Genomic DNA, 230686 nt, shown 5'->3' with positions numbered 1-230686 from the left:
CCATGGTGATCTGCACCCCAAATATTGATATATCTATCGTATTTTCTTTGAAATTTGTTATCATGGTAAATAATATCGCCTGCAAGATAAGTAGGTCTACCATCTTCTCTTACAACGACACGATCTTTTTCATCACCTAGTTCTGTAGAGCGAATCCAGACTTTTCCACCTTCTGTGTAAGTTTTGTCACTCTTTTGAAGTTTGGCAAAACTGTCGTCCCATTTATCATAAAGCGACTTTTCACTCACAAATTGTTCAAACTCAATGCCGACATCCGCGAGATTGGATTTGATGAGCTCTAACATCTTATCCTTGCCCCAAACAGAGAGCGTTTTTATATTAGCTTCATCTTCAAACACAGCATGACCAAGTTCAGCTTTTGCAACATGAGCGAGATCAATAATATATTCGCCTCGGTAAAACTCCTCTGGCCACTCAACAGGTAAACTAAGGACATGTTCGCGTCCTGCAAGATACAGAGAAAGTCCTAAAAGATCAACTTGATTACCCGCATCATTGACGTAATATTCCGTTGTGATTTTATAACCAAGATGAGAACCAATACGATACAATGCATCACCCATAACCGCGCCTCTAGCATGTCCAATATGAAGCGGTCCTGTAGGATTAGCACTCACGTACTCAAGAAGGATTGACTCATCCTGATCGTCTTTTCCAAAAAGTGCTTCATTTTGAATTGCCCATGTAGCATACTGATCCAGAAAACTCTCACTGAGTTTAAAGTTGATGTACCCTTTAATAGGAGTCACTTCTTGAAAGATCTCCTCTGCCTCAAACTGAGTACAAATCTCTTCTGCGATTGCAATAGGTGATTTTTTTAACTCTTTAGCAAGAGAAAAAGCGATAGGAGTTGCATAATGACCAAAAGAGAGATTGCTAGGTTTTTCTAAGACAAACTCTCTTTGTAATTTTTCTTTAATAGCACGAATAACCGATTTTTTCAATACGTAACCTTATACAGACTTTTTTTCATCTGCTGGTGTAGATGTTGTAGCAGTAGGTGCAACGCTTGACTCAGGTTTTGCTTCTACTTGATCTACCGTAGTTTTTGCTTGTTCATCTTCTTTGATAGCTTTTTTAAAATCTTTAATGCCTTGACCTACACCTTTAGCAAGTTCTGGTATTTTTTTAGCACCAAACAATAAAACAACAACTGCTAAGATGACTAACCAATGCGATATACTAAACGAACCCATACTCTCTCCTTTGTCTTTATAACTGTATATTAATGTTATTGTATCATTTTTTTGTAAACAAAAAATGAAGCAAACTTTTTATTCGATATTTGCCCATACACTGATAAATTCACCTAAATCCATCAGTTCCATTTTTTTACGCGACGCATAAGCAATAGAAAGTAAATCATGTAGTGCAATTTTAAAATCATCGTTGACTAAAACATAGTCATACTCGCTGATGCATGTCATCTCTGAAACAGCATTAGCTAAACGTTTTTTGATCACTTCTTCGCTATCAGTTCCACGATTAAGCAACCTTTCTTTAAGGCTTTTTTGATCTGGAGTTGTAACAAAAACAGACGTAATTAAACTACTAAATTTTTCCCGTGCAATTTTATGACCCTGTACATCAATATCGCAGATAACCAGTTTTCCCTCATGAAGTTCTTTTAAAATTGGTTTTAGAGAGGTGCCATAATAGTTATCATGTACTTTTGCCCATTCTAAAAAAAATCCTGCATCGATATCGTTTTCAAACTCTTCTTTAGAAATAAAATGGTAGTTTATGCCATCAACTTCACCTTCACGAATAGGTCGTGTTGTACTGGAAATTGAGAAATAAGAATCAGGAATTTCTTGCAAAACCTCTTTCATTAAAGAGCTTTTTCCCGATCCACTAGGTCCTGAAACAACTAAAAGATTTCCTTTCACACTTGCTCTTTTTCATCAAATGTAATAGTAATATTCAGGCGCATCCCTTTGAGTGCTTCACGTAAAATATCACTCTGTGCTAAGCTAGAGATACTTTTAGCAATACTGCTCTCAATCTCATCACGGATTACTTCAATTTCTTGATTTTTTTCTTTTTGCGTTGGAACGGTTAACGTAGGCGTATCTTCTTCATCCAGTTCCTCGCCAAAAGCGTGTTTGAGCATATTTTCATTAAGATCATCTAGCGAGTCTATATCGTCGCTTTCCATATCATCAAAACTGATATTTGCTTTAGGAAGTAACTGTTCTTCTTCTAAAGCTTGCTCTTTTTCTTCTTCGATTTTTTCATCAATCTCTTCTGCAAAATCATCAATAATTTCTTCTTGGTTTTCTGGAATTTCAGCCTCAACATTAGCCTCTTCTTCAAGCGCTTCTGGGGTATCCAGAGAAAGGGAGAGATCTTCAAATTTCAAATCATCATTATCATCAAGCTCAAGATCTAATGTATCCTCTTCTAGCAACTCTTCTTCTTTTAAAGCATCATCTTCAAAGAAAAACTTACCAGCATCATCTTCTTTATTCAACTCTAACGCATCCAAAGACAACTCAGAGATTTCTTCCTCTTCTTCTTGCTCTTCACTTTCATCTAAAAGTTGTTTTACTTCATTAATGTCATCTTTGTCCAAAACAGATGGATTTACAGACTCTTCTAGCACTTCTTTTGATTCAATTTCATCTGCAGTAGAAGAAACATGCTCCTCTTCTTCAAAATCAAAATCTTCCAAAGGTGCTGCATCCTCTTTTTCTAAGGGTGCTATTTCATCAAATGAAAATTCGTCATTAGCCACAAGTTTATTGTCCAAACTCTCTTCGTCTGAAGAGTCATCTAAGCTTAGATCGTCTAAGGCAAGATCATCCAGTGAAAGCTTTTCACTAATATCTTCGTCCTCTTCATCTTTGAAGTCATCATCAGCCTCTTCTAAAAGATTAATAGGGAGCATATCATCTTCTGTTTCCAGTGTATCAATTTGGTCAATATCAAAAGCATCCGCAAGCTCTGTCGCTTGTGAAGTAGACAATGATGTATCGTCTTCATTTTCTTCTGTTATATCTGCTTGTTGGCTTTCAATTACATTTTTCACTTTATCTAAAAGCACCAAAAAATCTGTTGGTAAGAATGGCTTTTCAAGCGCAACATTCACCGTATCAGGTTTTTTTGCACCTCTTTGGCAGATATAAACGATATAGTCACATCCTATATGACCACATAGTTCTGATAAAGCTATTTCATCATAAAGTTCATTGTCGACCAAAATGACATCATATGTTGTAAGTGGCACTAAGCCATAGTCTTCAAACTCATCTAACTCATACCCTGCTTTTTCGGCACTAAGTTTGATCAATCTTGAAACAGCGGGATTATTATTGAGTAGTAACAGGCGCATGCTCACTCCTGAATGAGAATTATTAACACTCATTGTAGTATAAAAAAATTTATGATTGCTTTAACGCACAAAAAGAATAGTCAAATGATTCATCGCTTCGATGAACTCTTTCTTAAATAAGAGCATAATAGAGCTCAGTGTTGCAACCAATACTACAAAAGAAACTGTAATTTTAATAGGAAATCCAATAACCAAAAGGTTGAATTGGGGCATCGTTTTCATGAGCATGCCAAAGACAACATCTAAGAGTAAAGAAAAAGCAACTACAGGGAAAGAGAGAATAAAGCCATAAACAAACATTCCTGTCATTGCCTTGAGCAAATACGTAAGCATATTTGTTTGCGGATAAAAGCTTCCCAGAGGTAAAAGACTGAGTGAATCAGCAATAAACAAAAGCATTTGGTGATGCCCATTAAACGCTAAAATAACCATCAATCCTATCAAAGCGAGTAATTGCGATAAAATAGGAATAGAAGTACTTGTTTGAGGATCAATGACACTTGCCATCGTAAAGCCCATAATAAAGGAGATTTGCATACCCGCCATTTGCAAAATGGAAATAGTAATGGTTAAAAAAAGTCCCGCAACAAAACCAATGAGTAACTCTCCAACGATAGCCAGCGAGAGATTGAGCATATTTGGCATTACCTGTAAAGCTGGTAAAAGTGGAAATAAAAAGATAACCATAAAAAAAGTCATAGACGTTTTAATGGTTAGGGGAATAGTCGCATGTGAAAAAAAAGGAAAAAAAGCGAAAAGTCCACTAATTCTTGCAAAGAGTAGAAAAAAAAGTATCACTTGATGTTCACCAAAAAGTTTTACCAGTGATTCCACGTTATGCTTCCTCTTTTAGCCCATCCACATGGAGATGGCGTACGTAAGTACACTGTTTGGCTAACTGATGATTATGGGTAACCAAAAGAAGCGCAGCATTCTCTTTTTCAATGTACTCAAACAAAACATTCATGACCTCTTGCGCTGTTTTATCATCAAGGTTACCCGTTGGTTCATCTGCAAAAATAATCTTAGGCTTCTTTGCTAAAACCCGTGCTATAGAAACACGCTGTTGCTGCCCACCGGAAAGATCACCCACACGGTAATTCATAAAATCTGCAATTCCTAAACGCTCTAAAATGCCATTATCAATTTTTTTATCGCTGATAAAAGAAGCCAATTCAATATTTTCATTGGCAAAAAAGCCCTTAAACAAGTAGTGTGACTGAAAAATAATACCAACATCATAACGTCTGAGTTTTAATCTTGCATCATCATTATCGTTATAAATGTTATGATCACACAAAATCACTTCTCCCTGATTGGGTTGAAGCAGTGTAGAGCAGATGTGTAAAAGTGTTGATTTTCCACTTCCACTAACGCCTAAAATTGCCATCGATTCTTTGGGTGCTAATTTAAAATTGACATTTTCAAACAAAGGATAGTCAAAAGCGTGCGAGATATTATGTGCGTGTAGTAAAGACATCAATGTCCTTCAGGAGAAGTGGTGAAGAGCTATCTTCACCACTGATAATTTAATACTTATTTAAGTTGCTCAGCAACTTCGCTAGCGAAGTCACATGCTTTTTTCTCTAAGCCTTCGCCAAGTTCAAAACGAACATAGCCTACAAGCTCAATTTTACCACCAAGCTCTTTTGCTTTTTCTTCAATAACTTGTGCAATGGTTTTTTTATCATCCATAACATAGAATTGACTTAAGAGTGTGTACTGTTGATCAAGCTGTGTATTGTCAGCGATGAAGCGATCAATCTGTCCAGGAATGATTTTATCCCAGATTTGCTCAGGTTTACCCTGTGCTTTAAGTTCAGCTTCCATCTCTTTTTTAGCATTTTCTAAAACAGCGTCAGTTAATTGTACGCGAGAAACAAACAATGGCATACGCTTAAGAGGTTTTTGAAGTCTTTTTAACTCCTCATTCTCTTTTTCAATGTCTGCTTTAATACCAATAGTCTCTTTTTCAACAAACTCAGGATCAAGCTCAGTATAGCTTAAAAAACTAGGTTTCATCGCTGCTGCATGCATACAAAGATTTCTAATAAACTCACCTGCTTTTTCTGCAGTTTGCTCACTATCACAACTTGCAGCGATAAGAACACCGACACGACCATTAGAGTGAACATAACCATTAACAAGACCATTTGCGCCTGCTTTAAGTGTTGCAAAACGTCTTACAACTAAGTTCTCTCCGATTGTTGCAACTTTTGTAGCAAAAAATTCTTCAAAAACAGTTCCGTTAATTGTTGTTTTCATCAAATCTTCAACTGTCTCAACACTGGTTGACTGAATGTGTGATGTTGTATCTTTTGTTAAATTAATAAAGCCTTCATTTTTTGCAACAAAGTCAGTTTCAGCATTAATCTCACTTACAGTTGCCGTTTTCAAGTTAGCATCAACATGAACATTGACCAAACCTTCACTTGCGAGTCTGTCAGCTTTCTTAGCTGCTTTACCAAGGCCTTTTTCTCTTAAAAGGTCTTTTGCCGCTTCAAAATCACCATCGGTATCGACAAGTGCTTTTTTGCAGTCCATCATACCAGCCCCAGTGGACTCACGTAATTCTTTTACTAAAGCAGCGGTAATCTCAGCCATTATTCGCCTGCCTCTGTTGCAAATTCTTCTTCACTTACTACTTCACTAATCAATGCTTTCTTCTCGTCTTCGCTAATCTCAGCTGCTTCTTCAGATACAGGAGCATCTTTTGAACGAATTTCATAACCCTCTGTCATCGCTTCACACATCTCTTTACAGAAAAGTTGAATTGAACGGATTGCATCATCATTTCCTGGGATTGGAAGATCTACAACGTCTGGATCACAGTTTGTATCAAGTGGAGCTACAACAGTGATTCCAAGTCTTCTTGCTTCTTGAACAGCAATTTTCTCTTTTACTGTATCAATAACAAAAATCATGTCTGGTAAGTTTTTCATGTTTCTGATACCACCAAGGTAATCAAGAAGTTTCTCTTTTTTTCTTCTAAGCATTAACGCTTCTTTTTTTGTAAGAAGGTCAATTTGTCCATCTTCTTCCATTTTCTCGATGATGTCAAGTTTACGAATTGATTGTCTGATTGTTTGGTAGTTTGTAAGCATTCCGCCTAACCATCTGTGGTTAACGTATGGCATACCGCATTTTTCTGCGTATTCTTTAACTGCTTGGCTTGCTTGTTTTTTTGTACCAACAAAAAGCATTGTTTTGCCTTCTGCCGCTGCATCTTTAACAACATTGTACGTGTATCTAAAATAACGTAATGTTTTTTGTAAATCTACAATGTAGATATTTTTTCGTTCACCGAAGATGAATTTTTTCATCTTTGGATTCCAACGTCTTGTTTGGTGTCCGAAGTGTACACCACATTCTAATAGGTCTTTCATGGTTACCATGAAGCGCTCCTTGTGTATTTTTTGGTTTAGCCTCCACACCCATCAACAGTAAAACTGCAACCGTAAAGGATTGGTGTGTGTGAGATTTGGACGATGATTATAGTCAAAACAAGATTAAATTTAGCTTGTTTTAATCTAAAAATAAGTTCTGATACAATGCTTTAATTTACTTTAAATCAAAAAAATCCTATAATTGCGCAAATCTAAAAGATAGAGGTGATATTTTGCGTTTAATCCTAGCCTGTTTATTAAGCCTTTCTTTACTGTCGTCGGCAGAATACATGGGAGCTACTTCATATAGCAGTGATGATTTTGAAGCTGAGTTTAGTTCAAAAACAGATGAAAATCTTTTCGATCCACTCAGTGGCTACAACGAAATTATGACCAGTTTTAACGATAAATTTTACGAATATCTTTTAAGACCAACAGCACAGGGTTATGCCTATGTTGTGCCACAAATGGCACGTAATGGAGTTGCTAATTTTTTTGAGAATATTTTTTATCCTATTCGCTTAGTGAATAACCTCTTGCAATTAAAATTTCACAATAGTTGGGAAGAAACAGAGCGTTTTGTACTTAACTCAACGATGGGTATTTTAGGCTTTAGAGATGTAGCAGGCGAAGAATTAGGCATTAAAGCACACGATGAAGATTTGGGTCAAACACTTGGACATTATGGTGTTGGCAGTGGTTTTCACGTTGTTCTACCTTTATTTGGTCCATCAAATGTACGCGATATTGCTGGACTTGCAGGCGATATGTGGCTTAATCCAATCAACTACATTAAAGCACGTGATGCAAATTTATTAGATAGTTCAGAAGAAGCACTTGCTGTTACAGCATTGTATACTGTTAATAAGACGTCTTTACATGTAAAAGAATATGACAACTTTAAAAAAGATGCCATCGAACTCTATCCCTTCTTGCGTAATTTTTATGAGTCAAGAAGAAATAAACTCATAAGTGAATAAAACCATGAAACGAATTCTTGCCTTAGCGATGTTGGCACTTTTATATTCTAACCCTCTTCTTGCAGTGGAAGAAGAAAATATCTCAACGTTTATGCAAAGCAATATAGACCTTGCAACAACCATTTTACGCGATAAAAAGATTCAAAAGATTGAAAAATCAGAGAAGCTTTTTGTTATTTTTGATTCAATTTTTGATTATACACTAATGGCACAACTTGCTATTGGAGGAAAACAATGGGCTGCACTTCCTCCTTCTAAACAAATAGAATTTACAAAACTCTTTGAGCAAAAGCTCAAAGTATCGTATATGGAAAAACTTGATCTTTACACTGATGAGAAGATCGTTATTAAAAATTTAGAAAAAATCAAAGATACACGTATCCATTTAACAACTCATTTAATGAAAAACAGTGAAGTATATGAGATTATTTATAAATTTTACAAAGATAAGAACAACAGTTGGATGATTTATGATGTTGATATTTTAGGTGTAAGTATTATTCAAACCTATCGTACACAGTTTGCAGATATTTTGGCAAAAGATTCTTTTGAAAAATTGCTTGAAAAGCTCAAGCAGCCAGATGAGGCAACACCAAAGAAACAGTAGATTACTGTTTCTTTATTTGGATTTATACGTTAATTTTTTCTTTAATCGTTTTTGCTTTTTGAGCAATCGTAGCAATTTTCTCGGTTCCACTTAAACTTTCATTGAGCAATACTTCAACAAAAGCACTTCCGACAATAACACCATCGACACCTTTTACTCGTTCTTTGGCAGTCTTTTCATTGACACCAAAACCTACAAACAATGGCGTAGTACTTTGCTCTTTAATAGCTTGAATCGTTTTTGTGAGATCTTCACTCGCATGAGCTCCGGTAATACCTGCATAGGCTACAAGATAGATAAATCCTTTTGCATCTTTCACAACTTTTGCAATACGCTCTTTACTGTCTGTTGGTGCAACAAAACTGATCAAAGAAAGATGATGCTGATCCATCAAAGGCAGATAGGGTGCTGCCTCTTCATGAGGGAGATCAGGGATAATAAAACCTTTAACACCATACTCAACTGCTTTTTGTGCAAATGTCTCTACACCTTTATGGTAGAAAGGATTAAAATATCCCATCCAATAGGTTTCAATTTTAGGAGCAACGATAGACGATATCTCAAAAAGGGTCTCCATTTTAAAACCGTTCTGTAGTGCATGTAAATTAGCAACTTCAATAATAGGGCCATCTGCAACAGGATCAGAAAATGGGATACCAAGTTCTAACTTATCAACACCTGCTTCTTTTAAAGCAGAAACTAAATCTAATGAAAAAATTTTATCGGGAAAACCCGCCGTAATATAGGCAACTAATTGCTTCACTCTTTCTCCAGCATATGAGGTACTTTAATAATTAAGGGATTTAAAACCGTAAAGAATGGCGCATCATTTTCAACATCTTTGCGGTACTTTTCAAACTGATCACTGACCAATAATAACCAATCAATGAAATCTTCACTTGCTGGTCCTTGCAACATACGCGCTTCTTCAACAATATCTTCACACAATACCGCTAATTTAATGATAGGATCAAGTTTTAAAAATCCTGCGGCTGATTTCATATTATGGAAAATACGAAAAAGATCTCCGATGTTTTCAGAATAACGCTCTTTTTTACTGAGCCCAATAATCAGAGGCTCCATATTTTCACACATAATGGCATAGTGAGAGATAAAATCCCCTACAATTTCGATGTCAAAATCAACTTCCAATTGCGCAAAAACACCCATGTCGCTTACCTCCGAAGTTGCTCATTGTACCATTTTTTTTATAAATTATCCTTGTCTTAGATGTAAAAAAAAGAGGGTATAATTCCTCCATGAAAACAATTACATCTATTAAACAGCACAAGGGACAAACGCCCCTTACCGTCATTACAGCCTATGATGCACTTTTTGCTTCTTTATTTGATCAAAGAGTGGACATTATCTTAGTTGGCGATAGCCTCAATATGAGTTTCAATGCCAAACCTGACACACTCTCTGCCTCTATGGAAGTGATGTTGTACCATACGAAAGCAGTGTGCGCTGGGGCAAAAGAGACTTTTATTGTTTGTGATATGCCTTTTGGTACCTATACAGATGAAAAGATGGCTTTACATAATGCTTCACTTGTTTACAGCCAAACCAATGCTCATGCGGTAAAAATCGAAGGTGGGGTGAGTCGTGCTCCTATTATTAGAGCCCTTACACAAAATTCCATTGCTGTCATGGGCCATATCGGATTAATGCCTCAATATGTACGCTCAGAAGGCGGTTATAAAGTACGTGGACGTAGTGAGGAAGATATATTAACACTTATTGAAGATGCCAAAGCCGTTGAAGAAGCGGGTGCATTTAGTTTAGTCATTGAAGGCGTTGTTGAAGAAGCGGCAAAACGCATCTCTGAGTCGATTTCTATTCCTACGATTGGTATTGGTGCTGGGAAATATACCGATGGACAAGTTCTTGTATGGAGTGATATGCTAGGCTTTTTCCAAGCCTTTCAACCTAAATTTGTCAAGCGTTATTTAGAAGGTGCAACACTGGTTCAAAATGCTGTAGATATGTATGTTAAAGAGGTGCAAGAACGCAGTTTTCCTGAAACTCCTTATACCTACACAAAGTGAGTGAAATGGAACGCATCGTTGAAATTGAAAAAATCACGTTTGAAAATGACTATGAAAAAAGCTTAAGACCGTCCTCTTTTGAGGATTATATTGGGCAAGAAAAAATTAAAAAAAACTTGCAAGTCTTTATTCAAGCAGCGCAAAAACGTTCAGAATGTTTAGATCATATTCTCTTTTTTGGACCTCCAGGTCTTGGTAAAACCACTTTAGCGCATATTATTTCCAATGAAATGCGCGCTAATATGAAAATTACTGCTGCACCCATGATCGAAAAGAGTGGTGATTTGGCGGCCATTTTAACCAATCTTCAAGAGGGCGATATTTTATTTATTGATGAGATTCACAGGCTTTCACCTGCGATAGAAGAAATTCTTTATCCTGCTATGGAAGATTTTCGTCTTGACATCATTATAGGTTCTGGTCCTGCGGCGCAAACGATTAAGATTGACCTACCTCATTTTACACTCATTGGAGCAACCACGCGTGCCGGTATGATAAGTTCCCCTCTGCGTGATCGTTTTGGTATGCACTTTCGTTTACAATTTTACACCAAAGAAGAACTTGCCCTTATTATCACAAAGGCATCCCATAAACTTGAGAAAATTTGTCTTCAAGATGCCGCCACTGAAATGGCGAGACGTTCACGTGGAACACCTCGTATCGCCTTACGACTTTTAAAACGTATTCGTGATTATGCCGATGTGGAAGATGAAGATCAGATCAATAAAGAACGCGCGCAATATGGACTTAATGAACTCGGGGTGAATGATCTTGGTTTTGATGAGCTTGATATAAAATACCTTGAGCTTTTACTTCAAAGTAAAGGTAAACCTTTGGGGCTTAGCACTATTGGTGCAGCACTGAGTGAAGATGAAGGGACAATTGAAGATGTGATTGAACCCTATTTATTGGCGAACAGTTACATTGAGCGTACTGCACGTGGTCGCATTGCAACAACAAAGACTTACGAGCTTTTCAGGCTTACCCCACCAACATTGCAAAATGTACTTTTTGAGGACAATGTATGAATGAACATCGCTTCTTTTTAACGGCTATTTTTTTGGTAGTTTTATTTTCCATTATTAAGCTTTATGAACCTTTTTTAATGATTATTGCTATCGCATCATTGCTGGCAATGGCTACGTATAATCTCAATCTTAAGCTCTATAGTTTAACAAGGAATAGACACCTTGCGGCTGTCTTATCTACCGTATTTTTATCGATCCTTCTCTTTGGGCCTATTGTCTATACCATTACGTCGGTTGGGAGTATTGTCAATAATTTTGATTTTTCAATCATTGAACGGGTTCAAGCCTACCTACGCACACTTGACTACCAACTTTCAACACCATTTGCTTTTATGCAAACGCCTCTCAATGACTTTATCAGCACGCTTAACATTGCTCAGCTTTCAAGTAGCGCGCTTTCTTATCTTGGCTCTATAGGTAAGAACAGTGCAGGATTTTTAAAAGATATGCTCCTTATCGTTGTGTTCTTCTTTTTTGCATTACTAAACGGTAAAGATATGATTGACTATATCAAAAGTGTCATGCCTATTGATTCAACAGAAGTTAACTTTGTCTTTTCAGAAGTGACCAATGTGATGAGTGTGGTTTTCTACTCTATATTACTAAGTGCCATTTTCCAAGGAGCACTTTTTTCGATTATCGGTATGTATTTTGGTTATGATGGTCTTTTATTAGGTATTTTTTATGGCTTTGCATCGCTCATTCCGATCGTTGGAGGGGCACTCATGTGGATTCCACTGTGTGCAATTGAAGTAGCACACGGCAATACGACAACAGCGATTATTATTGCGACCTATTCGATTGTGGTGATCTCTATTATCGCCGATACATTTATTAAACCTCTTATCATTAAATATATCAATGACAAAATGGTCAAAACACCTACTGAAGTCAATGAACTTTTGATTTTCTTTGCTATTTTTGCGGGACTTACAACGTTTGGCTTTTGGGGAATGATACTTGGACCTGCTATTACAACATTCTTTTTATCGATTTTAAAACTCTATAAACTGCTCAAAGCAAAACATTATATGTAAAAGGTTGGCGTTTTTAGCCAACCTCTTTTAAAAGTACTTCTATTGTTTCAATCATACGCTTATGGCGCTCTTTACGCTCTTCTAAAAATATAACTTTTTCTTCTTTAATGGCTGTAAATTGACTAATCAGACGGTCATAATCCTTATTGAGAAATGTGTTTCGGGTATTCATCATATTTTCAAGCTCATAGAGATGAAACGAAGTCCTAAGACGCTCTTTGATCTCATCGAGTTTCGGTACATAGAGTGAGAATTTCGTTGGATTTTCTTCATAAAGTTTTACCGATTTTTCGATTTTATTTTCTAAAAAAGCCACGCACACTTCGGTAGCATTTTGGTAGTTAAAACTCACCGCACTGGAAAGATGGTTAAATTCGGAGCTAATTTTGGCATAAGAATCTGCAATCTCGTCGTTAAAAGGTTTTAAGATGCTCTCATACGCCTTAGAAGCAAAACGACGCATGTTAGCAAACTCGATGTCAGAGTGAAGCTCTTCACTTTTGCGAATGACTTCGTACGGCGCTTGCCATTTTAAAATTCCTTGCTCTAAGGAGCGATAAACCAAACGGTTTTTCTCATTCACCTCATTTTGAATTGAACCAAGATTACGAACGTATTGCTTAAACATTTTACCAATCAAATTTTCTTCGTAAAAAAGACTTTTATAAATGAGATCCGAGTTGATTTTAGGCGCTTGGTATTCAAAGGGTGCATACGAAGCTTGCTTACTAAAAAGACCTGCTTTTTGTACTTCAAAACGTATCTGTTTGACTGTTGTTATTTGATTATAGATAGCATCAGCAATCGTTTCAATAATTTGCTCTATTCGCATAAAGGCACTTTTAAGATCATGGGAAAACTTGCCTTTAAGCTCTGTAAAAAGACCTTTGGCTTCGGCTTCAAAACGAATAATCTCTTCTAAAAGCTCATCGTAAATGGAGAGAAAAAGCTGATGCTGTGCGATTAATTTTGAAGCAATCTCGTTAATCTCTTTGGTGATGGCAAACTCTTTGGATTGTGTTGATTTGGGCTGAATTTCTCGGCGAATGAAATCCAAAACTTTGTCGATGTTTGACTCTTCTAAAAGCTTGAGATTTGCACCCAAGTCACTTTGCAAAATAAAATCCAGTGTGCTTTGGTATGCTTTAAAATCATGCTCAACCCCAGCAAAATCAAGCTTCTCACCACTACTTTGTAGCTTTACATGTAAATCATGCATAAACTCTTCAAGCTTTTCTTCCATCATTACTTTTTTGTCGTGACTGCGAGACTCTAACGCTTGACGTGCCGAAATAGGAATGACATCGCTAAAAAACTCTTTAAAAGCTGTCTTAACATAGTTGGTTGTCTCTTCAACCTGAGCAGGTGTGAATTTATCTTTTTGATTTAAAACACAAAGCGATTTATTTTGATACTTACCAAGGTACTCTTCCAAAACTTGAAGCTCACTCATCTTGCCTGCATTGTCGATAAGTGTCAGCCAAATAATACCATCAACTTCTTTGAGCACTTTTTCAGTTGTTTGGGTATCGGTTGCAGCTTGTGAATTAAGACCAGGAGTGTCGACAAAGACTACATCTTTAAGAATGTTCAGCGGTGCATAAAGCACAAGGTAGGCAATGTCTTCGACATGTTCTCGCTGATCTGTAAAATGGGCAATATTGCTAATATCATGGTATTCATCCCTACCATCTTTATAACGCACACGGATTTTAAACTCTTCACCATAACGAATATAGTTTACCTTAGATGTTACAGGAGTAATACCTGTCGGTAAAATACTTTTGGCTAAAAGTGCATTGAGAAATGTAGATTTTCCACTGGAAAATTGTCCTGTGATGGCTACTTTCATCGGTTCTTCTGAGCGAATTTGCAGACGATCTAATGCTTTTTTGAGCTGAATGGAAGGAAGTTGCTCTTCACAAAGAAGCACATATTGTACTTTTTTAAGAGCACCTAAAAGTGTTGCGTCAAACTCAGGTACGACCTTTAAAAAATACTCTTTATAGGAAGTTACGAAATTCTCTAAAAGACTCATTTTGACTCCTTTGCCGCACTTAAATCATTGAGTACTATGCCCATCACGCGCTCTTTCTCTTTGATTTCCAAAATACGCGCTTCTCGGTTAAGGGTTTGATCTTTCATTTGACGCATTGCACGTTCAATCAACTCTTCTTCTGCAGCAAAGCGCTCTTCAATAAGACGTGCAGGCGTTTCACACAATGTTACAAAGGAACCTAGAAGCTCTTGATTGACTTTCAGTAGTTTGTCATTTAACATCTCTTTAATACCCGAAAATTCAGCACTAAACAGTGCATCGAGTGCTGTTGAAAGTGCACTCAAATCATTTTTTCCATACTTTTTAATAGCTTCATTAGCACCTGCAATAACAATGGTACTGTTTTTAAAAACAAGCAAGGAACCTAGATGCTCTTCACAAAACGCTTTTGCATCGAAATGGTTTGCCGATACATCGCTTTTAAATTCACCGTATTTTGTATCCATATATTCTAAAGAGTTTTGCATCTTTTTTTGAAATTCATAGCGGTAATCGCGAATAAGATCAACCATACCATCTTTAATTGCTGTCTCTATCATCGAGCCAATACGCTCTTCCTTCGGCGCTTTTTTATTTTTACTGAATTCATAACTGACATCGTCCGTAATACGTCGTTTAACAACATTTTGGAGTTTATCCAGCTGATTGTTTGCAAATTTCTGAAGCGTTATAAAATAGTGTTCCATCTCTTCTTTGCTTTGCGCAACACTGTTTTTAATTTGCTCTAAGAAATTTACCATTACTTTTTTATCGTCTTGGTGTTTGACATACGCTTGTTCAATCTCTTCGTTCGAGATAGTTAAAAAATGTAGCTCTTGCTCAAACGATGCCATCGATTCGTTAATGACGGATTCAATCTCTTTAGCGTTTGCAGAGATAATAAGATTGGCTTTTTGGCTATTACTTCCAAAAAGGACATCTTCAAGGTACGCTTCAACCAATGGTAAACCTGTGCGTTGCATGTCGTAACCAAGTGCTAATGCTTCTTTTTCTTGACCCAATTTATGCATCAACGCCAGTTTTCCAGCAATGGGGATAAAAACAATTTTAGCGATGATTTCATCCAGTTTTGCACTCTTGTTTTGCTCTTTCAATCGCGCTTCAATACTTCGTTTAGTATAGGCGATAACCTCTTGGAGCTCTTTTTCTTTAATTGCATCAATGCGGGTAATGACAATCAACAAACGTGCTACATTGCGGTATAAAAGGGCATCAATAATAAAATCAATGTCTTTTTGGGTTGCCGCTTGTGCCGCATTCATCAGGTGAATCATCAAATCGCATTCGCTAAGGTATTCTAATGTGATCTCTTCACGTTGCACAACAGGATCATCAAGACCTGGGGTATCAACGATCTGGACACCATCTTGAACAAATTTAAGGTCGGTATAGAGTTCAACACTTTTGATAAGATTGCATTTTTTATCCGAATGCTTAGCAGAAGTGTACAGGGCTAAATCATTCACATCAATCGATTGGCTCTCACCCTTAGGTGTTACCAATGTATTAAACTGCTCACCAAAATGGTCTTTACTCTCTTTTACAAATGTTTCTAAACTCTTAAGGCTCTGAGCACCTTCTTCGATTTTGCTCCACTCTTTGGTATTCCAAAAATTCACAATAGCATATGGATTTTTGGCGTATTTGATGAGCGTTAGGTTAGCCGTTTCTGGTACGACGGACGTGCCTAAAACCTCTTGCCCTAAAAGAGCATTGAGCATGGTAGATTTACCCGCATTCATAACACCCGTAATACCAATGGAAAAACGTTGATTTTCTAAACGTTCGGGAATAATACTTAAACGTTCGCTCAAACGTGGAGATTCAACAGCTTGTTTGAGGTTATCAATGGCCGTTAAAAGTAAATGAAGTGCGGTTTTATAATAGTTCTCTTGTGTAGTTGCACTTTTTACCTGCAATGAGGCAACTTCTATTTTTTTCTCTTCAATAAGGGTAATAATGCTACTCAATGAACGCAGGGCATCGTAGGTGAGAATCCCCTCTCTTTTTAAGAGTTCTAGTCGTTTAAGAATCGCATGATTTATCTGTAAATTGCCGAGTGTTACGATATAACCAAGCAGTTGGCTTTGAGCATATTGTATAGTTTCTTTACTAAAGGTTGATTGCTGAAAAAGTGTTTTTAAAACAGTTTTAGGTTCTTCAAGGCTTGCCATATTGGCAAAATTTTGAGGACTTATGATAAGTAAGATGGCTGAACCATCGCAAAAATTATCAAAAGCAGTTGATAGGGTTTGATCGAGCAAGGTTTTATGTTTTTCGTCGAAAACAGCGTGCTTGTTTAACCTCTCACTCCAGATGAGTAAGAAAAAATCATTGATGATATGCATGAGATACTATCTTTAAAGTTTTTTTGATTATATCAGTATTTCTTATAAGAGAAACAAAAATGTAAGACTAAATATCAAGATTAAGGCAAGGGATAAGACAAGTATCTTATCCCTTTTTTTGAAGGCAAACTTATTTGAGAGCGACTAGCTTTCTTCTCATATAAGCAATTTTTGATTGAAGTGGTAAGTGTTTTGGACAGTTGTCTTCGCACGCAACGAGACTCATACATCCAAAAATTCCATCATCATCACCAACGAGTTCATAGAAGTCCTCGTCAGTTCTGTTATCATGTGGATCCATTGCAAAACGAGCAACACGGTTCAAACCAACAGCACCAATAAAGTTTGGTCTCATCAATTTTGTACCACATGCTGCAACACAGATACCACACTCAATACAACGATCAAGCTCAAAAGTCTCATCAGCGAGTTTTGGCTCCATTGGTGCTTCAAGTTTAGAAATGTCAACAGTGTGATTGGTGTGAATCCAACTCTCAACACGTTTACTCATACCATTCATCCAGTTACCTGTATCAACAGAAAGGTCTTTTAGTAACTTAAATGCAGGCATTGGCATTAACTGAATAACACCGCCTGGGAAATTTTTTGTCAATGTTCTACATGCAAGCGCAGGTTTACCATTAACCATCATACCACAACTTCCACAGATACCTGCACGGCATACAAAGTCGAAAGAAAGGTCAGCATCCATTGTTTCGCGAATTTTCGTAAGCGCGATAAAGAGTGTCATACCATCAGTTTCTTCAAGTTTGTACTCTGCAAAGTGCGCTTTGGAAAGTTTTGATTGTGGGTTATATTTCATAGCCCTTATGGTAATAGTTCTACTCATTTTGCATCTCCAAATCTCTCATTTTTAGCTTTATAGTAAGGTTGAAGCTCAAATGGCATAAGCGCATCTTGAATTACATGTCTGTCTTTGCCTGCTGCTTCCATCTCTTCACGAAGTTTATCCACCTCTTCTTGACGTTTAAGGCTGAGATCATTTTCAATAATCATACCTTTTGCGCCATATCCACGGAATGCTGGTGGAATTTCCATTTTCATAATGTCTAGATCTTCATAACTTACCGTTGGAAGGGTAGAACCCTCTTTCCATGAAGTAAGAGTACGTTTCAACCAGTTAGCATCGTCACGTTTCAAGAAGTCTTCACGGTAGTGTGCACCACGACTCTCTGTTCTCTCACGTGCACCCATAGCTACACAAAGAGCAAGTTTAAGCATCATAGGAACACGGTATGCTTCTTCAAGTTCTGGGTTAGCAGATGCTGTTTTAGATTTAACATTAACATCGTGAGATTTTTTGAGAAGTTCTTCAAGTTCATTAACCGCTTCAGCAAGACCTTTGCCATCACGGAAAATCGCAACTTTTTCCCACATAATTTCTCTCATTCTATTTTTGATTTCAAAGATGTTGTGTTTACCTTTATTGGTTAACAAGTGGTCAATAAAATCTTTTTGTTTTTTAAGTGATTTTTCAATTGTTGCTGTATTAACATTGACTTCATTTGCTAAACAGAAATCAGCAAAATAATCACCAACGATCATACCCGCAACAACAGTCTCACTTACAGAGTTACCGCCAAGACGGTTAAATCCGTGCATATCCCAACAAGCAGCTTCACCCGCAGAGAAAAGACCTGCAAGAGTTGGAGACTCACCGGTTGGTTTTGTTCTAATACCACCCATTGAGTAGTGTTGCATTGGAAGAACTGGTGCCCAACCTTTTGGACCTTCATCCGCAGGATCGATACCGTTAAAGATTTGACAAATTTCTTGTACATCTCTTAAGTTTCTCTCAATGTGTGCACGACCAAGAATAGAGATATCTAACCACAAGTGCTCACCATATGGAGATTTAACACCTTTACCTTTACGGATGTGTTCCATCATACGACGACTTACAACGTCACGACTTGCAAGTTCTTTTTTCTCTGGTTCGTAATCTGGCATAAATCTATGACCATCAACGTCACGTAATAGACCACCATCACCTCTACAACCCTCAGTTAAAAGAATACCTGATGGAACGATTGGAGTTGGGTGGAATTGTACTGCTTCCATGTTACCAAGTGTCGCAACACCAGTCTCAAGAGCAATAGCAGCACCGATACCATCACAGATAACTGCATTGGTAGTTTGTTTATAAAGTCTACCGTAACCTCCCGTTGCGATCAAAGTACCTTTAGCAACGTAAGCCCAAAGCTCACCAGTTACAAGATCTCTTACAATCGCACCGTAACAACGGTTGTTTTCATGAATAAGCGCAATCGCTTCTTTTCTATCTTCAATATTGACATTGTGTTTTAACGCTTCGTTAGCAACACCAAAAAGCATAGTATGACCTGTAGCATCCGCTGTATAACAGGTTCTCCATTTTTTAGTACCACCAAAGTCACGAGAGTGGATATAACCGTGTACTTCTGCATCTTCAACGATCGTTGTTCTCTCAGCATTGATGATCGCTTCTCTGCTACCTTGAGCAATTCTCGTCCAAGGCACGCCCCAACCTGCTAACTCACGGATAGCTTTAGGTGCAACGGTAACGAACATACGTGCAACTTCTTGGTCACAGCCCCAGTCACTACCTTTTACAGTATCGGCAAAGTGAACATCTTCGTTGTCACCACGACTCATTTTTGAGTTACCAAGACTTGCTTGCATACCACCTTGTGCCGCAGCAGAGTGAGATCTCTTAACTGGACAAAGACTTAAAACTGTTGTACTAAGACCACGAGATTGCGTAGCAATCGCCGCTCTAAGACCCGCTAAACCACCACCGATTACCAGTGCATCACAATATTTTACGTTCATTTTTACGCCCTAACCTTCACATCATATCTTGCTTCTAATTGTGCCGTTGGTTTATACGCTTCACCGACATTGTTTCTGTGCTCGTATCCGATTTTAACATATGCAGCAAGTGTTAAAAGACCAAGTGCTAAGAAAAATACAGTTACAGCCCATTTAACTTTTTTAAGATTTTTACGAGAATCTTTAGCGTGTTCGCCTTCAAACCAACCCCATTTTACACAGAGACGATAAAGACCAATACCACCGTGGAACTCTACTGCTAGAAGAAGAAGAAGATAAAATGGCCACATAAATTCGCTGTACATTCTATCTGCTGAACCAAATGGTCCGATTTTGTCTGCTTGAACCGCCATAGTAAAGAGGTGAGCAGAACCAAGGAAGAACATTGCAAAACCGGTGAACGCTTGTGTAAACCACATTGTTGTATCATCGTGTTTCATCATGCCCATGTGTGTTTTGTATGCTTGATACTGTCTAAATGTAATAGGCAATTTTCTCATTCCGAGCATTGCATGTACAATAAAGACCGCGAATACAAACAATACGATTCCTGAAACGATCCAAGGTTGTGGTTCACTTAAGAACAAACTACCTTCAAACATTTTTGTTATTGTGTACATAAAGTCTTTGCTGATCAAAATAGTTGATACAAAGAACATATGTCCCCACATAAACAAACCTAAGAATAGTCCTGTCGCACTTTGAACATAGTCCAATTTCGCAGGAACTCTACTCTTTTTTCCCTCAACGCTCGTACCTAGAAAACCTTCAAGTAGGTCACTCACATTTTATCCTTTTTGTGAAGTTTTATAAACACTCATAAATGTGCAAATAACACACTTATGAATGTCAATCTCTAACAAAAACCCCTTAAAAAGGCTGTTTTTAAAAAGTTTAAACACATCATAACTATGCTAGTTTGTACATATTACCTGAAATTATAATATACGAAAGGGGATTTAAAAGGGATTTTTTTATCCCCTTTTCCCTCGTCTAATAATGAAGCTGTAAAGAAGTAAAGAAGCAATGATCATCAGAATAGAAAGCGCTTGTCCTTTGCTCATCCACTCTCCATAAACAAATCCGATTTGAAAGTCTGGTTCTCTCCAAAACTCTGCAATAAAGCGTCCTAAAGAGTAGAAAAACCCATAAAGTGCGATAAGTTCGCCATCGTATTTTTTAAAGTTTCGGTAAAAATAAAGTACCACAAAAACCATCAATCCCTCTAAGAGTGCTTCATAGAGTTGCGAAGGATGGCGAAGAACACCATCGACATAAATACCCCAGATCACATCCGTTGGGCGACCGAAGAGTTCTTGATTGAGAAAGTTACCAATGCGACCGAAAATGTAACCCACAGGAACACTTATGGCGACAACATCTAGAAGTCTCCAGACATTGATTTTATGTTTGAGGTAAAAGAACCATGTTCCTAAGAAAAATCCCACAATCGCACCATGATAACTCATACCACGAATGCCTACAAATGTGCCGTCTATAAAGGGATTAAACATCTGCCACGGATTGGAGAGGTAATAATCTACATGCGGATCGTAAAAGAGAATGTATCCAATGCGTGCACCTAAAACAATACCGATTTCAATCCAAATAAAATAGCTCTCTAAAATTTGATTGGTAAAACCAAGATTATCTCGTTTAACAAACCATTTTGCAGCATAAAGCGCTCCAAGAAGAGCAAGCATATACATAAGCCCATACCAATGTACAGCGACAGGTCCTAATTTAAAAGCGACAGGGTCAAAGTGACTGTAAATATTATTCCAAAATTGCATCAAAATCCTTACATGATAAAAAAATATTTTACTGAATTTAGATTAAGAGAGAGTTGAGAAAGAAGTCAAACTATACCGTTATGTGTCTCTACTTCAACACGGTTACGACCATTCTCTTTAGCTAGGTACAAGCATTTATCAGCTCGTGCAACCATACTCGTTTCATCATCATTTAAATGATACGTTGCCACACCAAAACTGGCTGTACAACTCCCCACATACGCAAAGTCCTCCGCTTCGATGACACCACGAAGCTTTTCTGCCAACACATGTGCCGCTTCCATGTTACTACTCGGAAGAAGAATTAAAAATTCTTCGCCACCCCATCTTCCTACGGCATCTTCCAAACGAACATTGACTTTTAAGAGCTTTGCTATCGCTTGCAATAAACTATCGCCTACTTGATGACCATAGGTGTCATTCACGGATTTAAATTTATCAATATCAAGAAGAATAATCGAAAGAGGTGTCTGGTGACGTTTTGCAATACTGATGTACTGCGCAAAAAGCTCATCGAGTTTAAGACGATTATATAATCCCGTCAGACGATCGGTAATAGAGAGCTCTTCAACTCTTTTTTTATCGGTAATATCATGTCGAATAGCAGTATATCCTACCAAAGAGTACTCTTCATTATACCGAGGTTCAATAATCGTTTCCATCCAATACGCAGAACCATCTTTACGTCTATTTTTAATCTCCCCATACCATGAAATACCTTTTTTCAAAGTAGCCCACATCTCCTTATAAAGTGATGAAGGAATATCAGGATGCCTAACGATATTATGACTTTTCCCAATAAGCTCTTCTTTGGTATAACCCGAAATCTTACAAAAAGCCTCACTTACTTCTAGGATGATCCCATGTAAATTTGTACTTGAAGTAATCACATGTGTGTCAATAATTTGCAGGTATTTTTCAAGTTCATATTTTGATTTACGATACGCAGTAATATCACTAAAAGTAACTAACACTGAAGTGATCTTGTCAAAATCATCTGAAAAAATAGGCTGGGCATTGGTTTGAACCCATAATAGAGTCCCATCTTCTCGTCTAATTCCCATAATGACATTATTTTGCGGTAATCCCGTATTTAAGGCTTTAAAAGAAGGATGATCCTCCAGTGCAAATACGGAACCATCTTCATGAACAGTGCTCCATTTAGTGTCATTACTGGCATTACCAACAATGTCACTTTTAACAACTTGCAACATCTCTTGCGCTGCTAAATTGCACTCAACAACGATGCTGTGATCGTCCAAAACCATCACACCCTCTTGCATTGTCTGAAAAATAGAGCGTATTTCGGATTCTGACTTTGCTAAAAGTTTTGTCTTTTCCTCGGCTATCGCATATGCTTTTTTACGTGTCCGTTGAAGCACGTAAATCAACCCACTTAGTAAGCCAAACAAAAGTAGGCTAAAGAGCATTTGAATCCATGGGAAATAGTGACTATTGTTCATATCTAACACGTTTTTGGCTTTAAAATGAATCGTCCATGTTTTTCCATAAATTTCCAAAGAAGCATAGTCACTTAATCGTGGCTCAATCAACTCAGGATTGGAATTGTAAAGAAGGTTCTGCTCTAGCGGTGCCATACCGACGTAAATTTCAAAATCCACTAAAATATAATTACTCTGCAAAAGTTGTTCAAACATTTTTTTAGAATCAATGGCTAAATAAACAATCCCTTTGGCATCTTTTAAACGCTCTTGGGGAGAAGATGGAGCCTCTCGTGATTGGTATAACGGGAAAAAAAGTAAAAAGCCCGATTGATGGTCTGTCGTATACTTTTGCACCAAATTGATTTTAGAAGAGAGTGTCGCATCTGCTCGCATTAATGATTGATACAATGCATCTTTACGTACACTCTCCGAAGCCAAGTCAAGGCCAAAAGCTTTTTCATTTATTTCAGATAAAGGCTCCAAATAGGTTACGGGGAATAATGGAGAATGTAATGATGCGTTGATTTGAAAAACAGTATAGTGTGCAAACCCTTCTTCTCGTACAGCTTGTTCATGTTTGAGCCGATCATAAGGTTGAATTAAAGGAGCATAGCCTAATGCGCGAAAACCTAAAAACTGCTCATTAATATGGTTTGCAAGGGCATATTGTTTCCACTCTTCTCTTGTGACATCATCCGAAGCATTCATAAAGGCTGCCACACTTCGAATGAGTTGAATATGAGCATCGAGTTCTTTATGAATTAAACTTGCTATATGATTTGAGGCTGCTTGAAAGCGAATCTGTTCTGTCTCTTTAATCCAAAGAGCACTCTTCCACGCAATCAAGAAGGAGAATAATAAACCTAAAAATAAAAAAAACCATGGTAAGAGTGCAGATTCCCAAAAGCGTTTCAAGAAACTTCTCCTTTATACCAATGATAAAGGAGATTGTAGCGTAATTTAGGGAGTAAGGCTCATGTAATTGTATGAAAGGCAAGAAAATTTCTTGCCTCGACATCATTATTGGACTTGAATTTTTTTGACTTCCATTTTTTCAACTTTGAGTTTTGGAAGGACTATTTCGAGTACACCATCCGTGCTACTCGCTTCTATGTTTTCAACATCTACATTTTCAGGCAAAGCAAAACTGCGTTGAAATTTGCCATAACTGCTTTCAATTTTGTAGTAATCTTTTTCTTGGCGCTCTTCTTTGAAACTTCGCTCGCCAGAAATGACGATTTGATTCTCTTTGAGATCGATGCTGATCTCCTCTTTTTTAACACCAGGAAGATCGATCTCGACATGATAAGCGAACTCGCCCTCACGTGTACTCACACTTGGTTTAAATGCAGAGATGCCACTCTCATCACTTTCGCTAGGATAGTAGTTAAACAACCGACTTTCCAACTCTTTAAGCTCTTTGTACGGATTAAATCGTGTCACTAACATCTTAAACTCCTCTGTTTTTTGAGAGAAGTTTAACCCAAGAGTGTTGTGTGTGTCTGCCACTTAAGTGGCATAAAAAAGCATTTTTAATCACAATTTTTAGGCAGAGCCAAAAAGCCTACGCTAAGCCGCTGCGGCGCTAAAGCTTGCTTCTTTCGAGGCAGAATGTGGTTTGTATGACGTTTATTCTTCAGGAAGGTGTTCAAGCAGGTTTTGAGAGTCTTTGATGAAAATCTCTTTACGTTTCACATCAATCAACCCTTGTTTTTTTAACGATTGAAGATTGCGGTTAAGCACTTTTCGCACGGTTCCCACAAGATTGGCTAGCTCTTCATGGGAGAGATTATTGATGAGTTTAAGCGTTTGTCGATCACCTTGCTTTTCTATATTTTTAGCAATCAATTTTACCAAACGTGTTGTCGTGTCATATAAAGAGAGATCTGCCGCTAATGTTTCAACTTCACGAAGCTGTTTGGCAACGTAGGGTAAAAAGAGTTTATTAAACGAAGGCTTTGTCTCGATCCATTCGCGAAACAATTCGATAGGAAAAACCAACAAGGTAACATCATCCAATGCCATCGCCACATTTTCATGCACTTTGGCATCTAACAGGGTGATGATGTCGTACATATCGCCTTTTGTTAGCAAATAGAGAATTTGCTCTTTACCATTTTCAAAATTGATCTGCGAAATTTTTACACGCCCCTCCAAAATAACAAAAAAATGCTCCATACACTCATCAGGACGCATCAGGATTTCGCCTTTGCTGACATGTACCACACGCCCAAAATGTTCTATGTCGTCTTTGAGTTCTTGCTCTATAACGTCAAGCGCATACATGACTAGCCCTTCACTTCGCCATCAACATACATCCACGCTTTGCCAAAACGTTTAAAACGAGAATGTTCAACATGCAAGCCATTTTTCCCCTCTTGTATAAATGAAGCACGAAAAGAGACTTTACCCACTTTATCGCTCTCTCCTCCTTGCCATTTTTCCATGACTTCCAACCCTGTCCACGCCACACCTTTACACGTAAAGGCAATTTCTTCTTTGAGATTTTTGGTGCGGTTGCTTGGATGTGTTGTTTCAAACAGATAGTCCGCCAGTCCAAACACAAACGCAGCATAACGTGAACGCATGAGTGCTTCAGCCGTTGGCGCGTTGTGATTTTTATGGTACGACTCACAACATGTTTCGTAGGTTTTACCACTGCCACACGGACAGAGATTTGTTTCTTTCATTCTTCCTCTTTTGATCGCTTTAAGGGAATAATTATACAAATATTTCATTAAAACACCTCTTCTAAGCACGCTCTTTCAACTGTTTCTATTGCGTGTTTGGCTACAATACTCTCTCATTTAGTACAAGGCTTTTAGATTATGTTTGCTTCGCTTTTTCTGTCATGGAAACCATGGCTTCCTGTTGTTTGTCTTACGATTTCAGCGTTTATTTTTAACACCACCGAATTTGCTCCCATTAGCCTCCTTACAGACATTGCGGTAGATTTTCACATTAGCGAAGCGCATGCTGGGCTGATGATGACGGTTTATGCATGGATTGTAGCGACCACATCGCTACCGTTGATGCTTCTTACCAAAGATATGGAACGCAAAAAATTATTGCTACTCTTATTTTCCTTTTTTATTGCGAGCCATATACTCTCTATTCTCGCGTGGAATTTTTGGATTTTAATGCTCTCTCGTATTGGCATTGCCTTTTCTCATGCCATCTTTTGGTCTATAACCGCCTCATTAGCTTATCGTTTAGCCCCACAAGGTAAAAAGACCAAAGCACTGGGCATCCTAGCAACAGGTACATCGCTTGCCATCGTTTTGGGCTTGCCTCTGGGTCGCCTCATCGGTCAAAGTCTTGGCTGGCGCACAACTTTTGCTTGTATTGCTTTAGTAGCCTTTGCCATGATGTTTTTTCTCATGAAACTCTTACCACAACTTCCTAGTGTCAACGCAGGCTCGCTGAAAAGTTTACCTCTTTTGATGAAAAGACCCGCCCTTATGGGTGTTTATCTGTTAACCGCTTTAGCCATTACCGCACATTTTACAGCATATACATACATTGAGCCTTTTGTGCAACAAATCGCTCTTCTAAGCGGTGACTTCGCTACCCTAACACTCTTTATTTTCGGCATTGCGGGAATGCTAGGTAGTATGATCTTTTCGCATTTCAAGCACAAATACCCTTTTACGATTATCGTCAGCTCTCTTTGCGCACTCATTGCGTCGTTAGTTTTGATGCTCCCTCTTGCACCTTATACAATTTCATTGAGCTTCTTATGCCTTCTTTGGGGCATTGCTATTTGTCTTATCAGCCTCATTCTTCAAGTCACTGTTTTAGAACTCACTCCTGATGCGACCGATGTTGCGATGTCGCTTTATTCGGGCATTTATAACATTGGTATTGGCGGAGGTGCTTTTGTAGGAAGTTTGGTTATATCGCAGAGTTCCATGGAAAACGTGGGTTTTGTCGGAGCGCTTTTTGGAAGTGCCGCTCTTGTGTTAGCAGTTTGGATTTGGAAGAGGTATCTTTTGATTAAAAACTAAGCTATTTACTAAACCGTGCATGAAGCGCATTATAAACTTTATTGTTTTCACGTTTTCCCACAACCAAAACAATGATAACAACCCTGTCATCCATCACTTCATATGCCAGTCTGTATCCTGCTGTTTTGAGTTTGATTTTATAGACTGCATCAAATCCAACGAGTTTGTCTTTAGGAACTTTTGGGTTTTCCAGTCTCTCTTTCAGCTTCTTTTTAAACTGCTCTTTGATGGTCTCACCCAAATTTTTCCACTCTTTAAGTGCTTGTGGGTGAAATTCTAATTCATAGCTCATCAAGCGTTACTTTGATAGGCGTATAAGTTTCGCTTTGCCTGCTTGTGACTTCTTTGGAGAGCATATAATCATCCAGCATTGCCATCAATTTTTCATAGGTTTTAGAAGGAACAAGGTAAGCACTCGCCACATTGTGATTGAGTATGGCAACAACCTCTTCCCCCGCATTTTCAAGAATTTGCGTGGGTGATTTTTTAAGCTCAGTGATGCTTGCTGTGTAGTTGGATAAAATAGGTTGCATAATAGACACCTTTTTTGGTACTTTATTTGGTGTTTATTATACTTGAGTGAGGGATTTTTGTCAAATGAGGGGTTTAGATATATTGGTCAAATTGTCATTTTATTTCTTTTGTCATATTATAAAAATAGTCTGCACAAGATTCTATTCCTTTACTCTCTTTTTGAAAGACTTTTGAATAACTATCCCGTAAGTAAGTAAGAATTGATGTCAAATCATTTATTACATCATCGAGTTTAAAATCAACTTTTTTTAAAATATTTTGATATTTAGCAATATTATATTCCGATGGTTCTGGTTTAATTAAACTACTTCTTATAGATTTTACATGTGTTTGATATGTACTTAAATGTAGATATACCATGTGTATGCTTGTCAGCATATCATTGTGGGCAATAGAAATAATATCTAAGCTTTTGATATCATTTAATAGTTTGAATATATCTTCAAAACTATCAAAGATTCTCTCTATATCCATATAAGTTATTTTTTCTTTGACTTGCTCATTTTTAAGTGCAACCAATCTCATTTTGATTAAACATAAATGAAAAAAAACATATCTAACTTGATTTGATATTTCTCTATTTTTTATTTTAACTGTTGAATTTATATTCAGTATTACCGAATAAGAAGCTAATAAAGCAGATATTAAAACTCCTAATGCACCTATAAGAGATAAGTTTTTTTCCCAATTTATAAATATTAAGTAACTTAAAATAATGACTAATAACAAGGCTACACTTCGTAGAAACATAATAATGTATTCAGGGTCTAATGGAGTTAAAAATATTTTTTTCAGCATAGTTTCCCTTGTAAATTTAAACAAAGATATAAAAATAAATAACTTTACATGTAAAGCTTTTCAGCCTTACATGTAAACGTTTGACTTAGCCTTCTCGAAGCGCCTTAGCAATCAATTCAATTGGGTTTTTAAAGATAGCATCGACTTTTTGACCGTGCATCGCATCGCCTAGTTGCATACGACAGGCACTACACTCTGCACTCACGTATTCAGCACCCGTCTCTTTGATCATCGCGGCTTTTGGAAGTCCAGCAGCTTTTGCAAAACGGTAGTTTCCTGTTTGCATCGTCACACCGCCAAAACCACAACAGCGGTTCGGGTCGCTCATCTCTTTAATGACGTAGTTTTGGGAAATAAGATTGCGTGGCTCTTTCCAAACACCTTGCATTTTACGTGCGTGGCATGGGTCATGGTAAGTGACTACTTCACTTTTGCGAGCTTTAGTAGCCAAAATTTCAGCTAAATTGGTCTTTTTCTCTAGGTATTCCGTAGCCATGAAAATGTGTGGAGCAATCGCTTTTGCTCTTTGTTGCCACTCAGGTTGGTCGTGGAAAAAGTGAACATAGTCTGCTTTGATCATCGCACTACAGGTCGCTTCAGGAATGATGATCGCATCAAGTTCGTTTACAAAGCCTTCGATGTACTCGATGTTAAATTTCGCCAGAAAATCCACACTGTCAAAATCGCCCGTAAAATACTGAGGTGCGCCACAGCATTTTTGTTGTTTTATGAGGTAAGCATCTATTTGTAACTCTTTTAAAATCTCTAAAAGTGACTTGCCAATGTCGGTGTACATGTAGTTCGCCAAACAGCCGATGAAAATGCCCACTTTGCCTTTGCCACCGTTTTTAATCACATCGGGATGGGAATTTAAAAAGGTCTTTTTGGCAAGACTTGGGAAAAGTCTGTCCATCTTAATGATCGGGAAATTGCGCATGTACATGGAACTTTTTTTCTCCACGATTTTAAAGCCACAAGTTTGAAACATGTAACCAAAACGAGCCAAAACATCCATGATGTTGCGGTTGCGAAGCAAGAAGAACGCAAGTTTTTTATACCACGCTAAGCCAAATTTCTTGCGAATATCGTTACGCGCTTGCTCTATGAGCATATCCACAGGTAAATCGTTCGGACAGACATCGACACAGTTGGTACATAAAAAACAACTCTCAAAAATGTTTTTAGCATTTTTATCGAGTTCGAGTTCACCTCGTTGGTACGCGCCTAAAAGATCAAGAAAACCTCTAGGAGAAGTAACTTCATCACGGTTAACTTCGTGAATGGTACAAACAGGAATACACTTACCGCACTTAACACACGCATCGCTCGTTACATTAAATTTAAACATCATTTACACCGTTTTACTGAAGCGTCGTTTATCTTCAGGGATTTTTTGGAGGTACGCATCAAAAGGCATCACGATATTGCGAATGAGCAGTGTGCCTGTGGTATTGACTAAAATCTTTTTAGCAACTCTGTCAACCACCACTAATTCTTCTTCAACAAAAGGAGCGAGTGCTGCAACTGCGTCAGAAAAGTACTCAAAGAAGTCAATGCCAAAAGCTTGCTCAATGCCCGCAATGTTAAGTTTGAAGTTACTCATCATTTCCATAATGACCGCTTTTCGAAGCACATCATCGTCATTTAAAACAAGCCCACGATGCACAGGCAATACACCCGCATCAATGGCTTTTTCGTACTCATCCATCTCTTTAAAGTTTTGAACATAGTGTTTCAAACCTTCGCCGATACTCGTCAAACCAATACCAATTAAGTCCGCGCCACCTTTAGTAGTGTAGCCTTGGAAATTACGGTGCAATTCGCCTTTTTCAATCGCCAAGAAAAGCTCATCATCAGGCTTCGCAAAGTGATCCATACCGATCATCTTGTAGCCATTGGACTCTAAATAATCAATCGTATAACGCATAATCGCAAGCTTGACACTCGGGTGAGGAAGCGTTGTCTCATCGATTTTTCGCATCGACTTTTTCATCCATGGCACGTGTGCATAATTGAAGACAGCTAAACGCGATGGATCAAGTGATACGGCAAGGCGTAACGTCTCTTGGAATGTCTCAAATGTTTGGTATGGAAGTCCGTAAATAAGATCCATATTGATCGACTTAATCCCTGCTTCTTTTGCCATTTTTACAACATTGGCAGTCACATCGTAAGGCTGAATGCGATGGATCGCTTTTTGTACCTCATCGTTAAAATCTTGCACACCATAACTCACACGATTAAAACCGTGCCCTGTCAAAATATCTAATTGCTCTTTTGTGAGGTAACGAGGGTCAATCTCACAGCTGATTTCAGCGTCTTTAGCAAAGTTTTTGAAGTGAGTTTTAATAGCACCAATAATGCGTTCTAACTGTGGGGCACTAAAAAAGGTTGGCGTACCGCCACCAAAGTGCATTTGAATGACTTCACGTGACGTATCGAGGTGATGAGAAAGAAGCTCTAACTCTCGCACAAGATAGTCAATGTAGCGCTCTTTTTTGTCTTCTTTACTGGTATAAACAACATTACAACCACAGAAGTAACAGGCACTTCGGCAAAAAGGAAGGTGGAAATAGAGCGAAAGTTTACGATTTTTATCTTGGTGTGCTAAGACCTCTTCGTAACTTTTACAGGTAAAGCCTTCATTAAACTCTGGAGCCGTGGGGTAACTCGTGTACCGAGGCCCCGCTTTAGAATACTTCGCGAACTTGTCAAAATCAATCATGCTTCATCCTAACGCTCTACCGCGCTGATAATACTCGCCCCTTCAGGCAAATAGAGATCTTTCAGGTCTAAAAAGAGGTTTGGATGATCTTTTTTGATCTTTTTGACCAATTTATCAAAATCAATCTCACTCTTTTTACTTTTTTTAATCTCTTCTGTTGCTACCGTCCAAACATCTTGAAAATCAAGTGGCAATTGCTGCAAAATACTCTTCTCCAATTTGAGGAAAAGTGCCTCTTGCTCCGCTTTTTTAAAGTGCTCTATCATTTTACTGAGCGTGTCGATGGAAAGAAGTGCATGGAGTTTTTGTTTTTCATCGTACACCAACCATGGCTCTTTTGCATTGTCCCATGAACCATTTTTAAGGCGTAAAAGCTTTGTACTTTCTTCCTCATTTGGCACTATTTCTAAAACCGTCTGTTCTTTTTGTTTACTGACGCTCAAACCCTTAGAAATTTTTTCTATCATCTTGAACTCTTTTTTTCGTTTAAATTCCATTAGCTGTTTCTGTGCCTATCAAGCCATACCATAACGGCTTTTTGGGCATGAAGTCTATTCTCTGCCTCATCAAAAATCTCATCCGCATGTGCTTCAAAGACACTCTCGCTCACTTCATAGTCACGGTACGCTGGTAAACAATGTAAGAACATCGCATCTTTTACAGCCAAGCTCATCATGGCATCATCCACCATGTAGCCTTGGAATGCTGCCACGCGTGCAGCTTTTTCCGCTTCTTGTCCCATGGAGACCCATGTGTCTGTTGTGACAACTGTAGCACCCGTAATTGCCTCTTTTGGGTCATTGCCAATTTTAATGACCGCACCACTCTCTTTAGCAAAATTAAGGGCTTCTGCTAAGATTTTTGCATCTACTTCATAGCCTTTTGGTGTAGCAATACGAAGTTCAAAACCTAGCTTTGAAGCCAGCATCAGCCATGAATGGGTCATGTTATTACCATCGCCTACATACGCTACGATCGGATTGGTCGCTTTATTATACTCAACCATCGTGAGATAGTCTGCCATAAGCTGTACAGGATGATACGAATCACTCAAACCACTAATAACAGGTACTTTAGAGAATTTTGCAAACTCTTCCAATGTGCTTTGTGCAAAGGTTCTTATCATCACCATATCCACCATACGACTAATCACACGCGCCGTGTCTTTCATAGGCTCACCACGTCCGAGTTGCAAGTCATTGGAAGAGAGAAACAAACCCACGCCTCCAAGCTGGTGAATACCCACTTCAAAACTCACACGTGTTCGAGTACTGCTTTTTTCAAAAATCATACCTAAAGTTTGCTCTTTGAGATATGGCACATAATTTTTGGCTTTTGCCTCTTTTTTAATGCTAATTGCAAGGTCGATAATCTCTAAAATCTCTTGCTTACTAAAATCTTTAAGTGTTAAAAAATGTCGCATATTACTTTCTCCTTAAAACTTCTGCTACTTCTTTTGCATGGTAACTGATGATAATGTCAGCTCCAGCACGTTTAAACGCGATCATGGTCTCCATCATCACACGCTCATAATCAATCACACCTGCCTTACCAGCGGCTTTAAGCATCGCATATTCGCCACTGACGTTATAAATACATAAAGGTGTCGATGTAGCATTGCGTACATCACGAATGATGTCAAGGTACGCAAGGGCTGGTTTGACCATCAAAATGTCCGCACCTTGCATCTCATCTTCCACAGATTCCGCTATGGCTTCTCTTCTATTTGCAGGATCCATTTGGTAAGTTTTACGATCACCAAAACTTGGAGCAGATTCTGCCACATCACGGAAAGGCCCATAATAGGCACTTGCAAATTTAGTCGAATAACTCATAATCGGTAAGTTGACAAATCCTTCGCTATCTAACGCTTCACGTAGTGCTTCGATCATGCCGTCCATCATGCCTGAAGGGGCGATCATGTCTGCTCCAGCGTGTGCATGAACAAGCGCTTGTTTGGCTAAAATTTCGAGTGTTGCATCGTTGTTGACACTCTCATGTTCAATGTCTAAAATACCACAGTGTCCATGGTCGGTAAATTCACAAAAACAAAGATCGGTCACAACGAACATGTTCGGATACGCCTTTTTAACGGCTTTAATAGTACTAGCGATAATGCCATGTTCGCATAAAGCGTCGCTTCCCACGCTGTCTTTCACTTCAGGGATACCAAATAAAATAATCGAGTTGATACCAAGCTCTTGTAAGATTGCGCACTCTTTGAGTATTTCATCAATGCTCATCTGATACACACCTGGCATTGAGCCAATCTCTTTTTTAAATCCTTCACCATTTTTTGCAAATAAAGGGTAAATAAAATCGTCCATACTGAGTGTTGTTTCACGTACCAATGAGCGAAGAGTTGCGTTCATTCTAAGTCTTCTAAATCTTTTAAACATTCTTTTGCCTTATCTTGGTTAAAATTAGACCTCGTTATAAAAAGTAGTGATTTTAGCATAACTGGATATAAAAGAAAATGAAAATAGAAATTTCCGAGATTGCGAACCTTCCATCACGTTTTGGAACGTTTAAAATTCAGTCGTTTAAACAAGGTATTAAAGAGCATCTTGTAGTATTTAAAGAGCCTTTAGGTGAGATTCCATTGGTACGTGTTCACAGTGAATGTTTAACAGGTGATAGTATGGGAAGCCTTAAATGTGACTGCCGTGACCAGCTTGAGTTTGCGCTTACAACCATTGAAAAAAATGGAGGAATGGTCATTTATTTACGTCAAGAGGGAAGAAACATTGGGCTACTGAACAAAGTCAATGCATATGCTTTGCAAGATAAAGGGTTTAACACCATTGAAGCCAACCATCAGTTAGGCTTTTTGGACGATGAACGCACGTATGAAATGGTCGAATTTGTGCTGGACTATTTTAATCTTAAAAAAATCAAACTTCTCACCAACAATCCTAAAAAAATAGAGAGTTTGAAAAACATTGAAATTGTTGAACGAGTTCCTGTCATTATCCCTTCTAATAAGTTCAATGCAGGCTATTTGAAGACCAAAAAAGAGCAGATGGGACACCTTCTTTAGGAGCGATTGTGATACGCAATGCCACAGTTGGAGATGCTAACATCATTGTTCAACTTCTCTCGGAGCTTGGTTATGCAGATACACAATCCTTCATTAAAGAGCGTATCCAAGAACTGTTAGAAAACCCTGATGCGATGCTTTTTCTCTACGAATATGAGGGCAAAGTTGTTGCCCTTCTCTCTTTACATATAATCCCACAAATTGCACTTTTCGGCTCATTTTTACGCATCAGTTATTTTATCGTGGATGAAACAGTAAGGTCACGTGAGATTGGAGCAGAGCTTGAAGCTTTGGCAATTAAAATTGCTACAGAAAGAGCGTGCGATCGCATTGAAGTACATTGTCATGAAAGACGTAAAGGTGCGCACCGTTTTTATGAAAAGAATGGATATAAAGAATCGCCGAAATATTTTATCAAACAACTTCACAGGTCAAAAAGGCGAGCCTAAACTCGCCTCACACTTATGCTTTTAAATTTGCGTTCGCAAAATCCCAATTGACAAGATTTTTCAAGAAAATATCCAAATAATCTGCACGTCTGTTTTGATAGTCAAGATAGTACGCATGTTCCCAAACATCAACGGTTAAAATCGCTTTTTGCCCATGGGCAAGCGGTGTATCCGCATTCGCTGTTTTAGTGATTTTGAGCTTTCCACCTTCTAAAACAAGCCATGCCCAACCACTGCCAAATTGTGTCAGTCCTGCATTTTTAAAGGCATCGACAAATGCGCCAAAACTGCCAAAATCTTCATTTATTTTTGAAGCAATAGCCCCACTCGGTAAGCCACCGCCACCCTTTTTCATGGAGTTCCAATAAAACGTATGATTCCAAACTTGAGCAGCATTGTTAAAAATACCTGCTTTTTCAGGCTGATTAGCAACGGCTAAAATAATTTTTTCAAGACTCTCATCTGCAAGCTCACTTCCTTGAAGAAGATTGTTAAGATTAGTAACATAGGTTTGATGATGCTTACCATAATGAAAACCAAGTGTATTGGCCATAATGTAAGGTTCTAATGCGTTAGCTTCGTAAGGAAGTGCTGGTAACGTAATTGCCATAATAACTCCTTTATTGAAAATTTGTTCGTAAGTTCATTCTACAGCTTCTTAATAAATGAATGATAAATATTGTTATTTAATTTTAATTTGAAGATTGATATAACTCATTTTTGATGTATACTTTTCGTACATTCTTTTTACACAAGGAGCTTATTATGAAACGAAGAGATGCTTTTAAAGTTGCTGCACTTGCAGTCTTAGCTACCACTGTTGCAAATGCTTATGACGAGAAATTGATTGTCAACAAAAAGAAGATGGACATTAAAGACCCAGCGAACATGACAGAGCTTGAGCTTAAACACTCTCCTGAAATTAAAGTAGGTGCTGTTGATGCACAAGGCTTTGCGTTAGTTGAAGTCAACATCGGACAAAAAGGGGTCATTCACCCAAGTATCGATAACCACTGGATTTATGAGATAGAACTTTTAGCAGATGGTAAAAAAGTGGCAAATGTCTCCTTAGAGCCAACGACATCAAGAGGCTATCTTGCAACAAGAATCAATACAAAAGAGGTTAAAATACTTTCAGCCATATCACGCTGTAATCTTCATGGAGAATATACCGCTTCGATACAACTTTAAAAAAGAGAGCCTTACTTAGGCTCTCTTTTTCGTCTTCTATTCTGTAAAATATTTAAAAAATATATGTCTTTATAAGAACTTGCCCTCTTGACTTAGGTCATTGAATTTTTTGAAAAACCAATGAATAATATAACCTTATATTTACTTTACATAGGAGAATTAAATGCGGAGGACTATCAAACGACAATTAGGCTTAGTTTCGATTGTTGTTGTCTTTGTAGCACTGCTACTGGGTATCAAAACCGTAGTGGATGGGCAAAGTAAATTGCAAAACATCCATGATTTACAAAATATTGTTACTCTTTCAACCAGCATTAGTCTCTTTGTACATGAGAGTCAAAAAGAGAGAGGCACGAGTGCTGGATTTATTGGATCATCGGGTAAAAAATTTGCAGACAAATTAGCCCCACAACGCCTACTAACAGACAAAGAGCAAAAGCGCTACAGAGAAGCACTAGGGGCAATTGATCTTGCGCGTTATCCACAATCGTTGAGTGATCAGATAAAAACCATTGAAGCAATGCTTCAAAAGCTTCCTTCTATTCGCAGTCGTATTGATAGCCTCAGTATTAGCGCAGCAGAACAAGTGGATTATTATACACTTCTAAACAAATACCTTTTGGATATTGTTGCATCTACGGCTGTACTCTCTTCCGATCCGGTGATTGTAAAAGAGTTGAGTGCTTATGCAAATTTTCTTAAAGCAAAAGAGCGCACTGGCATTGAAAGAGCCGTTTTATCTAACACCTTTGCTGCTGGAGCTTTTGCGCCCAATATGTTTGTTAAACTTATCACATTGGTTTCAGAACAAATTTCTTATATAGACTCTTTCGCAGGGACAGCTTCACCTACTTCGATTGCCTTTTATGAAAAAACCATGCGCAATCCTCTGGTCGCAGAAGTTGAGAAAATGCGTAATACCGCCATCGAGAAATCAAATGTAGGTAATTTTGGTGTTGATGCGCCTCATTGGTTTGATACCATTACCAGTAAAATCAATCTTCTCAAAGAAGTAGACGATGCGCTGGCACAAGAGATTTCAACATCGCTTACAACGCTTAAAAGTAATGCCCGTACGCAAATGTTCATTGAAGGTGGTGGACTTGTTGTTATTACACTTTTTATTATCATTTTACTCTATGCTACATTTCAAGATGTCATTCGCACGATTACAATTTCAGGTAAAAAACTCGAATCCATCGCTTCAAACCTTGACCTAACACAATCATTAGCCCTTGAAAGTGACAATGAAATTTCGGACACAATGAAACAAGTCCAAAAACTTATCTCTAATTTTAAAGAGTCGATTAGCAAAGCACTCGATACCTCAAATCAAAGTGTTGAAGCCAGTAGTTCACTGAGCAATGTCTCTACCAATCTTGCCTCTAACATTGAAGAGCAAAACCGATTTATTCATAGTATTCAACAGGAAATGCAATCGTTTAAAGAGAAAGAAATGGCGATGAAAGAGATGTCTTTTAAAACCTTTGGGGACCTTGAGCAGACAAAAGAGGTGCTAGAAGCCTTTGTTACCAACATGGGTACAGTGGTCGAACTTATTTCACAAAGTGCTCAAAAACAACACGAACTTGGAGGAAAAGTTAATTCACTTTCCCAACAAGCGACACAAATTAAAAATGTCTTGGGAATTATTGGTGATATCGCGGATCAAACAAACCTTTTAGCCCTTAATGCTGCCATTGAAGCTGCCCGTGCAGGGGAACATGGTCGTGGGTTTGCCGTTGTTGCCGATGAAGTTCGAAAGCTTGCTGAACGTACACAAACCTCACTTTCAGACATCAGTACAACTACGAATGTCATTGTTCAAACGATTCATGATGTTACCTCTGAAACAGAGAACATTTCACAATCTTTCTACCATCTCTCAAAAGAGACCAATACACTTATTGCTGATTCGCAACATACTTCTGAAAAATTGAGCAGTACTATCAAAATTTCACAACAACAAACTTCCGAGCATACAGCTGTCGCACAAACAGTTGAAATATTTATGAAGCATATTGATGAAGTCACAACCCTCTCAGAAAATAACAACACTCTTGGCGAGCAAGTAAAAGAGATTTCTAAAAACCTCTCAGGAAAAGCCGAAAGTGCCAATGTAGAACTCAGGCGTTTTCGTATTCACTAAATCTGTGCATGTAAGCTCCAATCAGAGCTTACATGCACAATTTCAAATATTAATCGCTCATTAATCGCCATTTGGATAGGATATAAGATCAAATCACACTAAAGGCTTTTAAGATGGCTGCTTCCTTGCTTCCTGATATATTTTGGCAACAGGTCGATACTTTTGCGACGCTCTTGCTTCAGTACAATCAAACACATAATATTTCAGGTGCGAAAACAAAAGAAGCCGTACTTAAAAATGTTGAAGACAGCATCTATCCTTTAGAATATTTAAACGTCAATGAAATAAAAAACGCGATCGATATAGGCACAGGAGCTGGGTTTCCAGGCTTACTCCTTGCACTTGCCCTACCTCACGTGCATTTTACACTGTTTGAGCCTATTGCAAAAAAGAGTGCTTTTTTACACCTTGCAAAAACAACATTAGAGCTTAAAAATGTCGATATATCAACAAACAGAGTTGAAAAAGTGACACCTTTTAAAGTCGATCTCATCAGTTCTCGTGCTGTCACTAACACGAAGATGTTGGTCAAATTGTGTAAACAGTTTATTGATCCTTCCACAACACTTCTATTTTATAAAGGTGAATTGGTAGAAGAAGAGATCAAAGGGCTATCTAACTGTCATGTTTACCAACGAGACAAACGTTATTATCTTATTATGAAGGATGTTGATGCTGCTTAAAATTGCATTGTTTGCGGGTGTTATCTTTCTTATTTATATCTTTTTTTTCAAAAATAGTCGTAAAGAAGAGATTAAAAAAAATGCTCCCAAGAAAGTCTTAGAGGGTGAAACGATGGTCGAGTGCCAAGCGTGTTCAACTTTTATCAGCCACAAAGAGGCAATCATCAAAGATGGCCACTTCTATTGCTCAAAAGAGTGTGCGAGGTTACCCTAATGTTACTCATCGGTCATGAACTTATCTCTAGTAAGCCTTTTTACCGTGTTGTCTCTATTGAAGAGATTGCTAAAACCCCTTCACAAGGAGTGGTTTTGTTTGATTTTGAACCAAATCTTGCAGCATATTGCAATACCCAAAGCGTTGTATTTGCCTTACATGTAAAACATATTAAGGAACTCATTTTAGCAAATGCTTTAGGTGCTTCATACTTTATCGTGGATAAAGGCTTAGCACTTCATGCTCAAAAAATTGCTGATGATTATCTCTTTGATGGGAAAGTATTGCTTTTAAGCAACGATGACAATGAGATCGAATTTGCAGCGTCTCATGCCATCGATGGTATTCTTTTTGAATCAGGTATTGTACAACTTTAAGCTCAAATAATCTTGCGTTTTAACATAGGAGCGAGTTTGGTAACGATCTCATAGCTGATCGTATGAAACTGTTTTGCTAAAGGGTTTGCATCATCAAACATACACACGTTTGGAGCATCACCTCCAAGGCAAAAACTGTCCATAGACATGCGTCCCTTGCTCAAACTTCCATCTGCCATGACAACAGGTAAGTATCCATCAAAACGGAAAAAACCATCGCCATAACCAATGTCATACGTTGAAATCAGTTCATCTTGTATTGCCTCATAAACACTACCATAGCCTACGCGTTCACCTTTTTTAAGCACGCGTGTACTCAAACGCTCTGCCCAAAGGGCAAGAACAGGTTTTAGATCAAACGTGGCGATTAGAGGATCTAGCGTTGTGTAACCGTACATTGCAATACCCGTTCTAGCATAATCATCATCACCTAATGAACGCGTACGAAGCAATCCTGCTGAGTTACACGAATGAAATGAAGTCTTTGGTAACCCATAGTGTTCGATGAGTGCTTTAATGCGTTTTTTAGCACGTTCAAAATTAGCACGTTGCCAAAAAAATTCACTGTTAAGCTCATCCGAACTTCTAAAATGGGTAAAGACCCCGCGTAAGCATAGTTTTTTAGCATGAATAAGCGCCATAGCTTCTTCAATTTGTCCCTCGTTAATGCCATTGCGGTGCATTCCCGAATCAAAACTAAGATGAATCGAAGTACCTTCTGGAAGAGCTTGAAGTGCTTCATAGGAATGTGCTGCAAGGGAAATAGAAGCAGAAAGTGCTTGAGAAGTAGGATGATCAACCAAGACTAAAACTTCTTCAAAAAGATCGGCAATCATCTCGGCTTCTTCGATATTTTTCACCGCAGCCTTCTTTAAGCCATACTCCGAAGCAAGTTCAGCCATAAGTCTAAGATCATGCCCATACGCATTGTCTTTTAACACCGCCATGAGCTTTGTTTTGCCCCCAGCCTTTGCGCACAACACGTCTAAGTTGTGAAAAAAGTGCGCTTTATTAATTGTAATAAATGCCATTGTGTTACGCTTTACTTCCTAAATTTCGGATTACAAAACCACGGATTTTACGGGCTTGATAATCAAGTTTATAAAAATGTTCATACACTGCTTTTGCATCCAATGTTGGATGATTGGAAAAATCAAAGGCTATATTTTTGCTATCTTTTGGAACATTGGCATCAAGATAAGCCATAAAAGCATCTCTCGCATCAATAAGTTTCTCTAGTTCTTTGTCGATTTCTATCTCATTTGGATTCATAACGTATCCTTACTTTTCAGCCAATACCTGCATTTTATCGCCTACTAACTCTATATAAAGCTCTTTGTCACCTTTTGAGGAGAAAGAAGGGCTTTTATACGTTTGCATAAATGATACCTTAAAGAGTTTACGATCATCAATGGTTGGATAAGGTGCAACACTCATGTTCTCAAACAAAATCATTTTACTCTCTTTACGTGAGAAAATCTGTTTTTTCATGTTTGAAAATTGTACTTTTCCTGATCCATCTGATTTTTTAAAATCATTGGAATAAAAATTCAAATAAGCATTAATATCATTCACTTTCCAAGCACGTTGCCATTTATACACTTCACTTAAAATCGTTGCAATTTGTTCACGTGTCATTTTTGGAACTTTAGATTCGCCGATAATGACAACGGCACTTTGTGCATTCATTTCCGTATCAAGCGTTAAAATGGCATTGTTTTCCATAACTACGCAGCCTTTACTTAGATCATCTCTGTCTTTTCCATCGATTGGCATTCCGTGAATCCAGATACCATCGCCACTTTTATTTCTTAAGACATCAAACAAATTTGGATACGATAGTGAAAAAGCAAGTGGTCCGTAAAATTGATTGGTTGGTTTGAAACGTTTGGTGATTTCATAAACGCCTACAGGTGTTTTAAGATCGCCTCGTTTGACTTTATCGCCACCCTTACCCATAATAACATCGTCATGCCCACGAACCAGTTTTAAACCATCTTCTTCTACGTGATATACTTCACAGCGTTTTCTCTCTTTTTCGCATACAATAAGTGATTCTACATCTTCGTAGTAGCCGTAGCTTACATCCATATTTTTAAGATGTTTTAACCAATAATCACGTGATACTGCCTCTTTTTCACTTGGCGTTTTAGGTTTTACAAAAAGTTTTTGTCCCAATTTAACAACAGGTTCTTTAACAACTTCTTTCTCTTTTTTAACCTCTTTTACGGGTATCTCTTTTATCTCTTTAGATTCAAACTCTTTTTTAAGAAAATCTTCAACGGCATTAATGCCTTTTGTTTTATAAATTTTATAAATATCCTCAGCTGTCGCCGCGTATAAAGCAAATGCACATAGAGATAAAAAAACTAGATAACGCATACAACCCCTCTTACTAATTACAATTTTTGGAAGGCATTTTATAAAAAAATGACTTAAGACCTCCTCTGTTGTAGGAATAAAAATTGATTTTCTTTTTTTACGTGGATTTTAAAATTCTTTGGCTATCATCAATCCATACGAATTTCAACAAAAGATGCGCCCATGTCATTAGAACTCATTTTGGCTTCATGTATCGTCGCTCTACTGGTTATACTCCTTCCTACGCTTTTTCTACTCAGTCAAAAACTAGGACCTTCCAACATTGGCAATAAAGCTAAAAACAGTGTGTACGAAAGTGGTATTAGCACACCTATTGGAAACAGCGAGAGTCGCTTTAGTGCCAAGTTTTATCTGGTTGCTATTTTATTTGTCCTGTTCGATGTGGAAATTGCCTTTATGTTTCCATGGGCAGTTAACGTTCGCGAACTCAGTTTTTTTGGACTTTTTGAGATGTTTACCTTTATGGGACTTCTTCTGTTTGGACTGATTTACATTTACCGTATCAAGGCACTCTCATGGCAGTAGGCGCAGAAGCAATTTTTGGCGAAAGCCTCATTACCACCACACTAGACAGTGCCATTTCTTGGGCACGAGAATCTTCCATGTGGCCTTACATCTTCGGAACGGCGTGTTGTGCCATCGAATTTATGAGCGTTGCAAGCAGCAAATACGACATCTCCCGTTTTGGTGCAGAAGTCGTGCGCTTCTCTCCACGTCAAGCGGATCTGCTCATTATTGCTGGAACGATTAGTTATAAACAAGCACCTATTTTGAAAAAGATTTACGATCAAATGAGTGAACCAAAATGGGTCATCAGTGCTGGAGCATGTGCATGCAGTGGTGGCTTTTATGACAACTACACAACCCTACAAGGCATTGACAGCATCATTCCCGTCGATGTCTATGTCGCAGGATGCCCTCCTCGCCCTGAAGCCTTTTTGGATGCTCTTTTAAAGATTCAAAAAATCCAAGCAACCCAGAGCCTTTTAGAGGATCGCTCAAAGAGAATTTTCAAAGGAGTTCTTGATGCCTAATGCATTTAAAAAACTCTTTGAAGAACACTACACTCTGGATGCTTATGGAGCGTATATTCTTCCCAAAGATCTTATTTTACAAGCATTACAAATTCTTTTAGAAAAAGATACGTACACTTTTTTAGTCGATATGACTGCTATTGATTATTTACAGGCAAAAAACCAGCCTGAGCGTTTTGCCATCGTTTATCTTTTACGCGACCAAAATTTTCAAAATCTCATTACGCTTAAAACCTATATTGACAGCTCGCTTGCAACACAAAGCATTACGTCACTGTACAAAAGTGCTAACTGGGCGGAGCGGGAGATTTGGGATCAATACGGCATTCATTTTAAAAACCATCCAAACTTAAAGCGCATATTGAATCATAAAGAGTTTATTGGACATCCTTTACGTAAAGATTATCCAATTACGCAAGGGCAATTATGCCATCAAAGTGATGATTTGATGGATGAGATGACCCCACGTCTTAAGACTAAAGGCAAAACGTCGCAAGATGAGCTTATGTTTCTCAACCTCGGCCCCGCACACCCCGCCAGTCATGGAACAATTCGCACCTTTGTAGCGTTGGATGGAGAGAACATCGCCTGTGCTGTCAGTGAGATTGGCTACTTACACCGTGGTTTTGAAAAATCGTGCGAAAATCACACCTACAATCAGATTATTCCTTATACCGACAGACTTAATTACTGTTCTGCCATTCTCAATAACATTGCTTACGCACATGCAGTTGAGGGTATTTTAGGCGTTGACTTACCTGAGCGCGCTAAGTTTATTCGTGTTATCATCGGCGAGCTTTCACGCATTATCGACCATTTGGTCTGCTTAGCCGCTATTTTAGTAGATATGGGCGCACTCACGAACTATTGGTATCTTTACAATCCTCGTGAAAAAGTCTATGACCTGCTTTCAAAACTAACAGGAGCGCGCCTTACTAATTCTTACATGCGAATTGGTGGTATGAGCCATGACTTGTATGATGGTTTTGAGGCTGATATCAAAATCTGTCTGAAAGAGATCGAACAAGGTGTGGGCGAAGCACTCAAACTTATCGAACACAACCGTATTTTTCACGATCGAACCCAAAACGTCGGTATCATTACGAAAGAAGATGCTATCAACCGTGGGCTAACGGGTCCAAATCTTCGAGCCTGTGGCGTTCCTTACGACCTAAGAGTCACTGCACCTTATTATCATTACGAGACGTTCGACTTTGACATTGCTCTTGGAAGTGTGGGAGATGTGTACGATAGAATGATGGTGCGTTTTGAAGAGATTAAGCAGAGTACGCGCATCATTCATCAAGCCATGCAACGCCTGCCACAAGGGGCTATTTGTGTGCAAGATCATGCCATCTCTTTGCCTGCTAAAAAAGATGTTTACACAAACATTGAAGGGTTGATGAATCAGTTTAAACTCATTTATGAAGGTGTCAAAGTGCCTACAAGTGAATACTATCGCGCCATTGAGGGAGCGAATGGGGAACTTGGCTTTTTTATCATCAGTGATGGCAGTGGAACACCGTATAAAGTTAAAGTTAGACCACCATGTTTTTACGCGATGGCAGCATACCCGCACCTTATTGAAGGCAGTATGATTGCGGACGCTGTTTTAAGCCTTGGCAGTCTCAATATTATCGCAGGGGAGTTAGATAGATGAGTACTTTTTCGTTCAATCACGGAAATGAGGAAAAATTTAATGCCCTTTTAGAGCGCTATCCCAACAAAAACTCACTGATGTTGCCTTCTTTATGGATAGTTCAGTACCAAGAGGGGTGGATCAGCCTTGAAGCGATGCAATTTATCGCTAAAAAATTAGAGTGTTCAGCTATGGAAGTTTATTCTGTTGCCTCTTTTTATACAATGTTTAACCTTCAACCTATCGGCACATACCACCTGCAACTCTGCAAAACACTTTCTTGTATGCTTGCTGGTTCCAAAACACTGCAAGAACATTTGCAAAACCGCCTTGGTATCAAAGCTGGAGAAACAAGTAAAGATGGTAAATTTACCCTCTCTTTGGTTGAGTGTTTAGGCTCTTGTGGCACATCGCCTTGTATGCGTCTTAACGATGACTACATCGAAAATTTGACCGTTGAAAAGCTCGATGCCCTTTTAGAGGAGCTTTCACATGATCGTTAAACTCGTCAGCAAAAATTTTGACATCCCAGAGGCCTATACGCTCCCTGTAGCGAGAAAAAATGGCAGATACACCTCTTTAGAAAAACTCTTTAAAATGAGCCCAGACGAAGTCACTACTGAAGTCGAAAAAAGTGGACTACGTGGTAAAGGTGGTGGTGGAGCTGCAACGGGTGAGAAATGGCGACTCATCTCTCCTAAAAATACCAAACCTGTTTACTTGGTCATCAATGCCGATGAAGGCGAACCAGGAACTTTCAAAGACCGTCAGATTTTAGAGTTTGACCCGCATCTGCTCATCGAAGGAATTATCTGCTCCAGTTACGCTATTGGGGCGCATCATGCGTATGTTTACATTCGTGGTGAGTATGTCTTTTGGATGAATCGTTTGCAACATGCCATCGATGAAGCCTATGAGGCAGGCATTTTGGGAGAGCGTATTTTAGGGCATAGCTACGCACTAGACATTACTGTACACAAAGGTGCGGGGGCGTACATCTGCGGTGAAAAAACAGCTCTTTTAGAATCTTTAGAAGGCAAGCGCGGACATCCTAGACTGAAGCCCAAAGGCAAAGAGCCTGAGTGGTTTTTTGGTAACCCAACCGTCGTGAACAATGTCGAGACCATCGCGAGTGTCCCCTACATCATTAATGAAGGCTATGGCGCGTACCAAATGTATGGCACCAAAGAATCCCCCGGCACAATGCTCTTTGGCATCAGCGGTCACGTAGAGCGCCCAGGTGTGTATGAACTCCCTTTTGGAACGAGCATGAAAGAGGTCATTTACGATCTGTGCGGTGGCATTAAAGGTGGGAAAAAACTCAAAGCCATCATCCCCGGTGGATCATCAGTGCAAATCCTCAGAGCCGATGAAATCGAAAATATAACGCTGGACTACGAAAGCCTCAAAGCGCATGGCTCATCGCTAGGCACTGGCGGTATGATCGTCATGGATGAAGACGTTAGCATCCCTGAAGTAATGAAAAACCTCTTTGAGTTTTACCACCACGAATCCTGCGGGCAATGCACACCATGTCGTGAAGGCACAGGATGGGTTGATCGCATCTTAGCCAAAATCTTGGCGGGAAAAGGAACTAAAGAAGACTTCGAAACCATCCTTGATGCCTGCGATATGCTCAATGGTAAAACCATCTGTGTTTTTGCTCCATCGGTGGCATTTATCGCGCAAAGTTATTTGAAGAAATTTAAAGAAGAGTTCGAAGCGTTGCTCAAATAGCCTTTACTTGTAAAAACTTAAAATATATCATGTTGATATGTTTTAAGTTGGCTTTTTATCTCTTTTATCAATCGCCTCTTTTGCTCCTGTTGGAAGCTTTGAAAAAAGCTCTTTAATCCGTTTTGGCTTGGCAATTTTTTCTTCTACAATAAAATTGATCATTTCAAACATAGCATGCGCCATTTCAGGAGTATCGTCAAGATTTAGTTCATTAGGGTGAACTGCATTATTTCCAATAACACGACAATAATCGAGTGCTTGTTGAATTTCTGTAGGTAAGCCCTCTGCAACAAGTTTAGCAATATCTTTATCCAATTTTCCTGTATTTGCACCTAGCAGTGGCATTAAATTTTGAAGTGCAAGTCTTAAAAGTGCGGATGAAGCTTTTGGTGATAAATCAATAACACTTAATGCTTCTAAGTAAAGTGTTTTTATTTCTTCTGGCATATCTTCATGCGGAGGAATATTGGTTGTCATAGTTGGATCAACCATTAATTTTTTAACTGTATTCCATATTGAATTTTTATTACAATGCGTACAAATACAAAGTTGGTGTGTTGTAAATCTCGTTGAACTATAACCACCTCCATCATAACTCAAGTAAAACCATAATTGTTTTGCAAAAACATTACAATGTGGACAATGAAATTGTTGCGATCCAAATTCTGGTGGATAATACTTATTCATCATATTCCTTTATTATGTTTAAATAAATTTATAATGAAGATTATATATCTAAAAGCATTTTACTTGATAAACAACGACATATACGAAAGTCTTGCCGTATCGATCAAAAAGTCAACCCCAGGGAAATAGGCAATGAAGGTATTACCAATACCTCCCCAAATAACGGCTATAGCGATAACGCCAATCGTAATAGGTGTAATACCTCGAAGGGTTGGGATGTATGCCCCTTCTTTCTCGCATGCAGGGTAAAAATACATGAGTGCAATAAGCTTGAAGTAATAATAGATAGAGATAAACGTTGCAATGATGCCGCAGACGGCAAGAAACGTATAACCAGCTTCAATAGCACCTGTGAAGATGTAAAACTTACCGACAAAACCAATGGTACTTGGTATGCCCGCAAGTGAGAGCATAAAAATGCTCAGCATCGCCGCCATGTACGGATGCACATGTGCAAAGCCACGAAAATCTTCATAAGTCACACGAATATGCTCATCAGCTGCGATGTAAGAGATAAGCCCAAATGCTCCCATAGCAGAGAGGAAGTAGGCTATCAAATAGTAAATAATGGAAGAAGAAGCACTTTCACCCGCATAGCCAATAGAGACAAAAGCGATGAGCAGATAGCCCGTATGCACAATACTCGAAGCGGCAAGCATCCGTTTAAGACTCTCTTGGATGATCGCCAAAAATGTACCATACGCTAGTGTTGCGATAATGATGACAACGAAGAGTGTATCCCAAATGTCGCGAATCGGGTCAAGATCAATCAACATCAGACGAAGAACAAAGCCAAAAATCGCTACTTTAAAAGTTGCCGCCATAAATGCCGTAACAGGCAAAGGTGAGCCATCGTAAACGTCAATCGTCCAGTTTTGAAAAGGAAAAGCAGAAATTTTAAATAAAAATGTGACCAAAACAAACGTACTACCAATGATAATAAGCGATACATCTTTACCCATCAAAAGGTCCAATGCTTTTCCGATATCCCCTAAAATAGTCGTGCCAAGTCCAGCGTAAATAAAAGCTGTTCCCAAAAGGAAAAATGCCCCAGAGATAGAGCCAAGTACTAAATACTGATAACTGGCTTCAACCCGTTTGTCGTGAATTTTCTGAAAACCTATCATCACGTACAGTGCCAATGAGGCGATTTCAAGGGCAATAAATGCGCTTAAAAGCTCATTCGCATGTACCAGTAACATCATGCCAAAGACAGAGAAAAGAAAGAGCGAAAAAAACTCTTTTTTGAAATGACGTTTATCTTGAAAATAGTGTGTGCCAATGAGCGATGTCACGAGTGCGCCACTGAGGATGAGTGCATCAAAATAGACAGAATAGCTATCGACAATAATCATTTTTGAAAAAATTTCTTGCAGTGGAAAGGCAGTAAAAAGTTCTCCAAAATGGTAAAAATTGGCACTGAGTGCCAACAATAAAATTAAAAATGTCAACAGTGAAAAACGCTCCATCGAAAGGCGTTCAACAGGAGAAAGAAGCATAAGAATAATCGCTCCAGCGCCTACGATGATTAGTGGTAAAAGATAACCCAGTTGTATCCATTGCATCACTGGACTCCTACATGTAAAATGTCAATCAGATAGTGTTGCAATGTAGGCTCAATCTTGTACAAGAAAAAATCAGGATAAACACCCATCGCAAGAATCAATGCTGCCAAAGGAAGAAGCCCTATGATCTCGTAAAGACTGAGATCGTTCATGGCAGAAACATTGTTGTCACTCTTAACCAATACAGCTTTTTGAAACACCCAAAACATATAACTTGCCGCAACCAAGACGGTAAGGGCGGATAAGACACCAAGGTAAGGGTTGTAATGAAAAATACCTAAAACAATCAGAAGTTCTGCGACGAAACCATTGGTTCCAGGAATTCCCACGGTACAAAAGAGCATAATGGCAAAGAAAAGTGTAAACCACGGTGCTTTGGTTGCTATGCCTCCAAGTGCACTGAGTGAGCGAATACCAAGATGTCGTTCCATAACACCTACCAACAAGAAAAGTCCTCCTGTAGCTATGGCGTGAGCAACAATTAAAAAAGCACTTCCCATCATACCTTGAACATTGAGCGCAAAAATACCTGCGGTGATAAATCCTAAATGCGAAGCCGATGAATAGGCAAACATCTTTTTAATGTTCATCTGAGAAATCGCAGCAATACCAAAATAGACCAATCCAAAAATACCAAGTGCTACAAAATAGACTGAAAACTCAACAAACAGATCGGGAAAAAGTGGAATCATAAAACGCACTAATGCATAAACACCCAATTTTGCCATGATGGAAGAGAGCAAGAAAACGCCACCTGTGGGTGAATTGGAATAGGTTTGAAGAAGCCATGAATGAAACGGAAAAAGAGGAATTTTGATTGCGAAGGCAAGCATAAAACCAAAAAAGAGCAGTATCTTTTGTTCCCGTGCTATGGTTGTAATATTTGTCAAATCGGATAACGCAAAACTCCACATACCAAACTCATAATAATGTGCAACGCCCAAATAAAGGATACTCACAAACATAAAGAGTGAGCCCATAATGGTGTAAATGGTGATTTTAAGCGTTGAAAAAACGCGGTTGCCAGAACCAAAAAGACCGATAATCATAAAAACAGGCAACAACATAGCTTCCCAGAAAAAGTAGAACAAGAAAAGATCCAGCGAGAAGAGTGTTCCACTGATGCCTGATTGAATGAAAAGCATACTGATCCAGTAGCTTTTAGAGCGCTCATTTTTCCAAAGAAGTAAATAAGCACTGGGAATTAATGTCGCGATCAGCATCAAAATAATCAATGAAAAACCATCAATACCAAGGCTGTAAGAGATACCATAGCTCTTAATCCAAGGATAAAATTCTTTAAATTGAATTGATCCAGTCAGCTCAAAATGAGTATAGATATACAGGGCTAGTGCAAAAATACTCAGCGATACCCCAAATGCAATATTACGTGTAAAACGAGAGTTTAGAGGTGTAACCATCAGTATGAAAGCTACCACCATCGGTAAAAATATAATGATTGAAAGAATGCCTATACTCATCTTTTACCCTATGACCAAAATTAAATAACAAGACGCTGCACTAATGCCAAGCATCATAATAAGCGCGTAAAAGCGCACGTTTGCATTTTGAACCAGCGCCAAAATATGCCCTAGTCGAATAAAGTTATGACTAAGTCCCATAACGATACGATCAACAAGATTTACATCTAAACTTACAGCGATAAATTCACTCAACTTTCGGATAGAGCGTACAAACAAAAAGTCATAAACCTCATCCACATAAAATTTATTGTAAACGATGCCTTTTACCTCTTTATGCGAAGAGAGGTCGTAAAAGCGGAATTTTTTATAGGCGATACCTATACCTAATAGTGAAACAGCAATATTAAGGCTGAGTAACATCCACTCTGTTTCGTGGTTGACATGCAACGCTCGCATACCCCACTCTCCAAGCCATGAACCTATAAGATGACTGCCTCCCAAGAGTGAAGGCAACCCTAAAAGACCTGCAAACAATGAACCAAAAGCAAGCACAACTAAAGGCGCTTTCATGACCCATGAGACATCATGCGGATGATGGACATGCGAAGTATTTTTTCCCTCAAAAACCACAAAGAAGAATCGGAACATATAGTACGCGGTCAATACCGCACTGCACAAAGCAATGCCCCAAATAAGGTACTCTCCACTGCTAAACGCTACAAGTAAAATCTCATCTTTACTGAAAAATCCTGCAAAAGGAGGAATACCGCTGATCGCCAACGTAGCAATCAGCATGGTTGCGTAAACAACCGGTGTGACCTGACGCATTTTGCCCATTTTAAAAATATTTTGCTCATGGTGTAGCGCGATGATAACGGCACCTGCACCCATAAATAATAGTGCTTTGAAAAAAGCATGGGTAAAAACATGAAAGAGCGCACTGCTGTAAGCACCCAAACCTACGGCGATAAACATATAACCCAATTGAGACATCGTTGAGTAGGCTAAAATCTTTTTAATGTCGCTCTGCTTGGTGGCAATCACTGCGGCAAAAAGCGCACTCAACGCGCCAATATAAGCGATAAAAAGCCCAATATTAGGGATAAGTTCATACAAGAAAGCAAAACGTGCCACCATATAAACGCCCGCAGTTACCATCGTTGCCGCATGAATGAGAGCTGAAACAGGCGTTGGACCTGCCATAGCGTCAGGCAACCAAACATAAAGAGGTATTTGAGCCGATTTGCCCATCGCTCCAATAAAGAGCGCAATGCCCACAATTTGCAGAAGATAAGGTGGCATCGAAGCAATGGTAAGCGCAATATTTTCATAGCTAAAGCCAACACCCGAACAATAAAAAAATAAAATCGCAAGACCGATCAGAAAGCCAAGATCACCGACACGATTGACAATGAAGGCTTTATTGCCAGCAACGACATTGGAGTTATCTTGAAAATAAAAACTAATCAATAAATACGAACAAAGGCCTACGCCTTCCCAACCGATAAACATAATAAGCGGTCCATCAGCAAGTACCAAAAGAAGCATCGAGCTTAAAAATAGATTGAAATAAAAGAAAAACTTACCATAGCCCTTATCATCACTCATATACGCTGTAGCATAAAGGTGAATGAGCCAACCGACAAAAGTGATAAAAAGTACCATAAATAAAGAGAGTTTATCGCCTAAAAAGCCCATGTAGATTTTATATTCCCCTACCCCTAACCATAGGTAAGGCTGAAAATGCAGGGGCACATCATACTTTGCAACATAAAGGAAAGCACTGACGCCCAAAATAAAACTTATAAGAGGCGAAAGCAACGCAGGAATTGTAAACCAGCGTTTTGATAGAGGCATTTTGGTAATGGAAACCATATACAAAAGTCCTATAAGCACAGAAGATAGCAGTGGAGCTAAAACAATGGCCGCTAAAATAGCACTCATACGGCCTCCTTTTGCGACAAAGTTCTAAAAAGATCTGAATCAAGTGATTTTTTACGACGATACAACACTACAATGAGCGACAAAAATACACCCGCCTCAGCTGCTGCAATGGCAATCACCATCATCGCCATTACTTGAGCACCCATATCATGGTGATAGTTACTAAGGCAGACGAAAATCAAATTGATCGCATTGAGCATAAGCTCTATGGACATGTAAATCACAAAAATATTTTTACGGCTAATCACACCTAATAGACCAATGGAGAAGAGTATCATTGCTACTGCAATGTACATAAAAAGAGAGTTGGCGATCATGCTTCTTCCTTTCGTCCAAATACGACTGCCCCAATAAGAGCGACAAGAAGTAAAATAGAAATAAGCTCAAAAGGCAACAGCCACTGCGTGAAAAGCTCCATACCTAAAGGTTTGATCTTACCAAAATCTTTTTCAAGAGGTGCGCTTAGAAGTGGCATTTTGTAAAATGCCTGTAAAATTAAAAAATTAAACGGTAGAAGAGCGATAGCACCTAAAAAGAGTGTCATGTTTTTATTTGGTTCTTTGGGAAGGTTGGCTTCTTTAACATTTAAAAACATAATGATAAAAATAAAGAGTGTCAAAATTGCGCCCGCATAAATAATAATCTGAACCATAAATAAAAATGAGGCACTTAAAAGAGCAAAAAAGCCCGCAAGAGCGATGATGGTTAATATAAGACTCAGCGCACTGTGAACAGGCTGATGAAAACTCACCATACCCACAGCACCCAAAATCGCGAAAAAACTCAGCAGTAAAAAAAGTATATCCATCATGCTTTTTTCTCCTCATGCGCTAAAAGCTGCTCTTTTGTAAGCAAGAAATCTTCTCTTTTTTTACCGATAAAACTAAAAATACCACTGTCCATGCGAATGGCATCGCACGGGCAAGCCTCGACACACGCACCACAGAAGACACACTCTAAAAGATCGATGTTAAAAATTTCTGGCATCTTTTCATCGACACCATCTTCTCGCTCTTTAGCTTCAATAAAAATGCACTCAGCAGGACAGGCAGTTGCACACATAAAACAGGCAACACAGCGCACACTTCCATCGTCACGTTTTGTAAGACGATGAACCCCTCGGTAGCGTTCACTGATGTCATGCGGCATCTCTTCAGGATAGTTAATTGTCTTAATCTCTGGAGTATCACTCAGATTGGTAATCAGATGCGAAAGTGTTGTTTTCATACCACCAAAAATGGCAGGCAAATAGAGTTTTTCTTTGAGCGTATTGCCATGGCGTTGAACGATTTTAATGCCCATTTACAGCCCCTTTACCACAACAATGATGGCACTGACAACAATATTGGCAATGGCTAAAGGCATCAGCACTTTCCATCCCAATGTTTGTAACTGATCGTAGCGAAAACGAGGTAATGTCCAGCGCACCCAGACAAAAACAAAGTTCATAAAGAGCAGTTTTAATGCAAATGTTGTCACCTGAATGATCACCGTTGCGACATTGGTCGAAGTCTCACCGAGCCCTACCAAAAGCAACGCACCAACGCCTGCAATAACAAGTACATTAATACCAATCAACCCTTTTTGCAAAAAAGCGGTTTCATGATTTCGTATATCACCCACTTTGTGCCAACGGTTGTGTTTTTTGATCCAACGCAGTGCATAAAAACTAGCCACAGGAAGAGTAATGATGACAAAACTCAAAATGTAGGGCATATACGTCTGAAGTGTTTGCGTATTAAGATAAGGCAGATGATAACCGCCCAAAAAGAGTGTCACAATGAGGGCACTGGATGCGCTCATGGCAACATACTCACCGACAAAGAAGAGTCCAAAACGCATTGCACTGTACTCGGTGTGAAAACCGCCTACTATTTCACTCTCGCCTTCGGCAAGATCAAACGGCGTACGATTGGCTTCCGCAAATGCGGTAATGATAAAAATAAGTGCTGCAATAGGCTGAACAACAATACCCCATGCAGGGATAAATCCAAGCAATAATTGCCCCTGATATGCCACAATATCACCCAAATGAATCGAACCATACGTAATAAGTACGGAAACTAACGAAAGACCCATCGCCGCTTCGTAGCTGATGACTTGAGCACCTGCGCGCATAGCGCCCAAAAGGGAGTATTTGTTACGACTTGACCAACCGCCAAGCATAATGCCATAGACACTTAAGCCCGCAAAAGCTAAAAACCAAAGGACGCCCAAATCCATCGGCAAACCCTGCATGATGAAACGCTCACCGTTGATGATGAGATCATCCGCAAATGGCATAACCATAAAGCTAAGAAAGGCAGAAACAAAAACAATGACAGGGGCTAGTGAAAAGAAAAAACTCTCTTTGATAGCTTTAGCTTGAAAATCCTCTTTAAAAACGAGTTTGAGCATGTCGGCAAACGACTGAATGAGCCCACCCAGACGAATCCCGTTAATATGACAACGATTCGGTCCTAAACGATCTTGAATGAGCCCTGCCACACGACGCTCAATCCATACCAAAATAGGTGCAGCACCAAGGGAAAAAAGAAGCGCTAAGAGCACATTGATAAGGACAATGCTGATACTTAGGATACTCATAGCGTTATCTTTGGTGTCTGGGATAGCGCATCAAAGCTGATGCCCGTTAAAACTTCGTAAAAGAAAAGTTCTGCTTCCCAAACTGCTTTACAGCTTATGAGTGTGTCACCTAAGATGGGGGCTAAAATCGACAGAAGTGTTTTATGCCCATGCTCACTTTGAATAGCGCAAGCACTGTGTTGAACATACCCATCAATATTGACAAAACTGCCTTCTCGCCTTGTATGCGAAGCAATGGGCAGTACGAGTTCCACCTCTTTGCAGGTAATTTCACATGTAGAGCAGAGAATCGCACTATTTTTATCGCTAAAGCCCATTTCTTTAAGGAGATCTACATCACTGCGTCCTATAAAAACAACCAACTCCGATTTACTTAAAGCCTCTTCCAAGCCCTCTTTTGAGTCATCAATGCCAAGAAGAGGAAGCGCTCTTGCATTGGCAGATCTATCATTGCATTTTAAAAAATCATCACCAAAATCGACATCAAAACGTTTCGTTTCATAGGCACTTAAAGCGATTTCGTACAATTTTGCCAGTTTTTGTACACGCACCATCTCTTCCAAACTTAGATTTGAGGAGATAACAAAAACCGTTTTACCGAGGTGACGTTTTAAAAGACGTAACAGTTTCCCCTCAGCATATTCGTATTCACTTATTTTTCCACGGATTAAGGCATGAAACTCTTGGGTATCATTTTCTTTGTGATAACTAAGCCTTCCAGCATCACAGATAAAATAACCATTAATTTTATCGTTCAAGCGCGGGCGATAACGGTAGATGAACTCATCTTTGTATTTTTCTTTGTGGTGATCCACAAAAATGGAACAACCTCTAGCGCAATGATCACAAATTGCCTTTTCGGGACGTAAAAACCAAACCCGTTTTTGAAAGCGGAAGTCTTGACTTGTAAGCGCTCCAACAGGACAGAGATCGACGACATTCATAGCATACGGATTTGAAAGTTTAACACCGGGGAACGTGCTAATCACCGAATGGTCTGCACGTGAAAGAACGCCTAATTCACTCGTTTTCGTAATATTTTTTGTAAAACGCACACAACGGGTACAGAGCACGCAACGCTCTTGGTCAAGCACCACATTGGCTCCGAGATCAACATGCTTTTGTCCTCTGGTTTTGGGTGTGCTTAAACGGCTCTCATAAAGCCCCACATCCATGTAGTAGTTTTGCAACGAGCATTCCCCTGCTTGGTCACAGATAGGACAATCAATAGGATGGTTAATGAGTTCAAGTTCAAGCATGGAGCGTTTAACTCGGTCAATATTCGTACCTTTCGTACGAATAATCATGCCTTCTTTAATGGGGGTATCACAGGCGATTTGAGGACGTTTTTGCCCCTCAATTTCAACCATGCACATACGGCAATTGCCATCTTTTCCAAGGGAAGGATGATAACAAAAATGGGGAATATTGATGTTGTTTGAAAGAAGCTCCTCAATCAACAAAGCACCCTCTTTAACCTCTAATACCGTGCCATCTACCGTAATATGCGCCATTAAATTGCTATCCTCTTTTTGACGTAATAAGTCAATTCTAGCGAGCATAAACTTTAAAGTAGCTGTCGCTTCTTGTTTACTAGTATACATACCGAACTCGTTTTAGAACACCTTTTTGAAACGATAAACGGTTTACTCAAAATTCAATCAAGAGATGCTAAACTCTTTCTTAGATTTTTTAAGGATTTTTTATGCCCTCACTTCGTTTTTTTAAATGGCTTGCACTTGAAATTATTGCTGTCTTACTGATTGGTGCGTATATTTTAATTGATTCGGATGATGTTTACCGCTGGTGGATAGGCGATACCCATTTTGCACAAGTCACAAACGATTGTGATTTACACATGAGCGCTTGTGAAGTTACACTCAAAGATGGCACATTGCTCACGTTGGATATCGAGCCCAAAGAGATTCCTTTGATGAAACCCCTTCATTTTAAGGTCACTTCGTCCATTGATCTTCCGTCTCTTGAAATCAAGCTTTTTGCGACCAATATGAACATGGGACTACACACCATCAAACTGACACACACTTCTCAAAACACTTATGAAGGTGAAGGTATGCTTCCTACGTGTATCATGGGAAATATGATTTGGCAAGCCAATGTTATTTTGAACCAAACAACCCGTAGCCAAGGGGCAATCTTCACTTTTAAAACCGATAAATAACATGCACATATTTTCCAAAAATAAAGATAACCAAAGCTTTCAAAACTGCTTACGTTACTAAAGGTAATCTTTTGAAAAGTGAATAATAATTCATCATTCACACCGTGATGCGTTATCCCTTTTTTAGTTATACTTGTTTCTTTATTCTAATGAGCAAAACAGGAGTACCCACCGTGTCCATTACCCAAAAAGGTGAAGAACTTCACTTTGATGAAAATCTTTTTATTGTCTCTAAAACAGACCTTAAAGGCAGAATCACCTACGCCAATGACCTTTTTATTGAAATCTCTGGCTTCCAAGAGAAAGAGCTTATTGGAGCTCCACATAATCTCTTAAGACATACCGACATGCCTAAAGCAATTTTCAAGCTTCTTTGGGATCGTGTGCAAGCGGGAAAAGAAGTGTTCGCATATGTCAAAAACCGTACGAAGAACAACTATTACTACTGGGTTCATGCTTACGTGACACCTATTATTGACACAAAGACCAATCAACTCATTGGGTATCATTCGGTTCGCCGCTCGCCTAGTGCCAAAGGCATTGAAGCTATAACCCCTTTGTATAAAAAAATGATTGATGCCGAAGCGCGCGGAGGTGTACAAGCTTCTAGCGCTCTTTTGGAAAATACTCTATCTCAATTAAAGGTCAGTTATGATGCCTTCATTCTCTCTCATGAATAGATCATCCCTTGCCAAAGTGCAAGATGCAAACCTCATTTCGCTGGTCGCTTTTACCTTTGCGTTTATTCTTGAAGTCTCATTTAATGGCTTTCACTGGATCCAAATCATCAACTTAACCAATTTTGCGCTCGGATGGTTTATGTTTGTCAATATCCGTAAAGTTCAAAAAACCATTCATGCATTGGCTGACATCGTACACGATAGTTCAAGAGGACAACTGCACGGAAGAATTGTCAATGTCAATGACGGAGGCGAACTGAAAACACTTTGTTCCAATATGAACTCTCTTTTAGATAATTTTGAGCTCGTGACCAAAGAGATTAAATCCACCATTTTAGCGGCATCCCAAGAGGATTTTAGTCGTAAGATCCTTCAAAAAGGCATGCACGGCGAGTTTAAAGAACAGACCAATATGGTCAATCAATCAGTTCATGCAATGCAACAAACGCATGAGTTTATCGCACGCAACACACTTAATGCAGAGCTTGCCCAAATCAGTAGCGGCTCAAACGATTTTTCTACCGTTCAGTCTAATTTAACAACCATTGTTGAACGCCTTAAAGAGATTGCCAATGATGGTGAAATTTATGCCGAAGAGACCAAAGGAAGTTACCAAAATTTACGTGACACCATCGACAAAATAACCTCTTTGGTTGAATTTGTTAACCAAAATGAACAAAGTATTGGTGTTTTAGCACAACGTACCCGAGACATCAGCAATGTGGTTGATATGATCAATGATATTGCCGATAAGACCAATCTTCTTGCACTCAATGCTGCCATTGAAGCTGCACGTGCAGGTGAACATGGACGTGGTTTTGCCGTTGTTGCTGATGAAGTGCGTAAACTGGCAGAAACCACCCAAAAAGCAACGGCTGAAATTGCCGTCTCAATTAAAATGCTTCAACAAGAAACAGCAGGGCTTGAAACAAATGCCGATGCAATGAAAAGCAATGCCGATGCCTCCACAAAGACACTCGATCAACTGAGCACTACGTTTAACAGTCTCATAGAACACTCCAATACAACATCAACTAATATTAATACCATTCAGCAAACTATCTTCATTACACTGGCAAAAATGAACCATGCTATCTTTAAATCCAACGCATACAGCGCTGTTTATGTTAATGACAAAGAGACAGCATTTCAAAATCATGAAACATGTAGCCTTGGCGAGTGGTATCAAAAAGATGGTCAAAAAATCTTTGGCGATACTCAAAGTTTTAAAGAACTCTATAAACCGCATGAAAGCTTCCATAGCCATGTGCTGGAAGTGGTCAAACTGATTCGATTAACCTCATCAAACCTCTTGGATGAGAAAGATCAAATTATTGATTACTTTAAAGAAGTGGAAAAAGAGAGTAAAGTCCTTTTTGGAACCCTCGATAATATGATCGCAGAGAAAAACGCACTTGCCTAAATTCTTGAGCGTGTAAGAATTGTCCCTTACATGCTCAACTTTTTCTAACCTACATCTGGAACACTTGGCAATTTAATCGTAAAGAGTGCCCCTGCTTCGGTATTTTTGACATGTATAACGCCACTCATATTATTTTCAATAATCATCTTTGTCATATAAAGCCCTATTCCCGTGCCTTGCTTTGCATATTTGGTTGTAAAGTAAGGCTCAAATATACGATCCATATACTCAGGCGCAATGCCACCGCCATTATCTTCAATTAAAATCAAAATGTACTTGTACCCTTTTTTCAGAGAAAGCCGAATAAAAGGATTGCTGATCTCACGCTCGCTGAGAACATCTTTGGCGTTGGAGAGAATATTAAGAAGTGCTTGTGCAAACTCATTGGGATACCCCAATACTTCCATTTTTTCAGAAATATCAAACGAAAATTCTATACCATGGTATTTTAAGGATGCTTGCAATATGGCAATGGAACGCTGACACGCTTCACTAATTTCGAAAACCTCTTTCTCTTTGGAAGGTTTAAAAAAGTTTTGAAAATCGCTAATCGTACCTGACATGTACGCATTAATTTTAACACACTGCTGCAGCGATGCGAGCATATACGCCTCATCCAAATCATTGAACTCATGCTTAACTTGAATATTCATCAATAAGGCACTGATCTCGCCAAGAGGTTGCCTCCATTGATGTGCGATATTGCCAATCATTTCACCCATACTGGCAAGTTTACTTTGCTGAATCAAAAGTTTCTCCTGCTCAGTACGCTTAAGAATCTCTTCGTTAATTTTAGATTCCAAATTGTCTATCATCGCATTGACAACATCTTTGAGCAGTTGTAGCTCTTGTGTTTGGGCACTGGAGTGTAAACGTGAAGAGAGCTTTCCAACTTTGAGATCATTCACGACACTAATCGCATCTTCAATAAAAACAATATCTTGCTCAATATTGGCAGAAGCCTTCGCAATACTTCGGTTCAGTAATCTTGCCATATCTTCGAGTTCATCACGACTTGTAAGTTCAATAGGCTTAGGCTGAACGCTTTTAGTCTCTAAGTAACCAAAAAATTCTTTGAGCCCCTCTTGGAGTTTTAAAATCGAAGAGGCAATATGATTTGAGAGAAGATACCCTACTAAGAATACCAACGTAGAGAGTAAAAACACCCCTAGAAGAAGCTCATATTTAAGAGCTTGTGCACTTGTTTGAATGTCTGCAAAGTTCTGTTCAGCTTGATTTGCAGCGTCATGTTGTAGTGTTTTTAGACGATTTAAAAGCGCATAGTAGTGCGTTCTCTCTTCCTTGTTGACATTGACAAAAGCACCCTCTTCAAAATGTGCTGCAAGATACGCACATGTTTTTTCAACACTGGTGGCATACGTTTTCCAATAAGTATAAGTCTGATTGTCAAGCTTTAAAAAATACTCTTCTAACCGTTCACGTTGTTTGAGAATATCGGTCTCAATTGTTTTGCGATAATCCTCATTGGGCGACATAACCAAAGCGAGGCTCATTTCACGTAAAACATTGGTCGGCTCAATATAATTCTCTTGCAAATGCTGTGTATTACGTGCATTTTCAAAAATAGTTGTGGCATTGCTGATGTTCTCTTTTGAGAGTGCGAATGTGCGCTCCGCAAGAAGAAGCATACCAATGAAGGAGAAACTAAAAAGCAGAAAAAGCTTGTATTTAATGGGTATTTTTTTCATGGCAATCGCTTTGGTAAAATAGGGATTTGGAATTCAGTCGGATAAGGCTTATCTCCGCGTACAGACCAGTGTTGATTGGTGATTTTTGCTTTCCAAAAAGGTTGCATGCCAATGCCAAGAGGATCAAAGACAAGCTCTTTATTCATGGCAAAAACGGCATTGGGGATAGGTACAAACAACATGTATGCCTTTTTTTTAGCACGATCTTGAATTTTATGTGTCAGCGTTTTAAACAAAGGATCTTCTTGTTCGATCCCAAAAAATTGATGAATGTAATGCTCCATTTCAGCATCATAGCGCACAAAACTCCATGGATTGTTCTCTTGATAACGAATATAAACAGGCCATGGATGCCTACCATACCAATCTTGCGTATTTTGGATCAAAATATCCCAGTCTTGAATGCTTTTATGGTTTTGTTGCATGAGATTATAAATCTCTTTTTCACTCGTGGTCGTTGTATACTTAAGCTTCACGCCATACATAGAGAGCTGATACTCAATCCCTTTCCATAAAAAAAGCAACGAATCTTGTGTTGCGACATTAAGCTCTAAGCCTTTCAACGTACGCTCCACCATAGCGTTATCTAACGGACACTCATTTTCACCAAAAGCAGAAGGATTGAGCCTCCCCTCTTTTTTATAGGTAAAATCCAGTAAATTTTGCTGATTGAGTGCGCAGTTAAGTGCTTGACGCACTTCTTTGCGGGCAACAGGTGAATAGTGTTTAAGAAGATTAAAATAGATCGTAAAATTATGTGTTGAAGGCATGGACACTAATTTGGCGTATGGCGAAAGCATCGTCTCTATTTTTTTATTAAAAGGGATTTGCATAAAATCAAGCCCGCCATCTTTAAAAAGTGCCAAGTCGAGTGCTTCTTGTGTCTCAAGCTCCGTGTAAAAGGTAATGGTTTCAATAGAAGGGTATTCACTCTCCCAGTAGTAAGGATTTGCTTTGAGAATAGCTTTTGGTGTCTGCTTACGCCCCGTAATCATTCCATCTACCAATATATAAGGGCCCAAACCATACGGACCTGACGCTTTGATATTGGCTCCCGTCTCAGCCCCACCCCAACCAAAGGTATTCAAATACGTCTCAGAGTAGAAGTAAATGCGTGCAAGATCACGAAAAAGCATTCCATACGGCTGGGACAGATGCAAACGAATTTTAAAATCTGAAACTTTCTCAACGCGTTTAAGGGAATTATGAATGTTCGTATAGTTAAACGGCTGCTTTAAAAAATAGTTAAAGTTATGAATAACGGAATCGGCATTAAAAGGAGTTCCATCTTGAAAGCGTACGCCTTGTCGTAATTCAAATTCATACAACAAAGGAGAAAGTTTGGTACTTTTCATTGCTAAAGAGTACTCCCAACCTTGTTCATTTTCAGCCAGTCGTACTAAGCCTTCATTGACCAAGCGGGAAACATAGTTATACGACATAGAGGGCAAAAAGACTTTGATATGCGACCTTGGATCTCGCCCTTGGACAACACGCTCTCCACTGGTGTCTTTGTTGTAAATACCTTTTTCTTCAGCCACTTCAACGCCCCAAAAGAGGCTCAAAAGTAAGCAGAGAAAAAAGCTAATTCTCAAAACTGTATCCTGCTTGGGAATGGTTTTTAATAGGATGATTTGGAAGTTTTTTACGTAAGGATTTTACCAGTGTTCGAAGGGCAGCTATACTCATAAACTCCTCTTTCCATACACTAAGCTCAATCTCTTCATAGCTAACCACCAGCCCTTTTTTTCGTACTAAAAGCTCTAAAAAATCAGACTCCTTATGCGTCATCTCAATCTCTTTGCCCTCATTGAAAATACGTTTATTTTTAAAATCAAATCTACAACCAGCCCATTCAACGGTAACACTACGATCCAATTCGATCTCATGAACACAGAGTTTTAAAGAAGCTAGAAGTTCATCCAGCGATACAGGCTTTATGAGGTATTTTTCGATTTTAAGTTCAATGGCACTAAGCAGATATTCTTTGTCGGTATGCGCAGTTATCATCAAAATGGGAGTTTTTTTGTCACTCTTTCGGATCTCTTTAACCATATAAAGCCCATCTTTTTTGGGCATACGAAGATCGGTTAAAATGATGTCGGGTCGTTGTTCGTAGTAAAGATCCAACCCCTCTTCACCATCCTTCGCCTCAATCACCTCTTTAAGATAATACGAGAGCGTGTTCGCCATGGGCTTTCGAATTCCCTCTTCATCCTCGGCGTACAGCAGGCGCAAAGATTTGAGTTTTTCAAGCCAAAGTTCCATTCTCATCCTTTGAAATGATGTTACATGTAAAGATTTTAGCCTATTTTATCTTTGGGAGTTATGAGGTCCCTTCGCTTTTTAAGGCGAAGGAGACCAAACCTATTTATAGTTTTGCAAATACTTCATAATAGAATACTTTTCATCTTTGGAAAGTGCAGCTTGCTCACCCATCGCTTCAAGAATGCTTGGCCACACGTTGGCATCAAACTCGCTCTCAGCATGTAAGGCATGGCACGTACCGCATTTGGCACTAAAGAGATCTTTACCTGCTTTTAAAATACTCCCTTTGTCTTTGCCAAGTGCACTGGTGGCAACAAACCCTTTTACTGTCACATGTGACCAAACAGTACCATACTCATCTGTTTTTTCGCCGATGATTTTAACTGCGCTGGTTTTTGCGGTCTCAAATCCAACGATCAGTACCCCCGCTTTTTCATACACAACGCCACTGTCTTTAGGCTGATACCCTGTAAATTCGACTTCAGTGTATTCTCCACTTTTTGAGAGCTCTTTCACTTCAGCCGAAACGATCAATTCACCCAAAGCCTCTTTCGCACTGGCATCAGAAAACAGAGGGCTATTTTTGCTCATAAACGACCCACCTGCTCCAAAAAGGAGCGAAGTGAGGCAGAGCGTTAAGAGTGTCGTTTTAAACAACATGAATTACATTCCTTTCATCACAGGGGCTTTAAAGATACCAATTGCAGGTAACTCCCCTTTAAATTTTTCAATTTCAACAAGCGCTGTGGCTTGATTGCCTTGGGCAAGTTCAGAGGTTGGAATATCAGCGATAAGAACATTGACATCACCATGCACACACAATGAACCGATTTTACCTGGCTCTTTAGGATCATACCAAGCACCCTCTTGCATACGCACAACACCTTCCATCACCGCTTCAGTGACAACAGTACCGCCGAGCACTTGTCCACGTTTGTTAAAGATACGCACGACATCGCCATTTTGAATACCTCGTTTGGCAGCATCTTTAGGGTGCATCCAGATAGGCTCTCTGCCTTGAACCTCTTCGAGATCACGAAGCCATGTGTTATTGAGCTGTGAGTGAAGGCGGTATTTTGGATGTGGAGAGACCAGATTGAGTGGGAACTCTTTTGCCACAGAACTGCCAAGCCACTCCATCGGCTCAAACCATGTTGGATGCCCTTTGCAATCTTTGTAGCCAAATCCTGCAATTTTTTTCGAGAAAATCTCGATTTTACCCGAAGGCGTTCCCAAACGATGAGTTACAGGATTGTCTCTAAAGGTTTTATACTTGATGAAATTTTTAGCCGATTCTGGTGTCTCAAACTTCACAAACCCTTTTTCCCAAAATTCATCAAAGGAAGGCATCGCAACACCCGATTTTTTCGCTTTATTGAAAGACTCTTCGTAGAATGATTTGATCCACTCCATCTTACTTTTACCCTCGGTAAACGCCAACACCTCAGCAGCACTAAAGCGTCTTAGGATGTTCACAAAAATATCAAAATCATCCATCGCTTCACCGACGGGTTCAACCGCTTTTTTCATTGCAAAGATGTAGCTGTTGGTGTGCGATTTGGTGATGTCATTGCGCTCTTGCTCCGTTGTTGCAGGAAGGACAATGTCTGCCATACGCGCCGTTGCTGTCCAGAAGCACTCATTGACGACAAAGGTCTCAAATTTTTGCCACGCTTTGATCATACGGTTACGATCTTGGTGATGATGGAAAGGATTTCCACCCGCCCAGTACGCCATTTTCAAATCAGGATAGGTGAGTTTTTTGCCATCAAATAAGATCTCAAGACCTGGATTTTCCAAACATTCAACGATACGTGAAACAGGAATCACAGGAACTTTACGTTGTTTCCAAGGGCCATCCACTTTACTGTTAACACTCATACCTGTAAGACCAGGAGAGGCAGCAGGGGCATCCGCACCAGCAACTGCTCCTTGACTACCATTGTTACTCAGTGCATTACCAGTCGCTGCTGCAGGGGCTGGAACACCACCATCTGAGTAGTGATACGCACAACCAAATCCTCCACCAGGAAGTCCGATCTGACCAAGCATACTCGCTAAGGTAATCAGCATCCAGTGAGGTTGTTCCCCATGATGCGCTCTTTGGAATCCCCAACCACCCATGAGCATTGTACGTTTTGAGGCAAACTCTTTAGCAAGCAGTTTAATCACACTTGCCTCCACGCCACAAATTTTAGCCGCCCACTCGGGTGTTTTGATAACTTTATCGTCACCTTCACCTAAAAGATAGGCTTTGAACTCTGCAAAACCGCTGGTGTATTTTTCCACAAACTCTTTGCTATAGAGGTTTTCACTGTACAGATAGTGTGCCATACCGAGCATCATCGCAACGTCGGTCGTTGGGCGCACTTTGATGTGTTCTGCTCCAAAATACATCGCGGTGTTGTTATAAACTGGATCGATGCAGTAGAACTTGATGTTGCGTTTTTTAGCCTCAGCCTTGAGTTGTTTCATATACTCATACGATTGATGATCTGGCACGCCCCACGCAATTTGGTTGGTGTTGATAGGATCACTGCTCCAAAAAACGATGCATTCAGAGTTGGCAATCAGGTTTGGATACGCGGTTTGTTGGTTACTCGACTCATCACCACCTGTTACATAAGGGGTGATCGCACGAATCGCATGGGTTGAGTAGGTCAAGGTACGTGACGTATAGCCACCTGCAACGCCTAACATTCTGCCGACCAACGCTTGTGGGTTGTTGAGACTTCCGACACAAAACCAACCGTAACTTCCTCCAAAAACAGCATCAGGCCCGTAACTTTTATAGACACGTTTAAGCTCATCTGCGATCAAATCAAAGGCTTTTTCCCATGAGACGCGAACATATTTGTCTGAGCCACGTTTACTTTTATCGCTTTTGTACCCATGTTTCAAATACCCCTCACGAACGCATGGGTATAAGATACGATCTTGCGCATAGGTACGCGCTGGAAGCCCTTGAATCATGCTAGAAGGATAACGATCTTCCTCAAATGCTTCCACACTTTCAAACCGACCGTTGCGCACTTTAGTCTTAACTGCGCCAAAGTGTGAAGCACTCATTCCATCAACACCATCTTGCAAAATAGAATCCCCCACCAAAGGAATCGCCTCAGCATTTACCGTTGCGATTGCAGCCCCTGTTGCTGCTGTTCCTACTTTGAGAAACGATCTTCTGTCCATTTTCTTTGTCATTCTATACTCCTTAGGATAAACAATTTTTTCATAGCAAACGACAAAACTTAAATAAAAATTACATATGTGGTGTAATTTTTATTTTTATACTATGAAGCTTAACGAAATAAAATGAGGAATTAATGAGTGCTTTTTTGAAGCATTAACGCGTTATCATAAAATCAAAAAGAGCCTACATGGATTCGACATCACTGACACACCAACCCATACCAACACTTTTACGCCAGCTATCGATTCCTTCAAGCCTTGGTATGCTTTTTAATACACTCTACAACATCGTCGATACCTACTATGCAGGTCTTATCTCTACTGAAGCGCTTGCGGCTTTGTCTGCTTCTTCGTTTCTCTTCTTTCTTGTTATCGGGCTTGCTTATGGTGGAACCAGCGCTTTAACAGCGCTCATCGGACATGCGTATGGGAAACAACACATTTTTCTTGCCAGCTTGATTGCCAAAAAAGGGGTTGCCCTTATTATTGGTGTTGGAATGATTTTGGGGTTGTTAGGCTTTTTCTTCGCTTCACCACTTCTTTATACCATCGGAACGGAAGAGCGTTATCATGCTTTGGCACTGAGCTTCATCGAAGTCATTTTGCTAGGCTCAGCCCTCTTTTTTGCTAACTTTGCACTCAACAGTGTGCTTGTTGCCACAGGCGATACTAAGAGTTATCGTAACACGCTTATTTTTGGTTTTTTTGCCAATATTGTGTTCAATCCTCTGTTTATCTATGGCTGGGGATTTATTCCTGCAATGGGCATAGCAGGCATTGCTTTTGCCACAGTCTTGGTTCAAGCCATTAATGCCGCATACTTACTTTATAAAAGCCTACAAACAGGACTGATTAACTTTACCTGTAAAGAACATTTTTATCCTGATAGACGTATTTACAAAGAATTTATAACCCAAGCAACCCCTCCAGGGCTTAATATGTTAATGATGTCATTTTGCTCCATCATTGCACTTCATTTTGTCACACTTTACGGCTATCAGGCTGTCGCAGGGTATGGCATAGGGTACAGAGTTGAACAGTTAATGTTACTTCCATCCCTTGGTATCAGCAGCGCAACACTCAGTTTAGTTTCAAATAACATGGGCGCAGGCAAACTAGAGCGTGTCCGTCAAACGCTTTTTTATGCCCTTAGTTATGGGTATACGCTAGGTCTTATAGGCATGGGGATTTTACTGTTGAGTGGAAAGTGGCTGGTTTCTCAGTTTGATCCGAGTAGCGAAGTGATCTCTTATGGAACAACGTATATTTATGTGATGCTCTTTCTTTTTTGCGGTTATGTAACGCATTTTTCGTGTGTAGCAACCCTTCAAGGTATCAAAAAACCCGCTATGATTTTCTACGTCGGATTCTTCCGACAAATCCTAGCACCGAGTGTTGTATACACACTCATTGTAAGCTATTTTGAACTCTCATTTATGTGGATGTGGATTGGACTTGGTTGCATCGTGTACAGCTCTGCACTTGCGCTTTTATACTACACCTATTTAAAATTAAAATCACTCTAACACATACATGTAAAAAAAGCGTGAGTGTAAAGATACACTCACGCTTTGCATCAACGCATAGCCAACATAACAGGCGCACTTAGACCTAAGAGCGCTACAATAAATATCACGCCAAAGATAAAACCAAGCTTCCAAAAATCTTTACCTGTAATATACCCAGCACCATAATACAAAGGGGCAGGCCCTGTAGCAAAAGGTGTAATAACGCCCATAATACCGTGTGTCATAGCTAAGAGCAGGGCAAACTCTTTGATGGGCATATCGGGAACACTCATACCAACAGCAAGCATCACAGGCATCATAGCCGTAGCATGGGGTGTCGTACTAGCAAACATATAGTGCGAAAAGAAGTAGATCGCGACAAGCACATACATCGCAACAATAGGAGAGAAGCCTTGCATATAACCTGCTATACCATTGTCAAACCAATGAATAAAGCCTGTTCGTGAAAGACCTTCCGCTAATGAAACCAAAAACGCCAAGAGTACGATGGTATTCCATGCTGTCTTATTGCCTGCAATATCATCCCACTTTACAATTTTAAAGATCATCATCAGTGAAACAGCAACAAGGGCTACGGTTGTGGCATTGATGATTTTTGCACCAAATATCCAAAACAAAATAGCCGTAAAAACAATCAACCCAAGCACAATCTCATTGAGCGTGACTTTACCCATTTTTACGAGTTCACTCGCCGCCCATTGTGGTACAGCATCACCTTCTTTAATTTCAGGTGGATAAACCCAATAAATCAAGAGCGGGAGTAACAACAACATGGCTATACCAAAAGGAGCTGCCGCAAAAAACCAATCTGTCCATGAGATATCAATCTTGGTGATTTTTCGGATAATCTCAACACACAAAAGATTGGGAGCTAATGCCGTTAAAAACATTGAACTGGTAACACCCGTAGTCGCAAAAGCAACCCACATGACATAACCACCAATTTTACGTGATGATGGATCGTTCGGTTTTGAATCGTACAGAGGTGGAAGGTTGCGTACAATAGGGAAAATAATACCGCCACTGCGTGCGGTATTGGAAGATGTAAACGGTGCGATCAGCGCATCAGAGAGCATGACGGCATAGCCAAGTAATAGTGTTCTGCGCCCCATCAGTTTGACCAAAATCAAAGCAATACGACGCCCTAATCCTGATTTTTCATACCCCAAAGCAAAGGTAAAAGCAGAAAAAACAAGCCATACGGTTGTACTACTCCAGCCTGTTAGCATCCATTTAATGGCTTCTTCTGGAGCCTTAAATTTTGGGTTAGCCAACTCTTTAGCGCCAAAAAGTACCCAAGGAGCAAGAACCGTAACAAGGGTAGCTCCCATAAGCCCTACCGCTGCAAAAGTGAATGATTCCATAACCAATGCAGCAATCGTACCTGCAAATATGGCGAAAAAATACCAAGCGTGTTGTTCAAGACCTGAAGGAGTTGGATAAAGAGCGATAAGAAGCGTAACGATAATCGGGAAAAAGGCTGTCCACCTTATGGATGCGATGCTTGCCATGATAAATGCTCCTTTAGCATATTAGATTAGCAGAGTTTCACTCATTATAACATAGGATTTTATGAAGAAAGTAGAACGTTTCCTGCGAATTTACGCATGAGCTTCATATGCACCACTGAAGTAGCATTTTGTTTTTTTAGCGACCAATGGCTAAAGCATAAAGTATCATACCTTTGCTCTTTAAAAATTCAGCAACTTCTTCATCATAATACGCTCCAATGCCACTGCAACCAAACCCAAGGTAGCTACTGATAAGATACAGCCTATGCCCGATAATGCCTGCTTTTTGTACCATTGCTTGATAATTTTGCTCATCATGCCCTACGAGAAAAAAGGTGACGCCACTTTCTTCGCCCAAGGCTTGTTCCAAGCAAAGATACCCCGCTTTACGTGCAAAATCACCTGATTGCACATAATCACCCTCTTTGTAAACCCCTTTCCACATACCTTCCACACGGTTGATAATTGCATAAATTTCAATATCCGTATCACAATCACTTGGAATTGGCGCGTTGATAAATGCCATGACCTCTAAAAATTCTTCTTTACAAAGAGCTTTTTGCGTAAATTCTCGAATTGAGCGGCGTTTCCATATCGCTTGTTTGAAACGTTCTTGATCTAAGGCAACGGTCGGCATTGTGAATTGTGGTTTTGAGTGAAGCGCACAGGTTTTAGCATATGTTTGCTCAATGAGCGCATTGGCTTCAAAAGTTCCTGTGCCATCTACATAAGACAACTGCATCAAAGGCGTTTGACAGATAAAGCTTTTTTCCTCTCCAACCACGGCAGTTGAGAGAAAGAACTCTTCATTTCCAAAACCAAAAAGAGTATTTAACGCTTGTTTATCGGCATCATACACAATACGATACGCCTTCTTTGCAAGCAGGCACGAAGCCTCTAACGTGCCAAGCATATGCCCCGTATCATGTAAACAGTAGCGATATGCACGGTCATGGTATTTCCATGATGATCGGTAATAGATAGCAGAAAAGAGAAATACAAACCCCTCAACACACTTCATATGTAAAAAATTTTCAACCCCTTCTTCCTTCGCTAAGCTATGCAATAACACAAGAGCTGACTCATAAGGACTCAGATGGTAAATGCCATCTTCAAAACCTTTGACACCTCGTATCTGCACATAGACTTCGGTAGGATAAAGTGCCCCAGCACTGGGGTTTGTTCGCAAAGCATAGGTAACTCCAGGGTAGCTTTTCTGTGCCGTTAGGCCTCCAATAAGGTAAAAAAATTGATGGTCTGGATTGTGTTTAGTAAGAGCAATACGTTTAAAGGTTTCAGGATAAATTTTAAATTGTGTGGGTTGATGCTCCCAATCCATAAAATGGGATTTCGTGCGCACAGAGCTGTAACTGTGCATCGTTTGCGCATGGTATGTTAACATCGTATCTCCTTTAGCATATCCTACACTTTGGCATATATGGATCTCTTTACATGATACGTTTAATCATACAAAGAAAGCACCATTGAAAATTTCTTTTTCTATAATAGAACTCTTAACACGTATTTAAAGCAAAGCTTTAAACACTACGTTAACACTGTGTTTTGCTCGGCACAAAGCCCACGCACCTTTGGTGCTTTTACTACTTGCAACCTAATGTTGCAAGATAATTAATGTATGAAAGGAGTTCACATGGACTATGTTATAAGTAACCAAAACGTTCACATTCCGTGTATGCTTTATGGTACGGCATGGAAAAAAGAGCGTACTGCGGATTTAGTTGCATTAGCGCTTGAAAAAGGGTTTAAAGGAATCGATACAGCATGCCAACCAAAGCATTATGAAGAGGCATTGGTAGGTGAAGGTCTAGAGCGTTTTTACAACAAAGGTGGAAAAAGAGAAGCACTTTTTATTCAAACCAAATTCACACCACTATCGGGACAAGATCCACAACGCCTTCCCTATAAAGCTCAGGCTTCTTTAGAAGAGCAGATTATGACGTCATGTAACGTCTCCAAGCAAAACCTACGTACCGAGTATCTGGATTCCTTATTGTTGCATTCTCCACTCTTTCCTTATACTCATTTACTGAGGGCATGGAGAACCTTAGAAACACTCTGTGAAAATGGAGATACCCATCAAATTGGCATTAGCAATTGTTATGATCTCTCTTTAGTGGAGCAACTTTATAAAGATGCTCGTATTAAGCCTTCAGTGGTACAAAACCGCTTTTATGCAGATTCACATTACGATGCATCTTTACGTATTTGGTGCAAAGAGCAAGGTATTATCTATCAGAGTTTTTGGACACTGAGTGCAAATCCGCATATTGTACATTCTCCTACACTTCAAACAATCGCTCATCAGTATACTAAAAGTGTTGAGCAGATTTTTTACCGTTATGTAACACAACGGGATATCATCCCTCTTAATGGTACAACATCGCTTAAGCATATGGAAGAAGACTTATCTATTTTTGAATTTACATTGGATGATGTTAGTCTTGAGAAGATTGATCTATTATTCAATTAAAGGGGTGGTGTCCTCAGTGCGATTCGAACGCACGGCCTTCAAATTAGGAATTTGATGCTCTATCCTGCTGAGCTATGAGGACAACAATGAGTCTATTCTTTTGAGGTGGGTATTATACCAAAACTTACTTAGCTCTTGGCGGGGTTTAGAAAAGAAGAAACGAAGCGTACTTTGCAATACGCTTCGCATAGATTTTAGAAAGCTGGAACGATAGCACCTTTGTATTTTTCAGTGATAAACTTTTTAACTTCCTCAGATTTAACCGCTTTGATGAGCGCTTGTGTTTTAGCACTCGCCTCATTACCTGCTTTAACCACGATAATATTCGCGTATGGAGAATTTGCAGACTCTAATCCAAGAGCATCTGTCGTTGGATTCAGCCCTGCTGAAAGCGCATAATTTGTGTTGATAACTGCCAATGTAAAATCTTCAATAACACGAGGAAGTTGTGCTGCTTCTAGCTCTGTAAATTTAAGATTTTTTGGATTTTCAACAATATCCAGTTTTGTTTTAAGTGCAACATCATTTAACTTGATGAGTCCTGCTGTTGCTAAAACATCTAAAGCTCTTCCACCATTTGTTGCATCATTTGGAATTGCAACGGTATCGCCATCTTTTAACTCACTAAGAGATTTAACTTTTTTAGAATAAATTCCCATTGGCTCGATATGAACATTGCCAACACTGACAAGTTTAGTACCTTGGTTTTTATTAAATTCGGCAAGATACGGTGAATGTTGGAAAAAGTTTGCATCAATTTCACCACTGTCTGTTACTTTATTTGGAATCACATAATCATTAAAAACTTTAATTTCAAGTGTGTACCCTTCTTTAGCTAAAAGAGGTTTTACAACTTCCAATATTTCAGCATGAGGTACGGGTGTAGCACCAACAATAATTGTTTTTGCACTTTTATCTTCTTTTGCAACCGCTTTTTCTTCAACTTTTTTATCGCCACTGCAACCACTAAATGCAAGTAGTGCTCCAACTAAAATAGCCCCTAAACGTTTATACATGTGTACCCCTTTGAATTGCTCAAAATAATGTATAGTAAATCTATTAATTTAGTATACATATTGAAATGTTAACGTCATTCGTATTAAGAAAGACTGAATATGAATTTGATACGCCAAAAAATAGCGATTTAATGTTTAATGATTTTGTAGAGAAAGTCGCCTATGCTTTGGAAAATTTGGACAAGTACAATTAAAATAAATACTGTCCAAAAGATGTAGATTCCATCAAATCTATAATAACCATAATTCATAGCCACCGCACCAAGACCACCACCACCAACAGTTCCTGCCATTGCTGAAAAACCAATAATTATAATCAACGCTAATGTAATAGCGGAGATAATACTTGGAAATGCCTCAGGAAGCAAAACTCTCAAAATAATCTGAAATTTGGTTGCCCCAAAAGATTTTGCAGCTTCGATAACACTTGAGTCAACTTCTTTAAAAGCATTCTCAATCATTCTTGCGATAAATGGGGCGGTACCAATGATAAGTGGTACAATCATAGCAAACGTTCCTGTCTGTTTTCCAACCAAAAACTTTGTCAAAGGGAAAAGAACAATGATGAGAATAATAAAGGGAAATGAACGCAACGTATTGATTATAATGTCTAAACTTTTATAGATATAGGCATTGGGAGAAAGACCCTCTTTATCGGCAATAACCAAAATAATCGCAAGTATAAACCCAATGACTGTGGCTACTAGCGTTGAAATCAAACTCATGGTAAGTGTTTCAATAACAGCCTCCAGCAAGACCTGTTTCATCCCAAAAGATTTTTCATAAAACTCTATGAGGTATTGATTCATCTTAGATAACCTCCCAAATAACTTCAGCTTTTTCTTGCAAATAGTTCTTTATCACGATTGAAGTTTGTTCGTCAATATTAATGACAAGCGTGCCAACGACATTGTCATTTAATTTTTCGAGCTTTCCCCAGACAATATTAAAATTTATATTCAACTCTCTAGCCATAGTTGTGACAATTGGGTTATACGAAACATTACTCGGGAAATAAAGCCTTATATTGACACCCTCTTTTGGCAACTCTTCATCTTCGCCCAAAAACTTCATCATTTTTTCATCAGGTCGTAAGAAAAGTTCGTCAATTCTTCCAAGACCTATCACTTTTCCATCTTCTAAAAGTAGTGCGCGAGAAGCCACCTTTTTCACCACTTCCATTTCGTGGGTTACAATGATGATAGTCACGCCAAGTTTAGTATTGATCTCTTGTAAAAGTTCTAAGATAGATTTTGTGGTATTAGGATCAAGGGCGCTGGTGGATTCGTCACTGAGAAGTATTTTTGGATTCAGAGTTAGTGCTCTAGCAATGGCAACACGCTGTTTTTGCCCACCACTAAGCTCTTTAGGGTAAACAAATTTTTTACTTTCTAGACCTACAAGATTTAAAAGTTCATCAACGCGTATTTTAATCTCATCGTTGCTGTATCCCCAAACTTTCATCGGAAGGGCAATATTATCGTACACATTTTTTTGATTGAGTAAAGAGAAGTTTTGAAAAATCATCCCAATATTTTTTCGTAACTCACCTAAGCCACTTTCACTTAAATGCTTGACTTCTTTTCCAAGAACACTCATATCACCTTCACTAAAGCCTTCAAGACCATTGATACAACGAAGTAACGTTGATTTACCAGCGCCACTATGCCCAACAATAGCAAATATCTCACCTGCATTGACATGTAAACTTATATCATCTAAAACTTTTTGATTGTCAAAATATTTACTTAAATGTTTTATATCTATCAAATTTTAACCTTTTTAGCGCATTTAACACACAAATAGAGACATGTTTAAGAAAGCGCAGGATTATAACCATTTATTGTTTAATGTACTACAAAAATAAGTTGATGGGGAAAATAAAAATTGAATTATAAGAAGAAAAGGAAGGATGTAAAGAGCCCAAAGACTCTTTACATATAAACTAATTAACCGTTACGTTTTTTGATAATCTCTTCTGCAACGTTTCTAGGAACTTCATCATAATGATCGAATTCCATAGAGTAAGAAGCACGACCTTGTGTTTGAGAACGAAGATCTGTAGAGTAACCGAACATCTCAGCCAATGGGCAGAATGCGTTAACAATTTTGTTACCGCTTCTATCATCCATAGAGTTGATTTGTCCACGACGTCTGTTAAGATCGCCGATAACGTCACCCATAAAGTCTTCTGGAGTCTCTACTTCAACTTTCATGATTGGCTCAAGAATAACTGGTTTCGCTTTTCTACAACCCTCTTTGAAGCCCATAGAAGCAGCCAATTTAAATGCCATCTCAGAGGAGTCAACATCATGGTAACTTCCATCATAAAGTGTAACTTTAACGTCTTCCACTTTATAACCTGCAAGAACACCAGCACCAAGTGCTTCTTTAATACCTTTATCAACAGCAGGGATAAATTCTTTTGGAATTGCTCCACCTTTGATATCGTTAACAAACTCATAACCAAGACCTGCATCTTGAGGTTCAATTTTGAGGTAAACGTGACCGTATTGACCACGACCACCAGATTGTTTTGCGTATTTGTATTCTTGGTTAACTGATGCGCGGATTGTCTCACGGTAAGCAACTTGTGGTTGACCTACTTCTGCACTAACTTTAAACTCACGTAACATACGATCAACAAGAATCTCTAAGTGAAGCTCGCCCATACCAGAGATGATGGTTTGACCACTCTCTTCATCTGTCTCAACTCTAAAGCTTGGATCTTCTTGAGCAAGTTTTTGAAGTGCAATACCCATTTTCTCTTGATCCGCTTTTGTTTTAGGCTCAACCGCAACAGAGATAACAGGATCTGGGAATACCATTCTCTCTAGGATCACAGGATCTTTTTCGCTCGCAAGTGTATCACCTGTTAGTGTGTCTTTAAGACCTACAACCGCGCCGATTTCACCAGAGTGAAGTACTTTGATCTCTTCTCTTTTGTTCGCATGCATTTTTAGCAAACGACCAATTCTCTCTTTTTTATCTTTTGTTGTATTGTAAGCATAACTTCCGCTTTCCAATGAACCACGATAAACACGAACGAATGTTAATTGACCAACAAATGGATCTGTCATAATTTTAAATGCAAGAGCTGCGAATTCGCCTTCGTCTGTTGAATCAACAACACACTCATGTCCGTCTTCGTACTCACCTTTAATAGCATGTACTTCAGTTGGAGCTGGCATATAATCAATAACAGCATCCAACATTGGTTGAATACCTTTGTTTTTAAATGCTGTACCACAGATCATAGGGATAAATGTCATTGCAAGACATCCAGCTTTAATACCTGCTTTAATTTCAGCTTTGGTTAGTTCTTCACCACCAAGGTATTTTTCCATCAATTCATCACTGGTCTCAGAAACTGCTTCAACCATTCTTTCACGGTATTCTTTTGCTTTATCAGCAAGGTCAGCTGGAATTTCAACGACTTGGTAGTTTGAACCCATTGCAGCGTCATCATCCCAAACGAGTGCTTTCATCTCTACGAGATCAACAACACCTTTGAAATTCTCTTCTGCGCCAATAGGAATTTGAATTGGCACTGGATTCGCTTTTAAACGATTTTTAATTTGTGATTCAACATTATAGAAATCTGCACCAACACGGTCCATTTTGTTAACAAATACCATTCTTGGAACTTGGTAACGATTTGCTTGTCTCCAAACAGTCTCAGACTGTGGTTGAACGCCACCAACTGCACAAAATACAGCTACAGCGCCATCAAGAACACGCATAGAACGCTCAACTTCAATGGTGAAGTCAACGTGGCCTGGGGTGTCGATGATATTAATTTGGTGATCTTTCCATGAACATGTTGTCGCAGCAGAAGTAATGGTAATACCTCTTTCTTTTTCTTGCTCCATCCAGTCCATTGTTGCAGCACCATCATGTACCTCACCAATTTTATGAGAGATGCCGGTGTAAAAAAGGATTCTTTCTGTTGTTGTGGTTTTACCTGCATCAATGTGCGCAGCAATACCGATGTTTCTAACCATTTCAATAGGGGTATTTCTTGCCATTATAATTTCCTTGTTATATTAGGAGTGTAGTTCTTGAAGAGAGGGAATGTACACCATATCAGCGAACATTCCCATCACCATTTTACCAGCGATAGTGAGCAAACGCTTTGTTTGCTTCTGCCATTTTATAAGTATCTTCTTTTTTCTTAAAGGTTGCGCCTCTACTATTAGCCGCATCTAAAAGTTCATTTGCCAACCTCTCGATCATGGTTCTCTCACTTCTTTTACGTGAATAAGAAACCAACCATCGAAGAGCCAATGCTTGTTGACGAGTTGTTCTAACTTCTACCGGAACTTGGTATGTTGCTCCACCTACACGTCTACTTTTTACTTCCATAACTGGTTTAACGTTATCGATAGCACCGTTAAAAATTTCAATACCTTTTAAGGTTCCACTTCTTTTTTCAGCTAACTCTAACGCACCATAAAATACTTTAGTAGCAACACTCTTTTTTCCATCGAGCATCAATGCATTGATAAACTTTGTGATAATCTTGCTATTGTAGATTGGATCTGGTAATACTTCTCTTACAGGAGCTTTTCTTCTTCTCATATCTATATTCCTTCAAATTTTTTAAAAATTTTACTCAAATGATGTCAAATCAATGGACATCACCTGCTGTTAAATTTATTTAGCTTTTGGTCTTTTTGTACCGTATTTACTTCTAGACACCGTTCTTTTTGCAACACCTGAAGTATCAAGCGCACCACGTACGATATGGTACTTAACACCTGGTAAATCTTTTACCCTACCGCCACGTACCAATACAATGGAGTGTTCTTGTAGGTTGTGTCCCTCGCCACCGATGTAGCTAATGACTTCAAAACCGCTGGTCAATTTGACTTTGGCAACTTTTCTCAAAGCAGAGTTTGGTTTCTTAGGAGTTGTAGTATAAACTCTTGTACAAACGCCTCTTCTTTGAGGGCACTTATCAAGTGCAGGTGATTTTGATTTTTTAATCACCTTTTTTCTCTCATTTCTGACGAGTTGGTTAATGGTTGGCACATTATTTCCTTTATTTTGTAAAAAATAGGTGCTAATTTTATTTAAAAATAGCTTAAAAAAAGGTTAAGTTAAGGGAACCTTAACTTAACCTCTACTTGGGTTTAACTCTAGATTAAAACTTTTGTTTTGATAAAGACCGGTTCCAACTGGAATCATGCGTCCTAAAATAACATTTTCTTTAAGATCTTCAAGCATATCCATCTTACCTGCAATACTCGCTTCAGTAAGAACTTTGGTTGTCTCTTGGAACGAAGCTGCGGAGATAACACTATCACTACCGATCGCTGCACGCGTAACACCCAGAAGTGTTGGCTCAGCAATAGCTGGTTCTCCACCCATTTTCATAACCGCTTCATTTTCTTCTCTAAAACGTCGACGGCTAATCAAATCACCCATGATAAATTTCGTATCACCACTATCAACGATACGAATTTGACGTAACATTTGAGACACGATGACCTCAATGTGTTTATCGTTAATCGCAACGCCTTGACCACGGTAAACTTGCTGAATCTCACTGATAAGATAATAGTGAAGTGCTTTCTCACCCATAATACGTAAAATATCATGACTTGAAATAACACCATCAGTAAGTCTCTCACCCGCATGTACAAACTCACCTGATTGAACGTGAATTTGTGTATTACGATCAACCAAATACTCGACGCTTGTACCATCATTTGCTTCAATGATAATACGCTCTTTTGAACGTAGTGGCTTACCAAAACGAATCGTTCCATCAATCTCTGCAATGACAGTAGCATTTTTAGGACGACGTGCTTCAAAAAGTTCACTAATACGTGGAAGACCCCCGGTAATATCTTTCGATTTTGCAATCGCTTTAGGTGTTCTACCGATAAGATCTGCCAAACCAACGGTCACGCCATTTTGAACGAAGATCGCTGTTTTTGGCTCTAATTGGTATTTAACGATCTCACCATTTTTATTCGCAATAATAATCGTTGGTTTCATGCCACTTGGAAGATATTCGTTGATAACAAGTCTACTTTGTCCTGTCATATCATCAAATTGTTCCGTCGCACTGATACCTGGTTCAATGTCTTCAAATGTAATGGTACCCGCATCTTCGGCAATAATTGGAGTTGAATACGGATCCCACTCAGCAATCGTAATTTGCTCACTGGTTGATGGATAAGCAAGAAGCGTTTTTGACTCTGCCACGCTATTATCATTCACATCAATAATTGAATCACGTGGAATATAGTGACGAATTGCTTCTCGATCATCATCATCAGCGATAACGGCAAAAATACCTTTTTCTTTAACGATATGACCTTTTACAATTTCATGAATTCTCTCTAAATAATCCCCACGAAGTTTATAGTATTTGACAATACCTTTAGCATCTGCATGAATTTTTTGAATGATTGGATCACCATTTTTAACTTTGAGCTCACTCGCATACGGAATACGGCTTGGAACGTTCCAACCCTCTTTAATAACCTCTACGATGCTCTCATTCATTTCAACCACGTCACCACTTACGTAAGGAATATAGAATTTACCCTCAATTTTACCACTAACACCTGCAAGCTCATTTGGCTTTGCAAAGTCACTTTTACGAAGTGTATAACGAATATTTTCGCCTGCACCTGTCAGTGTAATTGCCGTCTCTTCGTGAGCTGTATCGATCTCTATTGTACCTTTAAACGGTGCTTTGATCTTTGGTTCAACAAGTAAGACTGCCGCATTTCTACGGTTAGCAACGATGTTTTTACCCTCTTTAGTTACATATGTTTTGACATTGTAGTAACGGATAAAACCCTCTTTTTGAGCAATAACTTGACGATCTTGAGATTCTGTTGATGCCGTACCACCGATGTGGAATGTACGAAGTGTCAACTGAGTTCCTGGCTCACCAATGGATTGCGCTGAAATAATACCAACCGCTTCACCTGGACGAACCAATGTGCCCTCTGCCAAGTTAGTACCATAACATTTAGCACAGACACCTTTTTTAGCTTTACATGTAATCGGTGTACGAATAACAACCGACTTAATACTTGCCTCTTTAAGGGCTTGTGCGCTCTTCTCATCAATGAGTGTTCCCTCAGTAAAGAGTACTTCATTGGTAATCGTATCAATAACATCCTCAGCCAAGACACGTCCTGTTGCACGCTCATATAATGACTCTACAAGCTCACCACTCTCGCTGATTTCTGTGATTTCAACACCTTCGTGTGTACCACAATCATCCATGGTAACTTTTACGTTTTGTGCAACGTCGATAAGTTTACGTGTCAAGTAACCCGCATTCGCTGTTTTAAGAGCGGTATCCGCAAGACCTTTACGCGCACCGTGCGTTGAAATAAAGTACTCAAGGACGTTTAGACCTTCACGGAAGTTTGAAATAATTGGTGTTTCAATAATACTTCCATCAGGTTTCGCCATAAGACCCCTCATACCGGCTAGCTGTCGGATCTGAGCAGCAGAACCACGCGCTCCAGAATCTGCCATCATATAAATAGAGTTAAATCCACCTTTATGGCTCTCTGTAAGCTTCATCATCTCAGAAGCTACATCATTGTTTGTGTCGGTCCAAATATCAATAATTTTGTTATAACGCTCTTGCTCTGTTAATAAACCAGAACTGAACTGTTTTTGAATCTCACGTACTTTTTTCTTTGCTTCTTTAATCTTTTTAACTTTGGTATCAGGGACGCGAATATCATCAATAGAGACTGAAATTCCAGCTTGTGTTGCATATTTAAAACCAAGATTTTTAAGATTATCCAAAAATCCTGCAGTGATACCAATACCACCCTCTTTAAAAATGTAATCAACCAAAGCACCGATATTTTTCTTTTTCAAAATTTTATTCCATTGCTCTTCTGGAACAAAATCTGGCAAGATTGATTTTAAAATCAAACGACCTGCTGTGGTAAAGAGAACTCTATCGTTAATACGTGTCTTAATTTTTGCATGAATATCTAAAAATCCTGCATCAATCGCAATATGCACTTCATTGATATTTGCAAAAATTTTATTACTTCCTTTGGCATTTGGCTTCTCTAAGGTTAAGTAGTAAAGACCCAAGACCATATCTTGTGTTGGAACCGTTACCGCTTTACCAGAAGCTGGAAGCAAGATGTTCATAGAACTAAGCATCAAAATCTTACACTCAGCAATTGCTTCTTGTGAAAGAGGAACGTGAACCGCCATTTGATCGCCGTCGAAGTCCGCGTTGAATGCAGAACAAACAAGAGGATGCAAACGAATCGCTTTTCCATCAATCAAAACAGGGTGAAACGCCTGAATAGAGAGTTTGTGAAGTGTAGGCGCACGGTTTAACATAACCGGATGACCTTTAACCACTTCAGCGAGACATTCCCATACTTCATTGGTTTTACTATCAATCATTTTCTTCGCTTGTTTGACCGTTGTAGCGTAACCTTTTTCTTCAAGACGCGCTAACAAATGCGGTTTGAAAAGCTCTAATGCCATCTGTTTTGGAAGACCACATTGATCCATTCTCAAGTTTGGTCCAACAACGATTACTGAACGACCAGAGAAGTCAACCCTTTTACCAAGAAGGTTTTGACGGAAACGTCCTTGTTTACCTTTAATGATCTCTGAAAGCGATTTTAAAGGACGCTTGTTAGCACCTTTAACCGCATTGGCTCTACGACCATTATCAAATAACGCATCAACAGCTTCTTGAAGCATTCTTTTTTCGTTGCGAATAATAATCTCAGGCGCGTCAAGCTCCATCAAACGTTTCAAACGAGCATTTCTGTTGATAACACGACGATATAAATCGTTCACGTCGCTAACTGCAAATTTTCCGCCATCAAGTGCCACAAGTGGTCTTAGATCTGGTGGAAGAACAGGAAGCATTGTGATCATCATCCACTCAGGGCGATTGCCACTGTGTAAAAATGCTTCAACAACTTTAAGACGTTTAATAATCGTTTTTTTCTTTGCTTCTGAACTGGTTTGATTAATATCTTCTTTTAACTGACTAAGAACTTCAACAAGGTCAATACTCGCTAATAAATCACGAATAACCTCACCACCCATTTTAGCCACAAAACCTGTATCACCAAAACGTTGTTGTAATGATTGATATTGCTCTTCATTAAGAACATCGTACGCTACAACTTTATTTTTGTTTTCAGCATCATAGAAAGCATCCCCTGCATATTCAACAATGTATGCTTCATAATACAATACACGCTCAAGGTCTTTCATTTTAACACCAAGCAGTGTTCCCACACGGCTTGGGAGTGAGTTAACATACCAGATATGTGCCACAGGAGTTACTAACTCGATGTGTCCCATACGTGAACGTCTCACTTTTGTGCTGGTTACTTCAACACCACATTTCTCGCATTTGATGCCTTTATAACGCATCTTTTTGTATTTTCCGCATAGACATTCATAATCTCTAACGGGTCCAAAGATTTTTGCACAAAAAAGGCCATCACGCTCAGGTTTGAGCGTACGATAGTTAATGGTTTCTGGCTTTTTGACCTCACCATAACTCCATGAGCGGATCTTCTCAGGACTTGCAAGTCTTAATTGAAATGCTTTAAAATCCCTTGGTCTACTCTCTTCGTGAATCTCAATTGGTTCTAGTCGTTTCATCTTCTTCCACCTCGTCATAAATCTCAACATCTAAAGCCAAAGACTTCAACTCGTTTGTTAATACATAGAATGTTTCAGGGATTCCCGTTTGTGGTACATTTTCGCCTCTAGTGAGTGCTTTGTACGCTAGGATTCTGCCTTCAACGTCGTCTGATTTGACTGTTAACATTTCTCTTAGGGTATGAGCAGCACCGTATGCCTCAAGTGCCCAAACCTCCATCTCACCAAATCTTTGACCACCAAAGAGTGCTTTACCACCTACCGGCTGTTGTGTGACAAGTGAGTATGGTCCTGTACTACGTGCATGCACTTTTTCATCAACTAAGTGGTGAAGTTTTAACATGTACATGTAACCCACGTTAACGCGTTCGTGCATTTTTTGACCGGTCATACCATCGTATAAGTCAGTTTTACCGTCCATATCTATTTTTGCCATTTCAAAGAGTCTTTCAAACTCTTCAACATTGACACCTTCAAAAATTGGACTTGCAAATTTAACACCTTTGCTCCAATCTCTTGCAAAAATCAATAGTTGTTCATCATCTATTTTGTCAATAAAATTCTTTGCATCCATTAGTTTTGCAACATCAGAAATACTGATCATTTTTTCACGAAGTGCCTTAATCCAATCACCTTGCTTCTCTTTGAAAATTTCTTCAATTTGATTACCTAAGCGTTTACCAACAAGTCCTAAGTGAACCTCAAGAATTTGCCCAATGTTCATACGACTTGGAACGCCCAGTGGATTAAGAACGATATCGACAATCTCGCCGTTTTTAAGGTAAGGCATATCAACTTCACGAACGATATTCGAAACGATACCTTTATTTCCGTGACGTCCTGCCATTTTATCACCCACTTTTAGCTTACGTTTTGTTGCAACATAAACTTTAACGAGCTTAACAACACCGCTTGGTAAAATATCATCTTTCTCAATGATGTTCAGTTTCTCATCATGCTCTTCTTTGAGTTTTTTCTTCTCATTTTGGAAGTACACTTTAAGATCTTTATAGTCATCTTGAATCTCATTTGAGAAGGCTTTTACAATCGAATTGATTGAAAAACGATTCACATTGTGAAGATCTTCCGCTTTGATAAAAGTACCTTTTTTGTAGCTAGTTTTGCTAATTTCTTGATCTTCTTGCAATGGATTTTTAAGAAGCAACGCATTAATACGTAACATCTCTTCACGATCCAACATCAAGAGTTTATCATGATGTTCGCGGTCCAAAATCTCTTTTTCTTGCTCATAGGCTTGAACTGCACGTGGATCTTTGTCATAACCTTTTTTCGTAAAGATTTTAACATCCACAACAATACCTTCTAATGAAGGTGTCGCATAAAGTGATTTATTGACAACATGTCCTGCTTTTTCGCCGAAAATTGCACGCAACAATCTCTCTTCAGGTGTTGGTTTTACTTCACCTTTTGGAGAAACTTTACCAACCAAGATCATACCTGGTGAGACGTAAGTACCTACTTTAACAATACCGCTATCATCGAGATGTGCTAACTCTTCTTCTTTGACGTTTGGAATATCTTTAGTAATCTCTTCCACACCGTCTTTAAGTTCACGTGCTTCAATCTCTTTTTCATAGATATGAACACTGGTAAAGGCATCTTCACGAATCATACGCTCTGAAATTACAATCGCATCTTCGTAGTTATAACCATTCCATGGCATAAATGCAACCATAGCATTCTTACCAATAGCAAGTTCGCCTTGATCCATACTTGGACCATCGGCAATCACACCACCTGCCTCAACCATATCACCACGTCTGACGATTACTTTTTGTGTAAAGGTTGTATTTTGGTTCGTTCTAAGATTTTTTTGAAGTGCGTAATGGTCAATAAATGCACCACCTTCATCTTCGCCTAGAATGTAAACATTTTTGTTATCTACTTTTTCAACTACACCCGCACGTTTTGCTTTAATAGCTTCCCATGAGTCACGAGCGGCAATTTTCTCAACACCGGTTCCTACAATTGGTGCATCTGATTTAACAAGAGGCACTGCTTGACGTTGCATGTTTGAACCCATCAATGCACGGTTCGCATCGTCATGCTCCAAGAATGGAATTAAGGAAGCTGCAACACCAGCAATCATCATAGAAGAAAGGTCAATTAAATCAACTTTCTCCTTTTCAATCAATACGGTCTCACCATCAATTCTAACTTCAATCAAATCTTCAACAATTTCATTGTTTTCATTGATTTTTGTACTTGCAGGCGCAATAACTAATCCCTCTTCTTGCGTAGCAGTAATATAAATGATTTCATCTGTAATGGTTGCATTCTCAACTTTACGATATGGTGCTTCAACAAAACCTAGATCATTAACCTTTGCATACATAGAAAGGGTATTGATTAGACCAATATTTTGTCCCTCTGGCGTTTCAACTGGACAAATTCTTCCGTAGTGCGTTGGGTGAACGTCACGTACTTCAAAGCCAGCGCGTTCTTTTACAAGACCACCTTCACCAAGTGCGGAAAGTCTTCTTTTATGCGTAATTTCACTGAGTGGATTGGTTTGATCCATAAATTGTGATAATTGTCCACTAGAGAAAAACTCTGCAATGGCAGAAGTAATCATTTTAGAGTTAATTAAATCATGTGGCATTAACTCTTCTACGCTTCCACTAAGGGCTGTAAATTTATCACGAATTGCTTTTTGCATTTTAATCAAACCAGAATGAAGCTCATTTGCCAAAAGCTCACCAATCGCTCTAATTCTTCTGTTACCCAAGTGATCACGATCGTCAATATGACCTTGACCATTTTTAACTTTGATGAGATATTTTGCTGTTTTGATAATATCTTCGCTGGTCATAATAGTCACATATTCTGGTACGGTTAGTCCCAGTTTATGGTTCATTTTCATACGACCAACTTTGGTTAAATCATATCTTTCTGAATTGAAGAAAAGGTCTTTAACAAATGTTTTTGCTGCTTCTTTAGTTACTGGTTCACCTGGTCTCATGACTTTATAGATACGAATAGCTGCTAAGTCATTCTCATCTTCAATACTTTCAGTTTGACGAAGTAACTTGAGTGTTTCATTATCAGCAATAAATGAGTTAATAATTGCATCATCTACGCCACTTGCAAGATCATTAGCAATCTCAATTGTTTCGCATTTTTGCTCAATAATTTTAGCCAATTTACCTTCATCAAGTTGTGCAAGGGTATCGTAAAGTACTTCGCCACTCTCTCTGTCAATAATTGGAGAAGAAAGGAAACGATTAACCAAAATTTCAACAGGATATTCGATAAACTTAATACCATCTTCAATAAATTTTTCTGCTTTTTTACGAGCAAGACGTTTGCCTGCTGCTAAAAGAAGGTTACCATGCTCATCTTTAAGGTCAAAATCAACACGACCCAAGAAATTATCTGCTGAGAATTCAATTAGGAACTTATTCTCACGAATCATAATGTTAAGCACAGGGTAAAAAAGTTTTAAGATATCTTGTTTGCTGTATCCAAGTGCTCTAAAAAGAATCGTAATAGGAACTTTTCTGCGTTTATTAATTCTAACAAAAAGTGTGTCTTTAGCATCATACTCAAAGTATAACCACGAACCACGATCAGGAATAATTTGAGCATTGTAAATCAGTTTGTTCGCAACCGTAGGGCTTTCTTCTTCTTTGAAGATAACACCAGGACTTCTGTGAAGCTGATTAACAACAACTCTTTCAACACCATTAATGATAAAAGAAGTTCGTTCAGTCATCAATGGAATTTCACGGATAAAAATTGCTTGTTCTTTAATATCTTTTACACCCGTTTTTTCACCGGATTTTTCATCTTTATCCCAAAGGATAAGACGAATGTTCATTTTTAAGCTGACAGAATATGTAAGTCCACGTTCCATACATTCGCGGACAGTATATCTAGGTTTACCTACTTCTGATCCAATATATTCTAAAGTAAGTCTATTTTGGGGATCATGAATGGGAAAAATAGATTTAAAAACCTTCTCTACACCGCTCTCTTCTTTGAGATTTTCAACATTTAAAAACTGTTCGTAACTCTTTTGTTGAAGTTGGAGTAGATTTGGTACATCAATTTTTTTTGGGACTTTGGAAAAATCAACTCGTAAGCGATTTCCAGATTTTAGGCTATTTAACATGAGTCTACCTCGTGTAGTTGTTTGAAAAGGGCAGTGGGTTCATCTATCGATTGATAGACGTTGTAACGACTAATAATTAATTTCCAGGGAAAAAGTTTTAAAAGAGAAGCCAAAGGCTTCTCTTAAAGTAATAAAATTACTTGATTTCAGCGACAGCGCCAGCTTCTTCAAGTTTCTTTTTGATCTCTTCAGCAAGTTGCTTAGATACACCCTCTTTAACAGTTGTAGGAGCGCCTTCAACAGCGTCTTTTGCCTCTTTAAGACCAAGACCTGTAATTTCTCTAACAACTTTAATAGCGTTGATTTTTTTCTCGCCACCATCTTTAAGAATAACATCAAACTCAGTTTTCTCTTCAACAGCCTCTGCAGCAACAGCAGCGCCAGCGCCAGCCATCATTACAGGTGCAGCAGATACACCAAATTTTTCTTCGAAATCTTTTACTAATTCACTCAATTCAAGTACACTAAGACCTGAAATATACTCTAATACGTCTTGTTTTGAAATTGCCATTTCAAATCTCCTGATTATTTTATAGTTATAATAATTTTACAAGAGTCTTACTCTTGCACCTTAACATGTAAAGCTAGAGCCTTACAGATATGTTCTATTCAGACTCTTGTTTTTTAGCACGAAGTGCATCAAGACCAATGGTAAAGTTTGTAATTGGTGCCATCCAAGTTGATAGAAGCATTCCAATAAGCTCATTACGTGATGGCATTTTAGAAAGTGCTTCAACTTTAGCAGCATCAACCACAATACCACCAGCAAAACCAGATTTAATTACAAAATTTGGATTTGTTTTAGCGAATGTAGCTGCAATCTTAGTAACAGCTAACTGATCAGCGCCCCAAACAAAAATGTTGGTGTCTTTAAGTTCAAGTCCTTCGATACCAGCGTTTTTCATAGCGATTGATGCTAAAGTATTCTTGATAACTTTAACACTAACAGCTTCTGGTCTAGCACTGTTTCTAAGTGCTTCGATCGCTTTAACATTAAGACCTTTATAGTCACAAACGATTAAACCGTCGGAAGATTTGAACTCTTCAGTTAGAGAACTAATAAATTCAGATTTCTCTTTTCTTGTCAATTTTTCTCCTTTCCAACTGGTGATTTCAAGTAGAGATTGAGTTATCTCAAAATTAAGCTTACGCCTCTACTCTCTCCAATCAAAGATTAAGTACTTACACGACTATGTCAAAAAGCATTGCTTTATGACTAAAATTCTCAGGCACACACTCTCATAATTTAATGAGAGTGTATAAATATTTTTATTATCTAAGATCGATTAATTCTTGATTTTCAAGGTTCATAGATGGGCTCATTGTAAGTGACAATGCAGCACTTTTAATATATTTACCTTTTGAAGCAGCAGGTTTGTGTTTATTCACCGCTTTGATAAATGCTTCAAAGTTCTCTCTGATTTGCTCAGATGTGAAGCTAATTTTACCAACACCCGCGTGAATATTTCCTTGTTTGTCAACACGGAAGTTTACTTGACCACCCTTGTTGTTTTCAACAGCTTTAGCAACATCCATAGTTACAGTACCTGTTTTTGGATTTGGCATAATACCTTTTGGTCCAAGAATACGACCAACTTTACCCACTAAACCCATCATGTTTGGAGTTGCAATCAAAACATCAAAGTTAATACGACCCGCTTGAATCTCTTCAATCAAATCATCACTACCAACAATATCTGCACCAGCAGCTCTTGCTTCATCTGCTTTTTCATCTTTAGCAATAACCGCAACACGAACTGTTTTACCAGTACCCGCTGGAAGAACAACAGAACCTCTTACCATTTGATCAGCATGTCTTGGATCAACGTTAAGTTTAAGTGCTACCTCAATTGTTTCATCAAATTTTGCAGACGCTAAATTTTTGATGTTACTAAGTGCTTCAGCTACAGAATATTTTTTTTCTTTATCAACTTTTTTCAAAAGTTCTTGAAATCTTTTATTTACTTTCTTTGCCATTCTTTATCTCCGCATAATTTTGCTTCCGCCTTTATAGACCCTAGCGGTAAAGGGTTATTATTAATCGACGACGTTAATACCAATACTTCTAGCACTTCCTGCAATAATTTTTGCAGCTGCTTCTTTATCTGATGTATTAAGATCAGCAATTTTTTTCTCAACAATCTCAAGAATTTGAGCTTTGTTAAGTGTACCAACTTTATTTTTCAAAGGGTTACTTGAACCACTTTTAAGACCGACTGCTTTTTTAATAAGATCAGTAGCAGGTGGTTGTTTTGTAACAAATGTAAAACTTTTGTCAGCATAAACAGTGATAACAACAGGAATTCTAAAACCTGCCATCTCTTTTGTTCTTTCGTTAAATGCTTTACAAAACTCCATAATGTTAACACCACGTTGACCAAGTGCTGGTCCAACTGGAGGTGATGGGTTAGCTTTAGCAGCTTCAATTTGCAATTTAATTTCGCCAATGACTTTTTTTGCCATTTCTTTTCCTTTACGCTTAAACTATTTTTTCAACTTGAGAATAAAGAATCTCAACAGGGGTACTTCTACCGAAGATTGAAACATTGAGTGTGAGTTTGCCATGAACCATATCATATTCTTCAACTGAACCTGTGAAGTTTGCGAAAGGACCTTCTGTAATCCTAACACTTTCACCATTTTCGAAGAAGATTTTTGGCTTAGGCGCACCTTTTTTCTCCGCTTTCTCTAAAATCAATGCAATATCTTTTTCACTCAAAGGTGTAGGCTTTTTTGCTTCACCGATGAATCTTCCGACTTTTGGCAACGATTGAATAAGATGCCAGAGTGCTGTATCTAAATCCAGTTTTGCAAATGCATAACCAGGATAAAGACTTCGCTCACTAATCTTTTTCTTACCATTCTTAACTTCAATTACATCTTCTGTTGGAACAACGATTTGTTCTAACTTGTCAGCAATACCATGATCATTGACAAGAGTAATGATTCCTTTTTTGACTGCTTGCTCGCTACCTGCATAGGTTTGAATTGCATACCATCTATGTGCCATTCCCTCTCCTTAAATTAAAGAAGATAAAGAAAAAGACATAATAGCATCAATCAGCGCCAAAAAGAGTGAAATCACGGTTACTACGACAAAAACAGAGATGAAAGCATTTCGAATCTGTTCTTTAATCGGGAAAATAACCTTTGACAATTCAGCTTTAGAATGATGATAATAAGCTCTTAATTTTTCCATTGTATTACCTCGACTAGTGGCAGGGCAGGAGGGACTCGAACCCACAACCTGCGGTTTTGGAGACCGACGCTCTACCGTTGGAGCTACTGCCCTACATGATAAAGTTAAGTCTGTTTAGAGACTTAACTTTTTAATTTCACTTCTTTGTGAATAGTGTGTTTTTTCAGTCTTGGACAATACTTGCTAAGTTCAACTTTTTCAGTAACTGTCTTGCTGTTTTTAGTTGTAGTGTAATTAATGTCACCACATTCTGAACACTTTAGTCCGATTTTAACGGTCATAATATTTCCTTAACTTGATTACATGTAAAAGGGAAATCCCTTTTACATGTTAAAATTACTTGATGATTGTTGCAACAACACCCGCACCAACAGTTCTACCACCCTCACGGATTGCAAAACGAGTACCCTCTTCAAGAGCGATAGGCGCAATAAGTGTTACATTGATTTTTACGTTATCACCAGGCATAACCATCTCAGTACCTTCTGGCAATGAAATAGAACCTGTTACGTCTGTTGTACGAACGTAGAATTGTGGTCTATAGTTATTAAAGAATGGAGTATGTCTACCACCCTCTTCTTTTGAAAGAACATAAATTTCTGCTTCAAATTGAGTATGTGGAGTGATTGATTTTGGTTTACAAAGAACCATACCGCGCTCAACTTCTTCTTTTTTGATACCACGTAACAAGATACCACAGTTATCACCAGCTTCACCACGTTCCATTTCTTTACGGAACATTTCAACACCAGTTACAGTTGTAGTTTTTGTATCTTTGATACCTACGATTTCAATAGTCTCACCGATTTTAACAGCACCTCTGTCGATTTTACCAGTAACAACGGTACCACGACCTGAGATTGAAAATACGTCTTCGATTGGCATCAAGAAGTCTTTATCGGTTTCACGAACTGGATCTGGGATATAAGCATCGACTGCTGCCATAAGAGCAAGAACTTTCTCACCCCATGCGCCAACCGTACCAGCTTTCGCTTCTTCAAGTGCTTTAAGTGCTGAACCAGAAACGATTGGAGTATCATCACCTGGGAAGTCATATGAACTAAGAAGTTCACGAATTTCCATTTCAACAAGCTCAAGAAGTTCTTCATCATCAACCATATCAGCTTTGTTCATGAAAACAACGATGTATGGAACGCCTACTTGGCGAGAAAGAAGGATGTGCTCACGAGTTTGTGGCATAGGACCATCTGCTGCAGAAACAACAAGAATAGCGCCATCCATTTGAGCAGCACCAGTAATCATATTTTTAACGTAATCCGCGTGACCTGGACAGTCTACGTGAGCGTAGTGACGATTTTCTGTTTCATACTCAATGTGTGAAGTTGCAATAGTAATACCACGTTCTCTTTCTTCAGGAGCGTTATCAATACCATCGTAATCTTTAAATTCACAAAGACCTTTAGTTGCTAAAACTGCTGAGATAGCAGCTGTAAGCGTAGTTTTACCATGATCAACGTGACCGATGGTTCCAATGTTAACGTGTGGCTTGGTTCTAGAGAACTTTTCTTTTGCCATTTTTTCCTCCGTAATGAGTTTGTTTTTTTAATACATTTCAATTTGTCAAAGTTATTAAAAACTTTTTGAGTGATGGAGCTCATAGAGGGACTTGAACCCTCGACCTCTTCCTTACCAAGGAAGTGCTCTACCCCTGAGCCATATGAGCCGACTACAAAAGGGTGGACCAAATTGTACCGTAACAATAATAATAATTTGATTTTATTAAGGAAGAAAGGTAAGACTACTGAACTTGATCTGTAGCGCCCTAAAGCAGAAGAAATTCAACAGCTCCCAGTTTGCTTATAAAATCTTGGAGCGGGAGACGGGACTCGAACCCGCGACCCCCAGCTTGGAAGGCTAATGCTCTAGCCAACTGAGCTACTCCCGCAATGGTGGTGAGAGAAGGATTCGAACCTTCGAAGACATAGTCAGCAGATTTACAGTCTGCCCTCGTTGGCCACTTGAGTATCTCACCGTATTTTTACCATATTTCATTGCTGGTCAAACACTGTCTTTCACAAACAAAATGGAGCTGGTGAACGGAATCGAACCGCCGACCTACTGCTTACAAGGCAGTTGCTCTACCAACTGAGCTACACCAGCATCCTTGATTGTGAGGTGAAATTATATCTCAAAAGATTTACAAAGTCAATACTTTTTTGGAGATTTCAATTGGATCTTGGCTAAAATGTTTTCTTACGTTTGCAAACAAAGGGTTATTATGAAAATTTTATTCTCTCCTAGCGAAACAAAGAGGGCTCTAAACACAGACCAAGTCATCCATGAAAACAGCTTTGTGTTTCCATATTTATATGAAAAACGTATTTCTGTCTTAAATCAATACCAAACGCTTTTAGATAAAGGGGATTTATCTCAATTGCAACAACTTTTTGGTCTTAAAGATGAACAAAAAGTAACGCTACAAGCAGAGAAAAATATTTTTTCTTCTTTAACATGTAAATCAATTCAGCGATATAGCGGCATAGCATACGATCATCTTAGTTTTGAAACTCTCGATGAGAGTGCACGAATATACATTGAAAATAATGTTATGATCTTTTCAAACCTCTTTGGTCCTCTTTTGGCTCGTGATTTCATTCCTGATTATAAACTCCAACAAGGTGAAAGTTTATCTGGATTTAAAACAGAGCTTTTTTATAAAGAACACTTTAGTGATGCGATCACTTCATTTTTAGAAAATGAAACCATTTTAGACTTACGTGCAGGTTTTTATGAAAAGTTCTATACGCTTAAACGTCCTTACCTTACTATGAAGTTTCTCAAGAAAGGCAAAGTGGTCAGCCATTTTGCAAAAGCTTACCGTGGAGAAGTTTTGCGTGAAATTGCTATTCAACAACCTTCTAATGAAAATGATCTTGGGAAAATTTGTTTTAAAGGGCTTCGTATTAGCGAAATTTTAGAGCAAAAACTCAAGCGCGAATATGTCTTTGATATTATTGATTGATTTGAATTAAAAGTGTACAATATCACCAAATTGAATAAAGGAAAAGCTCATGGATGTTTTACAATGGATAGTAATTGGTATATTAGTTTACGTCATCTATTATCTTATCAATAAGTATGAACGAAGAGTAGATGAACTCACAAGGCTTATCGAGCTTAACCGTGAAGAAATTGATAAAAATAAGCAAAATATTGCTAAGAATCAAGAAAATATCGCTAAAAATAAAGAGACTATTGAACTCAATCAAACGATTATCGAAAAACTTAAATAACCACAAGGGGCATTTCTGCCCCTTCCTACTCTTCTATTTTTTAATTCCACGTGCTCCAAGATTGCCGTAACGATGATAACTGTGTGAAATACTCTGCTCATTAAAGAAATGCAACAACTCTACACGTCCTTCCATCAGTGACTTACTTCTTACGATACACTTTGCTTTTTTAGACACTTCTTCATACACAAATGGTGATATGCACGCCTCATTGGCATAGAAGATTTTATCAACACTTTCAAAACACTGCACAAATTTGGCTTCATCTTCACGCTCGATCGTGTCATTTTTGCCTAACAACACCCCTTGATTTTCATAAAAGAATGAAATAACACTGCTTTCAGCGCTAAGCTCAATACTCACATGTAAAGAGGTTTGCGCAATGCGCGCTGCCATAACACGACTCATCACCTCAAAAAGTCCATCGTCTTTAGTGATACGAAGTGCTATTTTAGACAAAGGAAGATATTTGAACAGATTATCCTCGCCTCGTACTTTGACAAAGTCTTTCTCTTGACTAAAGGTTTGGGCATAATTTTCAAGATAACTTCCCACTGCTAAGGAAAGTTTGTCAAAGTCAGTTTTAAAGCCTGAATGTGCACCCTTATGGCAACTATCAACCCAACCATGAATGAGATGAACAAATGAATGCTGTACAGAGTGATTAATAGTAGGCTCTGCCACATCCGCAAAGTCCATAAACTGTGTGATGTAGTTGTGAATACCCGCTTTTCGACCTGTTCCCACCGCTGATTTGCCAAGTCCACCAAAAGGTTGACGAAGGACAATCGCGCCTGTTGTGCCACGATTGATGTAGAGATTTCCCGCTTTAAGGTGTTTTTTCCAGTACGCTACTTCACGCTCATCCAACGACTCTATACCTGAAGTCAAACCATAACCTGTGGCATTGACTATCTCTATAGCGTGTTTCAAATCTTTTGCGCACATCACGGAGAGTACTGGACCAAAAAGCTCGTTCATATGGCAGAAACTTCCCTCTTTTACACCCCATTTGATGCACGGCCTTAGCATGTACTCATTGCCATCCACAAACGAAGGAGCTAATGCCCAGCTCTCGCCTGATTCAAGATTTTCAAGGGCATGTTTAAGTGCACCGTTAACAGGATTTGCAAGGGTTCCAAGACGATTCGTAAAATCCCATACAGAGCCTACATTAAGGCTTTTTGCTGTATCAATCAGTCCTTTTTTAAAGTGAGGATCGTTGTAAACCTCCTCTTCTAGAACTAAAAGCGAAGTGGCCGAGCATTTTTGACCGCTATTGGAAAAAGCAGAATGAATTACATTTTTAATGGCTTGATCACGATCGCTCATCGCAGTCACGATGGTCGCATCTTTACCGCCTGTTTCGGCGCTTAAGAAAAGATTGGGGCGAGTTTCTAACATTTTATAAGCCGTTTCTTCACCGCCTGTTAAAATGACAAAGTCAACTTTTTCATTTTTCACCAAATACTCACCTGCCAAACTTCCAGAACATGGCACAAATTGAAGGGTATTTTTACTTACTCCTGCATCCCAAAAGCATTTACATAACTCATACGCACATAAAGCGGCAACACTGGCTGGTTTGATAATAACACAGTTACCTGCTGCTAAAGCCGCACTGATGCCTCCTACAGGAATGGCTATTGGAAAGTTCCAAGGAGGTGTTACCACACCCACACCTTTGCCTTTAGCGCTCAGGTTTTTATAGTCCTCAAAATAACGTGCACTATGACCATAAAATTCCAAAAAGTCGATAGCTTCACTGACTTCTACGTCAGTTTCACTAAATACCTTGCCTACTTCTGCTGCGGCAACACCGATAAGATCGGCTCTTTTTGAACGTACCTGATTGGCAACCTGACAAAGAATCTTTTGGCGCTCACTGACACTCAGCGTTCTCCAGCCATCTCTATCTTCTGCGGCTATCTCGACGGCACGTTCTAAATCTTCTTTGGTTGCTGATGCATATTTACCGCATATCACACCCTCTTTAAGTTGTGATTTATCGATGACTTCTTTGACTTCACGCTCGACAATCGCTTCACCACCCACAACGACAGGTACAATTTCAAGTGTTTCGCCTGCTTTTTTCTTCCATTTGGTGCAAATGTTGTTCGCCCATTCTTTATTTGCTGGTAAGATAAAGTCAGTGTCAGCTTCACCATGATACTTTCCGCTAAAGAAACTCCCTCCTTCGTAATGTTCCCATTGCTCTGTAAGTCTGTTTTGTTTGCGTTTTGAACCTATAAAAATATGTTGAGCATTTTCAAAAGAGTCAATGAATTTTTGCTTTTGAGTTTCCCATGCAGGTGTTCCAACTTTTAGCCCAAATGAGTAGCGAATAAAATTCTCCACACCCGTGTTTTCATCAAGACGTCTCACCAGATAAGCAATGGCATTGGTAAACTGCTCTTTTTTAGCGATGGGTGCGTATAAAATGACTTCGCCACTGATCTGTTTAATGGCAAGTCGTGCGGATTCGCTCATACCTTCTAGCATCTCCATACTAAAGTACTGCGTTGTTCCATACTCTTTAGAAAGCTCATAGCCATACGCCAATTCAAAAAGATTATGTGACGCCATACCGATGTTCACATACTTTGCATTTTCAGCCCTTAATGCAAATTCACCCATGACTTTGTAATTGCTATCGGTGTCAATTTTTTGCGTATAGGTGACCATTTCCCAATGGCGAAGTCCTGCTTCCGTCTCTTCCATCTCCATATTGGCACCTTTAACAAGGCGCATCTTAACGGGTACACCGCCATTCTCAACACGCTTTTTAGCCCATGCGACAAGCTTTTGTTGCCATAGGTGCGAGTCTGGCAGATACGCTTGAAGTACAATGCCCGCACGAAAATCTTGAAACTCTGGAAGATCCAGTGTTTGGGTAAAGGCGCTAAAAGTAAGCGCTAAATCGCGGTACTCTTCCATATCAAGATTGATAAACTTGTTCTCTTGTTCACCTTTTGCATTGGTAAAACTGTACTTTTTAGCTTGCGCATAAATGCGACTCAAACGTTTGATTAATTCTGCAACTGTCTCATCATACGCTAAAGCATTGATTTGAGAAAAGAGTGTCGAGATTTTAATAGAAATATAATCCACATTGGGGTTTTCAAGTACTTTAAGATACTTCTGGGTGCGTTCTTCCGCCTCTTCTTCTCCTAGAACCACTTCACCAATGAGGTTAATGTTGACCCTCGTTCCTTCACTTTTTCGTTTTACAAGATGTGCATTAAATGGCTCATCTTCGCCTTTAAGTACAACCGTTTTTGTATCTTCTCGTATGTTACTTACAAAGAGTGGAATCGAAATTTGAGGTAAATAAATACCTGCATTTAAAAATAAAAAGACTAAAAAACGCTCCGAAGTTGTGAAAAATGATGCCATTTCGTATTTTGCAAAAAGATACTCAATTTGGTTTGCAACACGCGTGGGATTTTTACTTCTAAAACTTTGGTCCATTAACTCAATCAAAAAGACTTTATCTTTTGGATTGCTGAGCATCTTGTTCATTTTTATGTGGAATTTTCTATCAAAATCACTGACCAACTCACTTGCCCTATTTTGCCACGTTTCTGCGAGGACTATTGCTCTTTGAACCACTTCCATATTTGCTTGCATTACTTCTCCTTTTGTAGTACTAAAAGTAGTACTTATTTTGTCATATAAAAATTGTGCCAAAAAAAACGCCTGCCAAAAGACAGACGCTTTTAAATTTAACCTTACTTCTTCTTACCCAAATACGCCTCTTGAATCATTTCTGAATTTAACAATTCTTCGCTACTACCACTGTGTGTTATTTTTCCAAGCTCCAACACATAACCTCGATTGGCAAGTTTCAGAGCTGCTTTGGCATTTTGCTCTACTAGAAGAACTGTTACACCGCTTTTACTAATCTCTTTAATCGCTTTAAAAATCACTTTAACTAAAACAGGAGCAAGCCCAAGACTTGGCTCATCCAAAATCAACAACTTTGGCTTACTCATGATGGCTCGACCAATGGCTAACATCTGCTGTTCTCCACCACTGAGTGTACCTGCAAGCTGTTTTTTACGTTCATGCAAACGCGGTAAAATTTCATAAATCCACTTCAACGTTGAAGCGTCATACTTTTTCAAACTGTACGCGCCCATCATGAGATTTTCTTCAACACTGAGTGTTCCAAAAACACGACGACCTTCAGGTGAGTGGCTCATGCCTAAACTGACAATATCATGGGCAGGTACGTGTGTAATCTCTTTACCATCAAAAACGATACTTCCCAAACTAGCCTTCAAAAGTCCACTGATGGTACGAAGTGTGGTCGTTTTTCCTGCCCCATTGGCTCCTAAAATCGTAACCACTTCGCCCTTATTGACGAAAAGATCAATGCCTTTGATCGCTTCAATAGCGCCATAGTTTACGTGTAAGCCTTTAATTTCCAGTAGTTTTTCATTCATCTTCGTCATCCTCATCACTGCCAATATACGCCTCAATTACCACTGGATCGTCTTGCACATACGAAGGAATACCCTCACTGATTTTGGCACCAAAGTTAATAACCGTGATGTATTCGGTCAAACTCATGACCATTTCCATATCATGTTCAATCATCATAATGGTCACACCCATCGATTGGATTTTGCGAATGGTTTGGGTTAGCTCCAATGTCTCGTTTTCATTGAGTCCAGCAGCTGGTTCATCCAAAATGAGCAGTTCAGGCTCAGCGGCAAGTGCACGCGCCATTTCTATGCGTCTTTGAACGCCATAAGAGAGATCTCCCGCTGGAATGGTCGCATACTCTGTGAGATTGAAAAACTCCATTAACTCGCCCACTTTTTCCCAGTTGGCTTTTTCATCTTTGACATATGCAGGCGTTGGAATCACTCCGTTATACCAATGTTGTTTAGACTTGATGTGACGACCCGACATAATGTTTTCCGCCACACTCATCTCCGCAAAAAGGCGAATGGTTTGAAAGGTTCTTAAAATGCCAAGTTCCGCAATTTTATACGGACTAATGCCTTTGATGTCTTTACCTTTCCATAAAATTTGCCCAATTTCAGGTCGATAAATACCCGTAATACAGTTAAACAAAGTCGTTTTCCCAGCGCCATTAGGTCCGATAATGCCGTATATCTGCCCTTTTTTAACCTTCATAGAGAGATCATTAATGGCAACAAGCCCTTGAAAATACTTGCTTACATGGCTAATTTCTAAGATATACTCGCTCATTTGACCCCCTTTTTAAGAAAATCAGGGATATTGCCAAAACGAACAGGCCAAATACCACGAGGTCTTAAAATCATCGTTAAAATCATCGCAATACCAAAGACCAAGTAACGTGCGGTTTCAAACTCTCTAAACATTTCAGGCAAGACAAACATGACAAAGGTTCCTATTAAAACGCCTGGAAGTGAAGCAGAACCACCCACTAAAACGATGGTAAAAAACATAATGGACTGTGTGACATTAAACGCTTCTGGACTTACCGCTGAGTACTGAACAGAGAACATACTGCCAGCAGCACCCGCGATGCCTGCGCCCAAAATAAACGCATAGAGTTTAAAGTAACGCACATTGATACCCATACTTTGCGCTGCAATTTCATCTTTATGAATGTAAAACATCGCTCGTCCAAATTTACTACGATCTAAATTTCGCATGATAAACAGCGTTATTCCCAAAAGGATAAACGCCATATAATACATATGCGTTTGAGAAGAAAAATCAAAACCAAGGACTCGTGCAACATCAATACCAAAAAGACCGTTTGGACCTCCCGTTAAGCCAAAGACATCGTTTTGTAACACTTGAATGAAAATGATGTTAAAGCCGATGGTTGCCACCAATAAATAGTCACCGCGAAGATGAATGATGGGAAATACCAAGATAAACGCAACCAGCATTGGAACCAATACCGCTGGCAACCATGTGGCTAAAATGGGAAGTCCAAAGTGAACATTCAAAATGGCAGTTGTATACGCACCTAGTCCAAAGAACATCGCATGTCCCATGTGAAAAACGCCTGCCCGTCCTAGAATGATATCTTGAGAGAACGCCACGACTGAAAAAACCAAAAACGTTGTACCGACCGCCAACCATGCAGAGTCAACAAAAAGCGGATAAAAGCCCATAAAAACAAGTAGCGCTATGGCTATCATACTGGTTTTGTTCATCATACTTTCTCCGCCACAGTTTCACCAAGGATACCCGTTGGTCTAAAGACTAAAATGCCGATTAAAAGTACAAATGTAAAGGTTTCTGCCCATTGCGTGGAGATATACCCTGTAATCATTGCATTGAAAAGCCCTAAAAGAAGGCCTCCTAACATTGCACCTGGAATATTACCGATACCACCCATAATTGCCGCAACAAAGGCATTAAGCCCGTACATCCATCCCATATCAAACGTAACACCACGATAATAGGTTCCAATGAAAAGCCCTGCCACAGCCCCTAAAGATGAGCCAATGATGAAGATAATCATAATGATACGATTGACATTAATGCCCATCAGCTTTGCCGCGTCTTGATCAATGGCAACAGCACGAATAGCCGTTCCAATTTTCGTTTGATGAATGAAAAAGTAAAGTCCTACCATTAAAATGGATGAAAGCCCTAAAATCATCACTTGTGTAAAGGTAATCACAATACCGCCTATTTCCCAAATGGTGGCAGGGAAAAGGTTGGAAGGGAATATTTTCATATTAGGACCCCAAATCAGCATCACCGAGTTTTGAATGACCAACCCAGCTCCGAGTGCCGAAACAACGGCACTAAGACGTGGTGCAGTTCGTAAAGGTCTATACGCTAGGCGCTCAAGAAGTACACCCACAAAAGCAACGATGGCAGCAGTAAAAACAAAAACCGTAATGACCGCGATCAATGAAGTAACACTCTCTCCAAAAATTTGGGCATAAACGCTTAAGCCAATAAACGCTGAAAAAGCGACTAAATCGCCGTGTGCAAAGTTAATCAGTCGCATAACACCATACACCATCGTATAGCCTAATGCAACCAGTGCATACAGACTCCCGATGGTCAGGCCATTGACCATTTGTTGTAAGAAAATATCCATAAGATAACCTTATCCTAATGTAATTGCATGCCAAAGATGAAACTCATCCTTGGCAATGCGGGCTGAAAGTGTATCAGCAAAATGCTTATTGGTAAACAATCTTATAGCTTTTATCCGCTTGAACTTCATACGTCATATAACCACCACCGATGCGTTCACCGTCTTCTCTAAAGGTTACAGGACCGGTAATCCCTGGAAAATCTTTGAGCTTATGTAAACCCTCAGCGATGACTTTCGTATCTTCAGACTTGGTTTGCTCCATCATATGAAGAATAGCACGAAGACCATCGACATTCATAAGTGACCAGATAGATGCTGGCATCGCATTGAATTTTGTTTTATAATCTATCAAGAACGTTTTAGCAATGTCGTAAGGCAAAATGTCAGGTGTAGGAACATTAATAAGTAAAGTTCCTTTTGCGCTATCGCCTGCAAGTTTCATGTAATCAGGATTGTCGTTAGAATCACCTCCCACAAAGTCTGCTTTGATGCCAAGTTGAAGTTGTTGCGCACGCAATAATCCACCATCGGTATAGTACCCGCTGAAGTAGATAACATCAGGGTCCATAGACTTAATTTTTGTGAGCGTTGCTGTAAAGTTTTGGGTACCAGACTTGATTTTGCCTTCATAGATGATGTTGGCATTTTTAGCTTTCAAAGCTTTCACTGTAGCGTCTGCTAAGTCCGTAGAGTAACTTGAGTAGTCGGAGAGAATAACGATTTTTTTGTACTGTTTTCCATCCACAAAGTATTTGGCTGTGTAGTCTGCCTCAGCACTGTTCGGGAATGAATTTCTAAAAAATGTCCAGTATTTGTGTGCGATCAACGAATCACTCGTGCCATCGCTGGTTTGAAGAACACCTGCTCTGTTATAGGTGGTTTGTGCTGCTTCTGTTGCACCTGAAGTGTACGACCCAATAACCGCTTTTACGCCTTCATTCACTAGTTTTTTTGCACAAATTGCTGCTTGTTGCGCGGTACCTTGGTCATCGCATGTTACAACTTCGATTTTTTTACCTAAAACGCCACCTTTGGCATTGTACTGATCAACGATGAGTTTAACACCATTATCAATGCTTTGCCCTTCATTGGCATATTGTCCAGTAATGGGTGCTTGCACACCAATTTTAATTACGTCAGCTGCAATACTTGTACTTACAAGTACAGAACATACTGCTAAAGAAGCAGTCAATTTTGGAAACATTTTCTTCATTCTCACTCCTTTATAAATTTTGAAATCTCAGCCAAATACTTCTTTACATGCATAAAGTATTTAGGTGAAATTTCACGCTTTGGGCGTAATCACATAACATCCTGCCATCCACTCACCTACGTCAACCACTTCATGCACTGGCGTTTGAACAAAAGAAGCTTTCAGTGTGGGAAAATGGCTCACGACTTCATCAAAACTCGCAATAACATCGGGAATACGTTTGGTTAATTTCTTACGTGCAGAAGTAGAAAGGTCTGCATAAAAAGCAAAAACACCGTAATCCAATGTCGAGGACTCTTCAAATTTTCGGTGTAACATCTTGCATAACCTCTCAATCTCATAACTGTACTCTGCTTTGGCATTGCACACACCATTTTTAAGCGTAATAATGACTCTTGAAATGGAATCATTATGGCTTTGATGTAACAAGCGCTCATCCAGTGTTATGCTAAAAACATCTTGCGAAAGCGCATTTTTCTCCATATAAGTTTTAAAGGCTTTACGATTGGGCAGAGAACAACGTAAAATATCCGATACCGTAGCATCGATGAACACCTCAGGAGCATTTTCAATGAGGCTTAAGGCTTGTGCAACATGAATGGAGAGAATTTTTTGAGGACCATTGGAGAGTGAAAGTCGGTTATTTGTCCAAAATAAAAAGTTTTTTTGCGCTTGACGCATTCCATCAAGCATCGCTTCTATCACACTGTTTTGCGTAGGAAAGTTACTCATAATAGTTTTCCTCAACTTCTTGTATGATACCACTCTCTTTTAATATATCTTCGATGAGTCGGTTTTTAGAGATATTAAGAGATGTTGCAAGTTTACCAAGGGCGATGTCAAGCTTGGCATCAATTTTAATTGTCAGTTGTGCAATTTCACGTTTTTTGGTCTTATTTTTTTCAATCACGCTTTGAATGATTTCTCTGCCAAATTTCTGTTTTGCCACGTCGTTCACCTTAGTAAAATTTAAGAATACTAAAAGTAGTACTTTTTATTTCATAAGGAAATAGTAGTATATTTTTGGGAAAAGTTATCAAAAAAATGTGGTGAATTTTTAATCAAAAAGTGTGTAAAGTTGAAATTAGTGCTTTGGAACTTCTATTTTAAGGCTAATTTTAGGATTTTTATCCGCTTAAAGCCATTTTGAGTGACGTTACCAAAGGTATCATTATAGCTTAGTTGGCTATAATTTCGCAAATTAGACTTCTTACACAACCCTTGAAAAAATAAAGAGTTTGCTCAGAGTGCATTAATTTTTAAAACTCAAAATGGAGGCATAGCTAAAGCTATGGTGATGTTTTTAGTTTTAAAAAGTGATGTGCTATCAGTAATACTCTTTTTTCATGGGTTATGCAAGAAGTTTATGTACATGAAAAGGATCGACATGTCAAAAACCGTCTTGATTACTGGTGCTACTTCAGGTTTTGGAGAAGCAACGGCTGAAAAATTTGCTAAAGCTGGCTATAAAGTCATCGTCACTGGTCGTCGCAAAGAGCGTTTAGATGCTCTTAAAGAGCGTTTATCCACATGCGATATTTTACCCCTTTGTTTTGATGTTACCAAAAAAGAAGAGGTGTTTAACGCCATTGCTTCTTTGCCAAAAGAGTATAAAAATATCGATATTTTAGTCAACAATGCAGGGCTTGCTTTGGGCTTAGAACACGCTAATGAAGCAAGTTTGGATGATTGGGAGCGCATGATTGACACCAACATCAAAGGGTTACTCTATGTTACAAAAGCGGTTCTTCCTGTTATGGTAGAACGTAAATCTGGGTACATCTTTAACATCGGCTCAACGGCTGGTAGTTGGCCATACGAAGGTGGCAATGTTTATGGTGCAACTAAAGCCTTTGTAAAACAATTCTCTCTAAATCTTAGAACCGACCTTAAAGGTACACATGTCCGTGTAACCAATGTTGAACCAGGATTTTCACTGACAGAATTTTCTGATGTACGCTTTAAAGGCGATAAGACAAAAGCAGATTCTGTGTATAAAAACACAACGCCTCTTTCTAAAGAAGATATAGCTAATGCCATTTTCTCTTTAGCGGAACTTCCTGAGCATGTTAATGTCAATCGCATTGAAATTATGCCAACGGTACAAAGCTATGCGGGACTTAGCGTAGAACGAAACAATTAAAGTTCTTTCAGAACTTTTGACACGTCTTTTAAGTAAAGCTCAAAACGAAGTTTCCTTGAAAAGACTACGTTCACACTGGGTACACTTGCGCAGAATGCCCACGCGCCATTAGCGCTTAGAGTTCTTACAAATTTGACTTTGCAAGAACTCTATTAAATCTTTTTACATGTAAATCCATTTTTGAGGAATCAATGAATAATAACGAACCAACCAAAAACCCACTTCACGGCGTCACGCTCGAAAAGCTTGTCACCGAACTTCAAGCACATTATGGCTGGGAAAAACTGGATGAGATGATGCGTATGAACTGCTTCCATGTCAACCCAAGCATCAACTCATGTCTAAAATTTTTTCGTAAAACCCCTTGGGCACGCGAAAAAATCGAAAAACTTTATATCCACTTTCGCAACAACCAAACAAAGTAATCCCATGAACTACACCAAAGCCTTTGGGATTACAACCCTAGGCATGATACTGATGAGTTTTGAATCACCGCTGATTAAAATGACGCATGTCCCTGCTCAAAATTTTACATTTTACTTTGGTTTGTGTATGTTTTTAACAATGAACATCACTTTATACTCAAAGCATAAAAACAGTGTAGCTTCCCTTTATAAAAATCATCTTTCCACGATTTTATGGAGCGGGCTTTGCATAGGACTGAGCAATCTTTTATTTATTCTTGCTATCAAACATACCAGTGTTGCCAGTGCCGTGTTTATTTTAAGTACAGGACCGCTTGTAAGTGCGATGATCGCCTTTATTTTTTTCAGACAAAAAACACCACGCCGTACTTTTGGAGCGATATTTTTTGTGTTTATAGGACTTGCTATTATTTTATTCAATGACTTAGAACTTGGAAATATGGAAGGCAACCTCTATGCTTTTGGGTGTGTCTTTGCCTTTGTGTCGATGTTGTCTGTTTTGGAGCGAGACAAAGAAGCCAACCGCCTTGCCTGTTTTGGAACGGGCGCACTTATGGCTTCCCTTTTAGCAGCACTGACAGCGCCAATGATCGTACCAGATAGTTATTCATTGTGGATTATTGTGTTTATGGGGGGAGTGCTTACACCGCTTTCGCGCGCATTTATCGGCATGGGTACGAAAACCTTACCTTCGGTTGAAGTGGCACTTCTAACGATTATTGAACCTGTTCTTGCGCCTCTTTGGGTGTGGATTTTAATGGATGAGAAACCGCAGATCAATACACTTATGGGAGGTGCCATCATCGTGACGACCTTGATCGTCCACTCCATGATGGCGTATAAAGAGGCAAAGCACTAAGAGTTCTTGGAACGCTTAATGATTTTCAGCGACGTTAAGTTGTCCGTACAATGCGTTAAGGTCACCTAAAACCCATGCATCAACAATTTTTTCATTTTCAAATTTGAAAAAGCACGCACCTGAGTAACGGATACGGTTTCCGGTAGGCTCAAATCCAAAGAGTTTTCCTGTATGTGTCGCTGTATAAACAAGTCTTACAGCGGCTTTATCGCCATCAATGACAATGTCTTCAATGACATGGTAAAGATTAGGGAAAGCACTAAAAAGCATCTTTGCGTAGTCACAAAAACCATTAATGCTGTCAACGCGCATACCTAAAGAGCCTCTAAAATTAAGGGAAGGATCTAAAAAACGGTGTGCTTGGTCGAGTTTTTTATCATTCCAAAGCACTTCATAATACTCTTCAATCAGTTGTCTTATCTGTTTTGCCATCTACTTTTTTTCCTTTTCTAATCCCTGTTTTACAGGTGCCTTGTGTGCAGGGGCTGCACTTGCGCCACCTTCAAACCAACTCTCGCTTGCATCGTACTCAAACTCAAAAACTTTATCCAATCCTTTGGCTTCAAGCTCTTTGTCTATTGTCTGAGGGGTTAGCCCCTTTTTCTTGCAAATCTCAAGAATCTCCTCAATGTCTTCCTCAGGGATTCCACTATAACGCATCTCTAAAACTGCTTCGTTGACCGTCATTCTCTTATTCTCATTATTTCTATTAGGCTTTAAGACCTTCAAATCCGTTTGAAAACTCAAACACCGCCTGCACTATTAGACTTCTTTCCTGACCCATTGTAAAAAGAGTATCGCTCATAGCCCATCACTTTTAAAAACTAAAAATATCGCCATAGCTACGGCTATGACTCAATTTTGAGTTTTTAAAATTAACGCACTCTTAGCAAACTCTTACTCTTTTCAAGGGTCAGGAAAGAAGTCTATTGAACAAAATTATAATCATATTTTTTCAAAAAAGAGCTAAAATTCTTTTAAAAGGAGTTTACATGCTACGACTATTTTTTTCTTTAGTGCTATGCTGGCTTCCATTGTCCGCTCTTGAGTACATCGAACACTATGAAATATATGTAAAACAGTACCAAGAAAACGATACTCTCTTTCTTATCTCACGTCGTTTTGAGCTTTCAAGTATAACCTTTTACCTTACGACCAACACGCAAACACTGCAAACAAAAGTACTTTCGTTGGATGCTTCAAAATTGATGCCCTTAGATGAAAACTTTTCAAAAACACTTTTTGCAAAACAGCTGAGTGAGGCAACTACATCCTATGTGAAAGGTGGCGCAACGCATGGTGTCACACAAAATGATAAAGCGATTTATCTTACGATGGATTTATGCCCTTCCACCAAAAAAGGATATGAAAGTGAATTTATAGAAAAGTTAACCAAACAAAATGGCAAAACACCTATCGCCATTGCACTGAGTTCTGGATGGAAAGATCACCATGAAAAAGAGTTTGAAGCACTTGTGAAAAATCCACTTTTAGAGATCACGTGGATAAACCACACGCATACCCATTTTTACGACCCAAAACTTCCTGAACGTCAAAATTTTATGTTGCATGCAAATACAAATGTAAAAGCCGAAATACTGGGAGTTGAAAAAACGCTTTTGGAAGAAGGCATTACACCCTCTGTTTTCTTTCGTTTTCCAGGCTTAATTGCAGATGAAAAATTAATGCGTGAGCTTAGAGAAACCTACTTTTTAATTCCTTTAGGGTCGAATGCATGGATAGCCAAAAATGAGCCTGTTAAAACAGGCAGTATCATTCTCATTCATGGCAATAAAAATGAACCTCAGGGAATTACGATGATGGAGAAGAAGCTTCCTGATGTCGTGAAAAACTATAAGTTCCACACCATTCAAGAAGCATTTGTAAAGTAATCTTACTCGTAGTATTCACTGTCTTTTTTATCAGTCACAAACATGTGCCCTGGAGAATGCGTGATTGCAAAAGGGAGTTTCATGCTTGAAATGACGTTTTGAGGTGTGACACCACATGGCCAGAAAAGGGGGATTTCATCGGCTTTGATCTCAATGGCATCGCCATAATCAGGTTTTGAAACATCGTTAATGCCGATCATTTCTGGGTAACCCACTTGAATTGGAGAACCGTGCATGCGTGGGTAATGGCTGGTGACCACACACGCATCGGCTACTTTTTCTTTTTTGATCGGGCGCATACTGACCACCATTTCACCTTCAAAACCTTCAATGGGTTTTAGCTTGATGTTGGTACGGTACATCGCAACGTTCTTTTGTTGGTCGACATGGCGAAGTGGCATACCATTTTCAATCAGTGCGGTTTCAAATGAAAAACTACAACCAATGAGAAAGAAAACAAGATCAGGATTGTAATACGGCGTAATGTCTGTAACCGTTTCAACAACAACACCATCTTTGAGAATGTTGTATTTTGGTATCTCTTTTAAGATGTCCGCACCTGGTGCTAAGACTTTGGAGAGATGTCCCTCGTGAATAACTTCTAAAACAGGAATTGCTTTAGAGTTTTCTTTTGCAAATGCTTCAAACCGCTTCGCATATTCTCTTGGAAGTGCTACCATATTCATCTGAATGTATCCGGGGCATTCGCCCGCGGTGGGTCTTGTAAATTCGCCTTTGGCAATTTTAGCGCGCAACTCATGTGGTGACATTTTAATCCCTTTTTTTGGTTAAATTGTATCAAATTTTAGGTACAATTTTTCCAGTAAACTTTTTAGATGCAAAGGCTTTCATGCGCAATTTTCATACCATTGAAGAGATCGTTCTCCAGCACTCTACCCGCAATATGGACAAAATTCAGGCCCACTTTCCCAATGAACATACCAAAAATGCTGTTAATGCTTTCATCAAACTCGATAAGGGTGTTGTTTTCATCTATACAGGTTTTTACGTTGCAGGGTTTGCTGAAACCGATGGTCCTTTGGGAGCATACTTTTTAGCCAAAGCATTTTTGAAACTGGGCTATACGCCAGTCATTATCACCGATTCATTTTGCGAGGACTATTTTCCTGACATCAAAACGCTTTACATTCCACTTGAGGGTTTAAGTGCTCAAGAGATCGATATGATTTTAAACACATACAAACCGATATGCCATCTTTCCATTGAGCGTTGCGGACAAAATGCACAAGGCGATTATCTTAACGCAAGGGGTGTTTCGGTCAAGGAATTCACCGCACCTGTGGATGAACTCTTTAAAAAAGGAAGTCAAACAGCCCCAAGTTTTGGCATCGGTGATGGTGGCAATGAAGTAGGCATGGGAAGCTTCGCAGCCATACTTAAAGATAAAGAGTTTTTTTACGACTACTGTGTCATTCCCTGCGACTACCCGATGATCGCTTCGGTTTCTAACTGGGGAGGTTATGGTTTCATTGCTGAACTCGAAAAAATTTTACAGGTAAATGTGTTGCCTACCTTTGAAGAAGTTGAGAAATACCTTGAATTTATCGTCTCCAAAGGCTCAGTGGATGGCATTAAACGTGAGTCTGTCATGTCTGTTGATGGCAAAGAATGGTCATTAGAGCCTGAAATATTAAATGCCTTAAAAGAATACGCTACAAAAGGATAACCTATGAAAGTTATTTGTCCCTCTTGTCTTGCAACCAATAATGTCCCAAAACAGGACGTCTATAAAAAAGCAAATTGCGGAAAATGCAAAGTTTCCTTGCTTGACCCACACCCTCTTGCGCTTACAAGCGACACCCTCGAAGCCGTGTTAGAGAGTACCGATGTTCCCGTCATTGTTGACTTCTGGGCACCTTGGTGTGGTCCATGTAAAATGTTCGCCCCCATTTACGAGCAAGCCGCACGCGCTTACCCTCTTCGCGTTTTATTCGCTAAAGTCGATACCGAAGCCGAGCAATTTCTCGCTTCGCGCTTTAAAATTCGCTCTATTCCTACACTCATTGTTTTTAAAGATGGTGTCGAGGTTGAGCGTGTAACGGGTGCTATGAATGATGAAGGTTTGGATAGATTTATTGAGAGGTTTTTGTAAGTAACTACATAATTTAAAACCTGAAAAAATTATTAGAGTTCTTTTAAAACTTTAAAAGCTACATTAATACTATGTTTGCTTGGGTAGAATGCCTATTATTAGTTTTGAAAGAAGTCAATTTATAAAGGAATTGAATCATGGATAATTCGGAGCATAGACTACAAGAAGTCTTTTTTTATGGTTTATACATGGATCCAGAAATCCTTACTAATAAAGGTGTAACTCCTCGAAATCCCAGAATTGCTACTGTAAAAGGGTATAAACTTAGAATTGGGAAATTGGCAACTTTATTAAGAGATGAAAAAAGTCAAGCAAGTGGCATTATCTATTCATTGACACATCATGAAATTGATAAGTTGTACAAAGGTTCAGGACTAGTAGCTTATGTACCCGAATCTTTAAGTGCTACAACAGAAAATAACGTAACACTCTCTGTCTTATGTTGCAATTTACTTATCCAACCAACGACGGATGAAAGCAATCCTGAGTACTTGGAAAAATTAACAACATGTATGAAAAAATATAATGTCCCAATTTTTTAGAATAAATGGTGTAAGTAATTCTTTACATGTAAAGTAATTTCTTCACCATTACCTCTTCTTTTTCTTTCATTCTGAAATATTTTTAACCTCCCTTTTCCCACTTTGCTACCATAACCGCATAAATCAAAACAGAGGTGTGTGATGGTTCTTGGTAAATGCCCATACTGCGGTGGAGCGGTAGTATCACAAAAGCTTACCATTCAAGGTCAAAAGGTCAATCTTTACAGTTGCGAACATGCGAAAAAAGAGCGTGACATCAACGATGACTATGTTTTTAGTAGCGATGCCTCGTGTCGTTTTCGGGTTTACTCCAACACTTTTTTACGCTGGAACAAACGAAGTTTGAGTGAATACGAAATGAAACAACTGCTTAAAGAAGGGCAAATAACAGTGCGTTTGCATGGCAGAAAAGGAACGAGCGAATACTTCAAATACATCATCCCAGACCCAGAATATGGCGTCTCAATACTATGGGATACAGAAGTCGCTTGATCTGCCTAAATAACAATTTGCGGTGAAGGCATGTCGATAAAATAACCCTGTGAATAGTCAATGCCTAAGCGTTTAACCGTTGAGAGAACTGTGCTGGAATGCACAAACTCTGCAACCGTTTTGATGCCCAGTTTCTTGGAAAAAGCGACAATAGTTTCAACAACGATCTGTGCGTTTTTATCTTTATCGATGTCTTTTATGAGGCTACCATCAATCTTGATAAAATCAGGATTTAACTTTATAATGTAGGAAAAGTTGGAAAAACCGCTCCCAAAATCGTCTATCGCCACTTTTGCACCATAGCGCTTGATTTCATTGAAAAAATGCACTACTTTTTCAAAATCATTGACCTTTTCGGACTCTAAAAGCTCAAATGTAACACGATGCCCCATGTTAGAGTCTCGTAATTTATGGATGATAAAGTCATAAATTTCTTGGTTGATGATGTCCTCAAAAGAGAGATTAATGCTAAAGTCAAACGGATGCGTCTCAAATGTTTTAAAGCTTTTTTCTATGATGGCTATGGTGATTTTGTCATACACCTTGATCATTTTCGCAACAGGAATAAAATTGTGCGGTGAATGAATAATACCCTCTTCATCGATCAAGCGAGCGAGTGCCTCAAACTTAATGATTTCATTGGTTTTATTGTCAATAATCGGCTGAAAATAAGGCACAATCCCCGAAAAATCAACAATCGCTTTGCGCACTTTGGTGGCATACTTGAGGTTGCTTTCATACTCTTGGGCAAAGTTCATGGTATCTTCGTATATCCAAAACTTCAATTGTTCTTTTTTGGCGTATTTGAGCGCCATGCTCACTTTGGAAAAAATGTCGTCGTTTGAAAAACTCGCACTTGATGAAAATGTACAGTCTACATAAATCTCTGTCTGGGCGTATGCGTATTTGAGATGGGTCAGTTGTTTGGAAAGGTGGTTAAGATAGTTTTTGAGTAAATAAAAGCTCAGCTTTTCACGCAACATAATGGCAAATTCATCACCTGCGATGCGGTAAACAGCAATCTCTGTTAGTTCTATTTTAAGGGTTTTCGCAAATGACTCTAAGATGAAATCCCCAACGACAAAACCATAGAAATCATTAAGAAGTTTAAAGTTATCGATGTTGGCAAGAATGAGTGTAAAGTCATTGGTCTCTTCCAAATCATGACGCAATTTATAAAGGTTGGGTAACCGTGTAAGCGGGTCAGTGTAAAACTGTTCTACAAGATTTTTTTGCACCACACGTAATTCACGCGATAAAAGTTTAATCTTTTGTTCTTGCTCTTTTTCCACACTATTTTCCATGCAAAGCCTTTTTATAAACGTGCGACAATGTGAAGAAGCTTATTGTATCCTAAAGATGAATAAATTATGAAATTGTGACATTTTAGTTGCTTACAATCAATATTGAGCCATCTTTTGCTACAATTGAGAGAAGATTGACGAGGGAGAAATGTATGTTTAGCGGAAAAAAATTGGTATTTATTTGTGGCGCTGTTCTTTCCATCAGTACTTATGGTATAAGCAAATCGCAAGAAATTGAAATACCCAGAACTGCGTATAAAGATATTTATAAATACTACGTTTTAGAAGAAGGTAAACAAGCAACAAACAGTACGATCACATTAAGACGCCAAAGTTTTGATACGATTGTCTATATTAAGGCAGAAATAAATTGTCCTTCACGCTATATAAGGCAAATTGGTAGCAGTACACGCTCGGCTAGAGAGATTCAAAACAATCCAACACAATGGTACCAACCTACCATTGGTACCGTCGAGTTAGATATTATCACCTATGTGTGTCGTTAGCTCATTAATTGATCTAACAGTGGTTTCATCTCTTTATAATCAGACCGTTTGCTAAATGCTTCCATCAGTTGCATTTTTAAGGCACTCACTTGGGTGTCAAAAAAGTCAGATGAGCTCACTGATCCCATAATGTCAGATCCATTAATTCCCAATGTGTTCATAGCTTGCCACACTTCGGGTGAGTTAAGCGCATTGGAAGTATCTTCTTTAACAAGCTTGGTTAGCCATGAACTATCCTCTTTGTTGGCTCCTGTTGAGTCATAGTGCAACAAAAAGTCCTCAAAACTTCCTTTACCACCCTTAACTGAGTTGTAAAGCCCGTAACTAATGCCTGCATAAGGGTCAATTTGAAATAGTCTGTTGTCCATAGCCACTCCTTTTTTACATGCCAATGTACAAGCAAAAAACATACCTTATGAACTTTTTGCAAAAAGTTAAAGCACCAAAGAGGTGCGTTGGCTTTTCGCCGAGGAAAACATAGTATTAACGTAGTGGTTAAAGCAAAGCTTTAACCACGTATCAAGAGTTCTGAAGAACTCTATTTAGAAAGTGTCTCATCTAAAAATTCAACCAGCCTTCTCCATGATTTTTTATCGGCATCTTCACGATATCTGTCTGTTCCAAAAACGGTAAAGGCATGAGGCGCACCACTATACGCGATCATTTCATGTTTAATGCCTGTTGCTTCAAGCTCTTTTCCAAGTCCTGCAAATTCATCCATACTCACGCTTGCATCGGCTGATCCGTGTAAAACAAGCACAAACCCTTTTGTCTTTTTATAGTCTTCTCCCGCCGGCGTTGCTAAGCCTCCATGAAAGACAGCAAAGCCTTTTAGCGGTGTTCCCATACGTGCCATTTCTAAAAGTGCCGCACCGCCAAAGCAATAACCAATTCCTATGGCATTACCCACATTCGCACCCTCTTTTTTAGCCGTTTGATAACTGGCATCAAGAAGTTTTTGCATCTTTGCTCGATCATTGTAAAGTGCATTCGTCAATGCCTTTTTTTCTTCAATGGTAACAGGTTTGACACCTTGCCCAAAAAGGTCTATAGCAAAAGCACCATACCCAAGAGCATTAAGCATTTTTACACGTTGCATCTCATACTCATTAAGTCCATCCCAATCGTGAATAATAAAAACCAACGGCGCCTCATTTGAAGGGGTACTGTAGTAACCTTCGTATGTTTTACCATCTACACTATACGTCACAAAACCCTCCTTGGCAAAACCTAATATTGTCATACAAAAAAACATCATCGTAGCTAAAAAATTTTTCATCTTTTTCTCCTTGGGGCATAATTTTATATCATTGTAAAATAGCTTACTTCAAGCTCACTATAGGTTATCGTTTTAACGCTACTTTTTAAGTTTGTAACACAATTGTAACTCTTCTTCCTTACCATTTTACTAAATCATATTTTTGGAGGTTACTGTGAAAATCGTCAAGCCCGTATTGGTTTCCCTCTCTTTAGTTGCTTCAAGCTTGTGTGCAGGAAATACAGTTGAATTTATCGGTATGGAAGCACCCTCTACACCTGGAAAAATGGCAAAAACGTACTCTGAAGCGAAAGTCATTATACACACACCAAACGGTGGAAAAATCGAACGTAATCTCTCCTATGAAACACTCTTTGGCGTCAAAGACAAAGTAGGAACCAATAAAAACCCTGCAGGGCAACTTTACTCAGCTTCCATGAAACCACTGATGGATCCTTTTGGCAAACCTCTCATTGCTGAAACACCCGATAGCAACTCACTTTTAAATGTAGATGGTTCACTCTATCTTGTCACGCATTATGAATACGACTGGATTTTAAGCGATGGCTCTTCGGCTGAAAAAACCGATGTTTGGCATGAACGCGCACCCATGAGCATGACCCTTACAACCATTAAACAAGATATGAAGAGTGGAAAACTTAAAGCCGTCGATCAATACCCTATAGATTTCTCCAAAGTCGGGGGCATTTGGATTCCCTGTGCTGGGTCACAAACACCTTGGAATACGCACTTAGGAACAGAAGAGGACTATGATCTTTTCTTTACAGCAGCAAGTGGTGTGGAGTATAAAAAAGCTCAAAAAGGCTTAAAAGCGATGAATGAGCTTTACTTTGAAGGTAAAAAAGAGGCAAATCCTTACGATTATGGTCATATCACAGAAATTGCAGTGGATAAAAATGGCAAAACAGATGTCACCAAACACTTTGCGATGGGTAGAGGAACGTGGGAAATGGCAAAAATCATGTCCGATGGCAAAACCGCATTTTTTGGCGATGATGGAACAAATGTTGGTCTTTTCATGTATGTTGGTGATTCCAAAGGCGATTTGGACAATGGAACGATGTACGCGACTAAATGGCATCAAACCAATGAAGATGGTGCTAAAGATGGCGGTCAAGCAACCCTTTCATGGATCAAATTAGGACATGCCTCCTCTAAAGAAGTGCGCGAATGGAAAGACAAATACACCTTCAACGATATATTTGAAGCCTATGCACCTGCAAGCTTTGATGCCACAAAACATGAAGGGTTTAAAGCAATCAAAGCAGGACACTCTGAGATAGAATACCTCAAACTCAAACCGGGAATGGAAAAAGTTGCGGCATTTTTAGAAACCCGTCGTTACGCGGCATACCTTGGAGCAACAACGGAATTTAACAAAATGGAAGGGGTTGCATTCAATCCTGAAGACAAAAAAGTCTATATCGCGATGTCGTACATTGAAAAAGGAATGGCAAAAGACAGCACCTTTGCCAACGATGACATTAAAGTGGCTAAAAATCGTTGCGGCGGAACCTACGAACTCACCCTTTCTAGCAATGTCAACGATACCAATCATGAGCCAATTTTAAGCGAATTTGTTCCCATTTCTATGCACGTACCAAGTATGCTCCTCGGCGAAGAGATGGCAACGGATAAAGATGGTAATACCTGCGTTGTGGATAAAATCGCCAATACCGACAATCTCTTTTACTCCTCCCGTGCACGCACGCTTTTCATCGGTGAAGACAGTGGCGCACACGTCAATAACTACCTTTGGGCGTACAACATAGACACGAAAAAACTCTCTCGAATTCTTTCAACTCCTGCAGGTGCTGAATCTACGGGGCTTCAAGTAGTCGAAAATCTTAATGGACACGCATACATCATGAGCAACGCGCAACATCAAGCGGATTTCACCAAAACAACCAGCAAAGAGCTTCAGCAAAAACTAACGCCATTGATTGATAAATTTCAAGCACCGATTGGATACATCTATGGCATCCCTGGGCTTTAAGCGCCTCATCTTTTTGCTCTGCCAAAGCCCTATCATGGGCTTTGGCGGCTCATTGCAAGGGGAGTTTGTGAGTCGAACGACGTTTGAAAACCCCTATGCGAACATTCCTGCGCAGTGCTATATCGAAACCAGTGAGGGAACGCAAAACGCCTGTATGTTCTGCCATACCAATGCCCCTGCTCGCGCACGTCTTGGCAACAATAACCCCCAAGCAGGACTTTCAAGCATTACGGGCAATCTGCAAACCACCTACAGCTTTGCCCCTGCCACCCAGCAAACCAAATCTCCGAGTATCAACCCTTGGGAAAACACTCTTTTTCCTGAAAAATTAGAAACAGCCTATCAACAAAGTCCTAACCGCTTTGATGAAACCAAAATGCTTGGCTATTTAGAAGAAGATAATTGGAGCGAAGCCTATGCCAAACGCGGTGGAAAAGCGGGATGGGAAAATGGAGACGATGACTCAGCTTGGCGGCTTTTTCCTGATCTAAGTCCTTCTGATCTTCCTGCCAAAGAGGATGGGTTTGTGCGAACCAAAGCTAAAACACGCGCCTTATTTGCAGATATGACGGGTTGGCGTGCCATCAACTTTATGCCTTATGGCATTTTTACACCGATGAGTGGGAGTGTCTCTGGCATTTACATTCGTCTGCCTAAAGCTTTTATGCAAGATGAAAAAGGGGCGTGGAGTGAAGCCATTTATGCTCAAAATCTTGACCTTTTAGAGCGCGCTATTACCGACAGACTTGAATCCAACGATCCTAAAACTTACTTTGGAAAAGCAAAAGAGATCGAAGTTCATCGTGGGCTTTACCCACTGTACACCGAGTTTGCTCATCCTTTGCATTATGTCGATCTTCGTAAAAATGGCACGCGCGCTACGAGGGTAAAAGAGATACGCTATATGGTCAAAACGCGTATGTATTACCCAGGGGAAGCGGCGGAAAAAGAAGAAGACGCGCCCCTCTACCTCAATGAAAAACAAGGGTGGATTAACAATGGTGCTGGTTGGATTTTGGCAGGATTTATCGAAGATGCCAAAGGGCATTTACGCGCACAAAAAGGTGAAGAGCTCATGCAATGCGTAGGATGCCATAGCGATAACTACGGTTTTGAACCCTCCTCGTTTACCTCTGGAAGCAGCAATACGATTGATTCGACGTGGGCGTTTCCACGTAAATTTGCAGGGAAATTGGGTTGGACGGAGATGGATTATCTCGCTTACACTATCAAAGAAGGCAAAGCAACTTCAGGTAGAGGTGATCCACTCAACCGCAAAACACTCCAAGGCGAATTTGGCACTTTTTTAAAACACGTTGTGGGGGCTAATTTGTACGGTGTTATGCCTGAAAGTATGGAAGCTTTTTTTAAAGAGCGTATCACAAAAGAGAACGGTTATAACGATAACTGGCGTGCATTGGACTTGAAAACACCCCATATTCTCGTAACACAACAACGTTTACATGTAAAACTCATGGGTGAGTTTGTGGCAAAAAAAGCGTACCTCACGGATGAAGGGTTTATTCACCCACGCTTACTCTATCCTACAGAAAAAGAGGCGTTAAATGCCGCTGTGGGGTATCGAAAAGTGGTGGCAACCCAACGCTTTACTTTAGGCAAAGATGTGTTTGCTCAAACGCCTTTTACCTTTCGTTATTTTAGAGAAGAAAAAGAGGCATACACACACCTTGATGGTACGCCTTATGTTATGGGAGAAGTCATCACCGATCGTCCTATTGAAAAAGAGGCAACTTTAACCCAAGGGGCAGGCATTGTCCAGACCTTAATTGACGAAAATGATGCTATGTATGAGGGTGAATATGTACCACTTTTAAACTATCCTTTGGTTTACGAGAAGGCTTCCAAATAACTTGATTTTTCTAATATTTAAAGGTTATAATCCAGTATAAAACCATTTTAAAAGGAGTCATGATGGCAAAAAAAATTCTCTTTATCGTCGGAGATTATGTAGAAGATTATGAAGTGATGGTGCCTTTTCAAGCCTTAGGCGCAGTTGGACACGAAGTCGTCGCCGCTTGTCCGAACAAAAAAGCGGGTGAATTTATACGAACCGCCATTCATGATTTTGAGGGTGATCAAACGTACAGCGAAAAACCTGGTCACAATTTTACACTCAATGGCACATTTGATGCCATCAAAGCCGAAGATTTTGATGCCCTTGTTGTCCCTGGAGGTCGCGCTCCCGAGTATCTTAGACTGAATGAAAAAGTACTCGAGATAGTACGTCATTTTGCCAAAGCCAACAAACCAATAGCTGCGATTTGTCATGGAGCACAACTGCTTGCAGCCGCTGATGTTTTAGGAGGAAAAAGTTGCTCCGCTTACCCTGCGTGCGCACCTGAAGTCACCAAAGCTGGAGGAACATACAAATCCATCGAAGTCACCGAAGCTACGGTCGATGGAAACCTTGTCACTGCCCCTGCATGGCCAGCACATCCACAATGGATCGCAAAGTTTTTAACCGTTTTAGGCACAAAAATCACGCTTTAAACGTTATCTCTCATGAGGAGTACATTCACTCCTCATTTCCTAAGGAATTAGCATGTCATTCATTACGCACTTAGACCATCTTGTGTTAACGGTTGCTAACATTGAACAAAGTTGTGCTTTTTATACCACGGTTTTACAAATGAAGGAGATAACCTTTAAAGGGCGCAAAGCACTCAAATTTGGTCATAGCAAAATCAATTTACATGAAGTAGGACATGAGTTTGAACCTAAAGCTGCGCGACCAACCGCAGGTTCAGCAGACCTATGCTTCATCACACTCATGCCCATCGAGCAGTTTTTAGAGCATCTACACCATTGTGGTGTTGTCTGCACGGAAGGTCCAGTAAAACGCACAGGTGCTAGGAGTGAGCTTTTATCGGTTTATTTTCGTGACCCTGATGATAACCTCATTGAAGTCGCGAATGAACTCATAGTGCTTTAATCCATGATACCACTTATTTTAGGCTTATATCTTCACAGATAAACGGCACACTCATACACGTTAACCCCGCTTCGGCTTTAACAAATTCACTAATATTCACCGAATCAACTTTATAGCCAAGCGTTTTTACCACTGCAATGCTTTTGGGGAATGCTTCGTTCATACAAAGCGTATCACCGATTTTGAGTACGTTTGCACCAAAAGGCTCATCGCTTGGCACTTCAATCAGTTCAAAGCCCTCAAAATCACTCGCATCAACCCAAGCTGAATTGATGAAGATCGTTTTTTCATCGAGTGCTGTAGCCCCTGTTTTAAGGTGCAAACATCCTGTTACTTTCACAGAAAAAACTTCATAACCAAACGGTTTAATGATCGTTTTTAAAGCTTGAATGCCCTCTTGATTCGTGCGAGCAGATTCGCCTACAAAAATCTTTTTACCGATTTTCAGCACATCGCCACCTTCAATTTTTGCTGGCAAACTGATGCGTTCAATTGTCCGATACTGTGAAAAAACTTTTTTCATATACTCGCTCTCTGCCCTACGAGATACTACACCCATAGAAGTAAGCACTGCAACTTCATCAAAGACGACAATGGGGTCTTCCACAAAAACACTATCGGGTAAAACACTATTTTCGTCTAAAACAATCACTTTTACACCACAACGCTCTAACATAGCACAATAATTTTTATGCTGTTCTTTTGCCTTTTCAATCGAAATAGGCTCACTTTCGACAAAGGTAAGTTCACAATGTTGCAACTGGGGAGATGGCACATGGGTTATGGCACAAAGCATCAAAAATCCTCACACATAAAATAAAAAGATCATCATAACACAACCCCAATGTGCTTTAAGTAAAATTGAAGTAGCATAACCTTATGACTCATTTTGAGGAGATGACATGGCACATGAACCACTTTCTTCGTTAGAACTTCAACGCATTAACGCTTACTGGCGTGCGGCAAATTACCTCTCAGTAGGACAAATTTACCTGCTTGATAATCCTCTGCTTCAAAAGAAACTCTCTTTAGAACATATCAAACCTCGTCTTTTAGGGCATTGGGGCACTACTCCGGGGCTCAATTTTATCTATGCGCACATGAACCGTGTCATCCATAAAGATAACCTAACAATGCTTTTTATGGCAGGCCCAGGTCACGGAGGTCCTGCCGTGGTTGCGAACACCTACTTAGAAGGCACGTACAGCGAAGTTTACCCTGACATATCTCAAGATGAAAAGGGGCTTCAGAAACTCTTCAAACAGTTTTCTTTCCCTGGTGGCATTCCTAGCCACGCTGCACCTGAAACGCCTGGCTCTATCCATGAAGGTGGTGAACTTGGCTATGTAGTATCCCATGCGTATGGTGCTGTCTTTGACAATCCTGAGTTAATTGCCTGTTGTGTCGTAGGCGATGGAGAGGCCGAAACGGGTCCTCTTGCTACCGCATGGCACTCCAATAAATTCCTAGACCCAAAACGCGATGGAGCCGTACTTCCCATCCTTCACCTCAACGGCTATAAAATCGCTAATCCAACGATACTCTCTCGCATTAGCCACAATGAACTCGAAAAACTCTTCATCGGTTATGGCTATGAGCCTTACTTTGTTGAGGGTGATGAGCCTGAATATATGCACCAAAAGATGGCAGAGACGATGGATGTCATCATTGCCAAGATTAAAACAATTTGGCATGAAGCACGTGTTAACAATGATACCACTCGCCCTCGTTGGCCTCTCATCATTTTACGTAGCCCCAAAGGATGGACAGGTCCCAAAGAGGTTGATGGACTCAAAACTGAAGGGCACTGGCGATCACATCAAGTGCCACTTTCTGAACTCGATAAAAAGCCTGAGCACATCACCATTCTTGAAAATTGGATGAAAAGTTATAAACCTGAAGAGCTTTTTGATGCCAATGGAAAACTTCTCCCAGAACTAGCCTCCCTTGCCCCTAAAGGTGAAAAACGCATGGGAGCCAACCCACACGCGAATGGTGGCATTTTACTAAAATCCCTCCACTTACCTGATTTTAAAAACTATGCAGTTGAAGTCAAAGAGCATGGACAGAGTATTGCCGAATCCACGCGCATCTTAGGTAACTATCTGCGTGATGTCATGCTCTCCAATATGCAAAACTTTCGTGTGTTTGGTCCCGATGAAACAGCGTCCAATCGCCTTGGTGCGCTTTTTGAAGTAACGAATCGTGTTTGGATGGCAGAACACATAGAAGGAGATGACCACTTAGCGCAAGATGGGCGCGTGATGGAAATTCTCTCTGAGCATACCTGTCAAGGTTGGCTAGAGGGGTATTTGCTGACAGGAAGACACGGATTTTTCTCCTGTTATGAAGCGTTTATCCACATCATTGACTCGATGTTTAACCAACATGCCAAATGGCTCAAAGTCACAAGTCGTGAAATACCATGGCGTAAGCCTATCGCATCTCTCAACTATCTTTTAACTTCACACGTTTGGAGGCAAGACCACAACGGCTTTTCACACCAAGACCCAGGATTTATTGATGTGGTAGTCAATAAAAAAGCGCACATCGTCAATGTCTATTTTCCACCTGATGCTAACACCCTTTTATGGGTAGGTGAGCGCTGTCTTAAAAGCCGTAACGCCATCAATGTCATTGTCGCAGGCAAACAGCCAGAAGCTCAGTGGCTTGGAATGGAAGAAGCGATAGCGCACTGTGAAAAAGGTATTGGTATTTGGGAGTGGGCGAGTAATGATGAAGGAGGTGTTCCCGATGTTGTGATGGCATGTTGTGGTGATGTACCGACATTAGAGAGTTTGGCTGCTGTCAGTATTTTACATGACCTTGCACCTGAACTCAAAGTACGTTTGATCAATGTGGTCGATTTGATGAGCTTAGAGCCTAGTGAAGAACATCCTCATGGTCTAACCCATGAAGCCTTCAATGCCCTCTTTCCTAAAGATACTCCTACTATTTTTGCCTATCATGGTTATCCGTGGTTGATTCACCGTTTAGCGTACCGAAGGGCTAACCATGACCATTTGCATGTGCGAGGATACAAAGAAGAAGGAACGACCACCACGCCTTTTGATATGGTTGTTCTCAATGACATGGATCGGTTTCACTTGGTTATAGATGTGATGGACCGCGTTCCTAAAATGCATGCTCATGCAGAGTCAATTAGACAAAAAATGCGCGCAAAACTGTGTGAGCATAAAACATACATCGAAACATACGGTCAAGATATGCCTGAGATTCTGAACTGGAAGTGGACGAGGTAGCTTTACAGCACCTCTTTTGCCATTTTCTGCATGACGCTTGCACTCGTATGTAATGCGTCAAGCTCTTCGGGTAAAAGTTTATAATTGAGAATTTTGCTGGCACCTTCTTTGGTTACAACCACTGGAACATTGAGGACAACATCGTGAAGTTCATACTCACCATCAAGGTAAACGCCTAATGGAAGAACCGAGTGTTCGTTGTTAGCAATGGCTCGAACAATGCGAAAAACACTTGCGGCTATACTATGGTTCGTATTGCCTTTTTTATGGAAGATCTCAAAGCCCGCATTGATGACATCGTGGTAAATTTGTTCTTTATCCAGATGAGGCAAGCCGTTGAGTTCACAAAAAGTATCGACATCAAGACCGCAAATATTGCAAATACTCCAAGGAATCGTACTGCCTTTTCCATGTTCACCTAAAACGAAACCGTAGATATTTTTAGGGTCAATCCCCACTTTTTTACTGACAATTTTCATAAAGCGCGCAGTGTCAACCAATGTCCCCGCACTGATGAGTCGTTCTCTTGGGTAAAGCCCTTCTTTAAAAGCGATATGCGTTAAAACATCAACGGGGTTGGTCACCATGATAAGAATGGCTTTGGGGGCATGCTGGTAAAGTTCGTGTACCATATTTTTTATCAAAGAGGCATTTTCACCTAAAAGTTCATCTCTGGTTTGGTTGCCCTTAAGCTGAGCCCCCGCGGTAATAACAATCACATCACACTCTTTACAATCAGCATAGTCGCCATAATGTAAGTGTGTGTTTCGAGCATACGTAAACGAAGCAACATAGGAGAAATCTTCGATTTCTGCCCAAGCTTTCTCTTTGGTACGATTGACCAAGATAATTTCACTCATATTGCCAAGGGTCAAAAGATAATTCAACAACTCAACACCAACACCACCCGCTCCGATGATTCCTACGCGCATACACTTCCTTTGAAATAATGCAAAATTATAACATCCTTTTATGAGTGGGCTATGTTAAAAAATAATCATCTTATTTTAGAAAAAAGTTAAGTCCCATATAAATTGCCGACCCCAAACAAGCAGTCACGGGTAACGTAAACAGCCATGAAAGAATGATAACTTTGATAGTGCCCTTTTGTACGCCACCATCTGGTTCTGCTACCATGGAACCGGTCACGGCACTGGATAAAATATGCGTTGTACTTACGGGAGCATGAGCAAAGTTTGCCAACAAAATTGTCACCATCGCAGTTGCTTGTGCGACTGTTCCTTGCATGTAATTAATCGGTTTAGCACCAATTTTTTCACCAATAGTATGTACAATTCTTTGGTAGCCTATCATCGTACCAAGGCCTATAGCAAAAGCAACTGCCATAATAACCCAATAAGGTGCATATTCAATCGATGCTACCAGATACTTTCGCTGATTGGCAATGTAGTCAGACTTATCTTTGTCTGTTAGTAAATAAATCTTCTCCGCTTGTGCAAAAAAGTTATCCGAACAAAGAATACTTGTACGAATACTCCATCTGTCTTTTGGCGAAAGTTGAGAATAAGAACTCAAGCCATCCAATTTAGCAGCAACTTGCGATGTTGTAGTGGCAACTTGATCCACGTTACACTCTGCAATGGAATTCTTTGTTTTTAAAGCACTAATAAGACGTTTTTCATTGACAAGTTGCACTATTTTCTCGTTGTTATCCGCATAAAATCTTGCTAAGTTGTTTGCCGCATCTTTCGTTTGAATGATTTTATAGTGATGAGAGTCCATATCGAGCGCATAATAATTGGGCAAAATGCCAATTAATATGATCATAATCAAACCGATACCTTTTTGACCATCATTTGAACCATGTGCAAAGCTCACACCTGCACCTGTTGCGACAATTCCCATACGTGCTAAAAAGCTAGGATGTCTTCTTTTATTATCTTCATCATTAGGCGATTTAAATAATTTTGGATTATCAATATATTTTCGAGATAATTTCATCAAGACGTATGCAAAACCAAAACCAATAATTGGCGATAAAGCGAGTCCTGTTAAAACCGTATAAACAACTTTCCAATTCACACTGTGAGAAAGATCAAACCCATTTAAAATACCAAAAGTAGCACTCACACCAATGATAGAACCAATGAGTGAATGTGAACTTGAAACGGGTAAAGCAAAATACCACGTACCAAAGTTCCAAATAACAGCGGAAATTAACAAAGCATACACCATTGCCAATGCAGCATTTTGATTTGTTTCCACCATAATGTCAAGAGGCAATAAGTGAACAATGGCATAGGCAACACCGATACCACCCATGATAACACCTAAAAAGTTCATAATACCAGACATAACAACAGAATACTTTGCCTTCATAGAATGCGTGTAAATAATCATAGCAACTGCGTTTGCAGTGTCGTGAAACCCATTAATCATTTCATAAAATAAAGCAATACCTAACGATAAAAGTAATAAAGCGATTGTCAGTGCACCGACATCATTTAAGGCATCCCAAAGTACAAACATATATTATCATCCTAATTTTAGTAACTCTAACTTTATCTAATAAATCTAGTTATTTTGCTTTAATTAAAGATATTTTTGAGTATTTTGAGAGGTCTAGCTTTTAAATGTTAGGCAGAAATAATGGTTAAATACTCTCAAAAAAAGAGGAAAAGGGGATTTATTCTACAATTTCATATTTGATAGGAAATTTTCCTCTAGCGCCTACACCAAATTCAACTGCATTGATCAGTCCGCGTCTTTCCAGTGCTTTAACAGTTTGACTGTCAATCTCCCATTCGAGTTTAACCGTTCCATCAGGCGTTGATTTGGTTTTAACGTTTGGATAAGACCATCGCCCCATGCTACTAATTTTTTTAGCAGTAGGATCATACCAAGGATATTTTTTAAATTCAATGATGTGATACTCTTTGAGGGTATTTAATTTTTCTTGCATTAATGCAGAAAGTGCGCTGACCATTGTAGTGTTTGTCCTTTTGCGTTTGTATGATCATATTTAACAAATACGACACATGTTTGCTACGATCATAATATAAAATGTATTAAAAAGCAACGTACAACATTCCTGATACATGTATGATACACACTTGGAGAGAGTTTGGAAATAAATTTGGTTGAAATAGTAAATTTTGAGGATTAAAAAAAGAGTGGCTCCGGATGCTGGGTTCGAACCAGCGACCAAGTGATTAACAGTCACCTACTCTACCGCTGAGCTAATCCGGAACACTTTGAATGAGGTCGAAATTATAGTCAAAAAATATTTAATTGTCAAGATGTATTTGCATATATTTGATTAAAAAGTTTTTTGTCACACAACTCTTAAAAAAAACATAAGTTATATCTTTATATATAAAATTATTAAATATAAAGTAAGAAGAAAGATAGTAGCATAAAATATTCAACTATAAAGGAGTCTATATGCAAAAGAAACTTGTTACGTTAGCTCTTGCTGGAGCACTGAGTGTTCCAATGTTTGCCGCAGAGTTCATCACGATTGGTACGGGTGGCGTTACAGGAACGTACTATCCAACAGGTGGCGCTATCTGTCAAATGGTCAATAAAAATAAAAAAGAGACCAACATCAGGTGTTCGGTAGAATCAACGGGTGGTTCAGTTTACAATGTCAACACCATTAAAGCGGGCGAACTTGACTTTGGTATTTCACAAAGTGACACTGCGTATCAAGCATTCAAAGGTGAAGGTAAATTTACAGGAGCTGCTGCCGTGCCAGAGCTTCGTAGTGCAATTGCCATTTACCCAGAGCTTCTAGCGCTTGTTGTGAGCCAAAAATCAGGCATCAAAACAATGGCGGATCTTAAAGGCAAAAAGCTCAACTTAGACTCACCGGGTTCTGGAACGAATATGACCGTTGATGTTGTTTTTGAAGCATTGGGCATTAAACGTTCAGACTTAGCTTTAGCAAATGAGCTTAAATCAACGGAAGGTCCTACAATGCTTCAAGATAACCACATCGATGGTTACTTTTTCGTAGCAGGTCATCCAACGGCTAACATTAAAGATGCCTCAAACTCTGTAGACATCAACATCGTTCCTATCGAAGGAGCTGCGATTGATGCATTGGTTAAGAAATACCCTTATTATGCAAAAGGTATCATCTCAGGCTCATACTATAAAGGTGTGCCAAACGATATTCCAAGCATTGGTGTCAAAGCGGTTCTTATCACCAGCAGTAAAGTGAAAGATGAAGTGGTTTACCAAGTTGTCAAAACCATTCTTGACAACTTTGACAAATTTAAAGAACTTCACCCTTCTTACAAAACAATTACCAAAGAGAGCTTACTTGAAGGCTTAAGTGTACCACAACATCCAGGTGCCATTAAAGCATTTAAAGAAGCAGGACTTCTTAAATAATTCTACAAACTATTCTTACATGTAAGGCTTTTTGAAAAAAAAGCCTTATAGATTCACATAAAGGTTTAACGCGTGAAAACACTTGAAGAACGACTAGATGATGCGAAACTCATCAGCGAATTTGAAGGACATAGAGATTTTGAAAACAATACGTGGCAATACTGGTTTGTTGCCGCTGTTGCTTTTTGTTGGTCTTTATACCAACTTTACATCGTCATCGATCCAGGTAATAGCGCTCATATCAGAGCGATTCACTTGGCATTTGGTATTACGCTTGCATTTGCAATGCACGCTATCAGTAAAAGCCCAAAATTAAAATCGACGATTACATGGTACGATTTTGTTATTATGATTGTAGGTGTTGCTGCCATTTTATACCAATGGTATGCCTACAAAGACCTTGCAATGCGTTCAGGTGCATGGACACAGACAGACATCATTGTCGGTATTGCAACCATTTTGGTTGTTCTTGAAGCATCACGCAGGGTTATGGGATTACCTTTAATGCTTGCGGCAGTGGTATTTTTAATGTATGATTATTTTGGTCCTTACCTTCCCGATATGATTGCCCACAAAGGTGCAAGTATCAATAAAATTATGGGGCAGATGGTACTCACAACAGAGGGTATTTTTGGTGTACCACTGGGTGTAAGTGCTAGTTTTGTCTTCTTATTTGTTCTTTTTGGCTCACTCCTAGATCGTGCAGGAGCGGGTGAATACTTCATCAAAGTCGCTTACACCATTTTGGGACGATACGACGGAGGTCCTGCCAAAGCAGCCGTTGCGGCTTCTGGTATGTTTGGTATGATCTCAGGCTCATCCATCGCCAATACCGTCACCGTTGGTACGTTTACCATTCCTTTAATGAAACGTCTTGGTTTTAGTGCACACAAAGCAGCAGCTGTTGAAACAGCCGCTTCGGTTAATGGTCAACTCATGCCACCGATTATGGGAGCTGCTGCGTTTATTATGGCTGAATTTTTAGGGCTTGATTATACCGACATCGTTTTTGCAGCTTTTATTCCTGCGTTTACCTGTTATGCTGCACTTTTTTACATCGTTCACATCGAAGCCAAAAAGCATGGGCTTAAAGGTGAAGATCCCAGTGTTCTAGGGCGTACATGGCCTATTTTTATCAGAGGAATTCACTATCTTATTCCGATCTTTTTCTTGATTTACACGCTTATTATTCTTAAGCAGTCCGCACAAAGTGCTGCTTTTAGTGCCATTATGTTTTTGATGATTATCATGGTTGTTCAAAAACCTTTTAAAGCATTGCTCAATAAAGAAAAAATAACACTTCCCCTGATCCTTGAAGGCTTTGCCGATATTGGAAACGGTATGGTTATGGGTGGTAAAAATATGGTTTCCATTGCCGCTGCTACGGCAGTTGCAGGTATCATCGTGGGTTCTGTCACACTAACAGGTATTGGTCTAGTCCTTGCAGAAGTCATCGACAATCTCTCAGGTGGTTACATTTTAGGTGTCTTATTTTTAACAATGTTTGTCTCTTTAGTGCTTGGCATGGGACTTCCAACCACCGCAAACTACATTGTTATGGCATCGTTAACGGCTCCGATTATTATGGAATTAGCAGCCAATAACGGCTATCTCATCCCTGTCATTGCAGCACACATGTTTGTCTTTTATTTTGGTATCTTGGCCGATGACACGCCACCTGTAGGTATGGCAGCGTATGCCGCCGCCGCGATTGCGAAAAGTGATCCTATTGTAACTGGCTGGCAATCATTCATTTACGATATGCGTACAGCACTCCTACCTTTTATGTTCTTTTTCAACAATGAACTTCTTTTAATTGGTGGTGTTGATCCAAGGGACCCAAATAACGCGTCTAAATGGTTATGGATCACCAATCCGTTTGAAATAGCACTTATTTTTGGGGGAGCAGTACTGGGTATGTTTGCCTTTACTTCGGCAACACAAAGTTTTGTTCTTACAAAGATCAATACTATTGAGCGCATCGGCTTAATTGTTGTTATTCCATTTTTGATGCTTCCAAAACTTATAGCTGCAAAACTTGGATTACCAAGTCACTATATCGCTTATGTGATAGGGCTAGGAATTTATGGATTAATCTATTTTGGACAAAGAATTAAATACAAAAAACAGCAATTAGCAATGGCATAATTCATAGTGGGCGATTTCGCCCACTACAACACTACTTTATAAAAATCAACCCCTGCAATATTTTTCACATATAAACATTTTTCTTCGACCAAACTGTTGAGATTTTCAAGGCTTTGTTCATCAAAACACAGAGCGATATCTTCAAAACTTTGAGGTCTGCGTTTGAGAAGTTCAAGTATTTCTTCTTCATTAAAATGGCGTTTTTGCGGTATGTAATTTTTCTTGTATGCAATGTTTACATGTAAACCTTCTAGAAGGCTTGCAAGCTCCAGCAAACGTTCAATACTCACACCTTTCACCTCATATGCAGGTGGACGATCTATCGTTCCCACATCAATACGATCAGGCTTAATTTCATGTAATACTGCATTTAAAGCCTTAAACTCATCTAGGGTATCATTCAAGCCATCAACCACTAAAATTTCTACGACCAATTCACCCAAGTAACGCTTTCTAAAGGCTTTCATCCCTTCAATAATCTGGTTAATTTCAATGCCCTTATGCGCACGATCAAGCTTTTTAAAACATTTAGGGCTCACGCAATCCAAAGAGAGTTTAACAATATCCAGTTTTGAGAGAATATTTTGAATAGAAGTATCAACGATCGTCGATCCATTGGAGAGAATGAGAAGTTTTGTCTCTTTTTTGATTTTTATGATTCCATCGACCAAAGTATCAAGCTCAGGATAGAGAGTAGGTTCACCATTTGCGGTCAAAGTAATCACATCTAAATTGTGATGTTTCAGAAGTGCCTCATTTAGGGCGTTTAATACTGCTGTAACAGAAGGTACATCACTCGCTTTATCGACTGTTTTGGCACCTTTAAGTTCGCAATAAAGGCAGTCAAAGTTGCATTGTTTGGAGGAAGGGCTCAGGTCTATGCCGAGGGATTGCCCAAAACGTCTGGAGGTAATGGGTCCGAAAATGATATTGCTCACTCAAAAGTCCTTTTCAGGTGAAGAGAATATGCCCTATTATAGGGCATACTGTTATAGTTTAGTACGTGTTTGGACTTGCTTGATGAAGTATTTTGCGTGCTCTACTGGGATGTCTGGCAAGATGCCATGTCCCAAGTTAAAGACATGTCTCTCATTTTTCATTATCTTTACAATATGAGAAATACCCTCATCAATCGCCTCTTTGCTGTAAAGACGGGTTGGTTCCATATTGCCTTGAAGGACATATTTATGACCCAATTTTTCTTTGGCAAGTTCAATCGGTGTTGACCAATCCACACCAAAGACATCAAATTCACCATCAATTTTATCCAAGTATCCGCTAATGCCTTTAGGAAATAAAATCACAGGAACATGCGGATATTTTGCTTTAAGATACGCACTGATCTCTTTCATATACGACCAGCTAAATTCAAAGTAAGCGCTCTCTTCAAGTGCGGCTGCCCATGAGTCAAAAATCATCACGACATTTGCACCACTTTGAATCTGGCGCTCCATATAACCTTTAAGCACTTCGGTTACTTTTTTGAGGAGTGCATGCATAAATTGAGGATTAGAATAGATCATTTTTTTCACAAGTGCATACGTCTTAGTTCCTTGACCTTCGATCATATAGGTCGCAAGTGTCCAAGGCGCACCACAAAAACCAATCAATGCTTTATCGGCAGCCAGTTTGCCACGAATTAGTTTGATCGTCTCATAAACGTATTCTAGTCCATCAATCGCTTTTTGAACATCAAGCTTATCAAGGTCAGCTTGGTTTTTAATTGGATGAGAAAAAACAGGACCTTCACCTTTTAAAAACTGAAGTTCCATTCCCATCTCTAAAGGAACTACTAAAATATCGCTAAATAAAATAGCCGCATCAACACCCAAAATATCGACAGGTTGAAGGGTTACTTCACATGCTTTTTCAGGGTCTTTACATAACTTGAGAAAATCTCCTGCTTTTGCTCTAACTTCCATATATTCAGGTAAATAACGTCCTGCTTGACGCATCATCCAAACTGGAGTATACGGAGTTTTCTTACCAAAACACGCATCTACAAAAATCATCAGTGTTTTCCACCCTTATGTAAAAAATAAAGCCCTAAAGAAAGTGCCAAAATTGATAATGAAAGATACAACATCTCTAAAGCACCTTTGTACTCAGCATGCAATACGCGCTGAAAAAAGCTTACAACAAGTACCATAACGATGACTTTTCCGATTTTATCTTTAAGTTCATCTAAAGAACTGACATATAAAATTTTCTCGCCACCAGAATCTTTTGCAACATCAATGTCGGAAATAAAAAGCTCATAAATACCAAATCCAAAAATCAGTAAAACTACAGCAATCAAATAAAGATCAATTGCACCAATAATTTCAGCAACAATATCTTCATGAAAATTTTCAGGATGAATAGCTGCAAAAAAGTACTGATAGGTCGTTACTAAAACATAATACAAATCAGCACTTGCAACAAAGAAAAGTGCAAATGCTGCTAATATACTAAAAATAACGGCTGTCAGTGTAATAAATCTACTCGACCATAATGCTGATTCGAATATTTTTTCGAACATTAAGCCTCTTCCTGCTTAATCCATTTTTGTGCAATCCTAACGGCATTAGTTGCAGCACCCACACGAATCTGATCCGCTACACACCATAAATGAAGGATGTTATCGCGGTTGATGTCTTTACGAATTCTTCCCACGTAAGTCTCATTGGTGTCGGTTGAAATGATTGGCATTGGGTATTCTTTTTTCGCTGGATTATCCAAAACCACAACATTCTCAGCATTTTTAAGTGCTTCAACGGCTTTTTCTAAATTGACATCTTTTTCAAAGTGAATCGTAATTGCTTCAGAGTGACTTCTCATAACAGGAACACGCACGCATGTTGCGCTGATTTCCATTTTTTTACCCAAGATTTTTTGAGTCTCATTGACCATTTTCATCTCTTCTTTGGTATAGTCATTGTCCATAAAGACATCAATATGAGGAATGACATTGAGTGCAATTTGATGCGCGAATGTTTTAGGCTCACATTGATCCAATTTGAATGCAAAAAAGTCTTGCATTTGGTTCACAAGCTCTTCCATACCGCCTTTACCAGCACCACTGACCGCTTGGTAGGTTGCTACATCAACACGAGTAATGTTAAAGAGATCATCGAGTGGTTTTAGAACTTGCACCATTTGAATTGTAGAACAGTTTGGATTAGCAATAATCCCTCTGGTTTGCCATTGTTCAATATCTTGTGGATTACACTCAGGTACAACCAAAGGAACATCCGAATCCATTCTAAAATGGCTTGTATTGTCAATGACAACAGCTCCAGCTTCGGCAGCATATGGAGCATAATGTGCAGAAATGTCGCCACCTGCACTAAAAAATGCGATCTCTACATTATTTTCTTCAAAAGCTTTTTCAGTAAGCTCTATGACTTTATAGGTTTTACCTTTGAACTCAACATCAAGACCAGCACTTTTACTACTTGCCAATGGAACAAGATTATTGACAGGGAAGTCAACCTCTTCTAATACTCTAAAAAGCTCTTCGCCAACCGCACCAGTAGCTCCAACGATTGCTACATTGTACTTTTTCATTTCTCTTACCTTATTTTTTAATGTGAGACTTTTTTAATAACCCAATAGAAAACGTATTAAGTTATCAAAAAAGTCTATTTATTTTGATTGCTACGAACTAAACCAGTTACGACTCTCTAAGAAAAGATCTTCTTTGCTAATCGCTTCGGTATCACTCAAGATCACGGCACGCTCAACGACAGAGATCAACTCTCGAATATTTCCAGGCCATCGATAGGTCATTAACGATTCGATTGCCTCTTCTGAAAAATAACGTTTTTGCAAACCATATTTTTTAGTAACTCGCTCTAAAATTACCTCGCATATAGGCAAAATTTCCTCTTTACGTTGTCGTAAAGGTGCAATTTCAATAGGAATTGTATTAAGCCTATAATAGAGATCTTCGCGAAATTGTCCCTCTTTGATGCTTTTTTTAATATCGGCATTGGTTGCAGATACTATACGCACATCGATAGGTAACTCTTTTGTTCCACCCACGCGTACCATCACACGCTCTTGAATCACTCTTAAAAGCTTTGCTTGAAGCATCATAGGCATCTCACCAATTTCATCTAAAAAAAGTGTTCCGCCATTGGCAACTTCAAAATAACCTTTTTTCTCCGCTATAGCATCGGTAAACGCACCTTTTTCATAACCAAAAAGTTCACTTTCCAAAAGATTTTCGGGGATGGCTGCCATATTGATCGCTACAAAGGCGTTTTTGGCACGTGGAGAATTTTTATGCACGTAGTTAGCAAAAAGCTCTTTACCCACACCACTTTCACCTAAAAGAAGGACACTGACATCAGTCTTTGCAGCTTTTCGCGCAATTGTAAGTGCTTTTTCAAGCTCTGGAGATGTCGCTATAAAATCGCCGTTGTCTTCTTTAGAACTATCAATCTTTTCAAAACTCTCTTTAACTTTGGTTCGAATTTTATCATGTCGTTTGATCGCTTCAACCAATGTTTCAATCTCAAAAGGCTTGGTTAAAAAATCTTTAACACCTAATCGTACAGACTCTATAGCGCGGCTTAGCGTTGCGTTGCCAGTAATGACAATTATGTCATAAGCACCATCAAGTTTTTTAATAAACTCAATACCATCCATGCCTGGCATATTGATGTCCGTTACAATCAAATCGACACTTTGATCAATTTTTTTGAGTGCATCCAGTGCGCTTTTATAGGTAGAAATTTTAAATTCTTCGTACTCCCCGAGTGCTATCTCAAGGGATTTTCTCATATTTATATCATCTTCTACAATAGCAACATGCATTTTTAATTAATCCTGCCAAAAGAGTTTTACCTAATGGCATTTATGGTAGCAAATTCATCTTTAAAGTCTACTGTGAAGCGTACTGGCTCGATGACCAACTCTATTCTGTCATTGCCATGTCTAATATGCTGTTCATTGTGAGATAAAAGGCGTGTTGAGAGTGGATAGAAACAAGGAAGTATCGTATCATAATGCTTTCGTAAGAAGACTTCCTTAGGAAGATTAGCACTGTTTTGTAGAGGCAACTCACACAAAATTTGCTTTTTACCTTCATAAGGAATCATTGCAAGCGCAATGTTTTTTTCTTCATGAATAACAACGCTATTGACAGTGACGATTTTGTATGAAAACCAAAAAACATCACCGCAATAGAGTAATTGTGCTAAACCTACTAGTAGGCAAAAAGTTCTTGCCACCTACGTGCACTCATTGTAATTTCCATTCTTACGCTGTATAGACCATCTTTAAAGGTTGCATCTGTCACAGCCGCATCTTTAATCAAAGCGTTAACTTGTGCTGTTACACGAGAATCTTTCAACATAGCATCCTTCACGGTGTCAGTTGAATTAATTTTCACACCATAAAGTTTCTCACCAAGTTGACGATACCCATCGGTAATTGCCGCACGTTTTGCAAGGGCAACTGCTTGTGCTGGTGAAACAGTATGTACTGGTGCGATACCTTCTCCATAGACGACAAATGATTTCTCATTACTAAAATCATACATAGCGTCTTTTGGATTTTTCGGTGGCTCATCTTTTTTTGCTGAACAACCCGAAACAATAAGCAGCAAACCTAAACTTGCCAAAAGTGTCATAAACCATCTATTCATAGCTACACCTTTAAATATTTTTTTATCTTAAGCAACTACCATTCCAATTACTCTTCGCTTTGAACATCATCAGGAAGAATCAAACTACCTTCTCCTGAAATCTCTTCGCCTTCCAAACCTTCATCATCAAGCTCATCAACCTCTTCTTTAGGGCAACGTGCAAGACTTTGGACGACATCTTTACCTTCAACAGAAACTACTTTAACACCGCTGGTATTACGTCCCGCTTTACGGATTGTCTCCATATCAACACGAATCATTTTACCACTGCTGGTGAGTGCCATAAGGTCTTTATCTTCATCAACAATGACAACACCCACTAGATCGGCAGTTTTTGGAGTAAGTTTCATAGCGATAACACCTTTACCACCACGTCCTTGTAATCTGTACTCTTCAGCTGTTGTTCGTTTACCAATACCTTTTTCTGTTACAGTTAATAACTCTTCTTGATCGTTATAAATAACCGCAGCACCGACAACTCTATCGTTCTCTTCTTTAAAGCGAATACCCGTAACACCACGTGCCGTTCTACCGATTTCTCTAGCATCACCTACTTCAAAGCGAATACACATACCTTTTTTAGTCACGATGAAAAGGTTCTTAGTATCGTGTGTGACCACTTTTGCGGTTACAAGTTCGTCATCGTCATCAAGGGTAATCGCTCTAACGCCAACAGAGCGAATATTTTTAAATTCACTAAGATTCGTACGTTTGATAACACCATTTTTAGTAAAGAACGCCAATGATTTGGTCTCATCAAAGTCTGTTGTTGGAATAATAGCCATAATTTTTTCATCCGCTTGTAGCTGAATGAGGTTGACGACTGCTTTACCTTTGGCTGTTCTACTTCCCTCAGGGATTTTGTAAACTTTGAGCCAGTAGAGCTGTCCGCGATCGGTCACGAACATAAGCGTATCATGGGTATCAGAGACAAAGAAATTCTCGATAAAGTCATCATCATACGTCGTTACAGCGATTTTACCCTTACCACCACGCTTTTGTTTTTCATACTGTTTAGCTGGTACGCGTTTGATGTACCCACGATGTGTAATCGTAACGACCATTGGCTCATTAGCAATTAAATCTTCTACATCAATATCATCATAATCATCAACAATTTCAGTAATACGTTTTGATTTGAATTTATCTTTAATTTCGATCAACTCTTCTTTGATAAGCGCATTTAACAATGCTTCACTACGTAAAATATCACTGAGACGTTGAATCTCTAAAAGAAGCTCTGCAAGCTCATTTTCGATTTTGTCTCTCTCAAGTCCTGTAAGACGTTGAAGTCTCATATCAAGGATAGCACCTGCTTGGACTTCACTCAGATTGAATCGCTCTATCAAGCCATCTTTAGCATTTTTTGTATCAGCACTTCCTTTAATAAGAGCGATAATCTCATCTATATTATCGAGTGCAATTTTTAAGCCCTCTAAAATATGTGCTTTTGCTTTTGCTTTTTCAAGTTCAAAAATTGTACGGCGAATAATAACCGTTTTACGATGGCGTAAAAACAATTTGAGAAGTTCAATCAATGTAAAGATTTTCGGCTCTTTGTTGTAAATAGCCAACAAAATAACACCGAAGGTCACTTCAAGGTTGGTTGATTTATAGAGATTGTTCAAAACAATGTCGCTCATCGCTTCACGTTTGAGTTCAATAACCAAACGAATACCATCTCTGTCACTCTCGTCTCTAATTTCGCTGATACCTTCGATCATTTTATCTTTGACAAGTGCCACGATTTGCTCAATCAAACGTACTTTATTGACTTGGTATGGGAGCTCATCGATAACGATAATATCTTTATTACCTTTTTTCTCTATATGTACTTTTGCACGTATTCTAACACGACCTCTACCTGTACGATATGCCTCTAAAATACCTTTTTTACCAAAAATAATACCTCTTGTTGGGAAATCTGGTCCTTTGATAAACTCCATAATTTCGTCCAGCGTTGCATCAGCATTTTCTATCAACAACAAAAGCGCATCAAGTAATTCATCTAAACAGTGAGGAGGAATATTCGTTGCCATACCAACCGCAATACCGCTTGATCCGTTAAGGAGAAGATTGGGAACACGACTTGGCAATACATCTGGCTCAATCATACTGTCATCATAGTTTGGAACAAAATCAACGGTGTCTTTATCAAGATCACGAAGAAGCTCTTCAGCAAGCGGTGTCATACGCGCTTCCGTATAACGCATCGCAGCTGCACTATCGCCATCGATGGAACCAAAGTTTCCTTGTCCATCAACAATCGGAATACGCATAGAAAAAGGTTGTGCCATACGAACAAGCGCATCGTAAACAGCAGTGTCACCGTGTGGGTGGTACTTACCGATAACATCACCAACGATACGTGCCGATTTTTTATACGGACTGCGTGAAGAGATCGCAAGATCGTTCATCGCATATAAGATTCTTCTGTGTACGGGCTTTAGTCCATCTCTCGCATCGGGAAGCGCACGCCCGATGATAACGCTCATCGAATAGTCAAGATAACTGGTCTTTATCGACTCTTCAATGCTGATCGTTTTGATATCTTGGTTTGAATCAAAAATATTATCCATTCATTAACCTTGCAATGTAAATTATTTTATTATACTTGAGTTTTCTTTTGCATCAGCTTAGTCTCCCTACAAAAGGGGTCAGGGCTAAACTTTTAACTTTTAGGATTTTACTCACACCTGCCACACTCAAAGAAAGGTATCGTGCAATATCACTTTTACTGTGCCCATTCTTATACGCAACTTGTATTGCCTCATTGCGCTCCTGTTTTGTCTTAACATGTAAAAAATAATTTGCTATATCACTTTTTTGTATAGCTTCTATTTTTCCATCAAGTTCTTTATATCTTGTTTTATGCAATGCTTCTATACTTTTGGCTTCTTTTTGACTCATTGGGATACTCAAAAGATCAAATAACTCTTTGGTATTATACTCCCGAAGCACAAATGAATTTTGCAAAAAAGGCGGTACAGCATCTATAAAGATACTATAGGTAGCGCTGTACCTATACTCACCTATTGTATGAGTTATTTTTGCTTTTATTGGATTGGACTCAATGTATTTAAAGAGTGTAAAAAGATATTTGTCATCTAATACATACCACGACTTGTAGCGACCTTGCCATAAATGCCCTACTCTTGCGTGACGTCTATTAAAATAACTTGCATATTGCGCATTAAGTTGTCGCATACCTGAAGAGAGATTTTCATACGTATTTTGTACTAAAATGTGATAGTGGTTATCCATCAAGCAAAAGGCATGAATATTGAACTTGAACTCTTTGGAAATTGTTGCCACTAGCTCTATAAACTTTGCTTTGTCTCTTTCATCTGTAAATACATTGCTTTTGTTGACACCTAGGTTGTAAATATGATGGTAACCACAACTCTCAATACGCAATCTTCTTGGCATGCATACCTCTTTTTATAATATTCTTGCATAACTCTTAGTACGTTTGCTGCTCTTCGGCAACCTGCCAGAGCAACCTTTGTCCTTTGCTTTCTCTTTTGCAAACTTGACTTTTGAAAGAAATTTAATGAAAATTATAGCAAAAAGTTAAAAGTTTAGCCCTGACCCTTTTTAAACTTCTGATTATTTTATAAACAATTTTGACATGAAAAAGCTACGGGGTCACACAAATTTTTGTTATACTTCAAGCTTTATAAATAAGGAATGGTAGATGTCACATCAACGCACGACACAAATGCTCAATTCTCAGGACTACAAAACACTTTCACTCTCCGCTTTTGGTGGTGCGCTAGAATTTTATGACTTCATAATTTTTGTCTTTTTTTCAAAAGTGCTTGGAGGCTTATTTTTCCCTGCCGATATGCCTATATGGCTTAGTCAACTTCAAACCTTTGGCATCTTTGCCGCTGGCTATCTTGCACGTCCATTTGGTGGGATTGTCATGGCACATTTTGGTGACTTGTTTGGTAGAAAACGTATGTTTACGCTTAGCATTCTTCTTATGGCAGTACCCACACTCCTGATTGGTTGTTTACCAACCTATGTAAGTGCTGGTTATTTTGCACCTGTTTTACTTTTACTTCTTCGCGTCTGTCAAGGTCTTGCCGTTGGTGGAGAAATTCCTGGAGCTTGGACATTTGTAGCCGAACACGTTCCCAAAGACAAAGTAGGTCTTGCATGTGGGACACTCACATCAGGACTTACCCTTGGTATCTTGCTTGGTTCGCTCATCTCTATCATTATGCAAAGTAACTTCAACGCAGAAGAGATGCACAGTTGGGCATGGAGAGTCCCGTTTATCGTAGGCGGAATTTTTGGATTTATTGCGATGTACCTTAGACGTTGGCTCAAAGAGACCCCTATTTTTTTGGAAATGCAAAAACGAGCCAAAGTGGAGAGTTCAAAAAAATTACCCGTTTGGGATGTTTTATCTAACCATTTACCTCAAATAATTATCTCTATATTGCTGACGTGGATCTTATCCGCAGGCATTATGGTTGTCATTGTCACTTCACATGTTTATTTACAAGGACAGTTTGGCTTCTCAGAGATAGATGTTTCCGTATCAAGACTTCTTGCAACCGCTTGTTTAGCAATTGGAGCAGTTATTTACGGCTATCTTGCAGATAAATTTTCTGTTGGTAAAGTGATCGCAATCGGCTGTTTATTTGCAACTTTTGCAATTACAACATTTTTCTTCTCGCTATCGCTTGGTGGAAATATCTTATACATTACTTATCCTATCGCTGGGTTTAGTGTTGGCATTGTAGGGGCGTTCCCGTATTACATGGTACGAGCATTTCCTGCCAAAGTAAGATACAGTGGAGTCGCTTTTTCGTTTAATATTTCTTATGCCATCACGGGGGCTTTAACCGCTTTTCTTATCCCGATTCTTGCAAACTTTTTCAGTAAATATGCTGCAGGATTTTATGTTATAGCAGTTTTCTTCTTTGGTGCCATTTTAGGCTGGTACTTAATTCGTAAAGAAAAAGAGTTGGCGGAAGATATTTAAGATTTTTTAGCTACTATAAAATGACAAAGAACCTAATTGACGTTGACTTTTTTAAGTTCAAAACAACGTTCTATGTCATTTGACTTCTTTTGAAGGAACTTTTGTGTTTGCACGATCTAATAAAACCATTCTTAAAGTAGCAATTATTCTAGCCATCATTTTGATGCTTATAATGCTGTATGTCACGGGTATAATTTTTGTACTTAAAGATTTCACACCATCTAATCTCATCGTACATAAGCTAGCGGCACTTTTGATTCTTGTGCTTTTAGGTGTGCATACTTGGCTGAGAAGATGTTCTATTAGAAAACTTCTACAAGAATGTATTGCTATCATTTCTAACAAACATATCCGCCATGAAGACAACATCGACTTTCTGATGCAGAACACAAAAAATCAAACGTTTAGAGAACTTTGCTTGTTGTTTAACTGCGATGTTTCTCTTCTCCAACAAAATCTTTTGGAAAACCATATTAGGGTTGAAAATATTGATGATACATTAAAAACAATTGCGAAACATAACGATAAAGATATATACCAAGTCTTTTTACTTATGATTAAATTGCATGTTGAAAAAAATAGTACCTCGCCTATCTATACACCTTCGTGCGATAGAGCATAAACGTTTAATTTTCTTTTGCATCCGCTAATACAAGCGCAAAAAGTACGTTGACTCCATGCTTTTTTAGTGTCTCATATGCCTCTTCCAAAGTGCTTCCTGTAGTCACAATATCATCAATCAAAATAACATCTATTTCATCTTTACATGTAAAGATGAAATCACGTTTATTGGCTTGCCTAAAGGTTTTACTTTTTCCAGAATAACTCTCATGATTTTTTGCTCTTAAACTTCCGTAGAGTGGCATTAAAAAAGGTTTGGTTGCTTTAGCTAAAATCGCGCTGTGTGAATACCCATGTCTAACATGGTCGTCGATGGGAATCGCAAAAATACCCGCAGGAAACTCAAACGTTTTTAAAAATTCAAAGAAGGTGTGCTTTCCTAGTTGTGCAAATATTTTAGCACCTATGTAAGTATGTTTAGTGTGAAGCAAAGGAGCAATGTCTGTGTAGTTGTAAAACGAGTAGACTTTAAGCCCACTCTCCAACACTCTAAAAGCAGGTGTTGGAGCTAAAATCGTTTGTAAGCAATTCTTACAAAGGGGTTGCCAACTAAGCCTAAGGCAGAGATGGCAACGCAAGGTTTTAGTCGATTTTGAGAATGGTGAGAAACGCCTCTTGCGGTAATTGAACTTTACCGATGGATTTCATACGTTTCTTACCCTCTTTTTGTTTGTCGAGGAGTTTTCGTTTACGGGTAATGTCACCACCGTAACATTTTGCTGTCACGTTTTTACCCATAGATTTGACCGTTTCACGTGCGATAACTTTCGTGCCGATGCTTGCTTGAATCGCCACTTCAAAAAGCTGACGAGGAACGATCTCTTTCATCGCTTTAACAAAGTCACGCCCTCTAGTTTGCGCACTGACTCTTGGAACGATGATGGATAGTGCATCCACAGGCTCACCTGCAACCAAAAGATCAAGCTTGACCAAATCACCCACTTGATACCCAATCGGCTCGTAATCAAAGCTTGCATACCCTTTGCTGACCGATTTAAGTTTGTCGTAAAAATCCATCACGATTTCATTAAGTGGAATTTCATACTCCAAAAGTACACGCTCAGGACTAAGGTAGTCCATTTTCTTTTGCATACCACGTTTGTTATTCATCAAAATGATGATATTGCCTAAAAATTCGGTTGGTGTTAAAACAGTTGCTTTGACATAAGGCTCTTGAATCTCTTCAAATTCATTCACTGGAGGAAGTTGACTTGGGTTTTGAATATCAAGCACCGTTCCTTTAGTCGTTTTAACTTTATAGGTTACTGTTGGTGCTGTGGCGATGAGATCAAGGTCAAATTCTCTCTCTAAACGCTCTTTGATAACTTCCATGTGAAGTAAACCTAAGAAACCAACCCTAAAGCCAAAGCCAAGTGCGGCGGAAGTTTCAGGCTCATACGAAATGCTTGAGTCATTGAGTTTAAGCTTATCAAGCGCGTCTCTAAGTTCTTCAAATTTATCGGTTTCAATCGGGTAAAGTCCCGCAAAAACAAACTGTTTAACCTCTTTAAAACCAGGAATAGGCTCTTTCGTTTTATTACGAAAATCCGTAATGGTATCGCCCACTTTAACATCGCCTACGTTTTTAAGACCAAGTACGACAATGCCCACTTCACCTGTCTTAATCATCGGTGTTTTTTCAAGAACAAGTGGATGCGGATACATAAGGTTCAAGACTTCATGTTTTTTTCCTGTACCCATAACGTAAACTTCTTGCCCTTTTTTGATCGAGCCATCGTAAACACGAACCAACGCAAGAGCGCCTAGATAGTTGTCAAACCAGCTATCGTAAATAAGTGCTTTTGTCGGGGCATCTTCATCGCCTGTAGGAGCAGGGATTTTGTCAACGAGCGTATCAAGAAGTTCTCTGATACCAATACCACTTTTTGCACTCACGCTCAAAGCTTCAGAACAATCAAGTCCAATGGTATGTTCGATTTCATCTTTTACACGCTCAGGATCAGCCGCAGGGAGGTCAATTTTGTTGAGAACAGGAATAATTTCTAAGTTATTTTCCAAAGCAATATAAACATTTGCAATGGTTTGTGCTTCAACACCTTGTGAGGCATCAACAACTAAAAGTGCTCCATCACTCGAAGCCAAAGAACGGCTCACTTCATACGAGAAATCAACGTGACCAGGAGTATCAATCAGGTTAAGAATATAAGGTTGCCCATCTTTAACATACGTCAAACGTACACTTTGAGCTTTAATGGTAATGCCACGCTCTTTTTCGATGTCCATGGTGTCCATCATTTGAGTGGTCATCTCGCGCGCACTTACCGCCCCACACTCTTGAATAAGACGATCCGCTAAGGTACTTTTACCATGGTCAATATGAGCAATAATTGAGAAGTTACGAATATTTTTCTGCATTAAACAAAAAGTCCATTTACACTTTCATTGTGATACACACGACGAATGACTTCTGCAAAAACAGGAGCAACGCTTAAAACTTTAATCTTTTCATTGGTCTCTTTAAGAGGGATAGTGTCAGTCACAACAAGCTCATCCAACTCACCTTTAGCAATGCGCTCATACGCTGGACCACTGAGAACTGCGTGCGTACAACATGCCATAACGCTGGTTGCACCTCTTTTTTTGAGTACTTCAGCCGCTTTGACAATCGTTCCTGCTGTATCAATCATATCATCGACTAAGATAACATCTTTGCCTGTAACATCACCAATGATATTCATCACTTCAGACTCGTTCGCTTTTTCGCGACGCTTATCGACGATAACCATGTCAACGCCAAGTAATTTTGCAAAACTACGAGCGCGTGCAACACCACCGATATCGGGACTTGCAATAATTGGGTTTTTAAGGTTTTTAGCTTTTACGTAATCATTGAAGATGATAGAACCATACAAGTTATCAACAGGGATGTCAAAGAAACCTTGAATTTGTCCTGCATGAAGATCGATCGTAACAACACGGTCAATTCCCGCTGTTTGGATCATATTGGCTACGAGTTTTGCCGTAATCGGAACACGAGGTGCCGCTTTTCTGTCTTGTCGCGCATAACCAAAATAAGGCATAATAGCCGTGATGCTATTAGCTGAACTGCGTCTTAGTGCATCTGTTAAAATTAAGAGCTCCATCAAGTTAACATTAGCAGGTGCACACGTTGACTGGATGATAAAAACATCTTTTCCACGTACACTCTCACTGATTTGAACACTGATCTCACCATCGCTAAAGGTCTTAATCTCAGCTGCCGAAAGAGGGAGAGAAAGATGTTTTGCCACTCGTTTTGCAAACTCTGGATTTGCCGTTCCTGCAAAGACTTTATAGCCTCTCATATTGAATATCCTTTACATCAAAAAGTTCTCTATTTTACCCAAAGGGGACTTAAGATAGCGTTAACGTTTAATGCCCATGAAAGGTGTAGTTTTGATACTAAAAAAGATAGAAAATCTCAGAAGAATGAATTACAATAAAACCAGCAAAATAAGAGGTGAACCTTCACCTCTTATGCTCGACTTGATATGAAAATACCTAACACAATAAGTGCTAAACCTAGAACTTTATAAAGTGTAACACTTTCGTTAAATAAGAAAACCGATGAAACAAATACAACAACAAATGTGAGCCCCATAAAAGGGTACGCATAACTTAATTCAAACTTTGTCATTGCCGCCATCCAACACAACGAGGCTACAAAAGCAGAAACAAATCCGCTTAAAATAAATGGGTCTAAAAAGAGCTTGAGCAAAAAAATGATTTTTTCAGTACCAAGGTCGGGTAAATGCCCATGAAAAGGGATACGCCATTTAATAACCAATTGCCCATAAACCGTAAAAAAGATTGTTCCAAAAATGTACAAATGCGCCATTAACGTACGCTCCATTTCATCAAAATCTCACAAACAGTATCAATTTCTTCAAGCGTTAAGCCATAATACATCGGCAAGCGAACCAATCGCTCACTCTCTTTAGTTGTATAAAGATCTTCACCAAACATGTGTCCAAATTTCAAGCCTGCTGGGGCGCTATGCAGTGGAATATAATGAAAAACAGCGCCAATATTTGCCTCTTTGAATTTTTCGAGAAGTGCTGTTCGCTCTTCCAAGTCTTTCACTTTAAAGTAAAACATATGCGCATTATGAACACATCCTTCAGGAATAAAAGGAAGTTCAATCAGCCCTTTTTTTACTAATGGTTCAAGTCTTTCATAGTACGTCTTCCAACTGTTCATTCGGTGCAGTTGGATAGTATCCACCATCTCGAGTTGTCCCCATAAATAGGCAGCTTGAAGCTCACTTGGCAAATAACTGCTACCGATGTCTACCCAGCTGTATTTATCGACCATACCTCTGAAAAACTGACTACGATTCGTTCCTTTTTCACGAATAATCTCTGCTCTATGTAAAAAACGCTCATCGTTAATGAGTAGCAGTCCACCTTCGCCACCACTGGTGACATTCTTAGTCTCATGGAAACTAAACGCTCCTAAATGACCGATGGTTCCAAGGGGTTTACCCTTATAGGTACTTTCAAAGCCTTGGGCAGCATCTTCAACTACAAATAGGTCATAGCGTGTTGCAATGTCCATAATGACATCCATATTGCATCCAACACCTGCGTAATGCACAGGAACAATTGCTTTTGTCTTTGGTGTAATCGCCGCTTCAATCAATCTTTCGTCAATATTCATCGTCTCAGGTCTGACATCGATAAAAACAATTTTTGCTCCACGCAAAGCAAACGCATCAGCCGTACTTACAAACGTATAGCTTGGCATAATGACTTCATCGCCCTCTTTAATGTCTATGAGTAATGCTGCCATTTCAAGGGCATGTGTGCATGAAGGGGTTATTAATGTTTTCAAACAGTGGTAACGCTCTTCAAACCATTTCTGACAACGCTTTCCAAATGCGCCATCGCCTGAAATTTTAAGGCTATTCATTGCTTCGAGCACGTATTTTTCTTCATTGCCTGTTTTAGGAGGTTTATTGAAATGTATCATTTATTTGCCTGTACTTTTAAGATAATTTTTGGCATTTTTGCCTTCATTTAAGATCAGATCGATCACACTCACACCATGTTCAAACGGAGGAAACAGTTGATGAGACTCAACATACCCACTGTAATCCATCCACTCAACCACAATACCTGCTTCTTTAAAAATGGATTCATCCAGATAATCTTTAGCTGCAGGACCGCTTAAATAATGCGTTGCCCCCAAATCTTGACACAACGCTAAAAGCCTCTCGCTTTTGCCATCGGCTAATACAAATTCACGTGAGTCTCGAATAATAGTCTTAATGTCAAGCATTGCGCATATTGCATCAATAAAATGACGATTTATTTCACTGATACCTTCTTGTGTTGCACTTCCATACAGCGCTTCAAATTGTTCTTTATACTCTTTAAAACACGGAGCTTTTGCATAACTTTGTGCAACGCTTTTCCAATGATTCACGTTCCATTTTGGATCCGTAATTTTTGTCTCGTTGATCTTTTGGTGTAAACTCTCTTGGCGTACAGGAATACTGAGCCACTGAAGTCCATTTTGCGTTTTGATTTTATTGCGGTTACGCCAATCATTTTTCGTGTACTGCATATCATCATACAGAACAAACTCATCTACACTGCCAATAATGTCAAAATACCCCTTCCAAGGGATATAATTTGATTGTAAAATAGCTATTTTTTTCATAAATTGATTGTCTCTTGAATAATATAAAGAGGTCGTCTTTTAACCTCATCAAAAATCTTTCCAATGTAAAGCCCTGTAATGCCAATAATAGCAAACAACAGTCCAAACATGAAAAACATGGATACCATCAAACTTGTCCAACCTTCAGCCGGTGTATGGTAAAAGAAGTAACGAACAACAAGCCAGCATGCATAAATAAGGCTTGCTAATGCAATGACAAAACCTAATTGTATCGAGAGCCGCAAAGGTTTGTTAGAATGTGAAACAATAGAGTCAATGGCAAGACGAATAAGTTTGGAGAGATTGTAGGAAGATTGCCCATACGCACGAGGAGCATGTGCGATGTCAATCTCAGCTTTTTTAAACCCAACCATTTGTGCAAAGAGTAAAAAATCGCGTGTATGTTCACGGTAACGATTAATCGTTTCTACCACTTTTTGAGCATAAATACCAAAATTGGCTATACTATTGTCATGTTTCGTCTCTGTAAAATATTCCAAAACTTTGTTAAATGCTGATGATCCAAGACGTTTGAAGAAGCTATCTTGCCTATCGACACGCTTACCAAAAACAATGTCATAACCATCTAATGCTTTATTGTAAAGCTTGATAATCTCTTCAGGTCTATCTTGCAAATCACAATCCATCACGACAACCCAATCACCTTTTGCATGATCAAGTCCTGCTGTAATCGCATAATGTTGACCAAAATTGCGTGAGAGATTAATACCTTTAACCTTAGGGTCTTTAGCACACAACATCACAATGCGCGCCCACGAAGCCTGTGGACAGGCATCATTGACGAAGATAATCTCGTAATCTTCAGTGATTTGACTCAGTGTTTTTACTAAACGATCATAAAGTTCAAATAAACACTCTTTGCAGCCATAAATGGGGGAAACAACACTAATCTTGACAGACTCCAAGCTACGCCTTTATATAGAAATTATGGAGCTGTCATTATACGCTTTTTCTTCCTAGCTTCTGCTTTACTTTTTTTCACATAAAGCGGATTTTTTTCAAAAACGACAATCGTATATTTTCCAAATTTAAATTCTTCAATGGGATCAGGCATATTGAGATTTTTAATTCCTACTTCAAGATCGGGTATATCTTCATGCTCTACGAGGAAAAAAACTTTCCCATCGGTTGAATCTCTTTGATACCATCTATCACTCGATAACCATTTAACCAGTGTTACACCTTTTTCATCGATATCAATAGGGCGAATATCAACCTCACCATCACTGAAAACAGTATAAATATGGGAATCCCAATACGAAGCATACCCAAAATGTAATCCTCTACTTTTAAGCTCTTCAACTAAACCGATACGCTCATCAACAATACCCCTCCACTCTTTAGGAGAAACATAATTCCATGATAGTCCCATTGCCATCGCTAAACACAATGATAAAATCACTTTTGATATAGGATTAAAAAAGCGCCACATAATGACATTGCACACTAAAATCATCATAACAAAAGGTGAAATATAACGAATATTATTACGTGCTGCCCATGCGTGTTCATGCAATCCTGTGGTCGAATAAAGTATATAAATAATTGTAAATCCTACATAGGAGAAAAGAACAAAAAAGCGTTCCGTAGAACTCATTTGATAAAAAGATTTTTTAACGTGTAAGGCAGGAATAATTAAAACCAAAGGATAGAGTGCAAATTTTAAAAGTGAAATAGCGCCCTCTAAAGAAGATGCTCGGACACCCTCATTCCACTCAGCCCCTATAAAATTAAGTAACCCTAAAAGTGCATGTGCGGCATGAACGGGAAGAATTTCAAGGGAAACAAGGTTCGCGTTATTTGCACCTCCTGCTAAATGCAAACTTTCCAAGAGATTAAAATGTGCCATAGCCGCCAAGCCCATAATTAAACAAGCAAAAGCAAATATAACAATACGCTTTACAGATAAAAGGCGATACACAACATGTTGAAACGTCTTAAGACTGTCTCTTGCAAAATAGATGGAAAGCGCTAAAGCTCCCAAAAATGGCGCTACATAATAGACAAAAAAGCGTACAGGATTTGCAAGTACAAGTAAATACAGCAACATCATAAAAAAGATAAAAGCCTTAATCTGCGTACTTTTACTAATAACATGAGGGCTGAGTTTGCGAAAAATAAACATAAATGCAATCATAAATAAAAAATACCATGTATACGCAGCCTCACCATACAGTTCACGTAAATACATCGGTGAATATCCTATACAAACGACAACACTTCCCATAATAGCAGATGCCCGAGAGAGCATTAAAGAGCGCAAGAAGAGGTAGATAAAAATGATCATAAAAATACTAACTTCGAACACGGTGAAAGCATGTGCAAAGTATCCATTTTTTCCAGCAAGAACCCAAGGAATAACTAAAAGTTGCTTATAAAAAATCCATATATCATTATTAACATACCACCAATGACTTGGGAAAAAACTTCCTGCTAGTACTATCTCTTCCGCTAAGATATTAGCGATGGCGGCATCCGAATTAAAAAAAGCACGATAGGTTTTAAAAATATAGAAACTGATCTCATAAAGTACAAAGCTGAGCAATAAAAGTGCGCCCAAAAGAGGCAGATGCTTTTTCAATAAATGTTTGTAATACAATCTTTTTGTCATTCTTACTCTTGATTTGATAAAAATTCTACAGCTTGTTGGTAGTAACGACTGTTCTCTAAGCCTTCATTTTTGAGTTCATTCGTATAGAGTACTAAACGCTCATCAATTTTAGTAGCGATTTCATTTAAATCATCCGTTAAAATAATCAACTCCACATCTTCTGCACGAATCGTATGATGCTCAACCAATGTTGTAGCAATAAAGTCATAAAGTTTTTCCCAATACTCTTTACCGTATAAAAAAATACTAATTTTGGTAATTTTACCTGTTTGTGTGAGAGTCAACGCCTCAAACAATTCATCCAGTGTACCAAAACCACCGGGGAAAATGACATAGGCTAAAGAGTATTTGATAAGCATTACTTTACGAACAAAGAAATAATCAAATGTAAGATGCTTTGTCGTATATTGATTGCCAGACTGTTCATGTGGTAAATTGATATTTAATCCAATGGATTGGCATTTTCCTGCATCGAAACCACCTTTGTTAGCAGCTTCCATAATACCTTTTGAACCACCGGTAACAATAGAATAACCTTTTTTACCTAGCTGATACGCAAGGGCATGCGCATCTTTATAGTAACGGTTATTGGCATTAAATCTTGCACTGCCAAAAAAAGTAACCGAAGGTCCTAAATCTTGAAGCTCATCAAAACCTTTGACAAAATCGGACATAATGCGAAGAACACTCCATTCATTACTACGTTCCGTATCTTTAATATGCTTTCGTTGTTCCATTGATGCTTCTATCTTAATTTTTCAAGTCGTTCACGTTTAGTACCGATCTCGCCTATTTGCACACCAAAGTTACCATCAACAATAACAACTTCACCCATGGCAATCACTTTATCACCTACTAAAATTTCTAAAGGATCATTCGCCAACTGATCAAGCTCAATAACGGAGCCGATATCCATACTTAAAACATCTTTTAAAAGCATTTTTTTAGAACCAATGCGTACACGAATTGGCAGCCTAACATCTTTAATAAGCTCGATATTACTTAACTCTTCTGGACTCATACTTGGCATAACTTTCTTTGGTTCTTCAAAAATAAACTCTTGTGTTGGTGCTGATGACTCAATAGGGGCAGGACCATCTTCTCCAATGAGTGGTAATAATTCATGTGAAATTGAGAATGCAATCGTATCGTGTGAATTATGAACAGCCAAATTATAGATAAAAAGTTTTTCAAACCCTTTAAAATCAATCGTACTATTCGCATCTATATACTCTATATTTTCAATCTCGAATTCAAGTTTAGGCATATTTTTTTGGCTGCCAAGAGAGCGCGAAAAAGAACTTAAGATATTTGAGATAATCTCTTTGGTCGCATCAAGATCTTCTGCGTCCATCTCCTCTTTTTCATCACCTTCACCACCAAGCATCATATCGCCAATAGCCGTTGCGATGGATGTTGCCATTGTCACGCGCATTTTACCATGCAACTCGCCACCAACGGTGACATCAAGTTTTGCAAGTGGAGGACTTAACTTGAGCTTGCTCTCCCCATTCTCTTCTGAGTTCAATTCAACCGTAGGTGCAATACCAGTTAACCCCTCTATTGTCGAGACTACTTCTTGTTGTAGTAATTGTACAAATGTATTCACACCTTACCCCTGTTGCGTTGTATCAAATGATGAAATCTTAGATTTTCGAATCTGCTCTAACTCTTCTAAAGCACTTTTAACTTCATCTTTATCTGTTTTGACTAAACTCTCGATTTTAATCGATTTTCTAAAACGGTGTAGCCCAATTTCTGCCAAAAATAGCTCTTTTTTATCAATCATTACAATGGCCTTATCATCAGCAGGTCGATCCAGTCTAATAATATCGCCTTTTTTAAGCTCCAACAACTCTCCAACATTAAGCTCAGCTTGACCAATAATTGCTTCATTAAAAACTTCTGCACGAGAAATAAGTGTATTGAGCTCTTTATTACGGCTTTTTTTAGCACTTGTTTCACCCAGCATAATATCACGATTCGCAAGACGTGAGAGGATGGGTTCAAGGTAAATAACAGGGTAACAAAGGTTAATCATGCCACTGGAATTTCCAATGATAATCTCCATAACCACCATAATGACAATCTCATTTTGAGAAACGATCTGAACAACGTTAGGACTGGACTCTTTGGTCTCAACGGTCGGATACATATCTGTAATCGGTGACCATCCCTCTTTAAGACGCTGCATGATAATACGTAAAATGGCATCTAAGAGATTTAATTCTATGTCTGTAAGCTCGCGTGTTGCTTCATACGACTCTCCCAACCCGCCAAGCAATCGATCGATCATTGGAAAAGCGATGGAGGGGTTAATTTCGATAATGCAGTTACCATCCAACGGCTTTATCGAGAAAACGTTAAAGCTGGTAGGACTAGGAAGTGACATCAAAAACTCACCATAAGTCATCTGATCAACAGAATGCAATTGAATTTCAACGATACTACGCATAATGGAAGAAATCTGCGATGCAAGATTTCTCGCCATCTTATCGTGAATGCCTTTTACAGCACGTAATTGCTCTTTAGAAACACGATTGGGTCGTTTAAAGTCATACAGAATAACCTGTCGTGTATCCGTTGGCTCTGTTTCGGAGGAGAGTGTATCGCCCTCTTCTTCTACTACCTCTAAGAGCGCATCGATCTCTTCTTGACTTAGTATATCAGCCATGGTTGATTCCCAACTGTTCTTTGATCTTTGCTAAAAGTTTTTTATGAATTTGAGAAATTCTCGACTCACTAATCTCTAAAATCTCACTGATTTCTTTAAGATTCAGCTCCTCAAAATAGTAAAGTTGAATAATCATCTGTTCACGCTCATTAAACGTCGAAAGTATACTTTGTACCATTTCCAGAAGTTCATCTTTTTCTACTTTTTGGGCTGTATCTTCGCCTGAAAGAATGGTCACTTGCTCATTAAGTGACATCACGGAGACTATCATAGCACTGTTGCGAGCTTCCGCTATTTTTTCAATATCTTCATTTAAAACTTTTGCCAAGTACGCATCATCAGGCTCGTCTCCATGCTCACCCAAATAAGCAGTAATCTCATGGTCAACCATTTTAATTAAACGTCTATTGGCTCTACTCATCGTATCCAGTGATCGTAAAAAATCAAGCATAGAACCATAAACGCGCTTTTTACCATAGCCCCAGAAGGAGTCATTTTGGTCTTTATCATAACGACGGGAAAGTTTAATCATCTCTTCAGTACCAATAGAAATCAAATCATTGACATCTACCGAAGCGGGAAGCCTTTCACGCAGGCGATACGCCATAGCACGCACTGCGGGAAGGTATTGCAAAACGAGTTCGTCTTGCTCTTTTTTAAGATTTTGGCTGTAAGGATTAGGCTGCTGCTTTTTTAGTGTAGGATTCATTACTCTCCATTGAGCCTTTCATGATCTTATCATAGTGCTGGTTCATATTATCAATGCTTGCTAAGAGACTGTCCATCACTTTTTCTCTGTTTTCAAGCTCTTGAATAAAATAATCACCAATATTTTCGTGATCTTTCTTATCGAAAATAAATGTCGCCATACGGTCGAAATCAAAGAAATTCATCACAGCAACGTGAATAATGAGATAAAAAAACAGCGTTATCTCTAACGTGTAAAAAAGTATCTCTTCTGGCTCTGAGAAATTCAATATCGAAAACATCAATCCTATAAAAAATCCACATATCGTGAAAAAGTAGATGAAATTTTCTGATTTGACCATATAATGCCTTTACAAAATGTATCTAAAATTGCTCAATAATACGCTTAAAGAAGCTTCCAAAACTCTTATTCGTATCCGTTTTAAGCACTTTTCGTTCCAATTTATAAACTAAATTGTTGACGATACGTTTCATATCCAGTGATGCAAGTGAATTGGGAGCATCATTTGTAAAAAGTGTGCGTTGTTTAATACTCTTAGAAATGAGTTTATCCTCAGGCAATTTACCAATTAAGTTCAGTTTTAAACCATTGCCGATATTTGCCATAGCTACTTTATTGATCTTATCAAAAATAAGTTGCGCCTCTTTTTCGCTTTTGGTCATATTTAAAATCACATGAATATTGGACTGTGTCTTACTGGTAATTTTAATCGTTGCATACGCATCCGTAATTGCTGCAGGATCAGGTACCGTGACAACAATGACCTCATCGGCAGCTTCTAAAAAAAGCTGTATATGCTCGCCAATACCTGCACCCGTATCAATAATCATAAAATCAAGATCATTGAGCACTTTTGTCTCTTCCAAAAAGCGTTCAAACAAAAATTGCTCAGAGTATTTTAAAATCTCATCACCACTTTCTCCAGGAATAAGCAGTAAATTTTTCTTAATTGGTACAATGACATCTTGTAAAGAGCACTCACCTTTGAGCACATGTAAAATATTTTTATCAATGCGAACATTGAGAATGACATCAAGATTCGCCAGACCAATGTCCGCATCAAAAAGACCTACTTTATAACCATTGTTGGAGAGTACATTTGCCATATTAGCACTCACGGTACTTTTACCTACACCGCCTTTACCACTGGTAATGGCAATAAATTTGGTATTGCTATGCTCTTTTGCTGAGGCCGCACCGACTAATTCTTGTAGTTTATTCGCCTGCGTTTCCATGTTCACCTCTTTTTTTCTCAAAACCATCTAAAATACATTCAACCAAAAAGTCGCTGGATGCTGGGATAATGTCATCAGGAACCTCTTGACCAATTGAAAAGTAACTCACAGGTTTATCCGTATCGTAAATCAAAGAAAATATCGTTCCAAAAACTTTGGTTTCATCAAATTTTGTAAAAATGAGCGTGTCAATATCAAGAAAGGAGAAGTTTTTATAGATCTCTTTAAGATCTTCTAGTTTACTGCCCGCTGAAAGAACCAAATTGACATCAATTTGCAGTTGAGAACTTTGAATAAATTTATTGAGTTTAATCAGTTTATCTTTATCGTACTGTGAACTTCCTACGGTATCGATGAGAATAACATCGCAATGGCTAAGAGAGGAGAGTGCGCTGTTAAAATCATTAGGATCGACCACATCTTCTATCGGTAACCGCATCATTTTGGCATACTGAAAGAGTTGCTCTACTGCTCCAATTCTATACGTGTCAAGCGTAATAATACCTACTTTGGCACGCTTTTCTTGAATGTACGAGTAACGTGCAGCAAGCTTAGCAATCGTTGTTGTTTTACCCACACCCGTAGGGCCTACAAACATCATGATACGTTTATTACTTTTGGGCAATTCCGTTTCCATACGCACAGGGATGAGTTTGCGAAGTAAGACTTGAAAATAGCGCTTAATCGTCTCACTGCTGTTTTTCATGCGTACGGGCATATGTTCTAAGGTTAAGTTCATGATATTTTCTAAATGATCTTCACCCATTCCACTCGTTTTAGCGAGTTTGTAAATTTCTGAAAATTCTGAAGGAATCGCTAAATTATTGCGGTGCGGGGCTCGCTCTTCCCAGAACATCTCTTGGATGAGTTTAATTTTATCCGCAAGTTTTGTTATCTCACATTTAATCTCGCCAATGCCTTCATTGTTTTGTGCCCTCTCCGCTTGTCTAGAAGCGTTTGAGCTTCCAATATCGCCTGTTGCTTGTGCAATCTGAGAGATCTGCTTTGCCGCTTCAGAGAGGCTAAAGAGAACATCTTCGCCACTTTTGTATTTGTGCTCAGGCCTTGGTTCTGGTTGTTTTTGAGGAGTTGGGGGCATAGGCTGATCTTCTTCGACTGCCACCACAACTTCATAAAGTGCTGAAGTGCTGATGGTTTTTTTGCGAATCTGCTTGGTGCTTATGACTAAAGCATTTTCGCCACACTCGTGTTGAGCCTGCTTGAGTGCTTCTGCTGGTGTTTCACCACTAAACGTATGAAATTTCACCTCTATCCTTTAAAACTTTTTAGCGTAAAGAGTGGAACGATAACCGATGCTCGCTCCTGCCATCTAGGATGTGGAACGATTAAGTTAGGTTGTTGAATCTTTTGATTATCGAAAAATATTATATCTAAATCCAGCGTTCTTGGTCCATTTTTAAAAAGCCTTACACGCCCAAAAAAATGCTCTACCTGTAAAAGTACTTTTAGCAAAGCTTTTGCACTTAAGGATGTTTGTAACACCATGACAGCATTGTAAAAATCAGGCTGATCAAGGTAGCCAAAGGGTGGGTTTTTAAGGACGGCTGAACTCTCTTGAATAAAAAACCGTGGATCGTTTAAAAATGTACGGTAAAGCTTGACAAAGCGTTTCTTAACATCACCTTCATTGCCACCCAATCCTATAACAACACGGTGTGCAAAATGCTTTTTAGCCTTTTTACAGGTAGGGAAAAAACGAATACGTTCTAACTTCACCCCAGAACCTCAGCGCCGTCTTTGCGAGCAATGATAGTATCTTCAATCCTCACGCCAAACTGCTCTGGTAGGTAAATCCCTGGCTCTATGGTAAAAACCATATTTTCTTCAATGATCGTCTCAGAACGTGAACCAATGACTGGTAATTCATGAATGTCGAGTCCCACGCCATGACCTGTTGAATGAATAAAGAACTGACCAAAACCCGCTTTGTCAATCACATCGCGTGCAGCTTTATCGATTTCTTTCGCTTTTACTCCCACTTTGACTGCTTTCAAAGCAGCCTCTTGAGCAAACAACACTGTATCATAAACTTTCTGTTTAAGGGTCTCTTTGAAATGCTGTTCTTTTTCAAAATTAAAATGCTCGTCAAAAAAGCTTGTTCGTGTTCTATCAGAGCAGTAACGCTGGTATTTCACACCTGCATCCAAAAGCACAAGTTCACCTTTTTGAAGTGTTTTATGCGTAGGAAGAGCATGTGGTTTTGCCGCATTTTCACCCAATGCTACAATAGGAGCAAAACTGAGTTCCAACGCACCGCGATGTTTAAAAATAGACTCGGCTTCAAAATGTGCTATCATCTCATCTATGCCCAAACCATCGCGTTTTAAAAATTCTCCAAAACGATGAAATGCATCTTTACCAAAAAGTGCAGCTTTCTTGAGAAGATCAAGTTCAGCTTCTGTTTTGATAATGCGTTTTCGTTGCGAAAAATTAGGTTTTTTCTGAAAATTAAGGCTCAGTTTATCACTCAATGTTGCGTACGCATCGACATTCCACTCAGAAGGATTGTACATCAAGGATTTAATGCCACTTTTTCGGATTAATAGGCGCGCTGTTTTAAGCAAATCGCGCCTATCTCCCTCTAAAACAGTCGCATTTTTGATAATCCCTGATGCTTCTGTTGTATAACGTGCATCGGTAATAAAAAATGCCTCACTTCCAAGTCTCAGAAAAACCGCATGGTCGCATGAAAAGCCGCACTCAAAGTACTGTGCATTTTCATCTTGGAGTATATAATTCACGTTACGCTTGTGCTACTTGTTGTTGTGCAGCTTGTGCTTTACGAAGGGCATCAAGCTCACCTAACATTTGCATCATTGAGATCATCGCAAGGTGGTAACCAAACGGTCCAAAACCACTGATTTGACCTGTACAAACCGCAGCTGTCATACTTTTTTGACGGAACTCTTCACGTCTGTAGATATTGCTGATATGCACTTCAATCGCTGGCAAAGAAACGGCACTAATCGCATCACGAATCGCGATAGACGTATGTGTATAAGCTGCTGGATTGATGATGATACCATCAGCATCACCCAAACACTCTTGAATACGATCAACGATCTCACCCTCTAAATTGGATTGAAAAAACTCAATTTCAAAACCATTTTGTTTTGCAACTGCTTCCATTTGAGAGTGAATCTCTTCCAGTTTCATACCGCCATAAATGCTTTGCTCTCTGTGACCGAGCATATTAAGATTTGGACCTTGAATCACGACAACTTTCATTGGTTACCTTTTGTTTAAAATTTAGTCTTATTATATCAAGGCTTAGTTTAGGATACAATTACGCCAAAAAAGGATCGATGTGAAACTGTTAGTTGCAGACTTTGTACTACCCTGTAACGCTTCTTTTGAAATTATAGAAAAAGGAGCTGTTGCTTTTGATGAAAAGATCATTGAAGTAGGACTGCGTGAAGATTTAAAAAACAAATACCCTCATGCTGAGTTGATTGAAACCCCTCAAAACAGTGTCATTTTACCAGGGTTGATTAACAGTCATGTGCATTTAGAATTTAGTGCAAACCAAAGTATGCTCCGTTATGGCGATTTTATCCCATGGCTTCAGTCTGTTATTAAACACCGAGAAGAACTCAGTGCTCTTGCCACAACAGAGCTTATCAGCGCAAAGCTTCAAGAAATGCTCAAAAGTGGGACAACCTCGCTAGGGGCTATCAGCAGTTTTGGAGCCGACTTGGAAGCGTGCGCTAAGACACCTCAACGTGTGGTATACTTTAATGAAGTCTTAGGCTCAGTTCCCAGTGCAGTGGATGCGATGTATGGGGATTTCAGGGGAAGATTAGAGAGTAGCAAAGAGTTTAAAAGCGAGCGTTTTATCCCTGCGGTATCAGTGCATTCACCCTACTCAACGCACCCTATTTTAGCCAAAAAAGCGCTTGGAATTGCACAAGAAGAAGGCTGTGTGGTTTCCACACATTTTATGGAAAGCCCTGCAGAACGCGCTTGGGTCGATGAAGGGAATGGTGATTTCCAAACCTTCTTCAGTGCGTTTAATCCTCATGCTAAACCGATGTGTAGCGCAGAAGAATTTCTTGAGCTTTTTTCGCACAATCCTACGTTGTTTACCCATGCCGTACAGGCAACTCAAAAAGAGTTACATCTCCTGTCTAAGCAAAAAGCAACTGTGACACATTGTCCCGTTTCCAACCGACTTTTGGGCGTTGGAAAGCTCGATCTTACAGCAATAAGTAAAGAGAACATCAACCTTACCTTGGGAACCGATGGACTAAGTTCCAACATTTCCCTGAGCCTTTGGGATGAGATGCGCTCAGCACTGATGCTTCATCCTGAATGTGAACTTTTACATCTTGCTAAAACACTTTTGCAAAGCGTTACATGCAATGCTTCCAAAGCGTTACGACTTCCGTGCGGTGTCCTTGAAAAAGAGCATTACGCTGATATTATTGTGGTAACTTTACCTCAAATGTGTGAGATTCAAGATGTTGTTTTACAACTGATCTTACACACCCAACAAACCCATTTAACCTTTATTGACGGAGAAAAACAATGTTAGACCTTATTAAAAAACCTTTTATTTGGGTAGGAGCTGTTCTTAGCTACATCCAAAATCACTTTAAAGCAATGCTTTTTGTACTGCTTGTTGTCCTTATTTTTGGCTCACAAGAAGAGCTTAAAAACCCCAATCTTGCGATTGTTAAAATAGAAGGTGAAATCCTTAATGTTCAAGAAGTTCTTGAAAGCATTGATAAAGCAGACAAAGATGACAAAATCAAAGGGGTGCTTTTACATGTAGATTCTCCTGGTGGCGCACTTGCTCCTTCCATTGAGCTTTCTATGGCAGTCAAACGTTTGGCTGAGCACAAACCTGTCGTTGCGTATGCAGCAGGAAGTATGACCAGTGGAAGTTACTATGCCTCTATTTGGTCTAATTATATCATCGCTAATCCAGGTGCATTTATAGGCTCTATCGGAGTGCTTTTTCAAGCACCTAATGTGGCGGAATTGGCTAAAAAACTAGGCATCTCTGAGCAAATTATTACAGCAGGTGACTACAAACAAATGGGGACATTTACTCGTGAATGGACACCGAAAGAAAAAGGGGCTCTCAAAGAGTTGATTGATGATGCATACACACTTTTTATCACCGATGTAGCAACAGCTCGAGGTCTTAATCTTGCAAAACCCAATGAATTTGCAAACGCACAAGTTTTTATAGCGCGTAAAGCACTGGGACTTCACCTTATTGATGAAGTTGGATCCATTCAAGAAGCTAAGACAAAAGTTGAAGAACTCGCCCAAGTTAAAACAGCTGTTTGGGAGAAACCTGACAAAATGGACAAATGGTTGAAAAAATTTGAAAGTAGTTCAAAATTGCCTATTTTTAACTTGATGGGGTATCTTAAATAATGAAACAGCCTTCAAAATCACTGCAAGTCTTGCACTATGTTTACGTACTCCTTGGAACCATGTCGATGGCATTTGCCGTTGTTTGCTTTTTGTCGCCTAACAATATGGTCACAGGTGGAGGCATCGGTATTGCGCTGATTTTACACTATATTTTTACGTCATTAACACTCGGAACACTCATCATTATGGTGAGTGTTCCTTTTATTGTCTTAGGCTTTGTCTATTTTGGGAAACAATATACTTTTAAAACATTGCTTGCCATGCTTGCAACCTCTTTTTTTACCGATCTTTTTAGAGAATTTTTGCACCTCAAACCTCTGACAGATGACATTCTTTTAGCCGCTATCTTTGGTGGTATTTTTATTGGTCTTGGTGTTGGATTGGTCATCAAAGGACGTTCTTCCACAGGAAGCACATCGGTTGTGGGTGAAATTGTGGCAATGAAAAGTAAATTCAAAGCCTCTGAAGTTCTTTTAACCATCGATGTAACCATTATGCTTGCGTTTATCATTGCACACGGTGACATCAAAAAAGCGCTTTACAGCATGATAGGCGTCTATGTAACGGCAAAAGTTCTCGATGTTATCCTTACCGGTCGCCCTTCTAAAAAAGTGGTTAAAATTGTCTCAAACAATGTAGAAAGTTTAACCGAACAGATTAGAGAACGCATCGAAGAACATGGTACTATCTTCACAGGAGTTGGATTGCACCACCAAAAACAGATCAAAACAGTCATCTTACTCTCCGTAGAAACTTCTAAAATTCAGCTTCTCAAAGACATTATCCGAGAATACGATCCTGAAGCATTTTTGATCATTTCCGAAGCTTCTGAGTTTTTAGGAAGAGACTAATACTCGCATACTTTTATTATTATTATTTTGAAGGTAAATAAAAGAAATGAAACAACAACGAAATGCTCTGTGCTGGTGTAGTAGTGGGAAAAAATATAAAAAATGTCATGGACACCCATCATATTTAATTCCAACTCCTACTTCACAAATCATTCAAGATCAAAAAGATCAATATCCACAGGACAGATGCTATGTGCCAGATGAGTATCGTAATGAGTGTAGTAACAAAATTATACGTGCACATACAATATCCAAAAGTATAAATTTGAATCCAATTGCGCAAAATGAGCATGTATATAGCTTTATAGGATCAAGTTTTGGTCAATTAATAAAAAACAATGGAAGATTCATTGCCGAAAAAATCAGCATTAAAAAAGCTTCAACATTTGGTGGTTTTTGCGATAAGCATGATAGTGAAATATTTAAATCACTCGATTCTGGATTTGATTTTACTTCCGAACAAATTTTCTTAAACTATTATAGAACCTTAGTACGAGAATTCTATATAAAAGAAAAAAACGTACATTATCAAACAACTATAATGAAAAGCTATGACAAAGGATTTTCTCCAAGACAACAAAAAAAATATCAAGCCTTTCTATCTGATGCGACAACGGGAACAGACATTGGACATCGCGATCTACAAAGAATTAAATTACAAATGGACAAAAAACTAGTATCAAAAAAATTTACTTCTATGAAATATTATGGCATTCTTATTGATACAATACCTGATATTATAAGTACCTGTGTATGGGTAGTATCATGCGATTTTGAAAATAATCAACTTGCTGATTTATCAGATTTTTCTAAATTTTATAATTCAATATCCGTTTCAACACTGATATTTTCAGACAAACAAGGAGTCGTATTATTTAGTTGGGATGATGAAATTAGTAGTCCAGAATGTCACAGTTTCATTCAAAGTTTACATAAATTATCAGATAGTGAAAAAATTAAGGCATGCATATATTGGCTTTTTGCTGTTAATGAAAATATATATTTTGCACCTGCATGGTGGGATGCATTAGAAAAAACAAAACAACAACAAATAACAGATATCTTTAATAATACTCTATTAGATAAAAAAGACTTATCTCAATATAGTTCACTAGATGTTGTAAATTGGAATATCCAAGAAATTAAAACAAATATTGCCTTATAATAATAAAATGATTTATTTGAGGAGTACTTATGAGCATATACGATTTTGAAGTCACAACGATCAGTGGTGAAATCATCACTATGGATGCTTTTAAAAATAAGCTTCTACTCATCGTCAATGTAGCAAGTAAATGTGGTTTTACCGAACAATATGCAGGGCTAGAAACTTTATACCAAAAATATAAAGACAAAGGGCTTGTCATCTTGGGTTTTCCATGCAACCAATTTATGAACCAAGAACCTTTAAATGAAGCGGAAATCAAAAGTTTTTGCTCACTCACGTATGGCGTTACGTTTCCCATGTTTTCCAAAATCGATGTCAATGGTGAAAATACGCACCCCCTCTATAAATACCTCAAAGAAACCAAAAAAGGGCTCTTAGGCAGTGAAGCAATTAAGTGGAATTTCACTAAATTTTTAGTCGATAAAAATGGCACTGTGATCAACCGTTACGCACCAGCAACAAAGCCCGAATCTTTGGAAGTGGATATTTTGCTCTACTTATAAACTCAAAGAAACTTTGACGATATAAAACCCACCAAAGATCAACCATAAAAATAAAATACTTGCCAAATAGATGGGTTTCATTCCCACATTTTTGAACTTTTCTATGCTCGTTTCCATCCCCAAAGCACTCATCGCCATCGTCAACAAAAAAGTGTCGATGGCATTGATGTTTGCTATCAGTGTTTGAGGTAAAAGATCAAGTGAATTAAATCCCGCTACGACAATAAACCATACGGCGAACCAAGGAATCATGATCTTATTTTTCTGTTTTTTTACAATACTTTGTGAACTTTGGAGTAACCAAAGACCCAAAAATACAAGAAAAGGGGCAAGCATCATCACGCGGATCATTTTAACGATCACCGCTGTTTGAGAAGCTTCTGTGCCTAGGGCATTACCAGCCGCTACGACGTGCGCCACTTCATGCAGCGTTCCGCCAATGTAAATGCCCATCTGTTCAGGTGTTAAAGGTATCAGTCCCATTTTGTAAAGAAATGGATACAAAAACATAGCAATCGTTCCAAAGACTACAACGGTAGAGACAGCGATGGCACTTTTATGAGGTTCTGAATTCAGAACAGGCTCTGTCGCCAAAACTGCAGCAGCCCCACAAATAGAGCTTCCCGCACTGGTAAGTATGGTTGTCTCTTTGTCAAGTTTCAACCATTGTGTCCCTACAAAATAGCCGATAACAAACGTAGAAATGACCACCATCGCACTGGTCGCAATACCCGCAAGCCCTACAGCTTCTATGTTATAAAACGTAATGCGAAAACCGTATAAAATAATGCCTAGCCTTAAAAGCGTTTTCGTTGAAAATAAAATACCACTGCACCACTCTTTAGGAAGTTTCGAACGCAACGTATTGGCATAAATCATGCCTAGTACAATGCCAATAATCAAAGGGCTGATTCCTAAATGCTGAAAAAACGAAAACTCTCCAAGATAGGTTGCGGACATCGCAAAAAGAGCAACAAATAAAATGCCACTGAGGGTGTTATTGCGATTTTCTTTTTGAAACATGTGTGTCCTTAAAATGTTTCAAGGATTATAAAATGTTTTTTTTCACAAGTAAAATAAATTATATTCGTTATAATCATAAATATTTTTAATAATGGAGCTCGTATGACCTTTCAAGAGCTACGATTTTTTTATTATCTCTGTGAAGATTCACACATCTCAAACTTAGCGCAAAAGCTTGAAATCACACAATCTGCCATCTCGTTAGCTATAAAATCCCTTGAGTCACATATTGGAGAGCCTCTGTTTGATCGTATTGGCAAAAAGTTGGTACTCAATGAAACAGGAAGACTTTTTAAAGAAAAAACCCATCACCATTTTTTAGCCCTCAATGATGCTGAAAACTTTTTCAAAAAAGAGAAGATATCGGGTATTTTAAATGTAGCTTCTAGCAAAACCATTGGCGATTTCATCACGCCACATATTGTTTTCGATTTTCTAACACAACACGAACATGTCAGTATTCACAAAGACATTCAAAACTCTGCGCAGATTATTTATATGCTTAAAAATGGGCTTATTGACATCGGATTTATCGAATCTTCGTGTGATGAGCTAGACCTCATTAAAGAACCTATAGGTAATGATGAGCTCATTGTTGTCAGCAGTGATCCCTGTCTTGGAGAAGGAGATTTTTTCATTGATGAACTGTTTCATAAAAAATGGATTTTAAGGGAAAAAGGCTCAGGAACGAGAGAGATCTTTTTAGAAGCACTGGGCGACATCGCAAAAGAACTCAACATTTTCATGGAGTTTTCAGAATTTGAAGAGGCAAAAACCATTTTATTGAGCAATCCTCAGACCATCACCTGTCTCTCAAGGGTTGCTGTTGCAAATGAACTCAAACGTGGCGAGCTCTTTGAAGTTAACTTGGTCAATTTAAAAATTGACCGTACTTTTTACCTCATTTATCACAAGAGTAAATACCATACGAAACTTTTTAGCGTCTTTAAGGCATTTGTCCATACAAAAACAAAGCCCACATAAATTGTGGGCTTACGCTTTAGAGTTTATGCTCTTTACGATATGCAATAATCTCATCAATGCTCACAATAGGAAAACCATATTTGGAAGCTATATCAAAAATGGCATCGCCCACTGCCATCGTTCCATCTGGGTTGGTTAGTTCACATAACACAGCATAAGGAGAAAGGTTGGAAATTCGCATCAAATCAACGGATGCTTCCGTATGCCCCTCTCGCTCTAGCACACCATTGGTTTTGGCACGTAAAGGAAATACATGTCCAGGAGAGACGATTTTTTCTTTACCATCAGGATGAATCGCCGCTTGAATGGTTGTAAGCCTGTCTTTTGCGCTCACGCCTGTTGTGACACCCTCTTTAGCTTCGATAGAAACAGTAAAACCTGTTTGGAATTTGGATTCGTTATGCGTCACCATCATAGGAAGGGAAAGCTCATTGACTTTTTCCTGTGGTAAACAAAGGCAAACAATGCCACTGCATTCACGAATAAGAAGAGCGGTTTGCTCTGTAGTAAGAGACTCAGCATGGAAGATAATATCGGCCTCATTCTCACGATCATGACGATCCATGACAATAACGCCATTTTGGTTTTGAAGCGAAGCAATAGCTTGCTTAACATTGTGGTGAAGGGAGAACTCCCTACAGACTTGATTCATGGTATACTCCTAAAAGGTGAGTAAACTTACCAGAATCAGGGCATGTTTAAATATAGGCACACGACCTTGTTAATGTAACAATGGCAATAATGGACTACATTCTCTCTCATCCGGACTTTAACCGTTGGTTTTGGAATCACACCAAATCTGCTTGACCTTTTAATGCTACCACTAAAAGCGCTCGCGGACTCTCTTTGTTATAAGATTACCGCCAGTAGGGAGTTGCACCCTGCCCTGAGAAATAAGTTTCGTTAGCAGTATACTCCACTATTCTTTAAAAATGTCACACACCTTTTTTGAATGTCGTTTGGAAGTTTGCTATAATTGGCAAAAAGAGACGCTATGAAAGAACTTATTGCAAAACTTCCCAAAACAGAACTTCATCTGCACATTGAGGGCACATTAGAGCCTGAACTTATGTTTCAACTGGCTCAGAAAAACACCATCACTATTCCTTACAAAAGCATTGAAGAAGTCAAAAACGCTTATAACTTTACCTCATTACAATCATTCTTAGACATCTATTATGCAGGGGCAAATGTCCTCATCACGGAGTCTGATTTTTTTGATTTGACATGGGCGTATCTTTGTAAATGTAAAGCTCAAAATGTCGTTCACGTAGAGATTTTCTTCGATCCACAAACGCATACCAAACGAGGTATCGCTTTTAAAACTGTCATAGATGGCATTACCAAAGCACTTGATAAAGGCGAAAAAGAACTGGGCATTAGCTCTTTTCTCATTATGTGTTTTCTACGCCATCTGAGTGAATCAGAGGCTTTTGAAACGCTTCATGAATCCTTATCATTTAAAGAGAAAATATTAGGTGTTGGGTTAGATTCAAGTGAAGTAGGACATCCACCGTCCAAATTTGAGCGTGTCTTTACTGAAGCAAAAAATGTAGGCTACAAGATCGTCGCACATGCCGGCGAAGAGGGCGATAGCTCGTACATTTGGGAAGCCATTAACCTTTTACATGTCAACCGTATCGACCATGGTATTCGCTGTGATGAAGATGAAAAATTGGTTGAACTACTGATACAAAAGCAGATACCTCTCACCGTTTGCCCACTTTCCAATGTTAAGTTAAGAGCCGTTCAAAAAATGCAAGAACACAATATTTTAAAACTCTTACGCAGAGGTGTTATAGTCACGGTCAATTCGGACGATCCAGCTTATTTTGGTGGGTATATGAATGAAAATTATGAAGCGATTGCTGAAAATTTAGCAATGAGTAAAGAAGAGCTCAAAAGTTTAGCCCAAAACGGTTTCAAAGCTTCCTTTTTAAGTGACACCAAAAAACAGCATTTTATAGACAGCATCTCAGTCTATTAGAAGGGCGGATTGCCCTTTTTTAGGCTTTTTTCATAAAAAGAGATTGAATTTCTTCCTGATTCTTTAGCTCTGTACATCGCAGCATCTGCCCGTTTTAAGAGGTCATCTTGACTCCCCTCTGCGCTATCAAACACCAAAACACCAATGCTCGCTGTGCAACTATGTTCCACCAATTGCTCTTCGTTCGTGTTATGTGAGATATTTAAAACATATAAAGCTGACAAACTCAGACGAATTTTTTCGGCTATGGTATGCGCTTCTGTGAGAGCTTTACTTTTATCTTCATGGAGTGCATTGAGAATGACAACAAACTCGTCTCCCCCAAAACGTGCAACGGTATCTATTTCACGGATACACTGTTTGATCCTATCTGCCACTTGGCATAGCAACACATCACCAATGCTATGCCCATGAAAGTCATTGAGTGACTTAAAATTATCCAAATCAAGAAAGAGCAATGCAGCATGCTTTTTACTACGCTTCATTTCAGCTATAACATAATTCAAACGCTCACTCAGTAAAAGACGATTGGGTAGCTTCGTTAATGCGTCATAATATGCTAACTCTTGCACTTTGTCTTGCATTATTTTTCGCTCCGTTATCTCTCGTGTAATGCCATGATAGCCAATGATCTCTCCGTTATCATCGCGTTCAGGTTTTGAGACAATTTCACCCCAAAGCGTTCTGCCATCTTTACAGATATGTTCGATTTCATATGTGACAAAATCTGTACAAATTCCTTTCTTTTCTGCTTCTTTCCTCTGCATTATTTTTTCCATCATCGTGTCGATGCCTTCAGGTGTAAACATCTCAAACACATGTCGTCCCAAAATTTCCTCAGCTTTATAGCCTCTAAGCCGCTCATCTGCTGGACTAATGTACGTAATAATAAAATCTCGATCTGTTTTCCAAATAACATCGCTCACCTCTTCTGTAAGACGCCTGTAAAGCTCTTCACTCTCCTTGAGCTTCATCGCTACCATACTCTTTTCTATCGCAATACACGCGAGATTTGCAGACTGTTCAATCAATAATATATCTGATTTTCGTGGAGCTTGAGGTTTCTTGTGGTAGATGGCAAATGTCCCTAAAACAATCCCTTGCGAAGAAAAAATCGGCTCAGACCAACAGGAGCGAAGGTCTGCTCGAAGTGCCACTTCTTTATAATCTTTCCAATAAGAATGTGTTGCAATGTCTTCAACAATAACACACTCTTTGAGGTAAGCAGCCGTTCCACAGGAACCAACATTACAACCAATATGAACCCCACGAATAGCTTCATTGTAAAAATCAGGCAAACTTGGTGCAATCACGTTTGAAAAAAATTTACCCTCTTTATCGAGCAATAAAATACTGCAAAGCATGCTTGGGTTTTCTTCTTCAACACCTTTGACAGTAGATTCAAGAACGTTATGTAATGGCACCATTTTGGCGATCATTTCAAGAATATTGTTACGATAATGTTCACGCATTTCTGCTGCTTTGCGAAATTTGATTTCACGATGCAGTCTATAATACCAATAACAAAAAAGTAAAAATAAAAGAAGTACTCCTGCGCTGTATTTGAGAATTGTCTCTACGTGCATGCCATGTTCTATACGCATACCAAGCCAACGACTCAGTATGACATTGGATTCATCCGCAGAAATAGAAGCCATCGCTTTTGTCATAATAGCTGCTAACTCGGTTTTCTCCTTTGGAAATGCCAGACGATGCTGACTTGAAAACTCTGTTTGCCCCGAAAAACGAAGACTCATAAAACCATTGTTATTCATAGCATAATTAATCGCGCTCATATCGCCTACATAAGCATCGGCTTTTCCATTCTGCACAAATGTCAATGCCTCTACGATATTCTTAGCCAATACCAGTTTAATCGCAGGATACTTTTTTGAAAGCATTTCTTGAATAAAATACCCTTCTTCAACAGCAACACGTTTTCCCGCTAAATGCTCTAGGCTACCTATAAATTCACCTTTACCATTATCTGCAATCATTGTTTGCGTATCGCGATAAGGTTCAGAAAAGATGAAATATTTTAAACGTTCAGGGGTTTGCACTATACTGGTTAAAATGTCCAATTCGCTTTTTTTCCCCATATCTAAAAGTTCATTCCAAGATTTTCCCTTGATTATCTCAAAATGAATACCGAGCTTTTTTTCGATCAAACGTAGATAATCCACAGCCATACCAATATAAATTCCATTTTTATCCATCCATTCATAAGGCGCATATTCAGAATCCATCCCTACATAAATCGTTGAATGTTTTACAAGCCATGCTTTTTCACTCTCTGAAAGATCGAGAAGGATTGTAGGGGGTACTTGTGAGGTTTGGGCACAAATAGAGATAGTGTTTAAGAAAAAAGTGAGAAATACAAAAAGAAACAATTTCATTATTTTACTATCTCCTTATATAAGGCTCTTTGATTAGAATAAATCGTCTTACTTGAAAGTATGCTTAACGAAGTCTTCCACAACCGTAGAAGTCTGAATAATTACCATAATAATACGCACGCTACTTCGCTTTAGTGCGATGCAAAAACACTGACACAATTTTTGCCTTGATTTTTTGCTTGGTACATCGCTTTATCGCAACGATTAATCAGCATATCAAAACTCATATCAGGGGTATAGGCACACAAACCAAAACTGCATGTCACGGTCTGGACATGTTCAAATGCACTTTGAGAAATAAGTAACCGTATTTTTTCACATACAACACGCGCCTCTTCTTGCGTAGCATGTGGTAAAATCACTAAAAACTCCTCACCACCCCAACGTCCAAAAGTATCATTGACGCGAATAGAGCTTTTTACCACTTTGGCAAGATGCTTTAGTACTTCATCGCCCACATTATGTCCGTAGGTATCATTGATATGCTTAAAATTATCTATATCAAAAAGCCCTACACATAACGACGTTTTATGGCGATGTGTGCGCTCTATCTCTGTTTGCAACACTTCACGTAACTTGTGGCGGTTGTACGTTTGCGTCAACTCATCTTCATCGGCCAATTTTTGAAGTTTACTATACGATTGATAAAGTGCCAATTCCATAATATAGACAACGAAGGTAAGGAGAAGTAATGAAAAAGCATAACGAAAAAAAGCGACTTTATCCCAAAGCCCCTGTTGCCATACACCAATACCTTGATGCGCCATCAAAAAAATAGCCCCATAAAGGACAAGTGTGTACATAAGCCCTTTCTTATGACCATTGAGGTTGATTGCGACAATACAAAAGAATATATTCCAAATCAGTCCAAAACTCTCATTTTTATTCAAATAGGTAAAAACGATAAAAAAAATAAAAAAATAACCTGTTACGATAAATGTGCTAAGTTCAATGCGATACGTTCGGTTTAAAAAAAGCATAGATGCGATTGAGACACTAACACCTATTGCATCAATAAAAGCAATACTATAATACTGAAGTACAAAAGCATTATAAAAAAAGAAAAAGCCAAATGTCGCCGCGCCTAAAGCCGCAAAAGCCATGACAAGTGTATACTGCCTACTTGCATACGAGTTGGCAGATATCCGATTGGAAACAAAAATACGATAAAAAAAATTTGACATTAAGACTACTCCAAATAATCCTCATAATAAAGGCACAAGCACTATATCGGACAAAAGCTTTAAAAACTGTGATATATAATAAATAAAAGATCAAAATATTTTTGCACAAGGAATACTCTTTGCAATGGTAACGAAAATGTCACATTCGGAGAAGCATCATGGATGAAAAAGAACTCAAAAAAGAGTTAGCAAGACTCAAACGTTTAGCCGTTGAAATTGCGGGCGAAATTCACGATATTGTGGAAGATACATTGTGGGTCAAATACAACGATCTTCCCATACTCTCAGCAAAAATCGTTGAGGCAGTGAAAGAGGCTGAAGCGTTTAAAAAAACACACAACCTTTAATGTGTTACAACCCACTCTGATATTTTGGAGACCACCTCTTCTTCAACGCCATTATAACCGTGATAACCAAAGGCATTGCAAGGATCACCTTTGGTTTGCCCACCTTCTATTGCAACCATCTCTTTGGAAGCAGTGGTAGTTAATTTATGCATCACTGAAGGAATAAGATCAAACGAACAGTGCGAACAGCCATCATTTTTATGATGCACCACCAAAACAGGCATACGGAGCTTTTCTAATTTCATCTCGCTCACAGCATTGCTTTTTGCATCGTAAAGAATGGAAGAGGTCAGCACAATTCCATGAATGTCAGTTGGATTTTCGATTGCCACATAGGCAACCGATTGTGTGCCACGACTTGTTCCAACCAACCAAAGAGGCGCAGTCGTTTGTGTTTTTAACCATGAAATAACAGCCGCTATGTCTTGTGCATGCTCTTGTGTCTGACGAAAGCCATTCAGGTAAGGTTCATGTTGACGATCCGATGGAGCATCTACAATCACCACCATCAACCCTTGTTTTACAAAAAGCTCACGCGTACGCATTAAAAAGTTGCCCTCACCCCAGCCAAATTTCCCCTCGCTTGAGAGTTGAATGCCACCGTGCCCACCAGCAAATAAAACAACAACCGCTTTGGGATTTTCAGGGGAGAGAATTAAGAGACGTTCACTGACACCACTGCGTGTTGGAATATCTATAACACGAGGGCTAACATCCGCAAATAAAGCAAATGCTAATAAAATCAAAACCGTGAAAAAACGCATATTTTACTCCTATATGAGAGTTCTTTTTTCAAGTGCCTTCGCTTTTAAGATGACATGAGGTGTTTGTAACTCAAAGACTTCGCCCTCATCTATCTTTTCCAATGCCATTTTTTTGCCCGCTTTCACAACCTGTGCATAACACTCTTTTTGTTCACGTGTTGGCTCTTTTGAATTTAGGGCAATGGTATAAGAAGAGAGCATTTGCTCTTTTTTAGCAAGATTTTGTCTGGTCTGAAAATGAATTTGGTCTTGAAGTAGGTTGATGTGACGTGATTTTTCACGGTATAAAAGCGTAATTTTATCGTTGTATTGACTTTGAAGTATACCAATCTCATTTTTCCACAAAGCAAGTTTTTCATCAATAGAACGTTTCGCAAAAAGGCGTTTTAGATGGTCTAAACTCTCCTCTTTTGAATGTAAAATACGCCCAAAAACAAGTGTATAACGCTCCATCAAACCATCCAGATGTTGCAACATTTCTGCACTATCGGGAAGTATCATTTCCATCGCCGCAGAAGGTGTTGGTGCTCGCAAATCAGCTACAAAATCGCTAATGACATAGTCGATCTCATGTCCGACAGCTGAGACCACAGGTGTTTTACATCTAAAGAGTGCATCTGCAACAATTTCTTCATTAAACGCCCACAAATCTTCTACACTTCCGCCACCGCGTCCCACAATAATGACATCAGCACCCAATGTATCTGCTCGTGCAATATTGGAAGCAATGGAATGTTTGGCGTTTTCACCTTGAACCAAAGTATCGAGCAGTGTGAGTTTCACCAATGGCCAGCGTTTCATCGCGACACGGAGCATATCTTGAAGGGCAGCACCCGTTCCTGAAGTGACAAGAGCTACATGGCGAACAAAACGAGGTAATGGCTTTTTACGTTCCGCCTCAAAATAGCCTTTAGCCCCGAGCTTGGCTTTGAGCTGTTCATAGGCTTTTGCAAGGGCGCCACTGCCTGATGGTTCCATCATTGTGCAGTTAATCTGATACGTTCCACGTGGAGAAAAAACAGAGATAGAACCGTGAACGACTACTGCCATGCCCTCTTCAACTTGAAATTTTAAAGCTTTTGTATTGCCTTTGAACATCACACACGAGATAGAAGAGTCGGTATCTTTGAGGGTAAAATAGAGGTGACCGGAGCTGTGGTAGGTAGGGCGAGAAACTTCGCCCTCAACGCTTACATGTAAAAAGGTGCTCTCAAGCAGAGACTTGACTTGATTGTTAAGACTTGAAACACTAAGGGTTTGGCTCATTAACGTTTTTTAGCAATGACCAAGGTAGAAATATCCATCGAAAAACTTTTGACAAATTCGGTTTCAAACCCAGCCATATCAAGCTCTTTTTGAAGCATAGAAGGGGTTAAAAAACCTTCTATGGAGTTTGGAAGGTATTCATACGCTGCTTTATTTTTAGAGATAATTCCACCTAAAATGGGTAAAACTTTGTTGAGATAAAAATCTTTTAATGCAAAGAAAAAACCTTTTTTCTCATCTTTGGTAAATTCTAAAATGACAACATAGCCACCCGTTTTCAGAACGCGTGCAAATTCGACAAATGCTTCTTGACGACGTACTACATTGCGAATACCATAGCTAATGCTTAAGATGTCAACACGCTCATTTGGAAGTGGGATCTCCGTAGCTTCCGAGATAATAAAATCAAACTCAGGGAACTTTTGTTTGCCCACATCCGTCATACCAACAGAAGGATCAACACCTAAAATTTTACCGATGCTTCGTCCTGCTTTTGCAGCTTGTTTTGCCCAATATCCCATCATATCACCTGTACCACATGCCACATCGACAATCAACTCAATAGGTTTAGTGTAACGTGCGAAAGTCTCATCACATGCTGTTTTACGCCACTGAATGTCAATTCCCATACTTAAAACACGGTTTGCTGTGTCATATGTTCCTGCAATCTCATTGAACATTTGAACAATTTTTTGCTGCTTGTTGTCGTTATTCTCCAAAACAATTCCTACATTTAAAATATTTTGCCAAGAAATTGGCGAACTTAAATATCGATAGTATCGTAGCGTCAAAAGATTCTATTTCTGCCTCGCAAGAGGCAAGCTTTAGTACCCAGTGCAACGTAGCCCCAAGAGCTTTGCTTTTGGGGCGTGTAAAATGTTAACGTTAAAATAGACCAGCTACTTGTTGTGCAATTTTATCTTCTAAAATTGGTGTTGCTTCAGAAAGAGTAAGGTTCATTTTAGTTGCTTCTGCAAACATCATTGTTTTATGCTCTATAAAATCACTCTCATACGATTGTGAGCTTGAAGAGTAGGTATTGCTGTACATTTTCCCACTGGCATCTGCATCACGAATTGGGCCACCAAAGCTGTTCATAGTACCTGATTTTTGACCGTCTCTAATGCCTGCTTGTCCGCCAACAGTACCTGTGTTAGCCATAACTTTACCTTTGGCTTTTTCACGAATAACAATGTCAACTTGCATTTGGAAAATGGTATCTTCGGTTGCTTTACCAATCAAACCGCCTACAACAGCGCCACCGAGTCCTGCAAGTGCCATACTTTTGCCGTTACTACCAGAGTTGGCAATAGCACCTGCCGCACCACCCATCAAAGCACCTGTTGCAACATTGTTTTCACTTTTCTTATTGCAGAATAAGATATTTGTCATTAACACATAAGTTGCCATCTCAGGATCATCCACGATGGTATAACCTTTAGCATAAAGAGCCTGTACCATTCTGTTTTCTAAATTGATTTGCGCACCACTGGTGTTTTTTGTTGAAACAAAAATGGTTCTTTTTTCTTTTGCCACAGGATTAATAAAAACGCTCTGTGTCATACGGGCATTGGTTTGAAGCTCACTTGTAGCACAGCCTGTCATTAAAACAAGTGCGGCGCTTACTGCAAGACCTACATGTAATGTTTTTTTCATTGTTTATCCTTATCTCAAAATAGGTGCGATATTGTACCGCATTATCCCACATTATTGTTAAAATAGTACCGTCACCATCCTAATGAAATGTTAATAAAGCGCCTTCTTAAGCCGTTTAGCAATACGAAATTCTTCTTTTTTAAGATACTTTTTGACAAAAAACAACAGGGGCATCTCACTCTTTTTTAAAAGATAAAAACCACTCTGTTCGCGCAGAAAAAAACGCATATCTAAAAGTAAGGTTGCATAGGCTTGTTGTTGAACAAATTTGAGTAAAACTTCTCTGTCTTCACTCAAAAGTGGTTCAAATGCTTTTAACATTCTTTCTCGCATCATCTCATCATAAACAGGGCTCGCAATACTCAAAATATAGCGTATATTTTCGGCTATCTTGAAGAGATTTTTAGGCGCTTTCGCATGGTCGTCCAAAAGTAAGCTCACTTCATATTCTAAAAACTGTATCTCACGGTACAAAAGCACTTTAAGTACTTTTTGTGTACTCATGCCAGATGACAACGAAAAATCAAACGTACGTACACCAATTTTATCGCATTTTTTATACACATCGTACAGTGAAAAATCATAATTTTGGGGTAACCCAAATAACGAAAGATAGCGATTTTTGTAGCGTTTATCGCCACTTACATCTTCACATAAAAAAGAGTCCAAGTCATTTTCAAACGCGCTAAATTCCTTAATGGTTTGAAAACGTACTCCCAATACTGCTAGACGATCAGAAGCATTTGGATGATTTTCGACAAAGAGTTGTTGGAGATTTTTTTTATACGAAGGGAAAGTGGTGAGTATAGACTTCACCACTTCCTTAGGATTTTGAATCAGATAACGTCGTTTGATGGTACACTTTTTCACATCTACGCTTTTAGAACTGCTTTTCCATGACAGGGATTACCTGTTTTTTACGACTCAGCACACCATCAATCCACATTTCATGGTTAACAAGCTTTGTATTGAACGCTTTTTCAACACTGCTTTCATCATCACTGACCACTAAGAATTGTGAACCTTCAATCATAATGTCGGTTAGAAGAAGCATCACTGTATGACGACCACCCTCTTCTTTATAAGCTTTCATATCGGCAAATAAAGCCTCTTTCATACCATCGAAAACTTTGAGATCAACGACTTCAAGTTGACCAATACCTATTTTTTTGCCACCCATTTCAAAGTCTTTGTAATCACGAAGTAAAAGCGCTCTAGGCGATGCGCCTTTCACGGCTGACTTGACTAAAAACATCTCCATACCAAGGGCTTTAAAATCTTCAACACCCGCAATAATGGCTAATTCTTTAACCGCTTTGGTGTCAGCTTTCGTACACGTTGGTGATTTGAAAAGTACGGTATCACTTAAAATTGCCATCATCATCGCACCCGCAATGTTTTTAGGGATCTCAATTTTATAATGATCAAACATCTCTTTCACAATCGTATTGGTACAACCTACAGGTCTGATCCAACATTCTAAAGGTGTTGTTGTTGTGATATCGCCTAGTTTGTGGTGATCAACAATACCTAATATGTTCGTATCTTTAAGATTATGTGGAGCTTGCGCAAGGTCAGAATAATCTGTAATGTAAAGATTATCCCCCGAAAAATCATTTTTAAGCAGTGGTTTTTCCAAACCAAATGTCTTTAAGATGAACTCTGTCTCGGGACTAAGTTCACCTTGACGAGCAGGAGTACAAGGCTCTCCTAATTGTGTTTTTAGATATGAAAGAGAGATTGCTGAACAAATAGAATCAGAATCGGGATTAATATGTCCGCATGCATACGTTTGCATTAAATTTCCTTTAGTGTTTTTTATGTAATTATAACCGATTTGCATAGAATTTTAAAATAGCGTATTTAACGTCTATAATGACCATCGTCTCTGCGATCGTCATCTCTATCATCACGACGATCATGATCTCTTCGATCATGGCGTTCAGGTTCGCTTACCTCATAATAACGTTTTTCAACATACACTTTGCGAACAGGCATTTCACGACGATCTTCATAATGCCCATTGTATCTTGGCGCATAGTGTAAATCATGCCTTTCACGAAGTTCTATATACTCATTTGAATCAAGCCTAACACCTAAATTATAGGCTATATCACCCCAACCACGATTTCTTCTTTCACGGTAAACTCTTAAAATATACTCAGGCGTTCGTCCTGAGAGCTCGGCAAGACGAAAAATCATGTAGGCATCTGCTGGTGCATACACGCTTGATAAAATAACCATAACATCAGGTTCTCTATACCCAAAACGATCTGCTAACCCATATCTGTAGCTATAAGGATCTTCATGTGATCGGACGTTTAGGCTTACGATCCAATCAAAGTCAGCGGCAAGCAGTGCTGATGAACTTAGTATCACACTACCTAGCAAGGTTAAAATAAGTTTTTGTAATTTCATTGAAATGCTCCACTTTAGAATAAAAACATATTATAGTTAAAAAAGTGAACTTATCGTGAAAATTGCCCCCTTATTTTCTCCTTCTTTAGAGGTACTATACCTGCTTGATTTTTTAACATTTTGAGTTATAGAGCTATTTGTTTACATAAAAATTACACTCCTAGCTTATAATGGACTTGAAAATTTATTAAGGAGCGGTTTATAACAAAACGCATTCTTAATATCACAAAGAATCACTATAATTTTTTATTAATTTAAAAATATAAATAAGTATTAAGGATTAGAATGCAGTCCCGTCAATCGAAAATCATTACTAATGCAACCAGTTATTTTATGAGCCAATACACAAAACACTATTTACATGTGGAAAAACCCTCATTAGGATTACCGCCACCTCCGGAAGCAAAAAAGTATCTCCTGTATATTCATATTCCTTTTTGTACGATGTTTTGTCCCTACTGTTCTTTTAACAAATTTACTTACACCAAAGAAGCGGCTGTAAAATACTACCGCCACTTACGTGATGAGATTTTACATGTCAAAGAGTTGGGGTATGATTTTAACTATTTGGTGATTGGAGGCGGTACACCTTTGATTGATGAAGAAGAGCTCATTGAAACCATTGAGTTTGTCAAAAAACTCTTTTCTATCGAGCATGTCTCATGTGAAACCGATCCAAACCATATTCAAAAAGAGACCGTAACACGCCTACATGGTTTAGTCGATCGTCTCTCTGTGGGTGTTCAAACCTTTGATGATGATCTTTTGAAAAAACTGGGGCGTTATGAAAAATTTGGCACAGGTGAAGAGGTATACGAAAAAATTAATTCGATGTTAGGGATATTACCTATCACCAGCGTGGATCTCATCTTCAATTTTCCAACCCAAAACCAAGAAGGCTTACGTCGCGATCTTGATATACTTAAAAAACTCTCTCCTGAACAAACAAGTGTTTATCCGCTTATGACCTCTTCTTTGGTTAAAAATAGTGTTAAAAAAACACTAGGAGAATTTAGCCTTGAAAATGAATACAACTTTTTTGGAATTATTAAAGAATCCCTCAAAGAGAGTTATCCTTCACGTCATGGCTGGTCTTTTTCCAAAGAGAGCGATTTGATTATCGATGAATATATCATCGACAATGAAGAGTATGTCGGTGTAGGTTCAGGCTCTTTTAGTTTTCTAAAAGATACGCTTTATCTCAATGAATTTGCTCTGGATCAGTATGCAACACGTATACAAGAAAAACGCTGTGCGGTCACAAAAGAACGCACATTTCCCACCAATTCTCGCATGTATTATCGTTTAATGGTTGATCTTTTTAACGGGCATCTTTCTAAGAAAAAATTTCACACTATGTTTGAAAAAAATATCAATGATGTGCTTGGGAAAGAGCTTATGCTTCTAAAATTTGCCAAAGCTATCAAAGAGCATAAAGAGAGTATCACCACCACTGAGTTTGGTGACTACCTCTTTTTAGTGATGATGAAAGAGTTTTACATGGGGATGGATTGCATCCGCAATGAGGCGCGTAAAAACCTTACCCTTTAAAAGAGGCTAAGGAAAGGCTTTCACTCCATGTGAGCACAAAAAAGCCAACATGCTCTCCATTAATATCGACAATAGGGGTGTAAAGCACGTAATAATCACCCCGTTTAAGATAGCCTGTACCTTGCAGGTTGATCTCTTTAATAAAATTAAGCCCATTAATTTCTTGGTTTACAATCGTGTAATTATCAAGCATCAGTTTTTTACTGTAACTCGATGCATTGGCAATAGGTAAATACTCATTTTTCATGAGAACATACAGTTCAACACCATCTTTTTTAAAGTAGTCATTAAGATCTTTAAAATCTACCACCGTTTCTATGGTTCCAACATAGTCTTCTTTTTGGAAAACAGGCGCAATGGCACGCATGAACATTCCATACCGTCCAATCTCCACACCGTGAATAGGGTGCTTTGTCTGTTTTATTTTTTCAAGTGCATGTCGGAAGGTACTGAGATCATCATTATTTTGATTGCTGTAATCCCATAGGCGCATAAAACTTTTAAAATCTTTGGTATGCAAGTGCAACCTTGTATTATCAAAAATATTGGCTTGTGCCATACTATTTTTTATTTCAAGTAAATACTGCAAACAGTGGTCTCTCTCTTGTTGGCTCAAACAGGCAACCACATGTGGACTTTTGGCTAAAATCACAGAGCTGGCAAGTGAGATTTTAGTTGTCTCTTCAATTTTATTATGCAGGGTTAGCAAAAGTGCATCCATCTGTTTTTTAAGTGTCTCTTCCTCTTCATAAGCAATGGATTTATCATATAAAAAGAGCATGATAAGCCCAAAGAAAAGCATCATCGCCGCACTTAGAAAAAACCTTTTTTCTTTCATCGTTCACCCCTTGTTTCGTCATCATCCACACTGTCTAAGAGTTTCTTTTTATCAAGTTTAAAAACATACGTAAAACATGAACCTCTGTTTTCATACGATTCAATGTCTATATCGATGTCATTTTTATTGCAAATATTTTGAACGATATTGAGCCCTAAACCAAAACCACCCTGCACCGAATCTTCACGCTCAAAGCGTTGAAATACTTTGTAAAGATCTTTGATGCCCTGCCCATAATCTTGAAAACTCATGACACAATGCTCTTCATCTTTTGCATAGAGTTTGATCTCCACTTTACCTTGGAAAAACGAGTATTTGATAGCATTGGAAAGTGTGTTATCAATAATGCGTTGTAGTTCCACTTTACTGATGTAAATCAACATATCAGGTTCTACGTGATGTTCCAATACCATGGACTTCGAAACAGCAATATCTTCAAAAAAAGCAATACGCGAATCCAGATACTCTGAAAGATTAATGGGTTCTTTGTTATACGTCACTTTTTTGTGTTTGATGTAGTATTCTACGTCTTCATACGTCATTTGCATCTGTTTGGTAGCCGCGTTAATACGCTGAAGATGCTTCGAAGAATTTACATAACTTGAAAGCAATTCAACATTAATGTTGATGACACCCAAAGGCGTTTTAAGTTCATGCATAGAGTCATTAAAAAAGTCATTCATGTAGCGTTGCATTTTCTTATAAGGGTAAATACTTGAATTGATAAAGACATTGCTCATTAAGTAAATCAAAAAAAGTACAATAAAAAAAAGCATTGTGGTAATAAAAATGATTTTTGCATAGTTAAGTTGTAATTCAACCACAAGGTAAAAAAGCTCTGTATCTTTTTTAATCTCTTTTTGGTAGTACAAAAATGGATAAATCACACGCACTTTAAAATTAAAATCACTCAGAGATTCTTGAATGCCTTGATAATAGAGTGTATGGGTCGCATCGTAAATATTGATGTGAAAACGTACACTCTTTGGTATTTCAAAGTGCTCTTTTTCAAAAATACTCTTTTCATGGGCATCGACCCACTCTAAAATTTCTTGAGTCGCTTTGTACTTCTCTTCCATGATTGTGCTTTGAATCGCAAAATAACTGGGCACACAAAAAAGTGCCATCACGATGAGGGTATAAACTAAGACCGAGCGAAAAGGATTAAGCGATAACATCAATGCGGTATCCTAAACCACGGGAAGATTTGATAAGCTCTTCATCAACTTTAAGCCGAATCTTCCTGATATACATACGAATATCAGCGTAACTAATCTCTTTGCCTTCCCATACATTTTCACGGATCAACTCTATGTCACAAAAAGTATTTTTACGACGAATCAAAAAACGTACCAAGTCAAGCTCTTTGGAGGTCAGAGAAACGCTCTTATCCTCTTTTTTGAGCTCTCCTGTTTCAAAATTAAAAACAAACCCGCAACTGAGGTGAAACTCACCTGCTGTATTGGTTTGATAATGTTTTTTAATCAGCTCTTTCACGCGAAGCTCCAACTCTTTTAGCTCAAAAGGTTTTTTGAGGTAATCGTTACAGCCAAGCTCATAGCCAATTTCGATGTTATCAATATCCACGAGTGACGTCATAATGATAATCGGCGTTGTAATATTTGCCTCTTTAATATGTGTAATAAGCTGATGACCACTTATTTTAGGCACTTTAACATCTAACAAAAAGAGGTAGTAGCACTTTTGCATTATGGCATCTAGCGCACTCTCCCCATCAAAAAAGGCATCGACTTCATACCCCAAAAGCTCTAAGTACTCCTTAATGCTCTCATTGTAATTGTAGTCATCTTCCAACAGTAAGATTTTCATACCTTTTTCCTTAACCAAGATAAATTTGTCCCGCATAAATGATGTAGTAACGCAGCATCAATACGCCTAAAATAACGACCATCGAGTTAATCACGATGTAACCGACACGGTACACATGACTGCGAAGTGCCACAATAACCGTTAACAGCGGAAGTCCAAGCCCAACGCCAATAACGCCAAGCCAAAAAATTCCTGCCCAAAACCCCTGTGTGAGAGCTGCTTTTGCGGCACTTGGTGCATCGCCTCCTGCGTAAAACATCCCTATAAAAAAAAGCCCTAAAAGAGGCAACTCTGTTAAAATAACTCTGGTATCCAAAACCAAAAGATACTTAATGCTCTCCGTATTAATCGTGCTTTTGAAAAAAAGTAGTCCAATAAGAATGTTAACCGCAACGCCAGAAGAGAGGCTTGAGGTTAAAAATAATATAGGCAAAAGAGGACTGTTCCACAAAGGAATCGCATACAAAGCCGAAAGTAAAAACCCCGTGTAAGAACCTACACACAGCGCTGCACCAAAAAGAAAATACTCAATAATTTTAGCATACGAGTGAAAACTTTTCACAAGGGTAATCAGCCCTTCTAAAGGGGCTAAAAAAGGGTGTTTGATGACACTACGCTCAAAAACCAATAGCATAAACACCATGACAATAGGTGTATAAATCAGCAAAAAAAGCACACCCAAACTCATGACAGAGGTGATGTTATAGCGAATCAATAACCAGTAAAAAGAGAGCGGTCGTCCCAAATCGATTACCAAAAGAAGTAACCCTAAAAAAATTGCCATAGGAGCTACCACAGCACCCGCTTTGATAATGGCATCCCAAATAGAGGAGTTACTGCGCTCATGTCGGTTCCATTTTACGAGCAATGCCACAAGGATAGAACCTGAGCTAAGCCCCGCTAAGAAAAGATAAATCGCAATCGCCCATGACCAATGAATCGTACTGTATTGTTCCACACTTCCCCACATTGGACTCATGACTTGACTCCTTTACGGTTAGGAATAAACGCTACTTTAGGCTTGGTTCCAAGGTGTGCTTTTGGAAATATCAACACCTCTTTTTGCGATTTTTGATGTACCAAAGAATTTTTTTGACGCATATCACCAAACGTAAGAGCATCGGTCGGACATGTACTCACACAGGAGGGTAAAAGCTCTTTTGAGACACGTGTCTCATAACAAAAAGTACATTTTTCTACCACGTTTTTTAAAGGATTGATGAAACGGGCATGGTAAGGACAGGCGAGTATGCAGTATTTACAACTAATACACGCCCTTTCATCAATATGCACCAACCCATCTTTACTCTGAAATGAAGCATTGGTTGGGCAAACACTTACACAAGGAGGATTCTCACACATCACACAGGAGAGGCGCTCGTAGTTCATCCCAAGATTGGGGAAAGTCCCAAGAGTTTGCATATGCACTTGAACCCTGTACAAATCATCAGGCACACTGTTCTCCACCCGACACGCTACGCTACACGCTTGACACCCAATGCAAAGGTTTTCATCATACAAAAGTCGGTACTGCTTTTCCATTATGCTGCCCTATACCTTTGTAATTTTGACACCAACATTGGTGATCATTGCCCCACAGAGTGTTGCACTCTTGAGTGATAAAAGCTTTGAAGGGTTTGTCCCTTTACCATGTGCGCGTTTTAAAGCGGGTGCATCCCTCCCAAATCCCATATACGCAAAAAGTGTATCGGGGCGAATGCCCTCTGTGATGAATACACATCCCTTCTCTTTCGAGATACTATTTTGAAGAAAGAATGTGTCTCCTTGTTTTAAACCATGTGCTTTAGCCGTATCGGGGTGCATCCAAATAGGATTTGAGGAGAGCAACATATGCAAATAAGGAATATTCTGCGTGTGTCCATTGGTATGCACAGCACTTTTTCCACTGGTCAGCACATAATCATACCCTTGTGTCACATCCATATCTACAGCCTTTGGTAGACCATAGCCTTTAAAATATTTTTCAACCTCAGCACAATAAATCTCAATTTTTTGGGAAGGTGTTTTAAGCTGCCTCAAAAGATGACTAAAGAGTCCTTGGTTATCTCTGCTCTGCATGCTATGAGGAAAACGCTCACAAAAACGCTCCACGGAAGAAGGTGTGAGTGCCAAAAGAGGTGGCACATCAAATGAAGCAATACCACGCATGAGAAGCGTTTGTAAAAGCTCTGCATTGCCTTTAGCTTGGTAAGCCCTCAACTCCGGAATATTTTTCCACGCATAATGCTTTCCAAAGCCCATACGTTCCGCAAGATCACGAATGATTTCAATGGCACTCTTGTTGTGATGCAAAGGCTCGACAATACGGTTACGCATCGCGTACATAGGTGTTTTAAAACCACTTTTACTAATGCCCTCATCACGCTCCAAATAGGTCGATTCGGGCAAAACAACATCTGCCATCATCGCAGTCTCGCTGAGATAAATGTCATTCACCACAATAAATTCCAACTGATCCATCGCCTCTTTCATCTTTTGCGGATGAGCCACCGTTACCAAAGGGTTGTGCCTTGTTAAAAACCACCCTTTAATTTCATAAGGCGTTTGCGAAAGAATCGCATCAGGTATAGCTTGAAGAACACCATGTGAGCGGGAAACGAAACGATACGGTCCCTCTTCACCCGCGCCATCAAGGCGAGGCTCATTGATACGTGGTCTTGGGTAAGGATCATTCAGTTCAGGAACGACTTTTTCCCCCGCAAGGGCATTGATGCGCTCAGCTGTCTTAGCAAAATAAATACCACCCTCTTTTTCCACATTTCCCATTAAAATATTTGCCACCAAAATGGCACGTGTACGTTGGTACTCTGCTTGAGTGGTCGTGGCTTTATGCCCCCAATCTATAATGCATTTCGGAGCAGCTGCATAAACCTCCGCTGCAATACGTTCAACCACTTTAGCATCAATGCCTGTAATCGTTTGCTGCCATTGTGGTGTTGCCTCTTTTACTGACGCTACTAGTTTGTCAAAACCGATGGTATAGTCTTCGACAAATTTCTTATCAAATTTACCATCCCTAATCCATACATGCAAAAGAGAAAGCACAAACGCTAAGTCACTGCCAGCTTTAATGGGATGCCACTCATTCGCTTTAGAAGCCATAACGGAAAAACGAGGATCAAACACAACCAATTTTTTGGAAGGATTAGCGCTAAAATGTGCCATTGCTTTGGTGAGAGGAATATCTAAACCCTCAAAAAGGTTATGCCCAAAGTTCAGGATGTAGGTACTGTTTTCAAAATCACGGTACAACTTCTCGCCAAACGTATGGCTAAAGGCACTTTCTATGGCAATAGGACACGTACTCCAGTGCGAAAAAACATTGGGTGAGCCAAATGCCGAGGCAAAAGAGCGTAACAAGTCGTACTGTTCACCTGTTTTAGCGGAAAAAAGGACACTGCGAGCACCATAGCGCTCTTTAAGTGCAGAAAGTTTTGTGGAAATCAAACTTAACGCCTCATCCCAACTGGCTTCCCGCCACATGTTTTCACCACGTTTACCCGCACGAATAAGTGGTGTAACAAGCCTTTGAGTATCGTACAGCTGAGAAGCACCTGCAACGCCTTTGGCACATAAGCTCGTTCCCATCTCTTTACTAAATGCATTGCCTTGAATAAGAACCGTTTTGCCATTAACAACACGTGCTTCCATCGGGCAACGACTGCTACACATCTCACAAATGGAGCGGATAAATTTATCTTCACCCTTAAGAGCCATATCGCCTAATGCGCCCAAACTTCCAGGTATCAAAGCCGTGGCGGATACACCGGTTGTTACTACCTTTAAGAAGTCTCGTCGCGCTTGGAAATATGCCATACTTTAGCCTTGTCTAGTTTAATACTATTGTATGATAATTTGGCTTTAAAGTGAAATGATGGGGCTTGGTTTACTAAAGAGGTAACCTTGTGAAAAATCTACCTTTAAACTTTGTAATTTTTCTTGAACGCTCATGCGATCCACATATTCCGCAACAATAGAATAGCCCATTTTATGGGCAAAAGAGATGATAGTTTCAACCGTCATTGCACTGGTTTCATTGGTGTCAATGTCTTTAATGAGTGAGCCATCGATTTTAATAATATCAACCTCTAATTTGTCCAAGTAGGCAAAGTTAGAGTACCCTGTTCCAAAGTCATCAATTGCTATACGACATCCCAAAGATTTAACCTCGTGGATAAATGCTGTAATCTCACTAAAATTTTCAATACCCTCAGACTCAACAATCTCTAAAACGACCCGATGAGCGCACTGATATTTTTTAATGTTTTCATACAAATACTCTTTAACAGATGAGGAGAGAATATCGCCTTTGGTAAGATTAATCGAAAAATCAACATCAAAGTTTTGAAGGTAAGCAAAAGACTTTTGAATGATTATCTTGGTAAGCTTTTCATAAAGTCGTGTCTTCTTCGCTTGATCTAAAAAGTAGTAAGGACTCAGGTAAGTACCATCTTCTTCTTGCAGGCGCATAAGCACTTCGTATTTGGTAATTTTATGCAATTTATTGTCATAAATACCTTGAAAAAATGGCACGATGCGATCATTTTCAATCGCAGCCCTGATCTTTTGAATCACTTGAATATTTTGTTTAGTTTTGACTTTGAGTGTTTCATTGCTGTCATAAAACATAACCGCTTGATTGTGTAGTTTTGCTTCTTTGAGTGCGATATGCGACTGCATATAAATCTCATCGGATGAGCCTCTTGCAACCCCTACATTGAGTCTTACCACAACTTCATAGCCTTTAATCGTAAAGACCTTTTTTTCAAGACTGTGTATCATTCGCTTGATTTTCTCATGCAATGTATGGAGTATTTTTTGATCATCTTCCACCAACAAAACGGCGAATTCATCGCCATTGATACGAAAAACAACCTCGGCATGGTTATCAAAGGTTCTTACTAAAAAATTAGCGATTTGTTTTAAAAGATCATCACCGACATCGTATCCCAAATAATCATTGATCTCCGAAAATCCTACGAGATTGAGCAATATTAAAAGTTTTTGCTCAGTATCGAGACGAAGCCTATGAAAGAGTGCTTCGCGATTCCCAAAACCTGTGAGTTCATCTTTAAAATGCTGCTCTATGAGCTGCTCTTTTAAAATAAGATCCGTAATATCAATGCTACTGGTAATATACTCAACGATAGTACCTTTCTCATCTAAAAAAGGCATGACAGTACATTTAATATAATACGTTTTCCCTTTGGAATTAATGCAGTGAAGGACACCACTCCAAATCTCTTTTCGTTGCAAGCTATTCCAAAGGTCACGGTAAAGAAATATATCCGCATTTGGATGTCTAAATCTGCTGTGTTGTGTTCCTATAATCTCTTGTTTACTTAATTCTGTCACCCTGCAAAAAGCATCATTAACATAGACTATATTTCCCTTGGTATCCATTTTAGACACAATAGCGCTTTGATCCAAGATCATCTTATACTGATTTAAAAAGTTTAGATTGACATCAAGTTCATGTTGCGTCGTGTTAACAAGGTGGGTTAAAGACTTAAGCGTTGAGCAGTTCACTTCGGGTTTTTCGCCCAACGGATGCGAGATGATATAGTCTGATTCACTCAGCGCTAACACGGTGGTCGTGACATTGAGAAGTTGATTTTTGTGCTTTGAGTGAAAAAACTCTCCGTAGGTAAAAAAACCTGCACTGGGTGCGATTTGCTGCAAAAGTCCCAATTCATAATTGAGTTGTTTTTGTAAAAAACGTTTACGTACTGCACACGAATAAACGAAGATTGCTTCAACAGGTTTTTCATTAATCTGCTCCTGTATGGCAACAGCTTTATCCATAATTTCTTCAACATTTCCAATCGAAAAACGTACTTTCTCTCCCTCACTCAAATGCCCTGAAAAAATAAGAGAGCCATCAGCATTGACACCAATAAGCGAACGACACACTTCAATGTCATCACGTGTTGAAACAAAAGGAAACTCCATAGCACTATTGGGAAGATTTTGAAGAACATCGTTCCCTAAATAGTGCTGATAAACCTCTTGAATTGGTTGGTGGTCGATCTCATAGATCGTTCCTTTTTCCACCTTGGTCACGCTAAGTTCTTTACCCATTTGGGTCCAACCCAGTGAGTAGTTATTATTGACATGTAATGTTTTACCACTCAGGGTTACTATCACAATGCCTTGATCTACAATCTGATTTTCCCAGATAATAAAAGCACTCTCAAACAAAAATTCATCGGCTGCATTACCGCCTGCTATTGGCATATCTGCTCTTAGGCTATTAAATCCTTCTATAAAATCTTCACTATCATCCTTGGCAAAAGGGTGTGCTAATGCAATGCATACTTTGGTCTCTTTTTCTAAAAGACTTAAAGCTGCTTTTTGTCCACTTTCAAAGTTTACATCTGCAAAATAATAAGCTTTGGCAACGCTCTTTTCAAGATGGCAAAAGCTAATTTGTATCGTACCACTTTGAATGCGACCCGATTTAATTTCACCGGCTGTACTTGCACCTATAATAACTGTTTTGGAAAAATTTTGTTTGAAAAAGTGAAGAATTTCTGTAATTTTTGTTTTATCGACATTGCCACAAAAGAGCTGAATAAAAAGATGATCATGAGGTCTAAAATAAGTTCGTGTAAAGTGTTCTAATGCTTCCGGCGTTTCGTAGCTATAGTTAATCAGCTTCACTGTCTTGCCTTACTTATACAAAATATTATCTACCAATTTACCTAATATTTGCCTAATAGTACTTGTTTTAAAGAAAGATTGTTCTATGACACGATTTCATATTTACATATTGTAACTAAAAATGAAGGAACCCCCTCAATAGAGGGAGTTTTTACAATGAAAGGCTTATCCTACGAAGGTTTGACCTGCATAGAGAATATAATAACGAAGTGCTAAAACGCCCACTAAAACAATTAATGCATTAAAGATCACAAAACCATGTGAGTGTTTGACACCGTGAGGCAGTGCAAAATTAAGACCAATAGGTAAAATCAACCCAAGACCAATAACACCAATCCAAAGAAGGCTTGCAAGTCCACCTGTACTCAAAGCTGCACCAGCAACATGTGCCGTAGCACCTCCTTGATACATCATACCCACAAAGAGAATGAAGAGGAAGAAGAGTTCTGCAAAGATAACTTTGACATCCAGTCCGTGCAAGTAGCCCACATTGCTCTCGCCTGTTGAGCTTTTAAAGAATAAAAGTCCTACAACAAGGTTGGCTGAAATACCTGCAGATACACCTGAAGCCAAGAAAAGTGCTGGCAAAATTGGTGTATTTAACAGTGGATAACTGTTCATCGCTGAAAGTAAGAAACCGGTATATGCACCTACACCGACCGCTAAAACAAGTGTTATACTCTCTATCATTTTAGATTGAGCCAATGCAAAATCTGCAACAGGCGCTAAAAATTTAAACGGTCCATTATCAATAAGCTCTTTTTTAAAGACACCCAGTAAAAAGAGGATCACCACAGGGAAGTAAGCAAACAGGGCTAAAACACCCAGTGTCATTACCGAGCCAAAATTATAATGAATGAGTAATTTCCAAAACATCAATGGACGGGTAAGATCGAAAATCAAAAGACATAAACCCGCACCAATCGTAACAGGTGCCAAAATAGCGCCCGCTTTGATGATTCCATCGCTTGAAGAGACATCATTGCCTTTCATCCATTTAACCACAATCGCCGAAATAATCGCTCCCGCAGAAAGTCCTGCTAGGAAAAGATAGACCGCAATCGGCCAATGCCATACAACAGTTGAGTATTGCTCCATTGAGCCCCAAATCTGATTCATGAGTTGATCCCTCCTTTATGGTTCGGTACGATAAACATTTTTGGGCTTGTTCCCAATTTTTCTTTTTGACGGTAAGTAACTTTTTCAGAAAGCATTTTGTTGATCTTACTTTTTGGATCATTGAGATCACCAAATGTAAGTGCATCTGTTGGGCATACGGTTACACACGCTGGTTCTTCGCCACGACTTAAACGTGATTCATGACAAAAGGTACATTTATCAGGCGCTTTGGTTACAGGGTGAACATAACGTGCTTGGTAAGGACAGGCCGCAACACAGTACAAACAGCCTACACACAAATCAACGTCCACTAAAACAATGCCCTCTTCATTGACATGTGAAGCTTTTGTTGGGCAGACACTCACACATGGAGTATTTTCACATTGAACACACGATTGGCGGTGATATTCATAACCCAAACTTCCATTTGGGTACTCTTCTTGTTTCACCCATACTTGCAAACGATATACTGATTCTGGTATTTTATTTTCAGATCTACACGCAACGTTGCACGCTTGACAGCCAATGCACAGGTTATTGTCGTGGATCATTCCATATTTTTTTGCCATTGTTTTTTCCTCCCCTTACGCTTTTTTGACTTTGACGCCAACGACATGCAGGTTCATACCTGAGTTTGGCGATACCAAAGGCGAATAGAGCGAATTGCTGTTAACACCTTTGCCGTAAGCTCGTTTAAGCTCTTTGCTGATGTGACCAAATCCAAAGTACGCAAATACGGTGTCTTCTCGCACACCCTTGGTGACGAGCGCTTTACCTTTTTGTGTTGCATATTTATTGGAAAGTTCAATTTTATCGCCATTTTTAATGCCAAGACGTTCTGCCGTTTTTGGATGAATCCATACTGCCGCATCATCTAAAAGATTGTTAAGCCATGCATTGTTACCGTTATGACCGTTTGTACGAACTGCTGATTTTCCGTTGATAAAATAAAGCTCATCCGCTTCTTTGTATTTAAAAGGCTCATAACTTAAAGCACCTTTTTTGGAAACTGCTTCGAGCTCTGGGCTGAAAAGTTTGATTTTATGTGGAAAATCAATGGTACCTTCTTGATTCACTTTGCTTGCAGCACTTGGGAATTTTTTCACAAATTCTGCTACACTTTTTTTATCTTGTAAAAGAAGTGGTACACCAAAACTTGACATGCCCGTTGCTTTGAGTTTGGCTAAAAGATCGATATTATCACCCACTTGTTGCAGACGATAATCTTCAATGTCTTTGTAAGGGAAATATGCTCCTAAGCCCATTTTTTCGGCTAACTCTTTTGCCACTCTCCACCCTGGACGACACTCGCCAATAGGCTCAACCACTTTTTGACGACCTACTGAATAGCCTGGGTTTTTACCGCCACTTGCTGTAAACTCTTCATCTCGCTCTAAGTACGTTGTATCAGGAAGAACGATGTCAGCAAACCATGCGGTATCGGAGACTTGTATATCATAAACAACGACCAAATCCATGGCTTTAAGTGCTTTGATGACATTTTCAGTATTGGACTGTGTCATAACGGGATTATTACGTGCTATAAACCAACCATGAATTTTATAACCTACCCCTGGTAATTCATTGAGTGCGGCATGGGGAACAAGGGTAACGATACCGTTGCCTTTTTTTGCCAAGAAAAATTCACTGTCTTTTTCGCCAATGCGGTCTATTCGAGGAACCTCAACTTTTGGATATGCAGGAATTTTTGGCTTTTTAAGTGTTGGTGCTTTTGCATCACCTTCACCTAAGAATTTATTGTAAAAGCCCGCACCTTTGTTAAGATAGTAACCGCCTTCTTGCTCAACCGCACCAACTAAAACGTTACACATCATAATCGCACGGCGAAGCTCTAACTCTTGAGGCGTTAAGGTAACCCTGTGACAGAAATCGAAAATCGCTTTAGGCGCAGCCTTGGCAAATTCACGTGCCATTCGTTTAATAATGTCAGCTGAAATATCACACTCTACTGCCATTTTTTCAGGGGTAAACTCAGCAACAGAAGCTTTAAGTTCTTCAAAGCCTTCGCAATATTTTTCAACAAATTTTTTATTGTAAAGGTTTTCGTTAATGAGTGTGTGAATAAATGCTAAAACAAACGGAAGGTCATGCCCTGGTTTGATAGGATGCCATTCATTCGCTTTGGCTGCCATTGTTGAAAAACGAGGATCTAAACAGATAACTTTCCCACCATGTTCCATCGCATCCATGTACTGACGTGCGTAAGAGATAACAATTCCCTCAAATACGTTATGGCTTAGGTTAATAATATATTTTGATTTTGCAAAATCACGACTGATTCCGTTTTCAAAAATATCATCCATCGCCAAGTCATACGCCAATGGACAGGTTGCTTCGTGTCCAAAAAGGTTGTGTGAACCGTACGCTTGCGCTAAATTATGGAACCATGTTTTATTCCAGCCACTACGTGCGGTAAATGCAACGGTGTGTGCACCATATTTTTGTTTGATATCATCGAGTTTTTTGGCAATGAAAGTGTATGCTTCGTCCCAACTGACCTCTTTCCACTTTCCTTCGCCTCTCTCACCTACACGCATGATTGGTTTCACCAAGCGTTGTGGATCGTAGAGTTGATTAAACCCAGCACTTCCCCTAGCACAGACTTTACCACCTCGTCCTTTATCCGCTGGATTACCACGAATAAACATTCCTTTTCCATCTTCCACACGTGCTTCAATGGTACACGAACTTGTGCACATCTCACAAATACTCGGTGTAAATTTGGCATTGCCTTTAAGTTGCTTTTGACTCTCTTCCAGTGCGCCCAGCGTTCCGGGAATACTTGAGAGTCCTGCAACTGCTGCAGCGGTAGAAGAGAGCTTTAGAAAACTTCTTCGGCTAAGCATTTGAGTCATCTTTCATCCTTTTTCTAAGATTTCTATGGAGGTATCTTAGAATAGGTATGTAAATTTTATGTAAATTATTGAACTAAAGTAGTTTTTATAAAGACGATTTTTGATGCAATGTTTCAATCTCTTTATCGCTGAGTGTTAAGTATGAATCACGATACGGCTCTTTTGTATGCAAAATGCTTGACGAAGAAAGCGTAGCTACAAGACCCTTAATGTCGCTCTTTTTATCGTTGCTTACGCGCACGTCAAACCCTGCAAGATTAAGTCCCACTTGGCTTACATACAAAGAAGTAGATGCAACCAAAACACCGTTTGGGTTGAGGAGGTTTCGTAGTGCTTGAAAAAACTCTAATGTAACCAAAGAAGCGTTATTGCTCTCTAAAAAGGGGTCTAAAAAGATGACATCAAACGATTCACTCAAATGCGTGATGGCATAGCGCGCTTCAGTGTTCAGAAACTCAACCTTCGTATAATCACTTTCATAGTGGTTACATGTAAAAAGTGCCTTTAAAAGTTTTACATGTAAAGGATCGGAGACAACCTCTATGCTTTTTTGTAAGAGCATTCTATCCTGATCGATTGCCTTTACAGTCAAAGAATTTTTAGCTCCATTTTGAGCCAATTTCAATGCTTCAAGTACATTGTATCCCATCCCAAAACCAATCTCTAAAAGAGAAACATCGCTTTTTTCAAGACGTGCTCTAAGATCTGATTTTTCAATAAATTGTTCTTTAGCTTGGCGGTAAGCACCTGCTTTAGGGTGGTAATAATCACGATATGTTTCACTCCACGCACTCACACTGCCATCTTCAAGTAAAACCGTTTTTAAAGGAGAGAAAAGCACAGGCAGTTTTTCTATGTAATCGCCCTGTCTTATACCACGATAGTGCATGCTTTGCACTATATATTCTCCAAATTGCCCTTTTGCCATCTGCCATTTTGGGGCAATAAGTTCCAGATTGGGTGTGTCGGTAGCAAGACGTAAAATGGGAATATGCGAAGGAATATAGCGTAACAATTCCATCAACGCTTCGGCATATTCATACTCATTTAAAAGCACAAAAGGTGTTTGAGCATATTCGCGCGCCAAATCCGTCTTTTCGATAATGTGAAGGTTGTGAAATTTAATCCCATCGATGCCAGCACCCACTAAACCTTGCACGCTCTGTTGCCACATTTGTGGCGTTTCATCAGGTAAACCAACAATCAGGTGCGCGTAAACTTTCAGACCTTTTGCATGTAAACGTTTGATGGCGTCAAGCGAGCACGCTGCATTATGCCCACGGTTCATTCGCTTTAAACTTACATCATGCAAACTTTGCACGCCCAATTCCACTACGACATCGATTTTCTGAGCGAGTTCACTCAAATACGTGAGGGTTGCTTCGCTTAAACAATCAGGTCTGGTGCCAATATGCAAAGCGCGAAAAGGGTAAAGATTTAAAAGTTTTTCATACGCCTCTTTTTGCGTGACAAGCGAAGCAAAAGTTCCAGTGTAGGCTTGAATGTACAGAGCAAACGAAGAGGCTTTATAACGCCTTTTGGCAAATGAGAGTGCTTTTTGGATCTGCTCTTCCACACTCTTTGCATCGGCAATTTGAGCAGCACGTGCACCGTGTTCGGGGCAAAAAGAGCACCCTCCACTACCATCACGCTCACGGTTGGGGCAACCAAATTCAAGATTAACAGGAATGCTAAAAAGCGCCTCGCCATACATGCGTTGCATAAAGGCTTTATGGCTTAGATAAGGCAACATTATTTTGAAAAGAATTTTCGGATTTTAGTGAGTCCTAAGTGCATACCGCTGAACATCATAACATTCGCCATTTTTTTCCACATAGGCTTTTCATAACACGGATCTGGGCATTTACGACAGCTTGGTTTATGCTCATGCGGACAATTTTTAAGCTTACCATACCCATAAAGAAACAGGGTTTCGCACTCTTCACATAGATTAAAAGGTAGGTCGCACAAAGACTCTTCTTTAAAATTGACTTGCAAAACATCCTTTTTTTTAGGCACATCGTGATGCTTTTTGTCACAATGGAGTTGAATAAAACGATGCAGGGTTTGGGTGTCTAAGACCAATTTTTCTTTGTTCATGCATACTCTTTTCTGATTTTTACGAGAATTTTTACAAAACTCTCAACATGCGTTTCAAGCGAAGCTCCAGATATTGCGCAGAAAGCCCACCATTTGATTTTATAAGAGTATATTATAAAGAAATAGTCTAAACATAAAGTCATGACATGTAAGAAATATGGATTTTTAAAGTAGATGAGATACGTGGCAGAATAAAATCTGCCACGGTTTTAAGATTATTCCGCTTTTTTTGCAGGAATAATAATCCCTTGGTAAGGGCCAAATTTGTGTTGGTGACGCGTTTTGTTATCATCGTAAGGTCCAATATCACTATCAGGTACTTTCATACTAAGATCAGGGAAGTCTTTTTCACGATTGGCTTTGACATCGCGTGGTTTGTCGTAATTATTGATATACGCAGCGACATTATACGCTTGTTCATCCGTTAAAATGCGGTTGTGATTGTCCGCTCCCAAAGGCATATTTGCCCCAATCCAATCCGCGGCACGAATCACACGGTACATACCCGCTCCCGTGTTGTAACTGTCTTTTCCCCACAGCGGTGGAAATTCATAACCATTTGCCTTGCCTTCACGTTTGACACCTTGACCATTCTCACCATGGCACGAAACGCAAAACTCTTGATAGACTTTCTCACCTTTGATAGGATCAGCCGCTTGGCTCATAATCATCTTGCGATTAACCTGAGGGAATTCAGCACCTTCGACTTTAGCACCTAAAGGAATGCCCTGTCCTAGCCAATACATATACGTCACAATCGCGCGCATCTCTTTGCCATCTTCTGGTAAAGATTTACCATTCATACTGCGATTCATACACCCATTAACACGCCCTTCGATGCTTCCAATTGTCTCATCACGGTTGCGATACTGTGGAAATGAAGTAAAAGATGCCATGAAAGGTCCTGACCATTTTTTAGTTCCTGCTTCTTGATGACACGAGGCACAGGCAAGATTATTGCCAGCATAACGCATATTTTTATCAGCAACTTCTGGTCCTATGTATTTATAGGTTTCAGAAACCAACGCTTTACCATAACGCACTGTATCACCGAACATATTATTGGGAATCGTACTCTCATCGGGTGCTTTCCAATCCTTCACCACCACAGGTTTAAACCCTTTGTCGGAGCGTTTGTTAAGCTCAGCAGTATCAAGTGCAAAAAGCCCGCTTGCACACGATACAACGAGCGCTAAACGCAGCATTAAATCAATCTTCATAAAAGCCTCCTTTAGATTCTCATTTATACGATTATCTTACTCCTTTTGTGTCAATTTAACGTCAATTTCTCTGCTTCGCTTTTAAGGTATAATTTTGCAATGGTTTCTACGAAAAAGGACTCCCTATCAAAAATTTTCGCTTATTTACGCTTCTTATCGGATTTTTTTGTATCGCGATACTTATATTTGGCTTTTTGATTTATCGTGCCAACCATAATCTTTACATAGAAGATGCAAAAAATAGTGTGGAGAGCGTACTTGGACTTACACAAGAGCTTATTTCGCATGAGAAGCAACTCGCACTGAGCGTTTCTCTCATACTCTCTCAAAATGAAGCCCTTAAAGAAGGCTATCTTAAAAATGATCGAAAACTACTTTTTGAAACCTTGCAAAAAGAAATTCCCAAAATCAAACACTACTTGCAAATCGAAAATCTCGAAGTACAACTCCATACCAAAGATGCTAAAGCGTATGTGCGAAGTTGGGATTTTGAAGATTATGGCGATGATCTTTCCACGTTTCGCAAAGGTATTTCACTCCTGCAGCAAATCAAAGTGCCTTTAGTTGCCATAGAGCTTGGTAAACGTCTTAACATTAAAGCACTCTGTCCTATTTTTGACAAAAACGAGTTTATAGGTTCACTGGAAATCATTATAAGTTTTGATGAAGTGGCTCAAAATCTCAGTGCAAAAAAGATCAATTTTGTTATTTTAATGGATAAAGAGTTGTTAGAAATTGGCGAATGGATGAAAGAGCTCCAACAAATTGATGGCTATGTTATCGTCAGCAACAACTGCTCTTCAGGATGCATTAACTCGTTTATATCCAATGTCTCAACACCGATTATGCAACAAGGTTTTGCGCGATCCAATGGCGCACTTTTTGGTTTTACACCTCTTTTTGACATCGAAGCAAAACAAGTAGGTTACATTGGTATTTGGTTTGGAGAATCCTTACTTAAAGAGTCACTGTTGCTAAGAGCCTCCCTTGCGCCTCGTGCAATACCTTTACCTGTGAAAATGTTGGAGCCCGCCATTCAAGACTCCCTGCAACATGAGGTACTGATTCGATGAAGATTCTACTCCTTGAAGATGACTATACATACAATGAGAGCATCAAAGACTCTTTAGAAGAGATGGGCTACAAAGTCGATGCCTTTGATGATGGGCTTCTTGCACTAGATGCGCTTTTTGAACACCACTACCATTTAGCACTTTTAGATATTCGCGTACCGCATATGGACGGGTATGCCATACTCAAAGAAGTTCGCAAAGCTAAACTTGATCTGCCCATTATTTTCATTACTTCACTCACGGATATTAACAACCTCTCATTGGGTTATGATCTTGGGTGTAATGACTATTTGCGCAAGCCTTTTTCACTTAAAGAGCTTCAATACCGTGTTTCTCAAACACTCAAAAGTTATCATTTGCACTCTACGTTGGATGTTATACCTCTCACCCATGGCTTTGCGTACCACAGCAATGATCAAAGCCTCTGGTGTGAAGACATGCAAATAACCCTAAGTAATTTTGAGCGAAAACTTCTGTTTGTTTTAGTCAAAAATCGTGGTAATTATATCTCCACAGAGCTCATACATGAATACGTTTGGGAAGGAAAAGAGATCGGTAATAACGACATACGAATGCTCATTAAAAAACTACGGGATAAAACAGAGAAAGATTTTATTATTACCGCTAAAGGCATAGGATATAAAATTGAAAAATGAGACAAAAAATGCGTTTATTTTTGCGATCATTCTCACTTTTTTGACTCTGTTGCTTGTTTCTTTTCCGATTTTAAATTATCTCTCCGTTTCACTTAGACTTAATCAAGTAAATCAAGAAGTTCAGCTGCGAAGCTATGCCAAAGAGATTGAGGCAACCATTCAGGGTATTATGCCTTTGCAAAAAACCTTTTTATTTCCTCGCTCCATCATTTTTAAAAGTGCCCTTTTGGATGCGAACAACCACATTGTTTTTTCTCTGATTGAAGAACCTATCCCATCATTTAGCGATGAATTTGTCAAAAATAATACTTCACTGTTTTACAAATACCCACTGGCTTCCAATGCTTTACATGTAAAGTTTTTAGTGGTGCAAAAAGAGATTTCACATTCACAGGTTATTTTCGATATTTTAATTATTATTGGTGTTGTTTTGGTGGGAATGCTTCTTTTTTCTTATCTTCTTTTAAAGCTGTTACTCAAACCCTACATCGAAACCTCAACACGTATGAATCTCTTTTTTACGGATGTCATGCATGAGCTTAAAACACCTTTGGGTATTATGCAACTCAATATTGAAGGGTTAGTGAAAAAGTACAAAGATAAACGTCTCAGCCGAACCCTTGCAGCACTTTCAACACTTTCAACGCTTTACGATGATCTTGAATACCTCATCAAAAATAAAACCATCACCTACACAACAGAATTTCTCAATTTTTCTATGTTTTTAGAAGACCGTATTGCTTATTTTGAAGCGCTGAGTTCATCTAAAGAGATTACGATTATCTCATATATTGAGCCTGAACACTATTGTAAGATCAATCGTATTGAGCTTCAACGCATTATTGACAATAATCTCACCAATGCGATTAAATATTCACCTCCTAAAACGACAATCGAAGTATATTTAGAAACAAAAGAGAATGATCTGTGCTTTGGAGTGAAAGATCAAGGTGTTGGGATTAAAGAAATTGACAAAATCTTTGAGCGTCATTATCGTGGTGACATCTACAAAGGTGGATTTGGAATAGGACTTAGTATTGTTAAAAGTATTTGCGACAAATATAGCATTGTGATTGAAGTAAGATCGGAAGAGAAAAAAGGAAGTGAATTTAGATATTGGTTTAAAAAAGAGGTGGAGGAGAAAATCTCCTCCGAAGAATTATAGTGCTGTTACGTTCTCAGCTTGTGGGCCTTTTGGACCTTCGCCTAGTTCATAAGTAACTTTTTGGCCTTCTGCCAAAGATACACGACCATAACCTGATCTATTAACTTGACGAAAGTGTACGAATACATCTTTTCCGCCATCATTTGGTTGGATAAAACCAAAACCTTTTTCATTGTTAAACCATTTAACGGTTCCCTCTAATAAAGCCATCGTATGCTCCTGTTATAAAATCGAAAAGTAGAAAATTGAGTATTTTTGGAGTATTTTAGGATGCTAACTAAAGGTCACGTATCAAAAAACTACCAAAGATGAACTCGAACCTCATCTTTCTAGGAAATTAGTTTATCCAATTTTTTAAAATAAAGCAAATTTAAATTGCTTTTATCTATGCTCATTACATAAAAGTCACAAAATATACGTACTCTAGCGCACATTACGCTTCTCTTTTACTCTTATTCTAATGGTAAGTATATGCTTTAGTAAAAAACGTAAGTACAGCACTAAATCTTGCAAGAACAAAGTAGTCTATTTGAATGCTCTAAAGCGGTCTTAAATCTTGAAAGTACCTTTAGAAGACAAACACACATGCATACTCGCTTTTTAATGAAATGGTAGCGTATGTTAATGAATAAAACTTTATGAGAAATAACGATAATTTTGATCCCTTAACTACCTTATTTCATTTCTTTAATTTCTTTTTCTAAAAAGCAATTATATCGCTCTAAAATGACAAAAATGGCTCCTGTAAATCTTGATTTATCTGTATTTAACCTCATTTTCTATTTTCAAAGAGTTTTTTGCTTTTAAAATAAAAAATTTATCCAATTTATTTACGCTCATGCATTTTGCTTTTGACTCAAATATATTACATTGGATATCTCTTCTCTCTATCAAACTATTATCCATTTTGCAAAAAATTTGGTATTCTTATTGATAGCGAATGCATTGATAACTAAGAACTTTGTATCAACGATACATAAAGAGCTTCTATGCATTCCTTTAACCCTAAAATAAAGAGCCTGTAATGCTAGCAATTACCCAGTTTTTAAATGTCGTCGAAAACGATGAGTTTATTGAAGGTCATGAAGTTTTGGAAGAAGAGTGGCATCGTCTGAAAAAACTTCCTGAATCGGAGGATGAAGCAAAAATTCTTAAAGGGCTCATCAATGCATCTACAGCATTAGCCTTGGCATGTAAAGGGAAAAAAGATGGTGCCATTCAAGTATGGAAAACGTATGAAAAATATGCGCCACTCATTGATTCTACTCCATCGGACTACACCGCACTTTACAAAGAAGCACAAACCCTTTTGCTACGCAAATATGAACTCTACATGTAAAATGTAGAGAAAATCAGGAAGAAAGAAATTACCCACAATAAACGATTTAAAATTGTCGTATAAAGCTTTTCATCAATGCGCTCATGGATTTTATTTCCAAACCCAAAACCTATCAGTGCTATCCCTACAAATACCGCAATAAGCGTACTATTTTCCATAGTAAAACTTCCGTGGTACCCAAAAATGAGAACTTGCAATGTCTTATTGACAATAAAACAAAAACTCAAAACCCCAATGACATGTTTTTTATCAAGTTTCAACTCTAAAATTAACATAATCAGTACAGGTGACATAATATTCGCCATACCTCCAACCAAGCCACTCAAAAGCCCAATGAAAACGGTAATACTTTTTTTCTGTTTTGCTACAACTTGGGTCAAGGAAAAACGTAATCTCTCTTTATTAAGATACAAAAGCATCACAGCTGCTACTATCAATTTGTAATAATGGTTATAATAGACGACAAGAAGATGTGTTCCAATAATGCTTCCTACCATGACTGAGAGAATAAGTGGCGAAAATTCTTTCCAGATATCGCCAAAAGAATTTTCTTTTTTTAGACTGATAATATTGGTAACAAGTGTTGGGAAAAGGGTATATAAAACAGCGAGTTTAAGGTCTAAAAAAAGGACAAAAAGTGGTGTCGCCACCATGGGGAACCCAAACCCTACAATACCATGAAAAAAACTTGCAAAAAATACAATGAAAATTTCAAAAATAAAAAATTCATCAAACATGTTTATAATACCAACTCATGGTATCTTCTCCGATTTTTTGAGAAAATATCTTTTCTAATCCAACTGGTAGAACAATCGGATTCCCCTCTTTTTCATGAGGCGATTCAAAAATCAAATACCACTTTATTTTGCTTGAGAGTGCATTAAGAAAGCCTTGCCCACCTTCAACCATCACCATACTATAATCATTGATTTTGTCTATACTGTCTGAAATACTCACCAAACGATGTGGAACACCAAAAAGAGGAATTGTACGGTCAAAAGTATTTTGCTTAGAAAGAATCAATATATCAGGCGCTTTCCCCTCACACAATCTTGCATCTAAAATGGGACGATCTGTCCTTACTGTATTGCCACCAATCACCAAAAGATCACAACGATCACGTAAGCAATGCACCATTTTCCTCGAATCTTCGGAAGTAATAATCCCACCTGTCGTTACACCATTACTGCTCACAGCCAATTTAAAAAAAACAAAGGGTTTATTTTTTTCTTTACAAGTAAAAGGTGTTAAGAGCAAATCACATGCCTCTTTGAGACACCCAAAAAGAACGTTTACCCCTTTTTTTTCTAAAAATGCTCCACCGCCTTTAGCAGATACGCTTTCATCAAAGGAGCCAATAACAACGCGCTTCAGGCCAAGTGCTTCAATAAGTGATGCACAAGGGGGCGTCTTTCCAAAATGATTGCAAGGCTCTAGTGTTACATGTATCGTAAGATTGTGAAATAGTTGGTTGTGATGTTCTTTTAAAAAGGTATGTAATGCGGTCGCATCGTCTATGGCAGTGATGCGTGTATCGTTGGTTAAACTCTCATAAGCAGCTTTAAGTGCGAGAACTTCTGCGTGGGGAGTTCCTGCTTTTTTGTGTGCACCAATCCCCAAAATATCGCCTTGGTCATTGCTTACCACTGCGCCAACAGAAGGATTTGGAAATGTTAACACCTGATGCACCCAAGCGGCATCAAGTGCTTTTTGCATTAAAACAGCGTCAAATGCGCTTACCATTCAAAATAAGTTCGAGCACTTTCAATCTCATCCAGAGAAATCTGTTTGAGTTCATTTTCAACGCGCACAGAGGCAACGTTACCACTAAACGCTTCTAAAACACCAATAAATTTTTCTTTGGTATTCAGTTTTACTTTGACTTTCTCACCAACAGAAGCAACATACTGTTCTGGCTTTGTGAGTTTTCGCTCTATTCCAGGAGAACTTACTTCAAAAAGGTACTCACCATCAAGTGGTGGCTCTAAATCAAAAATAGGCGATAAAATACGGCTTACTTCAGCGCATTTATCAAGGCTAATGCCCTCTTTTGATGTAATATAAATACGGAAAATCTTTTTATCAAATTCGTTTGCTACTTCTGTATCGTATAATGAGACGCCACAACTCTCCACGATTTTAACAATTTGCTCTCTTTCAATCATCGCTTTTTTTACCTTTTTTTAGCTCTTCTTCAACCTTTGCAAACAAAACATCCATTTTATTTTGACGCTCAAGAGTATCATCAAAATAAAATCTGAAACTTGGACAGCGAAACCATCCTTCTGCTTGCATACAGTGCGTTTGGATATGTCGTTGAACGCGGTGTAAATGAGAAAGAATATAACTCTTTTCTTTTTCATCATAGACTGAACCATCTAAATAGACGATGGCATCATATTTTCCACGACTACATTCAACATCAATGACACAAACCCCACGAAGCATCTCATCATCTAAGGTTGAAAGTGCTTCAGGAATAAGTTCTTTTAAAACGCTCTGGGTTCTCTGAATTTTAATACTTTTATCTATCATAGCTTCGCTTTTTCTTCAACCTCTTTAAAGCTCTCGATATAATCGCCTACTTTAATATCGGTGTAGCCTTCGATACCAACACCACACTCATAACCTTTACCCACTTCTTTAACGTCATCTTTGAAACGTTTAAGAGATGAAACACTGCCTTCATAAATAATGACACCTTCACGAATAACCCTGATTTTAACACCTCTATTAATCGTTCCGTCCGTTACAATACAACCAGCAATGTGTCCAAGTTTTGGCACAGCGAAGACTTCTCTAACCATCGCTTGACCGATATTCTCTTCACGAATAACCGGAGCCATAAGTCCTGTAACGATATTCGTAACATCATCAATTAAATCATAAATAATATTGTATGTTTTAATCTCAACACCAGCACTTCTTGCTTTTTCTTTAACCACACCCGTTGGACGCACATGGAAACCTAAGATAATACAGTCTGAACTCGCACTTGCAAGGGCTACATCGCTCTCAGTAATTCCGCCGATACCAGCACTGACAATATTAACTTTAGTTTCTGAGTTTCTGATCTTCTCAAGACTACCTTTGATCGCTTCAAGACTACCTTGAACGTCTGCTTTAATGATGACTGGAAGTGTTTTTAAAGCACCCTCAGCAATCATCGCACTAAGGTCATCTAAACTAACTTTTGTTGTTTTAGAAAGCTCTTTTTGACGTAAGTATTCTGCTTTTTTCTTCGCATATTCACGCGCAATTTTATCGGTTTTAACACTAATGAGTGTCTCTCCAGCCCCAGGAACTTCACTAAGTCCAAGAACAACGACTGGCTCACCTGGTAGTGCTTCTTTGACAGACTGCCCTAAATCATTTAACAATGCTTTTACTTTTCCAAAAGCAATACCGGCAACAACAATATCACCGACTCTCATCGTACCATCTTCAATCACAACGGTCGCAACAGGACCTCTTCCTTTTTCCAAAGAGCTCTCAATAACAGTTGCTTTAACCTCTCTACTTGGATCAGCTTGAAGTTCTAAAAGATCGGCTTGTAATAAAATTGTCTCAAGCAAATCTTCAATACCCATACCAGTCTTTGCAGATACAGGTACAAATTCATGATCACCACCCCAATCAATTGGTGTGATGCCAAGTTCTGCTAATTGTGCTTTCACTAAATCTGGATTGGCAGATTCTTTATCCATTTTATTCACAGCAATAATAATAGGCACACCCGCAGCTTTTGCATGCTCAACTGCCTCTTTGGTTTGAGGTTTAACACCATCATCTGCTGCAACAACGACAATAACAATATCAGTTACTTTTGCACCACGAGAACGCATCTCGGTAAAAGCTTCGTGACCTGGAGTGTCGATAAAAGTGATATTTCTACCATTTTTTTCAACCATATAAGCACCCACGTGTTGGGTAATACCACCTGCTTCACCCGCAGCAACTTTGGCACTTCTAATATAATCAAGAAGAGATGTCTTACCATGATCAACGTGTCCCATAATGGTAATAACAGGCGCACGCTCTACAAGATTTTGCTCACCCGCTTCACCTTCTTCATCGTATGCTTTAACATAGTCAAAAGATTCTTGATCATTGACTGTTGTAACATTGATACCAAAAGTATCAGCTAAAATTTCAATCGAATCTTTATCTAAAAAGTCATTTTTTGTAAACATAACTCCCAATGAAAAAAGCTCTTTAATAACTTCGCTAACAGTTTTATTGATCTTTTCAGCAAATTCATAAACCCTAATTTCTTCAGGAATTTCAATCGCACTGATGGCTTCTACTTCTTGAGCTTGAGCTGGACGACGTCTACGTTTACGCCCTACTCTTTGAATTCCTTGCATTACAAAATTGGTTTTTTTGGTTGTTCTAATCTGACTTGGATCAATCTGTTTTTTCTTTTTTGCTTCTTCATTAACGGTGATACCAACGTTAAGATCCGGAAGAACGATCATTCCATCTTCTTCTGTATCAATATTCGTATCTGCCATCTCAATATTTAAAGCAATATCCAATTTCTCAGTTGTAGTTTTTTTCTCAGCGGGAACTTTTTTAAGTTTCTTTTTCTTTTTTTGAAGTTCACTTGCATTATTTGAAGAGGCAAACATGGACTCCATGCTACGAGAAGGAGTGTTTTCACGTGAACCATAAAAAGATGATGGACTTTCTCGCTCTTCAACTTCTACTTCTTTAACATCAGGTCTTTTCTTTTTAACAATCACCAAACCTCTACGCTTCTGCACATTGGTTGGATCTATTTTATCTTCCGTATTCTCTTTATCATCACCCACTATTTCAGAGACACCGTTATCGACTATCTCTTTTTTAGGAGCAGCTTGCACGATATGACCAGATTCGAGCTCTTTTTCTTTTAAGGTTTTGGTTCTAGGAGCAACAACTTCAGGTTCTTTTGGTTTTTCAACGACAGGTACTACTTCTACAACTTCAACTTTTTGTATTTCAGGAGCTTTTGGCTGAGGAGATGGTTTACTCGCTTGTGCATTTTCCCCACTCAATACATAGTTCATTAGTTTTTCGGCATCTTCTGTGCTGATTGAACTTGAATGCCCTTTGACATCAAGTCCAAGATCCACCGCTTTATCAACGATTTCTTTGTTCTTCATGCCTAATTCTTTTGCTATTTCGGTTATACGAACTTTATCCATTCGACCCTGTCTCCTTAAATATTTTACCAAATTCCATCATTGCTTTGTGATTTGTTTTGCATTTATTGTTGAGTATTTTTACAACTTTCTTTTCATTGTTTGTCATACATGCCTTGCAGATATAAAAGCTTCTTCCTACTTTGGAAAAGAGCACGAGCGCTCCATCTACAATCTGCAATCTTTGTAAACTGTCTTGTAAAGATCTTTCTCTACAAACAATGCACATTCGTATGGGTTGACTCATTTTTGCGCCTGATTATATCAAATTTTAGCTGTTTTTCAGCTTTTTACGATTTCAAAACCGTTATTATCTAATTCAAAGATTTCTACTCTAAACATTCCAAACGCATTTTTAAGTGCTGTTGCAACTTTTGGAGCATCCTCTGCCTTTACGAGATTGAAAAATGATGAACCGCTACCTGAGAGTGTACTCATGAGTGCGCCGCTTTTTAAAGCAATCTCGCGCACTTCAAAAAGCTCCTTCATCTGTTTCATACGACGATGTTCATGCATACAATCTCTCGATGCACCTCTTAAAAATTCCCAGTTTTCACTGAAAAATGCAGCCGTAAGCAACGATGCCCGCGAGAGGTTGTAAACCACGTTTTTCATCAAATATGTCTTGGGGAGTAGTGTTCGTGAATGTGCTGTAGACATAGGACGATCGGGAATAACCATGACCACTTTCAGTTTTTCACTCAGTACTTTTTTCAATGTCTTTACTTTACCATTCTCAACCATAGAACTTGTAAATCCTCCATAAACAGCAGGAGCAATATTGTCAGGATGGGTTTCATACACAATAGCTTTATTTAAAATAATCTCTCTACTCGCTTTCACACCTGCCATTTCATAGGCACTGGCAATAGCCCCAACGATAACCGCTGAACTGCTCCCAAGTCCCCTAGAGAAAGGGATATTGTTATAAAACTCAAACCTGAAAGGATCTTTTTTACCTACCAGTTCTTGATAAATATCGTAAAAAATAGAGACAAAAATATTGTTTTTTTTGAGTTTTGCATTCTCTTCACCTTCGCCTTTGACTGAGATACTGTGATAGCTTGAAGGTTTAATGCAAACTTCATTATAGAGTGCAATAGCAAGACCTAAAGAATCAAATCCTGGTCCTAAATTAGCACTGGTCGCTGGTATTTTTATCTTCACGCATCGCTCCTAAACTGCTGGTAACATATAAAGTGGTTCAATTTCATCACTAAAAAGGTCTTCCTTTAACCTCTTAGGCAATGTAAAATGCTGTTCTACTGGCTCTTCCAACCGAACTGTTGTAATTGCTTGTTCTTCTTTTATAAAATAAAGGTTTCGCATGGCACGAATGGCTCGTCCTTCATTAAAAGCAAACCCATCAGATGCTAATAGAGGAATTCCCAATGCAATACTCAATGTTTTTAAAAAAATATAAGTAATTTTAATTGCCATAAAGCTTCCAGGACCTCTTGCAAAAAAGAGTCGAATAGGTTGATACTCTTTTAAAATACCTTCAAATAATAACGGCAAAGCTTCACTGGTTTGATCCGTTGTCTCATAAGCATGAATCAGTTGGTTATTTTCGTAAATGCCCACGTGTAATGGAGAAGTAAGCGTGATAACAACAATGTCAACGGCGGTTTTTATGCGTAAACCTTTTCAAACTCTTGTGCTTTTTCCGCACTGAGTGTTCTTATCTCATAATTGCTTGGATCTCTTAAAATTGCTTTGGTTAATTCATGGTTTAAATTATGGCTTCCTGCAAAGGAAGTATAATCCCCGACAAAAGGTGCCCCTAAGAGCGAAAGATCACCAATCGCATCTAAAATTTTATGCCTTACAAATTCATTTGAAAAGCGTAGTCCTTCAGGATTTAGAATTTTCGTATCATCCATTACAACGGCATTATCAAGTGATCCACCAAGAGCAAGCCCACGAGAACGCAACATCTGTACATCTTTCATAAATCCAAAAGTACGTGCGCGTGCTATCTCTTCAATAAAATTCTTTTTACTAAACTCAAAACTAAACTCTTGCGTACCAATGGAAGGGTGGTTAAACTCTATCATAAAACTATAGGTTGGTTTTAAGCTCGGTGTTACGCGTGCAAATTTTTTACCATCTTGTACTTCTACCTCTTTTTTGATAATCAGCACTTGCTTTGTTGCATCCAATTTACGAATGCCAGCTTCATCAAGCATCATACAAAAACTGGCACTACTTCCATCCATAACGGGCACTTCAGCACCATCAAGAACCACTCTGATATTATCAATACCGTAAGAATATACAGCAGAAAGAAGGTGTTCAATTGTTGAGATATAAGCGCTTGAATTTCCAATAACGGTTGCCATTTGGGTATTAACAACATTTTGAGGCAATGCTTGAACCAATAAGCCTACATCACTTCGGTAAAAAAGAATACCGCTATTTGCTTCAAGGGGTTCTAAACGTATTGCAATTGGTTCACCTTTATGAAGACCAATTCCTATACCGCTTACCGCTTTTGCTAATGTGGTCTGTTTCACACAACTTCCTTTATTTCTATGACATTATCGCGCATGATAATTTTTTGAAGCACGTTAAGTTTGAGCATCTCTCTATCAATAATTTCCCCATTAAAAATGAGGTATCCGCGAGGGCTCATGCCACTAAGCACGATATATTCACCATCGCACTGCACTAATCCGTCAATAATACCATAAATACTCATACTCTCTTCACAAAAAACTTTTGCTCCACTGTTCACACGCCCAAAAATAACAATTGGTATACTCTCAATAATCTCTTCACCTGATCGAATTGGACGATCAAAAAGCTTAAGTTTCGGTAATTGACATGGCTGTTCAGAACTTGCTTGTGAAACCGCTTCTTTTTTTGGCTCTTCTTCAAGTTCAGGTGCTTCTTTTTTAATGCCACCAAAACGAATATTACAATGATTAATCTCTTTGTAACACACGCCACTTTGCTCTAAAACGAAGGCAATATTTTTCGTAATATTGCCTTCTACAAGCAAAAAGAATTCCTTTAAAAGAAGGCTGTTTTTTCTGAAATAATCTAAAAAAGAGGCTTCATCATCAATCTCAATATGAAACACTCTGACATTTTTTTGCGTTACTTTCATCGATCCATAATCTTCTTTGCTGATTCAATTACATTAAATACACTCTCTTTGAGCCATACTTCATCCATCCACTCTTCAGGTCTAACATCAACACCTTGAACAAACATACCAAAGTGCAAGTGATCGCCTAATGCCAAGCCTGTTAAGCCTGTTTTGGCGATAGGCTCTCCAGCTTTGACAACATCTCCTTCTTTAACCATGAAACTAGAACAGTGTCCATAAAGAGAATAGACTCCTAATCCATGAGAAATAATGATGTTATTGCCGTATATACCGTTCTCACGAGCAAAAACGACTACACCGTCATTTGAAGATTGCATCGTAGCTTGTGCGTTACTCGCAAGATCAAGCCCTAAATGATATGACTCACTGGTAGGCTGTTTGTCGTATTCATAATAACGATGATCTCCAAAGCTTGCAACAACTTTACCATTGCGCAATGGATAAAATGGTTTCAAATAAAAACCATTTATCTGTTCTGTTGGAACATTAGAAGTTGCTTTTAAAATATTAATTTCATTACCTTTGCGCATATCTTCGTTAACAAATTTAAATTTTTCTAGCTTCGTAAGTGATGAACGCTCCGGAGCCATTTCTGCAATCAAATCAGAAATCTTTCCATCCAAAAAGCGATCTTCAAGCCCAATGGTAGATGTCTTATATTTTTTGTCTTGTAAAAAATAAGGTACGTGAGCTTTGGTCAAGTTTCCTGCCCTATCAATAGCAACAACAGAAGCTGTAAAACTTTCAATATGTGTAGGCCAAGCGACTAACGTAATATAATAACCTTCTTTGTAAAAAGGTGTTGGATAGAATTTTTTTCCAAAATTAGTCTCAACATAAAGTGATTTCATCGCTTCATCTTGCGCTTTAAAAATCACTGTAGCAACACCGCCTCTCATAATTTTGTATGAGCTTCCAATAATATTGACTTCAGGTCTTTTCGTATCAACTTTAATGACTGATTTAGCACTAACACTATTACCTGCAAAAAAATTCCACTTACTACCATCAACAGCGTCAATAGTCAACTCAAATGCTTTTTTATTGGCACCAAAGCCTGTTTTGGGAAACGTAAGGTTCAAATCAACCACTTTTTCAGCTGTTCTAAACTCTTTGGTCTCTAAAACAACACTTTTCTCGCCATCAAAAAGAGATGCACGTACAAAACGGACACCACTTGCATCAGTTACTTGAACTTTAATAGGATCTTTTAAATTCCAATCTATCTCTTTAGGAAGAACGACTTGAGGAGCTTCTCTTTCAAACGAACTTGAGTTAAAAACATACGCAACCCCACCTACCAAGACTAACAAAATAAATCCTAGCACCAAACCTGCTATGGATGATTTTCTTTGTTGTTTCATTCTTTGTCTATCCTTTTGATTTTTTCCACAATTTCATCTCGAAGTACTTTAGGATCACAAACAGGTACTTCAAAACCTGCGGCAGTCTTATGACCGCCTCCTTGATACGCTAAAGCAATCTTTGAGACATTAATATCTTTACTCCGCAATGAGACTTTATAGCCTCCCTCTTTTTCCTCTAAAATCATTATCGCAATGGTTACATTAACGATACTCCTAAGCATATTAACAATATTTTTAGTGTCATGTCTTCTTGCACCCGTTGCTTCAAGTACTGTTTTATCGAAAATAATCGTAGCAATACGTCCATTTTCATAAAGATCAAAATGATTTAACATATAGCCATAGAGTCTTATTTTTGAAAGCGGTTCTCTTCGCTTTACCTTTGATGCGATTTCTTTTGGATTTGCACCACATTTCACCAATCGCGCAGCAATGCTAAACGTTAATTCATCCATATCGCCGTATTGAAAAAAACCTGTATCATCCGCCATTGCTGTATAAAGACAGATAGCACACTCTTTACTCATTTCAATAGCGTTGGCTTTTAAAAGCTCATATACCACCATACCTGTACTTGAAAAACGATCAACCACAAGATTCATATTCCCAAAATAGTGATTGGTAAGGTGATGATCAATATTGATAATCTCATAATCACCTTCGGGAATTTTAAGCCTATCACGCGTTGAACAATCACAACTTACTACCAAATCAAAACTCTTAGGCAAGCTGTTTCTAATCTTTGAATAGCCTGGTAGGAAATCATAAACCAATGGAAGTTCATTATTTTTATTAAAATGTGTCACTTTTTTGCCAACACGAAGAAGTACATCGTACAAGGCTAAAGCACTACCTAATGTATCGCCATCGGGATGTACATGCGAGACAATAACAATGTGATTGGCTTCAAGCATACGCTTCCACGCTTGTTGATACATTATAACTCCACCAGATGATAAAAGGAAAATTATACTTAATTTTGACTGAAAAGTTATTGATGTCTTTTAATGAGGTTTCTTTGAGCTTTTGTAAACAAAGGCAAGTACTTCAGCTACTGCTTTATAGAGATTTTCGGGGATAATATCCCCTAAATTACATTTTTTGTAAAGTTCTCGTGCTAATGGTGGATTTTCAACAATCTGAATATTATAGTTCATTGCAATTTCTTTAATACGAAGCGCTACAAAATCTGTCCCTTTTGCAATGACTTTGGGAGCAGCTTCTTTTTCTTGATTGTAACGAATAGCAATAGCATAGTGGGTTGGATTGGTAATAACAACATCTGCTTGAGGAATTTCTTGCATCATGCGTTTTTTAGTCATTTGCATCTGGATTTGTCTAATTTTAGCCTTAATCTTAGGATCACCCTCCATCTGTTTGTATTCATCTTTTAACTCTTGCTTACTCATACGTAAACTTTTAAAGTATGAAAAACGTACAAATAATAAGTCTGCTAAGGCTAGAACCAAAAACAAAATCAAAATAACAGCTACTAAAATAAGCATTTTCTGTTTTAACCATGCAAGCTGAGAAAAAAGTGGAAAATAGATAACCGTTGGAAGTTCTTGTGTAAAAGAGAGTAAAAAATAGTAGCAAACCCATAAGATTACGCCTACTTTCAAAATAATCTTAATCGCTTCAACTGCTTTTTTCATGGAAAAAAGATTTCCAAGCCCTTTCATCGGATCTAGTTTTGAAAAGTCTGGCATGAGTGGTTTGGTGGTAAAAATAAATCCTGTCTGCATGACATTGGCCAAAATACCAGCAATAGCAACGGCTAAAGAGAGAGGAATCACCATAAAAATAATTTCTCGAAATGTAATCATGGAGATTTGAAATGTCGCTTCTTTGGTTATTTCAGTTCCAATAAGAGATTGATAATAAAAATAGAGATAGACAACACGCGATTCAATCCAGGATAAAAGTGCTAAAAAAGCAACCAATGCCACGACCAGCGTAATAAAAGCACTGGTATCTTGACTTTTGGGGACGTTGCCATCTGCTCTGGCATCATCAATCTTCTTGGAACTGGGCTCTTCCGTCTTTTCTTGATCATCCGCCATAGTGCAACATTCCTAGCTTAGATCACTGTTTTATGGGTAATTTTCATAGAAAAATCGAGCCAAACTGCTTGATGAATCAAACTCCCACTGCTAATTGCATCTACGCCTGTTTTAGCATATTCTATAATATTCTCTTTGGTGATATTTCCACTCGCTTCTAAGAGTACGTGAGGGAAATGGCTGTTCTTATAATCAACAACGGCTTTAATATCAGCATGCGACATGTTATCACACATGACAATATCGGCACCGCACTGCATCGCAAACTTTGCAAATTCTACATCTTCAGACTCAATTTCAATCTTACATGTAAAGGGGAGTTTCTCTCTGGCTTCCGCAATAAAAACCTTCAAATCATCGATTGTTTTAAGATGGGTATCTTTAATCATCAAACAATCATCCAATCCCATACGGTGATTACTCCCTCCACCGCAACGAATCGCATACTTCTCAAAAATACGCAAATGTGGTCTCGTTTTTCGAGTATCTAAAAGTTTGAGTGCATACCCTTCCAAGACTTTTTTATAACGTGCCACATTGGTTGCAATACCACTGGCATGTTGCATCAAATTTAAAATGGTACGCTCACAACGTAAAATATTTTTAGACTTACCTTCAATAAGAGCAACTAAATCCCCTTTATGAAGTGTATCTCCATCATCAAAGTAAAATTTTACATCGAGCTTATTCATCTTACAAAGTGCCTTAACATAGGGCTTTCCAGCGAAAACACCTACATCTTTGCAGAGGATATTCGCACTGGCAAAGCTATCTTTTCCTACCAATGAAAAAAGATCACCTCTGCCAACATCTTCTTCAAGTGCTTTTTTAACAAACTTTTTAATCATAACTCAAACATCCGATTCAATGCAGTATATGCCCATTTTCTGGTCTCTTCAGATACTGTTATTTCATTGTCAAATCGCCCTTCTTTAATACTTAAAAGAACGTTGTAAACGTCTTGAAGTGTTGTTTCATTCATGGTTGGGCATTCTGGTTTTGAAGAAGAGAGCACATACGTATTTTCTTGGCGTAATCGTTTAATCATGTTATATTCGGTGCCAATTGCTACTTTTTGCTCTAACGGAAGTTTATTCACATACTCAATAATCTGACTGGTTGATCCTACAAAATCCGAAAGATCGCAGACTTCAGGTTTACACTCGGGATGTGTGACGATTAAAATACCTGGATATTTGGCACGGTAAAAAGCAATATCATCCACATCAAAAAGCTGATGAACAGAGCAAAAGCCGTTATAACATAAAATATCTGCCTCTTTTGGATCGCTTCCATCGCCTACAACACAAGACTTAAGCCCCATTTCTTTAGCAATATTTTGCCCTAAACAACGATCGGGTACAAAAAGGATTTTTTTATTGCTTTTCAACGCTTTTGTGATAATTTTTTTGGCATTAGAACTTGTACACACATAGCCACCCATTTTGCCAACAGCCGCTTTAACATCTGCCGAAGAGTTGATATAAGTGACTGGAAGAATATCATCTTTGGCAATTCCTACTTTTTCTAACAGCGCTACATTTTGATCAAAATAGTCCACATCAATCATTCTTGCCATAGCGCAACAAGCAATTTTAGGCATCAAAACGCGTTTTTGGGGGGCTAAAATTTTAACACTTTGTCCCATAAAGCCTACGCCACAAAAGAGCAAATACGGATTTTCATCTTTTGCTGCCCATTGGGCAAGTTGAAGCGAGTCCCCTGCATAATCCGCGAGTTCAAACACTTCATCCTTCTGATAAAAGTGGGCAACAATACTTACATGTAATTCTTCTTTGAGCTTTAAAATTTCTTTTTTGAGTTCTTTATTATCCACTGTAAATTCCTTGCATTCTATCGAAAAAGCCATTATAGCGTTAAAGAAATAATAACAAAATTATTGCTATACTGTGGCAACTTTATCGAAGGATTATGTGTGGATTTTCTCTTTAATATTAACGTTCAATTTTATATATTAGGTTATCTTGTTGGGGGTATTCCTTTTGGACTTCTTCTTGCAAAACTCTTTACAGGCAAAGACATCCGAGAAGGTGGTAGCGGTAGCATTGGGGCAACCAATGTCCTAAGAGTGCTTAAAGAAAGTAATCCAAAATTGGCGAAAAAACTTGCTATAACAACGGTTGTACTGGATGCACTGAAAGGTATCGTTCTTTTAGGAATTGCTCATGTAGTTGGGCTAGGTGTCGAAACACTTTGGGCCATTGCAATTTTTGCAGTTATAGGTCATTGTTATAGCCCTTATCTTCAATTTGAGGGAGGCAAAGGTGTTGCTACGGGTGCGGGCGTACTTTTAGTTATGCTTCCGATTGAAACGCTTATTGCGTTTATTACATGGTTTGTGGTCGGCAAAGTGCTTAAAATATCTTCTTTATCATCGCTTTTGGCATTAAGTGCTTTAATCATCTCCTCATTTATCATTCATCCTGACCTTGATGGTATCAAGACTCATGCTCCAATCTTTATTATTGCTTTTATGATTGTGTATAAACACATTCCCAATATTATTAGGCTCTTTCAAGGTAAAGAATGTAAAGTAATCTGATGATGCAAATTATCATTAAAAATCTAACGTTTGAGACGATTGTTGGCATTCTTGAAGAAGAACGCCTCTCACCTCAAAAAGTTATTTTATATGTCAAACTTGATTATGTTTATGAAGCAGAAAATTTTATTGATTATGCAAAAGTATCTGCTTTTCTTGAAGCAGAAATGCAACAAATGAGCTATTTTTTACTGGAAGATGCACTGAATGATTTAAGTCAAAAACTTAAAATTGCCTACCCTCAAATTCATAAAATGAAATTAAAAATCTTTAAACCTGATATTTTACTAAATGCGATGGTTGGGGTTTCGCGCTGTATTAACTACTCCAAAAATTAAAATTTAATTAAAAAAACTTTAAATCTAGCTAAAATTATGCTATAATCCCGTTTAAATTTTAGCAACTAAGGAATTTATAATGCGAATTTTAATCGTTGAAGATGAAGTAACCCTCAATAAGACCATTGCTGAAGGCTTACAAGAGTTTGGTTACCAAACCGATAGCTCTGAAAACTATAAAGATGCAGAATACTACATTGGTATTCGTAATTATGACCTCGTTTTAACAGACTGGATGCTCCCTGATGGTGATGGCGTTGATCTTATCAACCTCATTAAACAAAAATCTCCTCGTACCGCTGCAGTTATTATCTCTGCAAAAGATGATAAAGAGAGTGAAATTAAAGCCCTTAAAGCGGGTGCTGACGACTATATTAGAAAACCATTTGATTTTGATATTTTAGTCGCTCGTATCGAAGCAAGACTTCGTTTTGGTGGTACAAATGTTATCAAAATTGATGACCTTACTATCGATCCAGATGAAGAAAAAATTACCTACAAAGGTCAAGAAATTGAACTTAAAGGTAAACCATTTGAAGTTCTTACTCACCTTGCTCGCCACAGCGATCAAATTGTCTCAAAAGAGCAATTACTTGATGCTATTTGGGAAGAGCCAGAACTTGTTACTCCAAACGTTATTGAAGTTGCTATTAACCAAATTCGTCAAAAAATGGACAAACCATTAGAAATCTCAACCATTGAGACAGTAAGACGAAGAGGTTACAGATTTTGCTTTCCCAAAAAAGTATAAGAGAGAGTTTTATATTACAATTGGTGTCCGCTTCGGCGACACTGATTGTAATCTTTTCCGTCATTCTTTATAACTACATTAAGATTTCTATCTTTGAAGACATCACCCAAGAACTTACCAGGCAGGCTCAAATCATTGCTACCTCACGCACAAGTTCCGTTGAAAGTATGGGTATTAATATCTTTGATCCGTCCCTCAGTTCTATCAATAACCCTTCAGATGTCCAAGTAACAATCGCTATTCGTGTCAACCAAGGAAATATTCCTTCATTTGAACACAGTGAAAAAGAGGGACAAAAATTTCTCACCATCTACTACCCATTAGAAAAACGACAGCATCATTTTGTCTCTATTACCAAAGATATTTCCAATACAGATATATTACTGACAAAGATTCTTAGAAATATTTTGAGTATTAACCTGACTGCAATTTTTTTAATTCTTTTTTACGCACTTTTTCTCTCTCGAATGCTTGTTTTACCGATTCGATCACTTACTAATAAACTCGCCAACATGAATGAAAATTTTTTACAAATCATTGAAACACAAAAACTTCCAAATGAATTTCAACCTTTAGGTGCAAGTATCAATAAATTGGTTGAGCGTATTCAAATCTTCGTTAATTCACAGAAAGAGCTATTCATTGGGGCTGCACATGAACTTAAAACACCGCTTGCAGTCATGAAAACGAAGAATGAAGTAACCCTTCTAAAACCGAGAGAAAATGAAAAATACATTGATACCATAAAAAGTAACAATCAAACGATAAACGATATGAATAAAATGATTAGTAATATATTAGAAATTGGACGACAAGAAGGTGCACAATTTGAAAAACCTGTTGAGATTAATCTGGTTTCTTTTTTAAAAGAACAAGTCAATAACTATACAATTCTAGCCAAAATGGAAGAAAAAAATATTATCGAAGATATTACACCTTTAAGCTATAAGGTTATGATTCAACCAACACTTTTAATGCATATTTTGCAAAATTTTGTTCAAAATGCGATCAAATTTACACCCAAAGAAGGAAATATTACCATTCAAGCATCTCTTACCAATGAAGGTTTTTTTGTGCATATTATTGATGAAGGAATTGGTATTGATGAAAGCAAAGATCTTTTTGCTCCTTTTAAACGTTACGGTAATCAAACAGGCGCAGGATTAGGACTCTTTCTTGCTAAAAATGCCGCCGATGCCTTAGGAGCCAAAATCACTCTCAGAAACAGAGAAGATGCAAAAGGAACAATAGCAACTTTACTGCTTCCTCTTCGCAAACGCTCTATTTAAATTTCGTTAAAGTATTTTTAGTGTATAAACTCGTCAATAAATTTGACTTTAAATAAGGAAAAAAAGTATGTCTTTAATGATTACGGAAGAATGTATTGCATGTGACGCGTGTCGAGATGAATGTCCAAATGGTGCTATTGAAGAGTCCGATCCTATTTATATCATTGATCCAGATGTCTGTACGGAGTGTGTTGGTCACTATGATGAGCCCGCTTGTATCTCTGTTTGCCCTGTTGAATGTATTGTTCCAGATCCTGACAATATTGAAAGTGTTGAAGAATTAAAGCTAAAATACGAACAACTTAACAGCGACAATTAATGTCGAAACGAACAGCCATTATTGACATAGGATCTAACTCTGCAAGAATGGCAATCTTTGAGAAAAGTAGCCGTTTTGCATTTCATCTTATCAATGAAACAAAAAGCCGTGTTCGCATTGGAGAAGGTGCCTATAACTTTGGAGGCGTGCTACAAGAAGCTGCACTGAAACGTGCTTTTACTACTCTTGAAGAATTTGGTCATATTATCAAAAGTCTTAAGTGCAACAAAGTACTCTGTATTGCTACATCGGCACTAAGAGACGCTCCTAATGCAAATTCTTTCATTAACAAAATTCATAATGAACTTAATATCAACATTAAAGTTATTGAAGGAACAAAAGAGGCTTATTACGGTGCTGTAGGTGCTCTCAATTACCTCAAAGAGATTCAAGATGCTGTAACAATTGATATTGGTGGAGGCTCAACAGAGCTTGCAAAAATTGAGAATGGCATGATTGTGGAAACTATTTCACTTAATATTGGTACAGTAAGATTAAAAGAGCTTTTTTTTGATAAAAAAACTCCCTTAGAAATGATTCGTACTTTTATCAATGATGAAATAGATAAAATTCCTGCTCGTTTTACCTGTAATGATATGATTGGTATAGGAGGTACACTTCGATCACTTTCTAAAATCATTATGGAACGCACAAACTATCCTATTAAAACAGTTCATGGCTTTGAATATGAAATAGCAACACATGCTTCGTTTGTTGAGGCTATTGTAAGTTCTGATGTACTAGGGCTTAAAAATCTAGGAGTACGAAAAGATCGCTATGATACTATGCGAGAGGGATGTATTATTTTTCAATCTATTTTTCAAAAGCTCTCAACAAAAAAGATGATCACAAGCGGTGCAGGAGTAAGAGAAGGTGCTTATTTATGTGATCTTTTACGCTCAAATAACCACAAATTTAACCCTAATTTTAAACTAAGTCTTAGAAGCTTTAAAGATCGTTTTTCAATAATGGAAGAGGACAATCTCTACATCAAAAGAGTTTCTCATCTCCTCTTTGATACACTTTCTTCTCTGCATAATATACCAGAAAAGTACAAATGTGAGCTTGGTGTTGCTGCTGAACTTTACAATATTGGCACTAAATTAGGCTTTTATCAAAATCATTTGCATAGTTTTTATTTTATACTCAATAACCTCAATTATGGTTTTTCACATGAGCAAAAAATCCTCATTGCCATGTTGATTAAATGTCATGTCAATAAGCTTCCTAGTGAAGAAGATATGACTATCTATAAAGCCCTTCTACCAGATTCACAAACCCTTCAATGGCTTAGCTTTATCCTCTCGTTAGCTAAAGCTATTAATAGTGATATGAGCCGAAGTCCAATATCGTTTAGCTATCAAAATCATACTCTAACCATTCAAGCGGAAAAAAAGCTCTTCTTGGCACGGGAACAGATTAAACAGCTGATAAAACCAGCATCTTTTGCTATTATTATCAAATAAGTAAAAAGCAAAAATTTTAGAGAAAAGGCAAGGAAGTTTAAACTTCCTTGCGAGATATAGTGACTAGAATTTTTGACCAATAGTGAATTCAAACGAAGCTTTTTTATCACCTGCTTCATCCATAACGGGCTGAGAGAAAATCAAACCAATAGGGCCAAGTGGTGAAATCCACTCAAGTGCCACACCCGTACCACCACGTTTGATGTCAAGGCTATCTTCACCAATCATACCATAATCAAAGAAGACTGCCCCACGCATTTTAAGTCTTTCAACTAATGGGAAACTCGCCTCAACGGTGTTAACAAACATGGTGTTACCACCAATTAAAATATTGCTGTTAGGAAGTTTTGGCGAAAGTGAATTTGACTCATATCCACGAACAGTTCTAACACCACCCATATAATACTTCTCTCCATATGAGTATTTTTCATCTGCTGAATTCATAGAAAGATATTTAAACTGTGATTTATAGCGCAAAATAAGATCATAATCAATAAGGTCTTGCATACCATAATAAGTTGCAAATTTATTGACACTGCTTATAAACTTTTCATCACCACCAAGCCCTGCAATTTCTAAATTTGTACTTGCAGCAATACCTCGTCTAGGAAGATAAAAATCATCCGTATTGTTAAACGAAAGACCAGGAACAATAGAGCTTTTAATGGTTGTCTCATCAGTCCACAATATACCCTTATATGGAGCAAGTTCACTTGTAAGATTTGACAATTTAGATTGTTGGATAATATAACCTAAAGAGACTCCCCAGTTTCTAGCAATTTTACGCCCTAATACAACATTCACACCATATTTTTTCTCATCATAGTAATAATAACTATTGTCTGCACCATAAATTTTACCGCTTAAACTGTAAACAGAGTCGAACAAGCGAGGGTTGCTTAAAGAAATAGCGCCATTAAGCTCGCTATCAGATCTTTCAACATCAATTCCTGCTCTAAGTCCAGATCCAAAAATATTACCATCAGAGACACTTGCACTTAAGAGCAATCCATCGGAAGAACCATAACCAATACCACCACCGATTGAACCTGTTGATGCTTCTTTAACATTAACAACGATGTCCATTCGATCTTTACTGATACGTTCTTCTTTAATTTCTACATCTTCAAAATAACCTGTTCTTTTTAATGCGCTTTTGGTATCAGTTACATCGGTTCTACTGTACATATCTCCATTTGCGAGGTAAATTTCACGTCTTACAACTCTATCGATTGTTCGGCTATTGCCTGCAATCCTTACATTATTGATATAAACTTTTTCACCTGGTACAACACGATATGTAATGTTGGCAATATGATTTGCTTTGTCATTTTTGACATCAGGAATAACTTTAACAAATGCATAACCAAGGTCAGCTACTTTTGTCTCAATCAATGTCATATCTTTACGTAATTTTGCAACGTTAAATACCTTGCCATTTTGAAGGTTCATCTCATCAATTACTTCTTTAGTATCAATAAATCCTTCTGGAATTTCAATTGCAATAGAACCTACTTTATATTGATCACCTTCATTAACACTATAAACTAAATCAGCTGTATAGCTGTCTAAATACGTTTTCAAGAATGGTTGACTTACTTCACAATCAAGATAACCTTTTTGCATATACGTGTCTTTAATACGCGCAGAGTCATGTTCAAGATCGCCTGTTCTAAGCTTTCCGTCATTAAAGCCAAACATCCACGGCAACCACTCTTCTGATTTGTTGGCTATATTTGGTTCTACATCGTCGTATTTAAGTGCTTTTGAGCCACATAATGTCACTTTCTTGATAACGACATTTTCACCTCGATTAATCACAAAATCAAGCGACATAGATAGCTTTTCACTAAGTGGAGTTGTTTTAATCTCTACAACTGTATCAAAGTAGCCTTTGTCTTCATAAAACTTAATGATTTTAAGCTTAGAGAGTTCAGCTCTTTCTGCATCATATACTTCGCCTTTTTTAATACCTGCAAGTTTAGTCATCTCATCTTTATCACTATCACTAATACCTACAAAATCAACTTTTGCAATAACAGGTTTTTCTTTAACATGTACGATAAGAGAGCCTTCACCAGCTTCTTCTATCCAAACATCTTCAAAATAGTTCTGTTTGTAAAGCGTTTTAACCGCTTTATCAATTTTTTCCATGTCGACAGAATCACCTGCTTTCATATCGATCATTTCTGAAGCCATCTCTGGGGAAAGATGGATCAAACCATCAAATTGAAGGCTTTTTAACGGAGCCGCATACAACGATGTTGCGACAATGAAAGACAACGCAGTTATTTTTTTCATACTGATTAGCCCTAGAATATAATTTTTAGATATTTTGAATATAATACCATCTCTAGAATTAAGTGCCTATTAAACCCATAGAATGGCTGTTTTTTAGCGCTAAAAGCTACGTGAAAGAAGGAGATTCTATGGTTGTTGGTATTGTTGGCCTTGGTTTAATGGGAGGTTCGTTAGGATTAGCACTTCAAAATACAAAATTGGTCTCTAAAATTGTTGGGTTTGACCACAATCTTAGTCACTGTGAAGAAGCATTAAAACTAAATCTTGTGCATGATATTGTCTCTTTTACTGAGATTAAAACATGTGATGTTATTTTTTTAGCGATTCCTGTTGGAGGTATTATAAAAGCACTTCAAGAACTTCAAGATGTTTCCCCTAATACTACAATTATTGATATGGGAAGTACAAAAGCTGAAATTGTTGACTCAGTACCTGAATCAATTCGTACTAATTTTATTGCAGCGCACCCAATGACAGGTACTGAAAAATTTGGTCCAAGTGCTGCCATTCAAAATCTATATCATGACAAAGTAGTCGTTCTTTGTGATACTGATCATAGTGGCGATCTTCATAAAAATAGAGCTATACAAATATTTTCACATATAGGTATGAAAATCGTTTTTATGGATCCAATCTCACATGACGCACATGCTTCTTTTATCTCTCATCTTCCTCACGTCATAAGTTATGCGTTGGCAAATAGCGTTATGGGACAAGAAGATCCTAAAAGTATTTTGGCCCTTGCTGCTGGTGGTTTTCGTGATATGAGCAGGGTTGCTAAGAGTTCCCCTCAAATGTGGTCAGATATTTTTAGACAGAATAAAGCTAATCTTTTAAATTCTGTACATGTTTTTGAACAAGAACTAGAAAAATCAAAAAAGATGATTGAAAATGAGGATTGGAAAGGTCTTGAAGCGTGGATGAGTAAAGCTACGACTTTGCATAAAATTCTTTAAATATCTTTACATGTAAGCCTTATAAAGGTTTACATGTATACAGCTACAGCTATAGCAAAATTAATTCCCACCAAAATACACGAGCGCACTTGCCCAGGTAAAACCACCACCAAAAGTATCTAATAACATTAGATCACCTTTTTTGATACGACCTTCTTCATAAGCATCATTCATAGCCATAGGAATAGAAGCAGCTGAAGTATTACCGTATTTGGCTACGGTTAAAACTGTCTTTTCAATAGGAAAATCTAGTTTTGCACGTACCGCCTCAATAATTCTAAAATTTGCTTGATGCGGTATAAAGTGATCAATTTGTGTAGCAGTAATATTATTATTTTCTAAAATATCAATCACATCTTTGGTTAACGTTCTAACCGCAACTTTATAAACATCATTACCTTGCATTTTAATGTAATTAAGTTTATTATCAAGTGTTTCTTGAGAACATGGATATTTTGATCCACATCCTGGAGTAATCAAAAGATCTCCATAACGCCCATCAGCTGAAGCATGAATATCCAAAATAGCTACATTTTTATCTTCTGTGGCTCCAATGATTGCAGCACCAGCACCATCACCAAAAAGGATACATGTACTGCGATCGGTATAATCCACAACGCTACTAATTTTTTCTGCACCAATAAGAAGAATATTTTTCTTAGCACCAGATTCAATAAAAGCTTTTGCAATAGACAGTAAGTAAACAAACCCACTGCATGCAGCACTAACATCAAATGCCATTACATCATTGATGCCTAATTTCCCGGCAATGACACATGCTGTTGAAGGCATACAAAGATGATCAGGGGAGAGTGTCGCACAAATGATAAGGTCGATCTCATCTTTAGAAATACCAGCACGTGCAATAGCAACTTCTGCTGCTTTCACACCTAAGTCACTGGTTACTTCATCGTCTGCAGCTATACGTCGCTCTTTAATACCAGTACGCTTTTCAATCCACTCGTCACTGGTTTCAACCATTTTTTCAAGATCAGCATTACTCAGTATGCGTGAAGGAGCATATGCTCCAATGGATTTTAAAGATGCGTACACATTGGTCCTTTATTGCTCTAGTAGTGTTAATTTCTGTTCAATATCAGCATTAATATTAGAACTTGAGAAACTAATCGCTTGAAAAATAGCATTTTTTACTGCTTTCGCATTGCTTTTGCCATGTCCAATAATCGCACAGCCATTAATACCAATCAGTGGAGCTCCACCGTATTCAGCATAATCAACTTGCTTCTTAAGTACTTTAAAGACCTTGCGCATTAGTACTGCTCCAGCAATTGCTAGAGGAGACCGCCTTACATTTTGCTTGATAATCTTGGTAATCGAATCGGCAACGCCTTCGCTTGCTTTGAGTAAAATATTTCCTACAAAACCATCACAAACAACAACATCAACAGAACCATCGAAAACATTATTGCCTTCTACATTACCTACAAAACTTTCAAGCTTTTTAAGGGCTAGGAATGCCTCTTTTGTAATTTCATTACCTTTACTCTCTTCTTCACCATTAGAGAGTAAACCAACTTTTGGCTTTGTAATTTTTAAAACATCTTTTGCGTACGCTTCACCCATAACGGCAAATTGTGCTAAATGTTCTGCTTTACAATCCACATTGGCACCTACGTCTAAAACAAGGCTTAATTTACCAGCAATTGCTGTCGGCATAATTGTAGCAATAGCAGGACGTAAAATGCCCTTTAATCGCCCAATCCGTAGTGTAGCCAAACTCATCGTAGCGCCGCTATGTCCCATGGATACAACAGCATCAGCCGTTTTATCTTTAACAAGATCAACTGCTTTGTAAATAGATGTCTCTTTACGTTTAAGGGCATTTGTTGCCGCTTCATGCATATCAAGAACATCTGTTGCTTCAATAAATGAGATTTTATCTAGGTATTCATGAGGAGTAAGGGATTTGAGAATGCTTACGTCTCCAACAAGAAGCGCTTTAAAATTACGTTCTCTTAGCGCTTGAAGGGTTCCTTCAACAATGGGAGCAGGACCAAAGTCCCCACCCATCGCGTCAATTGCTATGGTTAGCATTTAGTTTTTATATTCGCCTGTTGTTTTGTTCACTCTATGAGGCATTTTCCATGTTCCATCAGTGTCTTTAACAGGCATAGGAAGTGTCACGGTATAATGTGTTCTTCTTTTTGCGCCTCTAGTTTTGCTCACGCGTCTCTTAGGTACAGCCATTTTATTCTCCTTTTAGTTGTTCACATTGTCCACAATAGTGGTAATCGCTTTTGAAAGCTTCGATTTCACTTTGAAGTATCATATCAACATTAATCGAACTATCAAAAAACTCTATTACATTTAAAAGTTCTTCACCTTCATGGTCTTCATAAAGACCGTCACTTGCAAAGACTTCAACACGTTCATTGACCATTAGCTTAAAACTTTCAGCACATCTATCACACACATGAAGAAGATTTCCTTCCATAATACCTGTGCATTTCACCATTGTCTTATTTGTCTTTAAAGCTTCTCCGAAAAATCTAATCTCACCTAAAGATGTTTCAAAAGGAATCCCACTAGCGGGAATTTTTTTGAATTCTATATTCATTGGTATTAGAGAATTTCTCTTCTTGCAAAAAAGAAATCAATTTCGATTTTTGCATTCTCTAAGCTATCACTTCCGTGTACAGCATTAGCATCAATACTATCAGCAAAATCTGCTCTAATAGTACCTTTTGTTGCTTCTTTAGGATTAGTTGCACCCATAAGATCACGGTTTTTAAGAACAGCGTTTTCGCCTTCTAAAACCATAATGACTACTGGTCCGCTAATCATAAATTTTACAAGATCACCGAAAAATGGTCTGCTTGCATGAACTGCATAAAAAGCCTCTGCATCAGCTTGGCTAAGTTGTACTTTTTTCATCGCTGCAATTTTTAACCCATTTGATTCAAATCTATCAACAATTTTACCAATAACATTTTTTGCTACTGCGTCTGGTTTAATAATGGATAATGTGCTCTCCACAATCTTCTCCTATATATAATTGAATTTCATAACTTTGTAGGGAATTAGAACGTGGGAGTATAGCAGAATTTTTTTTTAATATCAATTAAACGATTTTTACTTTATAAAATAACTAAAGAGGGTCACCCCTCTTTAGTTATTGATTATTCAGCACAAGGAGTTGTGCCTTTTCTTAGATCTGCACCGATTTCATCACGGCTTGGTTGTCCAGGATATGGAGCATCCCATACAATACAGCCTTCAGTTGGGCAAGCTTCTGCACACGCAGGTGCATCATGATGACCAACACATTCGACACATTTGTCAGCGTAGACATAATAAATATCTGCACCTGTTGGGTTATCACTATCATCTACAATTGCTTCTACTGGGCACTCATCAATACAGGCGCCACATGCGATACAAATATCAGTAATTTTTACTGCCATAATTTCTCCTTACTTCGGTATTTTGTACTAACGAAAAACTATATCGAAACTAAATTAAAATTGGCATTAAAATCTGTTCTAAATACAATAGGCAAAAACAGAAATAAGGTGTATTATATTCTTTCACTTCATGGAACACTTAATATAGATATAAACCAATCGATTGCTAGATCTTATCTCAATAATGTTTATTACAAATACTTTTTTAATCATCCTTTTATTTTAAATAATATTATAATTATTTCTTGTATTAAATAAATTTATAACACTCACTTTGTCAAAACTCCACACAATAAATCATTCTTAAATTTTCATGGTTAAGATAGAAGCTCATAATCTTAAAGTAAATGACTAATATGTTATAATTAAACATATTTTTATTTAATTGGGGTTTATTATGAATTCTTTGGCTAAAAAAGTAACAATTTTACAAGTTTTAATTGTTTCAATTTCAATTTTTTCTTTTATTTTCTATATCAATTTTTATCTTACGGGTTATATAAAACAAGAAACTGAACAAAAAATTACTGCTAATCTTATAGGATTAGAACAAACCGTTAAAGTTTACAATAGTGCACTTGAAGACACTGCCCGCAAACTATTTGTTGTTTTTGAATCAGAATTTCATAATTTTTATATCAATCCTGATGAAAAAATCAAAGTTAATGGCGTTGATACTCCATTAATGACGGCAGATGGTCATATGCTCAACAACAATTTTACAAAAGTAGATGCGTTTACAAATCTTACAGGAGCAGTTGCTACCATCTTTGCTTTAAGCGGTGACGATTTTATTCGTATTTCTACTTCACTCAAAAAAGAAGATAAATCACGTGCTATGGGAACTTTTTTAGGCAAAAATAGTCCTGCTTATGAGTCAATCATGAAAAAACAAAAATATATTGGAAATGCAAGACTTTTCGGCGAGGACTATATTACGGTCTATTCGCCAATTATAGAGAACAATAAAGTCCTAGGTATTTTATTTATTGGCTATAACTTTACCCAAGGACTTCAAGCATTAGAAAATCAAATCAATGGAATGAAAATTGGAGATAATGGTTACTTTTATGCCATGAATACTAAAAGTGAATCCTATGATATTCATCCTAAATTTGATGGAGCTAAAGTTTCTTCTGAGCTCGATAAGAAAATGCTTGCACAAAAAAATGGTATGTTGCACATTATTGAAGATGGCGAGGCTAAAATTGTCAATTTTCAAGCTTTTGATAAATGGAATTGGGTCTTAGTTGCACAAGCAAATGAAAAAGATTTTCAGGTTGCTAATGATAAATTGAGAACTAATTTGATCATTACCTCTTTAATTATGACTTTTATTATTGTGCTTATTATATGGGTTATTATTAACCAAATCATTACAAAACCTCTTCAGAATCTTATTGAAAAAGCAAAAAATCTCTCCAGCGGCGATGGTGATCTTACCCGTCATTTGGAAATCAAAGGAAATGATGAAATTGCACAAGCCAGTGAGCAAATCAATAACTTCATTGAAAAAGTTCGTATACTCATTTACAATGCTAAATCGCTCTCCAATGAAAACTCTTCCATTTCCCATGAGCTTTCTACAACTTCGTTACAAGTTGGAAAACTTGTTGAAAAATCATCTGCTATAGTTCTTGATACAACTAACCATGCAAATCGTGTACGCGAAGATATGGGCATATCTATTGATCAAGCAAAAAACAGTAAAGAGGACATGATTAAAGCCAATACTGCGCTCAAATCAGCAAGTAATGCTGTCATAGCATTAACAGAAGATATCCAAAAAAGCTCTGCTACAGAAATAGAACTTTCACAAAGACTCAATCAATTAAGCCAAGATGCTGAACAAGTGAGAAGTGTTCTGACTGTTATCAGTGATATTGCCGATCAAACCAATCTGCTTGCACTCAATGCTGCTATTGAAGCTGCACGTGCAGGTGAACATGGTCGTGGATTTGCTGTTGTTGCAGACGAGGTGAGAAAACTTGCTGAACGTACTCAAAAAAGTCTTATTGAGATTAATGCAACGATTAATGTTATTGTGCAATCTATTGTCAATTCAAGCGAGCAAATGAGCCATAATTCTCAAAAAGTAGAAGAGTTGGCACATACTGCTCAAACCGTTGAGAATAGCCTCCAAGAAAGCTTTAAAATCATCACTGAAGCAACTAAAGTCTCAGAAAGTACCGTAGATAGTTATCTTCAAACAGGAGATGAGATTGAAATTATTATTACCAAAATAAGTGAAATCAACAAAATATCAACTGAAAATAGCCGAAGCGTTGAAGAAATTGCAAGTGCAGCAGAGCATCTCAGTCGTATGACAGAAAATCTCAACCATAAGCTTGGAGAATTTAGAACGTAATTTGGATAAACCTTACTGGAGTTAATTAGTCTTATTCCTTAAAACATTTTTTTATATTTAATTGTATAATTTCTGTATCAATAAAAATTCTCGATTAAAGGATAATAATGTTAGTAACAAACAAAGCTCCAAATTTTACAGCAACTGCTGTTTTAGGTGACAATCAAATTGTTGATAATTTTAATCTCTATGAAAACTTTGGTGCAAAAGGCACCGTTCTTTTCTTTTATCCTTTGGATTTTACATTTGTATGTCCATCTGAAATCATTGCCTTTGATAAAAGATTAGAAGAGTTTAAAAGCCGTGGTATTAATGTTATAGGTGTTTCTATTGACTCACAATTCTCACACTTTGCATGGAAAAATACACCCGTAAATCAAGGTGGTATTGGTCAAGTAAGATTCCCACTTGTAGCAGATCTTAGTAAACAAATTGCTCGTGATTACGATGTTCTTTTGAATGAAAGTGTTGCTCTTCGTGGTTCATTCTTGATTGATAAAGATGGAACAGTAAGACATGCTGTAATCAATGATTTACCACTTGGAAGAAATATTGACGAGATGCTTCGTATGATTGATACCATGCTCTTTACAAATGAATACGGTGAAGTATGCCCAGCAGGTTGGCAAAAAGGCGATAAAGGTATGACTGCAAGCACAGCAGGTGTTGCAGATTATTTAGCACACAATTCAGATAAACTTTAATACATTAAGCTAAGAGAGATAAAACTCTCTTAGCTTTTTATAACTCTATTTACTTTTTTGACATACAGAACATGCTTCAATACTTGCTATAACATCCATACGCTCAATCTTAACTCTTTTTTCATCTTCTAATGTTGTTTGATATGCAAATAAACTTTGATCATAATCAACATCTTCAATAGCACCACATTGGCGGCAAATAAGATGAATATGTGGCTTTGAGTAAATGTCATAACGCATTTTCCCCTCAGCGGTATTAACTTCAATCACAACACCTTTTTCTTTAAGTGTTGCTAAATTTTTATAAACCGTAGCCAAAGACATGGACGGATTTTCTTTTCTAAGCGCCTCATAAAGATCATCAATTGTTGGATGCATCTTCTTACCTAATTCTTTAAGAACAGATATTCTTTGGGGCGTAGCTTTAAGCTCTTTGGTTTTAAGAAGAGTGATAAAATCATTCATCATAGACCCCTTTTTATAATATTTTCTGAATGATTCCATATTTTAGATCAATTTGTATGAAAATAAATTAACTAATATTTATTATTAATTAATAGACTTCTTTTAAAATAACTTCGGCTAACTGATCAGTGCAATTACCGAGTCTTTTTTCAATGAGATGTGTTGCCCCATGCGTTATAAAAGCATCATCGTATTCAAATGTTTTAATCTTTACATGTAAAGCATATTTTTCTTTCACTGACATTAATAACGAGCCAACACCACCAATTTTTGCACTTTCACTAAATACATACCATTGTTCATACTCTTGCGCTAATGCAATCAGTAAAGGCTCATCCAAAGGCTTCACAAATCGAAGATCTACAATTGCAGCATCAATACCTTGTTCTGCCAATAATTTCGCTGTTTCAGCTGCTTTACCAACCCCACTACCGTAACCTAAGAGCAACACATTGCTTTGTCCCTCTTGAAGGACTTGAGCTTTACCATATTCAAAAGGTATGGATTCAAAACGATCACAATCTAAAAAAGCGCCCCTTGGATAGCGAATTGCTAAAGGACCATTGTGTGTATAAGAGTAGTGCATCGCTTCATGCATTCCTCTTTCATCACGAGGTGCCATCAGTGTCATATGAGGAATGGCACTAAGATATGAAATATCAAAAACTCCTTGATGTGTCTCTCCATCTTCACCGACAATACCAGCACGATCAATTGCAAATACAACATTTAAATTCATAATACACGCATCATGGATCACTTGGTCATAGGCTCGTTGTAAAAAAGTAGAATAGATAGTTATGTATGGCTTAAACCCTTCTTTTGCCATAGCACACATTGATGTTACAGCATGTTGTTCAGCAATAGCAACATCCCAAAAACGATTAGGATAAGTTTGAATGAGAGGTGTTAATCCTGTACCACTTGGCATTGCTGCTGTTACACCTACCACATTGTCATGTGTTTTAGCTAATGTCATCAAAGCTTCTGAGTACATTGTAGTAGCATTTTTACTCACACCTTTTTTGAGTGCCTCGCCACTTGCGACATCAAAAGGTCCTACACCATGCCACTTTTCATAATACCCCTCTGCCATTTCATACCCTTTTCCCTTAAGGGTTTGAGCATGAATAATAACAGGTTTTTTAAGGCTTCGTGCCGATTGTAGTGCCCTGATAAGGCTCTCTAAATCATGCCCATCAATAGGTCCAATATAATCAATTCCTAACTCTTCAAATAACATGCCTGGTGTTATAAGTTTAATACTTTCTTCAAATTTTTTTGCCATATACGTAGCACTCTCTGGCAAATACTGTAAAACTTGCTCGGTTATCTTTTTGATTTTTTGGTAAAACGTACCTGCCATAGCGCTGGACAAAAATTTACTAATAGCACCAATAGGTTTTGAAATACTCATCTTATTATCATTCAAAATAATCACAACAGGGTATCTTCGATCTCCTAGTTCATTTAAAGCTTCATAAACCATACCCGCGCTTAAAGAGCCATCACCAATAAGAGCAACAGGAATACGCCGAGCCTGCTCATTCTTAAGGGCTATCGCTTTGGCAGCACCTACAGCTAAAGAGATAGATGTTGAACTATGACCTGCCACAAAATAATCATACGGTGATTCATCAGGTCTTGTATAGCCACTAATGCCATCAAGTTCACGTAACGTATCAAATTTTTCCCAGCGATCTGTGATAAGTTTATGTGTATAGGCTTGATGACTGACATCAAAGATAAAAGGATCATTTTTTACATCAAAAACATAATGCATGGCAACAATTAATTCTACAGCACCTACATTACTACTCAGATGTCCACCATTGTGGCTGACCGTTTGAATAATTTTTTGCCTAATCTCTTCACAATATTCGTTTAATTCCTCAATTGAGCATTCTCGTAATTGTTTCATGTCTTCCAGTACTTCTTAGTTTTCTTGTAATAGATATTTTACTTTTTCTAATCGCATTGCCAAATTGCCATCTAAATTCCCAACATCGCTTAGAACGACTACACCACCTAGTGTAATAGCATCATCTGATGTTACTTTAATCTTTTCATCCTCAGCATAAAGCTCTTTGAGTGCCTCTAAGTCTTTTGGATTTACCTTAAGTTCAATTTTAATTGCATCTTTCACTTCTTGCAATAATGCTTTTGAAAGAGATGCTGCAATTTTTGAGCTTGAAACACTTACTTCTTTTTTAATCACTTCCTTAGCAATTTCAAATGCAGTTACACTCATATCCGTTTCAAGTTTTGCTAAACGTTCTTCAATGCTTTTATAAAGTGTATCAATATGCCCTATTGATTTCAGATAACGTGACTTCATTTCCGTCACAGATACTTCAGCTTCTTCTTTAGCTTTTTGATAACCTTGAGCATAAGCATTTTCTCGCTCACGTGTGAGTTCTTCATTCAGTCTATTATTAAAATCTTGTTCTTGCTTTTCAATCTGAATTTGAAGCTTTATCACATTCGAGGTAAGCTCATCTGTTTTTTTAAGAAGCTCCTCGATAAACTGATTTTGTGTTCCTTCTTCAATACGTGCAATAGTCACAATCTCATCAAGTACTGGTTTTGTTCCTGATGTATCAAACTGTTCATCTTCTTCACTGATATGTATAGGAGGAGGCGTATCTACAAGATTAGAACCAAGAACCTTAAACCGATAAGGCTTAACAGAATGGTCATCTACTTTTTCTTTATCAATAATATTATCTGTTACCATTGCTTAACCTATCATCTCTTCCGCTTCACCAATTTGGAGAATGCCTTGTTCTGAAAGTTTTTGCACCTCTTCAACAATTTTTCGTTGAGACTCTTCGACATCCTTAACACGTACTGCACCTAGGAAATTCATCTCTTCAACAAAAGCTTCTTGGGCACGTTGTGACATGTTATCAAAGAACTTTCGTCGTAAGTCTTCTGCTGAGCCTTTAAGTGCGACCATAAGATCTCTTTTGTCTGCAACTTTAAGAATTTCACGAACCGCATTACCATCGAGTTTCATGATGTCTTCAAATGTAAACATCATATCTTTAATCACGGAAGCAAGTTTTTCATCGGCTTGCTCAATATAAGCAATCGTTGTTTTAGACGCTTTTTGACCTAAACGGTTGAGGATTTCAGCAACTGCACGAGGTCCACCCACTTCAACTTTATACGATGTAAGAGATTCAAGTTTATTTTCTAAAACAGCAGAGACTCTTTTAACAACGGAAGGTGAAATTTCACCGAGATTTGCCATTCTAATGGTTACTTCACTTCTAAGTTGATCTGGGAAAAAGGAGAGAGTTTCAGCCGCACTCGTTGGATCCATATGCGCTAAAATCAGAGCAACGGTTTGCGGGTGTTCATTCATAATAAAATCACCCAATTGTTGAGGCTTAATCTGAGAAAGATATCCAAAACTTTGTGAATTTTCCATCGATTTAGAAAGTTTATCAAGAATTTTTTGTGCACCTTCAGCACCAAAAGTCCTGTATAAAATTTCTTTAGCATATTCCATACCACCACTTCGAATATACTGATTGGATTGCAAAATAACATAAAACTCTTCTAGAACGGCATTAGCCACAGATTTATCAATATTTTTAGCAGTCGCAATAAATTTAGATACATCTGTGACAACATCTATTTCCATATGAGAAAAGAGATTTGCAGTTGAATCTTCGCCAAGTTGAATAAGTAAAATTGCAGCTTTTTCAGCCATAGTTAGTTCATTGTAAAGGGTTTTTTGCTCTTCTGTTAATTTCATTATCCAAGGTCCTTAGTACTATTTTTATCGTAATCACCTTCATTACGAATCATAGATTGTAAAAGTCCTGCAAATTCTTCACTTTTTTCATCAGCAATATGTTTGAGTTTCTCAAGAAGTACGTCATATTTGAGAGCTTCTTCATTAAAGTCTTGACCAATACCCAACTGATCTTCTACTTTTTTACGTGCTTGTCTAAATTTTTCTAATGTATCTTCTGCACCATCTTCTTCATTTGCATTCACAGGCTCGATTTCATCTTCAAAATCATCCAACTTTGTCTCCACCATTTTTTGACTGAATGGAATAATAACTTTTTTATAGAAGATGAAAAGTAAAATACCCACAACCACATATTTTAAAAGTGGAACCAATGGTCCTAGATAGTTGGAAGCTTTTTCCATCAAGTCTTTAGTTGGTGCACGTGTGCCATCACTGGAGAGTGGTTTGAACTCAAAGTTACTGACAGTAACTTCATCACCCCTTGATTGATTATACCCTACTGTTTGTCTTACAACATCACGAATGGCATCCATTTGTTCTTTACTTAAAGAAAAATACTCTAATTCACTCTTTTTCTTTCCATCGCTATCTACACCGTATTTATAGACACCATCAACAACAACAGCTGCAGTCAAACGTTTGATCTTTGCAAATTCATCTTTTGAGTTAACTACTTTTTTAGAAATTTCATAATTAGTAGTGGTTGAGCTTTTTTGGTATGTTTCACCTTTTTTGTTGCTCTCTAAACCTTGTACGGGTCCTATATTACTAATAGCTCCAGGAACTCCACCAACATCTTGTGGTTCTTTACCTTCACGCTTTTCTTCAACACTCTGTTCACTTCTAGGCACAGAATTTGGATCGTACGTTTCACTGACATAATCTTGCTGTGAAAAATCAAAATCAATCGTTACTTTTGCATTTACTTTATCGACACCACCAATAACGGGTGCTAGTACATTAATAATCTTTTGTTCAACATTATGTTCAAACTCTTTTTTATAACGCATCTGGCTTTTAACAAGTTCGCCCTGAAAGATGTTGCTCTGCTCATCACCTAAAGGTTCGCCATCTTGATTAACCACAGAAACATTTTCAACTGTCAGATTCGATACAGAAGCTGCCACAAGATTTTTAATTCCTATAATTTGTTTGACGGAGAGATTCATGCTTGGGCGAATATTTAAAACAATGGATGCTGTTGGAGCTACTTGCTTTTGCGCAAACACTGTCTCTTTCGGAATAGCAATATGCACACTAGCATTTGCTATAGGTCCTAAGCTCTCCACTGTACGCGCTAGCTCACCTTCTAAAGCTCTAATGTATTTAATCTTTTGTTCAAAGTCAGTAGCACCAAACTCTGTTTTATCAAAAATTTCAAAACCGACTTTACTGTTTTTAGGAATGCCGAGTGCTGCAATAGCAATACGTTGTTTATGAACAACATCGCTTGGAACAGCGATAGTTCCTTCATTGACGACTTTATAAGGAATTTTATCTTTTTCAAGCTGCTGAATAATCAGTGCAGAATCACCAGCTGTTGTGTTTTCAAATAAAACACTGTAACCATTGCCTTTTGAGTTTGCATTTTTGTAGAGCGTTAGAAACACTAAAAAACCGATAAGGACAACAATAGATATTGCTGCCACTATCCTTTGACGTAATGTCAAATTTTGTATAAGTGTTGCTATTTGATTTAAAAGTGTTCTAAGCTCCATTTATCTTTCTCTTAAATGTAAATTGTTTTAAAGAGTTCAAAAAAGCGTTTGTTTTGCTCAGGTGTACCTATTGTGACGCGAATAGCATTCATCCCATACGATCCTAAATTTCTAACGATTATACCCTTTTCCATTAACTTTTGGGCAATTGCTCCTGAGTTTTTGCTCGCATCAAATTCTAAAACAATAAAATTGGTATAACTCTCAATTACTTTAAATCCAAGCTCTTTCGCAAAAGCTTCGTAAGACTTCATCTCTTCAAAGTTTTCTTTCACAGATGCATCCACAAACGCTTCATCACTAAGCGCTACAATCGCCGCTTTAAGCGTTAAATTCGTAATATTGAAGGGAGCACGTAGTTTTAAAAATGTTTGAATCATTTCAAGCTGTGCAATACCATAACCACAACGCATTCCACCGAGTCCATATGCTTTCGAGAACGTACCTGTATAAATTGCATTAGGGTATCTAGCGATCAACTCGTGTGCACTAATATTTTTAGCGGGATCTTTATAGCGTGCATACTCTAAATAAGCAGCATCAACAACAACCAGTGTTTCTTTATTAATTTCATCTAAAAAAGCATACACATCTTTTGCATCGAGGCACTCACCTAATGGATTATTAGGGATGCAGAGCATAATGATTGAAATATCTTTATTTGCTTTATAGATTTCAAGCATCTCTTTGAGATTGTGCTGGGAAGAAGGTGTCCTTAAAACTTTTGCACCCGTTTGCAGTGCGTAGATCTCATACATCGCAAAGGTAATACCTGCCATCAAAACTTTTGTATTAGCATTAGCTTTAGCGTGAATTGCAATCTCAATGACTTGATCACTACCTGAACCTACGATAATATTTTTATCTTCAACATGGTATTTTTTTGCCAAAGCCTCTTTAAGTTCATACATACTGTCATCAGGATAGCGGTTCATATGGATAGCTTCTGCACGTACAGCTTCTATGACTTTTGGACTACAACCACGTGGATTTTCATTGCTCGCAAGCTTAATCACATCTTTGGGTTCAATGCCATATTCTCGTACCACAAGTTCAATGGGCTTTCCCGCTTCATACGTT

At 38.5% G+C, this 230686-nt stretch carries 225 protein-coding genes, 7 tRNA genes, 2 pseudogenes and 1 riboswitch (2 of these 235 cut by a window edge); of the genes and pseudogenes, 66 read left to right on the top strand and 168 right to left on the bottom strand.

The features are described from left to right. The 8 genes from argS to rpsB all read right to left on the bottom strand — a co-directional run. On the bottom strand, window positions 1-965 hold the 5' portion of the coding sequence (argS, locus tag V7Q04_RS02360) for an arginine--tRNA ligase (protein WP_333803313.1). 622 nt of this gene lie to the left of the window's left edge; 965 of the gene's 1587 nt are visible here — the first part of the coding sequence; the start codon lies at window positions 963-965; its stop codon lies beyond the left edge, outside the window. A gap of 9 nt (window positions 966-974) precedes the next feature. Beyond that, on the bottom strand, window positions 975-1217 hold the full coding sequence (gene tatA / locus V7Q04_RS02355; protein WP_333803312.1) for a twin-arginine translocase TatA/TatE family subunit: 243 nt from the start codon (window positions 1215-1217) through the stop codon (window positions 975-977). 78 nt (window positions 1218-1295) lie between these two features. Beyond that, on the bottom strand, window positions 1296-1910 hold the full coding sequence (gmk, locus tag V7Q04_RS02350) for a guanylate kinase (protein WP_333803311.1): 615 nt from the start codon (window positions 1908-1910) through the stop codon (window positions 1296-1298). Next, entirely contained in the window at window positions 1907-3355 is a 1449-nt protein-coding gene (locus tag V7Q04_RS02345) for a hypothetical protein (RefSeq protein ID WP_333803310.1), read from the bottom strand. Before V7Q04_RS02345 ends, gmk begins: the two co-directional genes overlap by 4 nt. Before the next feature lie 60 nt (window positions 3356-3415). After that, entirely contained in the window at window positions 3416-4189 is a 774-nt protein-coding gene (fliR, locus tag V7Q04_RS02340) for a flagellar biosynthetic protein FliR (protein WP_333803309.1), read from the bottom strand. A gap of 1 nt (window position 4190) precedes the next feature. Then, a complete protein-coding gene (locus V7Q04_RS02335; RefSeq protein ID WP_333803308.1) occupies window positions 4191-4835 on the bottom strand; it encodes an ABC transporter ATP-binding protein in 645 nt (214 codons plus the stop codon). Window positions 4836-4891: 56 nt separating this feature from the next. Next, window positions 4892-5959 carry a translation elongation factor Ts gene (gene tsf, locus V7Q04_RS02330; RefSeq protein ID WP_333803307.1) on the bottom strand — a complete coding sequence of 356 codons (1068 nt, stop codon included), beginning with the start codon at window positions 5957-5959 and terminating at the stop codon, window positions 4892-4894. Next, the gene (gene rpsB, locus V7Q04_RS02325) at window positions 5959-6750 is read right to left on the bottom strand and encodes a 30S ribosomal protein S2 (protein ID WP_333803306.1); all 792 of its coding nucleotides are present in this window, start codon (window positions 6748-6750) and stop codon (window positions 5959-5961) included. The genes tsf and rpsB overlap by 1 nt, the downstream gene beginning before the upstream one ends. Before the next feature lie 224 nt (window positions 6751-6974). On the opposite strand from rpsB, the gene V7Q04_RS02320 reads away from it, so the two are divergent. Both V7Q04_RS02320 and V7Q04_RS02315 read left to right on the top strand, forming a co-directional pair. After that, complete coding sequence (locus tag V7Q04_RS02320; RefSeq protein WP_333803305.1) at window positions 6975-7721, top strand: MlaA family lipoprotein; 747 nt, start codon at window positions 6975-6977, stop codon at window positions 7719-7721. A gap of 4 nt (window positions 7722-7725) precedes the next feature. Continuing rightward, window positions 7726-8328 (top strand): MlaC/ttg2D family ABC transporter substrate-binding protein, encoded by a 603-nt coding sequence (locus V7Q04_RS02315; protein ID WP_333803304.1) that lies wholly within the window; start codon window positions 7726-7728, stop codon window positions 8326-8328. Between the two features lie 22 nt (window positions 8329-8350). Here the strand turns inward: V7Q04_RS02315 and trpA are convergent, their stop codons facing one another. Then, complete coding sequence (gene trpA / locus V7Q04_RS02310; protein ID WP_333803303.1) at window positions 8351-9091, bottom strand: tryptophan synthase subunit alpha; 741 nt, start codon at window positions 9089-9091, stop codon at window positions 8351-8353. Continuing rightward, window positions 9088-9498: an Hpt domain-containing protein gene (locus V7Q04_RS02305; protein WP_333803302.1), complete on the bottom strand. Its 411-nt coding sequence runs from the start codon at window positions 9496-9498 to the stop codon at window positions 9088-9090. Before V7Q04_RS02305 ends, trpA begins: the two co-directional genes overlap by 4 nt. Window positions 9499-9587: 89 nt before the next feature. On the opposite strand from V7Q04_RS02305, the gene panB reads away from it, so the two are divergent. From panB to V7Q04_RS02290, 3 genes are read left to right on the top strand one after another with little or no spacing between them, the layout of a single operon-like run. After that, a complete protein-coding gene (gene panB, locus V7Q04_RS02300) occupies window positions 9588-10376 on the top strand; it encodes a 3-methyl-2-oxobutanoate hydroxymethyltransferase (protein ID WP_333803301.1) in 789 nt (262 codons plus the stop codon). Between the two features lie 5 nt (window positions 10377-10381). Then, window positions 10382-11404 carry a Holliday junction branch migration DNA helicase RuvB gene (ruvB, locus tag V7Q04_RS02295; RefSeq protein ID WP_333803300.1) on the top strand — a complete coding sequence of 341 codons (1023 nt, stop codon included), beginning with the start codon at window positions 10382-10384 and terminating at the stop codon, window positions 11402-11404. Then, on the top strand, window positions 11401-12441 hold the full coding sequence (locus tag V7Q04_RS02290; protein WP_333803299.1) for an AI-2E family transporter: 1041 nt from the start codon (window positions 11401-11403) through the stop codon (window positions 12439-12441). Before ruvB ends, V7Q04_RS02290 begins: the two co-directional genes overlap by 4 nt. 13 nt (window positions 12442-12454) lie before the next feature. Here the strand turns inward: V7Q04_RS02290 and V7Q04_RS02285 are convergent, their stop codons facing one another. The 10 genes from V7Q04_RS02285 to V7Q04_RS02240 form a co-directional block, all read right to left on the bottom strand. Next, on the bottom strand, window positions 12455-14479 hold the full coding sequence (locus V7Q04_RS02285) for a dynamin family protein (RefSeq protein ID WP_333803298.1): 2025 nt from the start codon (window positions 14477-14479) through the stop codon (window positions 12455-12457). Then, a complete protein-coding gene (locus V7Q04_RS02280) occupies window positions 14476-16848 on the bottom strand; it encodes a dynamin family protein (protein ID WP_333803297.1) in 2373 nt (790 codons plus the stop codon). Before V7Q04_RS02280 ends, V7Q04_RS02285 begins: the two co-directional genes overlap by 4 nt. Before the next feature lie 130 nt (window positions 16849-16978). After that, window positions 16979-17698 carry a fumarate reductase iron-sulfur subunit gene (locus V7Q04_RS02275; RefSeq protein WP_333803296.1) on the bottom strand — a complete coding sequence of 240 codons (720 nt, stop codon included), beginning with the start codon at window positions 17696-17698 and terminating at the stop codon, window positions 16979-16981. After that, window positions 17695-19680, bottom strand: coding sequence for a fumarate reductase flavoprotein subunit (locus V7Q04_RS02270; protein WP_333803295.1), 1986 nt, complete (start codon window positions 19678-19680; stop codon window positions 17695-17697). Before V7Q04_RS02270 ends, V7Q04_RS02275 begins: the two co-directional genes overlap by 4 nt. Before the next feature lie 2 nt (window positions 19681-19682). Then, on the bottom strand, window positions 19683-20465 hold the full coding sequence (locus tag V7Q04_RS02265) for a fumarate reductase cytochrome b subunit (protein ID WP_333803294.1): 783 nt from the start codon (window positions 20463-20465) through the stop codon (window positions 19683-19685). 189 nt (window positions 20466-20654) lie between these two features. Continuing rightward, complete coding sequence (gene lgt / locus V7Q04_RS02260; protein WP_333803293.1) at window positions 20655-21473, bottom strand: prolipoprotein diacylglyceryl transferase; 819 nt, start codon at window positions 21471-21473, stop codon at window positions 20655-20657. A gap of 65 nt (window positions 21474-21538) precedes the next feature. Continuing rightward, window positions 21539-23833 carry a diguanylate cyclase gene (locus V7Q04_RS02255; RefSeq protein WP_333803292.1) on the bottom strand — a complete coding sequence of 765 codons (2295 nt, stop codon included), beginning with the start codon at window positions 23831-23833 and terminating at the stop codon, window positions 21539-21541. 105 nt (window positions 23834-23938) lie between these two features. Further along, a complete protein-coding gene (locus V7Q04_RS02250; protein WP_333803291.1) occupies window positions 23939-24367 on the bottom strand; it encodes an Hsp20/alpha crystallin family protein in 429 nt (142 codons plus the stop codon). 180 nt (window positions 24368-24547) lie between these two features. Further along, entirely contained in the window at window positions 24548-25204 is a 657-nt protein-coding gene (locus V7Q04_RS02245) for a Crp/Fnr family transcriptional regulator (protein WP_333803290.1), read from the bottom strand. Window positions 25205-25206: 2 nt separating this feature from the next. Beyond that, window positions 25207-25608: a YchJ family protein gene (locus tag V7Q04_RS02240; RefSeq protein ID WP_333803289.1), complete on the bottom strand. Its 402-nt coding sequence runs from the start codon at window positions 25606-25608 to the stop codon at window positions 25207-25209. A 138-nt stretch (window positions 25609-25746) separates the two neighbouring features. Between V7Q04_RS02240 and V7Q04_RS02235 the strand changes: the two genes are divergently transcribed. Continuing rightward, window positions 25747-26925 (top strand): sugar transporter, encoded by a 1179-nt coding sequence (locus V7Q04_RS02235; RefSeq protein WP_333803288.1) that lies wholly within the window; start codon window positions 25747-25749, stop codon window positions 26923-26925. A gap of 1 nt (window position 26926) precedes the next feature. On the opposite strand, the gene V7Q04_RS02230 is transcribed toward V7Q04_RS02235, so the two are convergent. From V7Q04_RS02230 to hemB, 8 genes are all read right to left on the bottom strand, one after another. Beyond that, entirely contained in the window at window positions 26927-27217 is a 291-nt protein-coding gene (locus V7Q04_RS02230; protein WP_333803287.1) for a type II toxin-antitoxin system RelE family toxin, read from the bottom strand. Beyond that, a complete protein-coding gene (locus V7Q04_RS02225) occupies window positions 27207-27458 on the bottom strand; it encodes a type II toxin-antitoxin system Phd/YefM family antitoxin (protein WP_333803286.1) in 252 nt (83 codons plus the stop codon). Before V7Q04_RS02225 ends, V7Q04_RS02230 begins: the two co-directional genes overlap by 11 nt. Before the next feature lie 94 nt (window positions 27459-27552). Next, complete coding sequence (locus V7Q04_RS02220; protein WP_333803285.1) at window positions 27553-28257, bottom strand: hypothetical protein; 705 nt, start codon at window positions 28255-28257, stop codon at window positions 27553-27555. An 85-nt stretch (window positions 28258-28342) separates the two neighbouring features. Continuing rightward, the gene (locus tag V7Q04_RS02215) at window positions 28343-29605 is read right to left on the bottom strand and encodes a (Fe-S)-binding protein (RefSeq protein WP_333803284.1); all 1263 of its coding nucleotides are present in this window, start codon (window positions 29603-29605) and stop codon (window positions 28343-28345) included. Window positions 29606-29608: 3 nt separating this feature from the next. After that, complete coding sequence (gene hemN, locus V7Q04_RS02210; RefSeq protein WP_333803283.1) at window positions 29609-30982, bottom strand: oxygen-independent coproporphyrinogen III oxidase; 1374 nt, start codon at window positions 30980-30982, stop codon at window positions 29609-29611. A gap of 8 nt (window positions 30983-30990) precedes the next feature. Further along, a complete protein-coding gene (locus V7Q04_RS02205) occupies window positions 30991-31449 on the bottom strand; it encodes a DUF2603 domain-containing protein (RefSeq protein WP_333803282.1) in 459 nt (152 codons plus the stop codon). Between the two features lie 29 nt (window positions 31450-31478). Next, on the bottom strand, window positions 31479-32405 hold the full coding sequence (argF, locus tag V7Q04_RS02200; RefSeq protein WP_333803281.1) for an ornithine carbamoyltransferase: 927 nt from the start codon (window positions 32403-32405) through the stop codon (window positions 31479-31481). A gap of 1 nt (window position 32406) precedes the next feature. Further along, a complete protein-coding gene (gene hemB, locus V7Q04_RS02195; RefSeq protein ID WP_333803280.1) occupies window positions 32407-33381 on the bottom strand; it encodes a porphobilinogen synthase in 975 nt (324 codons plus the stop codon). Between the two features lie 77 nt (window positions 33382-33458). Between hemB and ribA the strand changes: the two genes are divergently transcribed. Together ribA and V7Q04_RS02185 are read left to right on the top strand one after the other, a co-directional pair. After that, window positions 33459-34022, top strand: a complete 564-nt coding sequence (gene ribA / locus V7Q04_RS02190) for a GTP cyclohydrolase II (protein ID WP_333803279.1) — start codon at window positions 33459-33461, stop codon at window positions 34020-34022. 8 nt (window positions 34023-34030) lie between these two features. Further along, on the top strand, window positions 34031-34471 hold the full coding sequence (locus tag V7Q04_RS02185; RefSeq protein ID WP_333803278.1) for a GNAT family N-acetyltransferase: 441 nt from the start codon (window positions 34031-34033) through the stop codon (window positions 34469-34471). A gap of 13 nt (window positions 34472-34484) precedes the next feature. On the opposite strand, the gene V7Q04_RS02180 is transcribed toward V7Q04_RS02185, so the two are convergent. Next, the gene (locus V7Q04_RS02180; RefSeq protein ID WP_333803277.1) at window positions 34485-35081 is read right to left on the bottom strand and encodes a superoxide dismutase; all 597 of its coding nucleotides are present in this window, start codon (window positions 35079-35081) and stop codon (window positions 34485-34487) included. A 155-nt stretch (window positions 35082-35236) separates the two neighbouring features. On the opposite strand from V7Q04_RS02180, the gene V7Q04_RS02175 reads away from it, so the two are divergent. The 5 genes from V7Q04_RS02175 (at window position 35237) to V7Q04_RS02155 (ending at window position 39085) form a co-directional block, all read left to right on the top strand. Next, a complete protein-coding gene (locus tag V7Q04_RS02175) occupies window positions 35237-35662 on the top strand; it encodes a desulfoferrodoxin family protein (protein WP_333803276.1) in 426 nt (141 codons plus the stop codon). Window positions 35663-35825: 163 nt separating this feature from the next. Then, window positions 35826-37811, top strand: a complete 1986-nt coding sequence (locus V7Q04_RS02170; protein WP_333803275.1) for a methyl-accepting chemotaxis protein — start codon at window positions 35826-35828, stop codon at window positions 37809-37811. A 113-nt stretch (window positions 37812-37924) separates the two neighbouring features. Continuing rightward, window positions 37925-38494 (top strand): 16S rRNA (guanine(527)-N(7))-methyltransferase RsmG, encoded by a 570-nt coding sequence (gene rsmG, locus V7Q04_RS02165; RefSeq protein ID WP_333803274.1) that lies wholly within the window; start codon window positions 37925-37927, stop codon window positions 38492-38494. Further along, window positions 38484-38708, top strand: a complete 225-nt coding sequence (locus V7Q04_RS02160; RefSeq protein WP_333803273.1) for a PP0621 family protein — start codon at window positions 38484-38486, stop codon at window positions 38706-38708. The genes rsmG and V7Q04_RS02160 overlap by 11 nt, the downstream gene beginning before the upstream one ends. Further along, on the top strand, window positions 38708-39085 hold the full coding sequence (locus V7Q04_RS02155) for a hypothetical protein (protein ID WP_333803272.1): 378 nt from the start codon (window positions 38708-38710) through the stop codon (window positions 39083-39085). The genes V7Q04_RS02160 and V7Q04_RS02155 overlap by 1 nt, the downstream gene beginning before the upstream one ends. Window positions 39086-39087: 2 nt before the next feature. Here the strand turns inward: V7Q04_RS02155 and V7Q04_RS02150 are convergent, their stop codons facing one another. From V7Q04_RS02150 to V7Q04_RS02140, 3 genes are read right to left on the bottom strand one after another with little or no spacing between them, the layout of a single operon-like run. Continuing rightward, entirely contained in the window at window positions 39088-40116 is a 1029-nt protein-coding gene (locus V7Q04_RS02150) for an alanine racemase (RefSeq protein WP_333803271.1), read from the bottom strand. A 4-nt stretch (window positions 40117-40120) separates the two neighbouring features. After that, window positions 40121-40357: a hypothetical protein gene (locus V7Q04_RS02145; protein WP_333803270.1), complete on the bottom strand. Its 237-nt coding sequence runs from the start codon at window positions 40355-40357 to the stop codon at window positions 40121-40123. Between the two features lie 9 nt (window positions 40358-40366). Then, window positions 40367-41467, bottom strand: a complete 1101-nt coding sequence (locus tag V7Q04_RS02140) for a L,D-transpeptidase family protein (RefSeq protein ID WP_333803269.1) — start codon at window positions 41465-41467, stop codon at window positions 40367-40369. Window positions 41468-41629: 162 nt separating this feature from the next. Between V7Q04_RS02140 and V7Q04_RS02135 the strand changes: the two genes are divergently transcribed. Genes V7Q04_RS02135 through nuoF form a run of 5 tightly spaced genes read left to right on the top strand, consistent with a single transcriptional unit; the run spans window position 41630 to window position 45877 of the window. Further along, complete coding sequence (locus tag V7Q04_RS02135; RefSeq protein WP_333803268.1) at window positions 41630-41992, top strand: NADH-quinone oxidoreductase subunit A; 363 nt, start codon at window positions 41630-41632, stop codon at window positions 41990-41992. Then, window positions 41983-42501, top strand: coding sequence for an NADH-quinone oxidoreductase subunit B (locus V7Q04_RS02130; protein WP_333803267.1), 519 nt, complete (start codon window positions 41983-41985; stop codon window positions 42499-42501). The genes V7Q04_RS02135 and V7Q04_RS02130 overlap by 10 nt, the downstream gene beginning before the upstream one ends. Further along, window positions 42494-44161 (top strand): NADH dehydrogenase (quinone) subunit D, encoded by a 1668-nt coding sequence (nuoD, locus tag V7Q04_RS02125; RefSeq protein WP_333803266.1) that lies wholly within the window; start codon window positions 42494-42496, stop codon window positions 44159-44161. The genes V7Q04_RS02130 and nuoD overlap by 8 nt, the downstream gene beginning before the upstream one ends. Continuing rightward, window positions 44158-44643, top strand: a complete 486-nt coding sequence (locus V7Q04_RS02120; protein ID WP_333803265.1) for an NADH-quinone oxidoreductase subunit NuoE family protein — start codon at window positions 44158-44160, stop codon at window positions 44641-44643. Before nuoD ends, V7Q04_RS02120 begins: the two co-directional genes overlap by 4 nt. Then, complete coding sequence (gene nuoF, locus V7Q04_RS02115) at window positions 44633-45877, top strand: NADH-quinone oxidoreductase subunit NuoF (protein WP_333803264.1); 1245 nt, start codon at window positions 44633-44635, stop codon at window positions 45875-45877. Before V7Q04_RS02120 ends, nuoF begins: the two co-directional genes overlap by 11 nt. A 42-nt stretch (window positions 45878-45919) precedes the next feature. Here nuoF and V7Q04_RS02110 read toward each other — a convergent pair whose 3' ends face one another. From V7Q04_RS02110 to V7Q04_RS02070, 9 genes are read right to left on the bottom strand one after another with little or no spacing between them, the layout of a single operon-like run. Next, window positions 45920-46564, bottom strand: a complete 645-nt coding sequence (locus V7Q04_RS02110) for a DUF4145 domain-containing protein (protein ID WP_333803263.1) — start codon at window positions 46562-46564, stop codon at window positions 45920-45922. 59 nt (window positions 46565-46623) lie between these two features. After that, on the bottom strand, window positions 46624-48129 hold the full coding sequence (locus V7Q04_RS02105; protein ID WP_333803687.1) for an NADH-quinone oxidoreductase subunit N: 1506 nt from the start codon (window positions 48127-48129) through the stop codon (window positions 46624-46626). Then, window positions 48129-49610 carry a complex I subunit 4 family protein gene (locus V7Q04_RS02100; protein ID WP_333803262.1) on the bottom strand — a complete coding sequence of 494 codons (1482 nt, stop codon included), beginning with the start codon at window positions 49608-49610 and terminating at the stop codon, window positions 48129-48131. Before V7Q04_RS02100 ends, V7Q04_RS02105 begins: the two co-directional genes overlap by 1 nt. A 3-nt stretch (window positions 49611-49613) precedes the next feature. After that, window positions 49614-51497: an NADH-quinone oxidoreductase subunit L gene (gene nuoL, locus V7Q04_RS02095; RefSeq protein ID WP_333803261.1), complete on the bottom strand. Its 1884-nt coding sequence runs from the start codon at window positions 51495-51497 to the stop codon at window positions 49614-49616. After that, complete coding sequence (nuoK, locus tag V7Q04_RS02090; RefSeq protein WP_333803260.1) at window positions 51494-51814, bottom strand: NADH-quinone oxidoreductase subunit NuoK; 321 nt, start codon at window positions 51812-51814, stop codon at window positions 51494-51496. Before nuoK ends, nuoL begins: the two co-directional genes overlap by 4 nt. Continuing rightward, window positions 51811-52308, bottom strand: a complete 498-nt coding sequence (locus V7Q04_RS02085; protein ID WP_333803259.1) for an NADH-quinone oxidoreductase subunit J — start codon at window positions 52306-52308, stop codon at window positions 51811-51813. Before V7Q04_RS02085 ends, nuoK begins: the two co-directional genes overlap by 4 nt. Beyond that, a complete protein-coding gene (locus V7Q04_RS02080) occupies window positions 52305-52799 on the bottom strand; it encodes a NuoI/complex I 23 kDa subunit family protein (RefSeq protein WP_333803258.1) in 495 nt (164 codons plus the stop codon). The genes V7Q04_RS02085 and V7Q04_RS02080 overlap by 4 nt, the downstream gene beginning before the upstream one ends. After that, entirely contained in the window at window positions 52800-54083 is a 1284-nt protein-coding gene (locus V7Q04_RS02075) for a complex I subunit 1/NuoH family protein (protein ID WP_333803257.1), read from the bottom strand. Further along, the gene (locus tag V7Q04_RS02070) at window positions 54080-55687 is read right to left on the bottom strand and encodes a 2Fe-2S iron-sulfur cluster-binding protein (protein ID WP_333803256.1); all 1608 of its coding nucleotides are present in this window, start codon (window positions 55685-55687) and stop codon (window positions 54080-54082) included. The genes V7Q04_RS02075 and V7Q04_RS02070 overlap by 4 nt, the downstream gene beginning before the upstream one ends. A gap of 101 nt (window positions 55688-55788) precedes the next feature. On the opposite strand from V7Q04_RS02070, the gene V7Q04_RS02065 reads away from it, so the two are divergent. The 4 genes and pseudogenes from V7Q04_RS02065 (at window position 55789) to V7Q04_RS13130 (ending at window position 58368) form a co-directional block, all read left to right on the top strand. Further along, window positions 55789-56265: a hypothetical protein gene (locus V7Q04_RS02065; protein ID WP_333803255.1), complete on the top strand. Its 477-nt coding sequence runs from the start codon at window positions 55789-55791 to the stop codon at window positions 56263-56265. 173 nt (window positions 56266-56438) lie between these two features. Next, window positions 56439-56945, top strand: a complete 507-nt coding sequence (locus V7Q04_RS02060) for a PAS domain-containing protein (protein ID WP_333803254.1) — start codon at window positions 56439-56441, stop codon at window positions 56943-56945. Next, window positions 56917-57945: pseudogene (locus V7Q04_RS02055) on the top strand (methyl-accepting chemotaxis protein); the annotation flags it as partial. The gene V7Q04_RS02060 and the pseudogene V7Q04_RS02055, both read left to right, overlap by 29 nt. An 81-nt stretch (window positions 57946-58026) precedes the next feature. Beyond that, the gene (locus V7Q04_RS13130; RefSeq protein ID WP_443070030.1) at window positions 58027-58368 is read left to right on the top strand and encodes a CZB domain-containing protein; all 342 of its coding nucleotides are present in this window, start codon (window positions 58027-58029) and stop codon (window positions 58366-58368) included. Between the two features lie 44 nt (window positions 58369-58412). Here V7Q04_RS13130 and V7Q04_RS02050 read toward each other — a convergent pair whose 3' ends face one another. The 5 genes from V7Q04_RS02050 to torA form a co-directional block, all read right to left on the bottom strand. After that, a complete protein-coding gene (locus tag V7Q04_RS02050) occupies window positions 58413-60077 on the bottom strand; it encodes a sensor histidine kinase (RefSeq protein ID WP_333803252.1) in 1665 nt (554 codons plus the stop codon). Then, complete coding sequence (locus V7Q04_RS02045; protein WP_333803251.1) at window positions 60074-61672, bottom strand: ABC transporter substrate-binding protein; 1599 nt, start codon at window positions 61670-61672, stop codon at window positions 60074-60076. The genes V7Q04_RS02050 and V7Q04_RS02045 overlap by 4 nt, the downstream gene beginning before the upstream one ends. Continuing rightward, entirely contained in the window at window positions 61662-62345 is a 684-nt protein-coding gene (locus V7Q04_RS02040; RefSeq protein ID WP_333803250.1) for a response regulator transcription factor, read from the bottom strand. Before V7Q04_RS02040 ends, V7Q04_RS02045 begins: the two co-directional genes overlap by 11 nt. A 99-nt stretch (window positions 62346-62444) precedes the next feature. After that, a complete protein-coding gene (locus V7Q04_RS02035) occupies window positions 62445-63005 on the bottom strand; it encodes a hypothetical protein (RefSeq protein WP_333803249.1) in 561 nt (186 codons plus the stop codon). Between the two features lie 3 nt (window positions 63006-63008). Beyond that, window positions 63009-65546, bottom strand: coding sequence for a trimethylamine-N-oxide reductase TorA (gene torA / locus V7Q04_RS02030; RefSeq protein ID WP_333803248.1), 2538 nt, complete (start codon window positions 65544-65546; stop codon window positions 63009-63011). 176 nt (window positions 65547-65722) lie between these two features. Here torA and V7Q04_RS02025 point away from each other — a divergent pair, with 176 nt between their 5' ends. Then, window positions 65723-67060 carry an MATE family efflux transporter gene (locus tag V7Q04_RS02025; RefSeq protein ID WP_333803247.1) on the top strand — a complete coding sequence of 446 codons (1338 nt, stop codon included), beginning with the start codon at window positions 65723-65725 and terminating at the stop codon, window positions 67058-67060. Window positions 67061-67110: 50 nt separating this feature from the next. Here V7Q04_RS02025 and V7Q04_RS02020 read toward each other — a convergent pair whose 3' ends face one another. Continuing rightward, window positions 67111-68574, bottom strand: coding sequence for an anion permease (locus V7Q04_RS02020; RefSeq protein WP_333803246.1), 1464 nt, complete (start codon window positions 68572-68574; stop codon window positions 67111-67113). Window positions 68575-68710: 136 nt separating this feature from the next. Further along, entirely contained in the window at window positions 68711-69976 is a 1266-nt protein-coding gene (locus V7Q04_RS02015; protein WP_333803245.1) for a SagB family peptide dehydrogenase, read from the bottom strand. A 249-nt stretch (window positions 69977-70225) separates the two neighbouring features. Between V7Q04_RS02015 and V7Q04_RS02010 the strand changes: the two genes are divergently transcribed. After that, the gene (locus V7Q04_RS02010; RefSeq protein WP_333803244.1) at window positions 70226-71065 is read left to right on the top strand and encodes an aldo/keto reductase family protein; all 840 of its coding nucleotides are present in this window, start codon (window positions 70226-70228) and stop codon (window positions 71063-71065) included. 5 nt (window positions 71066-71070) lie between these two features. Here V7Q04_RS02010 and V7Q04_RS02005 read toward each other — a convergent pair. The 22 genes from V7Q04_RS02005 to V7Q04_RS01900 form a co-directional block, all read right to left on the bottom strand. Then, window positions 71071-71147: transfer RNA gene (locus V7Q04_RS02005), tRNA-Arg, on the bottom strand. Window positions 71148-71259: 112 nt separating this feature from the next. After that, window positions 71260-72081: a MetQ/NlpA family ABC transporter substrate-binding protein gene (locus V7Q04_RS02000; protein WP_333803243.1), complete on the bottom strand. Its 822-nt coding sequence runs from the start codon at window positions 72079-72081 to the stop codon at window positions 71260-71262. A gap of 128 nt (window positions 72082-72209) precedes the next feature. Beyond that, a complete protein-coding gene (locus tag V7Q04_RS01995; RefSeq protein WP_333803242.1) occupies window positions 72210-72890 on the bottom strand; it encodes a methionine ABC transporter permease in 681 nt (226 codons plus the stop codon). 1 nt (window position 72891) lies between these two features. Further along, complete coding sequence (locus V7Q04_RS01990) at window positions 72892-73851, bottom strand: methionine ABC transporter ATP-binding protein (RefSeq protein ID WP_333803241.1); 960 nt, start codon at window positions 73849-73851, stop codon at window positions 72892-72894. Between the two features lie 179 nt (window positions 73852-74030). Continuing rightward, window positions 74031-76109 (bottom strand): elongation factor G, encoded by a 2079-nt coding sequence (fusA, locus tag V7Q04_RS01985; protein WP_333803240.1) that lies wholly within the window; start codon window positions 76107-76109, stop codon window positions 74031-74033. A gap of 82 nt (window positions 76110-76191) precedes the next feature. Further along, window positions 76192-76662 carry a 30S ribosomal protein S7 gene (rpsG, locus tag V7Q04_RS01980; RefSeq protein WP_333803239.1) on the bottom strand — a complete coding sequence of 157 codons (471 nt, stop codon included), beginning with the start codon at window positions 76660-76662 and terminating at the stop codon, window positions 76192-76194. 75 nt (window positions 76663-76737) lie between these two features. After that, window positions 76738-77115: a 30S ribosomal protein S12 gene (gene rpsL / locus V7Q04_RS01975; RefSeq protein WP_012856158.1), complete on the bottom strand. Its 378-nt coding sequence runs from the start codon at window positions 77113-77115 to the stop codon at window positions 76738-76740. A gap of 84 nt (window positions 77116-77199) precedes the next feature. Further along, window positions 77200-81723, bottom strand: coding sequence for a DNA-directed RNA polymerase subunit beta' (gene rpoC, locus V7Q04_RS01970; protein ID WP_333803238.1), 4524 nt, complete (start codon window positions 81721-81723; stop codon window positions 77200-77202). Continuing rightward, window positions 81701-85858 (bottom strand): DNA-directed RNA polymerase subunit beta, encoded by a 4158-nt coding sequence (gene rpoB / locus V7Q04_RS01965; protein ID WP_333803237.1) that lies wholly within the window; start codon window positions 85856-85858, stop codon window positions 81701-81703. Before rpoB ends, rpoC begins: the two co-directional genes overlap by 23 nt. Window positions 85859-85994: 136 nt before the next feature. Next, window positions 85995-86369: a 50S ribosomal protein L7/L12 gene (gene rplL / locus V7Q04_RS01960; protein ID WP_333803236.1), complete on the bottom strand. Its 375-nt coding sequence runs from the start codon at window positions 86367-86369 to the stop codon at window positions 85995-85997. A gap of 94 nt (window positions 86370-86463) precedes the next feature. Continuing rightward, entirely contained in the window at window positions 86464-86946 is a 483-nt protein-coding gene (rplJ, locus tag V7Q04_RS01955; protein ID WP_333803235.1) for a 50S ribosomal protein L10, read from the bottom strand. Between the two features lie 184 nt (window positions 86947-87130). Further along, on the bottom strand, window positions 87131-87835 hold the full coding sequence (rplA, locus tag V7Q04_RS01950; RefSeq protein ID WP_333803234.1) for a 50S ribosomal protein L1: 705 nt from the start codon (window positions 87833-87835) through the stop codon (window positions 87131-87133). Between the two features lie 60 nt (window positions 87836-87895). Next, a complete protein-coding gene (rplK, locus tag V7Q04_RS01945; RefSeq protein WP_333803233.1) occupies window positions 87896-88321 on the bottom strand; it encodes a 50S ribosomal protein L11 in 426 nt (141 codons plus the stop codon). Window positions 88322-88337: 16 nt separating this feature from the next. Then, window positions 88338-88868 carry a transcription termination/antitermination protein NusG gene (gene nusG, locus V7Q04_RS01940; RefSeq protein WP_041956444.1) on the bottom strand — a complete coding sequence of 177 codons (531 nt, stop codon included), beginning with the start codon at window positions 88866-88868 and terminating at the stop codon, window positions 88338-88340. A 9-nt stretch (window positions 88869-88877) separates the two neighbouring features. After that, window positions 88878-89057: a preprotein translocase subunit SecE gene (gene secE / locus V7Q04_RS01935; protein ID WP_041956442.1), complete on the bottom strand. Its 180-nt coding sequence runs from the start codon at window positions 89055-89057 to the stop codon at window positions 88878-88880. Between the two features lie 17 nt (window positions 89058-89074). Beyond that, a tRNA-Trp gene (locus V7Q04_RS01930) sits at window positions 89075-89150 on the bottom strand. Window positions 89151-89179: 29 nt separating this feature from the next. Next, a complete protein-coding gene (gene rpmG, locus V7Q04_RS01925) occupies window positions 89180-89338 on the bottom strand; it encodes a 50S ribosomal protein L33 (protein WP_333803232.1) in 159 nt (52 codons plus the stop codon). A 55-nt stretch (window positions 89339-89393) separates the two neighbouring features. Next, window positions 89394-90593, bottom strand: a complete 1200-nt coding sequence (tuf, locus tag V7Q04_RS01920; protein ID WP_333803231.1) for an elongation factor Tu — start codon at window positions 90591-90593, stop codon at window positions 89394-89396. A 73-nt stretch (window positions 90594-90666) separates the two neighbouring features. After that, window positions 90667-90741: transfer RNA gene (locus V7Q04_RS01915), tRNA-Thr, on the bottom strand. A gap of 145 nt (window positions 90742-90886) precedes the next feature. Continuing rightward, window positions 90887-90963 (bottom strand) — tRNA-Gly (locus V7Q04_RS01910). A gap of 2 nt (window positions 90964-90965) precedes the next feature. Further along, window positions 90966-91050 (bottom strand) — tRNA-Tyr (locus V7Q04_RS01905). A 52-nt stretch (window positions 91051-91102) separates the two neighbouring features. Next, a tRNA-Thr gene (locus tag V7Q04_RS01900) sits at window positions 91103-91178 on the bottom strand. Between the two features lie 118 nt (window positions 91179-91296). Here V7Q04_RS01900 and V7Q04_RS01895 point away from each other — a divergent pair. Together V7Q04_RS01895 and V7Q04_RS01890 are read left to right on the top strand one after the other, a co-directional pair. Further along, entirely contained in the window at window positions 91297-92040 is a 744-nt protein-coding gene (locus tag V7Q04_RS01895) for a YaaA family protein (protein WP_333803230.1), read from the top strand. Between the two features lie 49 nt (window positions 92041-92089). After that, window positions 92090-92311, top strand: a complete 222-nt coding sequence (locus V7Q04_RS01890) for a hypothetical protein (RefSeq protein WP_333803229.1) — start codon at window positions 92090-92092, stop codon at window positions 92309-92311. Between the two features lie 33 nt (window positions 92312-92344). Here the strand turns inward: V7Q04_RS01890 and V7Q04_RS01885 are convergent, their stop codons facing one another. The 8 genes and pseudogenes from V7Q04_RS01885 to V7Q04_RS01850 form a co-directional block, all read right to left on the bottom strand. Then, the gene (locus tag V7Q04_RS01885; RefSeq protein ID WP_333803228.1) at window positions 92345-95941 is read right to left on the bottom strand and encodes a bifunctional proline dehydrogenase/L-glutamate gamma-semialdehyde dehydrogenase; all 3597 of its coding nucleotides are present in this window, start codon (window positions 95939-95941) and stop codon (window positions 92345-92347) included. 101 nt (window positions 95942-96042) lie between these two features. After that, complete coding sequence (locus V7Q04_RS01880) at window positions 96043-96759, bottom strand: ABC transporter ATP-binding protein (protein ID WP_333803227.1); 717 nt, start codon at window positions 96757-96759, stop codon at window positions 96043-96045. Next, window positions 96752-97489: pseudogene (locus V7Q04_RS01875) on the bottom strand (ABC transporter ATP-binding protein); the annotation flags it as partial. The pseudogene V7Q04_RS01875 and the gene V7Q04_RS01880, both read right to left, overlap by 8 nt. A gap of 41 nt (window positions 97490-97530) precedes the next feature. Continuing rightward, on the bottom strand, window positions 97531-98481 hold the full coding sequence (locus V7Q04_RS01870; protein ID WP_333803225.1) for a branched-chain amino acid ABC transporter permease: 951 nt from the start codon (window positions 98479-98481) through the stop codon (window positions 97531-97533). After that, complete coding sequence (locus V7Q04_RS01865) at window positions 98478-99380, bottom strand: branched-chain amino acid ABC transporter permease (RefSeq protein ID WP_333803224.1); 903 nt, start codon at window positions 99378-99380, stop codon at window positions 98478-98480. Before V7Q04_RS01865 ends, V7Q04_RS01870 begins: the two co-directional genes overlap by 4 nt. Before the next feature lie 85 nt (window positions 99381-99465). Further along, on the bottom strand, window positions 99466-100593 hold the full coding sequence (locus V7Q04_RS01860; protein WP_333803223.1) for a branched-chain amino acid ABC transporter substrate-binding protein: 1128 nt from the start codon (window positions 100591-100593) through the stop codon (window positions 99466-99468). Window positions 100594-100665: 72 nt separating this feature from the next. After that, window positions 100666-101325 (bottom strand): hypothetical protein, encoded by a 660-nt coding sequence (locus tag V7Q04_RS01855; protein ID WP_333803222.1) that lies wholly within the window; start codon window positions 101323-101325, stop codon window positions 100666-100668. After that, window positions 101318-101542 (bottom strand): hypothetical protein, encoded by a 225-nt coding sequence (locus V7Q04_RS01850; protein WP_333803221.1) that lies wholly within the window; start codon window positions 101540-101542, stop codon window positions 101318-101320. The genes V7Q04_RS01855 and V7Q04_RS01850 overlap by 8 nt, the downstream gene beginning before the upstream one ends. Before the next feature lie 438 nt (window positions 101543-101980). Between V7Q04_RS01850 and V7Q04_RS01845 the strand changes: the two genes are divergently transcribed. The 3 genes from V7Q04_RS01845 (at window position 101981) to V7Q04_RS01835 (ending at window position 104020) form a co-directional block, all read left to right on the top strand. Continuing rightward, window positions 101981-102736 (top strand): SDR family oxidoreductase, encoded by a 756-nt coding sequence (locus V7Q04_RS01845; protein ID WP_333803220.1) that lies wholly within the window; start codon window positions 101981-101983, stop codon window positions 102734-102736. Between the two features lie 191 nt (window positions 102737-102927). Beyond that, on the top strand, window positions 102928-103161 hold the full coding sequence (locus V7Q04_RS01840; protein WP_333803219.1) for a VF530 family protein: 234 nt from the start codon (window positions 102928-102930) through the stop codon (window positions 103159-103161). Window positions 103162-103165: 4 nt separating this feature from the next. Next, entirely contained in the window at window positions 103166-104020 is an 855-nt protein-coding gene (locus tag V7Q04_RS01835; protein ID WP_333803218.1) for a DMT family transporter, read from the top strand. Between the two features lie 15 nt (window positions 104021-104035). On the opposite strand, the gene V7Q04_RS01830 is transcribed toward V7Q04_RS01835, so the two are convergent. Further along, complete coding sequence (locus V7Q04_RS01830) at window positions 104036-104452, bottom strand: ester cyclase (RefSeq protein ID WP_333803217.1); 417 nt, start codon at window positions 104450-104452, stop codon at window positions 104036-104038. Beyond that, on the bottom strand, window positions 104453-104707 hold the full coding sequence (locus V7Q04_RS01825) for a hypothetical protein (RefSeq protein WP_333803216.1): 255 nt from the start codon (window positions 104705-104707) through the stop codon (window positions 104453-104455). A gap of 305 nt (window positions 104708-105012) precedes the next feature. On the opposite strand from V7Q04_RS01825, the gene V7Q04_RS01820 reads away from it, so the two are divergent. Continuing rightward, entirely contained in the window at window positions 105013-105912 is a 900-nt protein-coding gene (locus tag V7Q04_RS01820) for a hypothetical protein (protein ID WP_333803215.1), read from the top strand. A 2-nt stretch (window positions 105913-105914) separates the two neighbouring features. Here V7Q04_RS01820 and V7Q04_RS01815 read toward each other — a convergent pair whose 3' ends face one another. Further along, on the bottom strand, window positions 105915-106682 hold the full coding sequence (locus tag V7Q04_RS01815; protein WP_333803214.1) for a putative hydro-lyase: 768 nt from the start codon (window positions 106680-106682) through the stop codon (window positions 105915-105917). Window positions 106683-106762: 80 nt separating this feature from the next. Here V7Q04_RS01815 and V7Q04_RS01810 point away from each other — a divergent pair, with 80 nt between their 5' ends. The 4 genes from V7Q04_RS01810 (at window position 106763) to V7Q04_RS01795 (ending at window position 109059) form a co-directional block, all read left to right on the top strand. Beyond that, entirely contained in the window at window positions 106763-107599 is an 837-nt protein-coding gene (locus V7Q04_RS01810) for a DUF4392 domain-containing protein (RefSeq protein ID WP_333803213.1), read from the top strand. A 3-nt stretch (window positions 107600-107602) separates the two neighbouring features. Further along, window positions 107603-108025, top strand: coding sequence for a thioredoxin TrxC (trxC, locus tag V7Q04_RS01805; protein WP_333803212.1), 423 nt, complete (start codon window positions 107603-107605; stop codon window positions 108023-108025). Window positions 108026-108162: 137 nt separating this feature from the next. Continuing rightward, entirely contained in the window at window positions 108163-108567 is a 405-nt protein-coding gene (locus V7Q04_RS01800; RefSeq protein WP_333803211.1) for a gamma-glutamylcyclotransferase family protein, read from the top strand. Between the two features lie 141 nt (window positions 108568-108708). Next, window positions 108709-109059: a hypothetical protein gene (locus V7Q04_RS01795; protein ID WP_333803210.1), complete on the top strand. Its 351-nt coding sequence runs from the start codon at window positions 108709-108711 to the stop codon at window positions 109057-109059. Window positions 109060-109064: 5 nt separating this feature from the next. Here the strand turns inward: V7Q04_RS01795 and V7Q04_RS01790 are convergent, their stop codons facing one another. Beyond that, window positions 109065-110363 carry an EAL domain-containing protein gene (locus tag V7Q04_RS01790; protein WP_333803209.1) on the bottom strand — a complete coding sequence of 433 codons (1299 nt, stop codon included), beginning with the start codon at window positions 110361-110363 and terminating at the stop codon, window positions 109065-109067. A 152-nt stretch (window positions 110364-110515) separates the two neighbouring features. On the opposite strand from V7Q04_RS01790, the gene V7Q04_RS01785 reads away from it, so the two are divergent. Next, window positions 110516-110869, top strand: coding sequence for a hypothetical protein (locus tag V7Q04_RS01785; protein WP_333803208.1), 354 nt, complete (start codon window positions 110516-110518; stop codon window positions 110867-110869). Here V7Q04_RS01785 and V7Q04_RS01780 read toward each other — a convergent pair. Next, window positions 110866-111237 carry a hypothetical protein gene (locus tag V7Q04_RS01780; RefSeq protein WP_333803207.1) on the bottom strand — a complete coding sequence of 124 codons (372 nt, stop codon included), beginning with the start codon at window positions 111235-111237 and terminating at the stop codon, window positions 110866-110868. The two genes, V7Q04_RS01785 and V7Q04_RS01780, sit on opposite strands and share 4 nt — an antisense overlap. 170 nt (window positions 111238-111407) lie before the next feature. Further along, on the bottom strand, window positions 111408-112148 hold the full coding sequence (locus tag V7Q04_RS01775; protein WP_333803206.1) for a dienelactone hydrolase family protein: 741 nt from the start codon (window positions 112146-112148) through the stop codon (window positions 111408-111410). 154 nt (window positions 112149-112302) lie between these two features. Here V7Q04_RS01775 and V7Q04_RS01770 point away from each other — a divergent pair, with 154 nt between their 5' ends. The 4 genes from V7Q04_RS01770 to V7Q04_RS01755 all read left to right on the top strand — a co-directional run bounded on the left by V7Q04_RS01770 (window position 112303) and on the right by V7Q04_RS01755 (window position 117097). Then, window positions 112303-114144, top strand: a complete 1842-nt coding sequence (locus tag V7Q04_RS01770; RefSeq protein WP_333803205.1) for a PhoX family protein — start codon at window positions 112303-112305, stop codon at window positions 114142-114144. Next, window positions 114125-116014, top strand: a complete 1890-nt coding sequence (locus V7Q04_RS01765; protein WP_333803204.1) for a hypothetical protein — start codon at window positions 114125-114127, stop codon at window positions 116012-116014. The genes V7Q04_RS01770 and V7Q04_RS01765 overlap by 20 nt, the downstream gene beginning before the upstream one ends. Window positions 116015-116076: 62 nt before the next feature. Then, window positions 116077-116655 (top strand): DJ-1/PfpI family protein, encoded by a 579-nt coding sequence (locus V7Q04_RS01760; protein WP_333803203.1) that lies wholly within the window; start codon window positions 116077-116079, stop codon window positions 116653-116655. A 52-nt stretch (window positions 116656-116707) separates the two neighbouring features. Further along, window positions 116708-117097 carry a VOC family protein gene (locus V7Q04_RS01755; protein WP_333803202.1) on the top strand — a complete coding sequence of 130 codons (390 nt, stop codon included), beginning with the start codon at window positions 116708-116710 and terminating at the stop codon, window positions 117095-117097. Window positions 117098-117110: 13 nt separating this feature from the next. Here the strand turns inward: V7Q04_RS01755 and V7Q04_RS01750 are convergent, their stop codons facing one another. Next, window positions 117111-117893, bottom strand: coding sequence for a dimethylarginine dimethylaminohydrolase family protein (locus V7Q04_RS01750; RefSeq protein WP_333803201.1), 783 nt, complete (start codon window positions 117891-117893; stop codon window positions 117111-117113). Between the two features lie 106 nt (window positions 117894-117999). Here V7Q04_RS01750 and V7Q04_RS01745 point away from each other — a divergent pair, with 106 nt between their 5' ends. After that, a complete protein-coding gene (locus V7Q04_RS01745; protein ID WP_333803200.1) occupies window positions 118000-120360 on the top strand; it encodes a phosphoketolase family protein in 2361 nt (786 codons plus the stop codon). Between the two features lie 2 nt (window positions 120361-120362). Here the strand turns inward: V7Q04_RS01745 and V7Q04_RS01740 are convergent, their stop codons facing one another. From V7Q04_RS01740 to V7Q04_RS01725, 4 genes are all read right to left on the bottom strand, one after another. Beyond that, window positions 120363-121292: a lactate/malate family dehydrogenase gene (locus V7Q04_RS01740; RefSeq protein ID WP_333803199.1), complete on the bottom strand. Its 930-nt coding sequence runs from the start codon at window positions 121290-121292 to the stop codon at window positions 120363-120365. 70 nt (window positions 121293-121362) lie between these two features. Then, entirely contained in the window at window positions 121363-122850 is a 1488-nt protein-coding gene (locus V7Q04_RS01735) for an inorganic phosphate transporter (RefSeq protein WP_333803198.1), read from the bottom strand. Between the two features lie 157 nt (window positions 122851-123007). Beyond that, window positions 123008-123307 (bottom strand): hypothetical protein, encoded by a 300-nt coding sequence (locus V7Q04_RS01730; RefSeq protein ID WP_333803197.1) that lies wholly within the window; start codon window positions 123305-123307, stop codon window positions 123008-123010. A 188-nt stretch (window positions 123308-123495) separates the two neighbouring features. Continuing rightward, window positions 123496-123570 (bottom strand) — tRNA-Asn (locus V7Q04_RS01725). A 195-nt stretch (window positions 123571-123765) separates the two neighbouring features. On the opposite strand from V7Q04_RS01725, the gene V7Q04_RS01720 reads away from it, so the two are divergent. Both V7Q04_RS01720 and V7Q04_RS01715 read left to right on the top strand, forming a co-directional pair. Next, window positions 123766-124719 carry a TAXI family TRAP transporter solute-binding subunit gene (locus V7Q04_RS01720; protein WP_333803196.1) on the top strand — a complete coding sequence of 318 codons (954 nt, stop codon included), beginning with the start codon at window positions 123766-123768 and terminating at the stop codon, window positions 124717-124719. A gap of 72 nt (window positions 124720-124791) precedes the next feature. Beyond that, complete coding sequence (locus tag V7Q04_RS01715) at window positions 124792-126867, top strand: TRAP transporter permease (RefSeq protein ID WP_333803195.1); 2076 nt, start codon at window positions 124792-124794, stop codon at window positions 126865-126867. A 23-nt stretch (window positions 126868-126890) separates the two neighbouring features. Here V7Q04_RS01715 and V7Q04_RS01710 read toward each other — a convergent pair whose 3' ends face one another. The 9 genes from V7Q04_RS01710 to V7Q04_RS01670 form a co-directional block, all read right to left on the bottom strand. After that, a complete protein-coding gene (locus V7Q04_RS01710; RefSeq protein WP_333803194.1) occupies window positions 126891-127805 on the bottom strand; it encodes a radical SAM protein in 915 nt (304 codons plus the stop codon). A gap of 51 nt (window positions 127806-127856) precedes the next feature. After that, entirely contained in the window at window positions 127857-128879 is a 1023-nt protein-coding gene (gene hemE / locus V7Q04_RS01705; protein ID WP_333803193.1) for a uroporphyrinogen decarboxylase, read from the bottom strand. Continuing rightward, on the bottom strand, window positions 128879-129388 hold the full coding sequence (locus V7Q04_RS01700) for a YqhA family protein (RefSeq protein WP_333803192.1): 510 nt from the start codon (window positions 129386-129388) through the stop codon (window positions 128879-128881). The genes hemE and V7Q04_RS01700 overlap by 1 nt, the downstream gene beginning before the upstream one ends. Further along, complete coding sequence (locus tag V7Q04_RS01695) at window positions 129388-130416, bottom strand: aspartate-semialdehyde dehydrogenase (RefSeq protein WP_333803191.1); 1029 nt, start codon at window positions 130414-130416, stop codon at window positions 129388-129390. Before V7Q04_RS01695 ends, V7Q04_RS01700 begins: the two co-directional genes overlap by 1 nt. A 90-nt stretch (window positions 130417-130506) precedes the next feature. After that, window positions 130507-131670, bottom strand: coding sequence for a sigma-54-dependent transcriptional regulator (locus V7Q04_RS01690; protein WP_333803190.1), 1164 nt, complete (start codon window positions 131668-131670; stop codon window positions 130507-130509). Between the two features lie 26 nt (window positions 131671-131696). Then, entirely contained in the window at window positions 131697-132086 is a 390-nt protein-coding gene (locus tag V7Q04_RS01685; RefSeq protein WP_333803189.1) for a hypothetical protein, read from the bottom strand. Then, complete coding sequence (locus tag V7Q04_RS01680; RefSeq protein ID WP_333803188.1) at window positions 132062-132502, bottom strand: LPP20 family lipoprotein; 441 nt, start codon at window positions 132500-132502, stop codon at window positions 132062-132064. Before V7Q04_RS01680 ends, V7Q04_RS01685 begins: the two co-directional genes overlap by 25 nt. A gap of 47 nt (window positions 132503-132549) precedes the next feature. After that, window positions 132550-135081: a DNA gyrase subunit A gene (gyrA, locus tag V7Q04_RS01675; RefSeq protein ID WP_333803187.1), complete on the bottom strand. Its 2532-nt coding sequence runs from the start codon at window positions 135079-135081 to the stop codon at window positions 132550-132552. A gap of 52 nt (window positions 135082-135133) precedes the next feature. After that, window positions 135134-135931: a transposase gene (locus V7Q04_RS01670; RefSeq protein ID WP_333803186.1), complete on the bottom strand. Its 798-nt coding sequence runs from the start codon at window positions 135929-135931 to the stop codon at window positions 135134-135136. Between the two features lie 268 nt (window positions 135932-136199). Between V7Q04_RS01670 and V7Q04_RS01665 the strand changes: the two genes are divergently transcribed. Then, window positions 136200-137501 carry an MFS transporter gene (locus V7Q04_RS01665; protein ID WP_333803185.1) on the top strand — a complete coding sequence of 434 codons (1302 nt, stop codon included), beginning with the start codon at window positions 136200-136202 and terminating at the stop codon, window positions 137499-137501. A 103-nt stretch (window positions 137502-137604) separates the two neighbouring features. Next, a complete protein-coding gene (locus V7Q04_RS01660; RefSeq protein ID WP_333803184.1) occupies window positions 137605-138123 on the top strand; it encodes a hypothetical protein in 519 nt (172 codons plus the stop codon). A 4-nt stretch (window positions 138124-138127) separates the two neighbouring features. Here the strand turns inward: V7Q04_RS01660 and V7Q04_RS01655 are convergent, their stop codons facing one another. From V7Q04_RS01655 to aroQ, 18 genes are all read right to left on the bottom strand, one after another. After that, window positions 138128-138700: a ComF family protein gene (locus V7Q04_RS01655; RefSeq protein ID WP_333803183.1), complete on the bottom strand. Its 573-nt coding sequence runs from the start codon at window positions 138698-138700 to the stop codon at window positions 138128-138130. 4 nt (window positions 138701-138704) lie between these two features. Then, complete coding sequence (gene lepA / locus V7Q04_RS01650; RefSeq protein WP_333803182.1) at window positions 138705-140498, bottom strand: translation elongation factor 4; 1794 nt, start codon at window positions 140496-140498, stop codon at window positions 138705-138707. After that, on the bottom strand, window positions 140498-141427 hold the full coding sequence (locus V7Q04_RS01645; protein ID WP_333803181.1) for a ribose-phosphate pyrophosphokinase: 930 nt from the start codon (window positions 141425-141427) through the stop codon (window positions 140498-140500). Before V7Q04_RS01645 ends, lepA begins: the two co-directional genes overlap by 1 nt. 170 nt (window positions 141428-141597) lie before the next feature. Then, on the bottom strand, window positions 141598-141960 hold the full coding sequence (locus V7Q04_RS01640) for an EamA family transporter (RefSeq protein WP_333803180.1): 363 nt from the start codon (window positions 141958-141960) through the stop codon (window positions 141598-141600). Further along, the gene (gene rffA / locus V7Q04_RS01635) at window positions 141960-143093 is read right to left on the bottom strand and encodes a dTDP-4-amino-4,6-dideoxygalactose transaminase (RefSeq protein ID WP_333803179.1); all 1134 of its coding nucleotides are present in this window, start codon (window positions 143091-143093) and stop codon (window positions 141960-141962) included. The genes V7Q04_RS01640 and rffA overlap by 1 nt, the downstream gene beginning before the upstream one ends. Then, complete coding sequence (locus V7Q04_RS01630; protein WP_333803178.1) at window positions 143094-143786, bottom strand: WbqC family protein; 693 nt, start codon at window positions 143784-143786, stop codon at window positions 143094-143096. It lies immediately after the preceding gene. Then, the gene (locus V7Q04_RS01625) at window positions 143783-144712 is read right to left on the bottom strand and encodes a glycosyltransferase (protein WP_333803177.1); all 930 of its coding nucleotides are present in this window, start codon (window positions 144710-144712) and stop codon (window positions 143783-143785) included. The genes V7Q04_RS01630 and V7Q04_RS01625 overlap by 4 nt, the downstream gene beginning before the upstream one ends. Before the next feature lie 20 nt (window positions 144713-144732). Beyond that, window positions 144733-146418, bottom strand: a complete 1686-nt coding sequence (locus V7Q04_RS01620; RefSeq protein WP_333803176.1) for a hypothetical protein — start codon at window positions 146416-146418, stop codon at window positions 144733-144735. Window positions 146419-146420: 2 nt separating this feature from the next. Further along, window positions 146421-147155, bottom strand: a complete 735-nt coding sequence (locus V7Q04_RS01615) for a TIGR00730 family Rossman fold protein (RefSeq protein ID WP_333803175.1) — start codon at window positions 147153-147155, stop codon at window positions 146421-146423. Between the two features lie 8 nt (window positions 147156-147163). Continuing rightward, window positions 147164-148027 carry a flagellar motor switch protein FliY gene (fliY, locus tag V7Q04_RS01610; RefSeq protein WP_333803174.1) on the bottom strand — a complete coding sequence of 288 codons (864 nt, stop codon included), beginning with the start codon at window positions 148025-148027 and terminating at the stop codon, window positions 147164-147166. A 3-nt stretch (window positions 148028-148030) separates the two neighbouring features. Beyond that, window positions 148031-149092: a flagellar motor switch protein FliM gene (gene fliM / locus V7Q04_RS01605; protein ID WP_333803173.1), complete on the bottom strand. Its 1062-nt coding sequence runs from the start codon at window positions 149090-149092 to the stop codon at window positions 148031-148033. Then, complete coding sequence (locus V7Q04_RS01600) at window positions 149085-149801, bottom strand: RNA polymerase sigma factor FliA (protein WP_333803172.1); 717 nt, start codon at window positions 149799-149801, stop codon at window positions 149085-149087. Before V7Q04_RS01600 ends, fliM begins: the two co-directional genes overlap by 8 nt. Further along, window positions 149770-150141 carry a hypothetical protein gene (locus V7Q04_RS01595; RefSeq protein ID WP_333803171.1) on the bottom strand — a complete coding sequence of 124 codons (372 nt, stop codon included), beginning with the start codon at window positions 150139-150141 and terminating at the stop codon, window positions 149770-149772. The genes V7Q04_RS01600 and V7Q04_RS01595 overlap by 32 nt, the downstream gene beginning before the upstream one ends. A 22-nt stretch (window positions 150142-150163) precedes the next feature. Next, window positions 150164-151036 carry a MinD/ParA family protein gene (locus V7Q04_RS01590; RefSeq protein ID WP_333803170.1) on the bottom strand — a complete coding sequence of 291 codons (873 nt, stop codon included), beginning with the start codon at window positions 151034-151036 and terminating at the stop codon, window positions 150164-150166. Then, the gene (gene flhF, locus V7Q04_RS01585) at window positions 151017-152309 is read right to left on the bottom strand and encodes a flagellar biosynthesis protein FlhF (RefSeq protein WP_333803686.1); all 1293 of its coding nucleotides are present in this window, start codon (window positions 152307-152309) and stop codon (window positions 151017-151019) included. The genes V7Q04_RS01590 and flhF overlap by 20 nt, the downstream gene beginning before the upstream one ends. Beyond that, a complete protein-coding gene (gene folK, locus V7Q04_RS01580) occupies window positions 152306-152773 on the bottom strand; it encodes a 2-amino-4-hydroxy-6-hydroxymethyldihydropteridine diphosphokinase (protein ID WP_333803169.1) in 468 nt (155 codons plus the stop codon). The genes flhF and folK overlap by 4 nt, the downstream gene beginning before the upstream one ends. After that, window positions 152770-153798 (bottom strand): M24 family metallopeptidase, encoded by a 1029-nt coding sequence (locus tag V7Q04_RS01575; protein WP_333803168.1) that lies wholly within the window; start codon window positions 153796-153798, stop codon window positions 152770-152772. Before V7Q04_RS01575 ends, folK begins: the two co-directional genes overlap by 4 nt. 1 nt (window position 153799) lies before the next feature. Next, entirely contained in the window at window positions 153800-154285 is a 486-nt protein-coding gene (gene aroQ, locus V7Q04_RS01570; RefSeq protein ID WP_333803167.1) for a type II 3-dehydroquinate dehydratase, read from the bottom strand. 79 nt (window positions 154286-154364) lie between these two features. Between aroQ and mqnF the strand changes: the two genes are divergently transcribed. Genes mqnF through V7Q04_RS01545 form a run of 5 tightly spaced genes read left to right on the top strand, consistent with a single transcriptional unit; the run spans window position 154365 to window position 158967 of the window. After that, the gene (gene mqnF / locus V7Q04_RS01565) at window positions 154365-155591 is read left to right on the top strand and encodes an aminofutalosine deaminase family hydrolase (RefSeq protein ID WP_333803166.1); all 1227 of its coding nucleotides are present in this window, start codon (window positions 154365-154367) and stop codon (window positions 155589-155591) included. Continuing rightward, window positions 155585-156445 (top strand): signal peptide peptidase SppA, encoded by an 861-nt coding sequence (gene sppA, locus V7Q04_RS01560; protein WP_333803165.1) that lies wholly within the window; start codon window positions 155585-155587, stop codon window positions 156443-156445. The genes mqnF and sppA overlap by 7 nt, the downstream gene beginning before the upstream one ends. Further along, on the top strand, window positions 156445-157296 hold the full coding sequence (locus V7Q04_RS01555; protein ID WP_333803164.1) for a YitT family protein: 852 nt from the start codon (window positions 156445-156447) through the stop codon (window positions 157294-157296). Before sppA ends, V7Q04_RS01555 begins: the two co-directional genes overlap by 1 nt. A gap of 46 nt (window positions 157297-157342) precedes the next feature. Then, complete coding sequence (locus tag V7Q04_RS01550; protein ID WP_333803163.1) at window positions 157343-158461, top strand: SEC-C domain-containing protein; 1119 nt, start codon at window positions 157343-157345, stop codon at window positions 158459-158461. Window positions 158462-158490: 29 nt separating this feature from the next. Beyond that, window positions 158491-158967, top strand: coding sequence for a glutathione peroxidase (locus tag V7Q04_RS01545; RefSeq protein ID WP_333803162.1), 477 nt, complete (start codon window positions 158491-158493; stop codon window positions 158965-158967). Here the strand turns inward: V7Q04_RS01545 and V7Q04_RS01540 are convergent. Next, the gene (locus tag V7Q04_RS01540) at window positions 158962-159990 is read right to left on the bottom strand and encodes a YeiH family protein (RefSeq protein WP_333803161.1); all 1029 of its coding nucleotides are present in this window, start codon (window positions 159988-159990) and stop codon (window positions 158962-158964) included. The two genes, V7Q04_RS01545 and V7Q04_RS01540, sit on opposite strands and share 6 nt — an antisense overlap. A gap of 102 nt (window positions 159991-160092) precedes the next feature. Here V7Q04_RS01540 and V7Q04_RS01535 point away from each other — a divergent pair, with 102 nt between their 5' ends. Further along, a complete protein-coding gene (locus V7Q04_RS01535; protein ID WP_333803160.1) occupies window positions 160093-160974 on the top strand; it encodes a LysR family transcriptional regulator in 882 nt (293 codons plus the stop codon). A 16-nt stretch (window positions 160975-160990) separates the two neighbouring features. Here the strand turns inward: V7Q04_RS01535 and ribB are convergent, their stop codons facing one another. Further along, window positions 160991-161626 carry a 3,4-dihydroxy-2-butanone-4-phosphate synthase gene (ribB, locus tag V7Q04_RS01530; RefSeq protein WP_333803159.1) on the bottom strand — a complete coding sequence of 212 codons (636 nt, stop codon included), beginning with the start codon at window positions 161624-161626 and terminating at the stop codon, window positions 160991-160993. 94 nt (window positions 161627-161720) lie between these two features. Then, window positions 161721-161872, bottom strand: a riboswitch (FMN riboswitch). Between the two features lie 96 nt (window positions 161873-161968). Here ribB and V7Q04_RS01525 point away from each other — a divergent pair. Continuing rightward, the gene (locus V7Q04_RS01525) at window positions 161969-162961 is read left to right on the top strand and encodes an adenosine deaminase (RefSeq protein WP_333803158.1); all 993 of its coding nucleotides are present in this window, start codon (window positions 161969-161971) and stop codon (window positions 162959-162961) included. Here the strand turns inward: V7Q04_RS01525 and V7Q04_RS01520 are convergent. After that, window positions 162958-165357 (bottom strand): diguanylate cyclase domain-containing protein, encoded by a 2400-nt coding sequence (locus V7Q04_RS01520; protein ID WP_333803157.1) that lies wholly within the window; start codon window positions 165355-165357, stop codon window positions 162958-162960. The genes V7Q04_RS01525 and V7Q04_RS01520 overlap by 4 nt on opposite strands. A 131-nt stretch (window positions 165358-165488) precedes the next feature. Then, window positions 165489-166541, bottom strand: a complete 1053-nt coding sequence (locus V7Q04_RS01515; protein ID WP_333803156.1) for a GGDEF domain-containing protein — start codon at window positions 166539-166541, stop codon at window positions 165489-165491. A gap of 158 nt (window positions 166542-166699) precedes the next feature. Here V7Q04_RS01515 and V7Q04_RS01510 point away from each other — a divergent pair, with 158 nt between their 5' ends. Further along, complete coding sequence (locus tag V7Q04_RS01510) at window positions 166700-166888, top strand: CCE_0567 family metalloprotein (RefSeq protein ID WP_333803155.1); 189 nt, start codon at window positions 166700-166702, stop codon at window positions 166886-166888. Here the strand turns inward: V7Q04_RS01510 and V7Q04_RS01505 are convergent. From V7Q04_RS01505 to V7Q04_RS01475, 7 genes are all read right to left on the bottom strand, one after another. Beyond that, window positions 166885-167652, bottom strand: a complete 768-nt coding sequence (locus V7Q04_RS01505; protein ID WP_333803154.1) for an alpha/beta hydrolase — start codon at window positions 167650-167652, stop codon at window positions 166885-166887. The genes V7Q04_RS01510 and V7Q04_RS01505 overlap by 4 nt on opposite strands. A 9-nt stretch (window positions 167653-167661) precedes the next feature. Next, window positions 167662-168918 carry an exodeoxyribonuclease VII large subunit gene (gene xseA / locus V7Q04_RS01500; protein WP_333803153.1) on the bottom strand — a complete coding sequence of 419 codons (1257 nt, stop codon included), beginning with the start codon at window positions 168916-168918 and terminating at the stop codon, window positions 167662-167664. Then, complete coding sequence (gene ubiE, locus V7Q04_RS01495; protein ID WP_333803152.1) at window positions 168918-169637, bottom strand: bifunctional demethylmenaquinone methyltransferase/2-methoxy-6-polyprenyl-1,4-benzoquinol methylase UbiE; 720 nt, start codon at window positions 169635-169637, stop codon at window positions 168918-168920. The genes xseA and ubiE overlap by 1 nt, the downstream gene beginning before the upstream one ends. Window positions 169638-169803: 166 nt before the next feature. After that, window positions 169804-170574 carry a complement resistance protein TraT gene (gene traT / locus V7Q04_RS01490; protein WP_333803151.1) on the bottom strand — a complete coding sequence of 257 codons (771 nt, stop codon included), beginning with the start codon at window positions 170572-170574 and terminating at the stop codon, window positions 169804-169806. Between the two features lie 90 nt (window positions 170575-170664). Next, window positions 170665-171444 carry a hypothetical protein gene (locus V7Q04_RS01485; RefSeq protein WP_333803150.1) on the bottom strand — a complete coding sequence of 260 codons (780 nt, stop codon included), beginning with the start codon at window positions 171442-171444 and terminating at the stop codon, window positions 170665-170667. Window positions 171445-171454: 10 nt separating this feature from the next. After that, a complete protein-coding gene (locus V7Q04_RS01480) occupies window positions 171455-172372 on the bottom strand; it encodes a manganese-dependent inorganic pyrophosphatase (RefSeq protein ID WP_333803149.1) in 918 nt (305 codons plus the stop codon). A 65-nt stretch (window positions 172373-172437) separates the two neighbouring features. Then, window positions 172438-172992 (bottom strand): hypothetical protein, encoded by a 555-nt coding sequence (locus V7Q04_RS01475; protein WP_333803148.1) that lies wholly within the window; start codon window positions 172990-172992, stop codon window positions 172438-172440. Window positions 172993-173277: 285 nt separating this feature from the next. Here V7Q04_RS01475 and V7Q04_RS01470 point away from each other — a divergent pair, with 285 nt between their 5' ends. Then, entirely contained in the window at window positions 173278-174543 is a 1266-nt protein-coding gene (locus V7Q04_RS01470) for a coproporphyrinogen III oxidase family protein (protein WP_333803147.1), read from the top strand. Here V7Q04_RS01470 and V7Q04_RS01465 read toward each other — a convergent pair. From V7Q04_RS01465 to V7Q04_RS01405, 13 genes are all read right to left on the bottom strand, one after another. Then, window positions 174533-175381, bottom strand: coding sequence for a cache domain-containing protein (locus V7Q04_RS01465; RefSeq protein WP_333803146.1), 849 nt, complete (start codon window positions 175379-175381; stop codon window positions 174533-174535). The two genes, V7Q04_RS01470 and V7Q04_RS01465, sit on opposite strands and share 11 nt — an antisense overlap. Then, window positions 175378-176559 carry a sensor histidine kinase gene (locus V7Q04_RS01460; protein WP_333803145.1) on the bottom strand — a complete coding sequence of 394 codons (1182 nt, stop codon included), beginning with the start codon at window positions 176557-176559 and terminating at the stop codon, window positions 175378-175380. The genes V7Q04_RS01465 and V7Q04_RS01460 overlap by 4 nt, the downstream gene beginning before the upstream one ends. Next, window positions 176546-177211, bottom strand: coding sequence for a response regulator transcription factor (locus V7Q04_RS01455; protein ID WP_333803144.1), 666 nt, complete (start codon window positions 177209-177211; stop codon window positions 176546-176548). The genes V7Q04_RS01460 and V7Q04_RS01455 overlap by 14 nt, the downstream gene beginning before the upstream one ends. Before the next feature lie 10 nt (window positions 177212-177221). After that, entirely contained in the window at window positions 177222-178190 is a 969-nt protein-coding gene (nrfD, locus tag V7Q04_RS01450) for an NrfD/PsrC family molybdoenzyme membrane anchor subunit (RefSeq protein ID WP_333803143.1), read from the bottom strand. Then, the gene (locus V7Q04_RS01445) at window positions 178187-178753 is read right to left on the bottom strand and encodes a 4Fe-4S dicluster domain-containing protein (RefSeq protein WP_333803142.1); all 567 of its coding nucleotides are present in this window, start codon (window positions 178751-178753) and stop codon (window positions 178187-178189) included. The genes nrfD (V7Q04_RS01450) and V7Q04_RS01445 overlap by 4 nt, the downstream gene beginning before the upstream one ends. 9 nt (window positions 178754-178762) lie before the next feature. Then, complete coding sequence (phsA, locus tag V7Q04_RS01440) at window positions 178763-181048, bottom strand: thiosulfate reductase PhsA (RefSeq protein ID WP_333803141.1); 2286 nt, start codon at window positions 181046-181048, stop codon at window positions 178763-178765. Between the two features lie 45 nt (window positions 181049-181093). Then, a complete protein-coding gene (locus tag V7Q04_RS01435; protein WP_333803140.1) occupies window positions 181094-183895 on the bottom strand; it encodes an EAL domain-containing protein in 2802 nt (933 codons plus the stop codon). A gap of 165 nt (window positions 183896-184060) precedes the next feature. Continuing rightward, the gene (gene nrfD, locus V7Q04_RS01430) at window positions 184061-185014 is read right to left on the bottom strand and encodes an NrfD/PsrC family molybdoenzyme membrane anchor subunit (protein ID WP_333803139.1); all 954 of its coding nucleotides are present in this window, start codon (window positions 185012-185014) and stop codon (window positions 184061-184063) included. Continuing rightward, the gene (locus V7Q04_RS01425; RefSeq protein ID WP_333803138.1) at window positions 185011-185583 is read right to left on the bottom strand and encodes a 4Fe-4S dicluster domain-containing protein; all 573 of its coding nucleotides are present in this window, start codon (window positions 185581-185583) and stop codon (window positions 185011-185013) included. The genes nrfD (V7Q04_RS01430) and V7Q04_RS01425 overlap by 4 nt, the downstream gene beginning before the upstream one ends. Window positions 185584-185598: 15 nt before the next feature. Further along, window positions 185599-187890, bottom strand: a complete 2292-nt coding sequence (phsA, locus tag V7Q04_RS01420; RefSeq protein ID WP_333803137.1) for a thiosulfate reductase PhsA — start codon at window positions 187888-187890, stop codon at window positions 185599-185601. 85 nt (window positions 187891-187975) lie between these two features. Then, window positions 187976-189643: a TIGR01212 family radical SAM protein gene (locus V7Q04_RS01415; protein ID WP_333803136.1), complete on the bottom strand. Its 1668-nt coding sequence runs from the start codon at window positions 189641-189643 to the stop codon at window positions 187976-187978. Next, a complete protein-coding gene (locus tag V7Q04_RS01410; RefSeq protein ID WP_333803135.1) occupies window positions 189643-189990 on the bottom strand; it encodes a nitrous oxide-stimulated promoter family protein in 348 nt (115 codons plus the stop codon). The genes V7Q04_RS01415 and V7Q04_RS01410 overlap by 1 nt, the downstream gene beginning before the upstream one ends. Before the next feature lie 215 nt (window positions 189991-190205). Next, on the bottom strand, window positions 190206-191210 hold the full coding sequence (locus tag V7Q04_RS01405) for a c-type cytochrome (RefSeq protein ID WP_333803134.1): 1005 nt from the start codon (window positions 191208-191210) through the stop codon (window positions 190206-190208). A gap of 245 nt (window positions 191211-191455) precedes the next feature. Between V7Q04_RS01405 and V7Q04_RS01400 the strand changes: the two genes are divergently transcribed. Genes V7Q04_RS01400 through V7Q04_RS01390 form a run of 3 tightly spaced genes read left to right on the top strand, consistent with a single transcriptional unit; the run spans window position 191456 to window position 194104 of the window. After that, window positions 191456-192283 (top strand): cache domain-containing protein, encoded by an 828-nt coding sequence (locus V7Q04_RS01400; protein WP_333803133.1) that lies wholly within the window; start codon window positions 191456-191458, stop codon window positions 192281-192283. Continuing rightward, entirely contained in the window at window positions 192280-192939 is a 660-nt protein-coding gene (locus tag V7Q04_RS01395) for a response regulator transcription factor (protein WP_333803132.1), read from the top strand. The genes V7Q04_RS01400 and V7Q04_RS01395 overlap by 4 nt, the downstream gene beginning before the upstream one ends. Continuing rightward, complete coding sequence (locus V7Q04_RS01390; RefSeq protein ID WP_333803131.1) at window positions 192929-194104, top strand: sensor histidine kinase; 1176 nt, start codon at window positions 192929-192931, stop codon at window positions 194102-194104. Before V7Q04_RS01395 ends, V7Q04_RS01390 begins: the two co-directional genes overlap by 11 nt. Here V7Q04_RS01390 and V7Q04_RS01385 read toward each other — a convergent pair. Further along, on the bottom strand, window positions 194099-194314 hold the full coding sequence (locus V7Q04_RS01385; RefSeq protein WP_025343528.1) for a cold-shock protein: 216 nt from the start codon (window positions 194312-194314) through the stop codon (window positions 194099-194101). The genes V7Q04_RS01390 and V7Q04_RS01385 overlap by 6 nt on opposite strands. Window positions 194315-195128: 814 nt before the next feature. On the opposite strand from V7Q04_RS01385, the gene V7Q04_RS01380 reads away from it, so the two are divergent. Beyond that, window positions 195129-195443: a DUF309 domain-containing protein gene (locus tag V7Q04_RS01380; RefSeq protein ID WP_333803130.1), complete on the top strand. Its 315-nt coding sequence runs from the start codon at window positions 195129-195131 to the stop codon at window positions 195441-195443. Here V7Q04_RS01380 and V7Q04_RS01375 read toward each other — a convergent pair. The 14 genes from V7Q04_RS01375 to nadA all read right to left on the bottom strand — a co-directional run bounded on the left by V7Q04_RS01375 (window position 195434) and on the right by nadA (window position 209044). Then, window positions 195434-196180, bottom strand: a complete 747-nt coding sequence (locus V7Q04_RS01375; protein ID WP_333803129.1) for a sulfite exporter TauE/SafE family protein — start codon at window positions 196178-196180, stop codon at window positions 195434-195436. The genes V7Q04_RS01380 and V7Q04_RS01375 overlap by 10 nt on opposite strands. Next, on the bottom strand, window positions 196173-197159 hold the full coding sequence (ribD, locus tag V7Q04_RS01370; RefSeq protein WP_333803128.1) for a bifunctional diaminohydroxyphosphoribosylaminopyrimidine deaminase/5-amino-6-(5-phosphoribosylamino)uracil reductase RibD: 987 nt from the start codon (window positions 197157-197159) through the stop codon (window positions 196173-196175). Before ribD ends, V7Q04_RS01375 begins: the two co-directional genes overlap by 8 nt. A 20-nt stretch (window positions 197160-197179) precedes the next feature. After that, entirely contained in the window at window positions 197180-197608 is a 429-nt protein-coding gene (locus V7Q04_RS01365) for a ribosome maturation factor RimP (protein WP_333803127.1), read from the bottom strand. Then, a complete protein-coding gene (gene rbfA, locus V7Q04_RS01360; protein WP_333803126.1) occupies window positions 197601-197978 on the bottom strand; it encodes a 30S ribosome-binding factor RbfA in 378 nt (125 codons plus the stop codon). The genes V7Q04_RS01365 and rbfA overlap by 8 nt, the downstream gene beginning before the upstream one ends. Next, window positions 197975-200632 carry a translation initiation factor IF-2 gene (infB, locus tag V7Q04_RS01355; protein WP_333803125.1) on the bottom strand — a complete coding sequence of 886 codons (2658 nt, stop codon included), beginning with the start codon at window positions 200630-200632 and terminating at the stop codon, window positions 197975-197977. The genes rbfA and infB overlap by 4 nt, the downstream gene beginning before the upstream one ends. Window positions 200633-200911: 279 nt before the next feature. Next, window positions 200912-201796 carry a homoserine kinase gene (gene thrB, locus V7Q04_RS01350; protein WP_333803124.1) on the bottom strand — a complete coding sequence of 295 codons (885 nt, stop codon included), beginning with the start codon at window positions 201794-201796 and terminating at the stop codon, window positions 200912-200914. Between the two features lie 9 nt (window positions 201797-201805). Then, on the bottom strand, window positions 201806-202213 hold the full coding sequence (locus V7Q04_RS01345; protein ID WP_333803123.1) for a hypothetical protein: 408 nt from the start codon (window positions 202211-202213) through the stop codon (window positions 201806-201808). Window positions 202214-202260: 47 nt separating this feature from the next. Further along, window positions 202261-203145 carry a UDP-3-O-acyl-N-acetylglucosamine deacetylase gene (gene lpxC / locus V7Q04_RS01340; RefSeq protein WP_333803122.1) on the bottom strand — a complete coding sequence of 295 codons (885 nt, stop codon included), beginning with the start codon at window positions 203143-203145 and terminating at the stop codon, window positions 202261-202263. Then, the gene (locus V7Q04_RS01335; protein WP_333803121.1) at window positions 203142-203741 is read right to left on the bottom strand and encodes a septum site-determining protein MinC; all 600 of its coding nucleotides are present in this window, start codon (window positions 203739-203741) and stop codon (window positions 203142-203144) included. The genes lpxC and V7Q04_RS01335 overlap by 4 nt, the downstream gene beginning before the upstream one ends. Next, window positions 203738-205108, bottom strand: a complete 1371-nt coding sequence (locus V7Q04_RS01330; protein WP_333803120.1) for a M23 family metallopeptidase — start codon at window positions 205106-205108, stop codon at window positions 203738-203740. The genes V7Q04_RS01335 and V7Q04_RS01330 overlap by 4 nt, the downstream gene beginning before the upstream one ends. Beyond that, window positions 205105-206049, bottom strand: a complete 945-nt coding sequence (locus tag V7Q04_RS01325) for a DHH family phosphoesterase (protein WP_333803119.1) — start codon at window positions 206047-206049, stop codon at window positions 205105-205107. Before V7Q04_RS01325 ends, V7Q04_RS01330 begins: the two co-directional genes overlap by 4 nt. A gap of 66 nt (window positions 206050-206115) precedes the next feature. Continuing rightward, window positions 206116-207174: a flagellar biosynthesis protein FlhB gene (flhB, locus tag V7Q04_RS01320; protein WP_333803118.1), complete on the bottom strand. Its 1059-nt coding sequence runs from the start codon at window positions 207172-207174 to the stop codon at window positions 206116-206118. 17 nt (window positions 207175-207191) lie between these two features. Further along, on the bottom strand, window positions 207192-208022 hold the full coding sequence (gene nadC / locus V7Q04_RS01315) for a carboxylating nicotinate-nucleotide diphosphorylase (RefSeq protein ID WP_333803117.1): 831 nt from the start codon (window positions 208020-208022) through the stop codon (window positions 207192-207194). Next, window positions 208019-209044: a quinolinate synthase NadA gene (gene nadA, locus V7Q04_RS01310; protein ID WP_333803116.1), complete on the bottom strand. Its 1026-nt coding sequence runs from the start codon at window positions 209042-209044 to the stop codon at window positions 208019-208021. The genes nadC and nadA overlap by 4 nt, the downstream gene beginning before the upstream one ends. Window positions 209045-209110: 66 nt before the next feature. Here nadA and plsY point away from each other — a divergent pair, with 66 nt between their 5' ends. From plsY to V7Q04_RS01280, 6 genes are all read left to right on the top strand, one after another. After that, entirely contained in the window at window positions 209111-209737 is a 627-nt protein-coding gene (plsY, locus tag V7Q04_RS01305) for a glycerol-3-phosphate 1-O-acyltransferase PlsY (protein WP_333803115.1), read from the top strand. Beyond that, window positions 209737-210075 carry a dihydroneopterin aldolase gene (locus V7Q04_RS01300; protein WP_333803114.1) on the top strand — a complete coding sequence of 113 codons (339 nt, stop codon included), beginning with the start codon at window positions 209737-209739 and terminating at the stop codon, window positions 210073-210075. Before plsY ends, V7Q04_RS01300 begins: the two co-directional genes overlap by 1 nt. 79 nt (window positions 210076-210154) lie before the next feature. Further along, window positions 210155-210826: a homeostatic response regulator transcription factor HsrA gene (gene hsrA / locus V7Q04_RS01295; protein WP_012856039.1), complete on the top strand. Its 672-nt coding sequence runs from the start codon at window positions 210155-210157 to the stop codon at window positions 210824-210826. Further along, the gene (locus tag V7Q04_RS01290; RefSeq protein WP_333803113.1) at window positions 210805-212115 is read left to right on the top strand and encodes a sensor histidine kinase; all 1311 of its coding nucleotides are present in this window, start codon (window positions 210805-210807) and stop codon (window positions 212113-212115) included. The genes hsrA and V7Q04_RS01290 overlap by 22 nt, the downstream gene beginning before the upstream one ends. Window positions 212116-212182: 67 nt before the next feature. Then, a complete protein-coding gene (locus V7Q04_RS01285; RefSeq protein WP_333803112.1) occupies window positions 212183-212434 on the top strand; it encodes a YfhL family 4Fe-4S dicluster ferredoxin in 252 nt (83 codons plus the stop codon). Then, on the top strand, window positions 212434-213900 hold the full coding sequence (locus tag V7Q04_RS01280; protein ID WP_333803111.1) for a Ppx/GppA phosphatase family protein: 1467 nt from the start codon (window positions 212434-212436) through the stop codon (window positions 213898-213900). Before V7Q04_RS01285 ends, V7Q04_RS01280 begins: the two co-directional genes overlap by 1 nt. 63 nt (window positions 213901-213963) lie before the next feature. On the opposite strand, the gene bamA is transcribed toward V7Q04_RS01280, so the two are convergent. Beyond that, entirely contained in the window at window positions 213964-216201 is a 2238-nt protein-coding gene (gene bamA / locus V7Q04_RS01275) for an outer membrane protein assembly factor BamA (RefSeq protein WP_333803110.1), read from the bottom strand. Between the two features lie 128 nt (window positions 216202-216329). Between bamA and V7Q04_RS01270 the strand changes: the two genes are divergently transcribed. Further along, window positions 216330-217157, top strand: a complete 828-nt coding sequence (locus tag V7Q04_RS01270; RefSeq protein WP_333803109.1) for a prephenate dehydrogenase — start codon at window positions 216330-216332, stop codon at window positions 217155-217157. A gap of 60 nt (window positions 217158-217217) precedes the next feature. On the opposite strand, the gene V7Q04_RS01265 is transcribed toward V7Q04_RS01270, so the two are convergent. The 6 genes from V7Q04_RS01265 to V7Q04_RS01240 form a co-directional block, all read right to left on the bottom strand. Continuing rightward, the gene (locus tag V7Q04_RS01265; protein ID WP_333803108.1) at window positions 217218-218210 is read right to left on the bottom strand and encodes a beta-ketoacyl-ACP synthase III; all 993 of its coding nucleotides are present in this window, start codon (window positions 218208-218210) and stop codon (window positions 217218-217220) included. A 9-nt stretch (window positions 218211-218219) separates the two neighbouring features. Next, window positions 218220-219212, bottom strand: a complete 993-nt coding sequence (plsX, locus tag V7Q04_RS01260) for a phosphate acyltransferase PlsX (protein ID WP_333803107.1) — start codon at window positions 219210-219212, stop codon at window positions 218220-218222. Next, window positions 219213-219365, bottom strand: a complete 153-nt coding sequence (gene rpmF / locus V7Q04_RS01255; RefSeq protein ID WP_333803106.1) for a 50S ribosomal protein L32 — start codon at window positions 219363-219365, stop codon at window positions 219213-219215. Between the two features lies 1 nt (window position 219366). Then, window positions 219367-219735, bottom strand: coding sequence for a DNA-binding protein (locus V7Q04_RS01250; RefSeq protein WP_333803105.1), 369 nt, complete (start codon window positions 219733-219735; stop codon window positions 219367-219369). A gap of 5 nt (window positions 219736-219740) precedes the next feature. Continuing rightward, the gene (gene ndk / locus V7Q04_RS01245; RefSeq protein WP_333803104.1) at window positions 219741-220154 is read right to left on the bottom strand and encodes a nucleoside-diphosphate kinase; all 414 of its coding nucleotides are present in this window, start codon (window positions 220152-220154) and stop codon (window positions 219741-219743) included. A 143-nt stretch (window positions 220155-220297) separates the two neighbouring features. Further along, window positions 220298-220582 carry a DUF362 domain-containing protein gene (locus V7Q04_RS01240; protein WP_025343499.1) on the bottom strand — a complete coding sequence of 95 codons (285 nt, stop codon included), beginning with the start codon at window positions 220580-220582 and terminating at the stop codon, window positions 220298-220300. A 397-nt stretch (window positions 220583-220979) separates the two neighbouring features. Here V7Q04_RS01240 and V7Q04_RS01235 point away from each other — a divergent pair, with 397 nt between their 5' ends. Both V7Q04_RS01235 and V7Q04_RS01230 read left to right on the top strand, forming a co-directional pair. Continuing rightward, the gene (locus V7Q04_RS01235; protein ID WP_333803103.1) at window positions 220980-222950 is read left to right on the top strand and encodes a methyl-accepting chemotaxis protein; all 1971 of its coding nucleotides are present in this window, start codon (window positions 220980-220982) and stop codon (window positions 222948-222950) included. 107 nt (window positions 222951-223057) lie between these two features. After that, window positions 223058-223654 carry a peroxiredoxin gene (locus V7Q04_RS01230; RefSeq protein ID WP_333803102.1) on the top strand — a complete coding sequence of 199 codons (597 nt, stop codon included), beginning with the start codon at window positions 223058-223060 and terminating at the stop codon, window positions 223652-223654. A 45-nt stretch (window positions 223655-223699) separates the two neighbouring features. Here the strand turns inward: V7Q04_RS01230 and V7Q04_RS01225 are convergent, their stop codons facing one another. The 6 genes from V7Q04_RS01225 to hisC form a co-directional block, all read right to left on the bottom strand. Further along, window positions 223700-224119 (bottom strand): Fur family transcriptional regulator, encoded by a 420-nt coding sequence (locus tag V7Q04_RS01225; RefSeq protein ID WP_333803101.1) that lies wholly within the window; start codon window positions 224117-224119, stop codon window positions 223700-223702. Between the two features lie 88 nt (window positions 224120-224207). Continuing rightward, entirely contained in the window at window positions 224208-226040 is a 1833-nt protein-coding gene (gene dxs, locus V7Q04_RS01220) for a 1-deoxy-D-xylulose-5-phosphate synthase (RefSeq protein ID WP_333803100.1), read from the bottom strand. Window positions 226041-226055: 15 nt separating this feature from the next. Then, a complete protein-coding gene (gene fliH / locus V7Q04_RS01215; protein WP_333803099.1) occupies window positions 226056-226856 on the bottom strand; it encodes a flagellar assembly protein FliH in 801 nt (266 codons plus the stop codon). A gap of 3 nt (window positions 226857-226859) precedes the next feature. After that, complete coding sequence (gene fliG / locus V7Q04_RS01210; protein WP_333803685.1) at window positions 226860-227888, bottom strand: flagellar motor switch protein FliG; 1029 nt, start codon at window positions 227886-227888, stop codon at window positions 226860-226862. Then, complete coding sequence (gene fliF / locus V7Q04_RS01205) at window positions 227885-229606, bottom strand: flagellar basal-body MS-ring/collar protein FliF (RefSeq protein WP_333803098.1); 1722 nt, start codon at window positions 229604-229606, stop codon at window positions 227885-227887. The genes fliG and fliF overlap by 4 nt, the downstream gene beginning before the upstream one ends. Window positions 229607-229617: 11 nt before the next feature. Then, window positions 229618-230686, bottom strand: the 3' portion of a protein-coding gene (hisC, locus tag V7Q04_RS01200) for a histidinol-phosphate transaminase (protein WP_333803097.1). Its footprint extends 32 nt past the window's final position; only the last 1069 of its 1101 coding nucleotides appear in the window; the start codon falls outside the window, past its right edge; its stop codon occupies window positions 229618-229620.

The sequence above is a fragment of the Sulfurospirillum sp. genome (assembly GCF_036802865.1).
In the GTDB taxonomy this organism is placed as follows: domain Bacteria; phylum Campylobacterota; class Campylobacteria; order Campylobacterales; family Sulfurospirillaceae; genus Sulfurospirillum.
The sequence above is the reverse complement of the archived record's forward strand: the minus strand, read 5'-3'. Positions and strand labels throughout refer to the sequence as shown.

What these genes read in the sequence shown, in the direction of transcription:
- V7Q04_RS02135 (WP_333803268.1), top strand. Translation starts at nt 41,630, where the DNA reads ATGTCATTAGAACTCATTTTGGCTTCATGTATCGTCGCTCTACTGGTT.
- tuf (WP_333803231.1), bottom strand. Translation starts at nt 90,593, where the DNA reads ATGGCAAAAGAAAAGTTCTCTAGAACCAAGCCACACGTTAACATTGGA.
- V7Q04_RS01870 (WP_333803225.1), bottom strand. Translation starts at nt 98,481, where the DNA reads ATGATGAACAAAACCAGTATGATAGCCATAGCGCTACTTGTTTTTATG.
- V7Q04_RS01520 (WP_333803157.1), bottom strand. Translation starts at nt 165,357, where the DNA reads ATGAAATTGTTTCTTTTTGTATTTCTCACTTTTTTCTTAAACACTATC.
- V7Q04_RS01800 (WP_333803211.1), top strand. Translation starts at nt 108,163, where the DNA reads ATGGATAATTCGGAGCATAGACTACAAGAAGTCTTTTTTTATGGTTTA.
- fliM (WP_333803173.1), bottom strand. Translation starts at nt 149,092, where the DNA reads ATGGCTGATATACTAAGTCAAGAAGAGATCGATGCGCTCTTAGAGGTA.
- V7Q04_RS02280 (WP_333803297.1), bottom strand. Translation starts at nt 16,848, where the DNA reads ATGCATATCATCAATGATTTTTTCTTACTCATCTGGAGTGAGAGGTTA.
- V7Q04_RS01550 (WP_333803163.1), top strand. Translation starts at nt 157,343, where the DNA reads ATGAAACAACAACGAAATGCTCTGTGCTGGTGTAGTAGTGGGAAAAAA.
- V7Q04_RS02120 (WP_333803265.1), top strand. Translation starts at nt 44,158, where the DNA reads ATGAGTACTTTTTCGTTCAATCACGGAAATGAGGAAAAATTTAATGCC.
- ribB (WP_333803159.1), bottom strand. Translation starts at nt 161,626, where the DNA reads ATGAATCAAGTCTGTAGGGAGTTCTCCCTTCACCACAATGTTAAGCAA.
- fliH (WP_333803099.1), bottom strand. Translation starts at nt 226,856, where the DNA reads ATGGTAACAGATAATATTATTGATAAAGAAAAAGTAGATGACCATTCT.
- V7Q04_RS02035 (WP_333803249.1), bottom strand. Translation starts at nt 63,005, where the DNA reads ATGTTGTTTAAAACGACACTCTTAACGCTCTGCCTCACTTCGCTCCTT.
- V7Q04_RS01645 (WP_333803181.1), bottom strand. Translation starts at nt 141,427, where the DNA reads ATGAGAGGCTATAAAGTCTTTGCAGGAACGGCAAATCCAGAGTTTGCA.
- rpoC (WP_333803238.1), bottom strand. Translation starts at nt 81,723, where the DNA reads ATGAAACGACTAGAACCAATTGAGATTCACGAAGAGAGTAGACCAAGG.
- V7Q04_RS02100 (WP_333803262.1), bottom strand. Translation starts at nt 49,610, where the DNA reads ATGAGTATAGGCATTCTTTCAATCATTATATTTTTACCGATGGTGGTA.
- V7Q04_RS01665 (WP_333803185.1), top strand. Translation starts at nt 136,200, where the DNA reads ATGTCACATCAACGCACGACACAAATGCTCAATTCTCAGGACTACAAA.
- hemE (WP_333803193.1), bottom strand. Translation starts at nt 128,879, where the DNA reads ATGATTTTTGTAGATGCGTGTTTTGGTAAGAAAACTCCGTATACTCCA.
- V7Q04_RS01415 (WP_333803136.1), bottom strand. Translation starts at nt 189,643, where the DNA reads ATGTTGCCTTATCTAAGCCATAAAGCCTTTATGCAACGCATGTATGGC.
- V7Q04_RS01855 (WP_333803222.1), bottom strand. Translation starts at nt 101,325, where the DNA reads ATGAGTAACTTTCCTACGCAAAACAGTGTGATAGAAGCGATGCTTGAT.
- V7Q04_RS01540 (WP_333803161.1), bottom strand. Translation starts at nt 159,990, where the DNA reads ATGTTTCAAAAAGAAAATCGCAATAACACCCTCAGTGGCATTTTATTT.
- V7Q04_RS02205 (WP_333803282.1), bottom strand. Translation starts at nt 31,449, where the DNA reads ATGATAGAAAAAATTTCTAAGGGTTTGAGCGTCAGTAAACAAAAAGAA.
- V7Q04_RS01300 (WP_333803114.1), top strand. Translation starts at nt 209,737, where the DNA reads ATGATGCAAATTATCATTAAAAATCTAACGTTTGAGACGATTGTTGGC.
- V7Q04_RS01680 (WP_333803188.1), bottom strand. Translation starts at nt 132,502, where the DNA reads ATGAATAGATGGTTTATGACACTTTTGGCAAGTTTAGGTTTGCTGCTT.
- V7Q04_RS01700 (WP_333803192.1), bottom strand. Translation starts at nt 129,388, where the DNA reads ATGTTCGAAAAAATATTCGAATCAGCATTATGGTCGAGTAGATTTATT.
- V7Q04_RS01890 (WP_333803229.1), top strand. Translation starts at nt 92,090, where the DNA reads ATGGATGTTTTACAATGGATAGTAATTGGTATATTAGTTTACGTCATC.
- V7Q04_RS02010 (WP_333803244.1), top strand. Translation starts at nt 70,226, where the DNA reads ATGGACTATGTTATAAGTAACCAAAACGTTCACATTCCGTGTATGCTT.
- rpsB (WP_333803306.1), bottom strand. Translation starts at nt 6,750, where the DNA reads ATGGTAACCATGAAAGACCTATTAGAATGTGGTGTACACTTCGGACAC.
- tsf (WP_333803307.1), bottom strand. Translation starts at nt 5,959, where the DNA reads ATGGCTGAGATTACCGCTGCTTTAGTAAAAGAATTACGTGAGTCCACT.
- V7Q04_RS01670 (WP_333803186.1), bottom strand. Translation starts at nt 135,931, where the DNA reads ATGCCAAGAAGATTGCGTATTGAGAGTTGTGGTTACCATCATATTTAC.
- V7Q04_RS01270 (WP_333803109.1), top strand. Translation starts at nt 216,330, where the DNA reads ATGGTTGTTGGTATTGTTGGCCTTGGTTTAATGGGAGGTTCGTTAGGA.
- V7Q04_RS02050 (WP_333803252.1), bottom strand. Translation starts at nt 60,077, where the DNA reads ATGAAAAAAATACCCATTAAATACAAGCTTTTTCTGCTTTTTAGTTTC.
- nuoD (WP_333803266.1), top strand. Translation starts at nt 42,494, where the DNA reads ATGCCTAATGCATTTAAAAAACTCTTTGAAGAACACTACACTCTGGAT.
- rpoB (WP_333803237.1), bottom strand. Translation starts at nt 85,858, where the DNA reads ATGTTAAATAGCCTAAAATCTGGAAATCGCTTACGAGTTGATTTTTCC.
- V7Q04_RS01375 (WP_333803129.1), bottom strand. Translation starts at nt 196,180, where the DNA reads ATGTTTGATGAATTTTTTATTTTTGAAATTTTCATTGTATTTTTTGCA.
- V7Q04_RS01760 (WP_333803203.1), top strand. Translation starts at nt 116,077, where the DNA reads ATGGCAAAAAAAATTCTCTTTATCGTCGGAGATTATGTAGAAGATTAT.
- V7Q04_RS01885 (WP_333803228.1), bottom strand. Translation starts at nt 95,941, where the DNA reads ATGCAAGCAAATATGGAAGTGGTTCAAAGAGCAATAGTCCTCGCAGAA.
- fliF (WP_333803098.1), bottom strand. Translation starts at nt 229,606, where the DNA reads ATGGAGCTTAGAACACTTTTAAATCAAATAGCAACACTTATACAAAAT.
- V7Q04_RS02025 (WP_333803247.1), top strand. Translation starts at nt 65,723, where the DNA reads ATGGATTCGACATCACTGACACACCAACCCATACCAACACTTTTACGC.
- plsX (WP_333803107.1), bottom strand. Translation starts at nt 219,212, where the DNA reads ATGCTAACCATAGCAATTGACGCGATGGGTGGGGACTTTGGTCCTGCT.
- V7Q04_RS02040 (WP_333803250.1), bottom strand. Translation starts at nt 62,345, where the DNA reads ATGGAACTTTGGCTTGAAAAACTCAAATCTTTGCGCCTGCTGTACGCC.
- V7Q04_RS01735 (WP_333803198.1), bottom strand. Translation starts at nt 122,850, where the DNA reads ATGTTTGTACTTTGGGATGCCTTAAATGATGTCGGTGCACTGACAATC.
- ribA (WP_333803279.1), top strand. Translation starts at nt 33,459, where the DNA reads ATGAAAATAGAAATTTCCGAGATTGCGAACCTTCCATCACGTTTTGGA.
- ribD (WP_333803128.1), bottom strand. Translation starts at nt 197,159, where the DNA reads ATGCAAAAAGCACTTGATGCCGCTTGGGTGCATCAGGTGTTAACATTT.
- V7Q04_RS01590 (WP_333803170.1), bottom strand. Translation starts at nt 151,036, where the DNA reads ATGGAAACGCAGGCGAATAAACTACAAGAATTAGTCGGTGCGGCCTCA.
- sppA (WP_333803165.1), top strand. Translation starts at nt 155,585, where the DNA reads ATGTTAGACCTTATTAAAAAACCTTTTATTTGGGTAGGAGCTGTTCTT.
- rpmG (WP_333803232.1), bottom strand. Translation starts at nt 89,338, where the DNA reads ATGACCGTTAAAATCGGACTAAAGTGTTCAGAATGTGGTGACATTAAT.
- V7Q04_RS01615 (WP_333803175.1), bottom strand. Translation starts at nt 147,155, where the DNA reads ATGGAACAACGAAAGCATATTAAAGATACGGAACGTAGTAATGAATGG.
- nuoF (WP_333803264.1), top strand. Translation starts at nt 44,633, where the DNA reads ATGATCGTTAAACTCGTCAGCAAAAATTTTGACATCCCAGAGGCCTAT.
- V7Q04_RS01365 (WP_333803127.1), bottom strand. Translation starts at nt 197,608, where the DNA reads ATGATTGAAAGAGAGCAAATTGTTAAAATCGTGGAGAGTTGTGGCGTC.
- V7Q04_RS01845 (WP_333803220.1), top strand. Translation starts at nt 101,981, where the DNA reads ATGTCAAAAACCGTCTTGATTACTGGTGCTACTTCAGGTTTTGGAGAA.
- V7Q04_RS02345 (WP_333803310.1), bottom strand. Translation starts at nt 3,355, where the DNA reads ATGCGCCTGTTACTACTCAATAATAATCCCGCTGTTTCAAGATTGATC.
- gyrA (WP_333803187.1), bottom strand. Translation starts at nt 135,081, where the DNA reads ATGGATAATATTTTTGATTCAAACCAAGATATCAAAACGATCAGCATT.
- nrfD (WP_333803139.1), bottom strand. Translation starts at nt 185,014, where the DNA reads ATGAATCAGATTTGGGGCTCAATGGAGCAATACTCAACTGTTGTATGG.
- V7Q04_RS01395 (WP_333803132.1), top strand. Translation starts at nt 192,280, where the DNA reads ATGAAGATTCTACTCCTTGAAGATGACTATACATACAATGAGAGCATC.
- V7Q04_RS02305 (WP_333803302.1), bottom strand. Translation starts at nt 9,498, where the DNA reads ATGGGTGTTTTTGCGCAATTGGAAGTTGATTTTGACATCGAAATTGTA.
- V7Q04_RS01775 (WP_333803206.1), bottom strand. Translation starts at nt 112,148, where the DNA reads ATGAAAAATTTTTTAGCTACGATGATGTTTTTTTGTATGACAATATTA.
- hemN (WP_333803283.1), bottom strand. Translation starts at nt 30,982, where the DNA reads ATGATTGATTTTGACAAGTTCGCGAAGTATTCTAAAGCGGGGCCTCGG.
- V7Q04_RS02180 (WP_333803277.1), bottom strand. Translation starts at nt 35,081, where the DNA reads ATGGCAATTACGTTACCAGCACTTCCTTACGAAGCTAACGCATTAGAA.
- V7Q04_RS01860 (WP_333803223.1), bottom strand. Translation starts at nt 100,593, where the DNA reads ATGAAGAAAATGTTTCCAAAATTGACTGCTTCTTTAGCAGTATGTTCT.
- V7Q04_RS01505 (WP_333803154.1), bottom strand. Translation starts at nt 167,652, where the DNA reads ATGCGTTTTTTCACGGTTTTGATTTTATTAGCATTTGCTTTATTTGCG.
- V7Q04_RS01465 (WP_333803146.1), bottom strand. Translation starts at nt 175,381, where the DNA reads ATGAAAGAAAAAAGGTTTTTTCTAAGTGCGGCGATGATGCTTTTCTTT.
- V7Q04_RS01640 (WP_333803180.1), bottom strand. Translation starts at nt 141,960, where the DNA reads ATGGCGCATTTGTACATTTTTGGAACAATCTTTTTTACGGTTTATGGG.
- V7Q04_RS01820 (WP_333803215.1), top strand. Translation starts at nt 105,013, where the DNA reads ATGCTACGACTATTTTTTTCTTTAGTGCTATGCTGGCTTCCATTGTCC.
- V7Q04_RS02080 (WP_333803258.1), bottom strand. Translation starts at nt 52,799, where the DNA reads ATGGGCATTAAAATCGTTCAACGCCATGGCAATACGCTCAAAGAAAAA.
- V7Q04_RS02335 (WP_333803308.1), bottom strand. Translation starts at nt 4,835, where the DNA reads ATGTCTTTACTACACGCACATAATATCTCGCACGCTTTTGACTATCCT.
- V7Q04_RS01755 (WP_333803202.1), top strand. Translation starts at nt 116,708, where the DNA reads ATGTCATTCATTACGCACTTAGACCATCTTGTGTTAACGGTTGCTAAC.
- V7Q04_RS01830 (WP_333803217.1), bottom strand. Translation starts at nt 104,452, where the DNA reads ATGGCAAAACAGATAAGACAACTGATTGAAGAGTATTATGAAGTGCTT.
- V7Q04_RS02110 (WP_333803263.1), bottom strand. Translation starts at nt 46,564, where the DNA reads ATGAATAAGTATTATCCACCAGAATTTGGATCGCAACAATTTCATTGT.
- dxs (WP_333803100.1), bottom strand. Translation starts at nt 226,040, where the DNA reads ATGAAACAATTACGAGAATGCTCAATTGAGGAATTAAACGAATATTGT.
- V7Q04_RS01545 (WP_333803162.1), top strand. Translation starts at nt 158,491, where the DNA reads ATGAGCATATACGATTTTGAAGTCACAACGATCAGTGGTGAAATCATC.
- lepA (WP_333803182.1), bottom strand. Translation starts at nt 140,498, where the DNA reads ATGCAGAAAAATATTCGTAACTTCTCAATTATTGCTCATATTGACCAT.
- V7Q04_RS02130 (WP_333803267.1), top strand. Translation starts at nt 41,983, where the DNA reads ATGGCAGTAGGCGCAGAAGCAATTTTTGGCGAAAGCCTCATTACCACC.
- V7Q04_RS01510 (WP_333803155.1), top strand. Translation starts at nt 166,700, where the DNA reads ATGGATGAAAAAGAACTCAAAAAAGAGTTAGCAAGACTCAAACGTTTA.
- hsrA (WP_012856039.1), top strand. Translation starts at nt 210,155, where the DNA reads ATGCGAATTTTAATCGTTGAAGATGAAGTAACCCTCAATAAGACCATT.
- V7Q04_RS01880 (WP_333803227.1), bottom strand. Translation starts at nt 96,759, where the DNA reads ATGAATGAAAAACTACTGGAAATTAAAGGCTTACACGTAAACTATGGC.
- V7Q04_RS02170 (WP_333803275.1), top strand. Translation starts at nt 35,826, where the DNA reads ATGCGGAGGACTATCAAACGACAATTAGGCTTAGTTTCGATTGTTGTT.
- V7Q04_RS02275 (WP_333803296.1), bottom strand. Translation starts at nt 17,698, where the DNA reads ATGAGTAGAACTATTACCATAAGGGCTATGAAATATAACCCACAATCA.
- V7Q04_RS01740 (WP_333803199.1), bottom strand. Translation starts at nt 121,292, where the DNA reads ATGCGCGTAGGAATCATCGGAGCGGGTGGTGTTGGTGTTGAGTTGTTG.
- V7Q04_RS01690 (WP_333803190.1), bottom strand. Translation starts at nt 131,670, where the DNA reads ATGCATGTTGCTATTGTAGAAGATGATATAAATATGAGAAAATCCCTT.
- V7Q04_RS02145 (WP_333803270.1), bottom strand. Translation starts at nt 40,357, where the DNA reads ATGAATCCAAATGAGATAGAAATCGACAAAGAACTAGAGAAACTTATT.
- V7Q04_RS01595 (WP_333803171.1), bottom strand. Translation starts at nt 150,141, where the DNA reads ATGGTCAAATCAGAAAATTTCATCTACTTTTTCACGATATGTGGATTT.
- V7Q04_RS02105 (WP_333803687.1), bottom strand. Translation starts at nt 48,129, where the DNA reads ATGCAATGGATACAACTGGGTTATCTTTTACCACTAATCATCGTAGGC.
- V7Q04_RS01325 (WP_333803119.1), bottom strand. Translation starts at nt 206,049, where the DNA reads ATGTATCAACAAGCGTGGAAGCGTATGCTTGAAGCCAATCACATTGTT.
- V7Q04_RS02220 (WP_333803285.1), bottom strand. Translation starts at nt 28,257, where the DNA reads ATGCTGAAAAAAATATTTTTAACTCCATTAGACCCTGAATACATTATT.
- V7Q04_RS02245 (WP_333803290.1), bottom strand. Translation starts at nt 25,204, where the DNA reads ATGTATGCGCTTGACGTTATAGAGCAAGAACTCAAAGACGACATAGAA.
- V7Q04_RS01995 (WP_333803242.1), bottom strand. Translation starts at nt 72,890, where the DNA reads ATGAATCAATACCTCATAGAGTTTTATGAAAAATCTTTTGGGATGAAA.
- V7Q04_RS02290 (WP_333803299.1), top strand. Translation starts at nt 11,401, where the DNA reads ATGAATGAACATCGCTTCTTTTTAACGGCTATTTTTTTGGTAGTTTTA.
- V7Q04_RS01405 (WP_333803134.1), bottom strand. Translation starts at nt 191,210, where the DNA reads ATGAAGATTGATTTAATGCTGCGTTTAGCGCTCGTTGTATCGTGTGCA.
- V7Q04_RS01460 (WP_333803145.1), bottom strand. Translation starts at nt 176,559, where the DNA reads ATGTTATCGCTTAATCCTTTTCGCTCGGTCTTAGTTTATACCCTCATC.
- traT (WP_333803151.1), bottom strand. Translation starts at nt 170,574, where the DNA reads ATGAAAAAAACATTACATGTAGGTCTTGCAGTAAGCGCCGCACTTGTT.
- tatA (WP_333803312.1), bottom strand. Translation starts at nt 1,217, where the DNA reads ATGGGTTCGTTTAGTATATCGCATTGGTTAGTCATCTTAGCAGTTGTT.
- rplA (WP_333803234.1), bottom strand. Translation starts at nt 87,835, where the DNA reads ATGGCAAAGAAAGTAAATAAAAGATTTCAAGAACTTTTGAAAAAAGTT.
- V7Q04_RS02235 (WP_333803288.1), top strand. Translation starts at nt 25,747, where the DNA reads ATGTTTGCTTCGCTTTTTCTGTCATGGAAACCATGGCTTCCTGTTGTT.
- V7Q04_RS01470 (WP_333803147.1), top strand. Translation starts at nt 173,278, where the DNA reads ATGCAGTCCCGTCAATCGAAAATCATTACTAATGCAACCAGTTATTTT.
- V7Q04_RS02140 (WP_333803269.1), bottom strand. Translation starts at nt 41,467, where the DNA reads ATGCGTTATCTAGTTTTTTTATCTCTATGTGCATTTGCTTTATACGCG.
- nuoK (WP_333803260.1), bottom strand. Translation starts at nt 51,814, where the DNA reads ATGATCGCCAACTCTCTTTTTATGTACATTGCAGTAGCAATGATACTC.
- V7Q04_RS01810 (WP_333803213.1), top strand. Translation starts at nt 106,763, where the DNA reads ATGCGCAATTTTCATACCATTGAAGAGATCGTTCTCCAGCACTCTACC.
- V7Q04_RS02065 (WP_333803255.1), top strand. Translation starts at nt 55,789, where the DNA reads ATGCCCTCACTTCGTTTTTTTAAATGGCTTGCACTTGAAATTATTGCT.
- nadA (WP_333803116.1), bottom strand. Translation starts at nt 209,044, where the DNA reads ATGGCTTTTTCGATAGAATGCAAGGAATTTACAGTGGATAATAAAGAA.
- V7Q04_RS01280 (WP_333803111.1), top strand. Translation starts at nt 212,434, where the DNA reads ATGTCGAAACGAACAGCCATTATTGACATAGGATCTAACTCTGCAAGA.
- V7Q04_RS01235 (WP_333803103.1), top strand. Translation starts at nt 220,980, where the DNA reads ATGAATTCTTTGGCTAAAAAAGTAACAATTTTACAAGTTTTAATTGTT.
- rplL (WP_333803236.1), bottom strand. Translation starts at nt 86,369, where the DNA reads ATGGCAATTTCAAAACAAGACGTATTAGAGTATATTTCAGGTCTTAGT.
- V7Q04_RS01720 (WP_333803196.1), top strand. Translation starts at nt 123,766, where the DNA reads ATGCAAAAGAAACTTGTTACGTTAGCTCTTGCTGGAGCACTGAGTGTT.
- V7Q04_RS01555 (WP_333803164.1), top strand. Translation starts at nt 156,445, where the DNA reads ATGAAACAGCCTTCAAAATCACTGCAAGTCTTGCACTATGTTTACGTA.
- phsA (WP_333803141.1), bottom strand. Translation starts at nt 181,048, where the DNA reads ATGGCATATTTCCAAGCGCGACGAGACTTCTTAAAGGTAGTAACAACC.
- V7Q04_RS01730 (WP_333803197.1), bottom strand. Translation starts at nt 123,307, where the DNA reads ATGGTCAGCGCACTTTCTGCATTAATGCAAGAAAAATTAAATACCCTC.
- V7Q04_RS01835 (WP_333803218.1), top strand. Translation starts at nt 103,166, where the DNA reads ATGAACTACACCAAAGCCTTTGGGATTACAACCCTAGGCATGATACTG.
- V7Q04_RS02285 (WP_333803298.1), bottom strand. Translation starts at nt 14,479, where the DNA reads ATGAGTCTTTTAGAGAATTTCGTAACTTCCTATAAAGAGTATTTTTTA.
- V7Q04_RS02150 (WP_333803271.1), bottom strand. Translation starts at nt 40,116, where the DNA reads ATGGCATTTATTACAATTAATAAAGCGCACTTTTTTCACAACTTAGAC.
- V7Q04_RS02215 (WP_333803284.1), bottom strand. Translation starts at nt 29,605, where the DNA reads ATGTTTAAATTTAATGTAACGAGCGATGCGTGTGTTAAGTGCGGTAAG.
- flhB (WP_333803118.1), bottom strand. Translation starts at nt 207,174, where the DNA reads ATGGCGGATGATCAAGAAAAGACGGAAGAGCCCAGTTCCAAGAAGATT.
- trxC (WP_333803212.1), top strand. Translation starts at nt 107,603, where the DNA reads ATGAAAGTTATTTGTCCCTCTTGTCTTGCAACCAATAATGTCCCAAAA.
- panB (WP_333803301.1), top strand. Translation starts at nt 9,588, where the DNA reads ATGAAAACAATTACATCTATTAAACAGCACAAGGGACAAACGCCCCTT.
- V7Q04_RS02250 (WP_333803291.1), bottom strand. Translation starts at nt 24,367, where the DNA reads ATGTTAGTGACACGATTTAATCCGTACAAAGAGCTTAAAGAGTTGGAA.
- V7Q04_RS02085 (WP_333803259.1), bottom strand. Translation starts at nt 52,308, where the DNA reads ATGATGGATATACTTTTTTTACTGCTGAGTTTTTTCGCGATTTTGGGT.
- V7Q04_RS01230 (WP_333803102.1), top strand. Translation starts at nt 223,058, where the DNA reads ATGTTAGTAACAAACAAAGCTCCAAATTTTACAGCAACTGCTGTTTTA.
- V7Q04_RS01385 (WP_025343528.1), bottom strand. Translation starts at nt 194,314, where the DNA reads ATGGCTTTATTAGAGGGAACCGTTAAATGGTTTAACAATGAAAAAGGT.
- V7Q04_RS02000 (WP_333803243.1), bottom strand. Translation starts at nt 72,081, where the DNA reads ATGTATAAACGTTTAGGGGCTATTTTAGTTGGAGCACTACTTGCATTT.
- V7Q04_RS02160 (WP_333803273.1), top strand. Translation starts at nt 38,484, where the DNA reads ATGCTGCTTAAAATTGCATTGTTTGCGGGTGTTATCTTTCTTATTTAT.
- V7Q04_RS01455 (WP_333803144.1), bottom strand. Translation starts at nt 177,211, where the DNA reads ATGAAAATCTTACTGTTGGAAGATGACTACAATTACAATGAGAGCATT.
- V7Q04_RS01225 (WP_333803101.1), bottom strand. Translation starts at nt 224,119, where the DNA reads ATGAATGATTTTATCACTCTTCTTAAAACCAAAGAGCTTAAAGCTACG.
- rffA (WP_333803179.1), bottom strand. Translation starts at nt 143,093, where the DNA reads ATGATACATTTCAATAAACCTCCTAAAACAGGCAATGAAGAAAAATAC.
- xseA (WP_333803153.1), bottom strand. Translation starts at nt 168,918, where the DNA reads ATGAGCCAAACCCTTAGTGTTTCAAGTCTTAACAATCAAGTCAAGTCT.
- V7Q04_RS02020 (WP_333803246.1), bottom strand. Translation starts at nt 68,574, where the DNA reads ATGGCAAGCATCGCATCCATAAGGTGGACAGCCTTTTTCCCGATTATC.
- V7Q04_RS02230 (WP_333803287.1), bottom strand. Translation starts at nt 27,217, where the DNA reads ATGAGCTATGAATTAGAATTTCACCCACAAGCACTTAAAGAGTGGAAA.
- V7Q04_RS01750 (WP_333803201.1), bottom strand. Translation starts at nt 117,893, where the DNA reads ATGCTTTGTGCCATAACCCATGTGCCATCTCCCCAGTTGCAACATTGT.
- secE (WP_041956442.1), bottom strand. Translation starts at nt 89,057, where the DNA reads ATGGAAAAATTAAGAGCTTATTATCATCATTCTAAAGCTGAATTGTCA.
- V7Q04_RS01425 (WP_333803138.1), bottom strand. Translation starts at nt 185,583, where the DNA reads ATGGCAAAAAAATATGGAATGATCCACGACAATAACCTGTGCATTGGC.
- torA (WP_333803248.1), bottom strand. Translation starts at nt 65,546, where the DNA reads ATGACAAAGAAAATGGACAGAAGATCGTTTCTCAAAGTAGGAACAGCA.
- V7Q04_RS02225 (WP_333803286.1), bottom strand. Translation starts at nt 27,458, where the DNA reads ATGCAACCTATTTTATCCAACTACACAGCAAGCATCACTGAGCTTAAA.
- nadC (WP_333803117.1), bottom strand. Translation starts at nt 208,022, where the DNA reads ATGATTAAAAAGTTTGTTAAAAAAGCACTTGAAGAAGATGTTGGCAGA.
- V7Q04_RS01745 (WP_333803200.1), top strand. Translation starts at nt 118,000, where the DNA reads ATGGCACATGAACCACTTTCTTCGTTAGAACTTCAACGCATTAACGCT.
- V7Q04_RS02075 (WP_333803257.1), bottom strand. Translation starts at nt 54,083, where the DNA reads ATGAGTATCCTAAGTATCAGCATTGTCCTTATCAATGTGCTCTTAGCG.
- V7Q04_RS01335 (WP_333803121.1), bottom strand. Translation starts at nt 203,741, where the DNA reads ATGAAAGTAACGCAAAAAAATGTCAGAGTGTTTCATATTGAGATTGAT.
- V7Q04_RS01380 (WP_333803130.1), top strand. Translation starts at nt 195,129, where the DNA reads ATGCTAGCAATTACCCAGTTTTTAAATGTCGTCGAAAACGATGAGTTT.
- V7Q04_RS02155 (WP_333803272.1), top strand. Translation starts at nt 38,708, where the DNA reads ATGTTACTCATCGGTCATGAACTTATCTCTAGTAAGCCTTTTTACCGT.
- nrfD (WP_333803143.1), bottom strand. Translation starts at nt 178,190, where the DNA reads ATGAGTCCAATGTGGGGAAGTGTGGAACAATACAGTACGATTCATTGG.
- V7Q04_RS01815 (WP_333803214.1), bottom strand. Translation starts at nt 106,682, where the DNA reads ATGTCACCACATGAGTTGCGCGCTAAAATTGCCAAAGGCGAATTTACA.
- V7Q04_RS01445 (WP_333803142.1), bottom strand. Translation starts at nt 178,753, where the DNA reads ATGGAAAAGCAGTACCGACTTTTGTATGATGAAAACCTTTGCATTGGG.
- fusA (WP_333803240.1), bottom strand. Translation starts at nt 76,109, where the DNA reads ATGGCAAGAAATACCCCTATTGAAATGGTTAGAAACATCGGTATTGCT.
- V7Q04_RS01620 (WP_333803176.1), bottom strand. Translation starts at nt 146,418, where the DNA reads ATGACAAAAAGATTGTATTACAAACATTTATTGAAAAAGCATCTGCCT.
- V7Q04_RS01795 (WP_333803210.1), top strand. Translation starts at nt 108,709, where the DNA reads ATGGTTCTTGGTAAATGCCCATACTGCGGTGGAGCGGTAGTATCACAA.
- V7Q04_RS01475 (WP_333803148.1), bottom strand. Translation starts at nt 172,992, where the DNA reads ATGAAATTACAAAAACTTATTTTAACCTTGCTAGGTAGTGTGATACTA.
- phsA (WP_333803137.1), bottom strand. Translation starts at nt 187,890, where the DNA reads ATGACTCAAATGCTTAGCCGAAGAAGTTTTCTAAAGCTCTCTTCTACC.
- V7Q04_RS01695 (WP_333803191.1), bottom strand. Translation starts at nt 130,416, where the DNA reads ATGAAAAAGTACAATGTAGCAATCGTTGGAGCTACTGGTGCGGTTGGC.
- V7Q04_RS01515 (WP_333803156.1), bottom strand. Translation starts at nt 166,541, where the DNA reads ATGTCAAATTTTTTTTATCGTATTTTTGTTTCCAATCGGATATCTGCC.
- nusG (WP_041956444.1), bottom strand. Translation starts at nt 88,868, where the DNA reads ATGGCACATAGATGGTATGCAATTCAAACCTATGCAGGTAGCGAGCAA.
- V7Q04_RS02175 (WP_333803276.1), top strand. Translation starts at nt 35,237, where the DNA reads ATGAAACGAAGAGATGCTTTTAAAGTTGCTGCACTTGCAGTCTTAGCT.
- bamA (WP_333803110.1), bottom strand. Translation starts at nt 216,201, where the DNA reads ATGAAAAAAATAACTGCGTTGTCTTTCATTGTCGCAACATCGTTGTAT.
- hemB (WP_333803280.1), bottom strand. Translation starts at nt 33,381, where the DNA reads ATGTTTAAAAGATTTAGAAGACTTAGAATGAACGCAACTCTTCGCTCA.
- V7Q04_RS01410 (WP_333803135.1), bottom strand. Translation starts at nt 189,990, where the DNA reads ATGAACAAAGAAAAATTGGTCTTAGACACCCAAACCCTGCATCGTTTT.
- V7Q04_RS01840 (WP_333803219.1), top strand. Translation starts at nt 102,928, where the DNA reads ATGAATAATAACGAACCAACCAAAAACCCACTTCACGGCGTCACGCTC.
- V7Q04_RS01785 (WP_333803208.1), top strand. Translation starts at nt 110,516, where the DNA reads ATGTTTAGCGGAAAAAAATTGGTATTTATTTGTGGCGCTGTTCTTTCC.
- V7Q04_RS01865 (WP_333803224.1), bottom strand. Translation starts at nt 99,380, where the DNA reads ATGGATATTTTCTTACAACAAATGGTCAATGGCCTGACCATCGGGAGT.
- V7Q04_RS02015 (WP_333803245.1), bottom strand. Translation starts at nt 69,976, where the DNA reads ATGTTAACATACCATGCGCAAACGATGCACAGTTACAGCTCTGTGCGC.
- argF (WP_333803281.1), bottom strand. Translation starts at nt 32,405, where the DNA reads ATGCGACATTTTTTAACACTTAAAGATTTTAGTAAGCAAGAGATTTTA.
- V7Q04_RS13130 (WP_443070030.1), top strand. Translation starts at nt 58,027, where the DNA reads ATGAACCATGCTATCTTTAAATCCAACGCATACAGCGCTGTTTATGTT.
- rpsG (WP_333803239.1), bottom strand. Translation starts at nt 76,662, where the DNA reads ATGAGAAGAAGAAAAGCTCCTGTAAGAGAAGTATTACCAGATCCAATC.
- V7Q04_RS01765 (WP_333803204.1), top strand. Translation starts at nt 114,125, where the DNA reads ATGGCATCCCTGGGCTTTAAGCGCCTCATCTTTTTGCTCTGCCAAAGC.
- nuoL (WP_333803261.1), bottom strand. Translation starts at nt 51,497, where the DNA reads ATGAGTGCTATTTTAGCGGCCATTGTTTTAGCTCCACTGCTATCTTCT.
- V7Q04_RS01780 (WP_333803207.1), bottom strand. Translation starts at nt 111,237, where the DNA reads ATGGACAACAGACTATTTCAAATTGACCCTTATGCAGGCATTAGTTAC.
- V7Q04_RS01240 (WP_025343499.1), bottom strand. Translation starts at nt 220,582, where the DNA reads ATGGCAGTAAAAATTACTGATATTTGTATCGCATGTGGCGCCTGTATT.
- V7Q04_RS01525 (WP_333803158.1), top strand. Translation starts at nt 161,969, where the DNA reads ATGAAAGAACTTATTGCAAAACTTCCCAAAACAGAACTTCATCTGCAC.
- V7Q04_RS01535 (WP_333803160.1), top strand. Translation starts at nt 160,093, where the DNA reads ATGACCTTTCAAGAGCTACGATTTTTTTATTATCTCTGTGAAGATTCA.
- V7Q04_RS01600 (WP_333803172.1), bottom strand. Translation starts at nt 149,801, where the DNA reads ATGAATCCTACACTAAAAAAGCAGCAGCCTAATCCTTACAGCCAAAAT.
- V7Q04_RS01630 (WP_333803178.1), bottom strand. Translation starts at nt 143,786, where the DNA reads ATGAAAAAAATAGCTATTTTACAATCAAATTATATCCCTTGGAAGGGG.
- V7Q04_RS01250 (WP_333803105.1), bottom strand. Translation starts at nt 219,735, where the DNA reads ATGAATATAGAATTCAAAAAAATTCCCGCTAGTGGGATTCCTTTTGAA.
- lgt (WP_333803293.1), bottom strand. Translation starts at nt 21,473, where the DNA reads ATGCAATTTTGGAATAATATTTACAGTCACTTTGACCCTGTCGCTTTT.
- V7Q04_RS01330 (WP_333803120.1), bottom strand. Translation starts at nt 205,108, where the DNA reads ATGAAACAACAAAGAAAATCATCCATAGCAGGTTTGGTGCTAGGATTT.
- V7Q04_RS02270 (WP_333803295.1), bottom strand. Translation starts at nt 19,680, where the DNA reads ATGAACGTAAAATATTGTGATGCACTGGTAATCGGTGGTGGTTTAGCG.
- V7Q04_RS01825 (WP_333803216.1), bottom strand. Translation starts at nt 104,707, where the DNA reads ATGACGGTCAACGAAGCAGTTTTAGAGATGCGTTATAGTGGAATCCCT.
- V7Q04_RS01790 (WP_333803209.1), bottom strand. Translation starts at nt 110,363, where the DNA reads ATGGAAAATAGTGTGGAAAAAGAGCAAGAACAAAAGATTAAACTTTTA.
- ruvB (WP_333803300.1), top strand. Translation starts at nt 10,382, where the DNA reads ATGGAACGCATCGTTGAAATTGAAAAAATCACGTTTGAAAATGACTAT.
- infB (WP_333803125.1), bottom strand. Translation starts at nt 200,632, where the DNA reads ATGGATAAAGTTCGTATAACCGAAATAGCAAAAGAATTAGGCATGAAG.
- V7Q04_RS01285 (WP_333803112.1), top strand. Translation starts at nt 212,183, where the DNA reads ATGTCTTTAATGATTACGGAAGAATGTATTGCATGTGACGCGTGTCGA.
- V7Q04_RS01480 (WP_333803149.1), bottom strand. Translation starts at nt 172,372, where the DNA reads ATGCAAACGTATGCATGCGGACATATTAATCCCGATTCTGATTCTATT.
- aroQ (WP_333803167.1), bottom strand. Translation starts at nt 154,285, where the DNA reads ATGAAAGTTGTCGTGATTCAAGGTCCAAATCTTAATATGCTCGGTCAC.
- V7Q04_RS01895 (WP_333803230.1), top strand. Translation starts at nt 91,297, where the DNA reads ATGAAAATTTTATTCTCTCCTAGCGAAACAAAGAGGGCTCTAAACACA.
- rbfA (WP_333803126.1), bottom strand. Translation starts at nt 197,978, where the DNA reads ATGATAGATAAAAGTATTAAAATTCAGAGAACCCAGAGCGTTTTAAAA.
- V7Q04_RS02240 (WP_333803289.1), bottom strand. Translation starts at nt 25,608, where the DNA reads ATGAAAGAAACAAATCTCTGTCCGTGTGGCAGTGGTAAAACCTACGAA.
- rsmG (WP_333803274.1), top strand. Translation starts at nt 37,925, where the DNA reads ATGGCTGCTTCCTTGCTTCCTGATATATTTTGGCAACAGGTCGATACT.
- rpmF (WP_333803106.1), bottom strand. Translation starts at nt 219,365, where the DNA reads ATGGCTGTACCTAAGAGACGCGTGAGCAAAACTAGAGGCGCAAAAAGA.
- rplK (WP_333803233.1), bottom strand. Translation starts at nt 88,321, where the DNA reads ATGGCAAAAAAAGTCATTGGCGAAATTAAATTGCAAATTGAAGCTGCT.
- V7Q04_RS02315 (WP_333803304.1), top strand. Translation starts at nt 7,726, where the DNA reads ATGAAACGAATTCTTGCCTTAGCGATGTTGGCACTTTTATATTCTAAC.
- V7Q04_RS02070 (WP_333803256.1), bottom strand. Translation starts at nt 55,687, where the DNA reads ATGTATACTAGTAAACAAGAAGCGACAGCTACTTTAAAGTTTATGCTC.